Origin of the sequence: Halomonas sp. A020 (assembly GCF_027943625.1) — a bacterium.
GTDB classification, from domain to species: domain Bacteria; phylum Pseudomonadota; class Gammaproteobacteria; order Pseudomonadales; family Halomonadaceae; genus Vreelandella; species Vreelandella piezotolerans.
Genome location: NZ_AP022850.1, coordinates 2,752,710 through 2,983,395, shown reverse-complemented (window position 1 = coordinate 2,983,395; position 230,686 = coordinate 2,752,710). Strand labels below are relative to the sequence as shown.

215 protein-coding genes, 2 tRNA genes and 1 riboswitch (2 of these 218 only partly in view) are annotated in these 230,686 nt (G+C 58.1%); of the genes, 76 read left to right on the top strand and 141 right to left on the bottom strand.

Translation table 11 applies throughout. From position 1 onward, the window contains the following. On the top strand, positions 1 to 58 hold the 3' end of the coding sequence (locus FRH_RS13920; protein ID WP_139528040.1) for a pyruvate, water dikinase regulatory protein. 776 nt of this gene lie to the left of the window's left edge; 58 of the gene's 834 nt are visible here — the last part of the coding sequence; the start codon falls outside the window, past its left edge; it ends in the stop codon at positions 56 to 58. A 12-nt stretch (positions 59 to 70) separates the two neighbouring features. Here FRH_RS13920 and FRH_RS13915 read toward each other — a convergent pair whose 3' ends face one another. From FRH_RS13915 to FRH_RS13900, 4 genes are all read right to left on the bottom strand, one after another. After that, positions 71 to 649, bottom strand: coding sequence for a hypoxanthine-guanine phosphoribosyltransferase (locus FRH_RS13915; protein WP_139528041.1), 579 nt, complete (start codon positions 647 to 649; stop codon positions 71 to 73). Between the two features lie 43 nt (positions 650 to 692). Further along, positions 693 to 1,703 (bottom strand): beta-N-acetylhexosaminidase, encoded by a 1,011-nt coding sequence (gene nagZ / locus FRH_RS13910; protein WP_139528042.1) that lies wholly within the window; start codon positions 1,701 to 1,703, stop codon positions 693 to 695. A gap of 84 nt (positions 1,704 to 1,787) precedes the next feature. Continuing rightward, positions 1,788 to 2,303, bottom strand: coding sequence for a L,D-transpeptidase (locus FRH_RS13905; RefSeq protein ID WP_281997053.1), 516 nt, complete (start codon positions 2,301 to 2,303; stop codon positions 1,788 to 1,790). Next, complete coding sequence (locus tag FRH_RS13900) at positions 2,281 to 2,958, bottom strand: TetR/AcrR family transcriptional regulator (RefSeq protein WP_281997052.1); 678 nt, start codon at positions 2,956 to 2,958, stop codon at positions 2,281 to 2,283. The genes FRH_RS13905 and FRH_RS13900 overlap by 23 nt, the downstream gene beginning before the upstream one ends. Positions 2,959 to 3,208: 250 nt before the next feature. Here FRH_RS13900 and lexA point away from each other — a divergent pair, with 250 nt between their 5' ends. Beyond that, positions 3,209 to 3,883, top strand: a complete 675-nt coding sequence (lexA, locus tag FRH_RS13895) for a transcriptional repressor LexA (protein ID WP_281997051.1) — start codon at positions 3,209 to 3,211, stop codon at positions 3,881 to 3,883. 37 nt (positions 3,884 to 3,920) lie between these two features. On the opposite strand, the gene FRH_RS13890 is transcribed toward lexA, so the two are convergent. Together FRH_RS13890 and purU are read right to left on the bottom strand one after the other, a co-directional pair. After that, on the bottom strand, positions 3,921 to 4,592 hold the full coding sequence (locus tag FRH_RS13890) for an energy-coupling factor ABC transporter permease (protein ID WP_153843881.1): 672 nt from the start codon (positions 4,590 to 4,592) through the stop codon (positions 3,921 to 3,923). A gap of 15 nt (positions 4,593 to 4,607) precedes the next feature. Then, on the bottom strand, positions 4,608 to 5,462 hold the full coding sequence (gene purU, locus FRH_RS13885) for a formyltetrahydrofolate deformylase (protein ID WP_139528047.1): 855 nt from the start codon (positions 5,460 to 5,462) through the stop codon (positions 4,608 to 4,610). A gap of 273 nt (positions 5,463 to 5,735) precedes the next feature. Here purU and FRH_RS13880 point away from each other — a divergent pair, with 273 nt between their 5' ends. After that, complete coding sequence (locus FRH_RS13880; RefSeq protein WP_281998167.1) at positions 5,736 to 7,337, top strand: ribonuclease J; 1,602 nt, start codon at positions 5,736 to 5,738, stop codon at positions 7,335 to 7,337. A gap of 3 nt (positions 7,338 to 7,340) precedes the next feature. Here FRH_RS13880 and moaE read toward each other — a convergent pair whose 3' ends face one another. The 10 genes from moaE to FRH_RS13830 all read right to left on the bottom strand — a co-directional run bounded on the left by moaE (position 7,341) and on the right by FRH_RS13830 (position 15,184). Next, on the bottom strand, positions 7,341 to 7,775 hold the full coding sequence (moaE, locus tag FRH_RS13875) for a molybdopterin synthase catalytic subunit MoaE (protein ID WP_281998166.1): 435 nt from the start codon (positions 7,773 to 7,775) through the stop codon (positions 7,341 to 7,343). A gap of 45 nt (positions 7,776 to 7,820) precedes the next feature. After that, positions 7,821 to 8,615, bottom strand: a complete 795-nt coding sequence (gene moaC / locus FRH_RS13870) for a cyclic pyranopterin monophosphate synthase MoaC (RefSeq protein WP_139528048.1) — start codon at positions 8,613 to 8,615, stop codon at positions 7,821 to 7,823. 17 nt (positions 8,616 to 8,632) lie between these two features. After that, positions 8,633 to 9,181 carry a molybdopterin-guanine dinucleotide biosynthesis protein B gene (mobB, locus tag FRH_RS13865; RefSeq protein WP_139528049.1) on the bottom strand — a complete coding sequence of 183 codons (549 nt, stop codon included), beginning with the start codon at positions 9,179 to 9,181 and terminating at the stop codon, positions 8,633 to 8,635. 22 nt (positions 9,182 to 9,203) lie between these two features. Then, positions 9,204 to 10,397: a uracil-xanthine permease family protein gene (locus FRH_RS13860; RefSeq protein WP_239377741.1), complete on the bottom strand. Its 1,194-nt coding sequence runs from the start codon at positions 10,395 to 10,397 to the stop codon at positions 9,204 to 9,206. Positions 10,398 to 10,570: 173 nt separating this feature from the next. Beyond that, on the bottom strand, positions 10,571 to 11,200 hold the full coding sequence (gene upp, locus FRH_RS13855; protein ID WP_044628300.1) for a uracil phosphoribosyltransferase: 630 nt from the start codon (positions 11,198 to 11,200) through the stop codon (positions 10,571 to 10,573). Between the two features lie 100 nt (positions 11,201 to 11,300). Next, positions 11,301 to 11,984 carry a uracil-DNA glycosylase gene (ung, locus tag FRH_RS13850; RefSeq protein ID WP_139528051.1) on the bottom strand — a complete coding sequence of 228 codons (684 nt, stop codon included), beginning with the start codon at positions 11,982 to 11,984 and terminating at the stop codon, positions 11,301 to 11,303. 1 nt (position 11,985) lies between these two features. Further along, positions 11,986 to 12,465 carry a xanthine phosphoribosyltransferase gene (gene gpt, locus FRH_RS13845; RefSeq protein WP_139528052.1) on the bottom strand — a complete coding sequence of 160 codons (480 nt, stop codon included), beginning with the start codon at positions 12,463 to 12,465 and terminating at the stop codon, positions 11,986 to 11,988. A 6-nt stretch (positions 12,466 to 12,471) separates the two neighbouring features. Beyond that, a complete protein-coding gene (locus tag FRH_RS13840; protein WP_139528053.1) occupies positions 12,472 to 13,017 on the bottom strand; it encodes an adenine phosphoribosyltransferase in 546 nt (181 codons plus the stop codon). Between the two features lie 34 nt (positions 13,018 to 13,051). Then, positions 13,052 to 14,350, bottom strand: coding sequence for an NCS2 family permease (locus FRH_RS13835; RefSeq protein WP_139528054.1), 1,299 nt, complete (start codon positions 14,348 to 14,350; stop codon positions 13,052 to 13,054). Positions 14,351 to 14,554: 204 nt separating this feature from the next. Beyond that, entirely contained in the window at positions 14,555 to 15,184 is a 630-nt protein-coding gene (locus FRH_RS13830; protein ID WP_139528055.1) for a riboflavin synthase subunit alpha, read from the bottom strand. A gap of 460 nt (positions 15,185 to 15,644) precedes the next feature. On the opposite strand from FRH_RS13830, the gene FRH_RS13825 reads away from it, so the two are divergent. The 4 genes from FRH_RS13825 to FRH_RS13810 all read left to right on the top strand — a co-directional run bounded on the left by FRH_RS13825 (position 15,645) and on the right by FRH_RS13810 (position 18,775). After that, positions 15,645 to 16,688, top strand: coding sequence for a methionine ABC transporter ATP-binding protein (locus tag FRH_RS13825; RefSeq protein WP_139528056.1), 1,044 nt, complete (start codon positions 15,645 to 15,647; stop codon positions 16,686 to 16,688). Further along, on the top strand, positions 16,669 to 17,322 hold the full coding sequence (locus tag FRH_RS13820; protein ID WP_281997048.1) for a methionine ABC transporter permease: 654 nt from the start codon (positions 16,669 to 16,671) through the stop codon (positions 17,320 to 17,322). Before FRH_RS13825 ends, FRH_RS13820 begins: the two co-directional genes overlap by 20 nt. Before the next feature lie 113 nt (positions 17,323 to 17,435). Continuing rightward, complete coding sequence (locus FRH_RS13815) at positions 17,436 to 18,230, top strand: MetQ/NlpA family ABC transporter substrate-binding protein (protein ID WP_281997047.1); 795 nt, start codon at positions 17,436 to 17,438, stop codon at positions 18,228 to 18,230. 74 nt (positions 18,231 to 18,304) lie between these two features. Continuing rightward, a complete protein-coding gene (locus FRH_RS13810; protein WP_139528059.1) occupies positions 18,305 to 18,775 on the top strand; it encodes a GAF domain-containing protein in 471 nt (156 codons plus the stop codon). Between the two features lie 75 nt (positions 18,776 to 18,850). On the opposite strand, the gene FRH_RS13805 is transcribed toward FRH_RS13810, so the two are convergent. Together FRH_RS13805 and FRH_RS13800 are read right to left on the bottom strand one after the other, a co-directional pair. Beyond that, positions 18,851 to 18,927 (bottom strand) — tRNA-Val (locus FRH_RS13805). Positions 18,928 to 18,951: 24 nt separating this feature from the next. Further along, a tRNA-Val gene (locus FRH_RS13800) sits at positions 18,952 to 19,028 on the bottom strand. 179 nt (positions 19,029 to 19,207) lie between these two features. Between FRH_RS13800 and FRH_RS13795 the strand changes: the two genes are divergently transcribed. Next, positions 19,208 to 20,278: an endonuclease/exonuclease/phosphatase family protein gene (locus FRH_RS13795; RefSeq protein ID WP_139528060.1), complete on the top strand. Its 1,071-nt coding sequence runs from the start codon at positions 19,208 to 19,210 to the stop codon at positions 20,276 to 20,278. 28 nt (positions 20,279 to 20,306) lie between these two features. On the opposite strand, the gene FRH_RS13790 is transcribed toward FRH_RS13795, so the two are convergent. Then, positions 20,307 to 21,683, bottom strand: a complete 1,377-nt coding sequence (locus FRH_RS13790) for a class II fumarate hydratase (protein WP_139528061.1) — start codon at positions 21,681 to 21,683, stop codon at positions 20,307 to 20,309. Positions 21,684 to 22,007: 324 nt separating this feature from the next. Here FRH_RS13790 and FRH_RS13785 point away from each other — a divergent pair, with 324 nt between their 5' ends. Further along, on the top strand, positions 22,008 to 22,382 hold the full coding sequence (locus FRH_RS13785) for a phasin family protein (protein WP_139528218.1): 375 nt from the start codon (positions 22,008 to 22,010) through the stop codon (positions 22,380 to 22,382). Between the two features lie 65 nt (positions 22,383 to 22,447). Here FRH_RS13785 and hda read toward each other — a convergent pair whose 3' ends face one another. Both hda and FRH_RS13775 read right to left on the bottom strand, forming a co-directional pair. Beyond that, the gene (gene hda, locus FRH_RS13780) at positions 22,448 to 23,152 is read right to left on the bottom strand and encodes a DnaA regulatory inactivator Hda (protein WP_139528062.1); all 705 of its coding nucleotides are present in this window, start codon (positions 23,150 to 23,152) and stop codon (positions 22,448 to 22,450) included. Beyond that, positions 23,149 to 24,261: an AI-2E family transporter gene (locus tag FRH_RS13775; protein WP_139528063.1), complete on the bottom strand. Its 1,113-nt coding sequence runs from the start codon at positions 24,259 to 24,261 to the stop codon at positions 23,149 to 23,151. The genes hda and FRH_RS13775 overlap by 4 nt, the downstream gene beginning before the upstream one ends. Positions 24,262 to 24,460: 199 nt before the next feature. On the opposite strand from FRH_RS13775, the gene purM reads away from it, so the two are divergent. Further along, positions 24,461 to 25,540 carry a phosphoribosylformylglycinamidine cyclo-ligase gene (gene purM / locus FRH_RS13770; RefSeq protein ID WP_139528064.1) on the top strand — a complete coding sequence of 360 codons (1,080 nt, stop codon included), beginning with the start codon at positions 24,461 to 24,463 and terminating at the stop codon, positions 25,538 to 25,540. Beyond that, positions 25,537 to 26,280: a phosphoribosylglycinamide formyltransferase gene (purN, locus tag FRH_RS13765; protein WP_139528065.1), complete on the top strand. Its 744-nt coding sequence runs from the start codon at positions 25,537 to 25,539 to the stop codon at positions 26,278 to 26,280. The genes purM and purN overlap by 4 nt, the downstream gene beginning before the upstream one ends. A 78-nt stretch (positions 26,281 to 26,358) precedes the next feature. Here the strand turns inward: purN and dcd are convergent, their stop codons facing one another. The 4 genes from dcd to cobA all read right to left on the bottom strand — a co-directional run bounded on the left by dcd (position 26,359) and on the right by cobA (position 29,986). Beyond that, positions 26,359 to 26,925 (bottom strand): dCTP deaminase, encoded by a 567-nt coding sequence (dcd, locus tag FRH_RS13760; RefSeq protein ID WP_139528066.1) that lies wholly within the window; start codon positions 26,923 to 26,925, stop codon positions 26,359 to 26,361. An 11-nt stretch (positions 26,926 to 26,936) separates the two neighbouring features. Continuing rightward, positions 26,937 to 27,737 (bottom strand): iron-sulfur cluster carrier protein ApbC, encoded by an 801-nt coding sequence (apbC, locus tag FRH_RS13755; RefSeq protein WP_139528067.1) that lies wholly within the window; start codon positions 27,735 to 27,737, stop codon positions 26,937 to 26,939. A gap of 145 nt (positions 27,738 to 27,882) precedes the next feature. After that, positions 27,883 to 29,019: a kinesin gene (locus tag FRH_RS13750; RefSeq protein WP_176558253.1), complete on the bottom strand. Its 1,137-nt coding sequence runs from the start codon at positions 29,017 to 29,019 to the stop codon at positions 27,883 to 27,885. A 148-nt stretch (positions 29,020 to 29,167) separates the two neighbouring features. After that, a complete protein-coding gene (gene cobA, locus FRH_RS13745) occupies positions 29,168 to 29,986 on the bottom strand; it encodes a uroporphyrinogen-III C-methyltransferase (RefSeq protein ID WP_239286152.1) in 819 nt (272 codons plus the stop codon). Between the two features lie 283 nt (positions 29,987 to 30,269). On the opposite strand from cobA, the gene FRH_RS13740 reads away from it, so the two are divergent. From FRH_RS13740 to FRH_RS13725, 4 genes are all read left to right on the top strand, one after another. Beyond that, positions 30,270 to 31,181 carry a GGDEF domain-containing protein gene (locus tag FRH_RS13740; RefSeq protein ID WP_139528069.1) on the top strand — a complete coding sequence of 304 codons (912 nt, stop codon included), beginning with the start codon at positions 30,270 to 30,272 and terminating at the stop codon, positions 31,179 to 31,181. 28 nt (positions 31,182 to 31,209) lie between these two features. Continuing rightward, positions 31,210 to 31,548 (top strand): 4a-hydroxytetrahydrobiopterin dehydratase, encoded by a 339-nt coding sequence (locus FRH_RS13735; protein ID WP_139528070.1) that lies wholly within the window; start codon positions 31,210 to 31,212, stop codon positions 31,546 to 31,548. After that, positions 31,549 to 32,739 carry an amino acid aminotransferase gene (locus FRH_RS13730; protein WP_139528071.1) on the top strand — a complete coding sequence of 397 codons (1,191 nt, stop codon included), beginning with the start codon at positions 31,549 to 31,551 and terminating at the stop codon, positions 32,737 to 32,739. It abuts the gene before it with no gap. 239 nt (positions 32,740 to 32,978) lie between these two features. After that, positions 32,979 to 34,463, top strand: a complete 1,485-nt coding sequence (locus FRH_RS13725; protein ID WP_281997046.1) for an NCS2 family permease — start codon at positions 32,979 to 32,981, stop codon at positions 34,461 to 34,463. A 1-nt stretch (position 34,464) separates the two neighbouring features. Here FRH_RS13725 and FRH_RS13720 read toward each other — a convergent pair whose 3' ends face one another. From FRH_RS13720 to FRH_RS13710, 3 genes are all read right to left on the bottom strand, one after another. After that, complete coding sequence (locus FRH_RS13720) at positions 34,465 to 35,811, bottom strand: MATE family efflux transporter (protein ID WP_281997045.1); 1,347 nt, start codon at positions 35,809 to 35,811, stop codon at positions 34,465 to 34,467. Between the two features lie 90 nt (positions 35,812 to 35,901). Continuing rightward, positions 35,902 to 36,486, bottom strand: coding sequence for a YceI family protein (locus FRH_RS13715; protein ID WP_139528074.1), 585 nt, complete (start codon positions 36,484 to 36,486; stop codon positions 35,902 to 35,904). A gap of 84 nt (positions 36,487 to 36,570) precedes the next feature. Further along, positions 36,571 to 37,128 carry a cytochrome b gene (locus FRH_RS13710; RefSeq protein WP_139528075.1) on the bottom strand — a complete coding sequence of 186 codons (558 nt, stop codon included), beginning with the start codon at positions 37,126 to 37,128 and terminating at the stop codon, positions 36,571 to 36,573. Between the two features lie 331 nt (positions 37,129 to 37,459). On the opposite strand from FRH_RS13710, the gene FRH_RS13705 reads away from it, so the two are divergent. Beyond that, on the top strand, positions 37,460 to 37,738 hold the full coding sequence (locus tag FRH_RS13705) for a hypothetical protein (protein ID WP_139528076.1): 279 nt from the start codon (positions 37,460 to 37,462) through the stop codon (positions 37,736 to 37,738). 79 nt (positions 37,739 to 37,817) lie between these two features. On the opposite strand, the gene FRH_RS13700 is transcribed toward FRH_RS13705, so the two are convergent. From FRH_RS13700 to leuC, 15 genes are all read right to left on the bottom strand, one after another. Next, positions 37,818 to 39,017, bottom strand: a complete 1,200-nt coding sequence (locus FRH_RS13700) for an O-succinylhomoserine sulfhydrylase (protein WP_139528077.1) — start codon at positions 39,015 to 39,017, stop codon at positions 37,818 to 37,820. A gap of 106 nt (positions 39,018 to 39,123) precedes the next feature. Further along, positions 39,124 to 40,644 (bottom strand): amidophosphoribosyltransferase, encoded by a 1,521-nt coding sequence (purF, locus tag FRH_RS13695; RefSeq protein ID WP_139528078.1) that lies wholly within the window; start codon positions 40,642 to 40,644, stop codon positions 39,124 to 39,126. A 110-nt stretch (positions 40,645 to 40,754) separates the two neighbouring features. Then, complete coding sequence (locus FRH_RS13690) at positions 40,755 to 41,345, bottom strand: CvpA family protein (protein WP_139528079.1); 591 nt, start codon at positions 41,343 to 41,345, stop codon at positions 40,755 to 40,757. Between the two features lie 2 nt (positions 41,346 to 41,347). Next, positions 41,348 to 42,043 carry an SPOR domain-containing protein gene (locus tag FRH_RS13685; protein WP_281997044.1) on the bottom strand — a complete coding sequence of 232 codons (696 nt, stop codon included), beginning with the start codon at positions 42,041 to 42,043 and terminating at the stop codon, positions 41,348 to 41,350. 17 nt (positions 42,044 to 42,060) lie between these two features. Further along, positions 42,061 to 43,353: a bifunctional tetrahydrofolate synthase/dihydrofolate synthase gene (folC, locus tag FRH_RS13680; RefSeq protein ID WP_281997043.1), complete on the bottom strand. Its 1,293-nt coding sequence runs from the start codon at positions 43,351 to 43,353 to the stop codon at positions 42,061 to 42,063. Beyond that, positions 43,346 to 44,356, bottom strand: coding sequence for an acetyl-CoA carboxylase, carboxyltransferase subunit beta (gene accD, locus FRH_RS13675; protein WP_281997042.1), 1,011 nt, complete (start codon positions 44,354 to 44,356; stop codon positions 43,346 to 43,348). Before accD ends, folC begins: the two co-directional genes overlap by 8 nt. A gap of 91 nt (positions 44,357 to 44,447) precedes the next feature. Then, entirely contained in the window at positions 44,448 to 45,251 is an 804-nt protein-coding gene (gene trpA, locus FRH_RS13670) for a tryptophan synthase subunit alpha (RefSeq protein ID WP_281997041.1), read from the bottom strand. Positions 45,252 to 45,259: 8 nt separating this feature from the next. Beyond that, entirely contained in the window at positions 45,260 to 46,498 is a 1,239-nt protein-coding gene (gene trpB, locus FRH_RS13665; protein WP_219863551.1) for a tryptophan synthase subunit beta, read from the bottom strand. Positions 46,499 to 46,597: 99 nt separating this feature from the next. Then, a complete protein-coding gene (locus FRH_RS13660; RefSeq protein WP_281997040.1) occupies positions 46,598 to 47,233 on the bottom strand; it encodes a phosphoribosylanthranilate isomerase in 636 nt (211 codons plus the stop codon). Continuing rightward, positions 47,230 to 48,168 carry a tRNA pseudouridine(38-40) synthase TruA gene (truA, locus tag FRH_RS13655; RefSeq protein WP_281997039.1) on the bottom strand — a complete coding sequence of 313 codons (939 nt, stop codon included), beginning with the start codon at positions 48,166 to 48,168 and terminating at the stop codon, positions 47,230 to 47,232. The genes FRH_RS13660 and truA overlap by 4 nt, the downstream gene beginning before the upstream one ends. Positions 48,169 to 48,198: 30 nt before the next feature. Continuing rightward, positions 48,199 to 50,235: a FimV/HubP family polar landmark protein gene (locus tag FRH_RS13650; protein WP_281997038.1), complete on the bottom strand. Its 2,037-nt coding sequence runs from the start codon at positions 50,233 to 50,235 to the stop codon at positions 48,199 to 48,201. Positions 50,236 to 50,490: 255 nt separating this feature from the next. Beyond that, on the bottom strand, positions 50,491 to 51,603 hold the full coding sequence (gene asd, locus FRH_RS13645) for an aspartate-semialdehyde dehydrogenase (protein WP_219863542.1): 1,113 nt from the start codon (positions 51,601 to 51,603) through the stop codon (positions 50,491 to 50,493). Positions 51,604 to 51,745: 142 nt separating this feature from the next. Next, a complete protein-coding gene (gene leuB / locus FRH_RS13640) occupies positions 51,746 to 52,822 on the bottom strand; it encodes a 3-isopropylmalate dehydrogenase (RefSeq protein WP_239286160.1) in 1,077 nt (358 codons plus the stop codon). A 152-nt stretch (positions 52,823 to 52,974) separates the two neighbouring features. Continuing rightward, positions 52,975 to 53,622: a 3-isopropylmalate dehydratase small subunit gene (leuD, locus tag FRH_RS13635; protein WP_239286162.1), complete on the bottom strand. Its 648-nt coding sequence runs from the start codon at positions 53,620 to 53,622 to the stop codon at positions 52,975 to 52,977. Positions 53,623 to 53,625: 3 nt separating this feature from the next. Then, a complete protein-coding gene (gene leuC, locus FRH_RS13630; protein WP_281997037.1) occupies positions 53,626 to 55,077 on the bottom strand; it encodes a 3-isopropylmalate dehydratase large subunit in 1,452 nt (483 codons plus the stop codon). Positions 55,078 to 55,232: 155 nt separating this feature from the next. On the opposite strand from leuC, the gene FRH_RS13625 reads away from it, so the two are divergent. Then, complete coding sequence (locus tag FRH_RS13625; protein ID WP_281997036.1) at positions 55,233 to 56,135, top strand: LysR family transcriptional regulator; 903 nt, start codon at positions 55,233 to 55,235, stop codon at positions 56,133 to 56,135. On the opposite strand, the gene FRH_RS13620 is transcribed toward FRH_RS13625, so the two are convergent. From FRH_RS13620 to FRH_RS13585, 8 genes are all read right to left on the bottom strand, one after another. Beyond that, entirely contained in the window at positions 56,132 to 56,821 is a 690-nt protein-coding gene (locus tag FRH_RS13620) for an NAD(P)H-binding protein (RefSeq protein ID WP_281997035.1), read from the bottom strand. The genes FRH_RS13625 and FRH_RS13620 overlap by 4 nt on opposite strands. A 148-nt stretch (positions 56,822 to 56,969) precedes the next feature. Continuing rightward, positions 56,970 to 57,242 (bottom strand): hypothetical protein, encoded by a 273-nt coding sequence (locus FRH_RS13615; protein WP_239297085.1) that lies wholly within the window; start codon positions 57,240 to 57,242, stop codon positions 56,970 to 56,972. A 76-nt stretch (positions 57,243 to 57,318) separates the two neighbouring features. Beyond that, complete coding sequence (locus tag FRH_RS13610; protein ID WP_239297084.1) at positions 57,319 to 57,729, bottom strand: thiol-disulfide oxidoreductase DCC family protein; 411 nt, start codon at positions 57,727 to 57,729, stop codon at positions 57,319 to 57,321. A 31-nt stretch (positions 57,730 to 57,760) separates the two neighbouring features. Then, on the bottom strand, positions 57,761 to 58,141 hold the full coding sequence (locus FRH_RS13605) for a GFA family protein (RefSeq protein ID WP_281998165.1): 381 nt from the start codon (positions 58,139 to 58,141) through the stop codon (positions 57,761 to 57,763). Positions 58,142 to 58,300: 159 nt separating this feature from the next. Next, positions 58,301 to 58,915, bottom strand: coding sequence for a hypothetical protein (locus tag FRH_RS13600; RefSeq protein WP_281997034.1), 615 nt, complete (start codon positions 58,913 to 58,915; stop codon positions 58,301 to 58,303). Beyond that, positions 58,908 to 60,041: an AAA family ATPase gene (locus FRH_RS13595; protein ID WP_281997033.1), complete on the bottom strand. Its 1,134-nt coding sequence runs from the start codon at positions 60,039 to 60,041 to the stop codon at positions 58,908 to 58,910. The genes FRH_RS13600 and FRH_RS13595 overlap by 8 nt, the downstream gene beginning before the upstream one ends. Before the next feature lie 110 nt (positions 60,042 to 60,151). After that, complete coding sequence (locus FRH_RS13590; RefSeq protein ID WP_281997032.1) at positions 60,152 to 60,931, bottom strand: aminoglycoside adenylyltransferase family protein; 780 nt, start codon at positions 60,929 to 60,931, stop codon at positions 60,152 to 60,154. Positions 60,932 to 61,064: 133 nt separating this feature from the next. After that, entirely contained in the window at positions 61,065 to 61,709 is a 645-nt protein-coding gene (locus FRH_RS13585; RefSeq protein ID WP_281997031.1) for a hypothetical protein, read from the bottom strand. A 536-nt stretch (positions 61,710 to 62,245) separates the two neighbouring features. Here FRH_RS13585 and FRH_RS13580 point away from each other — a divergent pair. Further along, positions 62,246 to 63,559: a hypothetical protein gene (locus tag FRH_RS13580; protein ID WP_281997030.1), complete on the top strand. Its 1,314-nt coding sequence runs from the start codon at positions 62,246 to 62,248 to the stop codon at positions 63,557 to 63,559. A gap of 3 nt (positions 63,560 to 63,562) precedes the next feature. Here the strand turns inward: FRH_RS13580 and FRH_RS13575 are convergent, their stop codons facing one another. Next, positions 63,563 to 64,081 carry a zinc ribbon-containing protein gene (locus tag FRH_RS13575; protein ID WP_139528102.1) on the bottom strand — a complete coding sequence of 173 codons (519 nt, stop codon included), beginning with the start codon at positions 64,079 to 64,081 and terminating at the stop codon, positions 63,563 to 63,565. Between the two features lie 163 nt (positions 64,082 to 64,244). Here FRH_RS13575 and leuS point away from each other — a divergent pair, with 163 nt between their 5' ends. The 5 genes from leuS (at position 64,245) to FRH_RS13550 (ending at position 69,831) form a co-directional block, all read left to right on the top strand. After that, positions 64,245 to 66,830: a leucine--tRNA ligase gene (gene leuS / locus FRH_RS13570; protein WP_281997029.1), complete on the top strand. Its 2,586-nt coding sequence runs from the start codon at positions 64,245 to 64,247 to the stop codon at positions 66,828 to 66,830. Continuing rightward, positions 66,827 to 67,321 carry an LPS assembly lipoprotein LptE gene (gene lptE / locus FRH_RS13565; RefSeq protein WP_281997028.1) on the top strand — a complete coding sequence of 165 codons (495 nt, stop codon included), beginning with the start codon at positions 66,827 to 66,829 and terminating at the stop codon, positions 67,319 to 67,321. Before leuS ends, lptE begins: the two co-directional genes overlap by 4 nt. Next, a complete protein-coding gene (holA, locus tag FRH_RS13560) occupies positions 67,318 to 68,385 on the top strand; it encodes a DNA polymerase III subunit delta (RefSeq protein ID WP_281997027.1) in 1,068 nt (355 codons plus the stop codon). The genes lptE and holA overlap by 4 nt, the downstream gene beginning before the upstream one ends. 98 nt (positions 68,386 to 68,483) lie before the next feature. Continuing rightward, the gene (locus FRH_RS13555; RefSeq protein ID WP_139528106.1) at positions 68,484 to 68,882 is read left to right on the top strand and encodes a PA2779 family protein; all 399 of its coding nucleotides are present in this window, start codon (positions 68,484 to 68,486) and stop codon (positions 68,880 to 68,882) included. 13 nt (positions 68,883 to 68,895) lie between these two features. Beyond that, positions 68,896 to 69,831 (top strand): PA2778 family cysteine peptidase, encoded by a 936-nt coding sequence (locus FRH_RS13550; RefSeq protein WP_281997026.1) that lies wholly within the window; start codon positions 68,896 to 68,898, stop codon positions 69,829 to 69,831. Positions 69,832 to 69,896: 65 nt separating this feature from the next. Here the strand turns inward: FRH_RS13550 and sthA are convergent, their stop codons facing one another. The 9 genes from sthA to FRH_RS13505 all read right to left on the bottom strand — a co-directional run bounded on the left by sthA (position 69,897) and on the right by FRH_RS13505 (position 79,632). Continuing rightward, positions 69,897 to 71,288, bottom strand: a complete 1,392-nt coding sequence (gene sthA / locus FRH_RS13545; protein ID WP_139528108.1) for a Si-specific NAD(P)(+) transhydrogenase — start codon at positions 71,286 to 71,288, stop codon at positions 69,897 to 69,899. Between the two features lie 117 nt (positions 71,289 to 71,405). Then, positions 71,406 to 71,660, bottom strand: coding sequence for a (Na+)-NQR maturation NqrM (nqrM, locus tag FRH_RS13540; protein WP_139528109.1), 255 nt, complete (start codon positions 71,658 to 71,660; stop codon positions 71,406 to 71,408). Positions 71,661 to 71,872: 212 nt separating this feature from the next. Continuing rightward, positions 71,873 to 73,105, bottom strand: a complete 1,233-nt coding sequence (nqrF, locus tag FRH_RS13535) for an NADH:ubiquinone reductase (Na(+)-transporting) subunit F (protein WP_219863504.1) — start codon at positions 73,103 to 73,105, stop codon at positions 71,873 to 71,875. A 68-nt stretch (positions 73,106 to 73,173) separates the two neighbouring features. Continuing rightward, complete coding sequence (gene nqrE, locus FRH_RS13530; protein WP_044628064.1) at positions 73,174 to 73,791, bottom strand: NADH:ubiquinone reductase (Na(+)-transporting) subunit E; 618 nt, start codon at positions 73,789 to 73,791, stop codon at positions 73,174 to 73,176. Between the two features lies 1 nt (position 73,792). Further along, the gene (locus FRH_RS13525; protein ID WP_139528111.1) at positions 73,793 to 74,461 is read right to left on the bottom strand and encodes an NADH:ubiquinone reductase (Na(+)-transporting) subunit D; all 669 of its coding nucleotides are present in this window, start codon (positions 74,459 to 74,461) and stop codon (positions 73,793 to 73,795) included. 2 nt (positions 74,462 to 74,463) lie between these two features. Further along, entirely contained in the window at positions 74,464 to 75,285 is an 822-nt protein-coding gene (locus tag FRH_RS13520; protein WP_139528112.1) for a Na(+)-translocating NADH-quinone reductase subunit C, read from the bottom strand. Further along, entirely contained in the window at positions 75,285 to 76,511 is a 1,227-nt protein-coding gene (locus FRH_RS13515) for an NADH:ubiquinone reductase (Na(+)-transporting) subunit B (protein ID WP_139528113.1), read from the bottom strand. Before FRH_RS13515 ends, FRH_RS13520 begins: the two co-directional genes overlap by 1 nt. After that, entirely contained in the window at positions 76,511 to 77,860 is a 1,350-nt protein-coding gene (locus tag FRH_RS13510) for a Na(+)-translocating NADH-quinone reductase subunit A (protein ID WP_139528114.1), read from the bottom strand. The genes FRH_RS13515 and FRH_RS13510 overlap by 1 nt, the downstream gene beginning before the upstream one ends. Positions 77,861 to 78,177: 317 nt before the next feature. Further along, the gene (locus tag FRH_RS13505; RefSeq protein WP_139528115.1) at positions 78,178 to 79,632 is read right to left on the bottom strand and encodes a glyceraldehyde-3-phosphate dehydrogenase; all 1,455 of its coding nucleotides are present in this window, start codon (positions 79,630 to 79,632) and stop codon (positions 78,178 to 78,180) included. Positions 79,633 to 79,874: 242 nt separating this feature from the next. On the opposite strand from FRH_RS13505, the gene mfd reads away from it, so the two are divergent. Then, on the top strand, positions 79,875 to 83,324 hold the full coding sequence (gene mfd, locus FRH_RS13500; RefSeq protein WP_281997025.1) for a transcription-repair coupling factor: 3,450 nt from the start codon (positions 79,875 to 79,877) through the stop codon (positions 83,322 to 83,324). 98 nt (positions 83,325 to 83,422) lie between these two features. Further along, the gene (locus tag FRH_RS13495) at positions 83,423 to 84,556 is read left to right on the top strand and encodes a L,D-transpeptidase family protein (RefSeq protein WP_153843806.1); all 1,134 of its coding nucleotides are present in this window, start codon (positions 83,423 to 83,425) and stop codon (positions 84,554 to 84,556) included. A 99-nt stretch (positions 84,557 to 84,655) separates the two neighbouring features. On the opposite strand, the gene FRH_RS13490 is transcribed toward FRH_RS13495, so the two are convergent. From FRH_RS13490 to FRH_RS13465, 6 genes are all read right to left on the bottom strand, one after another. Then, positions 84,656 to 84,919: an Lpp/OprI family alanine-zipper lipoprotein gene (locus FRH_RS13490; protein WP_016914087.1), complete on the bottom strand. Its 264-nt coding sequence runs from the start codon at positions 84,917 to 84,919 to the stop codon at positions 84,656 to 84,658. Between the two features lie 224 nt (positions 84,920 to 85,143). Then, entirely contained in the window at positions 85,144 to 85,776 is a 633-nt protein-coding gene (locus FRH_RS13485) for a L,D-transpeptidase (RefSeq protein ID WP_139528118.1), read from the bottom strand. 185 nt (positions 85,777 to 85,961) lie between these two features. Continuing rightward, positions 85,962 to 86,426, bottom strand: a complete 465-nt coding sequence (locus FRH_RS13480; protein ID WP_153843808.1) for a 2-hydroxyacyl-CoA dehydratase — start codon at positions 86,424 to 86,426, stop codon at positions 85,962 to 85,964. A 119-nt stretch (positions 86,427 to 86,545) separates the two neighbouring features. Further along, positions 86,546 to 87,007 carry a DUF6586 family protein gene (locus tag FRH_RS13475; protein ID WP_153843809.1) on the bottom strand — a complete coding sequence of 154 codons (462 nt, stop codon included), beginning with the start codon at positions 87,005 to 87,007 and terminating at the stop codon, positions 86,546 to 86,548. Next, the gene (topA, locus tag FRH_RS13470; RefSeq protein WP_153843810.1) at positions 87,004 to 89,631 is read right to left on the bottom strand and encodes a type I DNA topoisomerase; all 2,628 of its coding nucleotides are present in this window, start codon (positions 89,629 to 89,631) and stop codon (positions 87,004 to 87,006) included. The genes FRH_RS13475 and topA overlap by 4 nt, the downstream gene beginning before the upstream one ends. Before the next feature lie 321 nt (positions 89,632 to 89,952). Continuing rightward, on the bottom strand, positions 89,953 to 92,337 hold the full coding sequence (locus tag FRH_RS13465; RefSeq protein ID WP_281997024.1) for a DUF3141 domain-containing protein: 2,385 nt from the start codon (positions 92,335 to 92,337) through the stop codon (positions 89,953 to 89,955). Positions 92,338 to 92,617: 280 nt separating this feature from the next. Here FRH_RS13465 and FRH_RS13460 point away from each other — a divergent pair, with 280 nt between their 5' ends. Together FRH_RS13460 and lipA are read left to right on the top strand one after the other, a co-directional pair. Beyond that, positions 92,618 to 93,616 carry a LysR family transcriptional regulator gene (locus FRH_RS13460; RefSeq protein ID WP_239286198.1) on the top strand — a complete coding sequence of 333 codons (999 nt, stop codon included), beginning with the start codon at positions 92,618 to 92,620 and terminating at the stop codon, positions 93,614 to 93,616. Positions 93,617 to 93,796: 180 nt separating this feature from the next. Then, a complete protein-coding gene (gene lipA, locus FRH_RS13455; protein WP_139528124.1) occupies positions 93,797 to 94,849 on the top strand; it encodes a lipoyl synthase in 1,053 nt (350 codons plus the stop codon). Between the two features lie 45 nt (positions 94,850 to 94,894). Here the strand turns inward: lipA and lipB are convergent, their stop codons facing one another. From lipB to FRH_RS13400, 11 genes are all read right to left on the bottom strand, one after another. Continuing rightward, positions 94,895 to 95,563, bottom strand: coding sequence for a lipoyl(octanoyl) transferase LipB (gene lipB / locus FRH_RS13450; RefSeq protein ID WP_239286200.1), 669 nt, complete (start codon positions 95,561 to 95,563; stop codon positions 94,895 to 94,897). 2 nt (positions 95,564 to 95,565) lie between these two features. Continuing rightward, entirely contained in the window at positions 95,566 to 95,877 is a 312-nt protein-coding gene (locus tag FRH_RS13445) for a DUF493 domain-containing protein (RefSeq protein WP_139528126.1), read from the bottom strand. 105 nt (positions 95,878 to 95,982) lie between these two features. After that, positions 95,983 to 97,182 (bottom strand): D-alanyl-D-alanine carboxypeptidase family protein, encoded by a 1,200-nt coding sequence (locus FRH_RS13440; protein ID WP_139528127.1) that lies wholly within the window; start codon positions 97,180 to 97,182, stop codon positions 95,983 to 95,985. 69 nt (positions 97,183 to 97,251) lie between these two features. After that, positions 97,252 to 98,217: a septal ring lytic transglycosylase RlpA family protein gene (locus FRH_RS13435; protein ID WP_139528128.1), complete on the bottom strand. Its 966-nt coding sequence runs from the start codon at positions 98,215 to 98,217 to the stop codon at positions 97,252 to 97,254. Further along, positions 98,210 to 99,235 (bottom strand): lytic murein transglycosylase B, encoded by a 1,026-nt coding sequence (gene mltB / locus FRH_RS13430; RefSeq protein WP_239297124.1) that lies wholly within the window; start codon positions 99,233 to 99,235, stop codon positions 98,210 to 98,212. The genes FRH_RS13435 and mltB overlap by 8 nt, the downstream gene beginning before the upstream one ends. 44 nt (positions 99,236 to 99,279) lie before the next feature. Further along, on the bottom strand, positions 99,280 to 100,440 hold the full coding sequence (gene rodA, locus FRH_RS13425) for a rod shape-determining protein RodA (RefSeq protein WP_139528130.1): 1,161 nt from the start codon (positions 100,438 to 100,440) through the stop codon (positions 99,280 to 99,282). Between the two features lie 2 nt (positions 100,441 to 100,442). Next, positions 100,443 to 102,350, bottom strand: coding sequence for a penicillin-binding protein 2 (gene mrdA / locus FRH_RS13420; protein WP_139528131.1), 1,908 nt, complete (start codon positions 102,348 to 102,350; stop codon positions 100,443 to 100,445). An 86-nt stretch (positions 102,351 to 102,436) separates the two neighbouring features. After that, positions 102,437 to 102,904 (bottom strand): 23S rRNA (pseudouridine(1915)-N(3))-methyltransferase RlmH, encoded by a 468-nt coding sequence (gene rlmH / locus FRH_RS13415; protein ID WP_239286206.1) that lies wholly within the window; start codon positions 102,902 to 102,904, stop codon positions 102,437 to 102,439. Then, complete coding sequence (gene rsfS, locus FRH_RS13410) at positions 102,901 to 103,287, bottom strand: ribosome silencing factor (RefSeq protein WP_153843855.1); 387 nt, start codon at positions 103,285 to 103,287, stop codon at positions 102,901 to 102,903. The genes rlmH and rsfS overlap by 4 nt, the downstream gene beginning before the upstream one ends. A gap of 140 nt (positions 103,288 to 103,427) precedes the next feature. Further along, on the bottom strand, positions 103,428 to 104,102 hold the full coding sequence (gene nadD, locus FRH_RS13405; protein ID WP_239297126.1) for a nicotinate-nucleotide adenylyltransferase: 675 nt from the start codon (positions 104,100 to 104,102) through the stop codon (positions 103,428 to 103,430). Next, positions 104,099 to 105,406: a glutamate-5-semialdehyde dehydrogenase gene (locus FRH_RS13400; RefSeq protein WP_139528134.1), complete on the bottom strand. Its 1,308-nt coding sequence runs from the start codon at positions 105,404 to 105,406 to the stop codon at positions 104,099 to 104,101. The genes nadD and FRH_RS13400 overlap by 4 nt, the downstream gene beginning before the upstream one ends. Positions 105,407 to 105,549: 143 nt before the next feature. Between FRH_RS13400 and FRH_RS13395 the strand changes: the two genes are divergently transcribed. The 3 genes from FRH_RS13395 to FRH_RS13385 are packed head-to-tail and all read left to right on the top strand — an operon-like array spanning position 105,550 to position 108,753. Then, positions 105,550 to 106,404, top strand: coding sequence for a hypothetical protein (locus FRH_RS13395; RefSeq protein WP_281997023.1), 855 nt, complete (start codon positions 105,550 to 105,552; stop codon positions 106,402 to 106,404). Then, positions 106,401 to 107,327 carry a diguanylate cyclase gene (locus FRH_RS13390; protein WP_239286212.1) on the top strand — a complete coding sequence of 309 codons (927 nt, stop codon included), beginning with the start codon at positions 106,401 to 106,403 and terminating at the stop codon, positions 107,325 to 107,327. Before FRH_RS13395 ends, FRH_RS13390 begins: the two co-directional genes overlap by 4 nt. Before the next feature lie 28 nt (positions 107,328 to 107,355). Continuing rightward, positions 107,356 to 108,753: a bifunctional DedA family/phosphatase PAP2 family protein gene (locus FRH_RS13385; RefSeq protein ID WP_159341899.1), complete on the top strand. Its 1,398-nt coding sequence runs from the start codon at positions 107,356 to 107,358 to the stop codon at positions 108,751 to 108,753. A gap of 10 nt (positions 108,754 to 108,763) precedes the next feature. Here the strand turns inward: FRH_RS13385 and FRH_RS13380 are convergent, their stop codons facing one another. Genes FRH_RS13380 through mpl form a run of 3 tightly spaced genes read right to left on the bottom strand, consistent with a single transcriptional unit; the run spans position 108,764 to position 111,434 of the window. Then, positions 108,764 to 109,387: a LysE family translocator gene (locus FRH_RS13380; protein WP_281997022.1), complete on the bottom strand. Its 624-nt coding sequence runs from the start codon at positions 109,385 to 109,387 to the stop codon at positions 108,764 to 108,766. Then, positions 109,384 to 110,052, bottom strand: a complete 669-nt coding sequence (locus tag FRH_RS13375; RefSeq protein WP_281997021.1) for a flavin prenyltransferase UbiX — start codon at positions 110,050 to 110,052, stop codon at positions 109,384 to 109,386. Before FRH_RS13375 ends, FRH_RS13380 begins: the two co-directional genes overlap by 4 nt. After that, positions 110,049 to 111,434: a UDP-N-acetylmuramate:L-alanyl-gamma-D-glutamyl-meso-diaminopimelate ligase gene (gene mpl / locus FRH_RS13370; RefSeq protein ID WP_281997020.1), complete on the bottom strand. Its 1,386-nt coding sequence runs from the start codon at positions 111,432 to 111,434 to the stop codon at positions 110,049 to 110,051. Before mpl ends, FRH_RS13375 begins: the two co-directional genes overlap by 4 nt. A 239-nt stretch (positions 111,435 to 111,673) precedes the next feature. On the opposite strand from mpl, the gene FRH_RS13365 reads away from it, so the two are divergent. After that, entirely contained in the window at positions 111,674 to 112,066 is a 393-nt protein-coding gene (locus FRH_RS13365) for a glutaredoxin (protein ID WP_239297133.1), read from the top strand. 6 nt (positions 112,067 to 112,072) lie between these two features. Here FRH_RS13365 and FRH_RS13360 read toward each other — a convergent pair whose 3' ends face one another. Continuing rightward, positions 112,073 to 112,585, bottom strand: coding sequence for a hypothetical protein (locus tag FRH_RS13360; RefSeq protein WP_239286222.1), 513 nt, complete (start codon positions 112,583 to 112,585; stop codon positions 112,073 to 112,075). A gap of 276 nt (positions 112,586 to 112,861) precedes the next feature. Here FRH_RS13360 and FRH_RS13355 point away from each other — a divergent pair, with 276 nt between their 5' ends. From FRH_RS13355 to pepQ, 7 genes are all read left to right on the top strand, one after another. Then, positions 112,862 to 114,433, top strand: coding sequence for an ABC transporter substrate-binding protein (locus tag FRH_RS13355; RefSeq protein ID WP_159341895.1), 1,572 nt, complete (start codon positions 112,862 to 112,864; stop codon positions 114,431 to 114,433). A gap of 134 nt (positions 114,434 to 114,567) precedes the next feature. After that, complete coding sequence (locus FRH_RS13350) at positions 114,568 to 115,617, top strand: ABC transporter permease (protein WP_239297137.1); 1,050 nt, start codon at positions 114,568 to 114,570, stop codon at positions 115,615 to 115,617. After that, a complete protein-coding gene (locus FRH_RS13345) occupies positions 115,614 to 116,558 on the top strand; it encodes an ABC transporter permease (protein ID WP_139528143.1) in 945 nt (314 codons plus the stop codon). The genes FRH_RS13350 and FRH_RS13345 overlap by 4 nt, the downstream gene beginning before the upstream one ends. A 7-nt stretch (positions 116,559 to 116,565) precedes the next feature. Then, positions 116,566 to 117,582 carry an ABC transporter ATP-binding protein gene (locus FRH_RS13340; protein WP_281997019.1) on the top strand — a complete coding sequence of 339 codons (1,017 nt, stop codon included), beginning with the start codon at positions 116,566 to 116,568 and terminating at the stop codon, positions 117,580 to 117,582. Then, positions 117,579 to 118,640 (top strand): oligopeptide/dipeptide ABC transporter ATP-binding protein, encoded by a 1,062-nt coding sequence (locus tag FRH_RS13335; protein ID WP_139528145.1) that lies wholly within the window; start codon positions 117,579 to 117,581, stop codon positions 118,638 to 118,640. The genes FRH_RS13340 and FRH_RS13335 overlap by 4 nt, the downstream gene beginning before the upstream one ends. Before the next feature lie 49 nt (positions 118,641 to 118,689). Further along, positions 118,690 to 119,601 carry a LysR family transcriptional regulator gene (locus FRH_RS13330; RefSeq protein WP_153843829.1) on the top strand — a complete coding sequence of 304 codons (912 nt, stop codon included), beginning with the start codon at positions 118,690 to 118,692 and terminating at the stop codon, positions 119,599 to 119,601. A gap of 12 nt (positions 119,602 to 119,613) precedes the next feature. Then, positions 119,614 to 120,912 carry a Xaa-Pro dipeptidase gene (gene pepQ, locus FRH_RS13325; protein ID WP_281997018.1) on the top strand — a complete coding sequence of 433 codons (1,299 nt, stop codon included), beginning with the start codon at positions 119,614 to 119,616 and terminating at the stop codon, positions 120,910 to 120,912. Between the two features lie 69 nt (positions 120,913 to 120,981). Here pepQ and FRH_RS13320 read toward each other — a convergent pair whose 3' ends face one another. The 5 genes from FRH_RS13320 to FRH_RS13300 all read right to left on the bottom strand — a co-directional run bounded on the left by FRH_RS13320 (position 120,982) and on the right by FRH_RS13300 (position 129,029). Beyond that, complete coding sequence (locus tag FRH_RS13320) at positions 120,982 to 121,590, bottom strand: OmpW family outer membrane protein (protein WP_174788518.1); 609 nt, start codon at positions 121,588 to 121,590, stop codon at positions 120,982 to 120,984. Positions 121,591 to 122,086: 496 nt separating this feature from the next. Further along, positions 122,087 to 123,751, bottom strand: a complete 1,665-nt coding sequence (locus tag FRH_RS13315) for a diguanylate cyclase (protein ID WP_139528149.1) — start codon at positions 123,749 to 123,751, stop codon at positions 122,087 to 122,089. After that, the gene (locus FRH_RS13310; RefSeq protein WP_139528150.1) at positions 123,738 to 124,130 is read right to left on the bottom strand and encodes a response regulator; all 393 of its coding nucleotides are present in this window, start codon (positions 124,128 to 124,130) and stop codon (positions 123,738 to 123,740) included. Before FRH_RS13310 ends, FRH_RS13315 begins: the two co-directional genes overlap by 14 nt. Further along, a complete protein-coding gene (locus FRH_RS13305; protein ID WP_281997017.1) occupies positions 124,127 to 127,309 on the bottom strand; it encodes a response regulator in 3,183 nt (1,060 codons plus the stop codon). The genes FRH_RS13310 and FRH_RS13305 overlap by 4 nt, the downstream gene beginning before the upstream one ends. After that, positions 127,296 to 129,029: a GAF domain-containing protein gene (locus tag FRH_RS13300; protein ID WP_281997016.1), complete on the bottom strand. Its 1,734-nt coding sequence runs from the start codon at positions 129,027 to 129,029 to the stop codon at positions 127,296 to 127,298. The genes FRH_RS13305 and FRH_RS13300 overlap by 14 nt, the downstream gene beginning before the upstream one ends. Before the next feature lie 177 nt (positions 129,030 to 129,206). On the opposite strand from FRH_RS13300, the gene FRH_RS13295 reads away from it, so the two are divergent. Further along, positions 129,207 to 129,971, top strand: coding sequence for an SDR family oxidoreductase (locus FRH_RS13295; RefSeq protein ID WP_281997015.1), 765 nt, complete (start codon positions 129,207 to 129,209; stop codon positions 129,969 to 129,971). A gap of 74 nt (positions 129,972 to 130,045) precedes the next feature. Here FRH_RS13295 and FRH_RS13290 read toward each other — a convergent pair whose 3' ends face one another. Beyond that, positions 130,046 to 131,122 (bottom strand): 2,3-butanediol dehydrogenase, encoded by a 1,077-nt coding sequence (locus tag FRH_RS13290; protein WP_281997014.1) that lies wholly within the window; start codon positions 131,120 to 131,122, stop codon positions 130,046 to 130,048. Between the two features lie 31 nt (positions 131,123 to 131,153). Next, a complete protein-coding gene (locus tag FRH_RS13285; RefSeq protein WP_281997013.1) occupies positions 131,154 to 132,968 on the bottom strand; it encodes an NAD(P)/FAD-dependent oxidoreductase in 1,815 nt (604 codons plus the stop codon). A 287-nt stretch (positions 132,969 to 133,255) separates the two neighbouring features. Here FRH_RS13285 and FRH_RS13280 point away from each other — a divergent pair, with 287 nt between their 5' ends. The 3 genes from FRH_RS13280 to FRH_RS13270 all read left to right on the top strand — a co-directional run bounded on the left by FRH_RS13280 (position 133,256) and on the right by FRH_RS13270 (position 137,356). Next, positions 133,256 to 135,229 (top strand): sigma-54-dependent Fis family transcriptional regulator, encoded by a 1,974-nt coding sequence (locus FRH_RS13280; protein ID WP_281997012.1) that lies wholly within the window; start codon positions 133,256 to 133,258, stop codon positions 135,227 to 135,229. Positions 135,230 to 135,319: 90 nt separating this feature from the next. Then, the gene (locus FRH_RS13275) at positions 135,320 to 136,174 is read left to right on the top strand and encodes a MoxR family ATPase (RefSeq protein ID WP_139528155.1); all 855 of its coding nucleotides are present in this window, start codon (positions 135,320 to 135,322) and stop codon (positions 136,172 to 136,174) included. Between the two features lie 3 nt (positions 136,175 to 136,177). Continuing rightward, positions 136,178 to 137,356 (top strand): VWA domain-containing protein, encoded by a 1,179-nt coding sequence (locus tag FRH_RS13270; RefSeq protein WP_281997011.1) that lies wholly within the window; start codon positions 136,178 to 136,180, stop codon positions 137,354 to 137,356. A gap of 78 nt (positions 137,357 to 137,434) precedes the next feature. Here FRH_RS13270 and FRH_RS13265 read toward each other — a convergent pair whose 3' ends face one another. Both FRH_RS13265 and FRH_RS13260 read right to left on the bottom strand, forming a co-directional pair. Further along, positions 137,435 to 137,962 (bottom strand): cytochrome b, encoded by a 528-nt coding sequence (locus FRH_RS13265; RefSeq protein WP_281997010.1) that lies wholly within the window; start codon positions 137,960 to 137,962, stop codon positions 137,435 to 137,437. Between the two features lie 113 nt (positions 137,963 to 138,075). Next, positions 138,076 to 138,636 (bottom strand): hypothetical protein, encoded by a 561-nt coding sequence (locus tag FRH_RS13260; protein ID WP_159341883.1) that lies wholly within the window; start codon positions 138,634 to 138,636, stop codon positions 138,076 to 138,078. 182 nt (positions 138,637 to 138,818) lie between these two features. Between FRH_RS13260 and FRH_RS13255 the strand changes: the two genes are divergently transcribed. Then, entirely contained in the window at positions 138,819 to 139,205 is a 387-nt protein-coding gene (locus FRH_RS13255; protein ID WP_153843838.1) for a RidA family protein, read from the top strand. Positions 139,206 to 139,288: 83 nt separating this feature from the next. Here FRH_RS13255 and FRH_RS13250 read toward each other — a convergent pair whose 3' ends face one another. From FRH_RS13250 to FRH_RS13240, 3 genes are all read right to left on the bottom strand, one after another. Then, the gene (locus FRH_RS13250) at positions 139,289 to 141,232 is read right to left on the bottom strand and encodes a tripartite tricarboxylate transporter permease (protein ID WP_281997009.1); all 1,944 of its coding nucleotides are present in this window, start codon (positions 141,230 to 141,232) and stop codon (positions 139,289 to 139,291) included. A 77-nt stretch (positions 141,233 to 141,309) separates the two neighbouring features. Beyond that, positions 141,310 to 142,416: a tricarboxylate transporter gene (locus tag FRH_RS13245; protein WP_281997008.1), complete on the bottom strand. Its 1,107-nt coding sequence runs from the start codon at positions 142,414 to 142,416 to the stop codon at positions 141,310 to 141,312. A 52-nt stretch (positions 142,417 to 142,468) separates the two neighbouring features. Further along, positions 142,469 to 143,593, bottom strand: coding sequence for a 4-oxalomesaconate tautomerase (locus FRH_RS13240; RefSeq protein WP_281997007.1), 1,125 nt, complete (start codon positions 143,591 to 143,593; stop codon positions 142,469 to 142,471). Between the two features lie 148 nt (positions 143,594 to 143,741). On the opposite strand from FRH_RS13240, the gene FRH_RS13235 reads away from it, so the two are divergent. Beyond that, a complete protein-coding gene (locus tag FRH_RS13235; protein WP_139528162.1) occupies positions 143,742 to 144,647 on the top strand; it encodes a LysR family transcriptional regulator in 906 nt (301 codons plus the stop codon). Here FRH_RS13235 and FRH_RS13230 read toward each other — a convergent pair. The 4 genes from FRH_RS13230 to FRH_RS13215 all read right to left on the bottom strand — a co-directional run bounded on the left by FRH_RS13230 (position 144,644) and on the right by FRH_RS13215 (position 150,776). Then, a complete protein-coding gene (locus FRH_RS13230) occupies positions 144,644 to 146,116 on the bottom strand; it encodes a cobyric acid synthase (protein WP_281997006.1) in 1,473 nt (490 codons plus the stop codon). The two genes, FRH_RS13235 and FRH_RS13230, sit on opposite strands and share 4 nt — an antisense overlap. A 10-nt stretch (positions 146,117 to 146,126) precedes the next feature. Further along, entirely contained in the window at positions 146,127 to 148,319 is a 2,193-nt protein-coding gene (locus FRH_RS13225; protein ID WP_281997005.1) for a S8 family serine peptidase, read from the bottom strand. Between the two features lie 133 nt (positions 148,320 to 148,452). After that, positions 148,453 to 149,391 (bottom strand): alpha/beta fold hydrolase, encoded by a 939-nt coding sequence (locus FRH_RS13220; RefSeq protein ID WP_281997004.1) that lies wholly within the window; start codon positions 149,389 to 149,391, stop codon positions 148,453 to 148,455. Positions 149,392 to 149,405: 14 nt separating this feature from the next. Continuing rightward, positions 149,406 to 150,776 (bottom strand): cytochrome P450, encoded by a 1,371-nt coding sequence (locus FRH_RS13215; protein WP_281997003.1) that lies wholly within the window; start codon positions 150,774 to 150,776, stop codon positions 149,406 to 149,408. Between the two features lie 216 nt (positions 150,777 to 150,992). On the opposite strand from FRH_RS13215, the gene FRH_RS13210 reads away from it, so the two are divergent. After that, positions 150,993 to 151,913 (top strand): glutaminase, encoded by a 921-nt coding sequence (locus tag FRH_RS13210; RefSeq protein WP_281997002.1) that lies wholly within the window; start codon positions 150,993 to 150,995, stop codon positions 151,911 to 151,913. A 34-nt stretch (positions 151,914 to 151,947) separates the two neighbouring features. On the opposite strand, the gene FRH_RS13205 is transcribed toward FRH_RS13210, so the two are convergent. Then, positions 151,948 to 152,808: a methylated-DNA--[protein]-cysteine S-methyltransferase gene (locus FRH_RS13205; protein ID WP_281997001.1), complete on the bottom strand. Its 861-nt coding sequence runs from the start codon at positions 152,806 to 152,808 to the stop codon at positions 151,948 to 151,950. 166 nt (positions 152,809 to 152,974) lie between these two features. Between FRH_RS13205 and FRH_RS13200 the strand changes: the two genes are divergently transcribed. Next, positions 152,975 to 153,568: a LysE family translocator gene (locus FRH_RS13200; RefSeq protein WP_281997000.1), complete on the top strand. Its 594-nt coding sequence runs from the start codon at positions 152,975 to 152,977 to the stop codon at positions 153,566 to 153,568. Here the strand turns inward: FRH_RS13200 and FRH_RS13195 are convergent. Continuing rightward, positions 153,554 to 154,384 (bottom strand): AraC family transcriptional regulator, encoded by an 831-nt coding sequence (locus FRH_RS13195; RefSeq protein WP_281996999.1) that lies wholly within the window; start codon positions 154,382 to 154,384, stop codon positions 153,554 to 153,556. The genes FRH_RS13200 and FRH_RS13195 overlap by 15 nt on opposite strands. A gap of 45 nt (positions 154,385 to 154,429) precedes the next feature. Further along, positions 154,430 to 154,888 carry a hypothetical protein gene (locus FRH_RS13190; protein WP_281996998.1) on the bottom strand — a complete coding sequence of 153 codons (459 nt, stop codon included), beginning with the start codon at positions 154,886 to 154,888 and terminating at the stop codon, positions 154,430 to 154,432. Between the two features lie 201 nt (positions 154,889 to 155,089). On the opposite strand from FRH_RS13190, the gene FRH_RS13185 reads away from it, so the two are divergent. Both FRH_RS13185 and FRH_RS13180 read left to right on the top strand, forming a co-directional pair. Further along, entirely contained in the window at positions 155,090 to 155,899 is an 810-nt protein-coding gene (locus FRH_RS13185) for a DUF1206 domain-containing protein (RefSeq protein WP_219863426.1), read from the top strand. A gap of 11 nt (positions 155,900 to 155,910) precedes the next feature. Beyond that, the gene (locus tag FRH_RS13180) at positions 155,911 to 156,513 is read left to right on the top strand and encodes a VTT domain-containing protein (protein ID WP_239285954.1); all 603 of its coding nucleotides are present in this window, start codon (positions 155,911 to 155,913) and stop codon (positions 156,511 to 156,513) included. A 52-nt stretch (positions 156,514 to 156,565) separates the two neighbouring features. Here FRH_RS13180 and FRH_RS13175 read toward each other — a convergent pair whose 3' ends face one another. Continuing rightward, complete coding sequence (locus FRH_RS13175) at positions 156,566 to 156,976, bottom strand: DUF4019 domain-containing protein (RefSeq protein WP_153843850.1); 411 nt, start codon at positions 156,974 to 156,976, stop codon at positions 156,566 to 156,568. A gap of 220 nt (positions 156,977 to 157,196) precedes the next feature. On the opposite strand from FRH_RS13175, the gene FRH_RS13170 reads away from it, so the two are divergent. Continuing rightward, positions 157,197 to 157,952 (top strand): class I SAM-dependent methyltransferase, encoded by a 756-nt coding sequence (locus tag FRH_RS13170; protein WP_281996997.1) that lies wholly within the window; start codon positions 157,197 to 157,199, stop codon positions 157,950 to 157,952. On the opposite strand, the gene FRH_RS13165 is transcribed toward FRH_RS13170, so the two are convergent. Further along, a complete protein-coding gene (locus tag FRH_RS13165; RefSeq protein WP_188640221.1) occupies positions 157,949 to 158,419 on the bottom strand; it encodes a DUF1456 family protein in 471 nt (156 codons plus the stop codon). The two genes, FRH_RS13170 and FRH_RS13165, sit on opposite strands and share 4 nt — an antisense overlap. Before the next feature lie 10 nt (positions 158,420 to 158,429). Continuing rightward, complete coding sequence (locus FRH_RS13160; protein ID WP_083023931.1) at positions 158,430 to 158,852, bottom strand: Replicative DNA helicase; 423 nt, start codon at positions 158,850 to 158,852, stop codon at positions 158,430 to 158,432. A gap of 231 nt (positions 158,853 to 159,083) precedes the next feature. Here FRH_RS13160 and FRH_RS13155 point away from each other — a divergent pair, with 231 nt between their 5' ends. Beyond that, complete coding sequence (locus FRH_RS13155; RefSeq protein ID WP_281996996.1) at positions 159,084 to 160,283, top strand: DEAD/DEAH box helicase; 1,200 nt, start codon at positions 159,084 to 159,086, stop codon at positions 160,281 to 160,283. A 49-nt stretch (positions 160,284 to 160,332) separates the two neighbouring features. Here the strand turns inward: FRH_RS13155 and rho are convergent, their stop codons facing one another. The 22 genes from rho to cobT all read right to left on the bottom strand — a co-directional run bounded on the left by rho (position 160,333) and on the right by cobT (position 179,674). Next, the gene (rho, locus tag FRH_RS13150) at positions 160,333 to 161,289 is read right to left on the bottom strand and encodes a transcription termination factor Rho (protein ID WP_281996995.1); all 957 of its coding nucleotides are present in this window, start codon (positions 161,287 to 161,289) and stop codon (positions 160,333 to 160,335) included. Positions 161,290 to 161,339: 50 nt separating this feature from the next. After that, the gene (locus tag FRH_RS13145) at positions 161,340 to 162,212 is read right to left on the bottom strand and encodes a Fic family protein (protein WP_281996994.1); all 873 of its coding nucleotides are present in this window, start codon (positions 162,210 to 162,212) and stop codon (positions 161,340 to 161,342) included. Further along, positions 162,205 to 162,516, bottom strand: a complete 312-nt coding sequence (locus FRH_RS13140) for a hypothetical protein (protein WP_281996993.1) — start codon at positions 162,514 to 162,516, stop codon at positions 162,205 to 162,207. The genes FRH_RS13145 and FRH_RS13140 overlap by 8 nt, the downstream gene beginning before the upstream one ends. Then, entirely contained in the window at positions 162,513 to 163,130 is a 618-nt protein-coding gene (locus tag FRH_RS13135; RefSeq protein ID WP_281996992.1) for a nucleotidyltransferase domain-containing protein, read from the bottom strand. Before FRH_RS13135 ends, FRH_RS13140 begins: the two co-directional genes overlap by 4 nt. Continuing rightward, on the bottom strand, positions 163,127 to 163,927 hold the full coding sequence (locus FRH_RS13130) for a pentapeptide repeat-containing protein (RefSeq protein WP_281996991.1): 801 nt from the start codon (positions 163,925 to 163,927) through the stop codon (positions 163,127 to 163,129). The genes FRH_RS13135 and FRH_RS13130 overlap by 4 nt, the downstream gene beginning before the upstream one ends. Before the next feature lie 89 nt (positions 163,928 to 164,016). Beyond that, positions 164,017 to 164,931: a hypothetical protein gene (locus FRH_RS13125; RefSeq protein WP_281996990.1), complete on the bottom strand. Its 915-nt coding sequence runs from the start codon at positions 164,929 to 164,931 to the stop codon at positions 164,017 to 164,019. A gap of 72 nt (positions 164,932 to 165,003) precedes the next feature. After that, complete coding sequence (locus tag FRH_RS13120) at positions 165,004 to 165,495, bottom strand: hypothetical protein (RefSeq protein WP_281996989.1); 492 nt, start codon at positions 165,493 to 165,495, stop codon at positions 165,004 to 165,006. Positions 165,496 to 165,593: 98 nt separating this feature from the next. Further along, on the bottom strand, positions 165,594 to 166,133 hold the full coding sequence (locus FRH_RS13115; protein ID WP_281996988.1) for a hypothetical protein: 540 nt from the start codon (positions 166,131 to 166,133) through the stop codon (positions 165,594 to 165,596). 679 nt (positions 166,134 to 166,812) lie between these two features. Further along, entirely contained in the window at positions 166,813 to 167,424 is a 612-nt protein-coding gene (gene cobO, locus FRH_RS13110; protein ID WP_281996987.1) for a cob(I)yrinic acid a,c-diamide adenosyltransferase, read from the bottom strand. A gap of 19 nt (positions 167,425 to 167,443) precedes the next feature. Beyond that, the gene (locus FRH_RS13105) at positions 167,444 to 167,884 is read right to left on the bottom strand and encodes a YtoQ family protein (protein ID WP_159341857.1); all 441 of its coding nucleotides are present in this window, start codon (positions 167,882 to 167,884) and stop codon (positions 167,444 to 167,446) included. A 110-nt stretch (positions 167,885 to 167,994) separates the two neighbouring features. Then, positions 167,995 to 169,305, bottom strand: a complete 1,311-nt coding sequence (locus tag FRH_RS13100) for a cobyrinate a,c-diamide synthase (RefSeq protein WP_281996986.1) — start codon at positions 169,303 to 169,305, stop codon at positions 167,995 to 167,997. Between the two features lie 14 nt (positions 169,306 to 169,319). Then, on the bottom strand, positions 169,320 to 170,108 hold the full coding sequence (locus FRH_RS13095) for an ABC transporter ATP-binding protein (RefSeq protein WP_153844087.1): 789 nt from the start codon (positions 170,106 to 170,108) through the stop codon (positions 169,320 to 169,322). Beyond that, positions 170,108 to 171,079 carry an iron ABC transporter permease gene (locus FRH_RS13090; protein ID WP_153844086.1) on the bottom strand — a complete coding sequence of 324 codons (972 nt, stop codon included), beginning with the start codon at positions 171,077 to 171,079 and terminating at the stop codon, positions 170,108 to 170,110. Before FRH_RS13090 ends, FRH_RS13095 begins: the two co-directional genes overlap by 1 nt. Continuing rightward, complete coding sequence (locus FRH_RS13085; RefSeq protein ID WP_153844093.1) at positions 171,079 to 171,987, bottom strand: cobalamin-binding protein; 909 nt, start codon at positions 171,985 to 171,987, stop codon at positions 171,079 to 171,081. Before FRH_RS13085 ends, FRH_RS13090 begins: the two co-directional genes overlap by 1 nt. Before the next feature lie 4 nt (positions 171,988 to 171,991). Next, positions 171,992 to 173,800, bottom strand: a complete 1,809-nt coding sequence (locus FRH_RS13080; protein ID WP_153844085.1) for a TonB-dependent receptor — start codon at positions 173,798 to 173,800, stop codon at positions 171,992 to 171,994. A gap of 142 nt (positions 173,801 to 173,942) precedes the next feature. After that, positions 173,943 to 174,192: riboswitch (cobalamin riboswitch) on the bottom strand. A gap of 20 nt (positions 174,193 to 174,212) precedes the next feature. Then, the gene (locus FRH_RS13075; protein WP_139528191.1) at positions 174,213 to 174,656 is read right to left on the bottom strand and encodes a bifunctional adenosylcobinamide kinase/adenosylcobinamide-phosphate guanylyltransferase; all 444 of its coding nucleotides are present in this window, start codon (positions 174,654 to 174,656) and stop codon (positions 174,213 to 174,215) included. After that, a complete protein-coding gene (locus FRH_RS13070; RefSeq protein ID WP_153844084.1) occupies positions 174,608 to 175,261 on the bottom strand; it encodes a histidine phosphatase family protein in 654 nt (217 codons plus the stop codon). Before FRH_RS13070 ends, FRH_RS13075 begins: the two co-directional genes overlap by 49 nt. Continuing rightward, positions 175,198 to 175,974, bottom strand: coding sequence for an adenosylcobinamide-GDP ribazoletransferase (gene cobS / locus FRH_RS13065; RefSeq protein ID WP_153844083.1), 777 nt, complete (start codon positions 175,972 to 175,974; stop codon positions 175,198 to 175,200). The genes FRH_RS13070 and cobS overlap by 64 nt, the downstream gene beginning before the upstream one ends. Then, a complete protein-coding gene (locus FRH_RS13060) occupies positions 175,971 to 176,534 on the bottom strand; it encodes a bifunctional adenosylcobinamide kinase/adenosylcobinamide-phosphate guanylyltransferase (protein ID WP_139528194.1) in 564 nt (187 codons plus the stop codon). The genes cobS and FRH_RS13060 overlap by 4 nt, the downstream gene beginning before the upstream one ends. Continuing rightward, entirely contained in the window at positions 176,518 to 177,609 is a 1,092-nt protein-coding gene (gene cobD / locus FRH_RS13055; protein WP_281996985.1) for a threonine-phosphate decarboxylase CobD, read from the bottom strand. Before cobD ends, FRH_RS13060 begins: the two co-directional genes overlap by 17 nt. Further along, positions 177,606 to 178,601 (bottom strand): adenosylcobinamide-phosphate synthase CbiB, encoded by a 996-nt coding sequence (cbiB, locus tag FRH_RS13050; protein WP_153844081.1) that lies wholly within the window; start codon positions 178,599 to 178,601, stop codon positions 177,606 to 177,608. Before cbiB ends, cobD begins: the two co-directional genes overlap by 4 nt. Then, on the bottom strand, positions 178,598 to 179,674 hold the full coding sequence (gene cobT / locus FRH_RS13045) for a nicotinate-nucleotide--dimethylbenzimidazole phosphoribosyltransferase (RefSeq protein ID WP_281996984.1): 1,077 nt from the start codon (positions 179,672 to 179,674) through the stop codon (positions 178,598 to 178,600). The genes cbiB and cobT overlap by 4 nt, the downstream gene beginning before the upstream one ends. A gap of 276 nt (positions 179,675 to 179,950) precedes the next feature. On the opposite strand from cobT, the gene edd reads away from it, so the two are divergent. The 4 genes from edd to FRH_RS13025 are packed head-to-tail and all read left to right on the top strand — an operon-like array spanning position 179,951 to position 184,700. Continuing rightward, complete coding sequence (gene edd / locus FRH_RS13040; RefSeq protein ID WP_281996983.1) at positions 179,951 to 181,840, top strand: phosphogluconate dehydratase; 1,890 nt, start codon at positions 179,951 to 179,953, stop codon at positions 181,838 to 181,840. Continuing rightward, positions 181,840 to 182,805, top strand: a complete 966-nt coding sequence (gene glk / locus FRH_RS13035; RefSeq protein WP_153844078.1) for a glucokinase — start codon at positions 181,840 to 181,842, stop codon at positions 182,803 to 182,805. Before edd ends, glk begins: the two co-directional genes overlap by 1 nt. Before the next feature lie 15 nt (positions 182,806 to 182,820). Beyond that, the gene (locus FRH_RS13030) at positions 182,821 to 183,690 is read left to right on the top strand and encodes an aldo/keto reductase (RefSeq protein ID WP_281996982.1); all 870 of its coding nucleotides are present in this window, start codon (positions 182,821 to 182,823) and stop codon (positions 183,688 to 183,690) included. 44 nt (positions 183,691 to 183,734) lie between these two features. Further along, entirely contained in the window at positions 183,735 to 184,700 is a 966-nt protein-coding gene (locus FRH_RS13025; RefSeq protein WP_281996981.1) for a carbohydrate kinase, read from the top strand. A 21-nt stretch (positions 184,701 to 184,721) separates the two neighbouring features. Here the strand turns inward: FRH_RS13025 and FRH_RS13020 are convergent, their stop codons facing one another. The 4 genes from FRH_RS13020 to zwf all read right to left on the bottom strand — a co-directional run bounded on the left by FRH_RS13020 (position 184,722) and on the right by zwf (position 189,279). Beyond that, entirely contained in the window at positions 184,722 to 186,203 is a 1,482-nt protein-coding gene (locus FRH_RS13020) for a glycoside hydrolase family 32 protein (protein ID WP_281996980.1), read from the bottom strand. 210 nt (positions 186,204 to 186,413) lie between these two features. Next, a complete protein-coding gene (locus tag FRH_RS13015; protein WP_139528203.1) occupies positions 186,414 to 187,076 on the bottom strand; it encodes a bifunctional 4-hydroxy-2-oxoglutarate aldolase/2-dehydro-3-deoxy-phosphogluconate aldolase in 663 nt (220 codons plus the stop codon). Between the two features lie 42 nt (positions 187,077 to 187,118). Beyond that, positions 187,119 to 187,784 carry a 6-phosphogluconolactonase gene (pgl, locus tag FRH_RS13010; RefSeq protein ID WP_139528204.1) on the bottom strand — a complete coding sequence of 222 codons (666 nt, stop codon included), beginning with the start codon at positions 187,782 to 187,784 and terminating at the stop codon, positions 187,119 to 187,121. Position 187,785: 1 nt separating this feature from the next. Continuing rightward, positions 187,786 to 189,279: a glucose-6-phosphate dehydrogenase gene (zwf, locus tag FRH_RS13005; RefSeq protein WP_139528205.1), complete on the bottom strand. Its 1,494-nt coding sequence runs from the start codon at positions 189,277 to 189,279 to the stop codon at positions 187,786 to 187,788. 324 nt (positions 189,280 to 189,603) lie between these two features. Between zwf and malE the strand changes: the two genes are divergently transcribed. From malE to trkA, 7 genes are all read left to right on the top strand, one after another. Next, entirely contained in the window at positions 189,604 to 190,791 is a 1,188-nt protein-coding gene (gene malE / locus FRH_RS13000; RefSeq protein WP_153844074.1) for a maltose/maltodextrin ABC transporter substrate-binding protein MalE, read from the top strand. 63 nt (positions 190,792 to 190,854) lie between these two features. Next, entirely contained in the window at positions 190,855 to 192,414 is a 1,560-nt protein-coding gene (gene malF, locus FRH_RS12995) for a maltose ABC transporter permease MalF (protein ID WP_139528207.1), read from the top strand. Between the two features lie 10 nt (positions 192,415 to 192,424). Continuing rightward, entirely contained in the window at positions 192,425 to 193,315 is an 891-nt protein-coding gene (gene malG, locus FRH_RS12990; RefSeq protein WP_139528208.1) for a maltose ABC transporter permease MalG, read from the top strand. Between the two features lie 182 nt (positions 193,316 to 193,497). Then, a complete protein-coding gene (locus tag FRH_RS12985; RefSeq protein ID WP_281996979.1) occupies positions 193,498 to 194,985 on the top strand; it encodes a TrkH family potassium uptake protein in 1,488 nt (495 codons plus the stop codon). An 11-nt stretch (positions 194,986 to 194,996) separates the two neighbouring features. After that, positions 194,997 to 196,088 carry an ATP-binding protein gene (locus FRH_RS12980; protein WP_153844071.1) on the top strand — a complete coding sequence of 364 codons (1,092 nt, stop codon included), beginning with the start codon at positions 194,997 to 194,999 and terminating at the stop codon, positions 196,086 to 196,088. Beyond that, entirely contained in the window at positions 196,078 to 196,803 is a 726-nt protein-coding gene (locus tag FRH_RS12975; RefSeq protein ID WP_153844070.1) for a response regulator transcription factor, read from the top strand. The genes FRH_RS12980 and FRH_RS12975 overlap by 11 nt, the downstream gene beginning before the upstream one ends. Continuing rightward, entirely contained in the window at positions 196,800 to 198,173 is a 1,374-nt protein-coding gene (gene trkA, locus FRH_RS12970; protein WP_168444443.1) for a Trk system potassium transporter TrkA, read from the top strand. Before FRH_RS12975 ends, trkA begins: the two co-directional genes overlap by 4 nt. A gap of 15 nt (positions 198,174 to 198,188) precedes the next feature. On the opposite strand, the gene FRH_RS12965 is transcribed toward trkA, so the two are convergent. From FRH_RS12965 to FRH_RS12935, 7 genes are all read right to left on the bottom strand, one after another. Continuing rightward, positions 198,189 to 198,926 (bottom strand): anti-sigma factor, encoded by a 738-nt coding sequence (locus FRH_RS12965; protein ID WP_139528489.1) that lies wholly within the window; start codon positions 198,924 to 198,926, stop codon positions 198,189 to 198,191. Then, positions 198,923 to 199,546 (bottom strand): sigma-70 family RNA polymerase sigma factor, encoded by a 624-nt coding sequence (locus tag FRH_RS12960; RefSeq protein ID WP_232068234.1) that lies wholly within the window; start codon positions 199,544 to 199,546, stop codon positions 198,923 to 198,925. The genes FRH_RS12965 and FRH_RS12960 overlap by 4 nt, the downstream gene beginning before the upstream one ends. A gap of 124 nt (positions 199,547 to 199,670) precedes the next feature. Continuing rightward, on the bottom strand, positions 199,671 to 200,195 hold the full coding sequence (locus tag FRH_RS12955; protein WP_139528488.1) for a DUF3455 domain-containing protein: 525 nt from the start codon (positions 200,193 to 200,195) through the stop codon (positions 199,671 to 199,673). A 114-nt stretch (positions 200,196 to 200,309) separates the two neighbouring features. After that, complete coding sequence (gene ugpC / locus FRH_RS12950) at positions 200,310 to 201,425, bottom strand: sn-glycerol-3-phosphate ABC transporter ATP-binding protein UgpC (RefSeq protein ID WP_281996978.1); 1,116 nt, start codon at positions 201,423 to 201,425, stop codon at positions 200,310 to 200,312. Next, positions 201,413 to 203,092: an alpha-amylase family glycosyl hydrolase gene (locus FRH_RS12945; RefSeq protein ID WP_281996977.1), complete on the bottom strand. Its 1,680-nt coding sequence runs from the start codon at positions 203,090 to 203,092 to the stop codon at positions 201,413 to 201,415. The genes ugpC (FRH_RS12950) and FRH_RS12945 overlap by 13 nt, the downstream gene beginning before the upstream one ends. Positions 203,093 to 203,239: 147 nt before the next feature. Beyond that, positions 203,240 to 205,945 (bottom strand): HTH-type transcriptional regulator MalT, encoded by a 2,706-nt coding sequence (gene malT, locus FRH_RS12940; RefSeq protein ID WP_281996976.1) that lies wholly within the window; start codon positions 205,943 to 205,945, stop codon positions 203,240 to 203,242. Positions 205,946 to 206,106: 161 nt separating this feature from the next. Beyond that, the gene (locus FRH_RS12935; protein ID WP_139528484.1) at positions 206,107 to 207,642 is read right to left on the bottom strand and encodes a carbohydrate porin; all 1,536 of its coding nucleotides are present in this window, start codon (positions 207,640 to 207,642) and stop codon (positions 206,107 to 206,109) included. 469 nt (positions 207,643 to 208,111) lie between these two features. On the opposite strand from FRH_RS12935, the gene FRH_RS12930 reads away from it, so the two are divergent. The 6 genes from FRH_RS12930 to FRH_RS12905 all read left to right on the top strand — a co-directional run bounded on the left by FRH_RS12930 (position 208,112) and on the right by FRH_RS12905 (position 215,317). Then, on the top strand, positions 208,112 to 209,383 hold the full coding sequence (locus tag FRH_RS12930) for an ABC transporter substrate-binding protein (protein ID WP_219863351.1): 1,272 nt from the start codon (positions 208,112 to 208,114) through the stop codon (positions 209,381 to 209,383). Positions 209,384 to 209,397: 14 nt separating this feature from the next. Further along, the gene (locus FRH_RS12925; protein ID WP_139528482.1) at positions 209,398 to 210,390 is read left to right on the top strand and encodes a sugar ABC transporter permease; all 993 of its coding nucleotides are present in this window, start codon (positions 209,398 to 209,400) and stop codon (positions 210,388 to 210,390) included. Further along, positions 210,390 to 211,232 carry a carbohydrate ABC transporter permease gene (locus FRH_RS12920; protein ID WP_139528481.1) on the top strand — a complete coding sequence of 281 codons (843 nt, stop codon included), beginning with the start codon at positions 210,390 to 210,392 and terminating at the stop codon, positions 211,230 to 211,232. The genes FRH_RS12925 and FRH_RS12920 overlap by 1 nt, the downstream gene beginning before the upstream one ends. Positions 211,233 to 211,300: 68 nt before the next feature. Then, a complete protein-coding gene (locus FRH_RS12915) occupies positions 211,301 to 212,917 on the top strand; it encodes an alpha-glucosidase family protein (RefSeq protein ID WP_139528480.1) in 1,617 nt (538 codons plus the stop codon). Positions 212,918 to 212,982: 65 nt separating this feature from the next. Beyond that, the gene (ugpC, locus tag FRH_RS12910) at positions 212,983 to 214,089 is read left to right on the top strand and encodes a sn-glycerol-3-phosphate ABC transporter ATP-binding protein UgpC (RefSeq protein WP_139528479.1); all 1,107 of its coding nucleotides are present in this window, start codon (positions 212,983 to 212,985) and stop codon (positions 214,087 to 214,089) included. Between the two features lie 178 nt (positions 214,090 to 214,267). Beyond that, entirely contained in the window at positions 214,268 to 215,317 is a 1,050-nt protein-coding gene (locus FRH_RS12905) for a LacI family DNA-binding transcriptional regulator (RefSeq protein ID WP_231125665.1), read from the top strand. A 23-nt stretch (positions 215,318 to 215,340) separates the two neighbouring features. Here the strand turns inward: FRH_RS12905 and gap are convergent, their stop codons facing one another. Further along, positions 215,341 to 216,345, bottom strand: coding sequence for a type I glyceraldehyde-3-phosphate dehydrogenase (gap, locus tag FRH_RS12900; protein WP_281996975.1), 1,005 nt, complete (start codon positions 216,343 to 216,345; stop codon positions 215,341 to 215,343). 238 nt (positions 216,346 to 216,583) lie between these two features. Between gap and pyk the strand changes: the two genes are divergently transcribed. Both pyk and FRH_RS12890 read left to right on the top strand, forming a co-directional pair. Further along, positions 216,584 to 218,050 (top strand): pyruvate kinase, encoded by a 1,467-nt coding sequence (gene pyk / locus FRH_RS12895; RefSeq protein WP_281996974.1) that lies wholly within the window; start codon positions 216,584 to 216,586, stop codon positions 218,048 to 218,050. Between the two features lie 54 nt (positions 218,051 to 218,104). Continuing rightward, positions 218,105 to 218,581: a methylglyoxal synthase gene (locus FRH_RS12890; protein ID WP_281996973.1), complete on the top strand. Its 477-nt coding sequence runs from the start codon at positions 218,105 to 218,107 to the stop codon at positions 218,579 to 218,581. 17 nt (positions 218,582 to 218,598) lie between these two features. On the opposite strand, the gene cra is transcribed toward FRH_RS12890, so the two are convergent. Beyond that, the gene (gene cra / locus FRH_RS12885) at positions 218,599 to 219,573 is read right to left on the bottom strand and encodes a catabolite repressor/activator (protein WP_281996972.1); all 975 of its coding nucleotides are present in this window, start codon (positions 219,571 to 219,573) and stop codon (positions 218,599 to 218,601) included. 236 nt (positions 219,574 to 219,809) lie between these two features. On the opposite strand from cra, the gene ptsP reads away from it, so the two are divergent. From ptsP to FRH_RS12860, 5 genes are all read left to right on the top strand, one after another. Further along, positions 219,810 to 222,680 carry a phosphoenolpyruvate--protein phosphotransferase gene (gene ptsP / locus FRH_RS12880; protein WP_281996971.1) on the top strand — a complete coding sequence of 957 codons (2,871 nt, stop codon included), beginning with the start codon at positions 219,810 to 219,812 and terminating at the stop codon, positions 222,678 to 222,680. Next, a complete protein-coding gene (gene pfkB, locus FRH_RS12875; protein WP_281996970.1) occupies positions 222,680 to 223,651 on the top strand; it encodes a 1-phosphofructokinase in 972 nt (323 codons plus the stop codon). The genes ptsP and pfkB overlap by 1 nt, the downstream gene beginning before the upstream one ends. Beyond that, positions 223,648 to 225,384: a PTS fructose-like transporter subunit IIB gene (locus tag FRH_RS12870; protein WP_139528472.1), complete on the top strand. Its 1,737-nt coding sequence runs from the start codon at positions 223,648 to 223,650 to the stop codon at positions 225,382 to 225,384. The genes pfkB and FRH_RS12870 overlap by 4 nt, the downstream gene beginning before the upstream one ends. A gap of 236 nt (positions 225,385 to 225,620) precedes the next feature. Then, positions 225,621 to 227,288 carry a glucose-6-phosphate isomerase gene (gene pgi / locus FRH_RS12865; RefSeq protein ID WP_139528471.1) on the top strand — a complete coding sequence of 556 codons (1,668 nt, stop codon included), beginning with the start codon at positions 225,621 to 225,623 and terminating at the stop codon, positions 227,286 to 227,288. A 134-nt stretch (positions 227,289 to 227,422) separates the two neighbouring features. Beyond that, positions 227,423 to 227,803, top strand: a complete 381-nt coding sequence (locus FRH_RS12860) for a gamma-glutamylcyclotransferase (RefSeq protein WP_139528470.1) — start codon at positions 227,423 to 227,425, stop codon at positions 227,801 to 227,803. Here FRH_RS12860 and FRH_RS12855 read toward each other — a convergent pair. Continuing rightward, a complete protein-coding gene (locus tag FRH_RS12855; RefSeq protein WP_244993008.1) occupies positions 227,752 to 227,952 on the bottom strand; it encodes a hypothetical protein in 201 nt (66 codons plus the stop codon). The two genes, FRH_RS12860 and FRH_RS12855, sit on opposite strands and share 52 nt — an antisense overlap. 213 nt (positions 227,953 to 228,165) lie before the next feature. Here FRH_RS12855 and FRH_RS12850 point away from each other — a divergent pair, with 213 nt between their 5' ends. Both FRH_RS12850 and FRH_RS12845 read left to right on the top strand, forming a co-directional pair. Next, on the top strand, positions 228,166 to 229,245 hold the full coding sequence (locus FRH_RS12850) for a PA0069 family radical SAM protein (RefSeq protein ID WP_281996969.1): 1,080 nt from the start codon (positions 228,166 to 228,168) through the stop codon (positions 229,243 to 229,245). A gap of 38 nt (positions 229,246 to 229,283) precedes the next feature. Continuing rightward, positions 229,284 to 229,577 (top strand): winged helix-turn-helix domain-containing protein, encoded by a 294-nt coding sequence (locus FRH_RS12845; RefSeq protein ID WP_139528467.1) that lies wholly within the window; start codon positions 229,284 to 229,286, stop codon positions 229,575 to 229,577. On the opposite strand, the gene FRH_RS12840 is transcribed toward FRH_RS12845, so the two are convergent. Further along, on the bottom strand, positions 229,498 to 230,686 hold the 3' portion of the coding sequence (locus FRH_RS12840; RefSeq protein WP_348773451.1) for a cation-translocating P-type ATPase. It continues 1,118 nt past the right edge of the window; 1,189 of the gene's 2,307 nt are visible here — the last part of the coding sequence; its start codon lies off the right edge, out of view; the stop codon is at positions 229,498 to 229,500. The two genes, FRH_RS12845 and FRH_RS12840, sit on opposite strands and share 80 nt — an antisense overlap.

Here is a 230,686-nt window from a genome sequence, read left to right as displayed (position 1 = left end):
GATTTCAACGCGAATGATTGCGGAGACCGGCCTAGCAAGGCGTTTCTCTCCTCGCTAGGCGCGGATGTGATTACATGCCCTTAGGCGCAAAAATCCCAGGGGCATTACGCCAATAGCCTTTGTAATCCATACCAAAACCGAAAACGTAGCGGTCGGCCACCTCCAAACTGCAGTAGTCGGCTTTCAGTCCCGGCACTGCTTTACGGTCATGCTGTTTATCGACTAATACCGCGGTCGTGACACTGGCGGCCTGTGCCTCTTTGCAGTATTCGAGAATAGCGGCCAGTGTCGCGCCTTCATCGAGAATATCATCGACGATGACGACGTGACGCCCCGCCATCGGCACCTCCGGAGAAACGCGCCAAAAAAGCTCACCGCCGCGCAACTCGTTGCGATAACGAGTGGCGTGTAGATAGTCCACTTCCAATGGAAAGCCTAGACGTGTCAACAAGTGGCCCGTGGTAATGAGACCACCGTTCATGACACAGTAAAACACCGGCAGCTTGTCGCCCAAGTCACGCGTGATCTCTTCGGCCATGCGATCCAACGCTCGCTCTACCTGCTCCTGTGATATCAGGCAATCCGCGTTATCCATCAACTCACGCATGGAATCCAACGATTCAAGCGCTTCTTTATCCAACTTGGACATGCTCCATCTCCATAAAGACGTCTTAACAGATAACGGTATAAAATTAATTCGCCAATGCTTCTAGCTTGGCATGAGTGCGCCGCCAGCGCCCAAGGGCAGCCAGGGCATCGATATCAGGTCTCGCACGGCCATAACGCAGTTTGGCAGGGCGTTTGTTCGATACCCCTTCACAGGCGTGGACGACCTCAAGAGCAGCGGCACGATCGTTACATATCAGCAGCATGTCGCAGCCAGCCGTCAAAGCTGCCTTGGCGCGCTCCGTGGGTCCACCGGCTTCATGCGCCCCGGTCATGCTCAAATCATCCGAGAAAATACACCCTTTGAAACCCAGCGATTCGCGTAGCATGCCCAGCCACGTCGGCGAAAACCCAGCGGGACGTTTATCGAACGCCGAATAAATGACATGGGCTGGCATGACGCCGTTTAAAACGCCCGCAAGTTCACGAAACGGCACAAGATCGCGCGCTTTCAATTCGGCTAGCGGCCGGTCATCGACGGGTAGCGCCACGTGGGAGTCTGCCGCCACGCCCCCATGCCCGGGAAAGTGTTTACCCACAGCGGCCATGCCAGCCTCGTGCAAGCCCTCGATAAACGCATGGCCAAGTTTGGCTACGTGAATAGGGTCACTGCTAAAGCTGCGCTCACCAATCACGCTGGACACGCCACTCTCAACGTCCAATACGGGGGCGAAGCTGATATCCAATCCGCAGGCGGCCATCTCCATGCCCAACAGCCAGCCGGTATCTTTGGCAAGACTCACACCCGCGACCGGGTCGCTGGCGAACAGCTCACCCAGACGCGCCATAGCGGGTAGCCGGGTAACGCCCTGCTTGATTCGCTGGACACGCCCCCCCTCTTGGTCAATCCCCAGTAGCAAATCGCCTCTCACACGACGAATACTGTCGCACAGCTTGCGAACCTGATACGCGTCTTCGACGTTACGAGCAAACAGAATCACACCGCCTACGGCAGGATCTTTTAGCAGGCGCTTATCAGCGTTGGTTAACTGTGGCCCTTCAAGGTCGAGCATGACCGGGCCAATGGGTTGCGTCATGATGGTGAGTCCAACAAAAAGGGCGCCATTCTAGACTAACCGCTTGGCGTGTCAAAATTCTGGCGCGACGTCCTGTGGGTGGGCTTAATGCAGCCAAACCGGCGTACCGGGCTGGGCGTGATCGAATAGGAAATGTAAATCGTGATTGCGCACGCGTATACAACCGTGTGAGGCTGGCGTGCCCATGGGCTGATCCTCCGGGGTGCCATGCAAGTATATGTAGCGCCGCTGGGAATCGACGTTTCTCCCGCGATTCACGCCGCGCTCCAAACCGCATAGCCAAAGTATCCGCGTCAGGATCCAGTCACGCTTGGGGAAGCTGGCCGCGAGAGTTGGCGAATAGACTTCGCCCGTCCACCGGCGACCCCGAAATACCGCGTTATCGGGACAGCCTTGGCCAATCGATGCGCGCACGTAGTGCCAGCCAAGCGGCGTTTGACCGCTGCCCTCTTCCTGCCCAACGCCTGCCAGCCCCGTCGAAATCGTACACTCATGCTGAATATCGTTACCTTGCCACCAGCAGAGTCTCTGACGCTGGGTATCGATCTCTATCCAACCACCGTGTGTAGGCGGCAGCTCAGCTAGCTTGGGCGTTTTCATGATGACCCTCTTCAACCGCGGCGGGCAACGGCGCATTCATGGCGGCGACCACGACGGGCCGCAGGCGTCGTACCAGATCCCGCACCGTGACCTGTTCTTGGTAATCCTTGGCGGCGATATCACGCAGCGCATCCAAGCCTGACAGCGTGAATATCACCGTTCCCAACATAAAGTGTAGCCGCCAGAAACGCTCAGCGTCCGGCAGGTCTGGGGTCGCTTGGCGCACCAGCTCGGTGAAGCGCGTAAACACGTCGCCATATTGCTGCTGAATATAACGCCTTAAATGCCCCTGAGCCTGGCTATACGCCAGACCCAGGAGCCTCATGAACACTTTCAGGCTATTGCGTTCTGCCGGGACGGCCAACACCGTGGTCGCCATGGTCTCAAGCAGCACTTCCAAAGGAATCGGTTGGCCTTGATGGCGCGTCTCGAGTTCATCCAGTGCCGTATGAAAACGTGCCGAAAACGGATCGAGATAGCGAGCGAACACCGCTTGAATCAGCGCTTTTTTGGAACCAAAGTGGTAGTTGACGGCCGCCAAATTGACGCGTGCCTTGCTGGTGATATTGCGCAGCGACGTCTCGGCAAAGCCTCGCTCTGCAAATAGCACCTCTGCCGTGTCTAATATACGCGTTACCGTATCTGATTGGGCCATCTCGCCCTCCAAAAAACAGGTGTTTTAAACAACGCTGCATACTATGACATATGTCTGACAGGCTCAATCACTTATCCAGTTCGCCAACGGTCCATGGGCGGCGCCTTGTTTACCTAGCTTTCAAAGCGCTCGCTATGTACTGGCGTTTGTCATGGACCATGTACTGGACAGAGCAACATACTGTATACTTAAACACATACTGATTAAGCCGACATGTAGCTACTGTCTTTTCACTGTTTTGGAGTTTGGTATGTCTCGTCCACTCACAGCACGTCAGCAGCACGTATTTGATTTCATCGTCAAAACCATGGGTGACCTGGGGTACCCGCCAACGCGCGCTGAAATCGCCAAGGCGCTAGGGTTCCGCTCTCCAAATGCTGCCGAGGAGCATTTGCGTGCGCTCGAGCGTAAAGGCGCCATACGCATCATTCGAAATACGTCGCGGGGAATTCGGCTACCGAACCAGGAGGTGCTGGAACCTAGCGAAGTGCCAGCATCGACAACGGCCGCCTCCGAGCCTGTACCCAATGGGCTACCCGTGATTGGCGAAGTTGCCGCCGGTAGTCCAATCTTGGCTGCCGAACACATAGACCGCTACTGCCCGCTTCCAGCCGAGTATTTTACGCCCAAAGCCGATTACCTATTACGTGTACGCGGCCTCTCCATGAAAGATGTCGGCATTTTGGAAGGCGACCTTCTGGCCGTTCATCGCACTGATCGCGTACGCGATGGCCAGATCGTCGTAGCACGGTTAGAAGACGAAGTGACGGTCAAGCGTTTTAAACGCCAGGGCCATCAAGTCACGTTGATCGCCGAGAATGCCGACTTCCCACCGATCGAGATCGATCTGCGCACCCAACAACTGGATATCGAGGGTGTCGGCGTCGGCGTTATTCGGGGCGGAAACGGACAAGCGCTCGGCTGAGCTGAGGCCGTGGTCAGACCCGGCACACGAAGTGTATTTACTGTGAGTCGATGTAACGGTGGTCATTGAAGGTGGCCACCCAACTTGGGTGGTAGACTAGCAAGATGCTGAGCAGCATCCCGGTGATGAAGGCTTCCGACGGCATCAGCAGCGGTAAAAAGCGGGCATACTCTTGAGCGAGATATACGGCCTCAGGATCCGTGCCCGCCAATATGATGAGCGCCACCGCGACAAGCCCGCCACCTAACGTCGACAGCGCTGCGCCGAAAAATCCGCAGGCGAATAAGAACACCATCAAATTATCCGGCAGGCGGCGATCCACCAGACGCCACACGATGCCTGTCACCATAGCAGGCACGATGCCAGTCACCAGTACGTTCGCCCCAAGCAGGTTCCACTCGTTACGTCCAATCGCTACCATGGCAGCGTTGATCATTACGTTGCTCAGCAGCGCTAACGGCATTTTAAAGACCAGCGTCATTAACACCGTAAATACTAGGTGAAGCGTCAACCAATCCACTGCTTGGGCGCGAAGCTGCCAAAACAGCATGACGACAAGCGTCGCGGCCAACCATCGATGTTGGAGCGCGGTATCTTCGAGCAACGGTTGCCAAGGGCGCAGCCAAATGCACCAGCCCACCATGCCCAATGACAACAACCACGTCATCACCAGCGCCCATGGTGCCAATACGCTCTGTGCAAACGACATAGCGCCCCCGGTAGATTAACTAAAGACGACTGTTTTATTGCCGTGAATGAGCACACGATCTTCCAAGTGCCAGCGTAAACCACGCGCCAACACCGCTTTTTCAACGTCGCGACCGAAGCGAACGAGATCGGTCGGCGTGTGGCAATGGCTGACCCGATGTATGTCCTGCTCGATGATCGGGCCCGCGTCCAGCTCTTCGGTGACGTAATGGCAGGTCGCACCGATCAGCTTCACACCGCGCTCATAAGCTTGATGATACGGCTTGGCACCCGCGAACGACGGCAGGAAACTGTGGTGGATATTGATGACTCGGCCCGCATAGCGTTCGCAAAGGGAAGGCGGCAGTATTTGCATGTAGCGCGCCAGCACCACACAGTCGGCGCGGGCCGCATCGATCTGCTCTTGCACTTGATCGAATGCCCGCTGCTTGTTGGTAGGATCGACCGGTACGTGATGATAGGGAATACCGTACCACTCCGTGAGTGAACGCATATCGTCATGGTTAGAAATGACGCCCACGATATCGCAATCCAGCTCGCCTGCTTGCCAGCGATACAGCAAGTCGACCAAGCAGTGAGACTCTCTAGACACCATGAGCACCACACGGCGACGCTTTTGCGTATCTACCAACGACCACTGCATATCGAATTCGGCGGCGACGGGCTCGAACGCCGTGCGCAACGCTTCCGCCGACATACCCAGTGAGTCCGCCAGAATTTCATAGCGCATGAAAAAGCGACCAGTCTCTAAATCAGAGTGCTGGCTTGCTTCGGTAATGGAACCACCCTGCTGAGCAATAAAGCTTGAGACACGCGCCACAATGCCCACCTGATCGGGGCAGGAAACAACTAAACGGTAATAATGAGACATCACAGACACTCTTAACGTATTTAACGGCACGCTCGCCAAGCACCTGCCTAACGGCAGATAAACGCTTTAGCCGCATTAGTGTAACGTAAGCAAGATAAGGAAGCACCGCGGTCTGGTGCCGCGATGATTGTTACCCGCCCCCCGCATCCCGTATAGTTAAGATATTACTTTCTAGGCTTTTCATAACTGATGCATCCATCACGCGTTCAACTTCGTCCCCGTCGCCGCCCGCCCCTGCGCCTGCTACCGCTTGGTGGCTGTGGCGAAATTGGAATGAACCTCACGCTGTATGGGTATGACGATCAGTGGATCGCCGTTGATTGCGGCATGATGATTCGCCAAGACCTGCCGAATTCTCCGCTTCAAGTGCCCAACACGGAAACCCTGGAAGCGCTCAAGATCACCCCCAAAGCCCTGTTCATTACCCACGGCCATGAAGACCACATCGGCGCCGTGGCGTGGCTTTGGCCCAAATGGGGCTGCCCGATTTTTGCCACCCCACTCGCAGCGGGACTCTTGCGCTACAAGTTTGCCGAACATCAGCTCAGTAGCGCAGCGATCCAGACCATCGAACCGGGGGAGGCAGTAGAGAGTGGCCCCTTCACCCTTCGCTATCTCAGCGTCACCCACTCCATCCCCGAGAGCTGCGCCATCATGATGCAAGCGGGGGATTACCGCATTCTCCACACGGGTGATTGGAAACTGGACCCAACCCCGCTCATTGGCTCACCGGTCAATGCGGCTCAATTCAGAGCACTGGCACCGGTCGATTTGCTCGTAGGGGATTCAACCAACGCGCCCATGCCGGGACAGTCGGCCAGCGAAGGGGACGTAGCCAAGGCGTTGGCGAAAACGCTGAGCGCTTGCACAGGCAGGGTGGTCGTGTCTTGCTTTGCCAGCAACCTGGCGCGGGTATTGGCCATTGGTTTGGCAGCCCAGGCGAGTGGACGCCGGGTTAGCCTGATGGGCCGCTCGATGGAGCGGATGGTGAGTGTGGCCAGAGGCCTGGGCTATTTGGACGACTTCCCGCCCCTGGTGCCCGCCCATGACCTGGGCTACCTCCCCCCTGAAGAGGTCGTGATCATTGCCACCGGTAGCCAGGGCGAGCCTCGCGCCGCCTTGCAACGCTTGGCCCAGCGTCGCCACCCCTTTGTCGATTTAGAACCGGGCGATAGCGTGATTTTTTCTGCCAAAGCCATTCCAGGCAATGAGCGCCCCATCGAGCAGCTTAAAAAGCGTTTGTTGCAACTCGATGTCACGCTGTTCGATGAAACGCACCATCCCGAGCTTCACGCTACCGGACACCCTGCCCAGGAAGAGCTTAGAAAGCTCTATCAGTGGGTCAGACCCAAAATGCTGCTACCGGTGCATGGCGAGGCTCGCCATCAAGCGGCGCATCAAGCGCTTGCCGAAGAGCTGGGCATTCAAGCACCGCTGACGCCTGTGAATGGCGACATGCTAGTACTCGACCAGCAAGGGTTACGCTGCGAGACGCGCTATCCTCAGCCTCCCTGCATCGTCAATCAAAATAGCGTGGTCGCTCATCCTGGCTTGGATACGGGCCACTCCTCGGCACGTCGCGGCAGCCTTTTTTTGGCTTTGCCGGTAGCTGCCACTGAGACGGGCTGGTGCCGCATTGGACGCTTGATGCTGGATGCTAGCGGGGCCAGCCCCATGGATGAAGACAGCTTTAGCGAGTGGCTCGACGAGCAACTCGATGAGATCACCGCAGATACACTAGCCGATTTACGCCATGCGCTACAGCCTCGGTTGGTACACTGGTTGGCGAATCACTTGCAGCATATGCCCGAGGTGCACCTACAGATCATGGCCGCCGAGATGCCAACCATCGAGGAATTGAACGACGAGCCTTGAGCACTACCACCGAGCAGCGTCTTGCTGATCGGTGTCGCGCTCTTTCACCCAGTACGCTCCCTGGCTAGAACGCTCCTTCTTCCAGAAAGGTGCCTGAGTCTTCAAATAGTCCATGATGAAATCGCAGGCCTCAAAGGCATCTCGGCGATGTGCACTGGCGACTAGCACCCTGACAATGGGATCCCCCGGCGACAAATCTCCCACGCGATGAATGACCCTCACCGCTTGCAATGACCACCGCTGACACGCTTGCTCTGCAATACGTCCCAAGGTGCGCTCGGTCATGCCTGGGTAGTGTTCCAGGGTCAAACCGATGACGTCGGGCGTTTCGTTGAAATCTCGCACCAGCCCCGTAAAGGTGACGATCGCGCCAATGTCGGTACGCTGGCGCAACGCGCTTTCATAACCGTAGGCCATGGAGAACGGAGCAGACTGCACGACTACCCCTATGTCGGGTGCTTTTTGTTCGTTAACGGACACGGCTCAGCCTCCGGTCACCGGGGGGAAAAAGGCCACTTCGTCTTCATCGGTAATGCGTGCGCTGTCGTTGGCCATCACCTGGTTAATCGCGCACAGCGTTCGACGGTCTGCCAGCACTGAGAAGCGCGCATCTTGAGCTTTGAGCGCGGCTTTTAGCCCAGCCACATCACGGCTTGGCAATTTGTCCAACCCAATGGCCAAATCACTCTCCCCAACGCGCTCGCGCAGCTCGGCCAAAAACTTGACCCGCACACAGGGTGAGACACAGCGCTCGCCGAGGCTCACCTCGCCCGCAGCACCTTCACCAGTGACGATGGGAGCCGTCATGTCGCGGCGGTAATCGCCGCGCTGTCCGCCCTGCTTGCTATCCAGCTGTACCGCTTCGATACGCATTGCCTTGTCGACCGCTTTACACATATCGTAAAGCGTCAGGCAGGCGACCGATACGGCAGTCAGCGCCTCCATCTCGACCCCGGTACGGCCATTCAAACGGCACATGGCCGACACATTCACACACCCTTGATCATGGTCAATGTCGAACTCTACCGCGACTTTAGAAAGTGCCAGCGAGTGGCACAGAGGAATGAGCTCGTGGGTGCGTTTAGCCGCTTGGATCCCTGCAATACGCGCCGTGGCCAGCACATCGCCTTTGGGCAACGCGCCGTCGCTCAGCAACTTCAAGGTAGCAGGCTGCATGACGATACGCCCCGAGGCGACGGCCTCTCGACGTGTCTCTTGCTTATCGCCGACGTCGACCATATTGGCTTCGCCGTGCGCGTTCAGGTGGGTTAACTGCATGGTGTCACCTTTTATCATCAAGCCAAGTTGCGCCGCTGCTGGTCGGCCCAGTCACTGACCCAGCGGGCGATCGCGTCACAGCGATTCAAATCCAAACGCGTGACCGAAGACGCAAGCTTCACAGGAGGCTCGCCGGTCAACGCTGCGGCCTGCACCCAAGGGTCGGAAAGAATCGCCGGGTCTCCAATTCCCTCTCGATAGAGCGCCAACTTAGGTATCGGCCAAGCTTTGAAGCCTTCCACAATTACCAAATCAGGCGAATGGGGAGCCATTAATGCCAGCAAATGGGCCAAGTCGGGCTCCTCTTGCCCCGGCGTCTCTTGCATCAGCGCATAGCGATGGCGCGACGCAATCAACATGGGCGCTGCCCCCGAGCTGCGTAACCTGTAGCTGTCCTTACCCGGCTGGTCCACGTCGAAATGATGGTGCGCATGTTTGATAACCGCCACCGACACTCCCATGCCGCGCAGAAGCGGCAACAATTGCTCTAACAGCGTGGTTTTACCGGTACCACTCCAGGCAGCCACCCCCAGAACCGGAAACGGGCAGCGTAGCGCCTCACTCATAACGCATCCTGTCTGTCACGACTCACTCACCCTCTTTTTCTGCTGGTAGCAACCAGTTTAACGCAATGCCGACCAGAGCGGCCAAACTTACGCCCTGTAGCGTGAACTGCCCGCCACCAAATTGCATACCGCCGATGCCAAACACCAAGATCAGCGACACCACCACCAAGTTACGCGCCGCCGTCAACGACTGCCCTGCGCGCACGAGAGTATTCATACCGACCACGGCAATCGAGCCAAACAGAAGCGTCATGATGCCCCCCATGACTGGCCCAGGGATGGTTTGCAGTAGCGCACCAAGCTTGCCGACAAAGGCCAAAACGATAGCGATGACCGCCGCCACCACCATGTACATCGGATTGAAGGCCTTGGTCAGCGTCACGGCACCGGTGACTTCTGAGTAAGTCGTGTTGGGCGGCCCACCAAACAGCGCAGCGACGGTGGTGGCCAAACCATCGCCCAGTAGCGTGCGATGCAAGCCAGGCTTTTCCAGATAGTTGGTACGCGTGACCGAACCAATCGCCACCATGTCACCAATATGCTCGACGGCAGGCGCAATCGCGACCGGAATCATGAACAGGATGGCCGCCCAATGGAAACTAGGCGCCGTAAAGTTGGGTAACGACAGCCAAGCCGCATCGCGCACCGGCGTAAAGTCAACCACTCCCATGATGAGCGCCAGCGCGTAGCCCGTTGCAATACCGCCCATGATGGGCACCAAACGCAACAGGCCGCGGCCAAATACTGCGAGCACCAGGGTCACCAACAGACTTGCCATGGAAAGAAATATCGCTTGGCCGTAGCCAATGGAGTCGCTGGTCTCGCCGGTTGCCATGCTGACGGCGACCGGGGCGAGCGCCAAACCAATCACCATGATGACGGGACCGACCACCACGGCGGGCAACAGCCGGTGCAGCCAAGCCGTCCCTTTCAGCCGTACCGCCTGAGAAATCACCACGTACACCAACCCGGCCGCCATCAACCCACCCAGCGTCGCCGACACGCCGAAGCTGGCGACAGAGCCCTGAATGGGCGCGATGAAGGCAAACGAGGAGGCCAGAAATACCGGCACGCTCTGCTTGGTGACGCCATGAAAGACCAGCGTACCGAGTCCGGCTGTAAACAGCGCCACGCTGGGATCTAACCCAGTCAATAGCGGAACCAGTACCAATGCACCAAAGGCCACGAACAGCATCTGCGCGCCGGTCAGTAACATTTTTGGCCAAGACTCTTGTCTCGCACTCGTTATCATCACACCACTCCTGGGGTCTGTTATTAGGTTTTGTACGAAATGGCGGCTAGCGCAGATAGTGTTCGTACATAGCCAAGTCACGGAGGCAAAAAAATGCCCCTAACGCAAAGCGTAAGGGGCGTTTCGAGACGGAGCGCTCAGCGCGTTCCGAAAATTTTGTCGCCGGCGTCTCCCAAGCCGGGGACGATGTAGCCATTCTCATCGAGTCGGTCATCCACCGAGGCAGTGTAAATTTCTACATCGGGATACGCATCTTGCACCCGTTTAATCCCTTCAGGGGCAGCCACCAATACGATGACTTTCATGTGTTCACAGCCACGCTCACGCAGCATGTCCAACGTAGCCACCATCGAACCACCGGTTGCCAGCATCGGGTCGATCACAATCGCCATACGCTCTTCGATGTCGTTGGCGAATTTTGCAAAATACGGCACCGGCTGCAGCGTCTCTTCATCGCGATACAGGCCAACGACACTGACCCGCGCGCTAGGAATAAGGTCTGTCACGCCTTCCAACATACCTAAGCCTGCCCGCAGAATCGGAACGATGGTCACCTTTTTGCCTTTCAAGCGACGTGTCGCTATAGGCTCACCGTTCCAGCCTTGAATCTCATGATCTTCGAGCTCCAGACCCTTGGTCGCTTCGTAGGTCAGGAGTTTAGCCACTTCACCTGCCAGTTCACGAAAGCTTTTAGTGCTCAAATCAGCTTCGCGCATTAGTCCCAGCTTATGTTGAACAAGCGGATGGTTAATGGCGTAGACACTCATGGGACTTCCTCACTGCAGGGGATTCAAGATGGCAGCCTGCTGAGCCACCATCGACATGCTTACAAATTGCGCGACATTCTACCCGCAACTGACCATGAGGTTAAGGGGTTTCCGGTAATTGCCAATCAATGGGCGAGCGCCCCTGCGCCTCCAAGAACTGGTTAGCTTTGGAAAAATGACGATTGCCAAAAAAGCCACGGTGCGCCGACAGCGGGGAAGGATGCGGTGATTCCAGCACCAAATGGCGAGAGGTATCGATCAGCGCCTTTTTCTGCCGCGCGTGACTCCCCCAAAGAAGAAATACGCTGGGCTCGGCATGACGACTGACGGTCTCAATAGCTTGATCGGTGAAGGGCTCCCACCCTTTACCACGATGCGACGCGGCATTGCCCTGCTCGACCGTCAGCGCCGTGTTCAATAGCAATACCCCCTGCTTGGCCCACGCCTCCAAAAAACCGTGCTGCACCGGCGTAAAGCCAACGTCACTCGCCAACTCCTTGTAGATGTTGACAAGCGATGGGGGCACCGGGACACCCGGCTGCACCGAAAAGCAAAGCCCGTGCGCTTGATTAGGCCCGTGGTAAGGGTCTTGACCCAAAATCACCACCTTTACCGACGCGAGAGGCGTTAATTCAAAGGCACGAAACCAATTCGACGAATGCGGATAGATAACTTTCTTGGCCGCCTTTTCGTCGGCCAAAAACGCCTTCAAAGCGGACATATATTCCGCCTGAAACTCCTGCCCTAGCCAATGGCTCCAATCATCGGGTAACGGGTTAGCCATATCACTTCTTCATTTGATCGGCGAGTGGCTCGACGTAGGCAATGCCCATATCCCAAGGGAATTGGATCCAGCACTGTTGAGCCACTTCTGTCAGATATTGATCCACCAAAGGGCGTCCCTCTGGTTTGGCGTAAATCGTGACAAAATGTGCTTTAGGCAACATTTCACGCACGGCACGGGCCGTTTTACCGGTATCGACGAGATCGTCGACCAACAGCCAGCCATCGCCATCATGGTCGACCCCTTTCATGATATCCAACCCGCCCTGCTCCATGTGATCGTAGCTCTTGATGCACACGGTATCGATCAGGCGAATGTTCAGCTCGCGGGCAATCAGCGCCGCCGGAATCAAGCCGCCACGGGTAATCGCTACGATGCCTTTGAAGTCTCGCTCGATGAGCAGATGGCAGAGCTGGCGCACGTCGCGATGAATTTGGTCCCAAGAGACGGTGAAGTGTTGATGATAGCGTTCGCTGCTCATGGGACGTTACTCGTCTTCGTTGAAGGAACAGACCGCGAAGACGCTGTAGCCCGCATCGCGAATCTTCTGAGAACCACCCAATTCGGGTAGATCGATAATCGTTGCCGTCTCCACGACGTGGCCACCGCAGCGCTGAATCAAGTTAGCCGCTGCCAGCATCGTTCCCCCCGTCGCGATCAGATCATCCATGAGCAAAATCCGATCCCCTTCCTGAAACGCATCGGCATGAAGCTCGACTTCCGAATGGCCATACTCCAGCGTGTAGGTTTCACTAATGGTTTTGAACGGCAGTTTGCCCTTCTTACGCACGGGAACGAAGCTGCAGCCCAGCTCGTACGCCAGCGGTGCACCAATAATGAAGCCACGGGCGTCGATGGCCGCGATGGCATCCAGATTCATTTCCTGGTAGCGGTGCACGAAACTGTCGATCAGCTTACGAAAAGCAGCGCTGTTTTGCAGCAAGGGGGTAATATCACGAAAATTCACCCCCTGCTCTGGCCAGTCAGGAACCGTGCGAATAACGGACTTAATGTAATCGCCGTAGATGCTCATCGCGTCTCTCATTGATTAGTCAAAGATTGGGCAGTTAGCCCATGAATAGAAACTTTGCTGCAAATAGCAGCGCTAACACCACCACCGCCGGGTTGAGATCCGCGAAGCGGCCCGACAGCGTTTTGATCGCCACGTAGCTGATGAAACCCAGGGCAATACCTTCCGCAATGGAGAAGGTCAGCGGCATGGCAATCGCCGCGATCAGGACCGGGGCCGCGTCGGTGGGATCTTCCCAATTCGCATGCGCCAAGCTTCCCGCCATCAGCACAGCGACATAAAGAAGCGCACCGGCTGTCGCATAGGCGGGAATAGAGCCAGCCAGCGGCGCGAAAAACAGGCTGATCAAAAACAGTAGGCCGACCACGACCGCCGTCAACCCAGTACGCCCACCGGAGACGATGCCCGCCGTGGATTCGATGTAGCTGGTGGTGGTGGAGGTACCCAGCGCGGCACCGGCCATCGACGCAGTACTATCGGCCATCATGGCACGCCCGATACGTGGCAGCTTACCGTTTTCATCCAGTAGCTTGCCACGGTGAGCAACCCCCACCAGCGTGCCGGACGTATCGAACAAATCGACGAATAGGAACGCAAAAATGACGCTGAGCATGGCGACATCCAGCGCTCCCATCAGGTCCATGGCCATGAACGTCGGCGCAATGGAAGGCGGCATGGACATGATGCCACCATACTGGTTATGCCCCAGCACCATGGCCAGCACGGTCACCCCGATGATCCCGATCATGACCGCGCCCGTGACGCGCAAATAGGCCAAGGCAGTAATCACGAAAAAGCCCAGCAAGGCATACAGCGGCGCTGGCTCTGACAAGTCGCCGAGCGACACGAACGTAGCCGGATTAGCGACCACGATACCCGCATTCTTGAGGGCAATCATCGCAAGGAACAGACCGATACCGGCGGCAATCCCCAGGCGCAACGAGAGCGGAATGGAGTTGATGATCCACTCGCGAATTTTGAAAATACTCAGCAGGAAGAACGTCAAACCCGAGAAGAAGACGGCCCCTAGCGCCGCTTCCCAGGTATACCCCATGCCCAGCACCACACCGTAGGTGAAGAAGGCGTTCAACCCCATGCCCGGCGCTTGAGCAATGGGGTAGTTAGCCCACAGGCCCATCACGAAACAGCCGATGGCCGCCGCTAGACAGGTTGCTACAAAGACAGCGCCGTAATCCATCCCCGCTTCCGACAGAATGCTCGGGTTGACGAAAATGATGTAGGCCATGGTTAAGAACGTCGTGACCCCTGCGATCACTTCCGTCTTGAGGTTGGTCTTCTGCTCTGTGAGCTTGAAGTAGTTGTCCAGAAGTTTCATGTAGTTTTTATCCTTCGCGCTTACGCCGAATGCGTCCCTTGGTGCGAGAAAAGCCGCACATACTACCGAAAGGCACCGCGTGATGCGAGTGCCGTACATGCAGCCGTTGATCGAGGGCACGTTCCCTCACTTACTGTTTAGCAAACTTTAGGCCATCAGCTAACCGATCGGTCAACAAAAGCCCAAAGCAATACCCTCAAATTGCTAAAAGGACCGGCTCGCCAATACCCGCTCCACCGTTTCCACGATGACCTGTGTTTGCGGATCGATCTCGATATTGACCCAATCGCCCATCGAGCGGCTGCCCAATACCGTACGGGATAGTGTCTCGGGGATGAGATTAACACTGAACTCGACCCCCGCCCCATCCGCCGATGGCCGCACGGCACCCACGGTGAGGCTGATGCCGTCAACGCCAATGTAGCCTTTCTCAAAAACGAATTTAGCGGCCTTTTCCGGTAGTGCGAACCAGATACGGCGATTATTGGGCGCCTCTTCGATGGCGACGATCTGCGCCATACAAATGATGTGTCCGGACATGGAGTGACCGCCAATCTCATCACCGAAGCGGGCCGCACGCTCTATGTTGACGCATTGCCCCGGGGTAATTGCACCAAGATTGGTCAGTCGCAGCGTTTCTCGCATCAGGTCGAAACTGACACGCTCGCCCTCGATGGCCGTCACCGTCAGGCACACACCGTTATGCGCGACGGACGCGCCAATTTCCAAACCGCTCCTAAGCTCTTCTGGCAAGGCAACCACATGGGTGCGGAACTCCTCTAGCTCGCGCACTTCGACAATCTCAGCAGTACCTTGAACGATACCCGTGAACATGATCCCTTCCTTTCTTTACAGGTGAGCAGGGTGGCATAGGCCATAAAAACTTGCGCAAGCTTACTACTAATGACCCAACCTTGTGCAGCCAGGCAGCACCCACGCTTGATCGATCATGTTTTTTTTGCTGCTAACACCCCGCCATACCTTTACTCAACAGCAATAAAAACCCAAAAAACAACCAAAAAAAGAAAATAGATCTGTTTAAAAACTTAAAAACATGAAATAGAACGCTTTCCGTTGACAACGCCCCCATCGCTCTTTAGACTTTCGCCGCAAATGTAATGACGCCGATTTGTACCCAGATTGCGGGCGTCCACCTGGCCTTTGGCGGGGTGAAGTGCAGCTAAAAGGGTGTGTCCAGCGTTGATGGCCACCCGCAAGGGTGGCCTTTTTTTGTTCCCCGCCCTACGCTTGCCCCCTCGCACTCCGTCTTCGGCCTACCATTAAGGCAGACGCTATGATTGAACTTAGCAACGTTAGTAAAACTTATGGCAGCGGCGATAGTGCCGTGCATGCCCTTCAAAACGTCGATTTAACGATCCCCAAAGGCACGATTCACGGTGTCATTGGCCTTTCCGGCGCTGGCAAATCCACCCTCATCCGCTGCGTCAATCTGCTCGAGCGCCCCACGAGCGGCAGCGTGGTCGTGGATGGGCAAGAGATGACCGGGCTGAGCCGTAGCGAACTCAATCATGCTCGTCATCGTATCGGCATGATTTTTCAACACTTCAACCTACTCACCACACGCACCGTTTTTGATAATGTCGCCCTCCCCTTGGAACTGATGGGTGAAAAGCGCAGCGCGATCAAAAACCGCGTTCTTCCACTGCTCGAGATGGTCGGCCTTGCCGATAAAGCGAAGCAGTACCCCGCCCAGCTCTCCGGCGGCCAGAAACAGCGTGTTGCCATTGCCCGCGCCCTTGCCAGCAAACCGCATGTGCTGCTGTGCGATGAAGCGACCTCGGCGCTGGACCCACAGACCACTAGCTCGATTCTCGAGCTGCTGCGCGACATCAATCACCAACTGGGCATCACCATCCTGCTCATTACCCACGAAATGGAAGTGGTGAAATCGATCTGCCACCGGGTCAGCCTGATCTCTGATGGCAAGCTGGTAGAGGACGCGGAAGTGGGCGACTTCTTTACCGCGCCCGCAACGCAGCTTGGTCGCGACTTTTTGAACGACTTCTTACAACTCAGCCCCCCGAAAGAGCTACTGGAGCGCCTGGAAGAGCGCCCTAATGAACACACGCACCCGGTGGTGCGGCTAACGTTCTCGGGTGACGCCGTTTCCACACCGCTCATTTCTCGTCTGGCGCGGGAGTGCAGCGTGGACGTCAGCATCCTGCAGGCCAAAGTCGAGTCCATACAAGACCGCACGCTGGGCCTAATGATTGCCGAGCTACTGGGCAGCCATGAGCAAACCCAGCAAGCCATGTCCTATTTAGAAGCGCATCAACTACAGGTGGAGGTACTTGGTCATGTCCAGCGCAATGTTTGATCTCATTTTACAGGCCACGCTGGATACCCTTTACATGGTGGCCGTATCGGGTGTGATTGCCACCCTATTGGGCCTGCCGTTGGGCGTCATGCTTTACGTGACCCGCCCGCGGCAAATCATGGCGATGCCCATTCTCAACCAGGCACTGGGCATCATCACCAACATCGGGCGTTCGATTCCGTTCATCATTTTGATGGTCGCCATCATTCCCTTCACTCGCATGTTGGTGGGCACTTCCATCGGCATCAATGCCGCGTCGGTACCGCTGACGATTGCCGCTATTCCCTTCGTGGCCCGCCTTATCGAGGGCGCGCTGAATGAGATCTCTCCAGGACTGATCGAGTCTGCGCAATCCATGGGGGCGACACCTTGGCAAATCATTACCAAGGTACTGATCCCTGAAGCGCGCGGCGGCATCATCACGGGCCTCACCATCACGCTGGTCACCTTAGTGAGTTACTCGGCCATGGCGGGCGCCGTGGGCGGCGGCGGACTGGGCGACCTAGGCATTCGCTACGGCTACAACCGCTTCAACCCCACGATCATGCTGATCACCGTGGTGATCCTAGTCGTACTGGTACAAGGGTTTCAAAGCCTGGGCGACTACTTGGTGCGCAAAAGCGACCGTAAATAGTCATAGCCAGCCTCTTTCATTGGCATAGCTAAATATAACAAAAACGCATTAGACTTGCGTTTCTTATTCCCGCATCATTGCAACACGATGCACAACGACACTGGAGTAATGCCATGCAAAAAGTCATTATCGGTAGCCTGACCGCACTGGCTCTGGCCATCAACGTGGCCAATGCGGAAACCCGTACCATCAAAATGGGCACCGTCGCCGGCCCCGAAACCGAAGTCATGGAAGTGGCCGCGCGCATTGCCAAAGAAGAGTACGACCTGAACGTCGAAATCATCGAGTTCACCGACTACGTCACACCGAACGCGGCGCTGGCCGATGGCAGCCTGGATGCCAACGCCTACCAGCACGAGCCTTACATGCAGGCGATGGTCAATGACCGTGGCTACGATTTTGCCATTGCTGGTTACACCTTCGTGTACCCCATCGGCGCGTATTCTGAAAAGTACGACAGCATCGATGAGCTGCCGGACGGTGCCCAAATCGCGCTACCCAACGACCCTTCCAACGAAGGACGTGCGCTCATTTTGATGCATAACGAAGGTTTGATCACGCTCAACGATCCGACCTTCCTGGAAGCCACGCCGATCGATATCGCAGAAAATCCGCGCGACTTCCGCTTCCGTGAAATCGAAGCAGCGCAGTTGCCCCGTGTCCTGCCGGATGTCGACATGGCTTTCATCAACAACACCTTCGCCCAGCCGGCTGGCCTGAGCCTGGACGATGCGCTGATCAAGGAAGGCCCTGAGTCTCCCTACGTCAACCTGATTGCGGTTCGCGGTGGCGATGAAGATCGCGAAGAAATTCGCCAGTTGGTCGACGCCTATCAGCGTGAGGAAGTGATCGAGAAAGCCGACGAGCTGTTCAAAGGTGCGGCGGTACCAGGCTGGACTGACGAGTAACTCTCACCCGTTCATGATTCATTATCAGGCCAGCCGAAAGGCTGGCCTGATGCGTTTTTCATCAAGGAAATGGTATGTCGACCACCGATTACACCCTACTCAACCGTCAGCTAGAAGCTTTGTTAGACACTCGCGACTGGCTGACCAACAGCGCCCAAACCTGCGCTTTCATTCAGCAAGCGCTAGAGACGCTAAACTGGGTTGGCTTTTATCTGCAGCGCGAACCGCAACTGCTGTGCCTCGGGCCGTTTCAGGGCAAACCCGCCTGCCACCCCATTCCATTTAGCAAAGGTGTTTGTGGAGCAGCGGCCCGTGAACAGGCAACGCAACGTGTCGATGACGTACACGCGGTGGCCGACCACATCGCCTGCGACGCCGATTCACGTTCCGAGCTGGTCGTTCCTATCGTGAGCGATGGTGTCGTATGGGGTGTACTGGATATCGACAGCCCGCAGCACGCGCGCTTTAGCCAAGAAGATCAGGCGGGCATCGAGGCGCTGGTGGCGACTTTCGTACGGCAAACAGACCTTCCTCGCTTCGTATGATGCAAGACGCCAAACGATAAAACAGGCGCACACAAAAAAGCCCCGCTCGATGAGCAGGGCTTTTTTGTGACTGTCTGGTAGGACCAGGCGGATTTGAACCGCCGACCTCCACGATGTCAACGTGGCGCTCTAACCAACTGAGCTATGGTCCTAGAAAAAAAGTGCACGGATAGATTTGGTAGGACCAGGCGGATTTGAACCGCCGACCTCCACGATGTCAACGTGGCGCTCTAACCAACTGAGCTATGGTCCTGCTGTGCAACGGATGCGTATTCTACGGCTTCATGGCTGAATTGCAAGTCATTTTTGCGCCTTTGCCTACTTTAGTGCCTTACCCTACCCGCTCCCGCAAATTACATCGACACTTATCAAACCTACCGGCTAAGCTGCACATAGATTAATCATGATCGCTTACGGATAAGGAGATAGGTTTTGTTAGGGCCTTTGCTAGGATGCATCGCCGGTTTACTACTATTATCCACCCTCATCGCGCGAATAAGGCTACGTTGGTGGTGGGTGCGAAGTTTCGAGTTTCCACGACTACAAATCGCGGTGCTCGCTGGGCTCTGCGCCGCCGTTGGCGCACTCCTCTTGCCCCCCAGCCGATGGCAGACTGCCACGATAGGGTTGTCGCTACTCACCTGCATGCTCCAACTGCGCTACATCTTTCCCTGGACACGACTTTGGCCCGTACAGGTTCAATCGACCCGCAAGGCGCCGGATGAGCAGAAAATCACGTTACTGATCGCTAACGTGCTCACACCAAACCGTCAAGCGGATAAGCTGATCAGCATGATAGAGCAGCACCAGCCCGATATGGTGTTGACGCTGGAATCCGACCAGTGGTGGCAGCGTCAGTTGGATACTGCTCTCTCAAAAGCCTGGCCAAACAGCGTAAAAATTCCCCTCGACAACCTTTACGGCATGCACTTGTACTCTCGACTGACGCTCAGCGAGACGGAAGTAAAATGGTTGATTCAGGATGACATCCCCTCTATCCATACCTATGTCACCCTAGCGAGCGGCGATCAGATCCGTTTCTATGCGCTGCATCCACGCCCTCCCGCCCCCAGCGAGAGTGAAAAATCGCTTTGGCGAGACGCCGAGCTACTCTTGGTAGGCAAGGAAATTCACCAGAACCCATCGCCTACGCTCGTTGCGGGCGATCTCAACGACGTCGCTTGGTCACGCACGACACGTCGGTTTTGCCGGATCAGTGGCATGCTCGACCCGCGCCGCGGGCGAGGAATGTTTAGCACGTTTCATGCAAACTATCCGTTTCTGCGCTGGCCACTAGATCACGTATTCGTCAGTGAGCACTTCACGCTAGACAGTATGCAGCGCTTGGACGCCTTCGGATCCGACCACTTCCCGATCCTCGCGACGCTCTGTTATCGCCCCTCACGGCAAGATGAGCATGACAATCCAGAAGCGAGTCAAGAGGAGCGCCAAGAAGCCAGCGAGACCATTCAAAAGGGCAAAACGGAACGCCAAAAGACGTAGCCGCCTTGCCCTGCGTCAAGGCGCTTCGCTACTCTGGCACCCCGCCCTTCGTCAGTACCGTAGGATCGAGCAGCCGCTCCAACGTAGCTCGATCCAACTCCGTCTCTTCTTCCGCCACATCGATGATGGGCCTCCCCGCTTGGTAAGCCTTTTTGGCAATCGCAGCGGCCGCGTTGTAGCCAATCACACTGTTGAGCGCGGTGACGAGGATGGGGTTACGCGCCAGCGGGCCTTGGAGATTGTCTTCACGGACTGTGAAGGTGGCGATGGCGCGCTCACCCAGCAAGGTGGCGGTACTGCTCATCAATGTAATCGAGGTCAACAGGTTCGAGGCCACGAGTGGCAACATGACGTTGAGCTGAAAATTGCCGCTTTGTCCGGCCACCGTAATAGCAGCATCCAATCCAATCACTTGAGCGGCCGCTTGCGCCGCCGACTCAGGGATGACGGGATTGACCTTGCCGGGCATGATCGAACTTCCCGGCTGCAATGCTTCCAATTCGATTTCACCCAGCCCCGCTAGCGGCCCAGAGTTCATCCAGCGCAGATCGTTGGCGATCTTCATTACGACGCATGCCAACCCCTTCAACTGACCGGAAAGCTCTACCGCGGCATCTTGCGATGCCAAGCTGGCAAAGAAACTATCGTTAGGTACAAATGAGAGACCTGTTTGCTGGCTTAGGTCTTTGGCCATCAAGTCAGCAAATCCCTCCGGCGCATTGATCCCCGTGCCCACAGCGGTGCCACCCTGGGCAAGGCGGCATAGTCGCGTCATGGCACTATCGAACCGCTCGATGGCTTGACCCACTTGGCTAGACCACGCGCCTAGCTCTTGATCCATGCGAAGCGGCATGGCGTCCATCAAGTGGGTACGGCCGGTTTTGACGATATGACTCAACTCATTGGCACGGCGGTCGATCGTTGCCTTGAGTTCGGTTAACGCAGGGCGCAGTGACTCGTTCACCGCGATAGCCGCTGACAGGTGGATCGCCGTGGGAATGACATCGTTACTGGATTGCCCCATATTGACGTGATCGTTAGGTGTGACGTCAACGCCCTCTCGGCTGGCCAGCGTCGCTAACACCTCGTTCACATTCATATTGGTCGACGTACCCGACCCCGTTTGGAAAACGTCGATAGGAAAATGCTCATCATGCTGGCCATCGATCACCGCTTGTGCGGCTTTTTCGATCGCCTGGGCACGCTCGGCATCCAATAACCCTAACTGATGATTACTGCGCGCCGCTGCCAGCTTAATACGAGCAACCGCATGAACGAAGGCCTCCGGCATCGGCGTGCCCGACACGGGAAAATTATTGATAGCACGCTGCGTTTGTGCCCCATAAAGCGCCGTGGCTGGAACCTTCAACTCGCCCATACTATCCCGCTCGATACGTGTTTCCATGTTGCACTCCTTGTGAGTCATCGGCGACACGGACTATCCACACCGCCATGTGATAACGATTCTCTGTAGCTTTTAGACTAGTGTTCGAGCCCCTCTTGGTAAACCCACTGTTCGTTCAACCGTTTGCCCATATCAGCGCGGCACGCGCGGTCAAAAATTCATTGCGCCTCTGATGTTGCACTGCACAAAAACACTTGCTATGCTGCAATGCAAGATAACCCATCAGTGACGGTGCGCGATCTAACCCGCCGACGCTGATCAATGAATCGTCCTGGGCTCAGCTTAGCAGCCCCAGACGCTCGTAATGGCATAGGAGAGTTAATGATGCGTACGTTCAATACCAACGAAATGACCCAGCAGTTCGACAACCTGTTCATGGCACCGGCACGTGCCTACATGAATCTGAGCATCGACTACTCTGAAAAGCTGATAAACGCTCAGCTAGACGCTAACAAAGCGTATGTCGACACCGGCGTCGCGCAGATGCGTCAGCTGCTGAGTGTCAAAGATGTCGACGGCCTGCGTAGCTACATGGAAGGTCAGCAGAAAGTGGCTAAAGAACTGGCCGAGCGTGTCAAAGGCGATACCGACAAGGTCGTATCATTACAGCAGGATTTCTTGCAGAAGAGTCAGAAATTGACAGAAGAGAATGTGAAGCAGGCACAAGCGGCCGCGACTAAAATGAGCAAGACCGCCTAACGCATTCAGCGTTGATCATTTGATCAGTCTCGTCACGCCCCTGCCAGCCCACTGGCAGGGGCGTTTTACCAATCGAGCGCCGACTTTACGAAAGGGATCGTTAATTTCCGCTTTGCTGATAATGATGCCTGATCCAAGGTGTCCAAAGCTCGACAGAGCTCGCCCAACTCCCTCGGCCCACGGTGCATGATGTAGCGCCCTACGTCATCGGGCAACTGCATGCCACGGACCTGGGCACGTAGCTTTAGCGCCGCCAAACGGTCATTATCGTCCAACGGGTGAAGATGGAAGGTGACTCCCCAAGCCAGTCGAGACGCCAAATCCGGCAGCACTACCTCCAAATGGCGCGGCGGCTTGTTGGCCGCGATCAACAGCGCTTTGCCCGCGTCCCGCAAACGATTGAACGCGTGAAATAACGCCTCTTCCCAGCGTTTGCGCCCAATGACGTATTCCAAATCATCGATGGCTACCAGATCGAGCCGCTCGATATCCTCCAACATGAGCGGTGGAAAATGGCCTAGGTCCGCAAGTGGCAAATAGAGGGCACGCTTGTCTTGGTCGGAAGCCGCATGGCAGGCGGCTTGCAGTAAGTGACTACGGCCGCTGCCTGGGGCACCCCACACATAGAGAAACGGCTCTGAGCCAGGCGTTAGCTGATGAGCAAGGTGGTCGACCAACGACGCATTGGCGCGAGAAGCATAATAGTTATCGAACGTCGCATCGTCGCGCAGCCCCACCCCAAGCGGCAGCTGTGCCGGTAATCGGCTCATGATGACTCCCTATTGTCGTCGCCCTGCAGCGCTTCATGCTGTTTGTGCTGTTCTGGAGCGTCTAGCTGTGCGTCATAGAGTGCACTGTTTTTATAGCGATCTTTCACCTCGCGCAGCAGCACCATGATCACCGCCGCTGCGGGTAGCGCCAATAGCACGCCCGTGAGTCCGAACAAATGCCCGCCCGCGAGCACCGCAAAAATGACCGCCACCGGGTGCAAACCAATCTTATCGCCTAATAGCTTCGGTTGCAGCACGACGCTTTCGGCGACTTGACCCAAACCAAAGACAACGATGACGCCGAGCACCGCCCACCAGGTATCGAACTGAAACAGCGCCACTACCAACGCGATCGCTAGACCGACGATGAAGCCCAAAAAGGGAACGATGCTAACGAGCCCAGAAAGCGCGCCAATCAGCAACCCGAAATTCAGCCCTAACAGCGTCAATCCAGCAGCGTAAATAATGCCCAAGCACAGCATGACGAGCAGCTGGCCGCGCAAAAACGAAGCCAACACCTCATCGCAGCGGCGCGCTAAACGAAACGTATCGTCTGCCCACTGCCTAGGCACCAAATTTCCCAGGTTGTCGAGCATTCGGTCCCAATCCAGCAGCAGGTAAAACGTCACCACCGGAATGAGCGCGACATACGTCACCCAAGAGACGAACGCCATGCCCGAACGACCGATATGGCCCAATGCTTGAGCCACGTAACTACCCGCATCCCGCCAGTTGTCGATGAGAGTCTCGCGCACATTGCTAAGCTCGGTGGCAAGATCGTACCCTGTCCACTCCTGAACTTGAGGCGCCAGCACGCCCTCTACCCAACTGAGTACGCCCGGCAACGCTTCCCCTAACTGCTTGATCTGCTGAACGACGAGTGGAATGAGGACCAGCAGGCTCACCGCCAGTACGAGCATCAGCACCAAAAAAACGCTGCTCACTGCCCAGACTCGCCGCATGCCCAAACGCTGAAAGAAATCCGTCAACGGGTCAGCCAAGTAGGCCAAAATCAACCCTGCGATAAAGGGCATCAGAACGGCATCGAGAAAATACACCGTTCCCACCAGCGCAACGACCAGCGCGATCCCCCACCATGAATGCCTCATTCCCTGCTCCTTCCTGGATATACGGTCAGCGGTAGTGCTCGAATAGTAACAAAAGTTGCTCGCGACGCACCTGATAACGCGCCACATCGATGCGACTTACGTCGCTGGGTGATACAATCGCCCACCGTTATTGCTCCGGCACTGGCTATTTGCCAGCACAATCGCACTGCAGCATTGCATAGGCTTCACAGGACCTGTCATGACCGAGACTTCTTCCTCCCAGGCTACGCCCTCTCTGAGCTACAAAGACGCAGGTGTCGATATCGATGCCGGCAACGCTCTTGTCGATCGCATCAAGCACGTTGCCAAGCGCACGTCACGCCCTGAAGTGATGGGTGGTCTTGGCGGTTTTGGTGCCCTGTGCGAGCTACCTGCTGGCTATCGGCAGCCGGTGCTCGTCTCCGGCACCGACGGTGTCGGCACCAAGCTGCGCCTGGCCATGGATCTTGGCAAGCATGACACCATTGGCATCGACCTGGTAGCCATGTGTGTCAATGACCTGATCGTCGCCGGTGCCGAGCCGCTGCTATTCCTCGATTACTATGCCACAGGCAAATTGGATGTCGACATCGCTGCCGATGTCGTGACCGGTATCGGCGCTGGCTGCGAGCTGGCCGGCTGCGCACTGGTCGGCGGTGAAACGGCTGAAATGCCGGGCATGTACGAAGGCAGCGATTACGATTTGGCCGGTTTCTGCGTGGGCGTCGTGGAGAAGTCCGAGATTCTCGACGGCAGCAACGTGGCTGAAGGTGATGTGCTGCTTGGCTTGGCGTCTTCTGGTCCACACTCCAACGGCTATTCGTTGATCCGCAAAATCCTAGAAGTCAGCAATGCTTCCTTGGAGGAGAGCATCGATGGCCAGCCGCTGGGCGATGCACTGATGGCACCCACGCGTATCTACGTGAAGTCACTGCTATCGATGATGCGGGGCACCGACATCCCGGTTCATGCGCTTTCTCATATCACTGGCGGCGGCCTGCTGGAGAACATTCCCCGTGTATTGCCAGACACCCTGGCCGCACGCATCGATCTCACTAGCTGGCAGCGGCCAGAGGTATTCAACTGGCTTCAGGCCAAGGGCAACGTCAACGAGACTGAAATGCACCGTGTCCTGAACTGCGGAATTGGTATGGTCGTGGTCGTTCCCGCCGAACAAGCTGCCAACGCCAAAGCGCATCTGGAAGCACAGGGCGAGACTGTCTACACGATCGGCCAGATCGTTCAGCGCCAGAAAGAGGCGGTAGTGCTCGAGCGCGGTCAAGCAGGTTCGCAGGAATGAATAGTACGGACGACAGCAGCGACACCCTCAACGGCATGACGCCTGAGCCCATGGGCGCTCGCCGAGTGGTAGTACTGATTTCTGGCAGTGGCAGCAATCTTCAGGCACTCATCGAGGCCCAGCAGCACGACAGGTTGGGCGGTGAAATTGTCGCCGTCATTTCCAATGAACCCGATGCCTACGGGTTGAAACGCGCCCATGAAGCCGGTATCGAAGCAGTCGCGCTACCGCATCGCGAGTACGATAGTCGTGATGCTTACGATGGCGCACTGATCAAAGTGATCGAACGCCATGAGCCGGATGTCATCGTCCTTGCTGGCTTCATGCGCATTCTCACGCCACGTTTCGTACAGCGTTTTCTCGGACGGATGCTCAACATCCATCCCTCCCTACTGCCCGCGTATCAGGGTTTGAATACCCACGCGCGCGCACTGGCTGACGGCGTTTCTCATCATGGCTGTAGCGTCCACTTCGTTACCGAAGAGCTGGATGGGGGGCCGGTCGTTCTACAAGCCGAGCTACAGGTAAGCGCCGACGACACCGTCGAGACCCTTAAGGAGAAGGTGCACGCCCGGGAGCATCTGATCTTCCCCATTGCGGTGCAGTGGTTTCTTGAGGGACGCCTACAGTACGCTGCCGACGGGGCCACGATGGACGGCCACCCGCTTCCGCCGTATGGCATGCGCCTCTCCCATGCCGATGCTGCCGAAGAGCTGGACGAAGAAAGCGGCAACGCCTAAGTTTCCATTGTCAGTGTAAAAAAAGCCTTGCCACAGGGATGCGGCAAGGCTTTTTTGTAGCAGAAGAAAAATGGTGTGTCAGGTACGCGGTAGTGTCACGCCACGCTGCCCCATGTACTTACCCCCCCGATCTTTATAAGAGATGTCGCACACCTCATCAGACTCTAGGAACAGCATCTGAGCGACCCCTTCATGGGCATAGATTTTTGCGGGTAGGTTCGTGGTGTTGGAGAACTCCAGCGTCACGTGCCCCTCCCACTCGGGCTCCAGCGGCGTCACATTGACGATGATGCCGCAACGTGCATAGGTGGATTTACCCAGACAAATGGTCAGCACATTGCGCGGAATGCGAAAGTACTCAACCGTCCGCGCTAGGGCGAACGAGTTCGGCGGGATGATGCAAACGTCGCCCTTCACGTCGACAAAGCTTTTGTCATCGAACGCTTTGGGGTCGACGATGGCCGAATGGATATTGGTAAACACCTTGAACTCATCGGCACAGCGCACGTCGTAACCGTAGCTGGAGGTACCATAGGAGATCACCCGCTGGTCGTTCACATAGCGCACCTGCTCTGCCTCGAACGGCTCGATCATGGCATCGCTTTGCGCCATTCGGCGAATCCATTTGTCTGATTTAATGCTCATCGGTTACTTCATCACTCGCTAAAAGAAATCGTAGGGCCGTCGCTTTGGCTAGCGCTGACGGACTGCGCCACTTGGCTGGCAATCTCGGCAAAGATGCGACTCACAGCGCCATCGGGCTCGGACACCACGCTGGGCCGCCCGGAATCTGCCAATTCGCGAATCGATAGCGTCAGCGGCAAACGGCCCAACACGGTCGTGTCGTATTCGTCAGCGATACGGTCACCGCCTCCAGTGCCGAAAATCGCCGCTTCATGGCCACACTTCTCGCAGTGGTAGAGGCTCATATTCTCCACCACGCCCAGCACCGGCACGTTGACTTTGCGGAACATCTCGATGCCTTTACGGGCATCCAGCAGCGCGATGTCCTGAGGCGTCGTGACGATGACGGCGCCGGATACCGGCACTTTCTGCGCCAATGTCAGTTGGATGTCTCCCGTGCCGGGCGGCATATCGATCAACAGGAAATCCAGGTTATCCCACTGGGTTTGGGTGAGCATTTGCTGAAACGCCCCCACCACCATCGGCCCGCGCCATACCATCGCGTCGCGGGTGTTGACCATGAACGCCATCGACATCGCTTGTATGCCGTGAGCCTCCAAGGGCAGAAACTTATTGTCTGCCGCCGCCTGGGGACGTACCCCCTCTTCCACGCCCAACATTTGCGCTTGGCTAGGGCCATAAATATCGGCATCCAATACGCCAACGCGGTAGCCCTGGGCAGATAGCGCCAGCGCTAAGTTGACCGTTACGGTGGACTTACCAACGCCACCTTTGCCGGATGCCACTGCCACAATATGCTTTACACCATCCATCAATGGCACTCCCAAGGGTTGTTGATTGTGAACATGGCGTGAATGATACTCCTCAGCGCCCTATTTCTAAACCAACAAACAGAAGCGGATGCGGGGAAACCCCGCATCCGCTTGCGTTAGAGGCATGATTTTTGTTTTAAACGACTTAGCTTCCGCTCTGCTGGCTCTCTGCTTCATCCGCCTGAACGTTTTCCCCTTCTGCCCCACTAGCGCCATCTTCCCCATCTTGCTGGGTTTGCTGCTCGCCCGTGAGGTTTGGCACGTCCCCCGAGGCTGGATCATCGACATGGAGACGCTCATCGAGCGTCGACAGCTCGTCTCGCCACTCGCTGAGCTGCGTTTCCAGACGCGCGAGCTGCTCTTGACGGGCTTCGATATCGTTTTCGACCTTCGCGACTTCATCGCGGCCGATGTCCAGGGCCACCATGAGATCATCCATTTCGGTGCGCACCTGTTCGAGGCTTTGTTGCTCTTCTTCACGCAGTTGAGAAAGTGAATCCACATCAGACTGCAGCGAATCCCGCTCGCGCATCACGCTATCGCGCTCTTCTTGGAGGGATTGCAGCTCGCTCTCCTGGGTGGCTATTTCCTCTTCGAGCGTAGCCAAACGGTCGTTGGCATCGCTTACCTGGCTGTCGAGTTCACTGAGTTCGCTCTCCGCGGCACTCAAGTCCTCCACGGCTTGTTGGCGCTGCTCTTCTGCTTGCTGACGGGCAGACTCTGCCTGCTGACGCGCCTCTTCCGCACTTTGTCGCGCTTCTTCTACCTGCTGCAGAGAAGACTGTGCTTCGTCACGCTCACTAACAACTTGATCACGCTCTTCTCGTAAGCTCTGCAGCTCGCTCTCGGCGCTAGCAAGCTGCTCCTCCAGTGCCGAGACTTCCTGTTGTAGCGTCTCGCGCTGGCTCTCTAACTCTTGCAAACGGGTCTCGACACCGCTGACATCTTCTTGAGCCGACTCAAGACTAGCCGCTGCGTCTGCCTGCTGCTGCTCCAACGACGCCATTTCATCGCGCATAGCGGTCAAGTCAGCTTCCGCCTGTTCGACTTCCGATAGGCGCTGGCTTAGCTCCGTATTTTCTTGCTCGACACTCGCCAGTTGACCTTCCAAGGTCTCGACGCGCTCTTGATGGGTGCCTGAATTGGATTGCGCCATGATGGCCCAAATCACGGCAATGGCAGCAATCCCAGCGATACCCTTCACACGGTTATCCTGGAAAAGCGTTTTCATATCCGGCTTGTGAGCAGGCGTGTTCGAATCGGAGTGATTGGCTTCTGACATGCTGCGTCCCTCTTTTCGCTTGGCTGCTGATATCAGCAGCGTTAGTGACAGGTAGCAAGATGGTGATCAGGTCGTGGCTTTATGAATCTATTCGTTACTAGCATACACAGCGCAGGTCATAACGCCACCCGACGAAGCGCTCAATCGTCTATCCCCTCGTCAAACGGCGATGCTTCCCCTGGGAAAACCCAGCCGATACACCATGGTGGCGCTCAAACCACGAAAGCGTCTGATGAAGAGAGACGACGCTACCAATGATCAGCAACGCCGGCGGTTGGATCTCCCCACGCTGAAAGCTATCTGGCAAAGACGTCAATGTTCCCACATGGGTTCGCTGCTGCTGGGTCGTGCCTTGTTCGATCAGCGCCAGGGGCGTGGTTGGGGGCAAGCCGTGAGCCGTCAGAGCGTTGCAAATGGAAGCTAGGTTGCTTAACCCCATGTAAAACACCAGCGTCTGGCCCGGCTGCGCCAGGGTCGCCCAATCCAACGAAAACTCTCCTTCCTGTAAATGCCCCGTCACGAAGCGGACAGACTGCGCATGATCTCGGTGGGTCAGCGGAATACCTGCATACGCAGCGCAGCCGGACGCCGCCGTGATACCTGGAACCACTTCCACAGGGATACCCGCTGCCACCAGTGTTTCAAGCTCCTCGCCCCCACGCCCAAAAATGAACGGATCCCCCCCTTTTAGGCGAATCACCTGATTGCCCTGCCGAGCCCAAGTCACCAACGATTGGTTGATCTCTCCCTGCGGTACGCTGTGGGAGGAGCGAGCCTTACCCACGTAATAACGCTCCGCCTCGGCGGGTAATAGCGCCAAAATTTCATCGCTCACCAAACGGTCATACAGCACTACTTGGGCGCTCAGTAGCCGCTTGTAGGCTTTCAACGTCAATAAATCTGGGTCGCCGGGCCCTGCGCCAATCAGACTGACGCGCCCAACCTGCCGTTGCGCGGACTCAAGCACGTCAGCCTCGGGAAGAACCCCATTTGATCGTTGCGTATTCAAAGCCATCACCCGTGAAATTTTGAATCTAATGATATTTTAGAAAAGAATGAACAAGACCACGCTTACGCAGAACCCTTATTTTCGCGTCACATCCATACAAATGGAATATAAATCTCAGTTTTAATGACCAAAAAGTATTAAAAACCGCTAAATTGTCAGCAATGGCTTACATATTGTTTACGTTTTTACCGCTAACCTTCACGGCTAACTTACAACAGGCATAAAAACCGGAGATTCACGCATGCCCGTGAATGACCTAGCCACATCGTCTATCGACATACCCGCCAGTGCCGATAGTCTCGTATCCCGTATTCCTGGGGTCATTTTTCAGTTCTACCGCTCCCATAGCGGCCATATGAACTTTCCCTATCTTGAGGGGGGTGGGATGGCGTTAGCCTATGTCGACAAACAGCAGCTCGCCGAAGATGCCAGCCTGCTGCTGGAGCAACTCACCGGCCACGACCATCCCAAAGTGATGTCGGCCATCGAGCGCTCCGCGCGCTGGATGCTCCCGCTCAATACGCGTTTTCGGCTTCCCTTCCCTGAAGAGAAGCCACACTGGATTGCGGTAAGTGCCAACCCTGAGCCCATCGCATCAGGAGTGCGATGGAATGGGCTAATGATGGACATCACCGACCAAGTCGTCGAAGAGCAGCGGCTACGTAAGCTCTGCGATACCGACCCACTCACCAACCTGCCCAATCGGCGTAAATTGATGGGACAGCTCACCCACTTAGCTTCGATGAGCGCCCGTCACGGCACGCCGCTATCGATCATGATGATCGATATCGACCATTTCAAACAGCTCAATGACCGCTGGGGGCATCTGCAGGGCGACAACGTCCTGAAACAGTTGGCGATGATGGCCCAGTCACTACTGCGCTGCGAAGACATGCTCGCCCGGCTAGGAGGAGAAGAGTTTATGGTAGTGCTGCCGCTCACCTCGCTGCAGCAATGCCATAAGCTTGCGGACCGCTTACGCCAAACCATCGCCGATCACGATTTTGGTATCGGGCAGGGCAGCGTCACATTGAGTATTGGCGTGGCGGAGTATCACTGCGGGGAGCCTTTGGTCACTTTGATCGATCGGGCCGACCGGGCTCTTTACAGCGCCAAAGAGGTTGGTCGCGACTGCGTATGCCTTCTACCCTGAAGAGACGACTTCAACAGGAGGCATTCCCATGACATCGCTAGCACAAACACAGTGCGAACCTTGCAGCGGCAACGCCATGCCACTCTCTCATGAGGCATGCCAAGCGCATCTCAAGGCACTTCCAGAGTGGCAGATTATCGAACACGATGGCATCATGAAGCTATCGAGACAATTCACGTTTCGTAACTTTGCCGACGCGCTAGCGTTTAGCCAACGTGTTGGCGATGTCGCAGAGCAGGCGGGTCACCACCCTGTTTTGATCACCGAATGGGGCAAAACCACTGTCACTTGGTGGTCCCATGAAATAAACGGCCTGCATCTTAACGACTTCATTCTTGCCGCCAGAACCGACGAGGTAGCCGAATAAATGTTTGAGCAAATTGAGCGAGTCCCTGGAGACGCCATTCTCGGGCTGATCGAAGCTTTCAAAAAAGATACCAACCCGCAGAAAGTCGATCTGGGTGTTGGCGTATATCGTGACGCCGCTGGCAACACGCCAGTCATGCGCGCCGTCAAGGAAGCGGAAGCTCGCCTGCTCAAGAATGAATCCACCAAGACCTACATTGGCTCGCACGGCGCTCCCGCTTATGGTGAAGCCGTGCTGCCGTTGGTGCTGGGCTCGGACTCACCGGTACTCAAAGCCAACCGTGCCAGCGCTACTCAGTCGCCAGGTGGTACCGGTGCGCTGCGTCTCGCGGCCGACTTCGTCGCCAGTCAACTGCCGGGCAAAGGCATCTGGGTAAGCGATCCGACTTGGCCGAATCACCACGGCATTTTTACGTCAGCGGGGATCGAGCTGCACAAATACCCTTATGTCGACGCGGATAACCGGCTGGATTTCAACGGCATGCTAGCCGCGCTTAAGAAAATCCCTGAGGGTGATGTCGTCGTACTGCACGCCTGCTGCCACAACCCCACCGGCTTCGACCTTTCCCAGTCGCAGTGGCAAGAGGTTCTGACCGTACTGAAGGAGCGCCAGCTGCTGCCGTTGATCGACTTCGCTTACCAAGGTTTCGGGGAAGGCTTGGACGAAGACGCTTACGGCGTTCGTCTGTTGGCCGAGCATCTGGATGAGGTGATCATCACCAGTTCCTGCTCCAAAAACTTCGGTATTTACTGCGAGCGTACCGGCTGCTTGATTCTAATCGCTAAAGACGCCGAGCAAATGGAAAACGTGCGTTCCCAGGTGGCTATCGTGGCGCGTGAGAACTACTCCAACCCGCCCGCTCACGGTGGCGCGATCGTCAGCGAGATTTTGCACGATACCGAGCTTTCCGCCCTGTGGCGTGAAGAGCTGACCGAAATGCGCGACCGCATCAACACACTGCGCCGCGACTTCGTCGAGGCTTTGAAGCCTTACGGCTTAGATGAAAAGTACGCCTGTGTGGCCGAGCAGCGCGGCATGTTCTCTTACACTGGCCTGACACCGGAACAGGTCGACCGTTTGCGTGACGAGTTCGGCATTTACATGGTTCGCTCTGGTCGTGCCAACGTCGCGGGATTCTCACACGAGAATCTACCCTACCTCGCCAAAGCGATCGCGGCAGTCAACGACTAATCCACCGCATACCACCACAACGCCCAGGCCATCGCCTGGGCGTTTTCGTTGGTCACTCACAAGAAAAGCCATAAGGTTATCAACCCCTTGGCCAAGATTGTGTACAATTGCGCCTTCGCCGCCAGAGCCTGGGGCGCCCGCGCGGCGTCCGATACAACGCAGCGCTTGACCGATCAGTCAAACTTTCGGCACACTCAGCGTAGCCTTGTATACAACACACCATAACCAAGAGGCATCACATGGCGGCTGCTGGCACTCATTACCCGTGGTACAAAAAGGAAGATACCGACGCATTCTTTGCGCTCTTTCAGAACAATATCGCTAACTTCGTCATCATCGCGATTACGATGTTAGGCATGGGGTTTCCCACGTCGATCGTGTATGGCCAGGTGCTACCCGGCGCCGCCGTCGCAGTCATGGTCGGTAACTTTTACTACGCCTGGAGCGCCGCCAGGCTCGCACGAAAAGAGAACCGTAGCGACGTTACTGCCCTCTCCTACGGCATTTCGACCCCCGTCATGTTCGTCTTCCTGTTTGGCGTTCTATTGCCTGCCAAACAGCTCACCGGCGATGCCGAACTGGCCTGGAAAGTAGCGGTTGCCGCGTGCTTCATCAGCGGCGCGATAGAAGCGGTGATTAGTATCATTGGCCGTTGGGCGCAGTACCACCTACCCCGAGCCGCCATGCTGGGGGCCGTAGCGGGCGTAGCGCTGACCTTCATCGCCGGTGAAATGCTGTTCAAAACCTTGGAGATGCCGGTCATTGGCCTGCTGGTGCTGGGGATCATCATCGTTGGCTTGGTGGCCCGCGTTAGCATGCCCTTCAAACTACCGACATCGCTGTTCGCTATCGTGGTGGGCACCGTCATGGCCTACCTGATTGGCGATGCGGGTAGCGAGCGCTTCAGCGATGCGTTCACGCATCTCGGCTTTTACCCGCTACTCCCCAACCTCGCTTGGTTCGAGGGGCTGGGCCTTCTGTTCACCGGCATGCTGGCCGTGCTGACCGTGGTACTGCCCATCACGCTCTATAACGCCATAGAGACGATGAACAATGTCGAAGCCATGGAGGCCGCTGGCGACAAGTATGACGTGCGCGAGTGCCAGGCAGTGGATGGTGCAGGTACCATGATCGGGGCACTATTTGGTGGCGTGTTCCCAACGACGGTTTATATTGCCACGGTAGGTGCGAAATGGATGGGCGCAGGGCGAGGCTACAGCCTGCTCAACGGGGCGGTTTACGCGCTGGCGACCATGTTCGGCCTCATCGCCGCGCTGGCTGCGATCATTCCCGTCTCTGTCGTTGCGCCGATTTTAGTGTTCGTCGGCATGTCGATGATCGCAACGGCGTTCCAAGCCAACGACACGCGCTACTACCCGGCCATTGCGCTGGCCATGCTGCCCTACTTTGCCAACTACGTCATGACCCGTTTCAACCGAGGGGCGGGCGAGGTGGTAAGCGACATTTCCAGTGCCATCGTCGTCATGGGCCAAGGTGCCATGTTCATGGCCATCTTCCTAGGTGCCATGACCGTCTCGGTGATCGACCATCAGTTTCGCCGAGCAGCAGCCTTTGCCGTCATTGCCGCAGGCTTCTCGTTCGTCGGTTTGATGCATGCGCCGAAGCTCGCCTTCAACGCCGCACCGCAGTTCGTCATGGGCTATTTGGCGATGGCCTTACTGTTCGTCTACTTCTCGTTCCAAGAAGCCTCTGATAAGCGTTGATTCATTGCGAGGCTCCCGCCTGCCGGTGCGGGCGGGAGAGAATACGTTTCAACACCACCCATGCCGTCAATCCAGCCAGCAAATTGCCGATGGCTGCCCCCGCGGCTAGGCCCGTCCAGCCAAATAGCTGTGCCCCCAACCATAAACAGGGCAAGTAGCAGATGAACAGCCGCGCGCTCGACAGCAGCATGGCCCGTAGCGGCCAACCCAGCGCGTTACCCGCCGACACCACCAGCATGCACACTCCCAGTGCCGCGTAGCTGGGCAGAAGAAAACGAATCAGTAGCGCCAGTTCGTTTTGTACCTCGGGCGTTCCCGCTAGGGCCATCGCTACCCATGGCGATGCCAGCGCGAGCAGTGTGCCCAGGCTCAATTGCCACACTACGGCCACTTTCAACGCCAAACGCAGCAGCCGCTGGATTTGCCCCCAGTCGCCTGCACCGTAGCAGCGCCCCAACCAAGGAGGCAGCGACATCGTCATGGCCAGTATGACCATCAGCGACAGCGTTTCCAGACGGCTCGCCAGCCCCCATGCCGCCACTTGGGTATCCCCTAGGCCCGCTACCGCGGCAATGGCCAGCATGGCGGCCAAAGGTGGCATCAACTGGCTGACCATGGCCGGTGCCGCAATGCCAATGAAAGGCCGCCAGGAGTGTGCCGCCTCCGTGCCAATGGCGTCGGTCGTGGCCCACTGGCGTCGATGCAATTTGCGTCCCGTCAGCAGCAGCCCAACCGAAAACGCCACGGCGGTCGCCCACGCTGCTCCTGGTAGTCCCCAGCCTTCCCAACGGCCCACCCCAAAAATGAACAGTGGGTCCAGTGCTAGATTGATGAGACTACTGATGACCATCATTTTCCCAGGCATTCGGGTATCGCCATGGGCGCGAAAGACGCTGTACATGAAGTAAAGCACGGCTCCTAACCAAGCCGCCAAAAGCTGAGGTCCCCAGTAGGCCCGAATGTAGACCAATGCCGTGTCATCTGCCCCCAGCATTCGAAACAGCGGCACTTCCAGCCACCACAGTATCAGAGCAAGTAGCGCAATCACGCCCCCTCCAGCCATCAGCACTAGGCAGGAGAGCCGCTTGGCTCTCGCCTGTTGCTCAGCACCCAATGCTCTAGAGATCAGCGCGGCAATGGCAATGCCCATGCCCACCTGAATACCGATGATCAGAAACGAAAGCGGAAAGGTAAACGATTGCGCCGCCAGCGGCGCAGTGCCCAGGCGTGCGATGAACGCACTGTCCACAAGCTGAAAACCCAATAGCGCCAGCACCCCAATGGCCATTGGCCAGGTCTGCCGCCATAGGGTTATCGCCAACTCGCGTTGTTGCATCACTGCTGCCAAAAACGGACTCCTAAATGTCAGAAAATGGAAAGGCTAAACGCAAAAAACGCCACCACCCGCAAGGGTGGCAGCGTTCTTGAACGGTATCGCTTACTGGCGAATACCTTCGAACGTTACATAAAGTTCGACGTCATGCATGGCTTCCGGGAAATCGCTCATGTCGATGCCGAAATCGCCCAGGGTCAGCATGGTGCTACCCTCGAAGCCTGCGCGGTAGTTACCCCAGGGGTCTTCACCTTCTCCCATCAGCGTGACCGGCATTTCGATCTCTTGCGTCTCGCCGTGCAGTGTCAGCTCACCGGTGACGACACCCTCGTTGTCACCGGTGGGTTCGAAGCCGGTCGATGTGAAGGTCGCCGTGGGGTATTCGCTGGCGTTGAGGAAGTCACCGCTCAGAATATGGCGGTCGCGTTCGGCATGGTTACTGTTCAGGCTGTTTACCTGCACTTCCATCTCGACGGAGGAGGATGCTAGATCGTCGGCGTCGTAGGAGAACTGACCATCGAACTCTTCAAAACTACCCAGAATGTAGGAGAAACCCAGGTGGTTGATTTTAAATTGTACAAAGGCGTGCTGGCCTTCGGTGTCAATTTGATAATCGGCGGCCTGCACTTGGCTCAGTGGAACCAGTGCTGCTGCCGCTACCGCTGCTGCCATTACGCTTTTCTTCATCATAACGTCCATCTCCTCTCTTTCCTTATGGGCGCTATCGGAGCCACGTTCGAGAACTCCAACAGCGTTCAAAAAATGGTCATCCCATCACAAATTCGTCTTGCTGTAGCGCGGGCTCATCATTCGTTTTAGCGTTGCATGGCGATAGCGGTAGTGATGTATCAACGCTATCAGGGCGTGGCCGCCAGCCAACACCATTAATGCCAGCGCGCTGTACCAATGTACGTCTCCCGCCAGACTTGCTTGGTTGGGCAAGTCATACAGCACCGCAGGTACTTCAAACCAACCAAACACACTGATTCCACGGCCGTTAGCGGTGGAAATCAAATAGCCGCTAGTCAACACCAGTAATAACAGCACGTAGAGCGCTATATGGCCAAGGTGCGCAGCCATTCGCTCGAGGCGATTCCCTTCTGCTGCAGGGGTCGGCTGTATACAGCGCCATACCAGCCGTCCAGCGGTAGCCAGAAGTAGCAAAATACCTATCGAACGATGAATCCAGGGAGCTTGGTTATACCAGGGATCGTAGTAACCCAATCCCGTCATCCACCACCCTAAAATGAACAACCCTACGATCGCCAGGGCGCTCAACCAGTGAAAAAGAATACTAATGACACCCCAACCGCTGCGCGTGTTCCGCAACATCCTTGATTCCCCGTGTAAAACTGCTCGCATGTCGCTCTTATCTTATGTGTTAAGAGCATACCGTTTCACCGCTAAAAACTCTGCTGAAAAAAGCAGAATACTTCGTTCGTAAAAACCATTGCTTACGCCGCTAAGGATCTCGCCCTCTAGTCATGCGCAGCCAGCGACATACCCCAACCGAACACGTTAGACGAAAGTTTAAAAATTCGAACAAATCCTGCAATTTTAATCAATTTTACTATTTGTTTAGTGCGCTTATTATTAGTGCACGTCCTGACGCACAACGTCACAGCGACCAAAACGACTTTATTATCCATAGAGAGTATGACAGATGAAAAAATTGACCCTTATTTCCGCCATCGCCGTTGCATTGTCGTCCACCGCCGCGTTCGCCGAGCAAGGCTCCGCAGAGCTTAACGAAATCGTCCACGCCAGCTCTTCGGCTAATTACAGTGTCGAGAGCGTTAACATGACGCCTGCAGACTTGACGCTCGTGAACGGTGACGCTGCCAAGAATCGCGTGGCTGAGCCCAGCTCGGAAGCGCATGCCTCTAACGACCGCGACAGCCAAATCGCGCAATCTGACTTGCCGCACCGCAATGCCTCATAAGCCTGCGCGCAACGATCGTTAGAGCAACAAAAAACCCACCTTACGGTGGGTTTTTTTGTGAGCTTCCGAGGTAATGGACTTAGCGAGCTAATAGCGCATCCAAGCCACGCGCCAAATCGCGCTGTATGTCCTCTTGGCTTTCGAGCCCCACCGCGACACGAATCAGCCCAGGCGCGATGCCAGCGGCCTCTTTTTGTGCCTCGGAGAGACGGCCATGGGTCGTGGTCGCTGGGTGAGTGATAGTGGTTTTCACATCCCCCAGATTACCTGTGATGGAGAGCATACGCGTGGCATCGATGACCTGCCACGCCCCCTCTTGCCCTCCCTTCACTTCAAAGCCGAGCACTGCACCAAAACCTTGCTGCTGCTGTTTCGCCAGCGCATGCTGCGGGTGGGCTTCCAAACCGCTGTAATAAACGCGATTCACCGCCGGGTGCTGGTCGAGCCAACGCGCCAGCGTCAGGGCATTGTCGCAGTGTGCCTTCATGCGCAGCGAGAGTGTTTCCAATCCCTTTGTGAATATCCACGCGTTGAACGGGCTCATGCACGGCCCGCAGGTGCGCACGACGCCAAAGACCTCTTCCAATACGTCATGCTTCCCCACGACCGCACCACCGACTGCGCGGCCTTGTCCGTCCAAGTACTTGGTCGCGGAGTGAATGACCAAATCGGCGCCTAGCGCGATGGGCTTTTGCAACGCGGGCGTCAAAAAGCAGTTATCGATCGCCAACAGCGCACCGCTGCGCTTGGCAAGCGCTGCCAGGGCCGGAATATCGGCCACTTCGGAAAGTGGATTGGAGGGCGTTTCGGCAAACATCAGCTTGGTCGCGGGGCTGATCGCCGCTTCCCAAGCGGCCAAATTGGACAGCTCGACATAGCGGGTGGTGATACCGAACTTGCCCAAATATTTATCGAACAGACTGACCGTTGAGCCAAACAGCGAGCGGGATGCAACGATTTCATCCCCCGCCGATAGCAGCGCCAACGCCGTCGAGAGAATCGCCGACATTCCCGAGCTGGTGGCCACACAGCGCTCGCCGCCCTCGAGCGCCGCTAACCGGCGCTCGAAGGTGTGAACGGTCGGATTGGTGAAGCGCGAATACACATTACCGGGCTCTTTGCCACCAAACTTGCGTGCTGCCTCGGCCGCGCTCTCATACACGAAGCTCGACGTCGGGAATATCGGCTCAGCGTGTTCTTGCTCGAACGTACGGTGATGCCCCGCGCGAATAGCGAGCGTTTCGAGCGACCACTCATCTTGGTGGCTATCGTCGTGCATGGCAGAGCCCCTTATTCCAACCGCTGTATCGTAACGCTGCACACATCGTGTGCACATCAACCAAACCGAATGCCTACGATGACCTCGTCACCGCAGAGCATCACGCTCAATCGTCCAGATCATCGTCTTGATTATGCATATCGACCAGCGCGTGGTCACCCGCGCTCTGATCTTTCGCCGCATCATTCCGGCTCGCCTCCAAAACGGCCAGATAGGCATCGTCGATGTCGCCGGTCACGTAGTTACCATCGAACACCGAGCAGTCGAAGGCTTCCATATCAGGATTCACTTCACGGCAGGCGTCTTTCAAATCTTCCAGATCTTGATAGAAAATGCGGTCCGCACCAATCAACTGGCCGACTTCGTCCTCGGTACGCCCGTGGGCGATGAGCTCGGTGGCCGCCGGCATATCGATCCCATAGACGTTGGGGTAGCGCACGGGCGGCGCTGCCGAGGCAAAGTAGACCTTGCGGGCCCCGGCATCGCGAGCCATCTGAATGATCTGTTTACAGGTGGTGCCCCGAACGATGGAGTCGTCAACCAGCAGTACGTTCTTGCCTTTGAACTCTACATCGATCGCGTTCAATTTTTGGCGCACCGACTTCTTGCGCTGGGTCTGCCCCGGCATGATGAAGGTACGGCCAATATAGCGGTTTTTCATGAAACCTTCGCGGTAGGTCACGCCGAGATGCTGCGCCATTTCGAGTGCCGAGGTCCGCGAGGTATCGGGAATCGGGATGACCACGTCGATATCGTGGTCCGGCCATTCGTTCAGAATGCGGTCGCCCAGCTTGCGCCCCATCTGCATGCGTGTGCCATACACGTAGGCGCCGTCCAGAATCGAGTCGGGGCGCGCGAGGTAGACGTGTTCGAAAATGCACGAGCGAAGCTGAGGGCGATCCGCGCAAACCTGAGTGTGCACCTGGCCTTGCATATCGACGAAAATCGCCTCACCAGGAGCCAGATCGCGCTCGAGCTCGAAGCCGCCAACGTCCAACGCCACGGATTCAGAGGCAATCATCACCTCCTGGCCATCGGCATTTTGACGGGTACCGAAGACGACCGGACGGATGCCGTGGGGGTCGCGAAACGCCACCATGCCAAAGCCATTGATGATCGCGACCGCCGCGTAGCCGCCTTTGCAGCGCCGGTGCACTCTACGAACGGCATCGAAAATGTCTTCTGCTTCAAGATGCAGGCCCTGTTTGCCCAGCTCATGGGCAAACACGTTCAGCAGCACCTCGGAGTCGGAGCTGGTGTTGATGTGGCGAAGATCGGTCGAAAACAGCTCCTGCTTCAACTGCTCGGAGTTGGTCAGGTTACCGTTGTGCGCAAGCGCGATACCGTAGGGGGAGTTAACGTAGAAAGGCTGCGATTCGGCCTCGCTAGAAGAGCCAGCCGTGGGATAACGGACGTGCCCAATGCCCAGATTACCCTTCAGGCGTGCCATGTGGCGGGTATGGAAAACGTCACGAACTAAGCCGTTACTCTTGCGCAGTAAGAAGCGTCCCTCGCTCCAAGTCATCATGCCGGCAGCGTCCTGGCCCCGATGCTGAAGTACGGTCAGGGCATCGTAGATTCCCTGATTTACCGCCTGCTTGGCCAGAAGGCCCACTATACCGCACATTCCTGTTACCTCGCTTTGATACCATGGCTTACGGACGCAAGCCCGACGTTCATCTAACGGATAAACACTGGCACCGCCCAGGGCGCCAGTGAAGAGAATTCAAACACCCTTTATAGCGCGCCCGAGTCTTCGTCCGCCGATCCGGTTGACGGGAGCGTTGGCTGCGGGCGACGCAGCTCGGGTAGCGAAATATCGCGCAGCGACTCGGGAGGCGTGGGCAGTTCGCGCTCCCACTGGTCGAGCTGACTGACCGCCCAATCGCGCAGCTCGACGAACGTGGGCCTCAACGAGGCCTGCTGCCACGCCTGTAACTCTGCCAAGGGCGTCAACGTGATCAACACGGTGGCCACCAGCAGAATCACTGCCCCTCGGGCGACACCGAACGCGGCCCCTGCAAAACGATTCAGTAGGCCCATGCCTACCCACTCGACGGCCGCGTGCACCACGCGGATGACGATGCCACATAATAGGATGACGGCAAAAATCACCAGCACGAACGCCAATACTAAACGGGCATCGAAACTATCGATAAAGCCACTCATTAGCTCGGCCACCGGCTCAGCCAGCACGCGCGCCACCATCAGCGCCACTACCCAGGCCGCCAAGCCCAACGATTCACGTACGAAACCACGCACGAACCCCGCCAGCATGGATAGCGCAAGAACCGCTAGAAACAGAGCATCGATCCAAGTCAAAGCCATGGTCAATCTCTTACTCGCACGAGCAGACCTTGAACATTGATTCGCTGCTTGATGAGCGCCATGGCTTCTTCACCATCTTCGGAGGTGGCGTAAGGACCAACGAGAACCGTGGTCAGGTTATTGTCACGCGCGCGCTGAAAGACACGAAAGCCTTCCCCACTGAGCTGATCACTAATACGTTGCGCGTTCGCGGTATCACCAAAACTACCCACCTGAACGGCCCACTCACCCTGCTGCTGGGCAGCCGGGCCCGAAGAAGCGCTACGGGTGTTACCGTTGCTGCTATTTCGGCTCTCGTTGGCAGCCACCAAAGCGGCGATGGGATCCTCTTGCGGTGGAGAGGCTGGTTCTGGCGCTGATGAAGAGGACGCCGGTTCGGACGTCCCCGGATTCGTCGACGAGGCTTCGGCGCGAACGACTTGATCGGTTTGCGGTGCACGAGGCATCTCGTCAATGGGCTCTTCGAGCGCTTCATCCGTTTCAACGGGTTCGGAGGGAGCGGGCGTCGCGATGGATTCGGGCATTTGTGGTGCGGGTACCTCTTGGCGAGCGACGTCCACGGGCTGCTCGATGACGAAGGTCGGCTGAGGGCGCTCTTCCCGAGGGGCAGGGTCACTCATCAACCAAGGGACGACAATCGCCAGTAGCGCCAGCAGTATCACGATGCCACTAATGCGTTCCGTTTTACCGTATTTCATATCCCTCTCCATCGAGCTTAACGCGCTGACAGCATGGCTTGCGGCAGCGGCATGGCCAATAACTCAGCCACCGTGAAGAAAGAGCCAGTGGCTAGCACGCGGTCTTCTGGGGCGAGCTGCTTGGCAAGCTTGGCAGCTCCCGCCGCGGGGGAGTCGGCGCAATCATACACGTGTCCGCCCAGCGACGTAATACGTTCGGCTAACTCCGCCGCCGTGCGGCCACGCTCCCCGGCAAGAGTCACACACACCCAATCGGTCACTCGGGGTAACAGCGCTTGGATGACCCCGTCGGCATCCTTATCGTTCAGCATGCCAATCAGGGCCCACTGGCGGCCGCGCTTAGGGGGTGACGGTAAGCGGCGAGCAACGTACTGAGCGGCGTGAGGATTATGGCCCACATCCAAACACCACTGCCCTACCCACTGCATCCGCCCAGACAACGTGACCGTCCGGAGCGCTTTGCGTACGGTATCGACGTGCAGCGTGACCCCCGCCAGTGTCAACGCCTGCAGTGCCGTGGCTGCATTGTCGATCGGAAGCCCAGGATCCGGCAGACCGTCCAACGAAAGCGTCCCACCATCGGTGGCCAAACCGTGCCAACACCAGGGCGCCCCAGCAACGTCACCTGCGCTATGGCTAAACGCCGCCCCTAATACGTAGCTTTGAGCAGCGATGGCAATCGCCGAGTCGAGCACGCTTGCGGGCAGAGACTGACTACCCAGCACTGCGGGTTTGAGCGGCCGAAAGATCCCGGCCTTTTCGCGGCCAATTTGCTCGATATCCGTGCCGAGAAAGTTGGCGTGATCCAGCGCAATGGTCGTAACGATTGCCACGTCTGCATCGATGATGTTCACCGCATCCAAACGTCCACCCAAGCCAACTTCCAGCACGGCCAAGTCCAAATCGGCCTGGGCTAAACACCATAGCGCGCAAAGCGTGCCAGCTTCGAAATAGGTCAGGCTGACGGCAGGCGCTTGAAGACGCGCGGCTTCAACCTGCTGAAAACCCTCGACCAAGCGTTTATCGCTGGCTTCACGACCGTCGACGGTCACGCGCTCGTTGTAACGTAATAGATGGGGAGAGGTATAAGTCCCCGTACGCAAGCCGTGGCCACGTGCCAGCGCATCAATCATGGCCAGCGTCGACCCCTTGCCGTTGGTGCCTGCCACGGTGATGGTTCGCTTGGCGATGGGGCGATCCAACAGCCCCATACGTTCGGCGACCAGCGACACCCGCTCAAGCCCCATATCGATCCCGACGGGATGCAGGGATTCCAGGTAATCAAGCCACTCCGCTAACGTATTAGGCATTGCGTGACGCGTCATCGCTCGGTGCAGGACGCGCCTCTGCATTACCCGTGCTTTTTGCAGGTGCTTCAGCGGCATCGGCCAACTGCTCTTCATTCACGACCGGCTCTACCACCTCGGCGTCTGACGATTCATCGTTTACCGGGCGAGCGCTTTGATGCGTGAGCTTACGCAGCACGCCGCCTACCCGTGCGCGCATGTCGTGGCGGTGAACGATCATGTCGACCGTACCGTGCTCCAGCAAGAATTCGCTGCGCTGGAAGCCTTCCGGCAACGTCTCTCGTACGGTCTGTTCGATCACTCGGGGGCCCGCAAAACCGATCAGCGCATTCGGCTCGGCGATGTTCAAGTCGCCCAGCATCGCCAAAGAGGCCGATACGCCGCCAAATACAGGATCGGTCAACACCGAAATATAGGGAACGCCCGCCTGCTTGAGCTTCTCGAGGGCTGCCGACGTTTTTGCCATCTGCATCAGCGAGAACAGCGCTTCTTGCATTCGTGCACCGCCCGATGCGGCAAAGCAGACCAGTGGAATGCCCTCTTCGAGGGCGATGGTCGCCGCGCGAACGAATTTCTCGCCCACCACGGCACCCATGGAGCCGCCCATGAAAGTGAACTCGAATGCCACGGCTACGATCGGCAAACCTTCCAGCTCGCCGCGCATCGCGACCAGCGCATCTTTCTCGCCGGTCTCTTTTTGCGCAGCGGTCAGACGGTCTTTGTACTTCTTGGAATCGCGGAATTTCAGGCGGTCGTTCGGCTCGATCTCTGCCGCGATCTCTTCGCGCCCCTGTTTATCCAGGAACCAGTCCAAGCGTTTGCGTGCCGTCAAGCGTAGGTGGTGCTCACACTTGGGGCAGACGCTGTGATGCTTCTCTAGCTCAGGTAGGTAGAGAACCGCTTCACACTTGGGACATTTACGCCAGAGGCCGTCGGGCACGCTGGCACGACGGTCTTTACGCTGGATACGCCCCATGGAGGGCACGATCTTGTCTAACCAGCTCATATCAAAAAGGCTTCCGTGTACGTCAAGGCTTGGCCACGCCAAGCCTGATGAGTGTCGTCAATCGATTCAGTGTAGACGATGAGGAACGCGCTTAGGCGTCCATGGCGGTGCGCATGTCTGCTAGCACGCTTTTCAATTGCCCGGCAATCGTTTCAGGCGCATCGACGCTATCGGCAATACGGTTCACCAATGCACTGCCTACGATGACGCCGTCGGCGACTTTTGCCACTTCGGCAGCCGTCACACCATCGCGAATACCAAACCCGACGCAAAGCGGTAGATCGGTCATATCGCGCAATGGTGCAAGGTGCTCGGCCACGTCTTCAGCGTTCAACGTAGCCGCACCGGTGACGCCTTTCAGCGAAACATAATAAAGGTAGCCCTCACCGTGGGCGCATATTGTAGCGGCACGGGCATGGGAAGTGGTAGGCGCAACCAAGAAAATCGCCGCCAAGTCACGTGCTTTCAACAGCGGGCCGAACTCGTCGGCCTCTTCGGGCGGCATATCCACCACCAGGACGCCATCCACACCGACGCTTGCCGCTTTGTCAGCAAACACGTCATAACCGATGCGCTCGATGGGATTCAGATACCCCATCAAGACGATGGGGGTCGTGGTATCGGTTTGACGAAACTCGGCCACCATCTCCAGCAGGTCCACCAAGCGAGTGCCCTTTTTGAGTGCCCGCTCGCAGGCTTTCTGAATCACTGGCCCATCGGCCATGGGGTCGGAAAACGGCACGCCCAGCTCGATCACATCGGCCCCTGCTTCCACCAGGGCATGCATGAAGCCCACGGTGTATTGCGGTGCAGGGTCGCCTGCGGTGATGTAGGGAATGAGGGCTTTACGGCCCTGCTGTTTCAGCTCTGCAAAACGCTGGTCAATACGATTCATGCTCGCCCTTAAAACTCGATGCCGTCGATTTTCGCCACGGTCATGATGTCTTTATCACCGCGACCCGAGAGATTCACCACGATATGCTGGTCTGGGCGCATGGTGGGCGCCAGCACCTTGGCATGGGCCAACGCATGGGCCGATTCCAGCGCGGGCATGATGCCCTCCATGTGGGTCAGCTCGCGGAACGCTTCCAGCACTTCTTTGTCGTTCGCAGCCACGTAGTTGACCCGGCCGACGTCTTTCCACAGCGAGTGCTCGGGGCCAACGCCGGGATAATCCAGGCCCGCCGAAATGGAGTGCGTGTCCGACACCTGCCCGCCCTCGTCGGACATCAGATAGGTTCGGTTACCGTGCAGCACGCCGCGTGGCGCATTCGAGGATAGCGGTGCAGCGTGACGGCCCGTCTCGACCCCATCGCCTCCGGCCTCCACGCCATACATCGCTACGGCGTCATCCTCGACAAACGGGTAGAACAGCCCCAGCGCGTTGGAACCACCCCCGACACAGGCGATCAGCGCATCCGGCAAACGGCCAATCTGTTCCAGCGACTGACGGCGAGCTTCGCGACCTACCACGGCATTGAAGTCGCGCACCAGCTGCGGGTATGGGTGCGGGCCCGCCACGGTGCCGATGATGTAGAAGGTGTTATCGACGTTGGTGACCCAGTCGCGCAGGGCTTCGTTCATGGCGTCTTTCAGCGTCCGCGTGCCCGACTCCACCGGAATGACCCGGGCACCCAGCAAGCGCATGCGGTAAACATTGAGCTTTTGACGCTGCACGTCTTCTGCCCCCATGTACACGTCACACTCCAGCCCGAGTCGGGCGGCGACGGTGGCGGTCGCCACGCCGTGCTGGCCAGCGCCGGTTTCGGCAATCACCCGAGGCTTGCCGGTTTTTTTCGCCAACAGCGCCTGACCGATGGTGTTGTTCACCTTGTGAGCACCGGTGTGATTGAGGTCTTCACGTTTCAACCAAATCTGTGCCCCGCCCAGCGAGTCAGACCAGCGCTTGGCATGATACAGCGGCGACGGACGGCCCACGTAGTAAGCTAAGTCACGATCGAATTCGGCTTGAAAATCCGGGTCGTCGCGCAGGCTGAGGTAGATCTGCTCCAGTTCTTCAAGAGCAAAGCTAAGGGTTTCTGACACGAACCGGCCGCCGTAGGGGCCAAAATGACCGCGGGCATCCGGCATTCGGGTCAGGTCGCTGAACTTGGTTTCTGTTGCTGACACAGTCACAGGCATACCTCACGAGATCGCCAGAAAAGGCAAATGAATGAATGGTGTCTGGCTCGCCCACGACCGGTGGGAAGCGCATCGAAAAGTGCGTGCGCGCAAGCACGTTTAGCGGATGTCAGCCTGCGCCACATGGCGAACGAAAGCGGCCATCGAGTCGGCCTTTTTCACGCCGGGAGATGCTTCGATACCGCCCGACACATCGACCGCATACGGCGCCACGTCGTTGACCGCCTTGGCAATGTTATCGGCGGTCAGTCCACCCGCGAGAATAACAGGTTTTGCCAGGGTTGCGGGGATTCTAGACCAATCGAAGGTCTCACCAGTTCCACCTGGCACACCGGGTCGATAGGCATCCAACAGCAGCGCTTGGGCACCGCCATAGATCGTCGCGGCGTCGTGTAAATCAAGCCCATCGCGCATGCGTAACGCTTTGATCCAAGGCCGACCGAACTGCTCGCAGAACGCCGCCGACTCCTCCCCATGGAACTGGATCAGATCCAAATGCGGCAGGCACTGCTCGATGAACTCTGCGGACTGATCGACGAAGAGTCCGACCCGCGTTACGAAAGCAGGCACCTGCGCTGCCAGCGTCGCCAGCGTTTCTGGCGTGACGCTCCGGCGGCTTTGCGGCCACATGACGAAGCCCAGCGCGTCGACGCCAAGCGCCACCGCCCGGTCGATATCCGCCGGGCGCGTCAACCCACAGAACTTGATGCGCGTGCGCGTTACGCTAGGCGTCATGAGGATGTCTCCTGATGCTGCGGATGGGCCTGTTTGGAGAACGTGAGCCGCCGACGTGCGGCAACACGAGGGCTGTCGGGCAGCACCCGCTCGCCGGTCCACTCGCCGGTGAAGGCCAACAGGTTCGGCCCGACCGGCTCTTTGGGCAGCTCGAAACGCTCGTCATAGATGGAGTCGACGAAATGCAGGCCGCAAGCAGGCGCCGTGACATCCCCTTGGCGGCGGTTTTTCAGCGCCAGTAGGCGCGCAATATGGCCTTCGTCTTGGGCGCCGCGGCCCACGCTTGCCAGGGCTCCGGCAATGTTGCGAATCATATGATGCAAAAAGGCATTGCCTTGAATGTCGATCACCACCAGCGGGCCGTAGCGCTTCACTTCCACGAAGTGCATCTGCCGCCAAGGGGTTTTCGATTGGCACCCGGCGGCGCGAAAGCTGCTGAAGTCGTGCTCACCCACCAACGCTTGGGCCGCACGGTGCATGGCATCGGCATCCAGCGGGTCACGGCACCAGGTGACGTTGGCGCGCTCTAGCACGGGGCGACTGATTTGGTTCAAGAAAATATAGCGATAGCGACGCGCCAGCGCGCCCAGACGGGAGTGGAAGTCATCGGATACCGGCTTCACCCAGCGTACTGCCACATCCCTGGGTAGATTGGTGTTGGCGCCAAAAATCCACGCTTTCTCGGTGCGCTGGACCGGGGGATCGAAGTGGATGACTTGCCGGGTGGCATGAACGCCGGAGTCGGTACGCCCACTGGCGTAAATATGCACCGGTGCACCGGCCACTTTGGCCAGCGCATCCTCGATGGCCTGCTGAACGGAGGCCGCGTGCTTGAGCCGCTGAAAGCCGCAAAAGCGAGAGCCATCGTACTCGACGCCCATCGCCAAGCGGCCCGCTAGCGGTTGTGTCTCATCAAAGTGGTAGAACAGCGTCATCGAGCCACGTCATTTGGAGAGTATTGAAGGTTAGCTATTATCCCGACGTCGCGGCTCGAATGCCACCTCTTCGATGTCCCACTCCTCTTCCGGCACACGGGGTGGCTGCGCCACGCGGCTCTCTTGCGACGACCTCGCGCCTGCTTGGTCGTCTGCCCCTTCCTCGCCGCCTGATGCCTCGCGGGTCAGTGATGGCGGATGGTAATCGATGTAGTGCGCACGATCCTCGTCCTGTAACGGTGGCTCACCACTCTCTTGCATGGACGTTTGCATGGTCGCACCAGACGACATCTGATCGATAGGCTCTGGGGTGTCTAGAAAAGCGGCTTCCAGCGCGGCCTCATCCTCCTCGGACACCGCCGAGAGAGGGGCGTCATCATACTGATCAGCCGCATATCGTAATTCGTCGCGCTCATCGACAGTGATAGTCTCGTCATCACTTGTCTCAGGGTAGGACGGTTCGCGGTATAACGGCTCATGGTCGCTCGGCTCACGAGACTGAGGCTCAAAATCCCCATGCTCCAAATGGTCAGGCGCCCGTTCGCCAGGGTGATGGCCGGGGCCATCGTCATCGGTTGCGACGCGCTCGTCAGGCCCGCCCGTTTCCTCCGACACTGCTGATGCAGCGTGGCTCGACGGCACGGCGGTGTCGGTGCGCGGCGGCGTATAGAGGGAAGCCTCGGGCGGCACTGACGACGCCATCGGGGCCACGTTGTCCGAAGAAGCCACTCCTGGCTCGGTACGCTTGGATGGCGTTACATCGGCGTTGACCCCCATGGGAGCGGGCGCATCCTCCCACTGCCGCTCACGGCGCTTACGCGACCACACCAAGGCACCAAGCAGCAGGGCCAAGGCCACGCTGGCGAGTGGCCACTGATATTGCTCCATCCGCTCGATGATGCTGGGGCTGGCAGAAGCGCCCGCGGGCGTATCCGCAGCAACGGGAGACGAGACCGCTTGAATATCGGGCGAGCTAGGCTGCGCTCCACGTGCTTCGGCCGCCGCCAGCGCTCGACGAGTCTCTTGTTGAGAGGCACTCAGCGCCTCCGTCAACGAGGCAACCTCCTGGCGCAGCGCGGCCATCTCAGCACGCATGGCTTCACGCTCATCGAGCAGAGTTTGCAACATGGCCTGGCTTTCTAGCAGTTGCTCGGCTAGATCGTTAAGGGTCAAGCCCGCCAGCTCGCCCTCTTGCACGGTCGCCACAGGTGCGCTGTCGGCCGAGCCAGTGTTGGGAGCGGAGGAGGCCGCCACCTCACTTGCCGTCTCAGCCGACGGCTGGGAGGCCGGGGCATTGTTTGAGGGCGGCACGGTAGAGGGCTCGGAAGACGACTGACGCATCGATTGAATCGCTTGCGCGGCCTGGGCAGGCGAGCGAGCCATCAATTGCTCTCGACCCGGCACGTTGAGTGTCTGGCCTGCACGCATGTCGTCGACGTTGCCGGTGGGGAATGCCGTCGGATTCGCATCCACCAGCGCCACCATCATCTGTTGGACGCTAACGTCTGCAGGCTTGATACGGGCCGCCACGCCCCAAAGCGTGTCACCGCTGGCCACATAGGCGATGTCACGGGCGGCGCTGCTGGGTCGAGAAGCGGCTACGGATGGCGGCGCAGACGCAGGTGCCGATGAGACCGCCGACGATGCTCCCGCTGCGGACGCGGAGCTGGCAGTATAATTAGGCGGATCGAAGAGAAGCGTCAGGGCTTCCGTGCGCCGCCCTTCGGGCGTAATGAGGGTGACCAGCAGATCCAACCACGGCTCATTCACCGCTTGATCGGAACGCAGTACCAGCCGAGCGCCTGAAGGCAGGCGCTGAAGCTCGGTGCGCACGCTGGCCGCGAGCGGGGACCACTCCAAACCTAGCGCGCGGAAAGCAGAAGCATCAGCTATCTCGACGCGTACGTCGTCCAATACCACATCGCTGGCGTTCACGAGCGGCACGCTGGCATCTAACGGCGCCTGCAGCGTTGAGCTTACGGTGGCTTGCCCCAGCCCTACGGCCAAAGCCAACGGACTCACGGCGCTCAGCGGCAGCCATAACAACCATGCCAGCTTTTTGTTCATCTCGGCCCCTACTGCCTTCCATTCCCTGGCTCCTGGCAAGCGTCATGCCTGTTCGCCACGAGCTATGTTAGTTCGTTCTTATCATAACGTATTTACCATGACGCTAGGTTCAACGCACCTTTTTGCATAAGCCGTTTTTATGAGCCCAGGAGTGAGAACGCGGCATACGACAAAAAAAAGGGAAGCTGCGAACAGCTTCCCTCTTGTGGTCTAGCGCTTTGAAGCGATGCAAGTGCAGCGCCCACGCGCGGACACTTACTGCTCGCGCAAAATTTTCAGCATGCGCTTGAGCGGTTCAGCAGCGCCCCACAGCAGCTGGTCACCCACACTGAAGGCAGAGAGGTATTCACCGCCCATTTTCAGCTTGCGTAGGCGACCAACCGGCACTTGCAGCGTACCCGTCGCCGCCGCAGGCGTCAGGCCCGCAATGGTGGCGTCTTTCTCGTTGGGGATGAGCTTGACCCACTCGTTATGCTTGGCGATGCGCTCTTCGATCTCATCCAGCGGAACGTCCTGCTTCAGCTTGATGGTGAACGCCTGGCTGTGGGAGCGCATGGCACCGATACGCACGCAAAGACCATCGATGGGGATCGGGTTATTGTCGAGACCCAGGATCTTGTTGGTCTCGACGCTACCCTTCCACTCTTCGCGGCTTTGGCCGTTATCCAACTTGGTATCGATCCACGGCAGCAGGCTGCCCGCCAGCGGCGCAGCAAAGTTGTCGGTGGGGAAGTCGCCACCGCGCATGGCAGCGGTCACTTTGCGGTCGATGTCCAGAATCGCGCTCGCCGGGTCGGCCAGCTCGCTGGAAACGCTGTCACGCAGTTGGCCCATCTGGTTGAGCAGCTCACGCATGTGCTTGGCACCGGAGCCTGACGCCGCCTGATAGGTCATGGAGGTCATCCACTCGACCATATCGGCTTCGAACAGACCGCCCAAGCCCATGAGCATCAGGCTCACGGTGCAGTTACCACCAACGAAGGTTTTCGCACCTTTGGCAAGCTGGTCGTCGATGACGTTGCGGTTCACCGGGTCGAGAACGATAGTGGCGTCATCGTCCATCCGCAGGGTGCTGGCGGCATCGATCCAGTAGCCTTTCCAGCCGTCGTTACGCAGGTCGCCGTAGACTTTCTTGGTGTAGTCACCGCCTTGGCAGGTCACGATGACGTCCAGAGCTTTCAAGTCGTCCAGCGCAAACGCATCTTTCAGCGGAGGCACGTCCACGCCGATATCGGGACCCGGCTGGCCGACTTGAGAAGTGGTGAAAAAGATCGGCTCGATGCCGTTGAAATCACCCTCTTCCTGCATGCGCTGCATCAGCACCGAGCCAACCATGCCACGCCATCCCACGAAACCGACTTTCAACATGTGAAGTCCTCCAACAAAGAATGAGACCTATATTATACACACATATCAGACACGACGTCGGCCACCCCTAAGGGCGGCCGACGCGGTCTGTTTACAAAGCAACGAGGTGAATCAATTAGTTAGCAAGCTCGCTTTATGCTTGTTAACGCTCGAACGCCGCGAGTACGGCGTCCCCCATCTCGATCGTCGAGACGCGCTTCATGCCCTCGGAGGCGATATCAGCGGTGCGCAAGCCGTCGTCCAACACGCTACCGACAGCGGCTTCGATCCGCTCGGCCATCGCCGTTTCATTGAGCGAGTAACGCAGCATCATCGCCACGGAGAGCATCATGGCCAGCGGGTTGGCGATGTTTTGGCCCGCGATATCCGGCGCGCTGCCATGGCACGGTTCGTACATGCCCTGCCCGCTCTCGTTGAGCGAGGCAGATGGCAACATGCCAATGGAGCCTGTCAGCATGGCGGCGGCATCGGAGAGAATGTCGCCGAACATGTTGCCGGTCACCACCACATCGAACTGCTTCGGCGCGCGCACCAGCTGCATGGCAGCGTTGTCCACGTACATGTGGGACAGCTCGACGTCCGGATACTCCGGCGCCAGCCGCTCCATGACCTCACGCCACAGAATGGTGACTTCTAGTACGTTGGCTTTATCTACCGAGCAGAGCTTCTTGCCGCGCTTCTGGGCCATCTCGAACGCGACGCGGCCAATGCGCTCGATTTCGCTTTCGGAGTAGACATAGGTGTTGAAGCCCACGCGCTCACCGTTGCGCTCTTCGATACCGCGCGGCTGCCCGAAGTATATGCCGCCGGTCAGTTCCCGCACGATCATGATATCCAAGCCCGCCACCAGCTCCGGCTTCAGGCTGGAAGCGCTGGCTAGCTGCGGGTAGAGCATGGCCGGGCGAAGGTTGCCGAACAGGCCGAGATTCTTACGCAGCCCCAGCAGGCCTTTTTCAGGGCGTTTGGAAAGGTCTTCGAGTTTATCCCACTTGGGGCCACCCACCGCACCCAGCAGAATGGCGCTGGCGGCTTTGGCTTTTTCCAGTGTTTCAGCGGGCAGCGGCTCGCCGTGGACATCGTAAGCGGAACCGCCCACCAAGCCCTCTTCTACCTCGATATCCAAGCCCGCCTCTTGGCAGGCTTTCAACAACCGCGCCGCCTGAGCCGCGATTTCCGGGCCGATGCCGTCACCGGGCAGCAGTAACACTTTATGAGTCATGCTCTATCCTTAGCACTTATAATTTAGATATTCATAGCCCATGGCAACTCTCTGCGAGGGCGCTGTGAACCCCTCCCTGGGCGCTACTTTTGCCATCCATGGCAAAAGACCCTCGCATAGACTTGCCCTTGCCATTACTCGGTGAGTGGACGCTAGGCTGGCTGGCGGAACAACCACGGGCGCTGCTGGCGGTGCTGCTCTTCGAAGCTGCGAATGGCGTCTTCGTCTTGCAGAGTGATGCCGATATCGTCCAAGCCGTTGAGCAAACAGTGCTTGCGGAACGCGTCTACCTCAAACTCCAGAATTTCGCCGCTGGGCGTGATCACCCGCTGATGCTCAAGGTCGATATCTAACTGATAGCCTTCGTTGGCCTCCACTTCAGCAAACAGGCGATCCACTTCTTCTTCCGCCAGGGTGATCAGCAAAATGCCGTTCTTGAAGGCGTTGTTGTAGAAAATGTCGGCGAAGCTGGGGGCAATCACTACCTTGAAACCGAAATCTTCCAGCGCCCAAGGGGCGTGTTCGCGGGAACTACCGCAACCGAAGTTACGCCGCGCAAGCAGTACCTCAGCGCCCTGGTAACGCGGCTGGTTCAAAACGAAATCCGGGTTCAGCGGGCGCTTGGAGCAATCCTGGCCCGGCTGGCCTTCATCCAAGTAACGCAGCTCGTCAAACAGGTTGACGCCAAAGCCGGTGCGCTTGATGGACTTCAAAAACTGCTTGGGAATGATCAGGTCGGTATCGACATTAGCGCGATCCAACGGCGCGACCACGCCTTCAAAACGTTCGAACTTTTTCATGGCTTAGGCCTCCTGCGCGTGGGTGGCGTCGTTGGCGGGCAAGGTGCGTACGTCGACGAAGTGACCGGCAATGGCGGCAGCCGCTGCCATGGCAGGGCTGACCAAGTGAGTACGACCGCCGTACCCCTGGCGTCCCTCGAAGTTACGGTTGGAGGTGGACGCACAGTGCTCGCCCGCGCCCAGCTTATCGGCGTTCATGGCCAAGCACATGGAGCAGCCCGGCTCGCGCCACTCGAAGCCTGCATCGATGAAGATCTTATCCAGACCTTCCGCTTCCGCTTGGCGCTTCACCAAGCCAGAGCCCGGCACCACCATGGCCAGCTTGATGGAATCGGCCACCTTGTTGCCCTTCGCCACTTTGGCGGCTTCGCGCAGGTCTTCGATGCGCGAGTTAGTGCAGGAGCCGATGAAGACTTTATCCAGTTTGATATCGGTGATCTTCTGGTTCGCCTTCAGGCCCATGTACTCCAACGCGCGTACGTGACTGCGCTGAACGGTTTCATCCAGAGCGGCTTGCGGATCGGGTACCTGGCCTGAGATTCCGGTGACCATTTCCGGGCTGGTGCCCCAGCTCACCTGCGGTTCGATCTCTTCGGCTTTCAGCGTCACCACTTTATCGAAGTGGGCGTCTGCATCCGACACCAGGTTGCGCCAATCGGCCACGGCGGCTTCCCACTGCTCGGCGGTGGGCGCGAAGGGGCGTTTGGCGAGATAGTCGATGGTGGTGTCGTCCACGGCGATCAGGCCCACGCGAGCACCCGCTTCAATCGCCATGTTGCACACCGTCATGCGGCCTTCCATGGAGAGCGACTCGATGGCGCTGCCCGCAAACTCGATAGCGTAGCCTGTGCCACCAGCAGTGCCGATCTTACCGATGATCGCCAACACCACGTCTTTTGCGGTGACGCCCAGGCCCAGCTCGCCTTCGACGCGCACCTGCATGTTCTTCATTTTTTGCGCCAGCAGGCACTGAGTCGCCAAGACGTGCTCGACTTCCGAGGTGCCGATACCGTGGGCCAGCGCGCCAAAGGCACCGTGGGTGGCGGTGTGGGAGTCACCGCATACCACGGTCATGCCCGGCAGCGTGGCACCCTGCTCGGGGCCCACTACGTGCACGATACCCTGGCGCGGGTCGTTGATCTTGAACTCTTCGATGCCGTACTCGACGCAGTTATCGTCCAGGGTTTGCACCTGAATGAGCGAGACCGGATCTTTGATACCGCTGTTGCCTTCAGCGCGCTCTTTCACCGTGGTGGGCACGTTGTGGTCCGGCGTGGCCAGGTTGGCATCCAATCGCCAGGGCTTACGGTTGGCCAAACGCAGGCCTTCGAACGCTTGCGGCGAAGTGACTTCGTGGAGCAGTTGGCGGTCGATATAGATCAGCGCCGTACCGTCGTCGCGCTGCTTCACCAAATGCTGGTTCCAGAGTTTGTCGTAAAGCGTTTGGCCTGACATGTGGCTCTCCTGGGCGGTGCCCTGCTAGTTCGTATTGGCAGCTTCTGCGTGCTGCTTCTATGGCATGCCAGGAGTGTTACGCGACTCGCGCATAAAAGCAATTCATGTTATTCATACTTTAGATTCCAAACAGGAATAGATGACCAGGAGCCGCCGTGGATACCCAAAGCCTGCAAGCCTTTCTCGCCGTGGCGGAAACCCAGAGCTTCTCCCGCGCTGCCGAGCAGCTCCATCTCACGCAGCCCGCCGTTAGTAAACGCATCGCCACGCTGGAAGAGCTGCTCGGCACTCGGCTTTTCGACCGCATTGGACGGCGCATCGCACTCACCGAAGCGGGCAACGTGCTGCTGCCCAAGGCCCAGCGCATTCTGTTTACCGTGGAAGACAGCCGCCGTGCGCTGGCGAATCTCTCTGGCCAAGTGGGCGGCAAACTGACGCTCGCCACCAGCCACCACATTGGCCTGCACCGCCTGCCGCCGTTGTTGAAGCAGTACACGCAGCATCACCCGGAAGTGGCGCTCGATTTACACTTCGTGGACTCCGAACTGGCCTATCAGGGCGTGCTGGACGGCACGCTGGAAATGGCCATCGTCACCCTCGCCCCCCATCCTGTCGAACAGCTTCACGTCGTGGAGCTATGGCGTGACCGCCTGTGCGTCGTGTGCGCCAGCGACCATCCGCTTGCCCAGCGCAGTCGCGTGAACGGTAAACCACTGAGCCTGGCCGAGCTATGTGAGGTGAACTGCGTTTTGCCGGGGGCTAAAACCTTTACCCGAACGCTGATCGAACGGCGCTTCGAAGAAGCAGGCCTGACCCTACCGGTGAGCATGTCCACCAACTATTTGGAAACACTCAAGATGATGTGCAGCGTCGGGCTTGGCTGGAGCCTGCTGCCGGAAAACATGATCGACAGCGAGCTGGTGGCGCTACCGGTAGACACCGCGCCCATTCACCGCCCGCTCGGCTATTTGGTGCACACCAACCGCACCCTTTCCAACGCCGCGCGTAAAATGATCGAAGAGCTGGAGCACAGCCGCCAACCCGCCCACACGCATTAACGCTGGGCGCTTTCACCCTGGTGCATGGCCGCATTCGAGAGCACGAACGACGCGCGGCCGTCGGTTGAGCCCAACGCCGAGTCCACCATCGCCGCCGCCACCACGCGCACCTCGATCGGCCGTACCGAGCGCGGCAACCAACGCGACGCTGGCGCTAACAGCGCGCTCGCCCACGTCTCCGCCAACCGCCCATCCTCTGGCCGCCCCAATAACAGCGAAGGCCGAGCAAAAAACACGCAGGGCAACCCCAGCGCCTGAATATCCTGCTCCACCTCACCTTTCACACGGTTATAAAACACCGAAGAACGCGCATTGGCCCCGTGCGCCGTCACCACGCCTAACCTACTCACCTCTGCCGTTTTACACGCCCGCGCAAACGCCAGCACCAATCCATGATCCACTCGGCGAAACGCCTCTTTACTCCCTGCCTGCTTTTTCGTGGTGCCTAGCGCTACAAACGCCACGGCCCCGGCGGGCAACAGCTCGGCAACCTCAGCTTCCAACCGTTCGAAATCCAGCAGTGCAGGCTGAAGCTTGGAGGCGGTCGCGTGGGGAAATTCACGGGCAACATCCAGCTCTCGGCGGGTAATGACGATGACGCTCTTTACCTCATTGCGCTGGGAAAGCTGAGTCACGAGCTGCTGGCCGATAGCACCAGTGGCACCAAGAACGATGGCGGTGGACATGGATGACCGTTTCCTTATGGTGTGAGTGCCAAAGACACAGACCCCTACTGACACGAGTAGGCAAAGAATGAAGTTGTAGCGCGTGGTAACGAGCGATTAGTGAGGCACCCGCGAGGCCACGCCACCTCGATAAATAGCATGCAAGCGCTTACCACCCCCACCAACGCCATAAGGCTCGCATCGCCCGCCAGACACTACCCAGCATAGAGGGGAACAGGTGAGGGAAAACCAATGCCAACACCGAAAAAGTGACGATACAACCGAAGAAGTAGCGACTGCTCAAAAAGCCACCCCAATACATCAGTTGGCTGTTGGCCCACACCCACAGAAGGATAGCCGTGGGCACGGAAAAGAATAGCGAAACGAACAGGCTGATGAGCCTGGATTCGATGGAGCCGCCGTGGTCATGTTGTTTTGACATTGATCGCCCATTGTCATGCACATCACAGAGCTTTCATGATGGCGTGCCGGAAAATGTATCCGCGTGACGCGTTGGATTATATGTGGGTACCCAAAAACCGAGATTTCACTTCCTCCGACGGCACCATGCAAACATCTTTCTTACCAAAAAGCGTATAACGATTCCGAGCGAATAACTTATAAACCGCATCTCTGATCGGCCTTGGCACAACCTTAAATGCATAACAGAACCGCCACGGCCCTTTTAGCTCTTTGGCGATCTCAAGGGCAGCATCAGAAAGAACGTAACACTTACCCTCTTTGATCAGCACCAAAGTATCCGTTCCCACATCGGGCACGTTGTAGCGCTGCGTTAGCTCCTGCGCCACCTCGCTTTGCATTGGGGTGAATGCAAAAACACTCTCTGGATCTCTGTTGATGATGAAATGCACTGCGCCGTTACAGAAGTTGCACACACCATCGAATATGACGATATGAGGGTTGTTCATAGGCTCGTTTAGCGTCTCGTTAATCGCTTGGTCATGCACGCTTAGTTGGTTCTGGAAGCCCCTCAAACTCAGGAACGTCGCTCATCGCCTCCTCCCAACCTGCCTTTCTCGATGTGAAGATGTGCGCGGTGGGTGACATAGAGACCTCCGCATCCAAACACCCAGCAGGAATGACGAGGAGACCTGCCTCATGAATGCTTGGCAGTGCTGAACCACAGAGCTTACAGAAGCTTTTCTTGTGGCGAGTGCTTGGAAGCGTGAAGGTAGTCACAGATTTCGAGCCTGCCAACCAAGTCAACTTAGCTGATTTCGAAAATAAATTGGCTGCATGAGCGGACCCGGTGTCTTTTTGACAATAGTGACAATGACACAGGTAAAAGCTGTCGAGGACACCTTGCACTTCAAATTTCATATTGCCACACAGGCAAGAACCAAGATAATAGGGCATCAGGTTTACCTTTATTACTTGCGGCTCGTACGTGCATAACGCAAAGAACAGTTGCAAAATATATGGTACTACATTTTGCAAGGCAAAATTCGTGACATATATTTTGTCAATTGATTCGTCTTGTTATGGGGCGATTGCATCGAATGCTTCTTGTAGCTCTGGATTTTCTATTTCTAGCCTTCCACTACTTCCTTGAGCCATATCGAAATTGTTCTTTTCCAACCGTTCAAGTTTAAAGTAACTGTATGTATAAGCACCTTTGCTACTTTCATCCACAACCATATATTTGAGCATAATTTTACGCCCCACTTGGCTTGAGATAAGAAGAAGATGTGAATCATAATTATCAAGGTTAGGATGGATAAATTTGTAAAGATTTGAGCGAAATAGTTTTCCAGTTTTTTTTGTTTCATGGCCTGATAAAAAATCAGTTTTTGATTTTTTTATATTCATGTTACAGCGTTTACATGAAACGCTTAGGTTGGTCCCTCGAAACATATACTTGGGGTATATAGATTTAGGTAAAATATGTTCTATATCAATTACCATACCAAACTCACCATAAATATTTCTTCCACAGTAACAACATCGACTCCCAGTTTTAATCAGACTGAAGCCTTTAATCTTATCTTTTAGAGTCACTAAGTCTGGATTTTTATCCCATGCTTTATGACCTCTGGCAGAGGCTTCTCGCATAGCAAGCTTTTCTTCATCACTAAAAGTTGGCCTATTAGGCATTCCTTGACCTCTTATCTTCGATGCTATTAATTATATCGCGGATACCGTTCATGAATTCACTTTGTCTATTGTCATATATTCGATCTTCGTATCTTTGAACGATTGACAATGCCTCATCTAGGTCAATTTTCTTCGCATCAAATTCATTAATTACTTCTATCATTTTATCAGATAGAAATCTGTTTTCAGGAGTCACAACACCAAAGACCTCAGAAAGTAACTCCTCATTATTACTTGTATCTCTATCAACTATTAGAAATTTCCCATTAGTAGGCGTATAAATTTCACATGAGTCACTCGAAATAGGTAATATTTGGGGGGAATGTGTTGCAATAAAGATAGAAGGCTGAAAGAGGTAAAATAGATCTAATATCATATCTAAGTATCTACGCTGCCAGCGTGGATGAAGACTATTTTCCGGTTCATCGATTAATATCACACTGTTATCGTCTATGTGTGACGAAATATGCACCAGCATAGCAATAATCATTAGTTCACCAGAACTAGCACCGGTTAATGGTATTTCAGAGTCATCACGGTATAAATATGTACTAAATTTTTTTATTACCTTATGTTTTTTTAAGATGCTTTCATATCTAATAAATGCAGATAACGCTGAACCGGAAACATTGTTATTTCCTTCAGTTACAGACCACAAGCTAATGGCAACTACCATCTCTCTTGAAAATGGTTCTTCATATTTTCTTATAAGGTTTAAAACATCATATCCATATTCGGTATCTTCTAAACCTTCGTAAAGGTTTTCAATACACTCAGGTCTAAACCCCTCAACTTTAATACCTATCCTAGGAGAATACTTTGCATATTCGAGGGCATTGATCAAGTATTTAACTCTGTCCACATTATCATTTTTATTCCCGAGAAGAGATTTTTTTATCGCTTTTTCTACAACGTTTCGGCCTTGCCGTCCTCCGTAAAAATGAAACTTTTTCCGTCTTGACGTAAACTTATCGTGGATAGATGTAGCAATAGCAATGACGGTTTTCCCTTCATTTAAATACTCTTTTGAAAGGTCATTTAATAATGCACTTTTTCCAGTACCATTCTCACCAATAATAATTCTAGTGCTAGATCTAGAATATTTTAGCTCAGAGAAATCATTCATTTTTCATTCCACTTATGGCTTCCTTAGCCCCATAACGCCCACAGCACGGGCAAATTTGTAGCGCAGCGGAAAATTTGTCCCTGTGCCTGTGATTGTTAGGGCTCTTCTCCCTACGAGGCATCCAGGCACTCCTCAATCGATTCTTTCATATAAGAAACAAGTGTCTCGAAATCCTCCTGCTTCTCATCCCATCGATCCTCAATCTTTCCCAAATAGCCATCCCGCGCATACCTCAATAGCATTGCTTGGTCAGGGGATGCTTGCTTTTCCGCCCACTCCGCAGCCGCATCTTTTGGAGCAATATCACCGGTAGCAGCGGTCAGCCACATACGTGACAAGGTCAGAACGACATTGCGTTCATCTCCCACTGCCTCAGCCAGAAGACTGGGCAAAGAATCATGGATTGCCCGTCGGATGTCACTCACTGGCACCGGATCGAACAGCTCTTCAGCATAGACCCCATACAGCGGCAGGCTGTTATCGATTACTTTCTTCAAAACAACTGCAAGGTCAGGATCGCGGGCTGGTTCCGGAACACTTCCGGCCTTAAACTCTTCTCGCAACCACTCACCGTACACAAGCTCAGCCCGAGGCGGGAATTGCCAAGGCACGACATCAGAAACCGTAATCACAGTTAACTCTAGCGGCCTGATGGCTAGTAGATTCCCGATTGCGCCGGATACGCTCATTAACTGAGATACCAAAGCCTTTCTTTGCTCAAAGGTAGGCGAGTCAGAGACCGTGACCAAAATATCTACGTCGCTGTCGCGCTGCAAACCACCAACGACGGCAGAGCCAAATAGATAAATGCCGATGATCGAATCACCAAGCACACCTTCAACGGCTGACTGTGCCTGCTTCGCTTCATCTGGTATCTCTATATTTGCCATGTTCTCCGGAAACTCCTCTCGCCCTAACGCCCGGCTCACCAGCGCCCAAACCGGAGAGGCTTTTGTGTTAAAGTGTAGCGCAGCGAAACCCACAAAAGCAGCGTAGGTTTGGGCGTCTGCGTGGAGCCGATTGTTATGTAATTTCTTGGATGCGCTCCCACCTTTCTACTCGATTACGAATTGCTTCTAAAGCTGAAGTGGCGGATTCAGCTATTTCTTTCTGATTTTTTGCAGCTTGATCCCAATAACTGAGGTTTTTGTGATCTTCATAGGGATCTCGATATCGGTATTGTATTGACTCGAACCTTGCTGCTTTTTCGACCTCTAATATAGCTGTGTATATCTCCTGAGAATAAAATGGTTTAGTTTTTTCTCTGGAAATATAAAGTTCATAATATGATTTATGGAATCTATTTAGTCTTTCTTCCGTTATTTCTTCAGCATCCTTTTTGGGGTCAACATAATCCATCTCAGGCCTCATAGAAAGTGCCGCATCACGCACATCCACTAACTTGGACGTCAACTCGAGTAGAATTTCATATTCCTTTTCGTATCTGAATCCACTTACTTTGATTTGATTGGATAAATTTGATCTAAGTGATTCAGTCTCTTTTGTGTACTCGTATTTAACAGACTCTATTTCCTTCGTAATCTTAGCCACATCTTCTTTTGTTGCTACATTTTTCCCTTTCTCTTTGATGTAGCTAGATAAATATGCGCCCAAAAGTCCTCCAAGAAATGCTAGAGCAGCATAAATCGTTTCTATGCTTACCTCCACTTTTTGATCCTCATAGATTTACATAACAGTGGTTATATAGACCGCTACATAACTCCAATAACTGAGCGATCACAGTCATAGATGTTACACAGCCCCAAGAACAACCTAACCCATTGATTTTAAAATCCAGTTCTCTAGGTCAGGCTACATATCCTCTATTATCGTGCCCGCTCATTTTGCCTGTTTAATCATACTCTATTCATAAAATTTGCTTAGGTCACCTATCTTGCGAAAATTTTTGCGTGCCTTGGGTGGCTGTGTCGGCACCGCGTTGCGGTGCTTCGCGGGTGCCTCACTTCGTTCGTTACGCCGCGCTAAGGGGTTGATGGCGTTATCGTTGGAGTGGTGGCTGGATCATCGCGCGCTGAAGCGCCCTCCCACATCTGTCACCTCTCACACCTGTTACCCCCCAACCTGTTATCTCTCAGATGATGCATCCCCCACATCTGTTATCTCACCTTCCCCCATCACCTCTTGCGACTAGCCTTCTCGCGCAAACCCGATTAGCCTGCTAACTCAACCAGTAAGGGATTGAGATGCAAGAGACGACGAGGCGGCAGCGCTTGGCGGGGGTGTTGGTGCTGCTGGGGCTTTTGGCGCAGATTTTGGGCTTTACCGGGGCGGTGGCGACCGCGCAGGCGGTGAGCTATTTGTTGTGGGCGGCGGTGGCGCTGCTGTGGCGGGATATTCCCAAGCGCTCGCGCCTTCAGGCGGGGGTGTTGATTGCCCTTGGCGTTGTAATGCTGGTGGTGGCGCAAACCGTGTATGGCGCGGCGGTGAACTGGCCTGCCATGCTGCAGGGGAACGTGTTCGTGGCTTCCATGCTGGTGGGCGTGAGTTTTATCTCGCTGATCGGCACCCAGGGCAACAAGCGTGCGCCGGGTAAGCGGGTAACGGGGGCGGACGGCGTGCTGCGCACCTGGCTGGGGGTGCATTTCCTCGGCACGATTTTGAATCTATCGACGGTATTCATGGTGGGCGACCGCTTGGCACGGCGCGCGCCGTTGACCACACCGCAGCTACTGGCGCTGAACCGGGGGCTTTCTAGCGCAGCCCTTTGGTCGCCCTTCTTTGCCTCCATGGCGGTGGTGATTGCCCTGGTGCCATCGGTGCAGTACGCCCAGATTGCCGTGGTGGGTTTTCCGATGGCCATGCTCTCGGGGCTATTGACCACATTAGAGCTGCGGCGGCGGTTCGATTTGGCCGAGGTGGATGGTTTTTCGCTATCGCCGCGTAGCCTGCTGATGCCGGCGGGCATGGCGGCGCTGGTGATGCTGTTTCACTTCTGGATCACGCCGTCGCTCACTATAGTCAGCATCATTACCTTTTTACTGCCGGGGGTGGCGCTTTTAAGCAACCTGCGGGAAGGGCCGCGCTTTACCCTGCGGCGTATTCGCCAGCATACCGTGACCCGCCTGCCCGCCATGCGTGGGGAGATTTCGCTGTTTCTAGCGGCGGGGTTACTTACTTTGGGGCTGTCGACGCTGGTGGCCGCCGCTGCGGGCGATGAGTGGACGCTGTTTGCCCGCTTTGGCACCTGGCAGGCCATGGCCAGCTTTGCCGCCATTACGCTGAGCGCGCTGGCGGGGCTGCACCCGATCATTGGCGTTTCGGTGCTGGCGTCTATTTTGAATTTGAGCGGCGGCGAGCAAACGCTGTTTGCCTTTGTAGCGCTGAGCGCCTGGGCGGTGGGCACCAGCGTGGGGCCGCTCTCCGGTATCAACCTTTCCCTGCAGGGGCGCTATGGGGTGAGCGGTTATCGAATGATGAAAGACAACCTGCCCTACGCGGCAATGATGAGCCTGCTCTCGCTGGGGGCGATCGCAGGCTTGGGCGCTTGGCTGGGTTAACAATCAGGTTTCGATAATTTTATTGGGGAAGCGGTAGAAGTAGCGGTGGCCGCACTGGTGGCAGGGTTCCAGCCGGGCGACTTCGTTGAGCATCACCTGGGCATCGCAGTGGGTGCAGGCCATCAAGCCAGGGGCGGCCATTTCGCCTTCGCAGTAGTCGGCGCGGGCGGCTTCCAGGTCATCCTCGAAGCGTTCGCGCTCGACGATGCTGCGGTCGGCAATCGAGAGCAGCGACTCTGCCACGCGGCGGGAGAGCTGATCGATATCGATTCCTAGCCAGCTTGCCACCTGCTTGCCGGTATCGGCCATGTAGTAGCGCATGTCTTTCAGGTCGCGCTCTACCCAGGCGCGTAGCAGGGCCAGCTCGTCTTTGGTGTACTCTTCCAGCTCGGCTTCGAAGGCAACGGCGTCGTCCAAATCCTTTTGCAGGTTGTCCCAAGTGAGCTCGTTGGCGCCATCTTGCATGCGCTCCAACAGGCGCTCGTAGCCTTCGCGAAGGCGGTGATCGTTCTGTTTTTCCATGGGTCCTCTCCTTTTGTTGCCACAGGTGATGCCTATCATCGGCTAGCCGTTCAAGGATACACCCGCATAGGATACAATCGACGCTACTTATCTGACAGTCGTCATCTATTATTCACTTTGCGCCCTTAGCTGGGCGAATGACCCCAAGGCATTGAAAACACCGATGGACGCACATTACAGCCCCCGTGATATCGAACGTGATGCTCAGCAGTACTGGGACAAACACCAGTGCTTCAAAGCCGTAGAAGACGCCAACCGCGAGAAGTTCTACTGCCTATCCATGTTCCCCTACCCCAGCGGCAAGCTGCACATGGGCCACGTGCGTAATTACACTATCGGCGACGTTGTCTCACGTTTCCAGCGCATGCAGGGTAAAAATGTCATGCAGCCCATGGGCTGGGATGCGTTCGGGATGCCGGCGGAAAATGCCGCGATCCAAAATCAGGTGCCGCCTGCCAAGTGGACCTATCAAAACATCGATTACATGCGCAACCAGTTGAAGGCACTGGGGTTTGCCTACGACTGGAGCCGCGAATTCGCCACCTGCGATACCAGCTACTACCGCTGGGAGCAGTGGTTCTTCACCAAGCTGGTGGAGAAAGGGCTGGTCTACAAGAAGATGTCCACGGTGAACTGGGACCCGGTCGACCAAACCGTGCTAGCCAACGAACAGGTCATCGACGGCTGCGGCTGGCGTTCCGGCGCGCCGGTAGAGCGTAAAGAGATCCCGTTGTGGTTCCTGAAGATCACCGACTACGCCGATGAGCTGCTGGCGGATTTGGATAACGTCGAGTGGCCCGAGCAGGTCAAAACCATGCAGCGCAACTGGATTGGCAAATCCCGTGGCGTCGAGCTGAGCTTCGATATCAAAGCCGCCGATGGTAGCGCCTGCGAGCCGCTGGCGGTGTACACCACCCGCCCCGATACGCTGATGGGCGTGACCTACGTGGCCGTGGCCGCCGGGCACCCGCTGGCCAAACAGGCCGCCGAGCAGAGCAGCGAGATCGCGGCGTTCTGTGAAGAGTGCGCCAAAGGCGGCACCTCTGAAGCGGAAATGGCCACCAAAGAGAAGCTGGGCATGGCCACGGGCCATAAAGCCATTCACCCGTTGAGTGGTGAAGAAGTGCCCGTCTTCGTCGCCAACTTCGTGCTCATGGAGTTTGGCACCGGTGCAGTCATGGCCGTGCCCGCCCACGACCAGCGCGACTGGGAGTTCGCCACCAAGTACGGCGTCGAGCTGAAGCCGGTGGTCGCCGACGAGCACGGCAACACGCCGGATATCTCCGAAGGCGCGTATGTCGAACACGGCACGCTGATCAATTCCGGCGAGTTCGACGGCCTGGAATTCCAAGCGGCGTTCGATGCCATTGCCGCCAAGCTGGCCGAACTGGGCCGTGGCGAAGTGAAAACCAACTACCGCCTGCGCGATTGGGGCATTGCCCGCCAGCGCTACTGGGGCGCGCCGATTCCGGTGAAGTACGGCCCAGAAGGCCAAACCGTACCGCTCTCCGATGACGAGCTGCCCGTCGCCCTGCCCATGGAAGTCACCGTAGATGCCTCCGGCTCGCCGCTGAAGAAGATGCCGGAGTTCTCCGAGCTGGGCGACGGCTGGGTGCGTGAAACCGACACCTTCGATACCTTCATGGAGTCCTCCTGGTACTTCGCCCGCTTCTGCTGTGCGGATAACCACGAAGCCATGCTGGACGAGCGCGCCAACTACTGGCTGCCGGTGGATCTCTACATTGGCGGTATCGAGCATGCCATTCTTCACCTGCTCTACGCCCGCTTCTTCCACAAGCTGCTGCGCGATTTCGGCATGGTCGATTCCGACGAGCCGTTCCAGCAGCTGCTCACCCAAGGCATGGTGATCGCCGAAACCTTCTACCGCATTAAAGAGAACGGCGGTAAAGAGTGGTTTAACCCCGCCGATGTGGAAGTGAAGCGCGACGAGAAAGGCCGCCCGCTGAGCGCCGTACTGATGAGCGACGGCCACCCGGTGGAGATGGGCGGCATCGAGAAGATGTCCAAGTCGAAGAACAACGGCGTCGATCCGCAATCGATGATCGACAAGTTCGGTGCCGACACCGTGCGCCTGTTCATGATGTTCGCGGCACCGCCCGAGCAGTCGCTGGAGTGGTCGGACTCCGGTGTGGAAGGCGCGCATCGCTTCTTGAAGCGCATCTGGCGTCAGGTCAGCGAGCACTTGGAAGCAGGCACGCCGGGCACACTGAACGTCGACGCGCTCGACGACGATCAGAAAGCGCTGCGCCGCAAGACCCACGAAACCATCAAGAAAGCCAGCGACGACATTGGCCGTCGCACCACGTTCAACACCGCCATTGCGGCCGTGATGGAGCTTTCCAACGCGGTGGCCAAGTTCGAGGATACCTCCGAACTGGGGTTGGCGGTCAGCCGTGAAGCGCTAGAGGCCTGCGTCCTGCTGCTGGCCCCTATTACCCCGCACTTGTGCCACACGCTGTGGCAGCAGTTCGGCCACGAACAGCCGGCCATCGAAGCCCAGTGGCCGGACGTCGACGAAGCCGCCCTGACCCGCGACAGCATCGAGCTGGTGGTACAGGTGAACGGTAAGCTTCGCGCCCGCCTGGAAGCCCCGGCCAGCGCTGATAAAGCCGCCATCGAGCAACTGGCGATGGAAAACGATAACGTCCAGCGCCATTTGGAAGGCAAAACGGTACGTAAAGTGATCGTGGTGCCCGGCAAGCTGGTCAACATTGTGGTGAGTGGATGAATCGCCGTCGCTTCTTGACCCTGAGCACTGCCGCCTCGGTGGCGGTGCTGCTCATCGGCTGTGGGTTCCGCCTGCGCGGTTCGGAATCCATGCCACGTCTTCCTGCGCTATCGTTAGAGGGCGATGACAATAGCGCTCTCGCTCAGCAGCTTCGCACACGTCTGCAGCAACTGGGCACCGAGGTGACAAGCGGTGCGCCCTGGCGCGTGACGCTGGGCACCCCCTCGCTACAGCAGCGGCCCATCGGCAACGAGGGTCGCGCAAGCCGAGAGCATGAACTAACGCTGAGCACCACGCTCTCGGTGCAGCAGCGCGACACCGGCGCGTATGCGTTGAACGATGCCACAGCGGCGACCAGCACGCGCATCCGCGTCAGCGATGACGACCTGCTGAACCGGGAAACACTCTTCCAGGAAGCCCGGCAAACGCTGACCCGCCAGCTCGCCCAGCGCATCATCGAACGGTTGGCCAATCTCGAGGCGCTGCGGTGAAGGTATTTGCCGATCAATTGCCTGCCGCTCTGGCCAAGAAGCTGCCGAAAGCGGTGATCGTGGCGGGTGACGAGCCGCTTCAGCATCGTGACGCCTGCGATGCCGTGCGCGCCGCCGCCCGCCAAGCGGGTATCGAAGAGCGCGAAGTGCTGGACGTGGAGCCCAACTTTGCCTGGGGACAGCTACTGGAAACCGCGAGCAACCTCTCGCTGTTTGCCTCTAACAAGCTGTTGGAGCTGCGTTTGGGCAATCAAAAGCTGGGGCAGGAAGGCACCAAAGCGCTGGCGCAGTACGCAGACATGATGGATGGCAGCGACGACCTGCTGCTGGTCAGCATGGGCAAAGTCGATGCCAAGCAGCAGAAAAGCGCCTGGTTCAAAGCCTTGGACAAGCATGGCCTGTTCGTGCCCGTGTGGCCGGTCGATGCTTCGCGCCTTGGTTACTGGCTGCGCGATAGAGCCTCGCATCACGGCCTGCAGATCGACCTGGAAGCGGCGCGGCTTTTGGGGGAGCGCACCGAGGGCAATCTGCTGGCGGCGGATCAGGAACTACAGAAGCTGGCGCTGATCTACCCGGCCAACACTCGGCTCAACGTCGAACACATTGCTCAAGGCGTCGAAGACAGCACCCGCTTCGATGTCTTCAATCTGGCAGACGCCTGCTTGAAGGGCGAACCCAGCCGCGCCTCGCGGATCGTCCACGGCCTGAAGAGTGAAGGCGTGGAAGCACCCATCGTCCTATGGGCGCTGACCCGCGAGCTGCGCACCTTGCTGTCCCTGCATCAGCATCTTGATCAGGGCCAGAGTTTCGAACACGCCTGCAAAACCCAAAAGCCGATGATTTTCGATAAACGCCGCCCGGCCTATCAAAAAGCCATTGGCCGACTCTCCATGAAGCGCTTGCACAAGCTGCTGCTCATGGCGCAGCGCATGGACTTGGCGGTCAAGGGCGCCTCTGTCGTACCGCTGTGGCCGGGGCTGCACGATCTGGCCATGACCATGGCGGGCGCCAAGGGCATTTTAGCGGAAACGCCCTGGACCTATCGCATTAGTGCAAATAATTAGTACTTTGCATTTTTACCTTAAAACCGCATCTGTTTGTTTCTATACTATTTAACGGGCCCTCGATGGCCTACTCCCCGACCAGTCTAAGGATGAAGACGATGAAAACAGTGCGTGCTTACCTCTCGACCCTTTTGATTGCTGCGTTAGTGCTGACCAGCCTGCCCGTCGTGGCGGCCCCTACCGCTCCACAAGGTATGGATCTGGTATCGACGCAGTCTGTTTTGGCAGGCGACCGTGCCGGCGCTGACCGCGAGCGTATCAACGAAATCCTCGCCCGTGCCGATGTGCAAGATCAACTGCTCAAACAGGGCGTCAATCCCGCCGATGTCGAGGCGCGTGTTGCAGCGCTTAGCGATGCCGAAGCTCAGCAAATGGCACAGCAGCTCGAACAACTGCCTGCCGGTGCCGGTGTGATCGGCGCGCTGTTCGCGGTATTCGTCATTCTGCTGGTAACGGACATTCTAGGGTTGACCGATGTTTATCCGTTCACTCGCTAACGTATTGGTGACCATGGACCGTTCCGTTAACGCCCGCTCTGCGGGCGTTTTGGCGTTTAGCCTGCTGATCCTGCTGCTAACCGGCTGTGCCCGCAGCCCCGTGCTGCTGGAAAGCACCAAAGCAAGCCTTACTCCGCAAACCGAGCTTACCGACGTGCCGTTTTATGCCCAAACCGAGTATCAGTGCGGCCCGGCAACCCTGGCGATGGTACTCAATCACGAAGGCGTGGACGTCGGCTTGGAAGAGCTGATTCCTCAGGTCTTTTTACCGGGCCGAGATGGCAGCGTGCAGCCAGAGATGTTGGCCACGGTACGCCGCTACGAACGGCTGGCGATTCCCATTCGCGGCACCATGGATGCCCTGCTCACTCACCTGGAAGCTGGCGACCCGGTCGTCGTGATGCAGAACCTCGCCCTGCCCGCCTTTCCCATGTGGCACTATGCGGTGGCGATTGGTTTTGATTTGCCGAACGAAACGCTGGTTTTGCGTAGCGGTGAGATCGAGCGGCATACCCTATCGTTTAGCCGATTCGATGCGACCTGGGCTCGCTCTGAGCGCTGGGGCTTTGTGGTCAGCGAGCCGGGCAGCCTACCCGAGGGCGTAACCGCACGTAATGCTCTGGAAGCGATTAGCGCCTATGAAGAGCAGCATGGCACCGAGAAGGCACTGAGTAGCTGGCAGGCGTTTGTCGAGCGCTTCCCGCAAGACCCGATGGGGCAGTTTGCGCTAGGGAATGCGCTGTATGCCGTCCAGCAGGCGAGCGCGTCACTGAGCGCGTTCAAGTCTGCCACGGAGCTAGACCCCACGATGGGCGCAGCGTGGCTGAACCTCGCTATTTTGCAATACCAACAAGAGCGCATCGACGACGCACGAGCATCGCTTGAGCGTGCCGCTGCGCTCGAAGGCGAATGGCAGCCCCGTGCACGGCAGCTGCTGGAGTCGCTGTAAAGGCATAACCGTGGAAAAGTGGTGTGGCAACAGGAAGGGGGCATCAGCCCCCTTTTTATGGGCGCTTAAAAAACGCGATTCAAACCGTTTTGCGCGGCGACCCGGTAGGCTTCGGCCATGGTCGGGTAGTTGAAGGTGGTGTTCACGAAGTACTTGAGCGTATTCGCTTCACCCTCTTGCTGCATGATCGCCTGGCCGATATGCAAAATCTCGGAGGCTTGGTCACCAAAGCAATGGATACCCAAAATTTCTAGCGTGTCCTGGTGGAACAAGATCTTGAGCATACCCACGGTATCGCCGGTGATCTGAGCACGGGCGGTGTCCTTGAAGAAGGCCTTGCCCACTTCGTAGGGCACTTTGGCTTCGGTCAACTCACGCTCGTTGGGACCAAAGGAGCTGATCTCGGGAATCGTATAAATACCGGTCGGTACATCGCTAACGAAGCGGTACTCTTTCTCCAAGAGCTCGTTACAGGAGTTCAAGCCCTGATCGTAGGCGGCGCTGGCCAGGCTTGGCCAACCGATCACGTCCCCTGCCGCATAAATATGCGGGATCGACGTTCGATAGTGTTCATCGACGCTGAGCTGGCCACGACCGTTGGCCTCTAAGCCAATGTTCTCGAGCCCCAAACTGTCGGTGTTACCCGTGCGGCCGTTGGCCCAAAGAAACGCATCGGCGCGGATTTTCTTGCCGGATTTCAAGCGGACCACCACGCCCGCCTCGTCACCCTCGACGCTCTCGTACTCTTCCTTATGACGAATTAGCACGCCATGTTTGCGTAGGTGGTACGAGAGCGCATCGCTGATCTCGTCGTCCAAGAACGACAGCAGACTATCGCGGTTGTTGATCAAATCGACTTTAACGCCCAACCCCGAGAAGATGGAGGCGTACTCACAGCCAATGACACCGGCGCCAAAAATCACCAGCGTACGCGGGGTATGGGAAAGGCTTAGGATGGTATCGGAACAGTAGATGCGCGGATGACGGAAGTTGATATCCGCCGGGCGATAAGGGCGTGAGCCGGTGGCGATGACGATTTTCTTGGCCACTAACTCTTCCATCCCCTCTTGGCGGTCGCGAACGACGACAGTATGTTCGTCTTTGAAACGCGCGACGCCGTGAAAGAGGTCGATTCGATTGCGTGCGTAGAATGTCGTACGCATTTCGACCTGTTTGTCGATCGTGCCGCGCGAGCGCTCCATGACTTTGGGAAAAGAGAACCAGCGCGGTTCACCGATATCGCGGAACATTCGGTTGGTATTGAACGCCATGATCTGCTTGACCTGGTGGCGCAGCGCTTTGGAAGGAATGGTGCCCCAGTGGGTGCAATTACCACCGACCTGGGTCTGTTTCTCGATGATCGCCACCCGCATACCGTGTTTGGCAGCATTGATGGCAGCGCTTTCCCCGGCGGGACCGGTCCCGATAACCACGACATCGTAATTGTGAACCGCCATACGGTTTGGATCTCCTCATTCCTTTATATTTTCGCCAACACATACGTAAACGCCCGCGATTAAGCGAGCGTTGAACGTGTGTGCGTGTATATCATGAATCACTAGCCGTGATGCGGCTCAACGGCGTGTCGCATCATAGCCTAGGTCTGCTCCGCGGCTTTCGTCGCTGCGACGGCGCACGCTGCCACGTTTGCGGTTCTCTTCTTCGCAAACCTCGTCTTTGCCACCGCAAATATCGCAACCCTCTTTCATGCCGATTTGGTTCAAGCCGCCGCAGGAGCCTGCAATGGGTTTACGGCCCATCAAAACACCGACGGCCATGGCCCCCATGATCAGCGCCATAAAACCGAATACCAGTAGCCAAATTGCCATGTGGTCCTCCCGACATTGCATTGAGTGCCTTACCTGCCGACAGCCATCGCGCCGATAAGTGCCTTAAAAAATTATCCTCTATTGTACCCCAGCCAATGCAAAATGATCAGGCATTCCGGGCAAATTCCCCACGATGTGCATGTCGATCACTCCATAAACGAACGGGGCTAGCCCTAAGGCTAGCCCCGTGTCTAACGTCTGCGGATGCGACATTAGCCGCCGAAATCATCCAACAGGATGTTTTCCGGCTCGACCCCCATATCAAGCAGCAGCTTGATAACGGAGGCGTTCATCATGGGCGGCCCACACATGTAGTACTCACAATCTTCAGGAGCCGGATGGTCCTTCAGATAGTTTTCGTAAAGCACGTTGTGAATGAAGCCCGTCGGGCCTTCCCAGTTGTCTTCCGGCTGCGGATCGGAGAGCGCCAGATGCCACTCGAAGTTGGGGAACTCTTCTGCCAGCTGATCGTACTCTTCGTTGTAGAAGGTTTCACGCCAGGAGCGCGCACCGTACCAGAACGAAATCTTACGATCGGTCTTCAGACGCTTGAGCTGGTCGAAGATATGGCTACGCATCGGCGCCATGCCCGCACCACCACCGACGAAGATCATCTCGGCATCGGTGTCTTTGGCGAAGAACTCACCAAACGGCCCCATGACAGTCACCTTGTCACCCGGCTTCAGGCTGAAGACGTAGGTCGACATGAGACCCGGGGGATGGCTGGTGCCAGGAGGCGGCGTCGCGATACGAATGTTGAACTTGAGGAGACCTTTCTCTTCCGGGTAGTTCGCCATGGAGTAGGCGCGGATGATTTCCTCGTTGTTCTTGTGGGAAATGTCGAACAGACCAAACTTTTCCCAGTCGCCACGGTACTCTTCTTCGATATCGAAGTCCGAGAACTTGATGTCGTAAGGCGGAGCCACGAGCTGAACGTAACCACCTGCACGGAAAGCGACTTCTTCGCCTTCGGGCAGCTTCAAGTTGAGCTCTTTGATGAAGGTCGCGACGTTCGGGTTGGCCGTTACTTCGGTTTCCCACTTCTTCACGCCGAAGACTTCTTCCGGCACTTCTACTTTCATGTCCTGCTTCACAGGAACCTGACAAGAGAGGCGCCAGCCTTCTTTCTTCTCGCGCATGGTGAAGTGCGACTCTTCCGTCGGCAGGATAGAACCGCCGCCCTCTTCCACGCGGCACTTGCACTGGGCGCAGGAACCGCCGCCGCCACACGCAGAGGAAAGGAAGATACCGTTGGCCGCCAGGGTATTCAGTAGCTTGCCGCCGGCTTGGGTCTTCAGGGTGTGCTCGGGGTCGCCGTTGACTTCGATCGTCACGTCCCCGCTACTCACTAGCTTGCTGCGCGCTGCCAGAATGATCGCCGTTAAGCTAATAACGATGACCGTGAACATGACAACACCGAGCAAGATGACAGATGTATCAACCATGTCGGTTTCCTATTGCTGAAGGTTTTCTGTACCTCGGCAGCTTGGGCTGCCGAGAAAACCGGCTCCGATTAAAGCTGAATGCCAGAGAAGGACATGAAGCCCAGCGACATCAAGCCAACGGTGATAAACGTAATGCCAAGACCCTGCAGACCGCCCGGCACGTCGCTGTACTTCAGCTTTTCACGAATGCCTGCCAGCGCAGCGATCGCTAGCGCCCAACCGGTACCTGCGCCAAAGCCATAAACCACGGCCTCGCCAAAGTTGTAGCTACGCTCCACCATGAACAGTACGCCACCGAGGATGGCGCAGTTAACGGTAATCAGCGGCAGGAAGACACCCAGGGCGTTGTAAAGCGACGGTACGTACTTATCAAGGAACATTTCCATGATCTGTACCAGGGCCGCGATAACACCGATGTACGAGAGCAGACCCAGGAATGACAGGTCGATGTTTTCAGCACCGCTAATGCCGGTCCAGGTCAGCGCGCCTTCTTGCAGCAGGTACGTGAATACCAGGTTATTGACCGGCACAGTGATCGTCAGTACGACGATCACCGCAATACCGAGACCGATGGCAGAAGACACCTTCTTGGATACCGCGAGGAACGTACACATGCCCAGGAAGAAGGCAAGTGCCATGTTCTCGACGAATACCGAAGCGACGAAAAGGCTCAGATAGTGTTCCATGTTACACGGCCTCCTTCGGCTTGGTGTTGTGCTTCATCTTGAACTCGTTCTCTTCGACTTGCTCCGGGTTGACAGAGCGCAGTACCCAGATCAACAGACCAATGATGAAGAAAGCAGACGGCGGCAGCAGCAGCAGACCGTTCGGCACGTACCAGCCACCATTCTGAATGGTCGGCAGCACGGTGAAGCCGAAGACGCTACCAGCACCCAGCAGTTCGCGGAAGAAACCTACCACCATCAGGACGAAACCGTAGCCCAGGCCGTTACCGATACCATCCAGGAACGACATGCCCGGCGTATTGGACATCGCAAAACCTTCCGCGCGGCCCATTACGATGCAGTTGGTGATGATCAGGCCGACGAACACCGACAGCTGCTTGGACATTTCGTAAGCATAGGCTTTGAGGATCTGGTCGACCACGATGACCAACGAGGCAATGATGGTCATCTGAACGATGATACGAATCGAAGACGGAATGTGATTCCGAATCAACGATACGAACAGGTTCGAAAAAGAGGTTACGAAAATAACCGCCAGCGACATGACCAGCGACACGCTCATGCTGGTGGTCACCGCCAGTGCAGAACAGATCCCCAGAATCTGAAGCGCAATGGGGTTGTTCTTGAAAATAGGCGCCGTTAAAACGCCTTTTGCATTTACATCCGCCATGATCAGGCCCCCTCAACGTCGTCGAAGTCAGTCTCGGTGTCTTCGGCGTCTGATGGCTCGGTTCCGCTGCGGAATTTAGCCAAGTAAGGAGCAAAGCCCTCTTCACTCAGCCAAAACTGCAGCATGTTGGTCACGCCGTTACTGGTCAGCGTAGCACCGGAGAGCGCATCGACTTCGTGCTCGTTACTCGCACCGCCTTTGGTCAGGTGGATTTCAGGAGAGAGGTCGCCCTCTTCGCTGTAGATCTCTTTACCTTCCCACTGGGCTTGCCAACGCGGATTGTTGACTTCGGCACCCAGGCCCGGCGTTTCACTGTGGTCGTAGTAAGTGATACTAACGATGGTGTTGCCGTCACCTTCTACCGACAGGAATCCCATCATACGGCCCCACAGGCCCTGCCCACGAATAGGCAGAACGATCTGGTCAGGATTCTCAGGATCGCCTACTAGGTACACAGTCGCGAAATTTTCTACACGAGAGAGTCCCGCGATGTCACGATCGCCAGACAGCGTACGGCCAGTGGCCGGATCGCGTGCAGCTTCGAAACCATCGAAGGTACTGGGGTCGAACTGTTCGGTGTAGTCACCGGTTTCCAGCTCGACGACGCGGGCAGTGATCTGATTGCTGAACGTCTCTTCCACATCCATTCCTGGCTCGTAAAGACGCGCCACGTTGAGGATGTTGGTTTTACGGTCCAGCTCCTGATTGAGCTGCTGCGCTGGGCGCAGTGCCACGGCCGCCGTCGAGACGATGACCGAGCACACGATGCACAGCGAGAAAGCGACAATCAGAACTTTCTTGATGGAGTTGTTACCTTGTGCCATTAGGCAGTCTCCTCGGCCGGTACGCCAGTACGCTTGAGACGGCGCTTAACATTGGCCTGGACGAAGTAGTGATCGATCAGCGGCGCAAACAGGTTGGCGAACAGAATGGCCAGCATGATGCCTTCCGGGAAAGCCGGGTTGACTACGCGGATCAAGACCGTCATCACACCGATCAGGGCACCGAACACCAAGCGACCTTGGTTGGTCATCGCGGCAGACACTGGGTCGGTCGCCATGAACACCATACCAAAGGCAAAACCACCAATGACGAGGTGCCAGTACCACGGCATCGCGAACATGGCGTTGGTCTCGGAGCCGATCAGGTTGAACAGCGTGCTGGTGATCACCATGCCCAGGAAGACGCCCAGCATGATGCGCCAGTTGGCGATCTTGGTCCAAAGCAGTACGGCGGCACCGATCAGGATAGCCAGGGTCGAGACTTCACCCACGGAACCTGGCACGAAGCCCAGGAACGCATCCCACCAGCTATAGGTGTTGGTCAACGCAGACATACCGTCTTGGAACGCCATGGAGAGCGCTGTCGCACCCGTGTAGCCATCGGCGGCGACCCACACTGCATCACCGGAAATTTGCGCCGGATAAGCAAAGTACAGGAACGCGCGACCCGTCAACGCGGGGTTCAGGAAGTTCTTACCCGTGCCGCCAAAGATCTCTTTGCCGATCACGACGCCAAAGGTAATCCCCAAAGCAACCTGCCAAAGCGGGATGGTGGCCGGCAGAATCAGCGCAAACAGCACGGAGGTCACGAAGAAACCTTCGTTGACTTCATGGCCACGCTTGATGGCAAACAGCACTTCCCAGAAACCACCCACGACGAACGTCACGAGATAAATGGGCAGGAAGTAAGTCGCGCCAAGAACGAAGTTAGCCCACAGGCTGCTGGGATCATGACCGCCCGCGAGGGTCATCATGATGGCTTCGCGCCAGCCGTTCATGGAGGCATAACCCGCTTCGATGGCAGTGTTCGCCTGCCAGCCTGCGTTCCACATACCGAAGAACATGGCCGGGAAGGTGCACATCCATACCGTGATCATGATGCGTTTCAGGTCGACGCCATCACGCACGTGAGCGGTGGTTTTTGCAACGCTGGGGGGCGAGTAGAAAATCGTATCTACCGCTTCATAGAGCGGATAGAACTTTTCGTACTTACCACCTTTGTGGAAGTGCGGCTCGAGATTATCGAGTGTTTGTCGAATACCCATCATCAGGCCTCTTTCTCGATCATGGTGAGATTGTCACGCAGGATTGGGCCGTACTCGTATTTGCCGGGGCAAACGTAGGTACATAGCGCCAGATCCTCTTCGTCCAGCTCAAGACACCCAAGCTGCATGGCAACCTCAATGTCGCCCACAATCAGCGAACGCAGCAGTTGCGTTGGCATAACATCCAACGGCATGACGCGTTCGTAGTTACCCACCGGCACCATGGCACGCTCGGAACCATTCGTCGAGGTGGTCGGCGCGTAATTGCTCAGGCCTTTGATTTTTGAAAGATAGATGCCCATCACCGAGTGGCGATTGGCACCGGGAGAGAGCCAACCCATGAACGTGCGCTTGTTGCCCTCTTCCAGCAAGCTGACTTGGTTGTGGAAACGCCCCAAGTAAGTCACCTTGCCTTCTGCGGCAGCGCCAGAGAAGACCGAGCCAGAAATCACACGAGTGTCTTCTGGTTGGATGATTTCACCTGCCAAGAGTTCCTCGGTGCTCGCCCCGATACGGGTGCGCAGCAGACGAGGCTTTTCAGCACGCGGGCCACCCACCGCAACGATGCGGCTCATGTCCAGCTTACCTTCGGTAAACAGCTTACCGAACGCAATCACGTCCTGATAACCGATGTGCCACACTTTTTTGTGCAGCGCGACGGGCGAAAGGTAATGAATATGCGTGCCTACCAAGCCTGCCGGGTGCGGCCCAGCGAAACTTTCTGTCTTGACGCCGCTAATATCGCCGCCGGGTACGGAAGCGTTTGCTCCGGTGCACAGAAAAACGTTGCCCTCGGTCAGGCGGGTTAGCACCTTGAGGCCGTCTTCGAATGCTTGAGCATTTTCGTTGATGATAAAGGCGGGGTCAGCGCTCAGCGGATGGGTATCCACGGCGGTGACGAAGATATCGGCAGGCACACTGTCGATAGCTGGCGTGCGTGAGAAAGGACGCGTACGTAGAGCGGTCCACATGCCAGACTCGACGAGCTGGTCGACAACGGTTTGACGATCGAGCTGTGCTAAAGCGCCACGATCATGAGAAGCAAATGTCATCGCTTCTTCATTTTCATCGACTTTAATGACCACAGACAGTAGACGTCGTTTTTCGCCACGGTTAATAGCGACCACTTCACCACCGGCAGGCGCCGTAAAACGAACGCCGTCGATTTTCTTGTCGGTGAAGAGAAGCTGGCCTAATTTGACCTTATCCCCTTCCTGAACTTCCATGGTTGGCTTCATGCCAACATAGTCAGTGCCCAGGATTGCCACGTGACGCACAGGCTGCGCATTGTCAATACGCTGCTCGGGCGCTCCCGTGATGGGGAGATCCAGGCCTTTTTTGACTTCGATCATAGTCTCGCCCAGTTGATGGATCGGATATACGAAGGTAAGGGGTTCGAATGCTTATTTTCTGTTCAGTGAATTCTTGTTTTGCTGTTCAGATCGTTACCAGTCAGGCTCAAGCACGCTTGAACCACCCCGAAAAATCTATCGCATTATAAAGATAAGCGCGGCCAATGACCACATCCCTGATGGCCTCCAAAAGTGCTATGTGCCGTTCTAGGCCATTTGTTTCTGGAACAAAAAAACGCCACCCGAGGGTGGCGTTGGTCAAACCGATGTCGCTGATACGCTAATTTAGCGCTTACCGCGTCTATAGCCGCATCGGCTTAGTGTGGCAGCTTCAAAAATTGCACGTTGGACATGTGCTGCAGAATGCGAATGACCTGGCAGCTATAGCCAAACTCATTGTCGTACCAAACGTACACGACCGCGTGGTTGCCGTTGGCAATGGTCGCTTTGGCATCAACGATGCCCGCATGGCGGTTGCCGACGAAATCCGACGAGACCACCTCGGCCGAGTCGACGAAATCGATCTGTTTTTGATAAGCGGAATCGATGGACATACGACGCAGATAGTCGTTGAGCGCTTCGGCGTCGGTGCCTTTCTCCAGGGTCAAATTTAGAATCGCCATGGAGACGTTCGGCGTGGGCACGCGGATGGCGTTACCGGTCAGCTTGCCTTCCAGCTCCGGCAGCGCCTTGGCAACGGCTTTGGCAGCACCGGTTTCGGTCAGCACCATGTTCAGTGCTGCGCTGCGGCCGCGACGATCGCCCTTGTGGTAGTTATCGATGAGGTTCTGATCGTTGGTGTAAGCATGGACGGTTTCCACGTGCCCCGTCACCACGCCAAACTCATCGTTGAGCACCTTGAGAACCGGCACGATGGCGTTGGTGGTGCACGATGCCGCCGAGACGATACGGTCGCTATCGCCGATCGACTCGTGGTTGATACCGAACACGATGTTTTTGATATCGCCTTTACCTGGAGCGGTCAGCAGCGCTTTTGCTGCTCCTTTACACTCCAAATGTTGCCCCAGGCCCGCTTCGTCGCGCCAGATACCGGTATTGTCGACGATGACCGCGTTGTGGATGTCATAGGCGGTGTAGTCGATGTCACTCGGAGAATCCGCATAGATCACTTGGACCACGTTGCCATTGATGGTCAGGGTACGCGCATCGGCATCGACAGTGATGGTACCATCGAACGGGCCGTGCACAGAATCACGGCGTAGCAGGCTAGCGCGCTTCTCTAGATCTTTAGCAACGTCCCCGCGACCACGCACCACAATGGCACGTAGACGCAATAGGTTACCGCCACCGGCTTTTTCGACCATGACCCGGGCCAGCAAGCGTCCAATGCGCCCAAAACCGTAAAGCACTACATCTTTTGGCTCACCCGTGCTGGCACCCGGCTGGTAGCCGTCGATGATCTCGTTCAGCTCCTTGTTCAAGAAGGCATTCAGGTCACCGCCACCTTGCCGCTTGAAGCTGACCGCCAGCTTGCCTACATCCACGTGGGCAGGCCCCAGGTTCATCTCGCTCATCGCCTTGACGATGGGAAAGGTATCCGCCACGGACAGCTCGGTCCCTTCGATCTTACGCACGAAACGGTGATCTTTGAGAATGCGAATGACCGACCGCTTGATCAGAGAGCGTCCGAACATCGTGGCTACAACGTTGTTCTGGCGATAGAGCTGCCCCACTAGTGGGATCATTTGCTCCGCCAGGGCTTCGTTGTTTTGCCATTCCTGAAAAACGTTTTCGAGCGCTTGCTGACTCACGTGCGGCCTCATTGAGTTATGAACGGGGATGTCCCGAGTATTATCCGGAGCTTATTAAGGTGCCGCAATGAATGGATAGTCGCACAACATGTAGGGGTATTACAGAAAAAGGGTATTGACTACAAACGCCAATGATGCAGCGACCAAGCGATCTTAACGCCCCATGGCGCCAAAGCCTCTGCGCGAAAGGGCGGATCGTGTATGATCTTGGTTCCGTTTCTGCGCAAAACGATACCTTAATTATGTCTTCTTTCTCTCTGCTCGAACCGCCTCAGCCGCAAGGGATACGCGACACGCTTTACCTGAAAGCGCCGCCGGGCAGTGCGACTGCCTTGGCGCTCGCTCAAACAGCCTCCCATGCGCCACTGCTGGTGATCACCCCCAACACAGCCAGCGCGCAGCGTCTGGAGCAGGATCTGGCGTTTTACAGCAGCGTGCCCGTACTCCCCTTTCCCGATTGGGAAACGCTGCCCTACGACAGCTTTTCGCCGCACCAGGACATCATCTCTGCGCGGCTGAGAACGCTGCGCCAATTGCAAGATGGTGTGCGCGGCATCGTGCTCGTGCCGATCAATACGCTCATGCAGCGCCTGCCGCCGGTCTCCTATATCGCTGGCCGCGTAATGACACTCAAGGCTGGCGCTACGTTAAACCGCGAGACGTTTCGTGAATCGCTCTCCCGGGCAGGCTATCGTGCGGTCGAAACGGTGTACGAGCCAGGTGAGTACGCCATGCGCGGCGCCATCATCGACCTGTTTGCCATGGGCATGGACGAACCGATCCGCATCGATCTCTTCGATGACGAGATCGATACACTGCGCCACTTCGATCCTGGCAGTCAGCGTTCTACGGACAAAGTCGACACCATCGAGCTGCTGCCCGCACATGAGTACTCGTTGAGTCGTAGCGCGATTGCCTGCTTCCGCGAACAGTTCGAAACGCTCTTCGACGTCGACCCACGCCAGTGCCCACTCTACAACGACGCGCTGAAAGCGATCCCCTCTCCCGGGCTAGAGCAGTACTTACCGCTGTTCTTCGACGAAACCGCCTCCCTGTTCGAGCACGTCACCGACGACACCCGCGTCGCCCTTCTGCCAGGCGTATTTGAAGCTGCCGAGCAGCACTGGCAGGCCATCGAATCGCGTTATGTCAATCTTGGCGTCGACCCGACGCGCCCGCTCTTGCCGCCCCATCGCGCTTTTTTCCCGGTCAACGAGGTGTTTTCCGCCATCAAAGCGCGGCCACGCCTGGAGCTCACCGAGGACGACACCCAGCGCCACGCGCTGAGCCCACTGGCACAAGCCCTACCTACCCTCTCGATCAACGCCCGCGCCAAGCAGCCGTTGAGCGAGCTGGCCAATTTTTTGGAACAGCACTCCGACACCCGTGTGCTGTTCGTCGCGGAATCCCGCGGACGACGGGAAGCTCTGGAAGACGTCCTCGCTCCGCTGAAACTGTCGTTGCCTCATAGCGACAGTTTCCAAGCATTCTTGGCCGGCACCCAACGCATGGCGATTACCGAAAGTTTGGTCGGCAGCGGCCTCTGGCTCACCGAGCCGAATGTGGCGGTGATCAGCGAAACCGAGCTGTTTGGCGACGTGGTGCGCCAAAGCCGTCGGCGGGAAAAGGCCACCGACGACAATGAGTTGGCGGTAAGACACCTCTCCGAATTGCGCGAGGGCGCGCCGGTGGTTCATCAGGCCCACGGCGTGGGTCGCTACCTGGGGTTGGAAACCCTAGAGGCAGGCGGTCAGGCCAATGAGTTTCTTGCCCTCTCCTACGCCGACGGCGCCAAGCTATATGTGCCGGTGGACAGCTTACACCTCATCTCCCGCTACAGCGGCGCCGATGACGAGCTCGCCCCACTGCACAAACTGGGCTCCGATCAGTGGGAAAAAGCCCGTCGCAAAGCCGCCGAGAAAATCCGCGATACCGCTGCCGAGCTGCTCGACATCTATGCGCGCCGCGAAGCCCAGCAAGGCGTGATCTACGAAACGCCTGGGGAGGAGTACGTGCGCTTCGCGGCCAGCTTCCCCTTCGAAGAGACACCCGACCAGCAAGCGGCCATCGAGGCCGTCATCGGCGATATGGTGTCGCCCCAGCCAATGGACCGGGTGGTGTGCGGCGATGTGGGCTTCGGTAAAACCGAGGTCGCCATGCGGGCGGCATTCCTCGCCGTGCAGTCCGGCCGACAAGTCGTGGTACTGGTGCCCACCACCCTGCTAGCGCGCCAGCATTTCGAAAACTTCCGCGACCGCTTTGCCGATACCGCCGTCAATATCAGCTTGATCTCGCGTTTTACCGGCGGCAAAGAGATGACCCAAACGCTGGAGAGCATCAAAAGTGGCCAGACCGATATCGTCATCGGCACCCACAAATTGCTCTCAAAAAGCGTCGAACTACCCAAAATGGGGCTGTTGATCATCGACGAGGAGCACCGCTTTGGCGTCGCCCAGAAAGAGAAGCTCAAAACCCTGCGAGCTGAAATCGATATTCTCACGCTAACGGCCACGCCGATTCCTCGCACGCTCAACATGGCCATGAGCGGCATCCGCGATCTGTCCATTATCGCTACGCCTCCCGCTCGGCGTCTGTCGGTCAAAACCTTTGTGCAGCAGCGAGACAACAGCGTCATCAAAGAGGCGCTGCTGCGGGAGATTCTGCGCGGTGGCCAGGTGTACTTCTTACACAATGAAGTCAAAACCATCGAGAACGCGGCTGAACAGATTCGCGAACTGGTACCCGAGGCGCGCGTGGCCGTGGCCCATGGTCAGCTCCCTGAACGCAGTCTCGAGCGTGTCATGTCAGACTTCTATCATCGCCGTTTCAACGTGCTGGTTTGCTCGACCATCATCGAAACGGGGATCGACGTCCCCAGTGCCAATACCATTCTGATCGAGCGGGCCGACAAGTTTGGCTTGGCGCAACTTCACCAGCTGCGTGGCCGCGTGGGACGCAGCCATCATCAGGCTTATGCGTATCTACTGACGCCGCCCCCCAAAGCCATGACTCGCGATGCGGTCAAACGCCTCGAAGCCATCAGCGCGTCCGACGATCTCGGCGCAGGCTTCACACTGGCCAGCCACGATATGGAAATTCGCGGCGCCGGAGAGCTTTTGGGTGATGAGCAGAGCGGCCAAATGGAAACCATCGGTTACACTCTCTACATGGAGATGCTGGACCGAGCGGTGAAGGCCATTCGCGCGGGCAAAACGCCCAATATCGACGCCCCCTTCAATACCGGCGTCGAGATTAGCCTTAATCTGCCCGCCTTGATCCCAGATGACTACGTGCACGATGTACAGCAGCGTCTGGTCATGTACAAACGCATTGCCAACACTGAGTCGGATGCCGAGCTGAAAGAGCTCCAGGTGGAGCTAATCGACCGTTTCGGCCTACTCCCCCAGCCATTGAAAAACCTGATACGCCAAACCAAGCTACGCCACCGAGCCGAGCAGCTCGGCGTGGCCCGCATTGAAGCGGGCGAACAGCGCGGGCGAGTGATCTTCAATAGCAGCACCGAGATCGACCCGCTAACGCTTGTCACCCTGATCCAGACATCCCCCCAGCACTACCGCCTGGACGGCTCAGACACCTTACGATTTGAATTTCCAATGGAATCGGCCGAACAGCGTTTCGAAAAGATCGAAACCCTGCTCACGACCCTCAATCAAAAAGTAGCGGCAGCGTGAACCTTGGGGCAAACTTATGTTTAAGCAGCACACATCGGTTACGCAACGCTGCCTGTTACCATGCGTACCAGCCGTGCATACATTGACTAGGATCGACCATGACCATTCGTAAGACTATCACCCGTTGGGGCCCCACCAGCCTAGCCGTATTGCTAGCAGCCAGCCTAGCAGGCCCCGCTCATGCACAACCGTCGGCCGAACAAGCCGAGACGGCGGTGGCCATCACCGGCGATGCCGCTGCCAGTGCCGAGCAAGTTGCCGACGCCCGTGAATTGCCGCGTGGCCATTTCCGCTTACCCGAACATGGCGACATCATCGGTGAGTACTACACCGTTACCGTCGATAATCCGGAAGAGACGCTGATCGACATCGCACGTCGCCATAATATTGGCTACGAAGAGATTCGCATGGCGAATCCAGACGTTAGTCTATGGGTACCGGGTGAAGGTACCGAGGTAGTGATTCCGGCGCGCTACATTCTGCCGCCTGCGCCACGTGAGGGCGTGGTGGTCAATCTCTCCGAGCTGCGTCTTTACTACTACCCTGCCGACAATCCCGGCATTGTGGAAACCTACCCTGTCAGCGTTGGCCGCGAGGAGTTCGCAACTCCGGTAGGCATCACGCGGACCACGGTCAAAGTCAAAGACCCTGCCTGGGCACCGCCCGCCTCGATGCGTCGTGAAGCGGCTGCAAGGGGCGAGCCTGCACCCGCTATCGTTCCACCAGGGCCTGACAACCCGCTTGGCCGTCATGCCATCTTGCTGGCTATGCCGAGCTACTTGATCCATGGGACCAATCGTCCTGATGGCGTGGGTATGCGTGTCAGCCGTGGCTGTATTCGCATGTACCCGGAGGATATCGAATCGCTCTACGAGCGTCTGCCTAGCGGCACTCAAGTCAACCTGATGGACGCACCGTTCAAAGCGGGTTGGGCAGCTGACGGTACGCTGTTCGTGCAGTCTTATCCGCAGCTGGAAGAGAACGTCGGTGACTTCGAGCCGTTGCTCAATGCCATCGAGCGCGTCAGCGAACTTGCTGAAGATCAAGCGGAGATAGACTACGAACAGGTCAAGCGTGCGGTAGAAGCGCCAAATGGCCGTTTCGTGGCGCTTTACGGCCCACAGGCACCTGCTCCTGAGCCGGAACCCGAACCGCAGCCCACACAACAACTGGAAGGGATTTTGGAGGGTGTCGAGCTCTCCACTACCGTCCGTGTGGAAGGCGATGCCTGATAAGGCAAACGCTAGACAACAAAAAACCCCGCCAAGGCGGGGTTTTTCACATCTACAGCAGCCACCGAACATGCATCATGTCCGGTGGCCCAAGCAGAATTACTTCTGCATGGAACGCTGGAACATGCGGTTCATTTCTTCACGGTTCTGCTCAGACATCTGCAGAGCAGCTTGCGCGTCGCGCTGAGCTTGGTTTGCAGTGTTCAGAGCTTGTGAAGCCATGCTGCGAGCTTCTGCAGCGTCAGCTTGTGCAGATTCAGCAGTCATGCGAACTTCTTCCAGAGCGCTGGTAGAAGCACAGCCAGCCAGGATTGCCAGAGAAGCGGCAGCGGCAGTCATCTTCAGAGCAGTCTTCAGAGTCATAGTGTTCTCCTTGAGTCTTCCTTGGGTACTACGTTAAGGGTATGACAAAAAATAAGGCTAAAACGTTAGCTTAAATTTGTCTACCTGCGGTGCAGGTTCGTTACAGCGACTTGTACCAGGGTTACGTACCAGGGCACGCAAGTCAAACGCTGTTTTATAATAGACCACAGCGGTTGTCTATAGCCACGTGTTCAAAACCTAGAACTTCCTTCAACAACACAAGCCTAGCGGATCACCACGCGAGTGCCAACATCTACTAGCTGGGCGACTCGCTCGATCTCTTCGTTGGTCACCGCCACACACCCTTGGGTCCAGTGGAAGTTACCGTGAATGTCTGGATCACCGCCGCCGATCCCGTGAATGCCAATAGCGCCTCCCAGCGCCGTATTTTGCGGGGGAGAGCCAAAACGCCGGTAGTGATCGAAGTAGGCCTCGTAATCCGCTTGGGAATAGATACCTGCATCGAGCGCCATTCGGGCGTGAGGTGGCGTAGGATAATCGATACCGATGAAGATATGCCACTGACTTTCGTAATTAAATCGATTGATCCGAAACTCGCCCAGCGGCGTGACGTTATCACCGCGAACACGCTGGGTCTTGGCCCCACCACGGCCTAAAGAGATAGGCGCGAAGCGTTCGATCAATGCATTGCCACGGAAAATACTCAGCGTAGCGTCTTTGTCGTCGATCAGCACCCATAGCTCATTGCTATGGCGCGGCACTGGCGCACGAGTAAGCAACGTCGCCACTAGGTCGGGCGGCGCATAGTCGTCGACGGTGCTGGTCGTCGCAGCGGTGGCTACGGCGGGCCAGCTCAGGGCCATCGCTAAAAATCGGCGGCGGTTCACAGGCATCATTATGGCTCTCAAAAAAACGGGCCAGCGGTGCTGACCGACAATGCGTTAATGATGGCTGTTATACCTTAAAGATGCCGCCATTGTCAGCGTATTAGCAAGCAATATGCGTTGATAAGCATCGCTCGCTCTACACGATGCGCCAGCAAAACGGTGCAGTCGATGGCGCTACATCGAGCAGCCCGCACCTAGAGGTCGTCAAACTCTTGCATACTGACGACGAGCTTGCGAGCCTCTGCGTTGTGGCCTTGAGCAAGAGCATTGAAAAACGTTTCCTCTGGCTCGATTTTGGCTCGTGACGCCCGATGCTCATAGAGGCTCTGAAGCTTACGATGAGCCTCTACTGCCGTCTCGGTTAGCTCATCGATGGAGCCCGCCACACTCTGCTCGGCAAGCGCTTCCAGCTCAGGGGGCTGCGGGAAATCGCTGGAATCATCGAACCAGGTCTCCAGTACTTCGCGGTGGTCTGAGCCATCATGAAACAGCGCTTCTAGCCCCGTTTTCATTTTCAACTCGCTGTCCGCTAAATAGCGTAGCGCCATGGCCAAACGTTCGTGCTCGGCTTGACTGGCAGCATCGCTATACTGACGCGCCATACGAGCATGATAGCCTGTCGCCCACTCGATGAGATCCTTGACTTGGTTGTAGCGCATCCGTGTCTCCTCTGTGGTTGTGTTAAGAACCTGAGGGCGAATCAGCCCATTTCAAGGCTAACGCACAGCGCCGATTTCCTCATCGCGCCTCCCTCGACCCTATGTTAGCGCAGTGCGATCTACCACTCCTCGCTGGTCTCTCTCAGCGAAGCGATCTCTCGTTTGGCAGCCGCTAGGTTGTCCAACAGCTGCTCTGCCAGCGAGCGCTGGCTGCCAACGGCGATCATGGCAGGGTTCTGCACGGTGCGCCGTGCGGCCCCTTCGTCACTGTGCAGCTTGTCTAGCTGCCCCACAAGCCAATGAAGCCAGTGGTCGGGTTGATGCATTGCGTCACGCAGACGCTGAAGCTCGGCCACATCGGGCCCGTCATTGGCGAGTAGCGCGCGCCAGTCATGGTTCGTCAAACGTGCGTGCTCGGTCACCTCTTTGAGCAGCGAGCCCAGTGCTAGCTCGAACAGCGCCAGCGCGCTCTCCTCGATGGCCATCCGACGGGCAGGGCTGTGCTCGTCATCGCCTACCGGTAGGCCTACCAGCAGTTCGGCCTGATACAATAACTGGTTAGTACGGGAACGCGGGCTCACTTACGTTTATCCTCCACGTGCCATTTGCCGCCTTCGAAGGTTGCTTTCCACCCGGTCGCTTTACCCTCTTCGTCGGTCATCACGTACTGCTCTTTGTTTTTACGTGAGTAGCGAATTTGCGCAGGACGACCATCCGGGTCTTCACTCGGCGCTTTCAAGATGAAGTGGTACTTCTCCGGCAGCTCATCGGCATGCGCTTTGAGTTCCTTGACCAGCGGCGGGCGTGTTTCCCGGTTTTTAGGGAATTTACTCGCCGCCAAAAACAGTCCGCTTGCCCCATCGCGCAGTACATAGTGGTCATCTACCTTTTGGCAGGCCAGTTCTGGCATGGGGATGGGGTCCATTTTGGGCGGCGCTACTTCGCCGCTGCGCAGCAGCTTACGGGTGTTTTTACACTCACTGTTGGTACAACCAAAATACTTGCCGAATCGGCCGGACTTGAGCTGCATGTCCGAGCCGCACTTATCGCACTCGATGAGCGGGCCGTCATAGCCTTTTATCTTGAACTTGCCGCTTTCGACTTCGTAGCCTTCGCAGTCAGGGCTGTTACCGCAAATGTGCAGCTTGCGGGTTTCATCGATCAGGTAGTTATCCATGGCCGTGCCGCATTTCGGGCAGCGGCGCTTGGCGCGCAGCGCATCGGTTTCCGCCTCTTCACCGGCATCTTCTGCCACCGCTTCCTCGCCAGGAATCAGGTCGATGGTCGTCTTGCAGCGCTCTTTGGGCGGTAAATTGTAGCCACTGCACCCCAGGAATACGCCGGTCGAGGCCGTGCGAATCTGCATTTTCCGGCCGCAGCTCGGGCAGTCGATGTCGGTAGGCACCGGCTGGTTGGGGCGCATGCCCTCCTCGCTTTCGGCCTTCATCAACTCCATGCGGAATTCATCGTAGAACGCGTCGAGCAGCGCCTGCCAATTACGCTCGCCTTCGGCCACCTCATCGAGGCTATCTTCCATGCGCGCCGTGAAGGAGTAGTCCATCAGATCCGGGAAGGATTCTTTCAGCCGCTCGGTGACGATATCCCCTAGTTTTTCGGCATAGAAACGGCGGCTCTCCAGCTTCACATAGCCGCGGTCCTGAATGGTCGAGATGATCGACGCGTAGGTCGAAGGGCGCCCTATGCCCTGCTTCTCTAGCTCTTTGACCAAGCTGGCTTCGGTGTAGCGAGCAGGCGGCTTGGTGAAATGCTGCTGTGGATCGAGCGTCTCGAGACGCATGTTCGTGCCGGTCGGCAGGTCCGGCAAGCTTTGATCTTCATTTTTGCCGGTGGGTTTCATCACCCGTGTGTAACCATCGAATTTCAGCACGCGGCCCTTGGCTCTCAGCTCATAGCCATCCACTTCCACACTCAGCGTACTGGAGAGGTACTCGGCAGGGGTCATTTGGCATGCCACGAATTGTCGCCAAATGAGCTCGTAGAGACGCTCGGCGTCGCGCTCCATGCCAGAGAGATCCGTTGCTTTACGCTCGACACTCGAGGGCCGGATGGCCTCGTGGGCCTCCTGGGCGCTCTCTTTGCTGCTGTAACGATTGGGCGACTCGGGCAAATAGCGCGCCCCATACTCATCACCAATAAACGAACGAACGCTCTCAACCGCATCTTTCGAGAGGTTGGTGGAGTCAGTACGCATATAGGTGATGTAGCCCGCTTCATAGAGGCGCTGAGCCATGGTCATGGTTTTCTTGACCGAAAACCCTAATCGACCACTGGCGGCCTGCTGAAGTGTCGAGGTGATGAACGGTGCAGTGGGCTTGGAACTGGTCGGCTTATCCTCGCGAGAGGTGATCGACAGCTTGGCTTTACGCAGCTGAGCGATGCGCTCCATCGTCTCTTGTTCGGAAGTAGGACGAAACGCCTTCCCATCTTGCCTCGCCAGAGCAAACCGCACCAGCTCGCCTTCTGGGGAGACGAGGTCCGCATGCACATCCCAAAACTCTTCGGGAATGAACGCACGGATCTCCCGCTCACGCTCGACGATCAGGCGCACCGCCACCGACTGCACGCGCCCAGCAGAAAGCCCCCGAGCAATTTTTGCCCACAGCAAAGGCGACAGCATGAAGCCCACGACACGATCGAGAAAACGACGTGCCTGCTGGGCTTCGACGCGCGGCAAGTTCAGCGCGCCAGGCGCTTTAAAGGCATCTTGAATGGCGTTCTTGGTAATTTCGTTGAACACCACGCGCTTATAGCGGCTGTCGTCGCCCCCAATGGTCTCGCGAAGATGCCACGCAATGGCCTCCCCTTCACGATCCAAATCCGTCGCGAGATAGACGGCATCGGCTTTCTCGGCGAGCTTTTTGAGTTCGGCGACGACCTTCTCTTTACCGGGCAGCACCTCATAGTGAGCTTCCCAGCCGTTATCGGGGTCGATACCCATACGCCGAATCAACTGATCGTGGGCCTTGCGCTTTTTATACTCAGCCTTCTCTTCCGCCGACATCTTACGCGTTGCCGCGGCTTGGCGAGCGCGCTCCTTCGGGTCGGAGGCTGCCTTGCCTGAGCCGCTGGTCGGCAGGTCACGTATGTGGCCCACGCTCGACTTGACGATGAAATCGTTGCCGAGATACTTATTGATCGTCTTCGCTTTCGCGGGCGATTCGACGATGACCAGTGACTTGCCCATAGTGCTCCACTTTCCTATTGCCCAGGCGCTGTCGCCCATGCTCTGAATACGTTGCCGCCACCACCTTGGCATGACGACCATGAAAAAATGCGCCTACCCTACCCCAGCCCTTGATGAAGCGCCAGTAGCAACCTAACCGGGAAATGCAGGGTTGACGCTTCGCATCGTCAGTGCGTCACACTCGAAAGATAGGAGATGCCGTTTTATCAAGGGGTAGCTAGACACTAGACTGCCGCTTGCCGCTCGGCAACCCAAACAGTTGCCTTGCATAAAAAACGCCCCCACGAGTGAGTGGGGGCGCAGCGACGTCAGGCAAGCGTATTATTGCTTGCGCTGGGTTCCTTTTCGCTGGCTTGGCGCTCGACGTGAGGGCTTTTTAGCAGCCGTATCGCTGGCCGTATCCTGCGCGGCGTTAGCAGGCGCCACCTCCGTTGTCTTGTCACTCTCAACGGAGGCGTTCTCAGCCTCGCCGGACGCCTTGGCTGCAGGTGCGCTCACGGCTTTGGGGCGCGCCTTGTCAAACAGAGCCTTAACCTGCTCGAAGCGTTCGGCCGCGTGCTCCGAGAGCTCACCGCTCGCCGCAAACACGTGTTCGAGGTGAGTAATATAGCCATCGATGCGCTCGTTGCTTTGACCCTTCAGCAGCGTGGGCAGCGATGCTAATGCTTGCTCCCTATCGAGCTTCAGAATGAAGAATTGCTCGCGAACCAAACGCTTGAACTCACTAAGCGAAGTGCTCGGCTCGAGTTCTGCGCGTGATGCACGCAACCGCTTGAAGTTGCGCTCGTCGGTGGCCGGTGCACCGCCAAGCACGTAAATAACGGAGCGCATCACGGCCTCATGAGGCCCCCCCTGGGCAATTTTGTGGCGCAGCTCGTTTTGACGATGCTCGATAAAACGACGGTGCTCAGGCTCGGCGCCCGGACGGCGACGATGGACGTGGGCATCGCCGTACAAGCCGACGGCTGCTTGCAGAAGCGGCTGACCGTAAATATCCATGAACATCCGCTCAGTGCTGCTATCGCGCAGATCTCGCCAAGCATCCAAGCTCGCCACGATCTGATCGGACGCCATGCTTTCCAATGCTTTGAACATATTGTCCTGTTCGACCGGCTGACGATGACGACGAACGTACTCTGCCATGACGGGTAGCGGCACCGTCAGCGGATTGCGATCTGAGAGGAGCTTGTATCCTAAGCGGATGGGATGCATGCGCCGAATCCAGCGGGCAGCTTCAGGTGTCATGACAGCCTGTAGCCAGGGCTGCAGGTAAAGACGGTAAAGTCCCAAATTGATTTCGGAGATACGCGCGACCGTCGCAAAGCGCCGATCATCCTCGGGCTTGTGCATCACGTCTTGGTCGAGTTCTGCGAAATTACGCGGCGTGAACTCCAGCAGGTAGTCCCGCTCGATCAGTTCGGCATCCGTACGCTCACTGGCATGGGAGATGGTCGTCTCGTAGAGCCCCGGCGGCATGACGTCGATATAATCCATGTTCGCCGTGAATTCGGAGTGCTCTTTACGCGAGACGCTACCAGAGACGAAAATACCCAAATGGCCGGTGGTATCGTGCAGGCAGTAAATGATCGTTTGCTCGTTGGCGATGATATCTTCCTCGCCTTCGTAAAGATCACGAATCCAGCCCAACGCTTGGGGCGGCGGCGTAATGTCATCGCCACGCGAGCAGAACACCACGACCGGCGAACGCACGTTGCGCAAATCGATGCGACGACCGTCGCGAGTGACCAGTTGCGCGGTCGAGAGACGATTGCCCACGAATAGGTTGTCGACAATGTACTGAATTTCGTCGCCGCCCAATACCACGTGGCCTCCCCACCAACGTTCGAACTCCAAGTAGCGCTTGGTTTCGGTGTCCACGTTGGCGTAAAGGTGGTACTGCTTCTTCCAGTAGGTGTTGGCCGGATTGAGGCGCTCGAAGTTCTGTACCAGCCAAGCGCCGTCGAACAGACCATTGCCGATATCGCTGGTCAGCGCCGTGATCCAGCTACCGCCCGTCATGCCACCGGTGTAGCGCATGGGCGCTTTACCGTGCTCGCCTGCCCAATAAGAGAGCGGTGCTCCGGCAATCAGGATCGGGCCGAAGACATCGGGCTCCAAAGCGGCCGCCATCATGATCTGCCAGCCTGCCTGACAGTTGCCGACCACCATGGGTTTTTCGGTGGTTTCTGGGTGCAGCTCGATGACGTGTCGTAAAAACGCCACTTCCGCCTCGACCACGTCTTCGACGGTTTGGCCCGGCTCTGGGAAAGGCAAGAAGCCAATGAAGTAGCAAGGATGTCCCGCCTTCAAGGCAACACCAAGCTCGCTGTCCGGCTTGAAACCGCCGATCCCAGGACCATGGCCTGCGCGGGGATCGACCACCACGAAGGGACGTTTTTGTGGGTCGACCTGGACATTACTAGGCGGAAGAACGCGCAGCAGCTCATAGTTCGTCGGGTTGGGCAGCGTACGCCCATCCATCAAAACTTCTGTCTCGAACCCCAACACATTGGGCTTGGTCTGCTCCATGTGCGCTAGATATTGGTTACCGCGTTCACGCATGACATCCCAGTAAAGAATGTTACGCTCGACGCTGTCTCGCCAGTAGTTCATGGCCGCACGTCCGAACCCAAAGGGGTCCATCATGCTTGCGAGCGCGTCACTGCTCGATGTCGACGCCAGTAGTGGGTTTGCGAGAAAGTTCATAGAGTCTCCCGTTGGGTTGATGCTGGGCACCCGTCCCGAAGCAATGATGCTGCAATGCAATATAGTTTAGGCCACTCCCTGCCTAACGTCGATGATTACCGCCCGCTTTTGTACTTGCCCCTCTTTAAGCCACCCGCACCAGAGTCGTATCCCCACAGCTTTCAAAGCGGTAGCGCTCAATCAGTGGTAGCATTTCACCGATGACGCCGCGCTTATCGCTAGCAGAGGCACGCAAAGCGCCTGCGCATCTCACCTAGAGGAAGCTTACCCCGAGGTAATTATGTCATCCCCCACGCTGCTCAACCGCTTAACGTTCCGTCAGTTACAGGTGTTTCAAGCGGTACATCGTCAACGCTCTTACTCCCGAGCGGCCGAGCAGCTAGGCTTGACCCAACCTGCCGTGAGTGCGCAGATGCGTCAGCTAGAGCAAGCCGTTGGGCAGCCGCTGTTCAAGTACGCGGGAAAAACACTTCACGCTCTCCCTGCTGCCGATACGTTGGCGCTCTCGACCCGGGAAATTTTTGGGCAGCTCTCTCGTCTACAAATGAGCCTTTCAGACATTAACGGCAAAATCAGCGGCAAGTTGAACGTCGCTGCCGTCTCCTCCGCGCAGTATGTCGTGCCCTATGTGCTGGCTAAATTTCGCGCACGCTATCCAGACGTGCAGCTACGGCTAAAGGTCTGCAATCGCAGTCAGGCACTCGAAAGGCTGGCCGAGCAGCAGGATGACGTCGTTATCATGGCCATGGTGCCCGAGGACGATGGCTTAGTGGTCATGCCGATCCTCGAAAACGAATTGGTAGCGGTGGTATGGCCAGAGCATCCACTGCTCAGCATGCCTCGCCCGACGCTGGTCGATTTCGCGCGGCATTTCGTGCTGATGCGCGAACCAGGATCAGGGGTGCGCAGTGCCTTCGAGCAGCTCGCCGTGGATCAGGAAGTGGGGCTGGCCCACCGTATCGAGCTGGGCACCAACGAAGCTATCAAACAGGGAGTCATGGCTCACCTGGGTGTCGCCGTGTTGCCCCGTTTAGCCGTACAGCGCGAGCTCGAACAGGGGTTGCTAGCCACCCTGGCACTGCCCAACTTCCCCATTCGCCGCGCTTGGTGCACGGTGTATCGCCGCGACCACTTCCCGACGCCAGTGGCCGAGCTTTTCTTACGCTTCGTCCGTGAGCATCTAAGCGAGTTCCAGCGCCACTTTCAGGCCCCGGCTAGCCCGCTACCCAGTCATGGCGTTTCCTGCCTGCCCCCTCTCTCATTGGCACACGATGAGTAGCGGTACACGGTGTCTTGTTGATGTTCAGATATGTTACATTATCTACAACCTACGTATCAGTTAGCGTTACTCAGGGCATGGCAGGCAGTCGCCGAGCGACTCCGTTAGACAAACGTGGTTTGCAGCGTACCTCGTGCGATCGTTCCCTTTGCCAGCCGCACAGTAGAGAGGCTCTCTCCTATGAGCAACACCCCTTCCCAGCGCGTGCCCAGCGGCGAAAAATTCCGTAACGAACACGGCATGACGGTGATCAAAGACGGCATGAAGCAGCGCAAAGCGCAGGTGGATGCCCCGTCACTCGAGCGCAAGCCTAAGTGGCTGCGCGCGCAAATTCCCGGCGGCGAGCGATTCGACGCCGTGAAGAAGAACGTGGCCACTCACCGCCTAAGCACCGTTTGCGCCGAGTCCCACTGCCCTAACATGGGCGAGTGCTGGAGCAACGGCACCGCGACCATCATGCTAATGGGTTCCGTATGCACGCGTGCCTGCCGCTTCTGCGCGGTGGACACGGGCAACCCGAAAGGCTGGCTGGACCACGAAGAGCCCGACAACACCGCGAAGTCCGTCGAGCTGATGGGGCTGCGCTATATCGTGCTGACCTCCGTGGACCGTGACGATCTCGACGACGGTGGTGCTACTCACTACGCCAACTGCATCCGTGCCATCAAAGCGCGCACGCCCGATGTCGTCGTGGAAGCTCTCACACCCGATTTCGATGGCGACAAATCTGCCATCGAGCGCGTAGTGGACTCGGGATTGGAGGTGTTTGCCCAAAACGTCGAAACCGTCGAGCGGCTGACCAGCAAAGTGCGCGACCCTCGCGCTGGCTACCGCAAAACGCTCGACGTATTGGCCCACGCCAAGCAGTATCGCCCCGACATCATCACCAAAACCAGCTTGATGCTGGGGCTGGGAGAAACGGACGAAGAGATCCTGCAAACCTTCGACGATTTGCGTGAGATTGGTGTCGATATCGTGACGCTAGGGCAGTACCTGCGCCCGACGAAAAACCACCTAGCGGTGGAGCGCTGGGTCAGCCCCGACGAGTTCGAGCGCTATCGCGTACTGGGACTAGAGAAAGGCTTCATGGAAGTGCCTTCTGGCCCACTGGTGCGCTCCAGCTACCGGGCAGACCGCGTGTTCGAAAAGAACAACTTGGGTCTTGCCGCTCCTGCGGCCATTCCAGGTCAAGAGCCGGACAGCAACCGCATCCCCGCCTTCAACGTGGGCTAACTCGCCGCGGACTGCCTGTATACAGCGCTCTGCAGGCAGTCTTCGTTACGCAGGCACTACCAGGCTACGCTTCAGTCGCGCGGCCAACGCCTGCGCAAGCCGTTCGCCAACGTCTTTAACATTAGCCCCGTCTTGTCCATGAGAGAGATCGACCAAATCGGCAAGACGAGTGACCTGCATACCCGCGTAGCCACAAGGATTGATACGCGCAAATGGCGACAGGTCGCCGTCGACGTTCAGCGCGACGCCATGGTAGCTGGCCCCACGACGAATACGCAGGCCGAGCGAGGCGATTTTGGCCTCCCCCATGGCCGTTTCTACGTAAACCCCCGGCGCATCGGGCTTGGCCCAGCCGCGCACTCCATACGCGTCTAGCACGTCGATCACTGCATTTTCGAGCGCCGTGACCAAGTCACGCACGCCGATCTTGCCCCGACGCACGTCCAGCAGCGGATAGAGGACCACCTGCCCCGGCCCGTGATAGGTGACCTGTCCTCCCCGGTCGGTATTGACCACGGGAATATCGCCCGGCATCAACAGGTGCTCTGGCTTGCCCGCCTGCCCTTGGGTAAATACAGGCTCATGCTCGACCAGCCAAAATTGATCCGCCGTGTTTTCATCGCGCGTGTCGGTAAGCTCACGCATGGCTTCCCATACTGGTAGATAGGGGCGATGACCGAGGCGATGCAGAGCAATCGGGGCGTCGTCGCTCATGGTCATACCACCATGTGCACGCGGCCAGTGGCCTTCAGCTCGTCGAACAGTTGGCTCAACTGCTGTTCCCCTGTGGCCACGATGGTGACTCGAACGGACTGGAAACGACCATTGCGACTATCCACGACTTCCAACGTGGTCTCATCGAAGTCAGGCGCGTGACGCACGATGACTTGGCACACGGTGGCCGGAAAATCGTCAGCCGCATCGCCCACGACCTTTAACGGGTAATCGCACGGGAAGGTAATTTTGGGTGGCTCTTTCGCCACGGGCTGGCGTAAATCACGCAGCCCTTGCTTGGCACCTTTTTTCATAACTCGCCTTTACATTAAGTGAATCGTTGGGCTAATCCCAATAAATAAGGCCCAGCCTCTCACAATACAAGGCGTATGTGAGAGGCTGGGCCCAACACTGGCCGTTTAGCTGGTGAAATTACTGATCAAGTTGCTGAAGAAACGCTGCACTTGATCGAACAGGCGCTTGAACAGCCCACCCTCTTCGATGTTTTCCAGCGCGACGAGCTGGCGCTCCCCCACCATCTCTTCGCCTAGATAGACTTCCAGCGTACCTACGTCGTCACCTACTGCCACGGGCGCTTGAATGTCAGCATCCAAATTTAGACGGGCGCGGAGCTCTTCATTGCGATTGCGGGGCAGCGTCATGAAAACTTCTTCATCCACCCCCACACGTAGCTCGTTGATGTCCCCGCCCCACACGCGCGGCGTTGCCAGCACGGCGCCGCGCTCATAGAGCTTCATGGTTTCATAGAAACGGAAGCCATAGCTCAGAAGCTTTTGCGATTCCTGGGCACGCGCCTCATCGGAACTCGTGCCCATCACCACGGAGATCAGACGCATGCCATCACGCTGCGCCGAAGAGACCAGGCAGTAACCTGCTTCGGTGGTCCAGCCGGTTTTCAGACCGTCTACGGTCGGGTCGCGCCACAATAGGCGGTTACGGTTCGGCTGATCGATCCCCGCAAACGAGAAGTTACGCTGTGAATAGATGGCGTAGTGCTCGGGATAGTCGTTGATGATGTGACGAGACAGACGCGCCATATCATGGGCGGTCGAGTAGTGATTCTCATGGGGCAAGCCAGTGGCATTCATGAAGTGGGTATCGTTCATGCCCAAACGCGTGGCGTGCTGATTCATTAGGTCGGCAAACGGCGCTTCACCACCCGCCAGATGTTCTGCCATGGCCACGCTGGCATCGTTACCCGAGACGATGATGATGCCATGAAGCAGATTATCCACCGAAACACGATCGCCCACTTCGATGAACATCTTCGAGCCGCCGGTACGCCAAGCGTTTTCGCTGATATTGACCATATCGGTCAGGTTGATGGTGCCACGATCCAGCTCGCGTTCGACCAGGTACGCGGTCATCAATTTGGTCAAACTTGCAGGCGGCAAACGCTCATCGGCGTTATGCTCTGCAAGAATCCGCCCACTGTTGGCGTCCATCAAAATCCACGAACTCGCGGCAAGCTGTGGTGGTGCAGGGATGATCGTTTGGGGTTGAGGGATCACCTGAGCCATCGCCGGGGCGACGACGGCCGTCATCGCTGCGAAGAGGCAGAGCTTGGCGGTACGGCGGATTGACATCATTACATTCATCACATACTTCTCACTGACAAAGAAAAATGGCGGCGCATGATACGCCACTTGGGCACATGTTGAGAGCGATTATCTCACGACAAATACTTGAGGAAAGCCTGCGCGACGAAGTTCTTCACGGGCCTGTGTCTCTTGGCTGGGACTGACGGGGCCGACCTGAACGCGGTGAACGTCGGCCTCACTTTGCACTCGAACGCCGTGGGGTAACTCATCCGACAGCCGCTGTTGTAGCTGCTGCGCTCCTTCGGCACTCCCCAGCGCAGCCACCTGCAAATAAACGGCATGACCACTGCTCGGCTCGGCTGATGCCGCCCTAACAGGCCGAGTCTCAGAAACAGGCGTGGAAGCCGCAACGGCGGGGGCCGCCGATGTGGCTTGGGGGGACGAAACGCTGCCCCCTCGACCACGCTCGGCTAACCACTGAGCAGGGTCGATCGCCTCGACGCGCACGGGCCCGGTTCCGTTATCGAGAATCCCCAAGCGTGCTGCCGCCGCATAAGAGAGGTCGATTTCACGATCGCTATGGAACGGGCCGCGGTCATTGACGCGAACGATCACCGAGCGTCCGTTGTTCAAACTGGTGACCCTGGCAAAGGTGGGCAGCGGAAGTGAGCGGTGAGCTGCCGACATTTTGTACATGTCGTAAATCTCACCGTTGGACGTGGCGTAGCCGTGGAATTTTTCACCATACCAAGACGCCGTACCCTGGCGCGCATAGCCGCGCGAGTCGGGGAGCACGTGATAGGTTTCGCCCCACACTTCATAGGTGGAACGGTTGCCCGCCCGGGAAGGCGCTTCGATTCGCGGCTCGGCATCGGGTACGGTGCTGACATCCGGCGGCGCCACCGGGTAGGCATCCCCTGACATGGCGTAGCGCTCACCACTGGCGGCCGCCGGAGCATTGGGCGCTGGGCTGGCACCGCCTACGTCTCCCGCCACTCTTTGCGGTGAAGAAGAGCTGGCGCAGCCGCTGATCAAGGCCGCGAGTAACAGCGAGCCGCTTAACAGGCGCACATCGATCCGCAGTTTAGTCATTCTCGGCCTCGGCTTGCTGCTGGATAGCTTCTGCCAACTCGGCGACCGCCATGGCGTAGAGGTGGCTGTGGTTATAGCGCGTAATCACGTAGAAGTTGAACTCCCCCAGCCGATAGCGCTCTTGGCCGTCAGCGACCTCAAGCAGCAGTGGCACCACTGGCGTATCGGGCGTTAAGGAAGTTTCCGTCACCACACCCTGCTCAGCGGCTTCGGCAGCCGTCGTGCTTGGGCGCACCGTCTGATTGAAGCTCAGCGCTTCAGGGAGTTCTTCGGGGCCTTCGGCTTCATGGTAAATCGCGCCGCCTCGTTGCCAACCATGCTCGGCGAAGTAATTGGCAACGCTACCAATCGCATCGACTGGGTTATTCCACAGATCGCGCTTCGCGTCACCGTCAAAATCGACGGCGTAAGCTTGATAGCTGGTAGGTATGAATTGAGGGTAGCCCATGGCCCCTGCATAGGAGCCGTAGAGCGATTCGGGTGCCACCTCTTGCTGATAGGCGATGGTCAAAAAGGCCGCTAGCTCGCCGCGAAAGAAATCGCCGCGTACCGGGTGGTGAAATGCCAGCGTGGCGAGAGAGTCCAACACTTTATGACGCCCTTTGTGGCGACCGTAGTAGGTCTCTACACCCAAGATGGCGGTAATCACCTCCGGCGGCACGCCGTATTCCGACTCGGCACGCGCCAGCGCATCGGCATGGGCCTTCATGAACGCGGCCCCTTCGTCGATACGCTGCTCGGTTAGAAAAATATCGCGATACTCGAACCAGCGCAGCCGACGCTCGGCCGCGCCTGCCATGGCATCCAACACTTCCTGTCGATAGCTTGCCTGAGCCAGCGCTTGCTCCAGCCAAGCATTTGGCACGCCCTGCTCGGCCAGCTCGTCAGCCAATTGCTGGGTTTGCGGATTATGCTGCGGATCGAAACTGACCGTTTCCTCAGCGACGACCGCCGGGGCCGAACACGCTACTAGCATGGCAATGGCATAGCCACCCGCTTGACTTCGCGCCCTGTTCATTTGCTCACCACTCCTGTGAATTCATACTGCTACGACCTTGACCGTCAGCGTGGCAGTAACCGCCGATGGGCGTGTATGGACATGAGAATACCGAACCCCGCTAACAAGGTCACGCTAGAGGTGCCGCCATAACTGACCAGTGGCAGCGGCACGCCCACCACCGGCAAGATGCCACTCACCATGCCCACATTGACGAATACATAGATAAAAAACGTCAGAATGATACTGCCTGCGAACAGGCGACCAAAGGTATCTTGGGACGATGCCGCCAGCCACAGCCCGCGGCCCACGATCATCACATACAGCGTCAGTAGCACCATCATACCCACCAGGCCAAACTCCTCACCCAACACGGCGATGATGAAATCGGTATGCCGCTCGGGCAAGAACTCGAGTTGGGACTGGGTACCTTCTAACCATCCTTTGCCCCATAGACCACCGCTGCCGATGGCCGTAGTGGATTGTATGATGTTCCACCCGGAACCCAGCGGGTCGCTATCGGGGTCTAGAAACGTCAGCACCCGCTGTCGCTGATAGTTGTGCATGTTCATCCATAGCACCGGTAGGCCCGCCGCGCCCAGCGCTGCGACCAAACCGATCAACTTCCAGGAAAGCCCTGCCAGCAGCACGACGATCACCGCCGCGCTGGCCACCAACAGCGAGGTACCAAGATCTGGCTGAATGGCCGTTAGTACGACCGGTACACCAATGATCACCGCGCAGACCACGATATCGCGAAGACGTGGCGGCAACTGGCAGCGGTTCAAATATGCGGCCACCATCAGCGGCACCGCCAATTTCATCATCTCCGAAGGCTGAAAACGGATGACGCCAGGAATCTCAAGCCAGCGCTTGGCCCCCATGCCGATATCGCCAGCAATTTCTACCGCAATCAGCATGGCAAGACCCACCCCGTAGGCCAGCGGTGCCCAGCGTAAAAACGTCGAGGGGGAGAACTGGGCGATGATCACCATACCCGCCAGCGCCACGCCAAACCGAATGGCCTGGGCGATGACGGTATCGAGCCGCTGCCCCGAAGCGCTGTAAAGCACCAATAGACCCGCGCTCATCAGCACCAGTAGCATGCCGAGCAGCCAGGGATCGAGGTGGATACGTTCCCACACACTTTTGCGCCGGGCGATACCGCTGTCCGGCGGACGCGTTGGATAACGCCGCAACGAACGGGTAATCAGTTGCCAAGGCATCGCTAGTTGCCCTCCACGTTGGCGGTATCTTCCTCTAACACCTCTTTGACTTCCTCGACCTCGGGGGCATCATCTTCGAGCAGCCAAGCATCCGTCATCGCCCGTGCCAAATGCGCGGCATGAGTGCTGCCGCCCCCCGCGTTTTCGACGATGACCGATACCGCAATTTGTGGGTCGTCGATGGGCGCAAACGCCATGAAAAGCGCGTGATCACGTAGGCGCTCTTCGAGCTCTTCCGCGTTATAGCGCTGATCTTGACCAAGCGAGAACACCTGGGCCGTGCCTGACTTGCCCCCCATGCGATACTCGAGCCCCACCCCAGTTCGACGTGCCGTGCCCTCGCTGCCGCTGAGCACTTTTTCCATACCGCTATATACCCGATCCCACCAGTTATCGTTGGCCAGTTCGATATCGGGCAGCGTATCGGGGAGCTCTTCAGGCACCGGCTGCTCGCCAATACGCAGGGCCAAGCGCGGCTTCACCCAATGGCCACGATTGGCCAAGGCAGCGGTAGCGCTGGCAAGCTGCAGCGGTGTGACCTGCCAATACCCTTGACCAATGCCTACCGAGAGCGTTTCGCCGGGATACCACGGCTGATTGAACCGCGCCCGCTTCCAGTCACGCGAGGGCATCAGCCCCGTGCTTTCTCCCTGAACGTCGTGCGCCACGCGTTGGCCAAAGCCGAAGTTGGTCATCTGTTCGTGGAGCTTGTCGATACCGAGGTCGTGGGCAAGAGAGTAGTAGTAGGTGTTATTCGATACGGCAATGGAGCGCTCCATATCGACACGCCCATGCCCCCAGCGCAGCCAATTACGATAGCGGCGAGAATCGTTGGGTAATTGATAGAAACCGGGATCGTTGATGGTGCTATCCGGGGTGATCACGCCCTCGACCAACCCTGCCAGCGCCAAGAAGGGCTTGATGGTCGACCCCGGCGGGTAGTGACCGCGAATGGCACGGTTGAACAGCGGCAGGTCGATATCTTCCTGCAGCGCTCGATAAGAAGCGACATCAATGCCGGTCACGAACTGGTTACTATCGAATCCAGGGGTCGACACCATCGCCAAAATTTCGCCAGTGCTGGGCACGATAGCCACGATGGAACCGCGTCGCCCATCAAGCAGCTCGTAAGCCAGCATTTGCAAGGAGCGGTCGAGCGTCAAGGTGAGGTTGGCACCGGGCACGGGGTCGGTACGGCCCAATTCGCGTAGAACGCGGCCCCGTGCGTTGGTTTCGACCTTACGTAGTCCGGCCTCGCCGTGGAGTTCAGTCTCGTAAAAACGCTCGACGCCGGTTTTGCCAATGAAATGGGTACCCGCATAGCGTCCTGGGTCGAGCTCCTGTAGCTCTTCTGCGTTGATACGCCCGACGTACCCCAGAGCGTGGGCCATGACGTCCGCATCGGGATAGTAGCGAAGCAGTTGAGCCTCGACTTCGACGCCGGGCAACCGGTGGCGATTGACGGCCAGCCGAGCGATCTGCTCTTCGCTCAGGTCGCTCATCAACAGCGCAGGCTGAAACGGTCGCTGGCGCTGGCGGGAACGCACTTGAAACGCCTCGATCTCCTCCTCAGGCAACTCCAGAAGATCGACCAGCAAAGAGAGCGTCTCATCGAGATCATCGACTCGCTCACGCACCAGGGTCAAATTGTAGGTAGGCCGGTTCTCCGCCAACAGCACACCGTTGCGGTCGTAGATCAACCCACGATTAGGCGGCAGAGGCTCGACCCGTACGCGGTTTTTTTCAGAGCGAGTGCTGTAGAGATCGTGCTGCACGATCTGCAGGTAGCCTAGTCGACTAACCAACAGGCTAGTCAGCACCACGACCACTAACACGGCGAGCAGTGCCCTGACACGGAAAATACGCAGTTCTTGCTCGGGAATTTTTAGCGTGTCACGGCGCTGAGGCATGGCAACAGAGGACTCTCACAAAACAATAAAAGCGGCGGCCCCAGTGGGGAGTAAACACAATTTAGCCGTCGATCGGCCTTTAACGCCTAGCGGTGATAGGGATGACCCACCAACAGTGTCCAGGCGCGGTAGAGCTGTTCTGCCAGCATGATTCTGACGAGTGGGTGGGGCAGCGTCAGCGGCGAGAGAGACCACGCTTTGTCCGCCGTGGCGGACAGAGAAGGCTCCAAACCGTCCGGACCGCCGACGAGCAGAACGACGTCCCGCCCCTCCATACGCCAAGCATCTGCTTCTCGGGCGAGCTGCTCGGTGGTCCAAGGCTTCCCTTTGACTTCGAGCGCGACCACGATCTCATCGCCGCGCAGTTTTTCGCGAATGCGCTGTGCTTCTTGCGAACGCGCTTTGGCGATATCGGCATTCTTACCGCGCTGACCAAGAGGAATTTCTTCGATTTCGAGCGTGAAATCCCGAGGGAGCCGCTTGCGGTAGGTCTCGACGCCCTGCTCTACCCACGCGGGCATTTTGGTTCCCACCGCTAACAGCCGAATCCTCATGACATCGTGGCTCGCTCTTCGAACTGCTTGAGCGATTCACTCACCGCGCCAGCATCGCTGGGCAAGTCTGCCCATAGCCGCTCGAGATCGTAGAGCGCACGCGCTTCGGGCAGCATGATGTGGACGACGATGTCACCCAGATCGACCAGTACCCAGTCTGCATTGTCGCCGCCTTCTACGCCCCGGGGATGAAGACCGGATGCTTTGGCTTTCTCGACGAGATTTTGGGCCAGGGCCGCCACGTGACGAGTCGAGGTACCGCTGGCAATCAGCATCAGGTCGGTCACTTCGGTGAGTTTGGCAACGTCGAGTTGCGTGATATCACGTGCTTTGAGCTCTTCTAGCGCGTCGATCGCTAGGTTTTTCAGTGTATCGATGTGCATGACTCCTGAAGGCAACCCCTTGTGGTAGTGACGTATGGTGATGACGTGTCGATTGATAAAATGCGATGACGGCACCACCTGATCGGTGGCACCGAACTGCAAGCGGGCCATTGTAACGGCTTCTTTCGCGACTGCCAGCGCTATTCACCGGTTTGATAAAGCCGCTCACTGAAAATTGCTTGCTCCACCGCTTCAGGCACCAGATACCGCACGCTTTTCCCCTCTTTCAACCGTTGGCGTATGTACGTTGCCGATATCGCCATCCGTGATGGCAGCTGCAACTGTAAAACACCACCCCGCGTGCGCGTCATCAGTTCGCTGACACTACTGACTTCGCGATGGCCAACCAGTTCCTTCAGTGCGGACGGCCAAGGCGATGGATAGCCTGGACGCGCAATGACCACCACATGCGCCAGCCCAAACACCTGCTCGGCGCGGTCCCAGTTGGCCAAGCGCAAAAACGCATCCTGGCCGATGACCATGACCAGCGACACCTCGTCGCCGTAGTGCTGGCGAAGCTCCGCCAGCGTATCGACACTGTAGGAAGGGCCCTCCCGTCGAAGCTCACGATCATCGGCTACGAGACCACAGGCATCGCCAATGCCCGCTTGCAGGAGCGCAAAGCGCTGGGCGGCCGATACTTGGGGTGTATCGCGCAGGGGCGGCTGTGGCGCAGGCACCATGTGCAGCGTCGCAAGCCCCAGGGCTTCACGCACTTCCAATGCACTGCGCAGGTGACCATGATGAACCGGGTCGAAAGTGCCCCCCATCATGCCCACCCGCAATGGCGGCGGGCGTCTTGATGTCTCGCTCATTGGCGAACCTGACCGTCACCTAGCACGATGTATTTCTGGGTCGTCAATCCTTCAAGTCCCACCGGCCCACGGGCATGCAGCTTATCGGTAGAAATACCGATTTCAGCGCCTAAGCCGTACTCGAAGCCATCGGCAAAGCGAGTCGAGGCATTGACGACGACCGAACTCGAATCCACCTCTGCCATGAAGCGTCTCGCCAATGAGTAATCTTGTGTCACGATGGCATCGGTATGGTGGGAGCCATAGCGCTCGATGTGTTCGATGGCCTCGTCCACGCCGTCCACCACTTTGATGGCCAGGATGGGAGCCAGGTACTCTGCTTGCCAATCCTCCTCGCTGGCCTCGAGCGCCTGGGGCAATAGTGCTCGTGTACGCTCGCAGCCACGCAGCTCGACGTCGTGCTCGGCATATGCCCGGGCCAGCTCTGGCAGTAAGATATCTGCAACCGCAGCGTCCACTAACAAGGTTTCCATGGTGTTGCAGGTGCCATAGCGGTGAGTTTTAGCATTGACCGCTATGGACAGCGCTTTGGCAGGATCGGCCGTCGCATCGATATAGACATGACACACGCCGTCCAAATGCTTGATGACGGGCACTTTGGCATCGCGGGAGATGCGCTCGATCAGCGATTTACCACCCCGAGGAATGATCACGTCGATATACGCTGGCATGGCGATCATCTCCCCTACGGCGGCACGGTCGGTCGTCGCCACGACTTGCACGGTGCCTGCTGGAAGCCCCACATCGGACAGCCCTGCCTGTAAACAGCGGCTCAGCGCCGCGTTGGAAGCGCTTGCCTCAGAGCCACCGCGCAATACGCAGGCGTTGCCCGACTTCAGGCACAGGCTAGCGGCTTCGATGGTCACGTTGGGACGCGACTCGTAAATGATGCCGATCACGCCCAGCGGCACACGCATTTTGCCCACTTGAATACCGCTCGGGCGATAGCGCATACCGTCGATCTCGCCGACGGGGTCCGGCAAAGTAGCCACTTGACGAAGTCCCTCGATCATTGCGTCAATGCGCTGATCATTGAGCGACAAACGATCCAACAGCGCGCTATCCAGGCCGTTTTCTCGCCCTCGCTGCATGTCTTGCGCGTTGGCCTGTAAAATCTCGCTGCGCGCGGCATCGACACGCGATGCCATGGCGATCAGCGCTTGGTTCTTGACATGCGTATCGGCGCGACGCAGAACGCTGGCAGCGGCTCGGGCACTTTTCCCTACCTGCTGCATGTACGCGGGCACATCCCCGGCAGCCAGATGGTGTTGGGCGTCTTGTTGGAATGTCTCAGAACCGCGCATGCGATCTCCCTGTGTCGTAAGCGTTACCGATGAAGTGCGGCGTATCGTATCGCCGAATGGCCTAATACTGATTGATTCGAAGGACGAGGCCAAGCAATGCGTTATGCTAGGGACATTCGCCATCAGGTAAATAGTAAGCCACCATGCAAAGCAAATACAAAATCAGCCTATTGAAGGCTAATCTACTTGCCGCGGCCGTCGCTTTATCGCTCTGGATACCCAGCGCGGAACCTGCAGCGGCCGTCATGATGTGGCTCTCCATCGGCTGGCTCTTGATCACCGCCTTGATCCTGGATTTTAGCCATCGCCGCTCCCGAGGTTTGCCCTGGCAAATGCTCGCAGGCACGCTTCTGCTGGGACTCATCGCCTCCGCACCAGACCGACATGCGCTACTCATTTGGACTTGGGGGGCCGTGTTCATGCTACCCCAGGATCGTTGGGCGGCCGTTTTCAACGGTGGCGCTGCGCTGGTCAGTTGCCTCGTGCTGCTACCTCATATCCCGCTCCCCGAATGGCTGTTGATGACACTCTCCTTGAGCATCCTACTGCTGCTGGCCATGTCGCGCACCCACCAACTGCTGACGATCAATGGCGTCATTCGTCAGCGGTTACGCCTCATACCCGGTTTGAATCTGTGGGCTGGCGAGCAGTTGTTGCGAGACTTGATACGCGAACAGACCCGCTCCGAGCGTGAAGCCATTCATGCCGACGTACTCATCGTTCGGGTAAGAAGACGCCAGCTTTGGCCGGTGGCACAAAAACTATGCGAACTTACCTACGATTTCGAGAACGTCTACCGTCTCAACAGCACGACGCTGGCTACCTTGATGCTCTCCAAAACCCCAGGAGAAGCTGCCAGCCGCCGGACGCTATTAGTAGCCGCCCTGCCTGATAACGTGCTCACGCAACACACCCCCCTGATGGACATCGAGCTTGCCGCGTTGACGCTCGACGAGTTGAGCCACTTTCCAGCATCCCACCTACGTGAGGTGGCATGAATACCCTCTTTTCCCCAAAACGTCTCATGACCTTGGCTTACGGTACTAGCATTATCGCGATGGTCGCCTATACGCTATGGCTCTATGCCATGGGTAGCTACCGCGAGTTGCTGGTGCCTCTGTTCGTGTCACTCTTGCTATTAGCGTGCCTGTTAATGCACGTGGGCCAGGGCACTCAGCCGGCGCTGCCTCGCTTGGTACTGCTGATCAGCACCTACGTCGTCGTGCTAAGCGCGGTGAATGCCAACGTGGAAACGTCCTCCCTGTGGTGGGGATTACCGATTGCTGCGACGTTTTTGCTGCTTCCTTTATGGAGTGCGCTGGCGGTCAACACGGCGAGCTTGATCGCCTGGTGGTGGCTGGCGCCGGTCGGCGTCATACCACTTTCGCTAGGTGTTGTCGTCTTGGCCCTGCTGCTTGCGCTGCCTCCTTGGGAACACGCCCGACGTCGCGCATTGCTTCGCGCCACGGACCCCAATGACAGTGACTGCAACGCCTACCATGTCGACACGTTAAAAGAGCGCTTGAACAACGAATTCCAGCGTGCTGCCATGTTGAACAAACGCTTGGCCGTCTTGGTGCTCCACCTCCCGCAATTGGACATGGCCGGAGAGCAGTTTGGCCAGCGGGCCCAAACGGCACTGTTAGCCGCGCTGTGTCAGGAGGTCAACAGTCGCTGCCGAGACCACGACATTCTGGGCCGCGCAGGCAGCGCTACGTTTTGGCTGGTGCTGCCAGATACCAGTGAGAGCGGCGCGCTGCTCGTGCGTGAACGGCTGCAGCGGTCGCTGTCACACTGCGTACTGGTCGAGACCGGACAGCTGGAAGTCCGCATCGCCACCTGCCTGCCGCTACGCAAAGAGAGCTTCGAGCGCTACATACAGCGACTAGAAGCACGCGCCGACGCGATGGCCAACGTCTAGTTTTCTTGTTTTGTGGATGGATTCACTCTTGCCGACTGCTGACACGCTCCTTTCTCTTTCGCTTTCGCCGACAGCGCTATTACTTCTGGTACTGGGCATTGCGCTGATTGAATCTCTCGCGCTGGTGGGATTACTCGTGCCAGGCGTCGTACTGATCACGGCGGCCGCGTCGATGGCAGGGCATCAGATGATTGCCCTCCCTTGGCTAATCGGCGCGGCTTTCATCGGGGCCGTACTTGGCGACGGCTTGAGCTACTTACTGGGCGCGCGTTACAGCGAGCGTGTGCTGACACGCTGGCCGCTATCGCAACATCCAGAGTGGCTGGGCCGAGGAGCGCGCTTCTTCGAGCATTACGGCGTTTACTCGGTGTTCATTGGCCGTTTCGTCGGCCCGGTGCGCCCTATCATTCCGCTTGTCGCTGGCATGATGCACATGCCAACGCGAACTTTTCTACTGGCCAACATCACGTCGGCTGCACTCTGGGCTCCGGCCTATCTGCTACCAGGCTACTTGCTGGGCCACACCTGGCAGCAACGGCTCGACCTTCCTGCTAACGTGGAGATGGCCCTTTTTGTCATGGCCGCCAGCATCGTGGGGCTCGCTATCGTGTTCTCATGGGGGCGGGCTCAGGTGGGACGTGATGGCCGTGTGTATTTCTTCATCGCTCGGCTGGCTCGGCGCGTACCCGCCATACGGCGCCCCTGGCTAGCCATGAGCCGTAGTGGCGAGGTGCCCTTGGCGTCGCTGTTCTTATCGCTCCTCGCGCTCACCTTGGCATGCGCGTGGACACTGCTGGTGCTGAAGCACCCCGAGCCACTGATGATCGACCTTCAGGCACAGCGGCTCTTCGCTTGGCTCGACACCGACTGGCTGACGGCGACCAGCCTGGTGCTCGCCAAAATAGGTGACAAGGCTGGAATCGTCGCGCTGACGCTCCCTTGGTTCGGCTGGCTCGTCTGGATCAAACGGTGGGATTTACTGACCCATGGAGCGCTGGCATTGGGAGGCATCGGCGCGCTCAATACCTTGGGTAAGGCCGTTTTTGCAAGACCCAGGCCCGACACACCGGAGTATCTGACCGGGTCGTTCTCCTACCCCAGCGCGCATACATCGACCTGGGTCGTCGTCGTTGGCCTATTCGCCGCTTTCGCTGCATCGCGACTGCCTCGACAAAGGCGCATGTGGGTTTATTGGCTAGCCATGGTAACGGCGCTGCCGATGGCGCTGTCACGCTTGGTGCTGGGCGTTCACTGGCTGAGTGATCTCATCGGCGGTGCATTGCTGGGATTGGTCGTGTGCGCCGTGGTTCAAATCAACTGGCAGCGCCGCTATCGGCCACCGCTGCCAGCGCTGCCCTGGGCAGCGCTGTTGCTGGGGCCACTCGTGCTATTGAGCGTACGCGTAGCGTTCTTTCCGCCCGTCTGAGGCGTTACGCTCAACCAAGCGCTAGCCAAAGACCTACACCGATCATCAACGTACCCGCAATACGGTTTAATAGCCTGACATTACCACTTTTGCCTAGCACCTTACGTAGCGTTTTCCCACCAGTGGCATACACCAGCATGCTGGCAAATTCGATGGTCAGAATCACCGCGATCAACAGGCTCAACTGCGGAGCCAAAGGCCTGCTGCCGTCCAAAAAGGGGGGCAACAGCACCATGAAAAATGCCCATCCCTTGGGATTGGCCACCGCGGTGACCAGCCCCTGAGTCGCTAACTGAATACGCCCCGCCGCGGGCCCCGTATCCAGCTCGCTAGGAATGGCCATTCGCCCACGTGAGCGCCACATCATGATGCCCAAATAAGCCAAATAGGCACCGCCCACCCACTTGAAGGCGATGAATAGTTCGGGCTGGCGCAGCATCAACGCAGCGACGCCCGCCCCCGCCGCCGCCGCTACGAAACCGACGCCGATAAGCTCCCCGATCATCATCCACAGAGTGCGCTTGACGCCTTGCGTCATGCCCAACACCATGGCCAGTGTCATGCACATGCCTGGTGTTAACGAGACGAAGAGAAACGTCGGTACGAAGACCGAGAGCGTCGCCCATGACATCATGACGAACCTTCCTTGTTTTGCGCATCGCGAGAGGTGGCCGCGGCGTGTTGCTCTTCGCCCCAGCGCGGCATCAGCGTATGCGCGATCCCCAACTGATTGAGAATGCGCGCCACGATGAAGTCGATCAAATCTTCCAGGCGCTGGGGACGATGATAGAACCCCGGCGCGGCGGGCAGAATTACTACCCCCAGGCGACTCAGCGCCAGCATGTGCTCTAAGTGAATCGGCGAAAAAGGGCTTTCGCGCGGCACCATGACCAGCGTGCGACGCTCTTTGATGGCGACGTCCGCCGCCCGCTCGATCAAGTTGTTACTCGCGCCGGTGGCGACTGCCGACAATGTGCCCGTTGAGCAAGGGCAAACGACCATGGCCGACGGTGCGCCCGACCCAGACGCCACCGGTGCCATCCAATCCTCGCGACCGAAACAACGGATCTGTCCAGGCTGCGCACCGCTGCGTTCAGTCAGCGCCTCGACCAAACGCTGCGGCTGAGCCGGAAGGGACACATCGGTTTCCGTGGCGATCACCATATGGGCTGCTTTAGAAATCATGACCCATACTTCGTGCCCAGCCTTCACCAACACATCGATCAATCTCAGACCGTACTGAGCACCTGATGCCCCGGTAAGGGCAACGGTGACCGGTGGCTTGAACGTCGTCGTCACTTTTGTAGCTCCCGCTTGGTCAATGCGTTCAATAAACGCTCATGTACCCCTTCAAAGCCACCGTTGGACATCACCACGATACGATCTAGCGGTGACGCTTGTGTGACCACGGTCTCCACCAGCGCCTCGATGTCGTCAAACAGTGCGGCGCGCTCCCCCTGGGCCTCGACGAGCGACTCCATTGACCAAGCCACGTTGCTGGGCTGAAACCAAAACACCGCATCTGCCTCGGCAACGCTATCAATCAATCGCTCACGCAGCGCGCCTAAGCGCATGGTGTTGGAACGCGGCTCGATCACCGCCAGCAGGCGGCCCTTGGTCGTGGCGGCGCGCAAGCCCTCCAGCGTGGCAGCAATCGCCGTGGGATGGTGAGCAAAATCATCGATGACCTGAATACCGTTGACCTCTCCTCGGAGCTCCTGGCGGCGACGGGGCGTTTGAAAACGTGCCAACGCGGCACAGGCGCGCGCTAACTGCACCCCGCACAGACGCGCAGCGGCCAGCGCCGCCAAGGCGTTACGCGCATTATGTTCACCAGTGAGCGTCCACTCGACGACACCATCCTCCTCGCCCTGGTCGCTGACATGGAGCACCTGAAAACGGCTGGCATCGGGACGCTCCAAGCGAAGCTGCCATTGGCTGCTGGCGTCGGTGCCAAAACGGGACACCAGCGACCACGTGCCCATCGAGAGCACCCGTTCCAACGCAGGCTGTTGATCGGCGACCAGCAACTGCCCCTTGCGAGGTACGATGCGGACTAAATGATGAAACTGTCGCTCGATGGCGGCTAAGTCTGGAAAAATGTCGGCGTGATCGAACTCGAGATTGTTCATCACCGCGATATGCGGGCGGTAGTGCACGAATTTGGAGCGCTTGTCGAAAAATGCCGTATCGTATTCGTCGGCCTCCACCACGAAGGGAGCATCAAGCGCGCCCAAACGGGCGGAAACACCAAAGTTGCGCGGCACGCCACCAATCAGAAAGCCGGGCGATAGGCCTCCGCTTTCCAGTAGCCACGCCAATAAGCTTGCGGTGGTCGTCTTACCGTGAGTGCCCGCCACGGCAATCACTTGTCGCCCCGGGAGCACATGCTCGGCCAACCACTGCGCACCGGAGGTGTAGCGCAGGCCACTATCGAGCAGCGCCTCGACCTCGGGGTTCCCTCGCGAAAGCGCATTACCCACCACCACCAAGTCGATGGCACCCGACAGATTCTCCTCACGATAGCCTTCCATCAGGGTGATGCCCGCCTCCGCGAGCTGCGTGCTCATCGGTGGATACACATTGGCATCGGAGCCGCTCACCTCATGGCCCAATTCCCGCGCGAGTAGTGCAAGGCTCCCCATAAAGGTGCCACAGATACCGATAATGTGCAGACGCATGGGCCAAGCGCTCCCTTCCTAACCATTTCAAACGATTGAACTTACCGAACCTACCAATCAGCGAGCGCTGAGATTAGCACGCCACGCGATGATGCTCACCTTGTTCGCAAGAAGAGAGGGGACAGACGGCCGAGAAAGTGACAATGGAGACGATTTATTGCAGGATGCGCCCACCTATTGTTCGCCATTTACATTGACAGCCCTGCACCGTGACCCATAGGGCAGAACAGGAGTCCATCATGCGTGTATTGATTCGCTACTTTTTTAGAGGTGTTCGCATCTTGCTGGCGCCGGTCATGCTGATCTCAGAGAAGCTATCGACCCCTTCCGCCGTGGAGCGCTCTCCAGAAGAGCAAGCACGCGTCGATGCCGAATGCCAGAAACTCGCGCTCTATCAGTTTCGAACGTGCCCATTTTGTATCAAAGTGCGTAAAGAGATGGCGCGCCTGGGGCTCAACATCGAGCTGCGGGATGCCCAGCTGGACCCCGACCACAAACAGGCGCTGCTGGATGGCGGCGGCAAAGTCAAAGTCCCCTGCCTGAAAATTGAGCATGATGACGGCCAGGCAACGTGGCTCTATGAATCGGATGAGATCAACCGCTGGCTGCATCAGCGCTTTGCGAGTCACTAACGACTTTTAGAACTCTACCCTTTGTGCGGCCAGCTCGAAGTTAACGCGAATATCGATGCCCTCCGATATGCTGGGGGGTGTCTCAGCGTCGTGTTGAAGCGCTAAAACGCCGTGAATCTCGCCTTGCAGGTGTAACTCGCGCCCTTGCTGCTCCACGTGGTTCAATGACACATCAATATTGCCTCCTTCCGAGGTGTAAAGGGGTGGTATGGCCGTGGGTCCAATGAGCTGCATGACCTTGGCCGAGACGAGTTCATCCCCCTCCAGTACGAAACTCAGAACCAGCGCCTCTTGGGCATCCCACTCCAGCGGGTCGACGAAACCGGTGACCTCGACTTGTCGCTGGTCGCCGACATCCATGAACGTCGCATTGGAATCGTCACTTTGTCGTAATACGAACCAAGCACGCTCGTCACCGTCCAATGTCCCGACTATATTCGCCGACTCGTCAGCGCCTGCTAACAGCGCACCGCCCGTTAATGCACTGGCGAGTAGCCAGCCAACCCCTTGTTTGAACATCGCCTACGACACCTTCTGTGGTCTGTTCGAGGCTAGCCAGCCAAAGCACTGGCACGCATCGACTTTTGTCTAACACCCTGGTCTACAACGTGCGTCGTTAGCCTCATCATTTATCAGATGAATGAGGCCAGTCATTATTTCGATTGTATGACGCTATGACCTCTCTCTATGTTGTCAGCATAGCTTACGAGCTGACCGTGTCTGTTTTGCTGGTCATTGATGCGTCTGCGACATGTCCAGCAAAGCGAACAATAAACAACATACATGGGAACAAAGATGACGCTCAAGAAGACACTACTGGCCTCTGTGATTGGTGCAACCGTAGCAGCAACCGCCATGTTGCCGATGACGGCAAGCGCAGAAACCCTGCGTATTGGTTACTCTGCCGACCCTGAAACCTTGGACCTGCACGAGCAGCTCTCCGGAGGCGTATTGCGTTTTTCGCACCTCGCTTTCGACCCGCTGGTACGCTGGACCAAAGACTTCCAATTCGAGCCGCGCCTGGCCACCGAATGGGAGCAGGTAGACGACACCACCATGCGCATGACCCTGCGCGAAGGCGTTACTTTCCATTCCGGTAACCCTTTCACAGCGAAAGACGTCGTATGGACCATTGAGCGTCTGAAAGAGAGCCCGGATTACCGCGCCATTTTTGATCCGGTGGCTAGCGCAGAAGCCATCGACGACTACACCGTCGAAATCACCACGTCTGAGCCCTATCCGCTGCTGTTGAACCTTGCTACCTACATTTTCCCGATGGATAGCGAGTTCTACACGGGCGAAACCGAAGAGGGTAACGACAAAGCCGAGATCGTCAAAGCGGGGAACTCCTTCGCTTCACGTAACGTATCAGGCACCGGCCCGTTCATCGTCACCGACCGCCGCCAGGGTGTCCGCGTCGACTTCAAACGTTTTGAGGATTACTGGGATACCGAAAGCGAAGGCAACGTTTCTGAAATCATTTTGACGCCGATCGCTGAAAACGCCTCCCGCGTAGCGGCCCTCCTCTCCGGTGGCGTGGACTTCATCGATGCCGTTCCGCCCAACGACTTGGATCGTGTGCGTGAAGCCGACGGTGTCGAATTGGTCGAAGTGCCCGGCACCCGTATCATTGGCTTCCAGCTCAACGAAGAGCGAGTCGAGGCCTTTCAGGATGCTCGCGTTCGCCAAGCCGTCGACCTCGCCATCAATCAGGAAGGTATCGCCGACCGCCTGATGCGCGGCTTCGCCACACCGGCTGGCCAGTTCTCTCCTGAAGGTTACTCGGGCCACAATCCGGATCTCGTTCCGCGCTACGATCTAGAACGCGCCCAAGCGTTGATGGCCGAAGCGGGCTACGAAGAGGGTTTCAGCGTCGATATGATCGCGCCCAACAACCGCTACGTGAACGATGCGCAAATCGCTCAGGCGGTGGCCAACATGTTGGCACGTATCAACATTACGGTGAACCTGCGTACCATGCCGCTGGCCCAGTACTGGCCCGAGTACGACACCCGCCAGTCCGACATCGCCATGATCGGTTGGCACGCCGATACCGAAGATACTGCTAACTTCTTCCAGTATCTCTCGTTCTGTATCGATGAAGAGAGCGGTGCTGGCCAGTACAACTATGGCAGCTACTGCAATGAAGAGATCGACGCGCTGGTGACGGAAGCCGACGGCGAAACCGATCTCGAGAAACGCAACGATATGCTGCGTGAAGCCGAAGCCATGCTGTATGAAGACGTTGGTTTCGTCATGCTACACTGGCAAAACTTGGCCTACGCGGCAGCGGAAGGCGTCGACGTTGAGCCGGTCGTTAGCGCACTGGACTTCCCCTACCTGGGTGACTTAGTGATCGAACGCTAAGCCCCACGCTGAACCGAACACCCGCGCAAGGATGCTTCGCTCTCCAGTCATGCTGGAGGGCGAAGCGTTTTCTATGGGTCGCCCCGGCCCTGATGCGGCGCGTCTCTGATTAACCTACATAGGTGGCGTACGCCATGATTGCTTTTTTAATCAAGCGGCTGATGCACGCAATATTGGTGATGTTTGTCATCAGTGTACTGGCCTTCGCCATCCAGGATAACCTGGGTGACCCTGTACAGCAGATGGTCGGACAGTCGGTCCCCGAAAGTGAGCGCGAAGCCATTCGTGAACGGTTGGGGCTCAACGACCCCTTCCTGGTTCAGTACGTGCGCTTTGCCAAAAATGCCGTTCAAGGTGACTTTGGCGACTCCTATTTTTACCGCGAACCGGCGCTGGAAGTGATCGCTCGGCACTTGCCCGCCACCCTAGAGCTGGTCTTTGCCGCCACGCTGATCATCGTGCTGCTGTCCGTGCCCATTGGCGTCTATAGCGCGATCAAACCGCGCTCGCCCATTTCTCGATTCTTTATGGGCGCGTCGATTATCGGTATTTCGATTCCGGTCTTTTTGACCGCCATCGTGTTGATTCAAATTTTCTCGATTGGTATTACCGTCTCGCTCTTCCCGGAGAGCACGGCTTGGGGGGCTTGGCTAAATGGCTTGCTTTCTACCGAAGGCAATATGCCGTCGTTTGGCCGTGGCTATGACTTGGTGCACGTGGTGGGTCACTGGGATACCAACCTGGCAACCTGGAACGGCTTACAGCACCTGGTACTACCCGCTGTCTCGCTGGCCTCGATCATGCTGCCGCTGTTCATTCGTTTGATCCGCGCGGAAATGATGGAAGTGCTGCAGTCCGAGTACGTCAAGTACGCCCGCGCCAAAGGCATTTCCATGCGCCGGGTCTATTTCGTCCATGCGCTGAAAAACACCATGCTGCCGGTGATTACCGTGGGCGGCGTGCAAATCGGCACCATGGTGGCCTACACCATTTTGACCGAAACCGTTTTCCAATGGCCGGGCATGGGGCTGATGTTCCTCGACGCCATCAACCGTGCCGACATTCCGCTCATCGTGACCTACCTGATGATTGTCGGCGTCATTTTCGTGGTTACGAACACCATCGTGGACCTGATCTACGGCTTCGTGAACCCCACCGTAAAACTGACTGGTAAGCCCGCATGACAACGTCCACTTCTACCCCCGCACCAAGCCGCTGGGAGCGCCTGCGCGACTCCTTTTTGTGGTACAGCTTCAAGCGCGACCGCACGGCACAGCTCTGCCTTGCCGTGTTCATTTGCTTGGTCGTGACGGCGTTTTCGGCACCGTTACTGGCACCTACCGACCCTTATGACTTGGCACAGATAGACATTCTTGCCTCCGAGCTACCTCCCTTCTGGATCGATGGCGCCGACCCGATGTATACCCTGGGCACCGATGCTCAGGGCCGGGACCTGCTTTCGATCATCCTTTACGGCACGCGGGTATCGCTGCTGATCGGCTTTGGCGCCGTGGCGCTGCAAGCGCTGTTGGGGGTGACCTTCGGGCTGATGGCAGGCTATTTGGGCGGCCGCGTCGACGCCTTCCTGATGCGTCTGGCGGATATCCAGCTCTCGTTCTCGACACTGATGGTAGCCATCGTCGTGGGGGCCGTGGTGAAAGCCACCTTGGGCAGTGCTTTCTACAGCCAGTACGCCGTGCTGATGCTGATTTTGATCATCGGCTTGGCCGAGTGGCCCCAGTACGCGCGCACGGTGCGCGCCTCGGTACTCGCCGAGAAAAACAAAGAGTACGTCGACGCCGCCCGCGTCATGGGCCTGCGCAGCAAGCGCATCATGTTCCGTCACGTGCTGCCCAATACGCTGTCACCGATCTTCGTCATTTCGACGGTGCAAATTGCTAACGCCATCATTTCTGAAGCAGCGCTGTCGTTTTTAGGGCTGGGTATGCCGGAAACTCACCCTTCACTTGGGTCGCTGATCAAAGCAGGCTTTGACTACATTCAGTCAGGCTCTTGGTGGATCACGCTGATCCCCGGTGCGGTGCTGGTCGTGCTGGTGCTGTCGATCAATCTTCTGGGCGACTGGCTGCGCGATGTCATGAACCCACGACTCTACAAAGGCTGAGGACACCATGGCACTTCTTGAAGTCTCTCAACTCGACGTCCGCTTTGCCCTGCGCCAGGGCGAAGTACGCGCCCTGCGCGACGTCAACTTCACTCTCGAGCGCGGCGAGCGCCTGGGTATCGTCGGCGAATCGGGCGCGGGTAAATCCGTCGCCGCCTTCTCGTTGCTGAATTTGATCGCCAAACCAGGTTTCATTGCGGGCGGAAGCATCACGTTCGAAGGCAAAGAGCTCAACAGCATGTCGGAGCGAGGCCTGCGCAAAGTGCGCGGCAACCGCATTTCGATGATCTTCCAAGACCCGATGATGACACTGAATCCAGTGCTCTCCATCGGCGAACAGATGGTGGAGTGCTTGAAGGCCCACCGCCGCATCTCCACCAAAGAAGCCCGGGCCATCGCCCTGGACAAACTACGCCAGGTGCAGATCCCCTCTCCCGAAAAGCGCTTGGATCAGTATCCCCACGAGCTTTCCGGCGGGATGCGCCAGCGCATCATCATCGCCATTGCCCTGCTACTCGACCCGGACATCATCATTGCCGACGAACCCACCACGGCACTGGACGTGACGATTCAAGCCGAAATCATGGCGCTGCTGCTGGAGCTATGCGAACAGCACAACGTGGGCTTGATTTTGATCACTCACGATCTGGGCGTGGTAAGCCAAGTGACCCAGCGTATGCTGGTGATGTACGCTGGCCGCGTCATCGAGCAGGGCCCTACGCGGGAAATCATCAACGACCCGCAACATCCTTACACCCAAGGCTTGATCAATGCACTGCCGCAAATGGCGACGCCGGGTGAAAAACTCAACCAGATTCGTGGCAGTATGCCGTCACTCTCTAATTTGCCCAGCGGCTGTGCGTTCCATCCCCGCTGTGATTTTATCAACCGCGCCGACGGGCTCCCCCGGCCGGGCTGCACCCAGCAAGTCCCCGATTTCGTCGAGTCTGGCAACTGTCGCGTGGCCTGCCACATGGTGGCGGAAATGTTGGAAGATCGCCGCTTGAAGGAGGAGAGCCTATGAATGCCCAGGCGGAAACGATCGCGACCATGCCGACTCAAAACGAAGCGAGCAACGACTCGCTACTGCAAATTCGCGGTCTTAAAAAGCGTTTCTCACTCTCCGGTGATTTTCTGGAGCAGCTACGCTTCAAAGGCGGCAAGCTGATTCGCCATCAGGAGTATGTCCACGCCATTAACGGCGTCAATCTGGACATCAAGCGCGGCGAAGCGCTCTGCGTGGTGGGTGAATCTGGCTGCGGTAAGTCCACCGTGGCGCGCACGGTCATGGGGCTGATTTCTCCGTCAGAGGGTGAAATTCGCTACGACGGCCAGCGCATCGACGATCTCAGCTCGAAGCAGCTCCTGCCCTACCGCAAGCGCATGCAGATGATCTTCCAGAACCCTTACGCGTCGCTGAACCCACGCATGACCATTCAGCAGACGCTGGAAGAGCCACTGCGGCTGCACCATCCCGACTGGAACCGCCAGCAGATCCTCGATAAAGTCGAGGAGGTGATGCGTTCGGTGGGTATCGACCCCGATTGGGGCAAGCGCTTTGGCCACGAGTTTTCTGGCGGTCAGCGTCAGCGAATTGCCATTGCCCGTGCGCTGGCCGTCGATCCCGAATTCATCGTCGCCGATGAGCCCATTTCAGCGCTAGACGTCTCTATCCAAGCACAGGTGCTCAACCTGCTGATGGATGCCCAGCGGGATCGCAACCTGACCTATCTGTTCATTACCCACGATCTGGCGGTGGTCGAGCACTTTGGGACACGGGTGGCCGTGATGTATCTGGGCACCGTATGTGAAGTCGCCACGACCGCCACGCTGTTTGCCAAGCCTCGCCACCCCTATACCCAGGCATTGTTGTCGGCCATTCCCCGCTTGGAGGACGACCGCCCCCAGCATATTCGCCTGTCGGGTGAAGTGCCGACACCGGTCAACTTACCCAGCGGCTGCGTTTTCCATGGTCGTTGTCCCCATGCTAACGCCCGCTGTAAGCAAGAAATACCTGCTTTGATAACCCAGGATGACGGCACCCGCGTAGCGTGTCACGCTGTTGAGGAAGGCCGCCTATGAGCGCGGCCCCTTCAAGCGCCATACGCTTGGTCGTTTTGCGAGGTAAGGCATGGAAATTCGCTGGCTAGAAGACTTCATTGCCCTGGCCAGAACGCGACACTTCTCCCGCGCCGCCGACGAACAACACGTCACGCAGCCTACCTTTTCAAGGCGGATCAAACTGCTCGAAGAGGAAATGGGCGTCACGTTGATCAACCGACAAACGTTACCGCTGTCGTTGACGCCTGCGGGTGAAGAGTTCTTGACGCTCTGCGAACAGGTCACCGACCGGGTGCGTTTGACGCGCGACCGCGTTCGTGAAATTAGCGCCGGCCAGCAGCGGCGAATCATGGTAGCCGCACCGCAAAGTCTGCTGGCGCATTTTCTACCGGAATGGTTAGCCAGCAGCGGCTGGCAGGAGCGCATTCAGCCCTACCTTCGCGCGACGGGCTGGGTGGCCAGCGACTACTTTCAGGCGCTGGCTCGGGCAGAGTGCGATCTAGCGATTTGCTATTGGCCCGTTGGACGCTGCGATCTGGATATCGACACTAGCGCCTGCACCTATCGAGTCATTGGGCATGAACGGCTAATTCCCGTGACCGGGCGTAAAAACGACGGGTCGCCGTGTGCACTACTGCCTGGCGCTCGCCAGCAGCCAGTGCCCTGGCTGGCCTACCCCAAACGTGGGCTACTCGGCTCGGCTGTCAAAGCACATTTGGCACGGTTGCCGCAAAGCACGTACTTAACGGCACAGAGCGAAAACCTCTATGCAGCAGGTATCAAAGAACTGGTGCTGCTGGGGTATGGCATGAGCTGGCTACCCGAGCGAAATGTGGCCGCAGAGCTAGCTGACGGCACCTTGGTCAGGGCGGGCGACAGCCGCTGGGACGTACCCATGGAGCTGCGGTTGTATCGTCACCAAAGCCAGCACCATGCCGAACTCGATAGTTTGTGGGGCCAGCTCTCACCGCCCCGACTTTGAAAGGACGTTTATATGTCAGCAACCCTCTATCAACTGCAGCGCGACCACATCCAAGCACTGAATCATGCTTATCAAGCGCGCATGGCGGCGCATAACCTGGATAGTTTGGCGATATACAGCGGCCATGCGAACAACCACTTCGCTGATGACCATGCCACCAGCTTTCAGTCCTACGGCCATTTCATTCATTGGGTGGGGATGGCCGATGTTCAGCACAGCTGGCTGGTGATTCAGCCCCATCAGCGCCCCCAGCTTTATCTGTACGCGCCTGCCGATTTTTGGCACTTACCGACTCAGCTGCCTGAAGAACCCTGGGTGGCGGAGTTCGACGTACATTTATGTAGCGATAAAATCACCCCGCCGCTCACTGGACGCGCTGCCGTGATCGGCGATCTGAAGGAGCTCGCGAGCACGACACCCCTCGCCAATGTCGCCACACTTCATCCCGAAGGCTTGGTACGCGAACTCGACGAGTTGCGCATGGTCAAGTCCGCCTACGAAGTGGCTTGCCTGCGCGAAGCCAATCGACTAGCAATCGCGGGCCACCAAGCGGCTAATGCTGCTTTTATCGGTGCGTCGGCCGAACTGGATGTGCAGCTCGCCTATTTAGGGGCCAGCCGACAGCGAGAGTCGGACGTGCCTTATCAAAACATTATCGGTCTAAATGAGCATGCCGGGGTCTTACACTATCAGCGCTATGACCTGTCAGCCCCCAAACGGCGTTATAGCCTGCTAGTCGATGCGGGCCGTCGTTTTCGCGGCTACTGTGCGGACATTACCCGTACCTATGCAGGCCCGGATGCACCCAGCGAATTTGGCGGGTTAATCAGCGCCATGCACGGTCTGAAAGATGAACTCATCACCCACATCGTTCCTGGCATCGAGTTTCTAACGCTACATGAGCAGATGCACCGAGGCCTAGCCGACATATTGATCTCGCACGGACTGTATCAGGGCAGCGCAGAGAGCGCCGTGGAAACCGGTGTTACCCGCGCCTTTTGCCCGCATGGACTGGGCCACTCATTAGGGATTCAGGTACACGATGTGGCCGGATTGAGGCAGCCAGACGGGAGCCCATCGCCAGCACCTGACACCCATCCAGCCCTGCGTCTTACCCGTACACTGCAAGCCGGTATGGTCATCACCATCGAGCCAGGCCTCTATTTCATTCCCATGTTGCTGGCACCACTGCGTAAAATGCCCCACCCCATCGACTGGACGCTGGTCGACCGGCTCGCCGTGTGCGGAGGCATACGCATCGAGGATAATATCCTAGTGACAGAAGGCGGATCTGAGAACTTGACGTTATAGCCACTCCCTCGCCCAACAAAAAACGCCCGGCTTACGCGTGTAAGCCGGGCGTATATGTATCGGATTGGTTTAGAAACGGTAAGTAATACCGCCGCCGATCGTCACTGGCTCGATATCGACTTCGCCAACGGTGGCGCCAGCCGCATTGATGTCGGCGCTTACGTCCGCGTAGCTAACATAGCCGTTCAGCATGACGTTATCCGTCACTGCCAAATCCACACCCGCTTGGCCGATGGCGCCGTAGCTCTCGTCGATGCTCAAGCCAGATGGCTCGCTGGAAAAACTCGTGTAGTTCAAACCAAGACCTACGTAAGGCTGAACTTTCGAGTCCAAACCACCCATCGGGTAGTAGTTGACCAGCAGGTTCACCGGCAGACGGTCGACGCTACCTGCGCTGCCGCCCGGCGTCGTGTTCAGGTCATGTTCGAATTTTTCAGAGCTGTTGAGTTCGACGCCAAATTTGTCGCTGAACAGGTAGCCCGCACCATAAGTGAACCCACGTGCGCTTTGTACGTTGAGGTCCGCACCGCCAACATTGCCGTTACCTGAGCCCGTATCCGTTTGGGCAACACCGCCGCGAACAAACACATCGCCTGCTTCGTAGGCCATAACGGCTTGGCTCGCCATGACGGCACTGGCAGACACGATAGCGGCGGTGATCAATTTCATTTTGCTCATCAGGGTCATCCTCTTGCATCTTGCTTGGGATTGATGCTGGTCAACGCCAGCTAACCTATACAATATATAGTATAAGAACACCGTTTCCAAATTTCATGTGAAATTTTATTATAGGTTTTCTGGCTCTGATAGCTTTTGTTAACTATCGCGCTTGACAAACGAGCATAAAAAAAGTCCCCCGAAGGGGACCCAGGTGGAGCACGCCAGCTCACTCGGTGTATTGCCGGGCAGCGCCGCGGCAACGTTGCAAAGAAGGGAGAGCATTGAGTGCCGGTTGCATCGCGACCTTAATGACTCTATTCATTTGCGGGTTACCTTTTATATTGCGAGCTGTGTGCCAAAAAAATAATTTCTATTAAAAAACATAATCTTACTAAATAAATGAGTAAAGAAAGCGTTCGCTATCTCTTTACCCCATGAAAAAGCGCACCAGCGGCGCGCATTTTTCGCTGCATTGCTTCATAACGAATCACTCAACCGCCACCAGCAACTAGCCTTACTGGCTTACTTGATTGCGGCCGCCGCGCTTGGCTCGATAAAGTGCCTCATCTGCTAAGACCAAGAGTCGGTCTCTGTTGTCCTCTGATACGTCGGTGCTACAGACCATACCCGCCGAGAGCGTGCACGCAAACTCCTGCTCCCCTTGGTTAAAGCGCAGGCGAGAAAAGTATTGGCGAATGTCTTCCAAGCGCTTCCGACCGTCCTCTGCGCTGCAGTGTGGCAGCACCACTAAAAACTCCTCGCCCCCATACCGGCCAATCATATCGGTTTGGCGTAGGCGCTGACGCAGCAGCGTCGCCACCGACGCAATCACGACGTCCCCTGTGGCATGGCCATAGGTATCATTCACCGATTTGAAATGGTCGATGTCCACCATGGCGACCACCACCGAATAGTGTTGTCGGAAGCCACGACATATCTCGTTGATCGCGGCACTTTTAATGCTGGCATGCTTGAGCAGCCCGGTCAGACTGTCTTTATTGAGCAGCGCCGACAGTGTGCGTGAGCGGGCCACGCGCACACGAATCGAGGCTACCAGCTGCGCAGCGAGAATGGGCTTGGTGAGGAAGTCATCGGCTCCGTGGCTGAGCGCATCTACCTGCTTACCTAAGTCCATCTCTGCAGATAAGAAGACGATGGGCAGACTACTCCACTCGTCATACTGCCGAACCACTGACGCTAAATCAGGGCCATCGTAATCCGGCATGTGCACATCCATCAGTAAGAGTTCGGGTCTAAACGAGGCGAGTTGATCGATGATATGGCGGGGATTGTCGAGGATGCGCACTTCCATCCCCGCGGCTTCTAGCACGAGCTGGTAATAAGCCGCCAGCTGTTGGTCGTCGTCCACGACGAGAATACGAGCGGGTGGCGATTGACGCTCTTGAAGAAGCTGCTCCAGGCGGTTCACCAATTGCGGTATGTTCAGTGGCTTCAAAAAATAGCCATGCGCATTTAACTGTGCCGCTCGCATACGTGCATCGAAGGAGTCACAGTCGCTGATGAAAAGCAGGGGGCAAGAGAGCGCTTGCAACGGTGCAAGGTGTCCCACGCCTGCCATGGCGTCTACGATCAAAATATCGGGAGACTGATTGGCGATCGCTTGGCACGCCTCTGGCACAGAGTCGAAAAGGCGGACGTCATAACTGAAGTTCATCAACTGTTCACGGATATGCTTACCGAGCTCGTCATCTTCTTCGATCAGCCAAATCTTAGCGGATGTGCCGTTGATTTCTTGAGGCCCATCAACGCTAGGCGCCTGCTGCAAACTAGGCACGAGCTCGATTTGCATCGACTGTAATTGGCTACTCACCACGTTGACGAGCTGAAGATCGATGGCTTGATCGCTCTCCTCCAGCCAGCGCTTAAGGCCATTTTCCAACAGCCGTGCTTGGCTGCCGATCGTATCGAAACCAAACGTCCCTGCCGACCCTGCCAGTTTGTGTAGTCGATGGTAAACATCGGTCAACGTATCCCGAGGGGCTTGTGGGTCGCCACTGGACGGGGCTTCGGTGGTGACCATTAGCTGAGCACGTAACGTTTGCTGCAAACGCGTGAGAACACTGCACAACGATGCCAATTCGGCTTGCAGATTATGCTGATAGGTTTGTTTGAGCAGTGCCAGTTTGTGCTCTAGCGACTGTTGATCATGATTTGCCACACGCCTGCTCCCAAAGAGTGCGAACTTGATTAGCCAGGGTCATGGGATCAAACGGTTTGGCAATCACGCTTTCGGCACCGAGTGCGATGAGTTGATCCACCTCGTGGGGTTGTACTTTGGCGGTCATGAACGCGATGGGCACTTTCTCGAGACTCGAGCGTTGACGCAACGCCGCTAGAGTCGATGGCCCATCCATACCAGGCATCATGACATCGAGTAGAATCATGTCTGGAGCGAACGCTTCGGCTTCTTCCAATGCCTGCTCCCCTGAAGCACAGACTTTGACGTTAAAACCACCGACGACTTCGAGAGCAAGTGTCGCTACCGTTTGGATATCAGGATCATCTTCTACATACAAAATACGCTCTAAGCTGCTCATTCGTTATCCACCATCTGGACCAGTTGGGTTCGTTGTTGAATTGCCTCGAGCAACTCTGTCGGACTAATGCGCGATTTCAAGAACACCGTCTCGACACGATGTTGATCTGCTTCACTGATGGACTGCCCAGATAGGATAATGATTCGCGCGTGGGGCTGCTCTTCACGAATCTGCTCTAGTAAATCCCAACCTTCGCCGTCAGGCAGACCAATATCCAAAATAATGGCATCGTAGCGTCGATAGGCTAAGTGGCGACGTGCCATGGCCACGCTCACCGCGTGATCACACTCTGCATGCTCATCCAGCATGGCGCGTATGACCGCATGGAGGTCGGGGTCATCCTCGATATGCAGTAGCCTCAGGCGCTCTTGATGAGTCTGCATCTGCTCGCTGAGTAGTGCTAGCAGGTGTTCAGTCTGAATGGGTTTTGCCAACCAAGCGATGTCCTCTAAGTGACCTTCCAGAGCGACACCGCCTCGCTCCATGCTCCCCGTCACCACCATGACGGGGGTATGCTTCGACGCCCGCTGCTGTCGCAGCGCATGAATCACATCGAAACCGCTCATGTCGGGTAGTCCAATATCGACGGTGATGGCGTCATAGTGTTGGTTGGCCAGTTTCTCTAGCGCCATGGCACCGTCCAAGGCAGAGTCCACTTCGAAACCGGCTTGAGCCAATGTTTCAAAAAGAACACGCACGACGGAAGGATCATCCTCGATCACCAGCACTCGGCCCGCGTCAGCGCCCCGCGAATCACTAAGAGTATCCGAGGGATGAAGAGGCAGGGAGAACCAGAAACAGCTGCCCTTGCCCTCTTCTGAATCGAAGCCCATCTCACCTTCCATGTGCTCGATTAGCTCGCGCGTAATCGCCAAACCCAACCCCGTTCCCCCTTTCGCCCGCGAGTCGGAGGCATCGACTTGTGCGAACTTACTAAAAATATGGCCTTTGAAGTGGTCGGGAATTCCCGGCCCATCGTCTTTGACGGTCACCATCATCCTATGGTCTTGCTTATCGACACTGATTTGGACTTCTCCTCCCTCCGGCGAAAACTTCACGGCATTGGAGAGCAGGTTCGCCATGACCTGACGAAGCCGCTGACCGTCGACACGCACCTGTGTATCGGGATGAGGATTATCCAGCGTCAACGTCACCTGCCGCTCATGGCGATAGTGGCGATTCTCCTCGATGGCACTTTCCAGTAAACGCTGCAGCGGCTGCCACTGCATATCGAACGCCAGTTTACCGGCGGCTATTTTTTCGATATCCAGCAGGTCGTTGATCAAGTGGGTGAGCCGCTGACTATTTTTATGCGCGATGTTGACCATACGCATGACGGTATCCGGCACGCTGCCAAGCGCCCCAGCAGCGACCATACCCAGCGCTCCCGAAATGGACGTAAGCGGCGTACGCAGCTCATGACTCACGGTCGAGACAAACTCGTTTTTCATTTGCTCGACGCGCTTCGATTCAGAAATATCTTCGGCAATGCCCAAGTAACCGGTAATCGTGCCTTGCTGATCTTTAATAGCGGTCACCACCAGCTTGATGGGCACACGATCGCCCGCGCGGGTCAGATAGGTCCACTCGTTGACATCGCGCTTTTCCAGGGCAGCCCGGTGGGTAAACACCTCCAAGGGCGTCAAGGTATGGCCTGCACTCTGGCTCAGTTCGAGGAGCCGCTGTTCGACTTCATCGGCATCGTGAAACAGCATGGGAGTTTGCACTCCGATGACCTCGCTCGCCTGATATCCCAAAAGGTCTTCAGCACCTTTGTTGAACAGCTTGATCACTCCCTGGGTATCCATGGCGATAATGGCAAAATCCACGGCAGCATCGAGCACCGAGCTCAGCAAATCATTGCTACTGGCGAGTGCTCTGGTGCGTTGATCGACCTCGCGCTCTAAATTGCTCTGCGTATGGCGAAGGCGTTTGAACGCATCGCTGAGCTCCGCGCTCATCGCACCCAATAAATTAGAAAGCTGCTGGAACTCGACGATGCGACTGTCGGGAAGTTTGGGCGTTTTGCCTTTGGCAATCGAATCGCTCAGCGTCCGCCCTTTTTTGCCGAGACGGGTTAGCGGCTGAGTAATCATACGGCTCAAGAGTTCAGCCGCCACGATGCCAAAGATCAATACTGCCGCTAACATGGCAAACAAAACGGTCCGATAAGCTTCCATGGCACGCACGGTAGGCAGTGCCGGCGTCTCTAACAATACGTGATCGACACCTCCTACGCCGCGGGCAGGTAACTGTAGTGTATAAAACCCCTGAGAAAAGCGAACGGCCGGGTTATCCAAATTGCCTGGAAGCCACATACGCATGCGCTCGTCTAGATCGATGAGTTCATCTCCAGATGCCAGCGTTAGTGAGTTGAGATGACCTACCTGTGCCAGCAGCTCACCCTCTGCATCGAGTAGTCCAATATTGACGTTGCTATCTGCCCTTACTCGACCAATATGGTAAACGAAACGCTGATCGGCTCCGGGTTCCGACAAACGCCCCACCAGCTCGTTGCCCATGGCATTGAGCGTTTGGTTGACAAAGTTTTCTTGCCCCTGACGCATGGCATGGCCTTCGTACAGAATCAGCGGAATACCCGTCATCAATGTGACCGACAATAGGGCACAAAACAGCAGATGTTTGAGCCTTAATAAAGCCCCTGCCGTCGGCAGCCAAGACCGTTGAGATAGCCCACAAATAATAATGATCGCGCTAGCGATGACCGCGTTGAAAACACCGTTGATGGCTTGTTTTAAATACACCAGCAGCGTTAGCTCTTGGCTCCATCCTAACCACAAAGGCAATAATAGAAAGTCGATCGGGGCGGCGATCGCCGTCCAAAAGATCAGTGCAGCAATGATCAAGTTTTTGACTTTATGGTGGTAAAGCCAAGAGACCACGAGCGCCTCTAGGATGAACACCATGACGGTGACGGGATTTTCCCAAAAGGCGTAAGTATAAACGCCTGAGGCGACCCCAATCAGTACCGCTGGCCATGTCCCCAGCCAAGCAATGGCCAGCATGACAGCCACCGAGCCAAATACGAAATAAACGTTAAACAGTACCGAAAGCTGTAGCATATTACCCGCCACGCCAGCGACGAGCAGACACGCAAACAGAATACCTAGATACCAAGGAGCCCCATTGAAGCGTCCGATTCGTTCAGTGCCGAACACGCGTAGGCACCTCCGCATACGGGAAAGTTATGTAAAACGTACTGCCTTCTCCCTCTGTGGATTGAAAACCGATAGTGCCCCCCATTTGTTCGGTCATCGCCTTACTGATTGAAAGTCCCAAACCCGTTCCTCCTTTAACGCGTCGATCACTCGCATCTGCTTGCGAAAATTTTTGGAAAATCCGTTCCCTAAACGCCTCAGGTATTCCGCATCCGCTATCCTTTACGTTGATGCGTATCTCTTTATCAAACTCGTCACAATATATAACGACGTCACTGTTAAGCCGAGAGAACTTTGCAGCATTAGAGAGTAAGTTGGCCATGACCTGCTGAAAGCGCAATACATCGACGTTAATAAAACGGTCTCTCGATAGCGTTTCCAACCGTAAAGCAACGCCATGCTGGTCGGCATAAGGCTGGTTTTCAAGTAGCGCAGCCTTGAGCAGTTCTCCTAGTTCTCTTGGCTGGCAAATAACATTGAGCTGCCCCGCCAAGAGTTTTTCGATATCCAAAAGATCATTGATCAACAGAGACAGCCGCTCGCCGTTTTTCAATGCCATGGAGAGCATCTTGTGGGTGCTCTCGGGTAGCTCTCCAGTAGCACCGCCCAGCACTAGCTTCAACCCGCCGGCCATGGCCGTGAGTGGGGTACGAAGTTCATGGCTCACCGTGGAAACGAACTCGCTCTTCAGTGCATCGACTCGCTGCCGATCTAACGCCGAGCCAATCCAACGGCTCAATAGCTTGATGAAGAGTGTGTCGGTTTCAGCAAAACGGTGCTGGCGAGGATCGGCGGAAGAGAAGCTCACCGTTCCAAAGAGCTGATCACCCAGTTGAATCGACGATCCCATATACGCTTTGAGGCCGAAGGTGTCGTAACACGGATGATGCCTAAGATCGCTCTCGGTCGTATCGTGAACGGCCAATAGACCGCTGGTTTTTAGCGTCATGTCACAGTAGGTATTGGCCAAGGGCAAGCACTGGCCGGCCGCCAGCGTGACATCCTTCGGCGCCGTGACGGCGACGACTTCGAATACCCCTCTATGGATACGGCTAATGATGCCAATTTGAAGATTGAGATAGCGACAGCCCAACGCCAACGCTTCCTGAAATTGCCTATCGATACCTAAATGATTAGAGGTGCTGATATCGTTAAGTGCGGCCAATGCGTCCACCAGTGAACGCTGGCGAGATTCATCGTCAGCCAACTGTCGTTTAACGTCGTTGACCCTGGTAAGCTCATTTTCCAGCCCAATTCGATTGATTTCATCTTCTACGCACGCCGCCAAGTCGGTCAACACCTGACGCTGGGAAGGGCTCAAACGGCGCGGCTCGGGGTGGATGATACACAAGGTGCCTACTCGAAAGCCGTTGGCAGTGGTCAGCGGCACGCCTGCATAGAAGCGAATGCCGCGACGGGCGGTGACCAGCACATTGTCAGCAAAGCGGGAATCTTGGCTGGCATCTTCTATCTCGAAGATGCTCTCTCCTTGAATGGCGTGCGCGCAAAAAGACTCCTTTCTGCAGGTCTGCGTCAGCGAAATGCCCTGACGTGACTTGAACCACTGGCGCTCCTCATCGACCAATGACACTAACGCAATGTCCACGTCAAAAATGGAAGTAGCCAATCGGGTGATCCGATCGAAGCGCTCCTCTGGCGGAGTATCCAAAATGGCTAAACTATGTAACGCCAGCAGCCGCGCTCGTTCACTCTCCACCATGACAGAAACCTCAAAGGTGTCTAACCGCCAATATTATCCATCGGGCATAGCGCCGCTAAGATCGTTTAGTTACTGTCAATGTATGCCTTAATGTGGGTGCTGTCGCTGGCTGTATCGATATTTTACATTTGCACTACTCGCAGCCGGTTACGACTCAACCACTTTGGAAACGCACTCATGACCTCACCCTGCACCTACTACGTTACCGGTGGCGCCCAAGGCATCGGTCTGGGCATTGCCCATACCCTTTTGGCCAAGGGACACCGTGTCGTCATTACCGATATTGATGGCGAAGCCCTCGACGCCGCTGCGCAAAGGCTGCCTCATCCGTCGCAACTGCTGACTCTCACAGCGGATGTCAGCGATGAAGCCCAGGTGATGGCTAGCCTCGAAAAAAGCGTCACCCACTTTGGCCGCCTGGACGGTATCGTGCATAACGCTGGCATTGCCGACCCTTTTCATGGCCCGGTGGAGCAGCTTTCGCTAGAGACATGGCAGGCATACTTGAACACCAATCTCACCGGTGCCTTTTTGTGTGCCAAACATGGCGCTGCCTACTTACGTCCTCACGGCGGCAGCATGGTGTTGATGGCTTCGTCACGCGCCATCCAATCCGAGCCGGACACTGAAGCCTACGCCGCCAGCAAAGGCGGCATCGTCGCCTTGACGCATGCGCTGGCGGTCAGCCTGGGGCCTGATGTTCGCGTCAACGCTATCAGCCCCGGCTGGATCGAAGTGGGCGACTGGCAAAAACCCAGCCGACAGCAGTCGGTGGAGCACCGGGATATCGATCGCGAACAACACCCGGCTGGCCGCTTGGGTACCCCCGAAGACATCGCTTCACTCACTCACTTTCTGCTCTCTAAAGAGTCTGGTTTTATTACCGGCCAGAATTTCGTCGTCGACGGCGGCATGACACGCAAAATGATCTATGCCGAATAGCGGCCTGCGCGCAAAGGTGCCGCATCAAAAAAGGCCATCGAAGGATGGCCTTTACATGGCAACTCCACGTTGGATTAAGGCGTAACGATGATTTTGACTTGCGCCTTATCGTTCAACAGCGCCTCGAAGCCCTCCTCCACGATATCCGCCAGCGGAATGCGTTGAGTGACCATATCCTCGGCGCGGAAGTAGCCCCGCTGCATCAATGCCATCACCGCTGGGTACACATGGCGATAGGCAATAATGCCTTTCATGGTGCGCTCTTTGATCACCAAGTCATTAGGCTGAAAACTGGCCTCTGACTCCCAAATACTCACCACCACCACTTCGCCGCCCTCGTGGGTGCTGTGCAGCGCTTGATTTAGCACGGCGGGAATGCCGGTCACTTCGAAGGCCACGTCCACCCCGCCGCCGCTCAAAGCGTGCAGTTTTTCCACCGCGTTTTCTTGCTGTGGGTCGACGACGATGGCGCCCAGCACTTCGGCTTTGGCTTTACGAGAAGGCGCGACTTCGACCGCATAAATCTGTGCAGCCCCGGCGGCTTTGAGCGCTTCGATGGTCATCAAGCCAATCGGCCCAGCACCAAACACCACGGCACTATCCCCGGCTTTGAGGCTGCTCTGGCGTACTGCATGCAGCGCGACCGCCGCAGGCTCGACCAGCGCCCCCTGCTCGAAGCTAAGGTCATCCGGCAGTTTGTGCACCATGTGCTCACCCATCACGGTGAACTCAGAGAATCCGCCGCCACCGCCGGAAAGGCCGTGAAAGCCGAGTAGCGGCGTCAGGTTGTAGCGCTCCATCTGATAAGCGCCATCTTTATTAGGCGAGAGGATCGGCTCAATGGCCACGCGGTCGCCTACCTTCACCCGAGTCACTTTCTCACCAACCTCGACCACTTCGCCTGCGAACTCATGGCCCATAATGATCGGTGCCTGGCCGCCGCTAATGGGGTGCGGTTTGCCTACCGGAATAAAAATCGGCCCGGCGGCATACTCGTGTAAATCGCTGCCGCAAATACCGCAGGCGGCGACTTTCACTTTCACCGCATGGGGGTCATCGATGGTCGGCACCGGCACCTGTTCGACGCGCAAATCTTTCGCCGCATACCACACCGCGGCCTGCATCTGTGATTGATCCGTTGACTGGCTCATAGGTTGCCCTTTCTGTTAAGACACATGGCTTTTAAGACACATGGTGAACCGGCTGCAGCCCATAGACGGGGGTATCTAGTCCTTCCATACGCGCCTTCAACTGCAGCGCCAAATAGTGAGAGTAGTGCCGGGACTGGTGCAGGTTGCCACCGTGGAACCACAGCGCCTCTTGTTGGGTGGGCTTCCACATATTGCGCAGCTCCCCTTCCCACGGGCCGGGGTCTTTGGTGGTGTCAGAGCCTAATCCCCAACATTTGCCCACCTTGTCCGCTACCTCTTGAGAAATCAGTCGAGCCGCCCACCCATTCATCGAGCCATAGCCGGTGGCGTAGACGATCAGATCAGCGTCCAATTCGCTGCCGTCGGTGAGCGTGATCGAGCGCGGATTGATCCGCTCGATACCCACACCGCTGCGCAGCTTGATATCGCCATTGGCGACCAGATCGCAGGCCCCCACATCGATGTAATAGCCCGAGCCACGGCGCAGGTACTTCAAAAACAGGCCAGACTCATCGTCACCGAAGTCGAGCATGAAGCCCGCGTCTTCGAGCTTTTGGTAAAATTCAGCATCACGCCGTTTAATGGCATCGAACGCCGGACGTTGAAAATCGGGCAACACCTTGTAAGGAATCGAGGCAAACAGTAGGTCTGCTTTTTCGTGGGTCAACCCGCCCGCGACGGCCTCCTCCGAGTAAAGCGGCCCCAGCACTTCTTCCATCAATGAGTCCGACTTGACGATATGGGTCGAGGAGCGCTGAAGCATGGTGACATCGGCATCATGCTCCCAGAGCGCGGCAGCAATATCGTGAGCCGAGTTATTCGAGCCCACGATCACGCAATTTTTACCGGCGTAGGCATCCGGCCCTGGGTGCTGGCTGGAGTGCTGCTGCTCGCCCTCGAAGCTCTCCGCGCCTGCAAACTTGGGCACGTTGGGCATCCCCGACATCCCGGTAGCCATCACCAGCTGTTTCGGACGTAGCGTGATCTCTTCGCCATTGCGCTTCACGTTCACGATCCACTCACCTGTGGCGTCATCGAAGCGTGCATTCTGACACTCAGTGGAACTCCAATAATTGAGCTCCATCACTTTCGTGTACATTTCCAGCCAATCGCCCACTTTGTCTTTCGGGGCAAACACCGGCCAGTTTTCTGGGAAGGGGATGTAAGGCAGGTGGTCGTACCATACCGGGTCGTGCAAGCAGAGAGATTTATAGCGCTTGCGCCAAGAGTCCCCCGCGCGCTCGTTGCGCTCGATGATGATAGTGGACACGCCCATCTGTTTCAGCCGCGCCCCCAAGCCAATACCGCCCTGGCCACCACCAATGATCACGCAGTAGGGCTGGCGCGTGTAACCAAGCTCGGCTTCCTCACGTTCACGGGCTTCCAGCCAGGTTTCACGCTGTTTGTTGGCACCATGTTCGGCCCCTTTGGGGCGATGGTGATTGCGCGGTTCGGGGAAGTCGTTCAACGCCTGCATGGTAGTGAGCAGTGTCCAACACTTGCCGTTCTTCAAACGCAGGTAGCCTTTGCCGCTGGCAATGGCCGTTTTGAACGTGAACCACGCCTCGATGGTATCGCCGTTTTCGCTGGCCTCCCCATCGAGCTGCCACTGAGAAGGCCGCGTGCGGGCCAGCGTGGCATCGAGCATGGCCTGGATTTCCTCCTTGCCTTCGCACGTTTTTAGGTTCCAGGTAAACGCCAGAAAATCGCGCCAGTAGCACTCGTCGTTGAATAGCGTCAGCACGCGCTGACTATCGCGTGCCTGCAGCACCTCATCAAACTCCTGTAGCCATGCGTTGACGGTGCTGGTGGCGTGGGATGGGGTTCTTACCTCTGTGTGAGTCATCGCGGGTACTCCAAGGTCGTTGTTATTGTTGAACTGTCGATAAGACACTCAACCCTAAGCACCCGCCGTGCCAAATGTGCAAAATAATCAATAAGCAATTGAAAAATTTAAACAAAAAAGATTTTCGGCTTGCTATCCACCAACGCACCACCTGTACACATGTCACACCTCGTGTACGGCTAACGTTACAGGTGTAACGCACGACTAACGGCGTAACACAGCCTCGTTGACACCCACGACAAAGCGCATAGTCTGGAGGTACAACAATAATTCTGTATGGATTCGCCATGCCGACGCCATCACTACCACCGACACGCTTGGCCTCCGTGCAGCGCCAGCATATCGAGCACATCTTCCAGCTCGGTGAAGGCGTGGACGCACCGCAGCTACCGGCGCAGGCCACCATCCGCCGCTCTTGGCTGCGCTGTCTGAACGAATACCGGCTCGACCCTACGCAACCACGCCCTGCCCGGGTGGTGCCCCAGCAAACCTTGATCGAGCACCGGGAATCCGTCGATGAGCTGCTGCACGTCGCCCGCGCCGGGGTCGAGCAGCTGTATGGACAAATCGCCCAGCTCGGCTACGTGCTGCTCCTCACCGATCATCGCGGCATTACCGTGGAGTTTCGCGGCAATCCCAATCAAGACCAGCAGCTACGCAAAGCGGGCCTCTATTTAGGAGCCGACTGGGACGAGCGCTTCGCGGGTACCTGCGCCGTAGGCACCTGCCTGCACGACCGGCAAGCGATCATTTGCCACCGCCAGGAGCACTTCGACGCCACGCATATTTCGCTGACCTGCACGGCTGCCCCTATCGCCGACCCCCACGGCAACGTCATGGCCGTGCTGGATATCTCCGCGCTGCAGTCGCCTGCCCAGCATGAGAGCCAGAACTTCAGCCTCTCGCTGGTCACGCTCTACGCCCGCATGATCGAAGACGCCTACTTCCTGCAGCGCTACCGCGACTGCTTGATGGTGCGCCTGGATACCTCGCGAGAGTTCGTGCACGTGAATGGGCGGGGGCTGATCGCGATAGAAGAGAACGGCCAAGTGATTGCCGCCAACGCCGTAGGCCGTGAACTGATGGAGGAACACCAACGCCGTTGGCCGCCGTGGTCTGCACAACACGCCCCCATGCTTAGCGAGCTCTTCGAGTGCGAGATTGCCGATGTGCTCAGCATCAACAGCGCGACCAACGACCAGTTGCGGGCATTTCGCGCCCGCGCCAGCAATGCCATCTACTTTATTAGCCTGCTAGAGCCGCGTAGGCCGCGGATCGTATCCCGCGACCAGCCCGCATCGTCCCTGCCGACGCCGCTAGAACGACTGGGCGCCGACGACCCCGCGATACGTAAGCTACAAAAATTGGCTGAACGGCTGCGCAACGAGGCCAGTGTCAACGTGTTGATCAGCGGCGAAACCGGCACCGGCAAAGAGGTGGTTGCCCGCGCACTGCACGATAGCGGCAACCGCGCCAAAGGCCCGTTCATCGCGGTGAACTGTGCGGCGATTCCCGAAGCGCTGATCGAGAGCGAGCTATTCGGCTACGAGCCCGGCGCGTTTACCGGCGGGCGTGCAAAAGGTATGCGCGGGCTGATCCCTCAGGCCCATGGCGGCACGCTGTTTCTAGACGAGATCGGCGATATGCCACTGGCGCTACAAACCCGCCTGCTGCGCGTACTTGCCGAGCGTGAGGTCATGCCACTAGGCGCCAATAAACCGGAAAAAATCGACATCCGAGTGATTACCGCCACCCACCGCCATATCGATACCATGATCGCGCGGGGGGAGTTTCGGGAAGATCTCTACTACCGCTTGAACGGCGCCCAGCTACGCCTACCACCGCTGCGTGAACGCGCCGACAAGCTCTATGTGATTCGCCAAGTTTTCAGCGATGTGGTCAAAGAGCGCGGCGCAAGCTCAGCGCCACGGCTGCGGGCCGATGCTATCAGCGCCCTGCTCGCCTACGCCTGGCCAGGCAATATACGCCAGTTGAAAAACGCCCTAGCGTTTGCCCTGGCCACCGCCGAGAGCAACGAAATCACCGTACACGACCTGCCCGAACAGTGCCTCAGCCAGCGCATTACCCAATCGCCAGCCATCACCGCGCCTGAAAACGAGGCCGCCGATAGCCAACTCCTCATTCAGCTGCAGCAACACCAATGGAACATTAGCGCCGTGGCCCGCGAGCTGGGGGTTTCACGGCCAACGGTATATCGGCAAATGCAGCGCCAGGGCATCGTGCCGCCGAACAAGGCCTGACAGCGGACGGCGCTTGGCCTGGGCAGCCAGCCTCACGTACACTTGTTTGAATCTGATGTTCACCACGCTTTCGACAAGCCGAGGCCCACTATGGCGTTTGACTCCACCTCTTCGTATATCGCAACCCATGCGCTCAAGCAGGCGGTGAATGCTGCCGTGATGCTCGAGCGCCCGCTGCTCATAAAAGGCGAACCCGGCACCGGCAAGACGCTTCTGGCCGAAGAGCTGGCAGACGCCCTCGGCACTCGGCTGATCACTTGGCACATCAAATCCAGCACCAAAGCCGCTCAGGGGCTTTACGAGTACGATGCAGTGAGCCGCCTGCGCGATTCCCAATTGGGCGTAGAGGGCGTCGAGAACGTCGCTAACTACATCAAGCCCGGCAAACTGTGGGAAGCTTTTAGCGCCGATGAGCGGGTAGTCCTGCTGATCGATGAGATCGACAAAGCAGACATCGAATTTCCCAACGACCTGCTCCAAGAGCTGGATCGCATGGAGTTTCACGTTTACGAAACCGGCGAAACCATCCGCGCCGAAAAGCGCCCTATTATCGTCATCACCTCTAACAATGAAAAAGAGCTGCCGGATGCCTTTTTGCGCCGCTGCTTTTTTCACTACATCGAGTTCCCCGATCGCGAAACCATGCAGGCCATCGTCGATGTTCACTTTCCCGACATTGCCCCAAAACTGGTCAGCGAGGCGCTGGAAGTCTTCTTTGACCTGCGCAGCGCACCTGGCCTCAAGAAGAAGCCCTCCACCTCGGAGCTGGTCGATTGGCTCAAACTGCTGATGGCCGACGAGCTAGCCCAGGAAGCGCTCTACCATCGTGACCCCGCCAAGGCACTGCCGCCCATGGCTGGTGCGCTGGTCAAAAACGAGCAGGATACCCACCTGTTGGAACGCTTGGCGTTCATGATGCGTCGCCAAAAGAGCAGCGGGCGCTAAGCCATGTTCATAGGCTTGTTCGAAACCCTCAAACGCGCGGGTGTCCCCGTTTCGCTGCGGGAGCTGTTGGACCTTCACGCCGTGGTCGAGCGCGGCGTGGTATTTGCCGATATGGAGGCGTTTTACCAGGTAGCGCGCACGGTCATGGTCAAAGACGAGCGCCACTTCGACCGTTTCGATCGTGCCTTTGCCGTCTGGTTTAAAGGCATCGAAGACATGGACGCCGCCATCGAAGCGCTGATCCCCGAGGAGTGGCTGCGCCGCGAATTCGAGAAACAGCTCACCGACGAAGAGAAGACCAAGATCGAATCGCTAGGCGGGCTCGAAGAGCTCATCGAGACGTTCAAAAAACGTCTGGAAGAGCAGAAAGAGCGCCACGCAGGCGGCAATAAATGGATTGGTACCGGCGGCACCAGCCCATTTGGCGCATACGGCTACAACCCGGAAGGCATTCGCATCGGGCAAGACGGCTCCCGCCACCGCCGCGCCACCAAGGTGTGGGACGAACGGCGCTTTCGGGATTACGACGACTCGCTGGAGCTGGGCACCCGTAACATCAAAATGGCGCTTCGGCGACTGAGAAAGTTCGCCCGCCAAGGCGCGCGGGACGAGTTCGACGTCAGCGGCACCATTCGCGAAACCGCCCGTGATGCCGGGCTACTCAACATTCAGATGCGCCCAGAACGCCACAATGCGGTCAAGGTGCTGCTGTTTCTGGACGTCGGCGGCTCCATGGATGACCACATTCGCGTCTGCGAAGAGCTATTCTCGGCGGCACGCTCGGAGTTCAAGCACCTGGAGCACTACTATTTCCATAACTGCCTGTATGAAGGCGTATGGCGCAACAATCTGCGTCGGGGCAACGAGCGCATTCCGACCATGGACGTGCTGCATACCTACGGCGCGGACTATCAAGTCGTCATCGTCGGTGATGCGGCCATGTCGCCTTATGAGGTCACCCATCCTGGCGGTAGCGTCGAACATTTCAATGACGAAGCCGGCGGCGTGTGGCTCAAACGCTTGACCGAGAAATTCCCCCGTTTAGCCTGGCTTAACCCAATGCCTCCCCGCGCTTGGGAATACACCTATTCGACCACGCTCATTCGCGAGCTCATCGACGACCGTATGTATCCGATGACGCTGGAAGGGCTGGAAACTGCCATGCGCGAGCTCGCCAAATAGCCTCGCACTGCCTAGAGCAGCAACGAAAACGGCGCACCCAATGGGTGCGCCGTTGCGCATATTGCAATGCCTGAATGGCTAAGCCATACGCGTCATGATGCTGTGGTTGGTCAGTTTGCGGTGCAAAACCGCCATCACTACATGGCCTACCACCAGGGCGAATAGCGCCCACCCCAGCTCGCCGTGTAACAAACCGCCTAAATTAGTCATCCATTCGATGCGCTCACCGCCGCCCGACATGAGAGACAGCCCGAATACATCCAGCGCACGACCCGAGCCGTACTGGCGAATAAGCGCAATCGCTGGCACCACGATCATCAATCCATAAAGCGCCACGTGTCCAAGCTTCGCCATTACGCTCACCGCGGGCGGACGCCGTGACGCATTCATCACTGCCCAAACAGCGCGAATCACAACGAGCGCCATCAACACGACACCCACTTGGCTATGGCCCCCCCACAGAAAGCCCTCAATTGCCGTATCTTCCAGCCATACCCTGGCAACGGCACTGCTAAACTGCCACACGAACAGCAGCGCCATTCCCCAGTGCAATGCCCGACTCACCAACCCGTAACGCGAAGAGCTGTCCATCACTGCTAGCGCCATCTATTGTTCCTCTTAACAAACGTTGAACCATGGCACTATCTTACCCAGCACAGCTCACCAGATCATGACAACAGCATGGAAATTGGTTGCAAAAAAAGGAACACGACGTTGCCTTAGAGCGACACGGGAACGCGATTCAACCCAGCTAAAAAGGCCTCTTTGGCTTGGGCGAACGCCACGGGATCGTGTTTGAAGCGGCGCAAAATCAGCGCCTCATCCAGCGCTAACGTAGGCGATAGCGTCTCAATGCTGTTAGCAGGGTGGCGAGTCGACAGCCCGATATGCTGGCCATTTTCCGCTTCTAACCAGCGCTTGAAGCCGCACTGTTGAAAGAACGTTTTAGCTTTTTCATCCTGCGTATCGATGCGCAGCGGAGCCTTCAGACTGAGCTCGCTCAGCAAACGAGCTTTTGCACCTTTTGCAAACTCGCAGGCGTGAGTCACGGTCATGCCCTCGCCCGCTTCATCCAGCACCAATAGCGCCAGCGCTAAAGGGTGTCCTTCGCCATCAACCCCTGCCAACAACCGCGCGCCTTCTTGGGCAAACAGTACATTTTTGGTGCCGGTAAAGATCACCAACGGCGTCAAGCCTGCCTGCTGGCCATACACCTCGGCGCATAGCTTGGCCAAACACGCATCGCGCGGCTCACTCTGACTTACATGGACTACCTTCATGACGCTCTCTCGTTACGTTCGTTCACCCCGCCATGTTTCGTAGCGACAAGCGCTGACGGGTTATGAAAGCCCGCCAGCGTAGAGCAAAGCACGAGGAGACACCAGCCTGTTGTCGATGGAACCCTCTTGATCTAGGGGAGTCGCATTGAAGGCAAGGCGTTTTTTATTGCCAAGGAGAGCATATGACCCAGTTCATCAACGACCCGACCCTGCCAAAGCCGGATTTTCCTGGCAGCCACATGGTAGTTGACGACCACTACATGTTTATTTCTGGCCTCACGGTGGCCGATCTTTCTAACGGAGAGGCGGCGCGGGGCAATATCAAAGAGGAGGCTCGCCTAGTTCTGCGTGAACTCGCTCGCATGCTCGAACAAGAGGGTGGCAGCCTTGCTGACGTAGTGCGCGCTGACGTGCACTTAGCGGATCTTAAGCAAATTAGCGCGTTTGACAGCATCTATGCGGATTTTTTCGAACCTGGTCGCTATCCAGCGCGGACCTGCACCGAATCCCCGCATATCTGCGGTGGCAGTTTGGTAGAAATCACGTTGATGGCCAAACGCCCCAACTAATATTCAGCACCACATTTTCATGTTTCCAACGCACAAAAAGCCAATTGAATGGCTTTTTGTGCGTCTACTTCTCAAGGGTGGTGTTACAGGCCCGCCAGCATGCCCGTTGGATAGTTAAGCGTCAGCATATGCGCCATTCCCATCAAGAAGAGCGTTACGCCTGCCGCTAACCCAAGAGCAGCCACTGGCTTCATACGCGCGACGACCAATAAGAACCCAAGACAAAAGATCGCTGCAGCAAATAGAAAACCGAGCACCATCACGCCCCCAATCAACGCAAAGAAACCCGCGACCCAAAGCAGCTGTTGGCTCAGCGTTTGAGTTTGCCACTTCATTGGCTTAATGACCGTTCTCACGACCTCCAACACACAGGCCGCCACGATGATGGCGATCGCTAGTCGGGGCATAATGCCTCCCAGCATGGAAAGATCAGCGAACGTCCACCACATGTAGGCGGCACCGGCTAGTAGACTAGCCAGCAGCACCACGTCGATGGCGCCCAGCGAAAGCGGCTCTGCTGATTCTAGAGGCGTATGCGGTGTGGTCGCCTTTCGTTGACGCTGGGCATGCAGGTAGCTGCGTAATGGGGGAATCACCAACGAGGCGGCAATCAGCGCGCCGATGATCAACACACCGGGCCGCATGAAGGCGTCAGCCCCCTGGAACTGGGCAGCCTGATAAAAGTACGCCTCGGCACCGGGCGCAAGCACGAAGCCAATCAGGAAGGCCGGGCGTGACCAGTTGGCCTGCTTGAACAGCACGCCAAACGCACCGATGACACCAAGTGCGAACAGGTCCCCCAGCGAGCGCGTGGCTTGATACGCCGCAAAGAGAATCAAGATAGTGATCAAGGGCGCTAAAATCACGAACGGCACCCGTGTCATGCTGGCCACCGGACGCGCCAGTCCCAAGCAGAGCGCAGCGCCGAGGATGTTCGCCAGGGCCAACGACCAGATGATGGTGTACGTTAGGTCCAAATTGGTTTCCAGCATGCTCACACCGGGCTGCAGACCGAGTAGCAGCAAGCCGCCCAGGAACACCGCCGCCGTCCCCGAACCGGGAATACCAAACAGCAGAGTGGGCACCATCGCTCCACAGGCACAGGCGTTATTCGCCGATTCCGGCGCAATCACACCGCGAATATCGCCTTTACCGAACTGTGTTTTATCCTTGGCGCTCTGCACCGCGTGGCCGTAGGTGAGCCAATCGACCACCGAGCCCGCCAAGCCGGGAATCGTGCCCATCAAACTGCCAATACCCGCACAGCGAGCGACGAGTCCAGGGCGTTTGGCGACGTCCCTGACGCCCTCTTTCCACCCCTTGCCCAGCTGGCACGGCTGCTCGGCAATCGCGCCGCGCTTCACCAACAGATCGATGATTTCGGGCAGTGCGAAAATACCCAACCCCACGACGACGAGCGGCAGACCGTCGTAGAGGTAGTCGATCTCGAACGGCAAGCGGAACTCCCCCGTGGCGGGGGCCATGCCGATGGTGCCCACCAGCAACCCCACTCCGCAGGCCGCAATGCCCTTGAAGACATCCTTGCCAGACAGCACCGCGACCATCGAGAGCCCCAGCAGCGTCAGCATGAACAGCTCAGAGGAGGAGAACGACAGCACGACCGGCCGAGCAATCAGGATAAAGGCCGTCAACACCACCGCGCCCAGCAGGCCACCAATCATCGACGAAAGAAACGCGCTGGAGAGCGCCCGCGCCGCCTGCCCTTTTTTAGCCAGGGCAAAGCCGTCCACCACGGTGGCCTGCGACGCGCTAGAGCCTGGTATGCCAAGCAGTACAGAGGCAAAGGTGTCGCCCGTGGGAATGACCGCCACCAGGCCCATGAGCATACCAAGAGCCACAGACGGCTCCATGCCATAGAGAAACGGCAATAGCAGCGACATTCCGGCAATGCCACCAAGCCCAGGAATGATGCCCACGATTAACCCAATCAGGACACCCACCACCATGTACAGCATATGGGGAACAGTAAACAACTGTCCCAAACTGGAGAATAAGACATCGAACATTGTCGTGGCTCTTGTGTTATTGAGTATGAAGGAGCCGAAAGGCACTGCCTCGACAGTGCCTTTGATGAACCAGCGTGTTAAATGCGGGCACCGTGCTGTTCGAGCAGCCACTCGACGAGCCACTGGCGCGTGTCGTCATCCAGCGACATGGCATCTTGCAAGTGCTGCTCGACGACCTCGCCGACCACCGGCGTATAGGGGCCTAGCTGAGCCATAGCGGCTTCTTTGAACGTTTCGGTGTCCACGAAGCGGCGCGCTGCATCGCGATACTCTTGGATGAGCGCCTCAGGGGCGTCCTTGGGCAGTAGAATCAGCTTTTGCAGCGTGAATCCTGAAGCGAAGAACTTGCGATACGCCTCGGCGGCAGGGCCGCTTGGGGCTTCCCCATGCAGGTTTTCATACACCTCGTTGAAGGTCGGCAAATCAGGGAAGGCAGGATCACGAACGACCTGGCCACTGTCGTCGAGCACCCCAAGGGAAAACAGCGGAACCGCTCTTCCGCTCTCGACCAGCGGCGCTACGCTACTGAAATACGCCGAGGTGGTTTGAAAATCGATATCGGCTTCACCGCGCTCGAACGCTAGCCGCCCTTCGCCACGGCTGCGCATGCCCGACACGGCCTGCACGTCGACCCCTAACAAGTCCAGCGCAATCAAGACGGGCAGCTCCAATCCGGTATGGCTCTGCACGGCAAATTTGACGCGCTGCTCGGTTACGGCCCGGAGCACATCCTCGGCGGTATCACCGAGGTTAGGCTGGGCATACACTACGCCACCGGTGGGTGTGGCCAGAATCGGCGTCCAGTCGTCGTAGTCATAGCGCACACGGCGATCTTGCAGCATGGCCGGATACTGGGTGGACGCCGAGGTGCCTATCCATTGGCTGCCATCCGAATCGGCCCGTATCGCGAACAAGTTGCTACCATTGATAGAGCCGCCGCCGGGCACGTTATCAATCACCAGTGTCGGGTTGCCTTGAATATGGTCGCTCATCCAGGTGGTGAAAAAACGCGCCCATACGTCGGTTCCTCCGCCTACACCAAAGGGAATGGTCCAGTGGATGGTGTCAGGCACGTTCACTTTGTCCGCTTGAGCACTCACACTGATAGCGCCAAGCGTGGAACAAGCAACGACCAGTAGCGCTTTCTTGAATGTCTTTAGCGGAGTGTTTTTCAGGGTGGTCATGGCGATACTCCTGTTATTGATTATTGTCGGTTCATTATAAAGGTCAGGTTATTCAATCAATGGTTTCGGTGGCGTAATGCCCTACTTCCTGGGGAGGGGTTGCGTAAAAAATTTGCCCGCTCATAATTTTGCGAGCCGTTCGAATGAGTGACACCCGCGCTAGGTCAAACGCATTCTGCTGGCGATACTCTGCCGTTAACTCAATAGCACCAGAAGGATGCTCCAATATTATGTGTGAGAGCAGTTGCCCAGCGGAAAGCTTCTCAGTTCCAAAAGCCATATGATGGGCCACCGAGCCTGGCACGTTAATCGCGGCCACCACCGCCATCGCCCCTGTCACGGCAATCGCCTTATGACAACGGTGCGGTACGAAGTAGCGCACGTTCAGCGTATGCGAGGCTGCTTGTGCCGCTGAAATCAGCACCACCTTGGGCAGTACGCTCTGGCTTACATCCCCCATGCCCATCCGACGCCCTGCTTCACGGCGCAAGTGCTCTAAGCGACTTAATAAAGCAGCATTATTGTCCAGCTCCCCAGGTGACTCGTAGCCGGTCAATCCCACCGACTCAGCGCGCAGCAACATAATGGGGGTCGCCGCATCAATACAGCTCACCTCCACCCCATCGATCTCATCGCATGCGTTACCGGTGGGCAAAAGCTGGCCCGTTTTACTGCCCATGATGTCTAAAAAGCTGAGCTGGATACCCGCCGCACTGCCAGGAACGCCGCTGATAGTTACGCTGCCTTCGTACTGCACCTGCTTGCCCGGAGTGGGCACATGGCACTCGATCAGCCGCTGAGTGTTCAGGTTATGCACCCTCACCACGGTGGTACCGTCCTGGGGTTCCACCAACCCGGTTTCGATAGCATAAGGCCCCACGGCAGAGAGCATGTTGCCGCAGTTCGGGTTGAAGTCGACACGCTTGTTGACTACGTCCACTTGAGCAAATAGATAGTCGACGTCGGCATCCGGGTGCGACGAGCGCTCCACAATGGCGACTTTGCTGGTGAGCGGGTCACCGCCCCCAATCCCATCGATCTGTAGCGCATGGCCGGAGCCCATCAAGCTAAGCAGAATATCGGCCTGCTGGGCCTGATCACTGGGCAGGTCTTTCATGCGAATAAAGGGACCTCGTGAGGTGCCGCCCCGCATAATGACACAAGGAATGCTGTTCATATCGCTCCGCCATAGTTCGCGATGACTGTATGAACGGAGCATGTCAGCCAATATTTAATGTCTCAAATGCAAATATAGATTGCTATAAATCCATTTTTTGCATTAATGTGTATTGGTTATCAAACCACCGCTTTAGCGCAAGAATCCCATGCTTCACAGACTCGAATTTCTTGACCTCCAGGCCTTCATTTTGGTCGCGGAATTGGGCACCTTTCATGAGGCGGCTCAGCGCCTGCATTTGTCGCAGCCTGCGCTGACGCGGCGTATCCAAAAACTCGAAGAACTCCTTGAAGTTGAACTACTTGAGCGAACCACACGGCGGACTCGGCTAACGCCCATTGGGGCAGATTTTCTCCCGCGCGCTAGGCGAATGTTAGAAGAGTATGAGTCGTCGATTTTAGGCATTCGAGAGCTCGTCACGCACCAAAAAGGCACGGTGACGATTGCCTGCCTGCCCACGGCGGCCTTCTACTTTTTGCCTAGTGTCATTCGCGTGTTTAGCGAGGCGTGGCCGGGCATACGCATCCGGATTTTGGATGTCAGCGCCAACGAGGGGTTGGAAAAAGTCATTAATGGCGAGGCGGATTTCGGTATCAATATGATCAGCGCGCAAAGCTCGGAGGTGCGCTTTACGCCGCTGCTACGAGATCCGTTTGTACTGGCACTGCGCTCGGACCATCCGCTGGCCAGCAAAAAGCAGATTGAGTGGAGCGATTTAGAGGATGTGCGGCTCATCACCGTGAGCCGCGATAGTGGCAACCGCACGCTGCTGGATAACGCGCTGTCAGCAGAGGGTATCCACCTCAACAGCTTTTACGAGGTGCAGCACCTCTCTACTTCCTTGGGGCTAGTGGAATCAGGCCTTGGCGTGGCGATTTTGCCGCGCATGACCATGCCCGGCCCCGATCACGACACGCTCTGTTCTCGCGATTTACCCGAGCCACGCATTCAGCGCTCGATTGGCTTGGTGCGCAGCAACTCACACAGCTTATCCAGCACCGCGCAGCTCTTCATTGATCTTCTGTTAGAGCACTGGGGCAAAGAGGCTATTTAGCAGTGCTTGTTAGTAGTACTTGGCGATGCAATGAGTGCCAGGATCGCGTCGATATCCAAGTGCGCTTCCAACGTATCGGCCAAGCGCTCCAGGGCCTGTTCGCGATGGGCGCTATAATCGACGCGGCCTGCCTGGGCTAGACCAAGCATGGTCAGCAGCGCTTGGCAGGCTTCAGGATGATCGAATAAGCCGTGTAGGTAAGTGCCCATTACTTGGCCGTCTTCGCTGATGGCCCCATCCAAGTGGGTGCCTAGATGGAAGAGCGGGCTACTCAAAGCCGGACCTTCGCTCACACCATTATGAATCTCATACCCCTCGACCGTTGCTTCTTCGCCCATTAGCACGCCGCTCACGTTACGAAGCTGCTTACCCGCCACCATGCGTGTCGTCAGCGGTAACAGACCCAACCCGGCGACTTTCCCGGGCGTGCCTTCTAGCCCGTCGGGGTCATCGACGCACTCCCCCAACATTTGAAAACCGCCGCAAATGCCCAGTACTTTGCCGCCATAGCGCAGGTGACGAGTCATTGCGGCGTCCCAACCTTGGCGCTTTAACCAGGCTAAGTCGCTAGCGGTGCTTTTACTGCCGGGAAGAATGATCACATCAGCGGGGGGGATGGGCTGATCGGGGCCGATAAAGCTAAGCGATACCTGCGGATGCAGGCGCAGCGGATCGAGATCGGTGTGGTTACTGATACGCGGCAGCGCGGGTACGATCACCTTAAGCGTTTGGCTCGCTTTTTCAGCCTGCACGGTGCCAATGCTGTCTTCGGCATCCAGCAGCAGCCCTTGCAGATACGGCAACGTACCCATCACTGGCTTTTGGGTACGTGCTTCCAACCACTCAAGCCCCGGCTCCAGCAGCGCAATATCACCGCGAAAACGGTTGATAATGAAGCCTTTGGTGCGAGCCTGCTCACTCTCACTCAACAGCGCCAGCGTGCCGACTAGCTGGGCAAACACGCCGCCACGGTCGATATCGCCCACTAGCAGCACCGGGCAGTCGGCGGCCTCGGCAAATCCCATGTTGGCTATATCGCCTTGGCGCAGGTTGATTTCCGCCGGGCTGCCGGCCCCTTCAGCAATGATCACATCAAAGCGGCTTTCCAGCGCCTGCCAGGCCGCCATCACGCTCTCTTGGGCGGTGTGCTTGAAGGCGTGGTAATCCAGCGCGTCCATGTGGCCGTACACCTTGCCGCGCAGAATCACTTGGGCACCCCGGTCGGTTTCCGGCTTGAGCAGTACCGGGTTCATATCGCTGTGGGGAATGACGCCCGCCGCCTGAGCCTGTAGCGCGGTGGAACGGCCTATCTCGCCGCCATCGCTGGTCACCGCGCTATTCAGCGCCATGTTTTGAGGCTTGAATGGGGCGACGGAGAAGCCGCACCGTTTAAGAACGCGGCAAAGCCCTGCCACCACGGTACTTTTGCCTGCATCCGAGGTGGTACCTTGAATCATTAAGGTGGTCATTGAGCGCCTATTACCAAGCGTAGGAGTAGTTCACCATGGCCGCTGAATCGCTGGGCGCGTTCGCATCGTGGCCCGGCTCGCGGGTGTGCAGCAGGTTGAACTGCCACTGGCTGCGCTCGCTGGCGGCAAACCCATAGCCCAGTTCGATATCGAGCTGACGGCCTGACGGTTCCAGTGAGGAGCTGCGCGTTTCACGCACCACGCGGCCATCCAAGCGGCGCCCTACGGGCACATCGAAACTGGCCGTGGCGCTGTCGATGCGTAGCGGCTGGCGCAGCGTCAACGCCCAACGGTCGGCGCGCTCGCCTTCTCCCTGCCACTGTAGCCCCAGCGCCATTTGCTGAGCGCGCATGCCATCCACACGAGTTAGCAGGCCAGTACCTGAGGCACTGCCCTGCCCCTGTTCGAATTCGGCAAAACCGCGAAAGCCATCCATTTGGGCCTGCAGGCTAATGCCCGCAAAGCGCATGCGGTTATCATCGCCCAAACCCAATGCACCGTTGCCGTTAGCGCCCAGCAGGCCCTGCTGCTCGCTCAGTTGGCCGACATAGCTGTCGATACGCAGCCCTGGGGTGATTTGCCATGCCAAACCGACGTCGGAACGCTGCGCTTGATAGTCGCTGGCCGCATCGTTAGCCATATCGCCCACCCAATGGGAGGCCGTCATACTCAACCGTTCACCCATCTCATAGCGGGTTTCTACACCGTCCACACGCTCTAAGGCTTGGGTCAACGCCGACCCCGTTTGAAACGAGATCATTGGCATCACGTCAAGTTCGGCGTAGTTGCCCATGGGGCTAGGCTGGTTTCCAGAGAAACGAAAGGCGCTGAGCTGGGCGTTACCAAAGGTGCCATCGAAACGGCTGGACAGCAGCTCACCGTAGGCCGTACTACGGGTTGAGAAACGATAGTTGCCCTCGATCGCCGTCTGAGTGGTGGCGTGCGATGAGGAAGCACTTGCCATCTGTTGCATCTGATTGCGAAGCTGCGAAGCCCGCACGGTGCGGGACTGGGTATTGCGCCCTAAATCGATGGCATAATCTCGGCCCAGCGCGTCGAAGGCCACCACATTCTCTAGCACACCAGACGCTGCGACCGCATCGCCATAAGCGTCTGAAAGCTGTAGATACGAGACATCGGCTAACGCACCGCCATCGGCTACTCGCTGGCTCTGGCTAACGATCAGATCGCCTTCCGGGGCCAGCGCTGCCTCAATATCAGCAACACCTTGGCCCAAATAGAAAGCGCCACAGTTCAATGTGCCGCTCGTGCCACAGGTGTTCTGCTGGAACAGCGCGCTCTCCTGGCTGGCTGTGTCGAGTAGCCGCTGGCTGGCCTGCTGTGCCGTGAGATGCGGCCACTGGCCTATGATTCCTGCGGCATATTCCGAAATCCGTGCGGCGGAAATCGAGGTGCCTTGGGCTCCTACATCGCGGTTTGCGAAGTCGGTACCAATAGCGCGCGACTGCAACTGCGCATCGTCGCCGGGATAGCTGCTCGATGGATGAATAGTGCCACTGGGCGTCGTGCCCACGGCAATCAGCATCATCTCGTACAGCCCAGGTTGACTGGTGTAGATCGGCTTGCCTTGCGTATCGATAGCGCTGCCCGTATTGCCAGCACTCACCACGTAGATCGCGCCTTTGCCGTCGTTGGCATCCACCACGCGCTGATATGACGTCGCCGAGGTCACTCCATTGAAGGTAAGACGAGGGTCGCTGGCTTCCAAACGGCGGGAAAAACTGGCGTTGATGACCCTCGCTCCCCGGTTAGCGGCTTCCCCAATGGCATAATCCAAAGCGTTGTTCAGCGTCGCGCCCTGGCTATCTTCTATTTTCAGAAGGTCCAGACGCGCATTGCCTAAAGTGCCGCCCGTGATGGTGGATGTCACGGCGTTACCGTGCCACTCATCCACACCGCTGACGTCAGCCGTGCCGGTGTAGACGTCCAAACGGTCGATCACCCGCTCGCTGTTGGTGATGGTCGCGACATCGAACGCGCTATCCGTCACCGCCACCCTCACCAATCCCGGCTCGAGCGGTTCGGGGGTCTGGCTGGCCCCCACACCAGGGGAGGAGCCGCTAGGGGTGTACACGCCCTGGCTGCTATCTCCCCCGCCGCCGCCACTGGACCCGCATCCTGATAATGACAGAGTGCCCAGCGCTATCCCTACCGCTAGGAAGAGCGGGCGCCGTTCAAACATCGCGGCTGCCCTGCGTATCGGTATGGCGTTGCATAGAGTGACTCGCTTGCACTAAAGGCGTTAGAAAACATAAGAAAGGCAACGGCATTAAATACTGAGAAAAGCCCTTATCGCAAGTCGTATAACGCTCATTTCATAGGCCGTGAGTTTCTGCCCAGAGGGCGATACGCTGAGCAGCGGTGGTATTGACGACGATATCTAAATGCGACACTCCCGCAATGAACTCAAACTCTGACTGCGCCGCGTGGGGGTGAATGGTAGGCTCGAATTGCTTAGCGTAAAACGCCTCGTCTCTATCGCCCACTAGCACGAGAATAGGCGCGCGAATATTGGCAAGGTCGGCCTTGTAGTCCGCCGTTCCAAAGCTCTCCATCATGCGGTAGGTGTAGCGCAGGGTTTCCGACCCGGTGCGGTAGGCCAGTGGCAGGTTGAAGTGCAGTACCGGCCAATGATTGAAACGAGTCACGTTCATTTGATTCAGCAACGCCAGCGGTAGAATGCGCCATAGATTCGGCTTTGCCCATCCCGCTTTTTTGCGCACGGTGGCCGCGTTGTAAGCTAAAAACGGGGCCAATAGCACGACCCCGGCTAAATGGCTTGCTTGCTTGCCCGCTGCAAAGCGCAGTGCTAACCCTCCGCCCGAAGAGTGCCCACCAATCACCACACGCTCATAGGGCGCATGCTCACGCTTAGCATGCTCGATCAGGTCGGCTACGTCGTCCTCTAATTGACCGATATAGTCCACATCGCCACGTTTGGCTGGGTTTGGTCCATGGCCACGTAAATCCGGCGTGATGACATCGAACCCGGCCGATGTCGCTAGGTACTCTGCCATGGGCGCCAAGTAATGGCTGCTGGCCGATGAGCCATGTAACAGCACCAACAGCGTCGACGGCGCAGCCTGCTGAGTAGCGCGGTGGCTGGCATAGTGGTGGCAAGCATAGTAACGGTAACTCAATGTGCCGCCATCTCGCGTGGTATAGCTTTGTAATGACGGAATATCGGCCTCAGCCGGCAAGATATTCACCAGCACATCGAAACGTAAGCCGGTAGTAGGCTGGGCATGTGGCATGGCAGGGTCTCCTGTTAGGCCGTGGTGGCGTCATCGGACGAAAAGCGCTCCAAGCGAAAGCGCAAGTGGAACGGGCTAAGCAACCCCGGCATAGGGGTTTCGCTGCTCAGCTTTCCTGGAGGATGCAGCTCCCAGCGCGCCCGCCGCAGAAGCGCAGCGAGCAAGCGGCTAGTCACCAGCAGTACGATATGTCGACCGGGGCAGATGCCAGGCCCGCCACTGAATGGCACCAGCGGCCATCGCCTCTCGCCGTCCGGGCGAAGCCACATCTCAGGCGTAAACCGATGAGCCGCATGCAAATAGCGTTCATCGCGATGAAAATAAGGCGTATGAATCAGTACAGAGGTGTGAGCAGGCATCTCCCCAGGCGTCCACTGCGTGGGTTGCGTCGACTGTCTCAAAATAAGTGGGGTGGTGGGCCACAAGCGCAGCGCCTCCAACACACTTGCCTTGAGGCAATCCATGTCAGGTGGAGGCGTGTCGTTTACGTCATCCAACGCTCTGGCCGCAAATTCTGGGTGCGCGCACAGCAACGCCAACGCTCGAAACGCCGCCATGCCAGCGGGGTCAAAGGCAAACAACCACTGCGGCACTTGCTGAAGCGGTGCTTGGTCGCTGTCGGTCTCTTCGGTCGAATGGTGAAACAGCATCGCCATCAGGCTGTGGGGCTCGGCTTGCTGATAGTAAAACGCCAAATGCTGCTCGAACCGCTGCTGCAAGCGTTTGCGTTTGGGGTGCATGAAGCCCCAATTGGCGGCCTTACGAAGCCGCACTAATTCGCCAGTGACGGTGCGGTCATCTCGGGCGCTATCGCCGAGCACCACACGCCGTACGATACGCTCCCACGCCCGTTGAAAGGTCGGCCAGTCCAGCTCATCGAAGCGTGTGTTGGTGCGCGCCACCAATGCGTCGGCCTCTTCCTCCACCACCTGGGTAAATGCATCGGCAAAAAGGTGATGCGGGCAGCCACTCTGTAACACCCGCTCGTTCAGTTGGCGGCGCGTTTGGCGTGCTTCCCCGTGGGACACCAGCGCCATGTCAGGCTCGAAGTGACCGAGTGCGCTGCGCTTCAGCGCTTCGTCCGTCGCGAAAGGCTCCGGAGTGTGCTCCAGCACATGGTTGGCATCAGCGGGATCGAGCACCACTGCCATCTTTTTGCCCGGCACTTTCAGCATGAGTGGGCCACGGCCATACTTCTTGCTGAGCGCTTGCAACTGCCGAATGCCTTTCGCATCCAGGCCGAAACGCTCCACCATCCCAACGACGTTTGGACGACGACGAATGACCCCCTTTGCCACGTTGGGGGCCATGACTTGACTGATAATGGCGATGGTTTCCCTGAGCGTTGCAGTCGGCAACCCATCAGGGGTGGATCTCCTATCCATTCCTGCTCCTTGAGTGATGCGGCTACCGTGACAGTCTAGAGCCACCTCTACCACACGCAAGGCTTTCACCTATCCCTTCGCGCAACGAGCACTTAAATCAAGCCAAGCATTAACTAAGTTAGCGTTATGGCCCATGCCATCAAGGCAATGCCCGCAGACAGCCTGGCCATTTTCCGCTAGGGTAGCGGCTCCCACCACCCAACGATTACGCCCGACATGCAAGAGATACTCGACGAGATTGCCGCCGAGCTGGCCCTGGAAACCGAACGCGGCACCGTAGCCGACTATATCCCCCAGCTGGCTCATGTGGACCCCAGCCAGTTTGCGATCAGCTTGGCCACGGTCGAAGGCCAGCGTTTTTCGGCGGGCTGCGCGACGACGCCCTTCTCGATTCAGAGCATTTCGAAGGTGTTCACCTTGACCATTGCGCTAGGCAAATGGGGCGATGGGCTGTGGTCGAAAGTCGGCCGTGAGCCCTCCGGCGATCCGTTCAACTCCATCGTTCAGCTTGAGCACGAGAGCGGTAAACCGCGTAATCCGTTCATCAACGCCGGGGCCATTGCGGTAGTGGATGCCATCATGATGGGCCACGCGCCCAAAGAGACGCTGGCGGAGATATTGAGCTTCGTGCGCTATATCGCCGACGACAACAGCATCTGTTTCGATCATCAGGTCGCCGCGTCGGAAATGGAGCACAAAGATCGCAATGCGTCGCTGGCCCACTTCATGAAGGCCTTTGGGCGGCTGCGACACGATGTCGATAAAGTGCTCGGCACCTACTTTCACCAGTGCGCCATCGCCATGAGCTGCGACCAGCTAGCCCACGCTGGACTCTTCCTGGCCTCCGACGGGATCAACCGGCCCAGCAATTTGCGGGTGGTGTCGCCCCAGCGTGCGAGGCGGATCAATTCGCTGATGATGATGTGCGGCCACTACGACGCCTCGGGGGAGTTTGCTTTCCGCGTAGGCTTACCGGGCAAGAGCGGCGTGGGCGGCGGCATTCTGGCCATTGCCCCAGGGCGTGGATCGCTGGCGGTGTGGTCGCCGGGGCTGGATCGCTTCGGTAACAGCCTGCTAGGCGCACGGGCGCTGGAGATGTTCGTACAACGCACCGGCTGGTCCGTGTTTGGCCACTAGGTTTTAGCCACTAGGTTTTAGCCACCAGGCGGGGTTAGCTCTGAACGCTCTCTTGCGCTTGCGGCTCTAGGTGCCGAGCCGCTTCCCAGGCCTGCACGTTGCGTTTCACCTCCAGCCCCCAGCGGTAGCCACCCAGCGCGCCGCTTTGCTGAATCACCCGGTGGCAGGGAATCCACAGCGCCACCGGATTCGCGCCCACCGCATTCCCCACCGCCCGAGATGCTGTTGGCGCGCCTAGCGCCTGGGCAATGTGCGAATAGCTGGCGAGCCGTCCGTCGGGAATCATCAGCAGTGCGCGCCATACGTTGAGTTGGAAATTGGTGCCGCGTACGTGTAGCGACAGCGCCCCCGGCGCAGCCGTTTTCCCTGGCTCGAACAGCGCATCGACGGCATAGCGGGTCGCCTCTGGCTGGTGGCGCATCGTACTGCGCGGCCACTCAGCGGCGAGCTGAGCCAGCATCTCTGCCTCGGACGTGGCGGCCAGAAACCCCATTCGGCAAATACCCCTTGGCGTTGCTGCCACCAACACCTCGCCAAACGGCGTGGGATGAATGCCATAAACGATCTCCACACCCTCCCCTTGGCGCTTGAACTCGCCGGGTGTCACCGCTTCCAGCGTCACAAAATGGTCGTACAGCCGCGAGCCGCCACTCAGGCCCAGCGCATGAGCGGTGTCGCTAAGACTCTGGGCCGAAGCAATCAGCTGCTTTCCCCGCGTCAGCGTCAGCGCCTGCAAAAAGCGCTTGGGACTAACGCCTGCATAGCGGCAAAACAGCCGCTGAAAATGGAACGCGCTCAAATGCACCTGCGCCGCCACCGTCTCCAAACTCGGCTGCTGGGTGGCGTTGGCCACCATAAAGGCCATGGCTTTTTCTATTCGGGCATAGTCGTTCATCGCGTCGGTCTCTCAGGCATCGTTGCGAACCACCTATCGTGACCCAAGCATAACCAGCGAGCACGCCCAACCCCACCCGAATCTTGCGCACGTCACATATCAATTTTGTGCAATACCCAGATCGCGCCCCGCTTGCACACTATCACCTCCCTTCTGGAGGATCATCATGAGCACATCGCTACTGCTACCCATGTCGGCCTTTGCCCTGGCGGCGTCCATTTCACCGGGGCCGGTCAATATCGTTTGCTTGAGCAGCGGTACCCACTACCCCCTTCATAAAGGGCTCATCTTCGTGACCGGAGCGACGCTTGGGTTCCTTGCGCTGTTTCTGGGCATTGGCGTGGGGCTCTATTCGCTGCTGCATGTCACGCCCTGGCTAGAGGAGGCGCTACGGTGGGCCGGTATCATGTTCTTACTCTACCTCAGCGTACGTTTATGTCAGCACGATGGACGAGTGAGCGAGCACGACCCCCACAAAGCCCCCGGCTTTATCACCGGCGCGGCCATGCAGTGGCTCAACCCCAAAGCGTGGCTGGCCTCGGCGGCAGGCATTGGCGCGTATACCAACGGCAACGATCCTTACTTGATTGGCCTATTCGCCGCGCTTTATCTACCGATCTGCTGGCTGTCGCTGGCCAGCTGGGTGTACGCGGGGGCGTTTCTCAAACGTTACCTGCACCGGCCTATCGTGCTCCTGACGATCAACCGCTGCTTGGCGGTCGGCTTGGCAGCAAGCGCGCTATTTCTACTTCTTGAATGACGGCGCACGGTATTGGTGGGGCGTCGCTGCGACCAGCCGCTTGAAGGTTCGCTGAAAATGGGGCTGATCGTTGAACCCTGCCGTGAGCGCCGCCTCGACGATGGGCTGACCCTGCCTCAGCACCGCCTGCCCTAACTGAATACGCTGATCGATCAAATAGGCATGGGGCGTCAGGCCGTAGTGCTGCTTGAACGCGCGAATCAAATGCCCCGTGCTGTACCCCGTTTGCTGGGATAACTCTTCCAGCGAAATATCGCGGGCGCAGTGCGTGCGCAAATAGTCTGCCACTTGGGCCAGCAGTTCAGGCGTCGGCGCGGGTGCCAGAGGTGGCTCCTCCGCCAGTTCGCTCATCAGCGTAGTGAGATAGGCGGTGACTGCCTGCCGCTTGCGCTCGATCGCGACGTGCTCATCCAACAAACCGTCGGCCATCTCGCAAAACGAGTGGAAGAGACTCGGCCGGCGGATGACCGCAGTCGCAATGTCTTGCCACTCTGGCGCAGGTAGTAGGCCAAGCCCATAGCGCAACTCGCTCATCCAGCGAGCATCCACATACAGCATGAGGTACGCCCAAGGCTGGTTGGCGATGGGGTTACAGGCATGCACCCAGTGAGGGTTCATCATGACCATGTCACCGGCACGAATCTGATGTGAGGCATCGCGATATCGAAACGTACTGACCCCGGCGGTCACGGCCCCCAGCGACCAATGCGCATGGCTGTGAGGGGCATAACATACCTGCCACACATCCTGAATCTTGCGCAGTTCGACGTGGGGCATACGCTCGTCACGCCAGAAAATAGGCTGTGCTTTATTCATGTTCACCTATCCGTTCACCCTCGTATTGACCAATGCGCCGACACGCTACACATGGCGATAAATCACCAGAAGACGATGACGCAACCGTTGCTCTAATAGCTCCGCTTGCTGGGGGCTCACCGCGCCCGTTCTGGGGTTAATCGCCGTGAGAGAAAAGCGTGAAAACCCTTGCATAAAGGAGTAGTCGAGTTGGTTCACGCTGGCCACACTTCCACAGCATGGAAGCGTTTGCGGCATTAGCCCAAACCCGCGCACTAAATCGTAATCTTGATCCATCAGAAGATGCCACTGGGGAAGGGTCAGCTCCTGCCCACACAGGTGACAACGAACGTACTCAAAATTACTGCCGCAGTCATGAAACTGCACGTATTCAGACACGGCGGCTTCAAGCGATTCGGCTTCCGGCATCCATTGCCATAACGTCTCCTTAGCACGGGATACCTGCTCCTCCGCGGGCAGGTAATGCGGGTCTGCTGGAATAAAAACGATGTGGTGATCGCTCATAGGGTTCGATCCATGACACATGAAGACGCTTACTGACTACTTCCCAGAACCACTATGGCACTTTTGAGCGGTGCTCTCTATAAAAGTACCGCCATGCCCTAACGCTGCCCGCCGCATGGTCTACGCTGGACAATACCCTTTTCCATGCACAGTATGGGCCGCCGAAAGGATCGGCAACGCCATTCACGTCAGGAGGACACCATGGCCAGTCAACCCCCGACACATCGGGATGCGGTTAAACTGTTCGCCCGCTTGGGCTACGCCTCGCGGGGGATCGTGTATTTACTGGTAGGCGGCTTAGCCGCGCTCGCCGCGTTAGGCCAGGGCGGCCAAACCGAAGGCAGTCGTGGCGCACTAGAGAGCGTATTGGCCGCCCCATTCGGCAAAGTAATGCTGGGTATCATTGCCCTTGGGCTAGTGGGCTACGCCACTTGGCGCACACTGCAAGCGCTTCAAGACACCGACGGCCATGGCAGTCAACCCAAAGGGTTGGCGATCCGCGCGGGATTGCTGGTCAGTGCCGTGACGCACACGCTGCTGGCTTTTTTTGCGGCTCAGTTGATCGTCAGCTTGGGTGCATCCGGTGGCTCTGGCAGCGGCTCACAGGATGCCGCTGGCTGGCTGATGCAGCAGCCATTAGGTCGCTGGCTGGTCGCGGCGGTAGGCGCAGTCTTGATTGGCGCAGGCATTGCCCATGCCATTAAAGGGTGGAAAGCCAAATTCGACCGCCACTTCTCCATGCCCACTCACGTGCAGCGTTGGGCATACCCCGTCTGTCGCTTTGGCTTGGCGGTGCGGGGTCTCGTCTTTGTGATCGTGGGCAGCCTATTTATCATCGCGGCGTACCAATACAATCCTAGCCAAGCAGGCGGCACGGCGGAAGCCTTGAGCACGCTGAGACACCAAGCCTTCGGCCAGTGGCTGCTTGCGTTCGTTGCCATCGGGCTGTTCGCATTCGGCGTGTATAGCCTCCTCACGGCGATTTATCGCCGCATCAACCCTTCCGTATAGCGACTCGACCCATGGCCTTCACTTCCACGCGAACCAAGCAGTGGTTCGAGCGTATCAACGGCTCGAAAAACATGCTGTGGCTGCTCGCCACGCTCTCTTTCCTAGAGACCATCATTTTGCCGATTCCCATCGAACTCGTGCTGATTCCGCTCATGGCGGTGAATCGTCAACGCATTTGGGCAATGGCCACCGCCACCACGCTGGGCTGTTTAGCGGCGTCCATCGTCGGTTACGGCGTGGGCATGGTGTTGTACCAGTCCGTCGGCACTTGGTTCATCGACTTCATGGGAATGCAGCAAAGCTATCAGGCGTTTCAGAGCTTTTTCGACCAATACGGCTTTGCCGCCATTTTAGCGATTGGCATTTTGCCGATTCCGTTCCAGGTGGCGATGATTACCGCTGGGCTCTCGGGCTACCCGATCGTGCTGTTCGCCCTGGCAGCACTGATGGCTCGCGGGCTGCGCTACTATGGCCTGGCGTGGCTGGTACATCGTTTTGGGCACCGAGTGGAAAGCATGTGGAAACGCCACGCGCTGAAGACCAGCCTAGCGCTGGGCAGTGTGGTGCTTCTGTTGGTGCTGGGGATGCAGGCGCTGGCGGGGCTGATCGTGTAGAAAACACAATAGCCGCCAACGTTGGCGGCTATTGATGGGCGCTCGAATCACGTTACTGCACGTAGTAGCCGCTCACTCGCCACGTGCCCTCTTCCAGATGTGGCGTGACGACTTCGACCACGCGCTGGTTGTTCGTGAACTGGGTTTGAAAAGCGAACTCTTTGTAGTCGTTGCGCGGCGCCCCAGGCATCGAGGTGTACTGCGACATGCGGATGCGCCGCCGCGACTCGACGCTGCCCAAATCGTTGCGGGCCAGCGTCACCACGCGCTGCAGCATGGTGGGGGAAAGCGGCGTCTTCAACAGCGGTGACGACTTTTCCCAAGCCTGCTCATATTCACCTTGATCGATCGCTTCCAGCCAAGCGAGCGCGGCCGCTTCCGCCGCCTCGGTGGTAGACGCCTGCACATAAGAAGTCATCGCCAGGAGCAACGCAGAGAGAATGAGAGCAAAGGGTTTTGGCATGGCAGCCTCGTATGGCAATCGAATGTGTCGTGCGACTTTAGTAGTTATCGGACCATCACACGATTTCTTTAATCACATTAACCCTAAAGCGCTAGCCAAACTGTGAAAGAGTGCAAATTTGATCGCCGCTTGGCCAAGCCACTCCTACGCCTTCTCAAACCCCAACCGCTCGTTTACTATGCGCCACCCAATGTATTTCAGCCCTCACCATTAGGCCATCATGTCCGTTAACGCACTCTACACCGACCTTTCTGGCTACTACGATTTGATGTGCGTCGACATCGACTACCAGGCCCAAAGCAACGCTATTCGTCGCCTGCACCAAATTTTTGGTAACACAGGCAAACGCCATCTGGACTTAGCCTGCGGCACCGGCCCTCACGTGCGTTATTTTCTGGATGCTGGCTACACCAGCAGCGGGTTGGATATTAACCAGCCGATGCTGGATATCGCCGCCCAACGCTGCCCAGAGGCGCACTTTTCATTGCAGGATATGAGCAGCTTTGAGGTCGACGAACCGCTGGATCTCATCACCTGCTTTCTTTACTCCATCCACTACAGCGATGGTCTAGAGAAGCTAAGCGACTGCATTGCCAGCGCCCAGCGCGCCTTAAGCGAGGGCGGCGTGTTCTGCTTTAACGGGGTAGATAAGCAGCGCATTAATAACGATCTGTTCGTTAAGCACACGGCGAAACAGGCAGACGCCGCGTTCACCTTTCGCTCGGGCTGGCACTACAGCGGGCAAGGGGCACGGCAGTCGTTACGGCTGAGCATTGAGAAAACAGAGGCAGGCGCAACGCAGGTGTGGAACGACGAGCACCCCATGGTGGCGGTCAGCTTTAGCGAACTTATCGCCCTGCTGGAGCCTACCTTCGAGGTGCACGTGTTTGAGCATGATTACCAGACCATCACGCCCTGGGATAACGTCTCAGGCAATGCGATCTTCGTGTGTGTGAAGCGCGAGGGCCTTGTTTAGCCTTTATCGTTCGGGCGCAGCTGAAGCTGAATACCCATCAGGAAATTGCGCAGCATTTGGTCTTTACACTCACGGTAGTTCTTATGGCTCGGCTTGCGGAAAAACGCGCTGAGCTCATGATGGCTTAGCGGCAGCCCCACCTGCTCAAACACTTCTAATACATCGTCGGCCTTCATGTTCAGCGCAATACGCAGTTTTTGAAACACCATATTGTTGTTCAGCTGCGATTCTGGCGCAGGCTGTGGGCCTTCACGCTTGCCGCGCTTAAAGCTGATGAAACCGTTCAAGAACGCGGCCAGCTCGCGGTTCTTCATCGTGACGAAAGCGTCGTCTTCGTCTTTTTTCAGCCACGCGGTGACCTGCGGCTGGGTAACGGGCACTTCTGCCAGCGCGAAAATATCCACGATGGTGTTGTCTTTTAAATCAAAGGTGTAGCGGATACGGCGAAAAATATCGTTATTGGTCAAAATCAGGTTCCTAACCGGTAGTTAATGTTGCCAGCAGCTCATCAATTTCTGCTTTGAGTTCGTTATCTTCAATAGTGTGGGCACTGGCCTGGGCCTGCTGCAAGCGCTCAATCGCCGCCTGGGTGTCGCCCAGCTCCACTTGCAGTGCCGCCATCGAAAAACCAATCGAGGCAATGTGGTCGTTCGACTGCTTCGCCACCGCCTTATCCAGCGCTTTTTGGTAGATCGGCAGCGCGTCTTCTAGCTCTTCGGTGAAGTCGGCCAGGGTTTCCCACTGCTCCGGGTGGTCTTTCTCGGTGTTCTCGTGCTCGGTGCAGATCGCCTGCAGCTCAGCATACAGCGCTTCAAAGGTGGCGCGGTCATCTTTGGCAGCGGCCTTCATCAGCTTTTCGGCGAGTTCGTACACTGCCTTGTAAATTTTGGTGTTAATCATGGACCACTACCCCTATTGCTCAGTAACAGATGACGCAAAACAGACTCATAACAAACCCGGCAAGCGTGAGCTTCTGGGTGAATGGGGGGATTATACCTTGTGGGGATGGGGGTACGGGGGAAAGGTTGGATGGAAATAAACGCGTATTCGAGCAACGAACGGTTGATTTTACGCTATGCTGCACCACTTTTTATTTTCGACACCCCTTACGACACTCTGTCAGAGCTTCTCATGCCCTTTTCAAAACTAGGCTTATCCAGCCCTCTCGTTCAGGCGATTACCGAACTCGGTTACAAAACGCCAACGCCCATCCAAGAACAAGCGATTCCTGCCATTCTGTCGGGCAAAGATTTAATCGCCACCGCACAAACCGGCACGGGTAAAACCGCTGCCTTTGTGCTGCCACTGCTGGAACAGTTCAGCAAAGCAGCAGAGCCGCTGCGCGGTAAACGCATCCGTGCGCTGATCCTTGTTCCCACCCGCGAGCTGGCGGTTCAGGTGGAAGCCAGCGTGGCGCAATACGGCAAGCATACCCCGCTAACCTCAATGGCCGCGTATGGCGGTGTGGATACCGCGCCGCAAAAAGAGCGCTTGATCGAAGGGGTGGATATTCTGGTCGCCACACCGGGCAGGCTGCTGGATTTGGCGCATCAGCGCGCGCTCCACTTTGATGAACTACAAGTCATGGTGCTGGACGAAGCGGACAGAATGGTCGATATGGGCTTTGTCGATGATATCCACAAAATCATCGTGCGCCTGCCGGAGAACCGTCAGAACCTGCTGTTCACGGCCACCATGACTAACGACGTGCGCGCCATCGCCCACGCGTTCTCAGACAGCAAAATGACCGATATGGCGGCGGACATCTCCATTACGCCCAACGTCCGCGCCGCCGCTACCATCAAACAGTGGCTGATCACGGTCGACAAAGACACCAAGTCCGCCCTGTTAAGCCACCTAATCACCGAGCAAGCGTGGGATCAGGCGCTGATTTTTGTCGAGAAAAAACACAGCGCGGCCAAGCTGGTGGCTCAGTTGGAAAAACGCGGTATTCAAGCGGATTCCATCCATGGCGGCAGAAGCCAAGCCATGCGCGAAAAGGTGTTGGATCAGTTCAAATCGGGCGAACTGAAGTACCTAGTAGCTACGGGCGTCGCCGCTCGGGGGTTAGATATTGGCGAACTCAGCCGTGTGGTGAATTACGATTTACCCTTCCAGCCAGAAGAGTACATCCACCGCATTGGCCGCACCGGCCGCGCGGGTGCCTCCGGTGAAGCCATCTCGCTGGTCGATATCAGCGACTTTAAAAACCTGTGTGCGATTGAAAGGCGCTTGAAAAGCACAATTGAGCGCAAAGAAGTGGAAGGCTTCCCAGTCAAAAAAGCCGTGCCCGCGTCTAACTTGAACCACGTTAAAAAAAGCAGCCGTTAAGCGTTAACCAAGAAGCTCACCTTTAAAAATACAAGGGTGAGCTTCACCTCTACTCAGCGGGCGAAAAAGCATCCAGCAGCTCCGCATTCGTGGGGTATTTCTCCAACAGTGCAAGAAGCTTCTGCGCGCCTTCTATGGGCTTAAGCGGTGTTAACGCTCTGCGCAGGGTGCGTACTTTTTCAAACTCCTTAGCATCAATCAACAGCTCTTCTCGGCGGGTACTGCTTTTGGCAATATCAATCGCCGGGAAAATTCGTTGATTGGCCACGTCCCGTGATAGCACCAGCTCCATATTCCCAGTGCCCTTAAACTCCTCAAAAATCACCTGATCCATACGGCTTCCCGTATCCACCAGCACCGTGGCCAGAATGGTGAGCGAACCGCCGTTTTCGATTTTTCGCGCCGCGCCAAACAGCTTGCGGGGGATTTCCATCGCCCGGGCATCCAACCCACCCGACATCGTGCGCCCATTGCCCCGCTGCTCGGCATTATGAACCCGCGAAAGCCTGGTGAGTGAGTCGATCACAATCATCACATCGTGCCCCTCGCCTGCCTGCTTACGCGCCATATCCAGCAACTGATCAGCCATCCGCACATGGTTCGCGTAGCTTTCATCTGACGACGAGGCATGCACTTCAGCCGACACGCTGCGCTTAAAATCGGTCACTTCTTCCGGACGCTCATCAATCAGCAAGGCATACAGCTTTATCTCCGGGTAAGCCTCTGCCACGGCTTGGCAAATATGCTTTAACAGCGTCGTTTTGCCAGAGCCGGGCGGTGCCACAATCAAGCCCCGCTGTCCCATTCCGATGGGCGTAATCAAATCCATCGCCCGCACGGTGCGCGGCTGATCACTCGGCGCTAGATACAGGCGTGGGGAAGGATGGATAGCGGTGCCGTTGAGGAAGCGTGTTATGGGGTCGTTGGAGGTTTGTTCTTCGACTTCGCTGGTGGGTTTGGGCTCTGGTGGTCTTTTGGTTTTGAGGCTTAGGGTTTTGCGGGTCATGGTAGGGTGGATTGCCTTTTAAATTTGGGTGTTCATGATTAACCCCCGTGCTAACCCATGTTGAGGCCTAGCGTGAAGTTACGAGTTATTTTTTCATCTAAACAGCTTCGTAGGAATGTATTCATCGCTCGCATATCATTCGATGAGTAAAAATCGAGCATCAAGGTGTTAAATTCCTGCTGCCGTTTGGCTTGCACGTTGATCACCGGGAAGCCGTTAGCCAACAAGATACCGTTCATCATGAAACGTCCTGTGCGCTTGTTGACGTCCCAAAAAAACTGAGCGCGAGCCATTTGTAAAAATGCTGTGATGCCCTGATCGTAAACATCCGTCTCACCGTAGACTTGTTGCTCCACTTCTCGCCATGTTGCATCCAACTCATCGGGAGCAGGCGGCTCGTACTCAGAGCCAGCTATAGTGACATAACCTGAACGGAACTTACCCCACTCTAACGCTTCTTCTTTTCCGGCGATCTCGTGAATACTCAGCGCCGTTTTTTTGTCGAATGTAAACTCACCCTGCTCGACCAAATCAAAAATGAACGCCCACGCTTTGGCTTGGTTGATCGCCATGTTCTGATCGCTAATGCGATGCCCACCTACGGTAATGCCATCAAGAATGGTCTGCACCTCGGGCAGCGTCATGGCAACGCCTTCCAGATTCACCGCATCGTAAACCAGAGCAGGCACATCTCTTTTAGCCAGCTGTACGGCCAGGGGTAAATTGGGTTTCATGTCCCACATATTAGCTCCTGATGGGTGCATAGGGTGATAGGTTACGCTAACGGCCTGTGGTTCTTTGGTCACCATAGACGAAAATTTCACTACTGCGCGTTTTGATAACGCCTCCACGCCTAGCTGACGTGCAGGTTTGTAGCCGAGTAGCGGCGGAAAGCGGTCACCGTGATGCCGCTTGTTAGCCATCACAAGCACACCGTTGCAGCTCTTCCTTCAGCTCCCCCAGTCGCTCTTCTATTTTTATAGCTTGAGCTTCCTCAATAGGCATAAATGTTTCATTACTTCTGTCTGATAGCCTCTGGCATTGTTCAGCAAGATCAAAAAGCAAAGGAATGACTCGGCTCTCTGAATGAAATCCCAAGGCGGCTTGCCAACGCAATATGGCTGCTCTAGACAGCCCAGTAAGCTCCTTATCACCGGAAAAACACCTGTTTACCGTTGTCAATACACGACGCTCTGCCGAAACTCTATTCAAAAATGTATTCGTCATATCGCTTCTCGCAGAGAATCTACCCATTTTGTTAATGTTGCTTCGGTAATGGCACGAACGGCATAAGTCGGATCGAAATCGATTTTTATACCTCGTGTCGAACTATGTCTTGCCAGCATAATGAGCCTATAAATTGAGTACTCCAGTGGACACTCAACCGGTAGGCGATAGGGCGCATCAGCCGAAAAACACGGCTGCTCCAACATTGCCCAAGATGCACACATGGCGATATCTCGAATCGCTGTATGAGCTATACCCAACTCGTATACCACATTGCTAGTCCCATTTTTCAGCTCGTTTAGAGACTCCTTTAGCAAGACCTCTAAATCATCGATATCATCTGTGATAGTTGAATAAGGAGCTGGCGGCCCTAAACTGGATAGGAAAGGTTGGTCGCCATAACAGTGCACACACTTAGCCTCAAGATAAAGGTGCCAAGCAAATAGCCTCCCTTTATTAAAATATTCTTTGATCACTTCCGGGGTGTACACACTCCACTCATGTGGATATTGAGAACGATTTCTTGAAAAAGGAACCACAAGAACATCGACATCTGAAGTAGGGGTTACTTCTCCTCGGCAAGTAGAGCCGAATACATAAATGTCGTGGCTCATCGTCTTGCCAACCGCTTGATTAGAATGGCCATGAACAACCCAAAAAAGGTGAACCGTATGACAGACAAGGCAGTAAACTCATGCCTAGGTAAAGGCGGTGAAGTATCGACACCCCAGAATGCATATGTTACCGACATCAAAGACTGATGAAAATTAAAATTAGGATCAGCCCATACAAGGACGCTAGCCCATAAAAATATTACCGTTGCACCACTAATCAAAACCCGAATTATGCTCTCCCCATTTCCCCAGATCAGATCAAGTGCCTTCCACCGTGCATGCCTAATCGCATGAGTGAATCTATCCCACCCTTTGTATTTAGAGCGGTAGTATGACTGCTTCGAATAGGCCGCGTGGTATAGATGCAACCCTGTTAGCGCTACCTCAATTGAAGCAGCTTTATTTACTGCTGCATAATTACCAATGTGGCCAAAATTAACTCGAAGAGAGCGAACGAGATCACGAGCCAAATTTTCTTCACTTGGTAGACAGTTATCTAAGAACTCTTCATCAAGATGAGTATGCTCCCAGGTGGAGTATTGAAACCTGCATTCCTCGTATTGCGACCCTCGAAAATTGGAACCACTGATATTTGCGCCAGTGAAGTCACAACGAATGAACCGACAGTTTCGAAAATAGCAATCAGAAATATCTGATTGTTTAAACTTCACTCCAACAAAGGTCTTTCCAACAGCGAAAACACGCCTTAGCACATGCCGCGAAAGATCTTCATCGCGCACATCTGCCGCAACTTCTTTTTCTTCGATATGTGGTTTTGAATGATCTTTAAGTTCCATTTCTACGCCTAAATTAAAATGAAGGCTAACGCTTTGCTCACCGGAAAATTAGGAGTGCAGCGAGTAATTTTTCCGCGTGCAGCATTTTGTTAGGTATTACTCTCTTCTTGGCTTTGGGCTATGACCATTAAAGTCGGCACGCCCACTTTTTCATTATCCTCTGCTACAACAGCATATGTATCAAAATTACGAAAGTTATTAAAATGTGACGTAGCAACTTTTACAGCATCCGCATTACCCCTTGGATGTTTTCTAGCAGGAACTGTGAGTGCAGTATGCAGTAAATCACCTACCATTATTTCCCATGCGCCATTAGGATTATTAACCGGATCAACCTTGAGCCCATCTGAGCCAGATAAGAGGCCGTCCAAAAACGTCGACGCTCTTAACTGGTAATCATTCGACCATGGTGCGTACCTTGCCTGAACATTTTTACGTGAAAAAAAAGGCTCCAGTATCATATACCTTAATGCTTTAGCCCTACCTTCACTATAGGTCGGCATTCTCCTGTATTTTGATTTTGGGGTGACCCTGTCTTCAAGAAAACGAGGTACTAGAAAATCGAGATCGTCGTCATAAAGAGCGCGCTGGCTTTCAGAATCCAGCCTTGCTTTTACTTTTGCTTGGAATAAAGATCCGGCGCAGTAGTGCATATTGTCGTTATTATCTAACAAGACGAAAATAATGAACAAATCCCCAAGCTCGCAACCTGGCGTAGATCCAGCATTTTTACTAATGGAGGCTTTAGTTCGGGCTACTCTAGGCTTTTGGTGGCAAAAGACACTACAAAACTTTACATCAAAATCTTTGCCACTAATCTTACTTGCCACATTCTTGTTAAGAAAGTCCACCCCAACGTCAGGCTTTAACAAATAGTCTTTAATTGCTGCCACTTCCTTGGATCTATCTATTCCTGACCAAGACTCTTCATAAAGTCTCCTGAATTTCGGGTTGAGCGAAAAGGAAGTGTAGTGCTTTACAAACTTATCGAACAAAGTACTCATATGCTTTCCCTGAATACCTAACGCCAGAATAAGCCGCCGCTTGGAGCGCCAGCGTAAAACGGTCGGCTTGATTCACTCGTTAGAAGAAAGCTTTTCAATTTTCTGCCCAACGCCATCAATTTTGATATTCATTTTTTCTATAGCTGCCGCATAATTATCTAAGTTTCGAAATTTCTTTATATTTTGAATAGCAATAGCTAGCGAAACAGCCCATATAGGCACTGACATAGGAAGTAGAAGTGTCACGATAGGCTCGAAAAACGGATTCATATTTGCTGCAACAGGGCCGACTACAGGCAGCCCTAAACCTAAGCCAAGAAAAAGAAGCAGGAAGAAAATATCGAAATAAACAGCCCTGCTTAATGCCACGCTAGACTTTTTTACTTTTTCAATATGCTCTTTTTCCCATTTGAGCATGTTTAGCTTTTGCTCATATTTTTTGAGCTTCCTGCGATTTCTGTAATCCACTATTTTGTTTTTGACAGGAGTCAATAGTGCGATGAGCGCACCACCCACCAGCGTAGCAGCAACACCCTGCCAGAATGATTGATCAAGAAACTCCATTTGATTCCTCTATTTTTAACGATTAAGCTAAGGGGGCGGGCTTTAGCCCGTCCCAGTGAGCGAAGCGAACGATTTGAGCCACTTGTTAGGCGTCTGGGCTAGGAGAACTCATACCCGCTAGTGTACCTAGTTCCAAAAAAAGCCTTCTTGAACTCAACCCCGTTTGCATCAATACCGGCAATGATTACTGTCAAGGCGTCACTGTCGCCGGAAAGGCTAATTTTTATGCTCTTGGATTGGCCGCGAGAGATTTGGAAGAAGGAGTATTCTTTAGTTGATCTATCAGATTTCACCTTGGCACTAAATAGAGTTCCTCCACCGTTATAGATTTGTAAAGTGTATTCAGGTTCTCTACCATAGACTCCGGCGAAGCCAATTTGTTTTATAGAGAAATCTGGTTTTGCAAGTGCCGGAGGTACTTTGTTGTGTTGGATTGTTACAGAGCCAATGGCTAAGTCACCACCGCCTTGAATATTTACAATATTGTCATTGGCGATTTGGCTAGTTGATTGTGTGTTTCCTTGCGGTTGCTTTCTACGAATGAAAAACCTAAAAATATAGGCTGAGAATGTTAATAGCGTGACCCCGATGCCGCTAAAAAACCAATCTCTATTTTGATTTATCCAGTCGAAAATCATGACATTCCTTAGTGCCTAACAGTGATTATATGGCCTGCCGCATAACACTCTCGAACCTGGCGGCGCGTTTATTGACGTTACATAGCCGTTTCAAAATCCTTAAACCACTGTTTTAAAAGGCTTATCCTTCTAGCGTGGCAACATATCCAAAATTCGCGTGCCCGCTGCTTTTTACTGTTTAATCATACTCTATTCATAAATTTGGCTTAGGTCACGCAGATTTTGGGGAAATTGTGATCAGTCAAAGGGTGGTGATTGGTGAGTGCTGAACTTGAGGTGGGTAGTTGCTTATGGCGTGGTGGATGGGCGGCTAGTCGCCGCCTTCGCGCCGGGCCGCCGCTGCGGGTGCCTTCTTCGCTCGTTGCTCTCGCTCAGCGTTACGCCGCGCTACGGGATTGGGCTATGTGGCTTTATCATCGCGAGCTGAAGCCCCTCCCACAGGTGGTCACATTTAGTTTTGAGGGAATGTTGAACTTTGTGGCTTGATCGTCGCGAGCTGAAGCTCCCTCCCACAATTTCAGGCTGCCACCAGCCATAGGCATAGGCATAGGCATAGGCATAGGCATAGGCATAGGCATAGGCATAGGCATAGCGCAGGGTAATGAGGGTTCGATTTTCGTCCCCTCACCACTCACCACTCACCACTCACCACTCACCACTTACGCTGCTCCCCTTCCCCTTAAAGCTCAATCCCTTTCTGGGCTTTGATGCCTTGGTCTTTGAAGGCGTGCTTGACCACTTTCATCTCGGTGACGGTGTCGGCGAGGTCGATGAGTTGTTGGGGGGCGTAGCGGCCGGTGACGATGGCGTGCTGCATCTCGGGGCGGGCTTGTAGGTCGTCGAGGACTTGGTCTAGGTCGAGGTATTCGTAGCGCAGGGCGATGTTGAGTTCGTCGAGCAGTACCATGTGGTAACTGTCGTCTTGGAGCATGCGTTTGGCTTGTTCCCAGGCGGCGTTGGCGGCGGCGACGTCGCGTTCGCGGTCTTGGGTGTCCCAGGTGTAGCCTTCGCCCATTACGTGGTAGTCCACGTTGGGCAGGTTACGGAAGAAGGCTTCTTCGCCGGTGCTGAACGCGCCCTTGATGAACTGCACCACGCCTACCTTCATGCCGTGGCCCAGGGCGCGGGCGAGCATGCCAAAACCGGAGCTGCTTTTGCCTTTGCCGGGGCCGGTGAGCACCAGCAAAATGCCCTGCTCTTTATCGGCGCGGGCAATGCGCTCGTTCATGATTTTTTGCTTGGCCGCCATGCGCTGGGCATGGCGTTCTGGGGTTTTGGCATTTTCGCGCATGGGGTCTCCTTGGGGTGTTTTACGCTTTCAGCACGTAGCGCAGGGTTTCCACGACCTGATCGGTGGTGGTGCACCAGGCTTGCGCTTGGGCGTCGACTTCTTTCAGCGGGTGAACAATCTCTTCGCTGTGCAGCGTGATGTAGGGCTTGGCCAGTGCCGCGCAGTAGCCTGCGTCAAAGGCGGCGTTCCACTGTTTGTACTTGTCGCCAAAGCGCACCACCACTAAATCCGCCTGTTCAATCATCGTGCGGGTGCGGATGGCGTTCACTTTGGAAGACTGGTGGTCGCGCCAGAAGCCGTTATCCGGCTTGCCCAGGTGGTCGCCTGCGGCATCAGAGGCATCGTGGTCGGTCACCGGTGCGGTGAATACGACGTCCAGGCCTGCCGCTTCTGCGCCGCGCTGGATCTCTTCACGCCAGTCAGTGTGAATCTCGCCGGAAAGGTAGACGTAAAAGCTCATGGTAGCTCCTTGAGGGTTGGGGAGTGTCTCGCCGCTCTATGATAGCCCACTGCTGCTTTATGGAAAAACCTTCCATATTTTTGGCTAATAGCTGCGCGCTCCCCTGCCCGTTACTCCGCTAGGTGAATCATTTGGCCGGTGAATATATCAGCCACCAGCCTGGGCGCTGAGGGGAAGTAGCCGTGGAAGTAGCTGGCCACCAGCGCGCCATCACGATAAATCGGTTCGGCTTCGCTGCCTGCCAATTTGCGAGTGCGGGCCAGCGGCTGCATGGAGGTTTCCAGCAGCGAGTGGTGGTAGGTGTGGCCGCGCAGTTCGCCGCTTTGGGTGTGCAGGCTTTGCAGCCCAAGTGCTGTCAGCTTACCGGCCATTTTGGCGGTGCCGGGCAGTAGCCCTAGCATGGCGTGGGCGCTGCCTTCGCCATCGACTAATTGCTCAACACAGCTCATTAGCCCGCCGCACTCGGCGAGGATGGGTTTGCCTGCGCGGTGGTGAGCGCTGATCGCCTCGCGCATGGGCTGGTTGGCGCTTAAGCGGGCGGCGTGCAGTTCTGGGTAGCCGCCGGGCAGCCAGAGCGCGTCGCATTCTGGTAGCTTGGAGTCGTTGAGCGGTGAGAAGAAGTGCAGCGTCGCGCCCATCTCCTCTAATACATCGAGATTCGCGCGGTAGATAAACGCAAAGGCGTCGTCTTTGGCGATGGCGATACGCACGCCGCGCAAATAGTCCGGTGCAGGCGTGGGGGCGTCAGCGCTTAGCGTTACCTCTTTAGGCAAGCGACCTAGCCCGGCGTCTTCTAACACCTTGGCGGCGGCGTCTAGCTGGGCATCCAGGCCGCTCAGCTCGCTGGCTTGCACTAGGCCTAAGTGGCGGTCGGGGATTTTCATCGCGTCGTTACGGGGAATCGCCCCCAGCAGCGTAATGCCTTCCGGCATGCTCTCATTCAGCAGTTTGCCGTGGCCGGGGCTACCGATGCGGTTGGCGATCACTTCATGAATGGCGAGGTCAGGGTGGTAGTTGGCCAGGCCCTGGGCCACCGCGCCAAAGGTTTGCGCCATGCCCCAGGCATCGATCACCGGCAGCGCGGGGATACCCGCCAGAATGGCTAAGTCCGCGCTAGAGGGCGAGCCATCGAATAGCCCCATAGAGCCTTCCACCAAAATCACGTCGGCTTCTTGGGCGGCTTTGGCTAAGCGCCAGCGGCACTCATGCTCTCCGGTCATCCAGGGGTGAAGCTGATACACTGGCTGGCCGGAAGCGACTTCTTGCACCATGGGGTCTAGGTAATCGGGGCCGTGTTTGAAGACCCGCACGGTGCGCCCGGCGTTGCGGTGCAGCCGTGCCAGCGCCGCCGTGACCATGGATTTGCCCTGGCCCGAACCGGGGGCGCTGATCAGCGCTGCGTGTGCTTTACCTTGCAACATGTCTTTTCCTTAAATCACTCATGGTCGGTAAGGGGTGCCTGGATGGGCACAAACACCGGCGCACCACCCACATCTACCGTGGCCAGCCGCTGTTGGTAGAGCCGTTCTAGGGCGCTGGGCACCAGCATGGTGTCTCGTGGGCCCCAGCAGGCTTCACCGCTGGGGTAAAGCAGCAGAATGTGGTCGCACCAGCGGGCGGCTAAATTCAAATCGTGCAGGCACATCATCACCGCGCTGCCTTGGGCGGCCTGCTCGGCCATCAGCGCCATCACCGCGCTTTGGTGGTGTAAATCCAGGTGGTTGGTGGGTTCGTCCGCCAGCCAGATGTTGGGCGCTTGCGTGAGTACCGTCGCCATGGCTACTCGCTGGCGTTCACCGCCGGAAAGCGTGCTGACCAAGCGGTGGCGAAGATGCGCCACATCCAGCGCTTCCAGGGCGGCCTCGGCGCGGGCGTAGTCGCCGGCCCCTTCCATCTGCCATAGGGAAAGGTAGGGGTGGCGGCCTATCAGCGCGGTCTCCAGCACCGTGGCGGGAAAGCCGTCTAGCCGCTCTTGAAACACCAGCCCTAACTGCTGCGCCACTTGCCGCCTGCGCAGTTGGCCAAGCGGTTTGTCGCCGATCAGCACCTGACCGGACCGGGGGGCGTTCAGCCCCGCCAGCGTATGCAACAGCGTGGTTTTACCCGCCCCGTTGGGGCCAAGCACACCCCACACCTGCCCTGGCTCGATGGTGAGATTCAGCGCTGTGCCTGCGCTGCGCCCCGGCACGTCGATGATCAAGTCTTGGGTCGCCAAGCGGATCATCAGCGGCTCCGGTAGAGCAAAAAGAGGAAGGTGGGCACGCCCAGCAGCGCGGTGATCACCCCGACGGGGAGCTGCTCGGGGGCAATCATCGTCCGCGCTAGGGTATCGGCGAGTACCAGCAGCGTGCCGCCTGCCAACGCGCAGGCGGGTAGAATCAAGCGCTGGTCGTTACCGAGCAGCAGGCGCAACATATGGGGCACTACCAGCCCTACAAACCCAATGCTGCCTGCGGTGGTCACGGCGGCGGCGGTCAAGAGGCTGGCGGCAATGTAAATGCCCCACTCCAACGGGCGAACATCCACACCCAGAGCGGCGGCCTGCAGGGGGCCACGGGCCAGCACGTTAAGGCTGCGCCCTAGCGGTATCAGCAATACACAGGTGGCGATTAATAGCAGCAGCGGCGGCCACGGCGTGCGGGCGTAAGATAAATCTCCCATCAGCCAATAGAGCATGCCCGGCAGCCGCTCGGCGGGGCTTAGCGCGAGCATCAGGGTAATCACCGCGCCCCACCCCGCAGCCACGACCACGCCAGTGAGCAACAGCCGTGAAGGCGTCCAGCCGCCGCTACCGTGGGCTAGGCCAAATACTAAAAACGTGGAGAACAGCGCGCCTAAAAACGCCGAACCCGAAATAAGCACACCGCCCATTCCGGCCAGCATGGCCGCCAGCGCACCGATGGATGCCCCGCCGGATAGCCCCAGCACGTAGGGGTCGGCCAGCGGGTTACGTAGCAGCACCTGCATTAGCGCACCGGCCACCGCCAACAGCCCGCCCACCGCAAAGGCGGAAAGCGCCCGTGGCAAGCGAAGCTCGATCACCATGGTGCGCGCCAGCGCATCGCCCTGGCCCTGCACCACCGCCCAGAGCTGCGCTACCGAAAGCTGCGCGCTGCCCACCGCCAGAGAAAACAGCATGGCGGCCACGGCGATCAGCGCCAGCAGACCAAGGGGTTGCCACAGGCGCATTACCATCAAGACCCCCTGCGCTTTTGGCGGGTGTGTTCGAGCTTTTCACACAGAATCTGTGCGCCTTCCAGCAGGCGCGGCGTGGGCCGCTGAATTAAGGAAGGCGGCACGAAATAGAGGTTACCGGCGTCCACGGCGGCAAGGTTGGGGTACTGCTCCCAGTGGGTGAGCCAGTCGCGGTTCTCCTCCCCCATGCCTCCGGCAATGATGGCGTCGGGGTTGGCCGCAAGCACGGCTTCATCGTCTAAACGCGGTACTAATCGGTGCTGATCGCCAAAGACGTTTTCGCCGCCGCACAATTGCACCACTTGCCCAATCAGGTGGTCGTCATTGACGCTCATCAACGGCTCGTCCCACACCTGATAAAACGTCGCCACAGGGTCACGCTCGCTATAGCGGGCGGTAAGCGCGGCCATGCCCTCTCTGAACTCATTGGCCGCCTGTTTGCCTACCGGTTCGGTACCGGCCAGGCGGGCAAGCCGCTCGATGGTGTCAGCCACCGCCTCGACGCTGCGCGGCTCGATATAAAATACCGGCATGCCCAGCGCTTCGAGGATATCCATTTGCTCGGCGGGGTTCCCCGTTACCCAGCCGATTACTAAATCCGGGGCAAGCCCTACCAGGGCTTCCAAATCGATTCGGGTGTGGCTACCCACCGAGGCCACGTCCTTTGCTTCCGGCGGGTAGTCGCTATAACTCACCACGGCCACCACCTGATCCCCAGCGCCAGCGGCGTAGGTCAGTTCCGTGGCACCGGGTGAAAGCGTGGCGATGCGGTTGGCCGAGGCATGTAAGCACACTTCCCGACCACGGTCATCGACCGCGCAGCGGCTGGGGTTGTCGGCATGAAGCGGGGTGGCAATGCCGCTACCCAGCCATAGGAAAGCGGCGCCCAAGGCGCCGCCGAACTGCATGAATTTATTGGCCAAAGTGAACACTCAAGAATCCTGCTCGGCCCGCGTTGATGTAGTCGGCACCGTCAAACGAGCGCGTGGTGACATAGTCTTGATCCAGCACGTTCTCTAACGTTACCCGAGCGCTCCACAGCGGCGCAAACTGCCAGCCTGCACGCAGGTTCACCAAACCGTACCCGCTCAGGCGATCTTCGTTGGCCGCATCACGGTAGCGATGGTTTTGCGCGACCCAAGAGCCGCCCAGGGACCAATCACCCAGCTCGCGGTCGACGTCCAGGCGCAGGCTTTGCGAGGCACGGTTTTGCAGGCGTTTGCCGGTCAAGCGGTTTTCGGGGTCGGTGTAGGTCAGCGCGGCGGCCAGCGTCCACTCGTTCACGTCGACACCCGCGCTAAGCTCTGCTCCACGAATGCGCGTTTCCGGCACGTTGAACTGTAACCCTTGGCCCGCAATCAAGTTGTCGATATCGGTTTGGTAAAGCGCCGCATCCCAGAACCAGCGGGCATACTGGCCACGCACGCCGACTTCGATCGACTCGGAGGTTTCCGACGCCAAGTCCGGGTTACCAAAACCAGGGAAATAAAGCTGGTTGTAGGTCGGTGCGTTGAACGCCGTGCCGTAGTTGGCGCGCAGCGTGTGGTGGCCATCCACGTCATACCCGATCCCGACGCTGCCCGTCACCTCGTCGCCGTAGGACTCGTTGTCATCAAAGCGAAGGCTGCCTTGAAGCGTGAAGGGAGAGAAATCCAGCAGCGCCTGGGTGAAGATGGCCGCGTTGCTGCGACTGGTTTCGTCGTAGGCGGTGGTGCTGTCTACCCGGTCTTCGCTGTACTCGGCCCCGGCGACCACCTCGTGGGCTCCCATGGTCACGGTGTTTTCCCAGCGCGCCGTGCGTATTTTGGTATTGAACGAGGTATCGCCAAAATCAGCGACGTTATCGCTTTCGTCCCGCGATTCGCTGAGCGTCAAGCGGCTGCGCCAGCTGTCGGTCATCGGCAGCTCGCCATACACGCCCGCGACCTGCTGAACGAAGTCATTTTCCCCGCCGTCATACTCGTTATGCCCACGGGCACGCAGCGCCAATACGCCTGCTTCGGCACCGTTCGCGAAGGTGTGCGACACGCGCGCCAGCGCAGAGGTGTTGTCGTAGCCTTTGTCGTCGCCATTACGACGCACTGGCTGGCCGTCGGTATTGAAGTGGCTGCCAGAAAAGCTGTAACGCGTGCCGCCCTCTTTACCGCTGACGCCTGCGCTCAGCCGCTGGGTGTTGAACGAGCCGCCGCCTGCGGAAATACGCGGCTGCGGACCTTCGTCTTCACCCTGTGGGGTAAACAACTGTATGACGCCGCCCATGGCATCGGCACCGTAAAGGCTGCCGCGAGGACCGCGCACGATTTCGGCACGCTCGAACATGCGTGGCTCCAAATATTGCCAAGCGGCCCCGCCGCTGGTAGCCGAGCGCAAACGGATACCATCGATCATCAGGACATTCTGCGCGCTGCCCGTGCCGCGAATGAAGACGCTGCTATTCTTGCCGAAGCTACCGTTACTGGAAACGTCCACGCCCGGCTGGCCACGCAGCAGGTCGGTGATACTGACGGGGTCTTGGCGGCGCAGCGCGGCCTCGTCGATTACCGTGACCGACGAGAGGCTTTCATTAGCGGTGCGCGGAGCGAGTGCGGCCGTGACCACGACGGGATTCAGCGTGTTGGAGGCCGTCGCGGTGGCCGATGCGCTTTGCGCCTGAACGGCCAGCGGTAGCGCGGCCATGGTAAACGCCGCAAGCGTTGCGGGGGTATGAAAACGATTGAACATGGTGGGTCCCTTGCTCGCTGTGCTCACCCGCACAGCGTATTTTTTAGTGACCGGGCAGGGGCACACAAGGGAAATCCGTGGCAGAGCGCCACGTAACGTCACCCTGTACATGCCCTCCGCATGCCGGTAATCCGTGGCTTTCTTCAAGCCATCACTCTTAGGCCGGTCTCCGGGCTGACGAGCGAAAGAGGGGCGCTTTACCTAAGCGCCGACCCTTTTCCGAACGACCACCTTCCCATGCCAAGGCACAGTGGCGTCTCTAGCCGTTCTTGTCTCGATCACCGTTGCGGGGGCAGCGTTGGATTGACACAGCCATGACATGACCATGTTCACCAACTTCCCGTTTAACTGATGGCGGTTACGCCACCAGCACCTGAGAGTGTGCGTAAACTAGCAACTTGTTAGGGGGTGGTCAATTTGCTGACGCGCCTTTCAGCGCTTGTACCAAGCCGTGGCGCACGTACCACACCTGCTCGGCGTGAGCGGCGGCGTCCTGGGTGAACCAGCCGCTCAAATCCCGCAGGCGGCGCTGGTGGCGGGCCACTGGGACGAGGCCACGCCCCAACTCATTGGCAATGATCACCAGCGCGACGTTCTCTGCAGCGGCGGCTTGCTCGAGGCGCTGTAAATCTTCCCGCCACTGGGCGCGCCACTCGTCGCTGCTGATGTCGGAGTCCAGCACCGCGGTCAGCCATTCAAATAAGCCATGTAACACCAGTGGCGTGTTGGGCAACATGACGTGAGAGACCTCGTGAAGACGCTGGCCAGGCGCTAGGCGCCACCACACCGCGCCGGGAAAGCGTTGTTTTACTGCGTCGCGCTTACCTGCGCTGGCACCGCCAATGAACAGTTGCATTGCCATTCTCCTTTTCCGTCCTCACCTGCTTGATACGCGAGCTGCCAGCGCCGTCCCTGGGCTTGATGCACGATTCCCTGCCAAAAATCGAGGGTTTCGAAACGGCGGCGCAATTCACGAATCACGCCGCCGTGGGTCACTACCAACACTTTTCGATAGCCGTGTTGCCGAGTATGTTCCGCAACATCGTCGAGCCAGGCATCCAGCCGTTCGCGCAGTTGGCCAGAGGATTCGCCACCGGGAATTTGTAGCTCTCCGGCGCTATCGATCCAGGCATGATAGTGCGGTAGTTCTTTTAATTCATCGTAAACCTTGCCTTCGTACTCGCCAAAATCGAGTTCCCGTAAGCGCCGTTCGGCGTAGACGGGAACCCCCGGCTTGGCCGCCTGGGACCAGGCCAGGGTTTCTTGGCAGCGGCCTAGGTCGCTGGCGTAAATGGCGTCGAAACGCTCATCGGCCAGGGCCGCGCGCAACGTTAACAGCCCCTCCTCCGCCTCAGGAAACAGCAGCGGAATATCCCGCTGGCCCTGGTAACGGCGCTCTAGATTCCAGGCGGTGATACCGTGACGAACTGCCACCAGCTCCACATTAAGATCAGTAGCCAAAGCTCTCCTCCTTCGATGGTGGCGCCGACCATATCGCCGTTGATGCCGTTAAACGAGCGCAGCAGTGCTCTGCGTACCAGCGCTACCCAACATGCCAGCGCTGCCAGCCACAGCGCGGCTAACGGCCAGAGCATGGCGAGCGGGATCAGCGGCAGGAGCGCCACGCCTACATCGCGGCGTCCCAACGACTGCTGCCATCTCCAAGCCAGGCCGCGCGAGTGGGCGCATGGGGTCAGCACGAGCAGCGCGACGCCCGCCCAGCGCCCCAGTGCGGGTACTACCGCGAGCCACCACAGCGGCGCGTGATACTGCAGCAGCGCCCAGAGCAGCACGCCCTTCCAGGCCAGCAAAAACAGCAGCGCCAGCATACCGAAGCTGCCGATTTGCGGGTCTTTCATGATTTCCCAGCGCCGCTGCAACGGCTGGTTGCTGCCCAGCGCATCGGCCAGGTCCATTACGCCATCCAGGTGTAGTCCACCCGTGAGCCCCACCCACACGCTGAGCAGTACCAGCGCACTGATCGGCGTGGGCGTTTGTACGTGCTCTAACAGTAACGCGGCCAGCGCGAGCAAACCGCCGATCAGCAGGCCGACGAGCGGATAGGCACGAATGGCCCAACGGCGGGTGGCGGGCGTCCAGGGGCACGCCACCGGTATGGGTAACCGAGTCAAAAATTGCAGGGCCAGCAGCCCACCATAAAGGACGTTGTTCACGTATTGGCGCCCGCTTTCCACTCGATGCCCTGGCCTGCGACCACCTCGATCACGCTATCGGACTCGACGGCTAACCAGCGGTGCAGCATTTGCAAAAACTCGACATAACGCTGCGTATGGGTGTCGTTAGGCAATGGCGCTTCGTTGAGATCATTGGAGACGACGACGAGGGTAATGTGTCGCGCCCGGGCATCTTGCAAACAGCGCACCAACAGCGAAAACCCTTCGGTGGTAGAGAGCGGTGCGTGCGCGTCGTCGGCGTCGAACATCACTTGGCTGGCCCAGAGTGTAAGACAATCGAGCAAGGCGGCATGCCCGTTGGGCACTCGAGCGATGGCTTGATCGATGGCCAGCGGTGCCTCCAGCGTTACCCACGAATCAGGCACACCCTGGGCATCCCGATCGGCTCGATGGAGGGCGACCCGCTCAGCCATCTCGTCGTCGTATACGTTAGCGGTCGCCACGTAAAAACACGGTTGACCGTTGGCAGCTTGCAGCACGTACTGTTCAGCAACGTGACTCTTACCGGAGCGCGCGCCCCCACTAACGAACACAATCATGTAACACCTTTAACAATCGATCATTTGCCGAACCATCGCGCACTGCCAGCCGCAACCAATCACCGTCGAGCGCTGCAAAGCTGTAGGTATGTCGCGCCAGCATACCGTGATGCAGCAAGCGTTCAAGCAGCAGCGCGCTGGAAAGCCCGCGCTGGCACAACGCTGGTCCCGGCCGCACCAGATAAAAGCAGCTATGGCTGGGCACGACATCTAGCCCCGCGTGTGTCAGCGCTTGGCCCAAACGCGGCTGTTCCCGCGCCAACCACTGCCGCGTGCGCAGGGCAAAGGCCGTATCCGCCAACAGCGGTGCCACAAGCTCGGCGGCAAGATGATTGACGCTCCAGGGCGGCTGATGGCGTGCCAGAGCGGCAACGTGCTCGGCACTCGCCAGCACGTACCCCAGGCGCAGCCCGGGCAGGGTGTAAAACTTGGTCATGGAACGCAGCAGTATTAGCTGCGGGTAGCGCGCCAACAGCGGCGTGAGCGGCTCGGCATCGAGGGCGAGATCGATGAACGCTTCATCCACCGCGAGCGTTGCCGTGGTGGGCATGCACGAGAGCAAACGCTCGATCTCCACGGCGTTGACCAGCGTGCCGGTGGGATTGTTGGGGCGGCAGAGAAAGATCACATCCGCCTGTGTGACAGGCTCGTCCAACGCTGCCGTTTGTAGGCCGAAACGGGGGGCCTCTAGGGCATGCTCCGTTACCACTAACCGATGCGCGGCACAGGCTCTGGCATATTCGCCAAAGGTTGGCGTCACGATCAGCCCGCGCTGGCCTGCATGAAGGGCAGCGGCCAAAAAAATGGCGTCTGCTCCGCCGTTGGTGAGCAGTACTTGCTCCGGCGCCACGCCTTCGTGTTCGGCAATGGCACGCCGCGCGGCGCGGTAGCTGGGTTCCGGGTAGCGGCTTAACCCACTAATACATTCAACCAACCAATCCGCCACCCAGGGCGGCGGCCCCAGCGGGTTGAGGTTCGCGCTCACGTCCTCGAACGAGTGATCCGCAGGTAACCTAAAGCGTTTGAGCAGCGCCGCTGCGTCGCCGCCGTGGTCGGGCCAGGGAGCCGTGGTCATTGCAGCCCCCAGAGAAACGCTAAGAGCACGAGGAATGCGAAAAACAGCAGCCACCCGCCGTGCATCAGCCGTAACGTCATGGAAATATGCGCCACGGTGAGCGGTATTTGCCCGCTTCCCAGCGTTGCCCGGAGGGAGGCCACACCCTGATACATATTCGTGCCGCCCAGCTGCACGCCCAGCAGATTCGCCACCATCGCTTCCGGCCACCCGGCGTTGGGACTGGGGTGGCGCGGCGCTTCCCGGCAGGTGGCGGCCAGCGCACCCCGCCAATTTGACACGGTGACGCCTCGCCCTATCAATCCCCTGCCCGCTAGCCATAAACAGAGAGTCGTCAGCCGGGCAGGCAGCCAGTTGGCGAAATCGTCGAGTTTGGCGGACGCATAGCCGAAATCCGCGTAGCGCTCGTTGCGATAGCCCACCATGGAATCGAGGGTGTTGATCGCTTTGTACGCCAACGCCAGGGGCGCGCCGCCGATGACGGCAAACAGCAGCGGCGAGGTAATGCCATCCACGGTGTTCTCGGCAACGGTCTCGACCGCCCCCCGGGTAATCTCGGCTTCATCGAGCGAATCGGTATCGCGGCCGACCACCATCGAAAGCGCATGACGAGCGGTAGGCAGATCCCCTCGGGCGAGCGGTTGGGCAATGGCGTTTCCGGCCTCGGCGAGCCCTTTGATGGCCAGCGTGGTGGCGAGCAGCCAAAGCTCGGCGGCGAGGCCTAGCCAGGGGTGAAGCTGAGTCAGCAGTACCAACACCAGCCAAGTGGCAGTGAACGTTCCCAGGACGATCACCGCCGTCAGTAAAAAGCCCATGGCCCGGCGACGCTGGGCACTGCCTCGGTTCCAGCGCCGTTCTAGCGCGCTGATGCCCCGACCGATGATCACCACCGGATGCGGCAGCACGCGCGGGTCGCCCACGATGAGATCGACGACGATGGCCAGCGCGACCAGCGCCACCGAGGCGGACAGCCAACTGCTAAGCGGGCTCATACTTCGCTGCTGCTCACGCCCGCCTTGTCAAAGGTGGCCATGTCGCTGAGCATCGAGGCAGCGGCCTGTATGAGCGGGAACGCCAGCGCAGCGCCGCTGCCTTCCCCCAAGCGCATACCCAGTGCCAGAAGCGGCTCGGCGTCGAGAGCCGCCAGCGCCGTGGCATGGCCCGGCTCTTCGGAGCGATGACCAAAAATGAGATAGCCGTGCGCCTCGGGGCAAAGGCGACACGCCGTTAACGCAGCGACGGTGGCGATGAAACCATCGACGATAGCGGGTAGCCGGTGGGCGGCTGCGGCCAAATAGGCGCCCGTCATAGCGGCCATCTCCAGCCCGCCGAGTTTGCTGAGTACGTCTAACGGATCGTCGGCGTGGGCTTGGCGGGCGCATAGCGCCTGCTCGATCACCGCCACTTTATGCGTCTGCTGGGCGCTGCTTATCCCGGTCCCCGCGCCGACCACCGTCGCCACCGGAGCCTGGGTGAGCGCCGCCAGCATGGCGCTGCTCGCGGTGGTATTGGCAATGCCCATTTCACCGACGATGATGCTTTTCGCCCCCTGCTCCGCCAAGCGCTCTACCGTGTCTGCACCTACGCCGATGGCGCGCAGGGCTTCTCCCTGGCTCATCGCGTCTTCCCGCACCATGTTCGCCGTACCGGCGCGCACCTTGGCATCAACCACGCTGGGCAGGGCAAGCGGTGACGCCACCCCCACATCGACCACGTCGACCTGAGCGCCTATCTGGCGCGCGAAGACATTGATGGCCGCGCCTCCCTGGGCGAAATTCGCCACCATCTGCGCGGTCACTTCCTGGGGAAACGCCGAGACGCCCTCGTCGGCCACGCCGTGGTCGGCGGCAAACACGGCAACACCAGGCGGAGAGACGAGCGGAGTGCGCTGTCCGGTAATGGCACTCAACTGAATGGCGAGCGTTTCGAGCCTGCCTAAACTGCCGGGAGGTTTGGTCAGCGTGTCGAGATACGCGCGAGTACGCTCACCCTCGGCGTTATCTACGGCGCGAATGCGCGCCAGAAGTGACTGAAGTCGCTGTTCAGCGGTCGGCTCGTTGTCCATCACAATTCTCCACAGGCAGGTGGCGCAAAATGGTAGCAAAACCAGGGCTGCTATACTTGCGCTTTAACCATGAAACAGGCGCTTGCAAGCCACTTTTATCCATCATTCATCAAAGCATCATCTTCAACGGTGATGGTCGTCACTCATCAGAGTAATAAAACTACAAATTAAGCTATAAATAGCGATTTTATTGCCGTAAAGTCTCTTATATCGACGCCATAAGATGTAAAATAACTACAAGTTCGACTCACCGTCTCGACACATGCAGAGGTCTCTATGCCTGGTTCAACATCCGCTACACTCCATCCTACGGTTGCCGAGGTGACCCAACGCATTCGTGAGCGCTCTGCCGAGCGACGCGCCCTGTACGAGCGCCGCATGGCCGACCAGCACAAACGCGGCGTGCACCGCGCCGAACTCTCTTGCGGCAACCTCGCCCACGGTTTCGCCGCCTGCAGCGTGCAGGAAAAAGACTCCCTGAAGCTGATGAACAGCGCCAACCTAGGGATCATTTCTGCCTACAACGATATGCTCTCCGCCCACCAGCCGTTCGAAACCTTCCCGGAAACCATCAAAGCGGCTGCCCGTGCGATGGGCTCTACTGCGCAGTTTGCCGGCGGCGTCCCCGCCATGTGCGATGGTGTGACCCAAGGCCAGCCGGGCATGGAGCTGTCGCTGTTCTCCCGCGATGTGATTGCCATGGCCACCGCCGTGGGCCTGTCCCACAACATGTTCGATGCCGCACTTTACCTCGGCGTGTGCGATAAAATCGTACCGGGCCTGTTTATCGGCGCGGCCCGTTTCGGTCACCTGCCCGCCATGTTCGTCCCCGCAGGCCCGATGCCGAGCGGCTTGCCGAACAAAGAGAAAGCGCGCATTCGCCAGCTCTACGCCGAAGGCAAAGTAGGCCGCGAAGAGCTGCTGCAAGCGGAGTCCGACTCCTACCACAGCCCCGGCACCTGCACCTTCTACGGCACCGCCAACTCCAATCAGCTGATGATGGAAGTGATGGGCCTGCACCTGCCGGGTACCTCGTTCGTCAACCCGGGCACCGAGATGCGCGAAGCGCTGACCCGTTACGCCACCGAGCAGGCCATTCGCAACACCGAACCCGGCGGCGAGTACCGCCCGTTCTACAAGCAGATCGACGAGCGCGCCATCGTCAACGCCGTGGTCGGCCTGCTGGCCTCCGGTGGTTCGACCAACCATACCATGCACCTGATTGCCATGGCGGCCGCGGCAGGCATTACGCTGAACTGGGATGACTTCACCGACCTGTCAGCGGTCACCCCCAGCCTGATGAAGGTGTACCCGAACGGCCAAGCAGACATCAACCACTTCCAGGCAGCGGGCGGCATGAGCTACCTGTTCCGCGAACTGCTAGGCGCGGGCCTGCTCCACGGTGACATTCCCACCGTGTTTGGCACCGACCTGACCGCTTACACCCAAGAGCCCTTCCTGGAAGATGGCAAAGTGGTCTGGCGCGAAGGCCCGGAGAAGAGCTTGGACGACGAAGTGCTGCGCCCTGTAGCCACGCCCTTCGCTCCCACTGGCGGCCTGACCGTGATGAAAGGCAACCTGGGCCGTGGCGTCATCAAAGTCTCGGCCGTTGCCGAGGAGCACCGCATCGTCGAAGCGCCGGTGAAGATCTTCGAAGACCAGAACGAGATGAAAGCGGCGTTCGAGTCGGGCGAGCTGGACCGCGACGTGATCGTCGTCGTGCGTTTCCAAGGCCCCAAAGCCAACGGCATGCCCGAGCTGCACAAACTGACACCGTTCCTGGGCGTACTCCAGGATCGCGGCTTCAAGGTGGCCCTCGTCACCGATGGCCGCATGTCCGGCGCCTCGGGCAAAGTGCCCGCCTCTATCCACATGAGCCCGGAAGCGCTCGACGGCGGCCCGCTGGCCAAGCTGCGCGATGGCGACGTGGTGCGCCTGGATGCCAACGCCGGTACGCTGGAAGCCAAGGTAGACGCCGCCACCTGGGCCGAGCGTGAGCTCGTCGTCGCCAACCTGGACCACTACCATGTGGGCCTGGGCCGCGAGCTGTTCTCGGGCTTCCGCCACCTCGCCATGCGCGGTGAAGAGGGTGCAGGCTCCCTGGGCGGCTTCGAAGCCGACGATCTCGCTCGTCAAGAAGGTCAGATTTTTCAAGAGGACGCCTGATGCGACCGGCACTCATCGGGGACATTGGCGGCACGAATGCTCGCCTGGCGCTGGTCACGCCGGGCGAGGTCACGCCCCACGACATTCTTAACCTGCCCTGCGCCGATTACCCCGGCGTGATCGAGGCGATTCAAGACTACCTCGCTCGGGTAGGCGCCACGGGCGAAAACGCGCCCAAAGAAGCCTGCCTGGCATTCGCCTGCCCGGTACATGCCGAGCGAGTGAAAATGACCAACAACCATTGGGATTTCATGAAAAGCGACGTTCGGCAGGCGCTGAATTTGTCGCTGTTCAAGGTCATCAATGACTTCACCGCCCAGGCGCTGGGCGTGCCCCATGTGGGTAAAGACGATCTCGTCGAAGTTCAGTCGGGGACGGCGCAGTCGCACTCGACCCGCTTGGTCATCGGCCCCGGGACGGGGCTGGGCGTGGCCGGCGTGTTCCCCGGCCAGCACGCCTGGATTCCGCTACCCACCGAGGGCGGCCACGTCACCTTTGCCCCCACTGACGCCACCGAGCGCGCACTGCTGGATGTATTTTTAAAGCGCCACCAGCGGGTGAGCGTCGAACGCATTTTATGTGGTCAGGGGCTTCTAGAGCTGTACCAAGCGCACTGCACCCTGGAAGGCCAAGCGCCTCGCTGCGAGACGCCTGCCGAGGTGACCCAGGCGGCTAACCAGGGCGATGCCATCGCCACCGCCACCCTGCTGCGCTTTTTGAAAATTCTCGGCGACGTATGCGGCGATGCCACCCTCACCATGGGTGCCCGAGGCGGCGTTTACCTCTGCGGCGGCATTCTGCCCCGCCTGTTGGACTGGCTGCCTAAGTGCGAGCTGCGCGCAAGCTTCGTCAACAAAGGGCGGATGGGCGGGTATAACGCCGATATTCCGGTGTGGATCGTGACACATCCATGGACCGGCCTGTTAGGGGCCGCCGAAGCGCTGCATAACGAAGAAGTCTTTTAACGAATGGAAAACGCCATGGCTGCCGTTACGTTTAACGTGCCTTTTGTACTCGGCATGATGCGCCTGCATGAAGCGCAAGAGATGCACCAAGCGAGCCAGTTGGCCGACTGGATCGAAGCTCGTCTAGAGCAAGGGTTACACTGGTTCGACCATGCCGACATCTACGGCAATGGCGCCTGCGAAATGCTGTTTGGCCAAGCCCTGCGCGCCCGCCCGGCGCTGGCCAAGCGGCTGAATGTGGTGACCAAGGCCAGCATCGCCAACGACAATCCGGCTCCAGGCTCCGGTAAGGTCAAGCACTACAATGCCAGCCCGGACTATCTCAGCCGCGCCATTGACGATGCGCTGGGCCGCTTGGGCGTCGAGCGTCTGGATCACTTTCTGATTCACCGCCCAGACCTGTTGATGGACGCCGCCGCAACAGGCCGTGCGCTGGATGACGCCATAGAGGCAGGCAAAATCGGCGCGGCGGGGATTTCCAACCACCTGCCCAGCCAGTGGCGCCGACTGCAACGCCATATGCACCACCCGCTGCGCGCCAACCAAATCGAGCTTTCCATTGCCCATAGCGCGCCGCTGTTCGACGGCAGCTTCGACGACCTGAACGCCGATGGCCAGGCGTCCATGGCGTGGTCGCCGCTGGCGGGCGGCCAACTGATGCAGGGTGAAGTAAGCCGCGTGCTGAACCGTTTGGCAGGCGAGCTGAACGGTACGCCCGGCGCGCTGGCGCTGGCCTGGCTGCGCACTCTGCCCGGCCGACCGGCACCGGTGGTGGGCAGCGTGAAACCGGAGCGTATTGCCGATATGCTGAACGGCCCGGAAACGCTGCCCAGAGACGCCTGGTATGAACTTCTGGAAGCAGCCCGCGGCCACTGCGTCGCTTAGTACGCCCACTCAACATCAATGCCAATAATGACAAGGAACGACCTATGACGCCGGTGATTGCTTTCGGTGAAGCCTTGATCGACATGCTCTCGAGCCGACTGGGCGATGACACGGGGCCGGAAACCTTTACCCCCTACGCCGGCGGCGCACCCGCCAACGTGGCGGTGGCCTGCGCGCGGCTCAACGTGCCCAGCCAGTTTTTGGGGATGGTGGGTGACGATACCTTTGGGCACTTTCTCATCCGCGAGCTGAAAAGCCACGGTGTAGATACCCAGGGGGTCGTGCTGACCCAAGAGGCGCGCACGGCGCTGGCCTTCGTCTCTCGCGATAGCAGCGGCGAACGCACCTTCGACTTCTACCGCCCACCGGCAGCGGACCTGCTCTACCGCCTGGAGCATCTGCCCCACGGCGTGTTCGAACAGCCCGCCATCGTGCACCTATGCAGCAACAGCCTGACCGACCCCGAGATTGCCGAGACCACTCTCGCGATTGCCGCCATGGCCAAGCGTGCAAGCTGTCTGGTAAGCGTGGACGCCAACCTGCGCCACAACCTGTGGGCAGAGGGCGCGGCAGACCCCTGGCTGGTCACCGAGCTGGTCGATAGCGCCGAGCTGGTCAAAGTCTCTCTCGAAGAGCTGGACTACCTGCGTGGCGACCATCCACCAGAGGCGTGGTTAGCCGAGCGCATGGCCGCTGGCGTCAAAGTGGTCGTCGTCACCGATGGCCCTAACGATGTCGTGCTCAAAGGCATCGGTATCGACCAGACCGTGACGCCGCCCAGCGTGACGGCCGTCGACACCACCGCCGGTGGCGATGCCTTCATTGGCGGCTTACTGGCCGAGCTTTCCCGCTACGGCATCAGTGAGAACTGGCATCAGGACAGCGCGTTTCTCACCCGCGCGGTGGACATTGCCTGCCGCTGCGGTGCCCACGCGGTCACCCGCCCCGGCGCGTATGCCGCCCTGCCCACCCACACCGATATCGAAGCCCTGCGCGGCTCGGCAGGCTAGCACTCAGCGTCGTCGAGGCCGCTACTCGACGACGCTTTGAGTGGCCCCTTCCGCCACTTCCACCCGCCCGCTGACGACGTCCAACGTCACAGGCTGACGGCGATGATCGATAAAGCTCACCTGGGTGATGCTGCGCTGCTCGGTGGCCCCGTCGACCAACATTTCCAGCGTGCCGTGATCGCACCACCACGTTACCGTCACCGTTAACCCATCGACGCTGCCCTCCGCGTGGTCACAGGCAAAGTGCTCATCGAACGCGGCCTGACCGTTACTCCCTTGACGCTCATAGTGTAGCGACGTTGTTGATTCATCTGCGGTCAGCCACAGTCGCTGCTGACTCCCCTGCTGCAGCGACAGCGCCAGCCTCGTGCCCGCTTCGAGCACCAGCGTCAGCTGACCGTGAATGACCTCCCCGTCGGGCACGACAATGCAGTGCTCCCCGGCCGTTTGAAGCGAGCGCGGCGATAGATGACAAGGGGCGCTCAGCACTTGCCCTGCTTCGCGAGCAAAGCGCTGTCGTAACCGCACCCCACGGGAAGTCGCGCGCAGTGTCAGCTCTCGCGGCAGGCTCATGGTGCCCCGCCAGCCCGTTTCGGGGGCATGGTTGGCGTACTGCCAGTTGTTCAACCACGCCAGCGCAAGCTGCCGCCCGGGGGTATTCGACCAGCTCTGCACCGCATAGAAATCCCGACCTTCATCCATCATCAGCACAGCGCCTGAGGCGTTGTCATTGGTGAAACGCTGGCCGTCGAACGCGCCGATAAAGTACTGGGTCAACGAGCCAAATGGGTTATCCGGCGTGGCGCCAATCCCTACCACCAACACCCAGCGGGTGGCGGGCTCATTCGGTCCAGCACCTTCCACCGGCAGCTCGAACAGGTCTGGGCACTCCCAGGGGTGCTGGGTGTGAGCGCCCTCGCCTTCGCCAAAGGCGCTGGCGAACTGCCACGCCAATAGGTCGTGAGAGGTATAGAAGTGAATCGCCTGCCCACAGGCCAGCGCCATTACCCAGCGCTGGCTAGGTCCATGCCAAACGACTTTAGGGTCGCGGAAGTCTTTAAACCCAGGCGGCGGCAGAACCGGATTACCCGCGTAGCGCTGCCAGGTACGGCCCTTGTCACGGCTATACGCCAGGCACTGGGACTGCTGGTAATCCTCCGGGTCACCGGAGAGCACCTTATGGCAGGTGTAAAACGCCACGAGCCCCGGCTGGCCCTCGAACAGCCCAGTGACATCGTGCTCATCCACCACGGCGCTCCCCGAAAAGCAGGTGCCGTCTTCGTTGGGCGCCAGCGCGATGGGCAAATGCTGCCAGTGGCACAGGTCGCGACTGACCGCATGCCCCCAGTGCATCGGCCCCCAGACGGTGCTGAACGGGTGGTACTGATAAAACAGATGGTACTCGCCCTCGAAAAACACCAGCCCGTTGGGGTCATTCATCCATCCCATCGGCGGGGCAAAATGCATCGCCGGTCGCTGGGGCTCGAAATCCGCTAACGTCATGCTTGAACCTTGAGTTAATCAGTTAACTTAATCGTTTAAGTTAGCGTATCACGCCTATTAACTAACGGAAGTATCCCCTTTAGGTGTAGACGTAAAAAAGCCCGAGCATGACGACATGCTCGGGCAAACGTCTTGCTCACACGACCCGACATCAGTGAGGCAAGTGACGAGAGTGCTCGGTACTGTGTTTTACATAAGTGGTGGAAACGTTTAGTGGTGGAAACGCTCCGCAGCTTGGCGGGCCAGTTCGCGGATGCCGTCCCAATCTTCGGCATCGACCATTGCTTTCGGCGTCAGCCAAGAGCCGCCGACACACATCACGTTCGGCAGCGAGAGGTAGGAGTCGGCGTTGTCGACCGTGATACCGCCCGTGGGGCAGAAACGCGCCTCGGGGATCGGTGCGCCGAAGGCCTTGATCGCTTTGGCACCGCCGCTGGATTCAGCGGGGAAGAACTTGAAGCGGCGGTAGCCGTATTGCCAGCCAGTCATCAGCTCAGAAATGGTAGAAACGCCCGGCAGCATCGGCACGGGGCTCTCTACGCCGTAGCGGTAAAGCGCTTCGGTGGCTCCTGGCGTAACGACGAAATCAGCGCCGACCTGTTCTGCTTGGCGATACTGGGCAGGTGTGAGTACGGTGCCCACTCCAATGCTGGCCCCCGGCAGCGCCTCTTTCATGCGTTTGATGGCGTCTAAGGCGCAGTCGGTACGCAGGGTAATTTCCAGAACGGTCAGGCCACCTTCGACCAGCGCACGGCCCAGCGGCACGGCATCTTCCAGGCGCTCGATGGTGATCACCGGGATCACTTCGGCTTTCAAACAGATGCTGTCCAGCTCGGCGGTGCGCGTTGAGGGTAACTGTTTATCGATGGTCATCAGTGAGTCTCCAAGCAATTTGTTATTGGCGAAGGCGGTTTATTAGGGCGCCCAGTAAATCGCCAGCGGGCAAGATAGAAACGCGCGAATCGGCAGCGTGCGAACGTCGTCGCCGCCCATGGCGTTGGCCAGTACGGCGCGCTTGTCGTCACCCGTGATATGCAGAATGTGGCGTTTCGCCTGGTGCAGGCGGTCCGCAGAGAAAGTAATGCGCGGCTGCGGCTGGCTGGGCGTACGCACCGCGACTAGCGGCTCATCCGTAGAGAGCGCCAGCCCCAGCTCTTGGCTATCGGGGAACAGCGAGGCCGTATGACCATCGCCGCCCATGCCCAAAATCACCACGCTGGCAGGCCAGCTCAAAGCCGCGGTTTGCTGTACCACGGCGGCCACCCCTTCTTCCGGCGTACCATCGTTGCTAGTAAGTGGCACGAAGTTAGCGGCCGCCGCCGGGCCTTGCAGCAGGTTGTCGCGCACCAGTTTGGCGTTGCTATCGCTGCTCTGCTCGTCGACCCAGCGCTCGTCGGCCAGGGTGATATCCACCCGCGCCCACGCCAGTGGCTTTTGCGCCAGCGCTTTGAAGAACGGCACCGGCGTCGAGCCGCCCGATACCACCAGCAGCGCACGCTCCTGGTGCTCCAGGTCTGTCGCCAGGGCTTGATAAACGGCTTCGGCTAGCTGCTCGGCCAGCGCTTGTCGTGTATTGCTCATCTCAATAATCCTCGTACCAGCTGCGACCATCCTGGGTGATCATGGCAATGGAGGCGACCGGCCCCCAAGAGCCTGCCGGGTAGCGGCGCGGTGGGGTATCGCGTGATTTCCAACCATCGATGAGCTGATCACACCAGCGCCACGCATGCTCCACCTCGTCCCGACGGACGAACAGATACTGCTGGCCTTTCATGACTTCCAACAGCAGGCGCTCGTACGCATCCGGGATACGCGATTTCGGGAACGCGCTGTTGAAATCCAGATGTAGTGGGCCAGGGCGCAGGCGCATGCCCTTGTCTAGACCGCTATCCTTGGTGAGCACCTGAAGGGCAATGCCCTCTTCTGGCTGCAGGCGAATGATCAGTTTGTTGGAGGCGATGCCGCGCTGGTCTGGATCGAAGATATAGTGCGGCTGCTGACGGAAATGAATGACGATTTGCGAGAGTTTTTCCGGCATCCGCTTACCGGTACGCAGGTAGAACGGCACGCCCGCCCAGCGCCAGTTGGACACTTCGGTTTTCATGGCCACGAAGGTTTCGGTTTGGCTCTGGGTGTTGGCCCCCTCCTCTTCCAGGTAGCCCGGCACGGCTTGGCCGTCGCTGGTACCGGCAATGTACTGGCCGCGCACGACGTCACGCCCCAGCGATTCACCGGTAAACGGTTTCAGCGCCTTGAGCACCTTCACCTTCTCATCGCGAATGGCATCGGCATCCAGGTTCGAGGGCGGGTCCATGGCGATCAGGCATAGCAGCTGTAGAAGATGGTTCTGGACCATATCGCGCAGTTGGCCCGCATCATCGAAATAGCCCCAGCGCCCTTCGATACCGACTTTTTCGGCGACGGTAATCTCGACGTGGGAAATATGATTCTGATTCCACTGGGTGCCAAACAGCGGGTTGGCAAAGCGTAGAGCAATGAGATTCTGAACCGTCTCTTTACCCAAGTAGTGGTCGATGCGGTAGATGCGCGATTCGGGGAACACGGCGCCGATGGCATCGTTGATCTCTTCGGAAGAGGCCAGGTCGTAGCCAATCGGTTTTTCCACCACGACGCGGGTATCGTCATCCAGACTGTTACTGGCCTGGAGGTTGCGGCAAATGTCGCCGTAGATGCGCGCCGCCACCGAGAGATACACCACCATCGGGCGCTTTGAGCCTTCGCGCCACTGGCGAATGGCGTCATAACCGTCAGCGGTAGCGAAGTCGAGCTTGAGATACTCCAAGCGATTTAAAAAGCGCTCCAGACTCGCCTTGTCCTGCTCCTCTTTCTTCAGACGCTTCTGCAGCGCGCCACTGACTAGCTGGCGGAACGCAGCAGTGTCATGCTCCTGACGCGCCAGCCCCATGATCCGCGTGCTTTCGGGCATCAAGCCTTCGCGGTCAAGATGATACAGCGCGGGAAACAGCTTGCGCATGGCAAGGTCGCCAAGCGCCCCGAATAGCGCCAGATCGATCGCGTGATTGGGATCGCCCAGCGGGGCATGTGACTGGCTCATCTCAGCTCCTGTTTATAATTAGGTCATCTGATGTAGTTAGATTACCTAAAATCTATCTGATGTGAGGCATTATACGCAATAATTCGTGTAATTTTACTACAAAATATTCTCGCCTGCTGCCCTTTCCGGTTGGTGTTACAGCGGTGATGCCGAGCCCTGGTCACCTATTCTTCTACCTTTACTCTACGCCCCTTGGATACGCCACCCCTCTTCCCCCCTAGGATGAGGTGACCTCGTGCGTAATTAGCGACGCTGACCGTGAACAAAGCACGTCGTATGAGAACGTGCACGACAACAACAACGTCATAACGAGGTACGCACATCATGGCAATGGTTCGTCCATTTTTCACGCCGCTGCTCGCCGCTACGCTAGCGGCCACTGCCACACTCCCCGCCCTGGCCTTCGAAGATGACCGTTTGACCATCTGGATGGGCGACAATAAAGGCCAGGAAGGCATCCGCGCAGTGGCCGATCAATTCCTGGAAGATACCGGCATCGAGGTGGACGTCGTGTTTCCCGACAACCTGACCGACCGTTTTCAGCAAGCGGCAGGCAGCGGGCAAGGGCCGGATATCGTCATTTGGGCCCACGACCGCATGGGTGAATGGGCACAGAGCGGCCTACTCAAACCGATTGCACCCAGCGACAGCTTCCGCGAAGCGTTCTACGACTTCACCTGGGAGGCCGCACTATGGAATGGCGAGACCTACGGCTACCCCATTTCGGTGGAATCGCTGGGGCTGATTTACAACAAAGCGTTGGTAGAAACGCCGCCTGAAAGCTTTGCCGAGTTAATGGAGCTAGACGCCACGCTCTCCCAAGAAGGAAAAAAAGCCATTTTGTTCGATTACAGCGAACCCTACTACGGCTGGACGCTGCTGGCAGCCAACGGCGGCTACCCGTTCAAACAGACCGACAGCGGTTATGACGTCAGCGATATCGGCGTCAATAACGAGGGTGCCTTGCAAGGGGCTGAGCTGCTGGTCGAGTTGATCGAGAGCGGCGTACTGCCCCGCGGCACCGACTACAACCTGATGGATACTCGCTTCAACCAAGGCGAGGTAGCGACCATGATCAGCGGCCCTTGGGCGTGGCCTAACCTGGAGCGTAGCGGCATCGAATACGGCGTCGCCCTGCTACCCAACGTGGGTGACGAGCGAGCCAAGCCGATGTTCGGCGTGATGACCGCGATGATCAACTCCGCCACGCCCAACGACTTCCTGGCGGTAGAGTTCTTGGAAAACTATTTGCTGAGCGAAGAGGGTATGCGCACGTTCAATAGCGACGGTTCGCTCGGCGCGGTAGCGCATATCGATTACCAGGCAGAGCTGGCGGACAACCCCAACATTGCCGCGACGCTAGAGAACGCCGAAGTGGGCATGCCGATGCCCAACATTCCTGAAATGGGCGCCTTCTGGGCCGCTATGGAACCCGCGCTACAGAACATTGGCAGCGGTCGCCAATCCCCCCAAGAAGCGCTGGATGCCGCTGCGCGCCGTATGCGCCAGTAGCCTCCTTTTTAGCCTCCATTGCCCGGCAGCGCCCGCTGCCGGGCAGCCTTTCAGGACGTCATCATGTACACCACTAACGCGTCTCGTGGCCTGCCCCGCCACCGCTCTCGCCATCTTACCGAACGCTATACCCGCTGGGCCATGCGCGGCGTCATTGCCGTGCTGGTGATCGCGCTACTGTGGCTGGTGCTGGCGTTTCATCTCAACGGCCAGTGGATGTTTGCTCTGCTGTTTCTGGTACTGGGCGGCTCGCTGGGCGTGGTCTTTACCAAGCGCACGCTGATGAGTCATCGCTACATCTTTCCTGCGATAGCCGGGCTTGGTGTGTTCGTCATTTTTCCGCTGCTGTACACCATCGGGATCAGCTTCAGTAACTACAGCTCTACCAATCTGCTTTCGGAAGAGCGGGTGCGCGACCAGCTCATGAGCCAAACCTATCAAGCGGAAGGCAATGCCTTTGACCTGGCCCTCTACCCCGACAGTGATTTGGTTCGGCTCTATTTGGAGAGCCAAGAGGGCCAGCGATTCGTTTCCTCCCCGCTCAATGTTGCCAATCAGGAGAATCGACAAATTGGCGTGCAGCCCGCCGATGCACCACCCGCGCAGGAAGCACTGGGCATGCGCGACATCATTCAAGCGCGCGAGGCCCTGCAAGGGCTGCGGCTAATCACCCCGGACGGCAACGAGCTGCGCATGGCGGGACTGCGCCAGTTCGCCCCCATGGTCAACCGCTACGAAGCCCGCGAGGATGGTGCGCTGTACGACCGTCGCGATGACAGGCTGCTCACCCCCGACCCAAGCATTGGTTTCTTCGTGGCTGACGACGGTGAACGGATCGCGCCCGGCTGGCCGGTCAACGTCGGCATGGCCAATTACACCCAGATTTTCACCGACCCGGACATTCGCGGTCCGTTCATGCAGATTTTCGTATGGACCTTCGTATTTGCCGCCCTCACCGTTGTGTTTACTCTGGCCGTCGGTTTCGTGCTGGCCTCTTTGCTGCAGTGGGATCAACTCAGGGGCAAGGCCGTATACCGCACGCTGCTGATTCTGCCCTATGCGGTGCCAGCGTTCATCTCGATCCTGATTTTCAAAGGGATGTTCAATCAGCACTTCGGTGAGATCAACCTGATCCTGGATACCCTGTTTGGGGTACGCCCGGAGTGGTTTACCGATCCTTGGATGGCGCGCAGCATGCTGCTGATCGTCAATACCTGGTTGGGCTACCCCTACATGCTGCTGCTCTGCATGGGCTTGATTCAGGCCATTCCGCAGGACTTGTACGAAGCCTCGGCCGTGGATGGCGGCGGCCCAATCACCAATCTGTTCAACATCACCCTGCCGCTGATCCTGAAGCCGCTCACGCCGCTGCTGATTGCTGCGTTTGCGTTCAACTTCAATAACTTTGTGCTGATTGCCCTGCTCACCGGCGGCAGCCCCGATATTTTGGGCGCCAGCACCCCGGCGGGCACCACCGACCTACTGGTGAGCTACACCTATCGCATCGCCTTTCAAGACGCAGGGCAGAACTTTGGCCTTGCGGCGGCCATCGCTACGCTGATCTTCCTGCTAGTCGCGGGTTTGTCGCTGCTCAATTTGCGCCTTTCCAAAGTAAAGGTATAGGAGGTTACCGATGCCCATGGTTCAACCCCGCTCCGTTGGCGCGCGTCGCTTGGGCGCGCACTTGGCGCTGATCTGCTTCGTATCGCTGATCGTCTTTCCGCTGCTCCTGGTGATCTCGATCTCGTTTCGAGAGGGTAACTTTGCCACCGGCAGCCTGATTCCGCATAACTTCTCGCTGGAGCACTGGTCCCTGGCGCTAGGGATCCCCTGGGAGCGGCCCGACGGCACCGTGGTCCAACCGCCCTTCCCGGTGCTGCTGTGGCTGTGGAACTCCATCAAGGTGGCGGTGATCTCCTCGGTGCTGATTCTCATGCTCGCTACCACCAGCGCCTACGCGTTTGCCCGCATGCGCTTCAAGGGCAAAGCGCCGCTGCTCAAAGGCATGCTGATTTTTCAGATGTTCCCAGCGGTGCTCTCGCTGGTGGCACTGTATGCCCTCTTTGACCGGCTGGGCCAGTTCGTCGGTTGGCTGGGCATCAATACGCACGGCGCGCTGATCGTCGCCTCGCTGGGGGCGGTAGCGCTGCATATCTGGACGATCAAAGGCTATTTCGAATCCATCGACGGTTCACTGGAAGAGGCCGCCATGGTCGATGGCGCCAGCACCTGGCAGGCGTTTCGCTATATTCTGCTGCCGCTTTCTGTCCCCATTCTGATGGTGGTCTTCATCCTGGCCTTCGTGATGAGCATCATGGAGTACCCGATGGCCTCGGTACTGTTGGTGGACGAGCACAAACTGACGCTTGCCGTTGGCGCGCAGCAATACCTCGCCGACCATAACCAGCGTTGGGGTAACTTTGCCGCTGCCGCCGTGCTCTCTGGCCTGCCCATCACCGTGGCGTTTCTTATTTGCCAACGCTGGATTATTGGCGGTTTGACCGCCGGAGGCGTCAAGGGCTAGGCCGCCCACCGCTCGAGGGTTTCCTCGCTTGAGCATGTTGCTCATGACCGGCGCTCATCAGCGCCGGTTTTTTATGGGTAAGGTAATTTTTAGGGAAATTTTACGGACAATGTTTGATCGGCGTGGTGAGATAGCTCACCACCCTTAGGGTAATTTAGAGCGGACCCACTTAGAGCGGACTTATGGCCACGTTCCCTAGCGCACGTTACTACCAAGAGACTTACCGAAACTGGGCACAAATTTTCAAGATCATGTCGGTGCTGTGGCTGGTACTGGCTATGTTCATGACGCTGCCGCTGATGGTACTGCTCATCGAACGCGATCCCGATGCCCCTGCTTTTGCCGTCTCGCTGATCATCATTTTAAGCGCGACGTTGAGTACTTGGGCACTCACCCGCGGCGTGCCGTTAGAGCTCAAACCCTGGCAGATGTTCATCTTGACCGCCGGCAGTTGGACCAGTATCAGTGGCTTTGCCAGTCTGCCGCTCGTTCTAGGCGCTCCCCAGCTTAGCTTTACCAACGCCGTGTTCGAATCGGTGTCGGCGATTACCACCACTGGGTCGACCGTCTTGGTAGGTATCGATAACCTCTCGGACGGTTTGAAACTATGGCGCGGCTTGATGCAGTGGATGGGAGGCATCGGCATCATCGTCATGGGCATCGCCATTTTGCCGTTTCTGAAAGTGGGTGGGATGCGGCTGTTTCACACCGAGTCGTCCGATTGGTCCGATAAGGTCATGCCACGCACGGGCGGCATTGCCAAAGCCACCCTCGCCGTTTACGTGATATTGACGCTCGCGGCCATGCTGAGCTATTGGCTGGGAGGCATGCTCCCGCTGGATGCCATCGTTCACGGCATGACGTCCCTGGCGACAGGCGGCTTTGCCAACTCCGACGCGTCGTTTGGGGCCTATGCCGAGCAGCCCTGGCTGCTCTGGATGGCGAGCTTTTTCATGCTCAGCGGCGCGCTCCCCTTCGTGCTGTACATCCGCTTCATTCGCTCGTCCAAGAGCGCGCTTTGGAAAGACCAGCAGGTGCGCGGGCTGCTCAAACTGCTGCTGGCTGCCATCGTAATACTCAGCGCGTGGCGAGTCGTACAAGGCGACGACTGGTTCGTCTCGTTGACCCATGTGACCTTCAACGTCATTTCCGTGGTCACCACCACCGGGTACGCCTCCGACGATTACACCCTATGGGGCTCGCTGCCCATTGCCGCCTTTTTCTACCTGACGTTTGTTGGCGGTTGTAGCGGCTCCACCAGTGGCGGCATGAAGATCTTTCGCTTTCAGATTGCCATGCTGATGCTGCGTAACCAGCTGCGCTATCTGATTCACTCGAACGGTGTCTTTACCACTCGCTATAACCAGCAGCCGGTGACCAGCGATATCTCCCGCAGCGTGGTGGCGTTTTCGTTCTTCTTTTTCATTACCATTGCCGTCTTAGCATTAGGGCTCGCCGCGCTGGGTCTGGATCTCGTCACGGCGCTTACCGGGGCCGCCACGGCAGTGGCCAACGTGGGCCCGGGCCTGGGCGACATCATCGGCCCCGCCGGTAACTTCGCCAGCCTGCCCGATGCCGCCAAGTGGCTACTGTGCATCGGCATGTTGATGGGCCGCTTGGAGATTTTGACCGTGGTGGTGTTGATGACGCCGATGTTCTGGCGGCGATGAGGAGTTCTATCATGACGGCACTACGACGCCTGCCTACCCTGCGGGAGTGGGCGCTGGTGGTAGGCACCAGCCTCGCGGCACTGCTAGTGGCTTGGTGGCTATTCGCTTGGCTCGCGCTAGCCAATCTATCGCTGATTTTCTTGACAGCAGTGCTGGCCTGCGCCGTCTTGGTCGGTAGCTATGCCGCCTTTATTAGCGCGCTGTTGAACTTCATCGTTTTCAACGTGGCATTTACCGAGCCCTACTTCTCCCTAGCGGTGGCCGAGCGCGAACAGCTAGTCACGCTGCTGTTCTTTTTGATCGTGGCGCTGGTCGTCGGCAACATTACTGGCGTAAGCCGGGAACGCATGCTGGCCCTCAACGCAGCGCGGCTGGCAGAGGAGCAAGAGCGGCTGCGCTCTGCGCTGCTCGCGTCCGTTTCCCATGATCTGCGCACGCCGCTGGCGTCGATCATAGGCGCCGCCAGCTCACTGCGCGCACTCGACCCGCAGCTAACAGCAAAAGATCGCTTCGCGTTGCTAGACGGTATTTTGAACGAGAGCGAGCGTTTGAATCGCTACATTCAAAACCTGTTGGACATGACGCGGCTAGGGCACGGCAAGCTTGCCATCGAGCGAGACTGGATCAGCGTCGACGACCTTGTCGCCGCTGCTCGTAAACGCTTGTCAGGAGCGTTAGCCCCCCTGACCGTGCAGCAGGTGTGGAACAGCGATCTACCTCTGTTACACGTTCACCCAGCCTTGGTGGAGCAGGCGCTCGTCAATGTATTGGAAAATGCCGCCCGCTTCTCACCGACTGGCGGCCAGATCACCATTGCGGCAGCCACCGATGAAAATGCCTGCAAGATGACGCTCACCGTCAGCGATGAGGGGCCTGGCATTCCACGCCATTTACGTGAGCAGGTGTTCGAGATGTTCTTCACCGGCAACGATGGCGACCGCAGTTTGCACGGCACCGGCCTGGGGCTCGCCATTTGCCGCGGAATGCTGGGCGCTCACGGCGGAACCGTAACGGCCACCGACGGCCTTCATGGCCACGGCACGAGTATCATCATGTCGCTACCATTGCCGACGCCGTCGCAGGAGCCTCGCCATGAGGACTAAGCCTACTCGCATTCTCATCGTCGACGATGAGCCCGCCATTCGGCAGTTCTTGCGTATTAGCTTGATATCGCAAGGTTTTTTGATTAGCGAAGCCAGCACCGGGCAACAGGCCATTCGGACGGTGGACGAAGCAGCAGGCGCCGATGCGATCGATGTCGTCCTACTGGACCTAGGGTTGCCTGACATGGATGGTCAACAAGTGCTTCGGGCGCTGCGCCAACACAGCGCGCTACCGATCATTATCGTGTCGGTGCGTGGCCAGGAGTCCGAGAAGGTCACTGCGCTGGATAGCGGTGCCAATGATTATGTCACCAAGCCCTTTGGGATTCAGGAGCTGTTGGCCCGTATTCGGGCCGTGCTGCGCCACTATCCCACCCCAAGTGAGCCATCCCGCTATCAGTATGGCGCTCTGACGCTGGACATCGACGCCCACCTGGTGACCTTGAGCGGCGAGACGATTCATTTGACGCCCAAAGAGTTTGCCGTGCTGGCGCTATTGATCGGACGGGCGGGCCGTATCGTGACGCAAACCCACCTGTTGAAAGCCATTTGGGGTCCTACGCATCAGGAAGACACCCACTATTTACGTATCGTGGTAAGCAAGTTACGCCAAAAGCTGGGGGATGATCCACAAGCCCCCAGCTTGTTGCAGACGGAGCCTGGCATCGGTTACCGCTTCTGTGTCGAGTTCGACCGTGAGGAGTCCAATCAATGAAAATCATCATTCTTGGGGCAGGCCAAGTGGGCGCAACCCTAGCCGAGCACCTTGCCCGCGAGGAGAACGACATCACCGTCGTCGATACCGACGGCGCAAAACTGCGCGAGCTGCACACCAAGCTGGATATCCGCACGGTGACCGGCGCAGGCTCCTACCCGATCGTGCTGCGCCAAGCGGGCTGCGAAGACGCCGACATGCTGATCGCGGTGACCAACACCGACGAAATCAACATGATCGCCTGTCAGGTGGCCCACACGCTGTTTCGCACGCCCACCAAAATTGCCCGGGTGCGCTCCACCGCCTACCTCACTCGTAAAGGGCTGTTCGCCCACGAAGCGATTCCCATCGACGTGCTGATCAGCCCCGAGCAGGTAGTCACCGACCACGTACGCCGCTTGATCGAGCACCCCGGCGCGCTACAGGTGCTGGAGTTTGCCGGTGGCTTAGTGCAGCTGGTGGCGGTGAAGGCCTTCTATGGCGGCCCGCTGGTGGGTCAGGATCTGGCGTTTTTGGGCAAGCACATGCCCAACGTGGAAACCCGTGTCGCGGCGATCTACCGCCGCAACCGACCGATCATCCCCCGGGGCGACACCATCATCGAAGCCGACGACGAGGTGTTTTTTCTCGCCGCCCGGCGAGATATCCGCGCGGTGATGAGCGAGCTGCGCAAGGTAGAGCGGGACTTCCGCCGGGTCGTCATCGCCGGAGGCGGCAATATCGGCGAACGCTTGGCGGAGCACTTGGAGCACAGCCATCAGGTCAAGATCATCGAGCACAGCCTGGAGCGCTGCACCACGCTCTCCGAGCGGCTGGATCGCACCGTGGTGCTTCACGGCAGCGCCACCAGCAAGCGGCTGTTGGAAGAGGAAAACATCGAAGACTGCGATATCTTCTGCGCGCTGACCAACGACGACGAAGTGAACATCATGTCGTCGCTGCTGGCCAAACGGCTGGGGGCGAAGAAGGTCCTCACGCTGATCAACAACGCGGCCTACGTGGATTTGGTGCAGGGTGGCGATATCGACATCGCCATCTCCCCCCAACAGGCCACCATCGGCAGCCTGCTGACCCACGTACGCCGGGGCGATATCGTCAACGTACACTCGCTGCGCCGGGGCGCGGCAGAGGCGATCGAGGCGATTGCCCACGGCGATAAGCAGTCGTCGAAAGTCGTGGGCCGCACCATCGCCGATATCGACCTGCCCGAGGGCACCACCATCGGTGCCATCGTACGCGGCAAAGAGGTGCTGATTGCCCACGGCGATGTAAAGGTGGAGAGCGGCGACCACGTGATTCTGTTCGTGATCGACAAGCGGCGTATTCGCGACGTGGAGCGCTTATTCCAGGTCGGGTTGAGCTTTTTTTAACAGCGGCTGGCGACGTTAGATTTCGACCGCGCGGCCAATGAACTCAATCGGACCAGTGGGCAGCCCGGTGGGCGAGCCAGTGTCATCTTCCAGCGTCAGCTCGAATAGCTGATTATCTTGCAGCGGCGGCAGCTGATCCAACCGCAGGCGCAGCGGTTGCCCCGGCTCGACGAGCCCCAGCGAGACGGGCGCTTGCCAATCATCGGCTTTGGTCCAGAACTCCAGCGCTTTGCCCTCCGGTACCTCGAAGGTGCCCAAAGGAATTAGCTGGATCTCCTGGCGATTCGCGGCCTGCACCACCCACCCCGCCGACTGAGTTTGCGGTGCGAGCAGCACCACCATGTACTCTGGCGTTGCAGGTGCGGTCGTCACGTTGGTCAACAGCACGCCCATGGCCAGCGCAGCCGCTAATCCTGCCCCTGCCACCCCTCGCCAAAACGGCAGGCTCTGCATCAAGCGGCGGCGTGGTCCATTCGGCCTGGGAGCGCGTGTGGGCACGGATGACGGGGCACGGGTAGCGGAGGCTTTGAGACTGCGCTCGATGCGCGGCCAGAGATAATCGGAGGGCGTGACCGGCTCCACCATCGCGGTGTAGGGGAAAAAGCGCTCTTCCCATGCCGCCACCGCTTTTTGCAGCTCAGGGTCGTTGGCTAAACGCGCCTCAAAGGCTTCGCGCTCGGCCATGGGCAGCGTGCCTAGCACGTACTCACCGGCCAGGACATGAAGATCATCGGGTTCGTTCGAAGGGCTCATGCCATACACTCCCGTAAGCGAAGCAGGCTGCGCTTGATCCAGGCTTTGACCGTACCTAGCGGCGCGCCCGTGTGCGCCGCAATCTCTGCATGGGACAAACCATCCACATAGGCATGCAGCACGCAGTTACGGCGTTCGGTTTCCAACTGCTGCAGGCACTCGTCCATCCGTTGGCCGGTTTGCCAATCGAAGGCATCCGTCACTTGCGACGCCTGCTGGAAGGTATCGTCGTCATCGAGTTCGTGGGGGTCGTTCAGGTCGACGCTCACTTCGCGGTCACGGCCGCGGATGGCATTCAGCGCCAAGTGACGGGCAATGCTGAAGATCCAGGTTCGGGCTGTCCCTTTTTGCGGGTCGAAGCTGTCCGCGCGCTGCCAAATGTTCAGGCAGGCATCGTGAACGATATCTTCCGCCATGCCTCGATCCTTCACGATGCGCAGCACGACACCCAGCAGCTTGGCACCTTCCTGTTGATAGAGCCGTTGCAGCGCTGCGTGCTCCCCCCGGGCACAGCGGGCGAGCGCATCAGCGTAATCGAATTCTTGAGCGGGCCTTACGTGGCCGTTATCGGTGCTAATGGTGTTAGCCTTACCTGTTTCAGGCATGTCACGTTCAGACACATCTTCGCTCCCTGGTAACGCGCCGCATCGGTCGTCGCACTGCCAGGAGCATAACGGCTAGGGAGCCTGGTGACGAGTCCCTAGCCTTACGAAGCTTAATAAAAGTGAGTCAGTGTTGGAACGCTTAGTTCGCGGTCCAGAAGATGTAGTCGGCTTGATAGGTGACGACCGCAGTGGCGCCGTCGTGGCCCTCGTCGCAGGCAACGTCAGGGGCAACGCCACCTTGGGTGTTCAAGCGCTGGATGTAGCTCACGCCGCTCATTGCGCCTTCGCCTTCCGCCGGGTTGGCTTCGACGAGCTGCAGCGGAATGTTGCCATCGCCATTCGGCGCCACGGCTAGCTGAGTGCCGGTAATTTTAGAACCGTCCAGGGCTTCCCAAGTGGCGGGCGGGCCGTAGTAGCTGCCGACCTGGGTGCCTTCGCTGTCGTTCAGTGCAGCGTGTGGGCCTTTAAATACCCAGCCCATGGTGCCGTCGTCCTTGGCTTCACACATGTAGGTAATCGCACCCACGCCGACGGTTTCGAGAGCGACGGTGTTGCCGTCCGGTACTTGGACGTCGGCGGGGGGCATGTCCGCCAACGCGGCGTGACTGAAGGATGCAATCAAGGTAGCGGCGAGCGTCGCACGCGTCATGTGTTGGATGGTCATTTCAGTCTCCTTGGGGTTTTGTTCAACCGCTTTGAGTAGCGGCTGTATAGGGGATACACACAAGGAGACCGATTGGATGCACTCTTTTTGAAAAAAAGTTTGAGTGTTTAAAAATTAACGGCTCACCCCATCCACCGTGACCTGGCGCGGACAGGCATTACCGTCGGCATCGAACAGGTGGCAGCGCTGGCCAGCGATTCCCAAGCGCGAAACCTGGCCCTCTTCCAGCCGTGTCAGGCCATCCAGCCGCTGGGTCACGGGGGTATCGATGCCCGCCAACTGCCAGTGGGCGAGGGTTTCATAGCCCAGCTTTTCGGCCACCATCAGCGTGGCGCTCAAGGCGGCGTCGGCTTGCTCGGGCGCCACGAAGTCTTCGGCACGCAGTCCCAGGGTGGCCCTATCGCCTGCTTGAAGCTGCTGACCGTTGACCGCCACCGCCAGCGTTTCACCGCTATGCAGGCGCACCAGGGTCTGACGCTCGCCGGGGTCGACCACCGTTACCGGCAGCGTATTGATCCGCGGCGAGCCGATGAACTCGGCGACTTCCAGGGTGGTAGGAAAGTGATACAGCGACAGCGGCGCGCCTACCTGGGCAATACGTCCTTTCGAGAGCAGCACGATACGGTCGGCCAGGGTCATCGCCTCCACCTGATCGTGGGTCACGTAGATCATGGTGGCGTTCAGGCGCTTGTGCAGCGCGGCGATCTGTACCCGCATATCCACGCGCAGCGCGGCATCCAGATTGGAGAGCGGCTCGTCGAACAGAAACACGGCAGGCTCTTTGACCAGGGTGCGGCCAATGGCCACCCGCTGGCGCTGGCCGCCGGAGAGGTCTTTGGGCTTGCGCTCCAGAAGGTCGGTGAGATGCAGCATCTCGGCGGCGTGCTCCACGCGGCGACGGATCTCCGCCTTGTCGGTACGCGCCAGCTTCAAGCCAAAGGCCATGTTCTCCGCCACGCTCATGTGCGGGTAGAGCGCGTAGGATTGGAACACCATGCCGATGTCCCGCTCCTGGGGCGGTATCTCGTTGATCCGCTGGCCATCGAGCTGCATATCCCCGGTGGTGATGTCTTCCAAGCCTGCAATCATGCGGAGTAGCGTGGATTTACCGCAGCCGGAGGGGCCCACGAAAACGACGAACTCGCCGTCTTCGATGGTGAGGTCGATATCCCGTGAGATTGCAATACCATCGAAAGACTTACCGATGCCGCTAAGCGTCAAACGTCCCATGGTGCTTCCTCCTGAGTGTGCGGGCAGCGGGCAATCGCCACCCCAAACGGCGGCAGTGTCAGCGTACCTGCCTGCCACTCGCCGTTTAGCCACTTAGGTGCACCCTCCAGTGCTTCAGCGCCCTCGGGAGCCGAGCGGGTCACGGTTTGATCGCTAAAGTTCAGCGCCACCAGCAGGCGAGTTTGCTGATGGGTGCGCTCCAAACAGAGCACCTCGTCGCGTACCGGATGGTAGTCCACGTCGCCTTTCACCAGCGCAGGCTGCGTGCGGCGGAAGGCTAAAAACGCGCGGTAGGCATTGAGCAGCGAATCGGCATCCTGCTCTTGCTGGTCCACCGCCAAACTTGCGTGGGAATCGGGCACCGGCAGCCAGGGGGTAGCGCTGCTAAAGCCCGCATGGCGAGCGTCCTCCTGCCAGGGGTGCGGGGTGCGGCAGCCATCGCGACCTTTATAGGCGGGCCAGAAGGTGATGCCCGCCGGATCGACGAGCTGCTCGAACGTCAGCTCCGCCTCGGGTAGCCCCAGCTCTTCGCCCTGGTAGAGGCATACGCTGCCCCGCTGGCTGAACAGGAACACCAAATAGAGGCGCAGCTTATCGAGCTGCCCTTCCGCCTGCCAGCGGGTGGCCAGTCGCGTTACGTCGTGGTTGCCCAGCGCCCAGCAGGGCCAGCCATCGCCAATGCGCGCTTCCATCTCGGTGAGCGTTTCGTGCAAGTAGCCGGGGTCGGCTTTATCGGTCAGCAGGTTGAACGAGTAGCACATGTGCAGGCGCTTGCCGCCCTGGGAGTACTCCGCCATCACGCCGAGCGCATCGTCGTCGCCCACTTCACCTACGCTTGTGGTGCCGGGGTACTCATCCAACAGTGCCCGCAGCCGCTCCAGGAAAACGAGATTTTCCGGCTGAGTCTTGTCGTAATGGTGGAGCTGATAGCCGTAGGGGTTGTCAGGGCGAACGCCTAGGAAGCTCTCGGTGATTTCCTGGCGCGGCGGATTGTCTTTTAACTCGCCGTGGGTGCAGAAATTCACCGCATCCAGCCGGAAGCCATCCACGCCGCGCTCCAACCAGAAGCGCACCTCTTCCAGCATGGCGTCGACCACGGCAGGGGTGCGGAAGTTGAGATCCGGCTGGCTGGCCAGGAAGTTGTGCAGGTAGTACTGGCAGCGGCGGGTATCCCACTGCCAGGCGCTGCCGCCGAATACCGACTGCCAGTTGGTGGGCGGCGCGCCGTCGGGTTTGGGGTCGGCCCATACGTACCAGTCGGCTTTTGGGTTGTCGCGGCTTTGGCGGCTCTCTTCGAACCACGCGTGCTGGTCGGAGGTGTGGGACATCACCTGATCGATCGTCACTTTCAGCCCCCGCGCGTGGGCCGCTTCGACCAGGCGGTCGAAGTCGTCCAGCGTGCCGAACATGGGGTCGACATCGCGGTAGTTGCTGATGTCGTAGCCGAAATCTTTCATCGGCGAGGTAAAAAACGGCGACAGCCAAATCGCATCGACGTTTAATGACGCGATGTAGTCGAGCTTGTCGATCACGCCTTGCAAATCGCCAATGCCGTCGCCGTGACTGTCCATGAAACTGCGCGGGTAGATTTGGTAAATCACCGCGCCGCGCCACCAGTCGGCCCCTTGGCTGCCAACGTAGTGAGAAGTAGAAGGTGTCTGCATCATGATCCTTATCCTTGTTATTGCCGTCGGTATCTCGATGAATAGAGAGATGGCCCATGCTCGGCATGATGCAGGCTACGCCGCTTGATAGAATCCTCCCCCACTGGGCATACCAGGCGTAGGCCCGGGGAGGAGTGATCACACGGCGCCTCACTCCCCCTGAATATGCGCCATGAGTTGCCCTGCCAGCGCAATGGCTTCGTCCCGGCGGCGAATGCTCTGCTTTTGGTAAAGGCTGCGGATATGGGTCTTGATGGTCGTCGGCGCCACCGAGAGCTGTTCGGCAATCTGCTCATTGGAGAGCCCGGCGTAAATCAACCCCAGGATTTGCCATTCGCGTCGGGTGAGCGGCGAGGTGCGAATCAGCTCCGGCACGTCAGGTCTTGCGACAATATCGGCGATCACCGTTTCATCCAGCATCAAGCGTCGGGCGCTTCCAAAATCTTTCTGCTGACCCGCCAGCGCCAGCAGCCGCTCTGCCCTCGCCTGCTCCAGCGCTGAAAGCGGACCGTCCGTCAATACGCCCGACAGCAGATCTCCCAACGGTTTGCCCATGCGCAAAAAGCTGCCTATCAACGCCGTGCGAGACGCCAAACTGAGCGCTTGATGCATGTGGCGGCGGGCTTGCGCCTCCTGGCCAGCCGACCACGCAGCGGCCGCGAGGCAGAGCTGGTTGCGATTGGCATCGGTGACCAGCCCAAGTCTTTGAGTATGGACTTCGAGCGCTTCCAACAGCGCGCGGGCCTCATCAAAGCGGCCCAGCAGCGTGAGCGCCCGGGCGTGATTGCGTACGTTACACTGTGCAAAGTGGTTGGTGGCCCCGTCGGTGATGGGGGCGGGCGCTTCCTGACGCCAGCGCTCTACCGCGTCGAGGTCTTGCGTGGAGTGCCACCAGGCCAGCAGCGTGGCGTGGGCATTGGCCACCCAGTCGATATGGTAATCGCCTTCGGCCAGGATTTTACGCAGCCGCCGAATATGATCAGCGCACTGAGCCTGATCGCCACGGCTCTGGGCAATTTTGGCCAGTTGAATGTGGCACTGCAGCGTCCAGCGCTCGCCCTGGTTGTCGAGCACGGCAATGCCTTTGAGCGCGGCCTGCTCGGCTTCATCCAGGCGGTGCCACTCCCAAAGCACCTGGCTGCGAATCCGGTAGAGAAACTCCGCCACGGGCAGGTGCTCGAGCTCTGCCCGCTCCAGATGGGCAAAAGCGCGCTCTTGAATATCGTAAGCGGCCTGCAAGCGCCCCTGGGCCACCAGCGTTTCCGACTGATGGCAGAATGACCACAGCAGTAGCTGGTGATCTTCTCGCTGGCGTGCCAGACGCTCCACCTCGCGCACCCGTTGCAGCGACTCGTCCAGATAGCCCAGCACGAAACGCGCCTCGCTCAAGATGGCGGTCGCGGTCAGCGGGGTGGAGGCTAAATAGCGGGCGGGCACGGCCAGCGCCTGTTCAGCGAGCGGCGCAGCGCGCTCGGCGTTGCCCTGATTGATCGCTAATTGGGCGCGCAGGGTGGCAAACTCGGCCGTCAGCCGCTGCCACTCTGGGGCCTCCAGCTGCGCTTCGATCCATTGGATGACTCGTGCGGTGATATCGAACTGGAACTGCGCATGGGAGACCCAGCCGTAGAGCAGCGCCAGCTCTGGGCGTGTCGAGATTTGCGGCTCCCCCAGCAGCCCAAGCCCTTGAGCCAGCAGCGCGTAGGCCCCGCTGGCCAACAGCGCTGGCCCTTGCGCGACCAGTAGACTGGCCACCTCCTCGGGCGATTCCGCCAAAATGGCTTGGCGCAACGCCATGATCGGGTCGTTGAGTGCCAGCCAGGCTTGGCTGGCCCGCTGGTGCAGGGTGCGCTGGGTGGCCAAGCTAAGCTCGTGGCGGCGGTGGCGCAGGTACTCCCCGAACAGCCGTTGAAAGCGGTACCACTGGGCGTGGGGGTCGGGCCGCTCGATGAATAGCCCCGCTTGCTCGAAGGCATCGAGCCGCTGGGTAAGCCGCTCGCCCTCCAGCAGGCGCGCCATCAATTCAGGTGAGAAGCGCTCCAGCACACCGAGCTGCAGTAGTAGCTCTCGCTCCTCAGGGGGCAGCGCCTCGGCCAGCCGTTCATCGAACCAGGCCACAAAATCGGGATGACCGCCGTTTAGCCGCTCGACCAGCGCATCGAATCCGGCGCGAGTCGTCGTACGCTCCACCAGCCAGTTCAGGGCCATCACCCAGCCGCCGCTGCGGCGCAGCGCCCGCTCCAGGCTCACCCGAGTAGGCGGAAAACTGAGCTGCTCGGCGCAGAGGGTTTGCGCCTCTTCGCTATCGAAGGCCAGGGCGCTTAGATCGATCTCTTCGAGTTCGCCGCGCAGCCGCAGGCTGGCAAGGCCCAGCGCAGGCCGGGAGCGACTGGCCAGGGTCAGGGTCAGCCAGGGCGGCTGATGACGCAGCCAGTGGGCAAGCCCCGCCAGAATATCGGGGTGCGTCAGGTGCTCGAACTCATCCACGACCAGCCGACAAGCCGTCCGCTGCTTCGGCAGCTCGCCCAGCCAGCGCTCTAGCTGCTCCACGCACTCCGCCTCCTCGGACAAAGGCGACAGCGGCGCATCCTCACGTAACAGCGTATCGATGGCGGCTTGCCAGTAGCTTAAAAAGCGCTCGGGCCGATTGTCGCGCTGGTCCAGGCGCAGCCAAGCGGCGTCTTGCTCCAGGGCGGGTAGGCGTTCTGCCAGTAGCGTGGTCTTGCCATAACCCGACGGGGCTTGAACGAGAAGCAGGCGCACGCGCTCGTTCAATGCAAAGGCATCATTGAGGCGCGGCCTTGCCACGACGCCCAGTGGCAACGTCGGTGCGGTAAGCTTTTCTTGTAGCAGCGGCATGGCCCTCTCCTATGTGTGTCTACCAACGTCCTCGTCTCATGACTTAGGCTACTCATTTGGACAATAAAAAGCCCGCGACGAGTCGCGGGCAATCAGCATGGGCAGATGGCGCTCATGCCGCCATGAGATCGAAAGCAGTCTTGCTAGCGAGCGGTACTCCCCTAGAACCATACTTCGGTTTGGACACCGAAGGTGAACTCACCACCTGTGAAGCCGTCGCTGCCCAGAGAGCTAGCACCGTAGCTGTTCAGGCTCTCATCCCAGTCGCTGTAGGTGGTGAACAGACGGATTTCAGGACGCTTCCAGAACCCGCCCACTTCCGGCTTGAAGGTCGGAGCGATGGTGAACTTCATGTAGTCGCCGTCCACCGCATTGCGACCGCTGTAACCCTGCGGCTCGAAGTCCATCCACTGGTAGCTGGCTTCGTACTGCATTTCGAAGTTTTGGTTGATTTCGTTCGCCAGGCGAACGTTCAGCGTGGCCCAATCATAGCTATCGCCACTAGCAAAACGGTCGTCGCTGGTTTCCGCCAGGATGGCCGGCGCAATGCGCCACTGCGGGGCAATGTAGGTCGTGCCGTAGAGGGCAAGGCGCGTGGCGCTGGCATCATCGGTCAAGTCGCCGTTGCTACCCAAGCCTTTCACCTCGGCACCCAGGCCTTGGCCGTGCAGTACGGCGGCCTTGAAGTTACCGTCGCCCAACCCAAAGAAGCTATCACCGTGGTAGGCCACCATGGTGTGCCAACCGGTATCGGCAGCGGTTTGGCCCACGCCGATGTCGCGCTCGTCGTTATCGGCAGCGGACATGCCGTTGACCATCACCTGCCAGTTACCGAAGTAGTTGTTGGAGGTCAGGACAAGGTTGTCGGTATCGCTGTTTTCGCCGTCCAAACCGGGGTTTTCACGGTTGACGACCGGGAAGTCGCTGAAGCTGCGACCATAGAGCGAGAAGTTGGTTTTCCAGTTCTCCGCCAGCTGCACGTCGTACACACCACCACCGGTACCGGCGAGAAAGACCACGTCGCTGTCAAGCCAGTGAATGTCGAAGTTATTGCGATCGAAGCGCTTACCCGCCCAGATCGAGGCGTTCTCGAAGGCCCCTGTAAAGCTCGGCAAATCGCTGAACTCTGCGTACACCTGACGCACGTTCAGGTTGGTGTCATCGCCCACCCAGTCGTTGCTGGAGTTGGTGCCATGGGCCAGCATGGTGGTGTAGCGGGCTTTGGCGCCGTTATCGAACTGCATGCGGTAGTTCAGGATCGCTTCAGAGTAGGTGTCCGGCTCGTTGCCCAAACGCCCTACCGCCCCACCGTTACCACCGGCGGGCGTTAGGTACGGGCCACCCGGTGCACTTTTGCCATCTTCACCAATCAGCAGGCCAGATCGGGCGTAAACGTTAAACGAAAAGCCCTCTTCGCCGCTGGCCTGGCGTTCGACGCGGGCCAGGCGCTCTTCGATATCGGCATTGGTAGTCGCCGCAGCCGGGGCGCTGGATGCAGGCGCGGTTCCGCGACCTTGCTCGGCTAGCTCGGCGCGGCGCTCGGCCGCTTCAGCTCGCTGCTCAGCGGCTGCAATGCGTGCTTCCAGCTCGGCAAAGCGCTCTTCCAAGGTCATGTCAGCATTGGCGGCACCGCAAAGACCGAAGCTGGCAGCGGCGACGGCAATGGCTAAAGGTGTTTTGAACGTCATTTTATGCATTGTTTTTCAACCCTAGTGTTAAATCCTATTGTTTTTTATCCCGAACGCCCGAACCGTTTGGCTCCCTACTTTTTGATCACCGGCCCCAAAACCGGTGTAAAAAAAGCCAGCGTTTCAGTGCTGCCACCCGTGTCGTTACTTCGACTCGCCGAAGCCTGTGCCCAACAACGCGACAAGGTGATTGACTCAACGTGTTGCAAAGCAACTTTCGTGTTGTGTGAAGATAGAGTGACAGTTGAAACTTAATCGATTAAGAGCACGTAAACCAACAAGCTTTTACTAATTATCGACCAATGTCTAAAAGGTTATTTATCTTAGAGAAATTGAATTGACATAGATTAGACAAAAGTCGCTATTGAACTTCACGACGACAGACGGCTAACTGGCAGCGTACTTAATCGTTTAAGTAGGCGCTATGAGCGCATTGATACCCCATCACCCACAACAATAAACGCCGAGGAACGCCGTAATGAAAAAGACACTACTCACTTCAGCTATTGCTTTGGCCAGTCTTGCCAGTGCCACCGGGTCTGCCCAGGCGGCCGAACTGACGATCTCCTGTGGTGCAGTTGGCGCAGAGTTGACCCTTTGCCAAGAAGGCGTACGCGCTTGGGAAGAGAAAACCGGCCACAGCGTCGATGTGGTTTCAACGCCCAACTCGTCTACTGAGCGCCTGTCTCTCTATCAACAAATTCTCTCCGCTAACTCCAGCGATATCGATGTGATGCAGATCGACGTGGTATGGCCCGGTCTGCTAGCCAACCACCTGCTCGACCTGCGCGAAGTACTGGGTGAAGACGCCGCAGCCGGTCACTTCGACACCATCGTGACCAATAACACCATCGATGACCGCCTGGTCGCCATGCCCTGGTTTACCGATGCGGGGGTGCTGTACTACCGCGAAGACCTGCTGGAAAAGCATGGCCACGAGGTGCCCACCACGTGGCAAGAGATGACGGAGATCGCGCGCGATATTCAAAACGCCGAGCGTGAAGCGGGCAACGACCGTATGCAGGGCTTCGTGTTCCAAGGCCGCGCCTACGAAGGCCTGACCGTCAACGCCCTCGAGTGGGTTGCCAGCTTTGGCGGCGGCACCGTGGTCGATAACGAAGGCGAAGTGACCATCAACAACGAGCGCGCTGCCCAAGCGCTGGATCTGGCCGCCTCTTGGATTGGCGACATCTCCCCGGAAGGCGTGCTGAACTACACCGAAGAGGAAGCACGGGGTGTTTTCCAGGGCGGCAATGCCGTCTTCATGCGCAACTGGCCCTACGCGTGGTCACTGGCCCAGAGTGACGATAGCGACGTGCGCGGCAAAGTAGGCGTCGTGCAGCTGCCTGCCGGCGGTGAAGAGGGCCAGAGCGCCGCGGGCCTGGGCGGCTGGAACCTGGCCGTGTCGCGCTACAGCGAGCATCCTGAGATCGCCGCTGACCTGGTGGCGTATCTGACCGGTGAAGAAGAGCAAAAGCGCCGCGCCATTCAGGCTTCTTACAACCCGACGATCGATTCGCTCTACCAAGACCAGGAAGTGCTGGATGCCGTGCCCTTCTTCGGCACGCTTTACGATACGTTCACCAACGCGGTGGCCCGCCCCTCTGCCCCCACGGGCGATGCCTATGGCCGTGTCAGCAACGCGTTCTTCAGCACCTCTCATGACGTGCTGTCCGGCACCAAAGATGGCGCTCAAGCCGTCGCCGACCTTGAAGGCGAATTGCTGCGCCTGAAGCGTCGCAACTGGTAAACGCGGAGACACCTATGTCGAGCTCTTCTCACCACTCTCACCAAAACGCGCCCCTCGGGGCGCGTTCCGCCACGCCAGCGCGGCGGCAACGGGGTACCAAGGTCCGCCGCCAACGCGTCAAGGCGGCGTGGCTGTTCTTAGCCCCCATGCTGATTGCCCTCACGCTGGTGGCGGGCTGGCCGTTACTACGTACGTTTTTCCTGAGTTTTACCGATGCGTCGCTCTCCGATTTGGGCTCGGCGAATCTGATCGGTTTTGAAAACTACCTGGTCTACGACAACGGCCGCTGGTTTGGCGTGCTGGCGGACCCAGTGTGGTGGCAGTCCGTGTGGAACACGGTTTACTTCTCGGTGGTGTCGGTATCGCTGGAAGTCGTTTTCGGCGTCATCGTCGCACTGATTTTGAACGCAGAATTCAAAGGCCGCGTGATCGTTCGGGCGGCCGTGCTGATTCCCTGGGCCATTCCTACCATCGTGTCGGCTCAGATGTGGGCGTGGATGCTCAACGACCAGTTCGGCATCATCAACCACCTGCTGATGATGGTCGGTATTATTGATAACCCCATCGCTTGGACCGCGAGCGCCACCTACTCCATGTGGGCGGTGATCATGGTCGACGTGTGGAAAACGATTCCCTTCGTGGCTCTGTTGGTCCTGGCCGCGCTGCAGATGCTGCCCAAAGATTGCTACGAAGCCGCCGAGGTGGATGGCATTCATCCGGTGCGCGTGTTCTTCAAGGTCACGCTACCGCTGATTACCCCGGCGCTGATGGTGGCGGTCATCTTCCGCCTGCTGGATGCCCTGCGGGTCTTCGACGTGATCTACGTGTTGACCTCCAACTCCACCAGCACGATGTCGATGTCGGTCTACGCGCGCCAGCAGCTCGTCGAGTTTCAGGACGTCGGCTACGGCAGCGCCGCATCCACGCTGCTGTTCTTGATCATCGCGCTGGCCACCGTGGCTTATCTCTACCTTGGCCGCAAACAGATTCAATTGGGAGGTGACTGATGAACAGCCGTCAGTTAGCCAAAGTAGCGAAACGCGTCGGGTTCTGGGCACTGATTGCCGTCATCATGGTGTACGCGGTCTTCCCGTTCTACTACGCCGTCATTACCTCGGTAAAACCCTCCAGCGACCTGTTCCGCGTGGAGCTATGGCCCTCGACCTGGAATCTGGACAACTACGCACAGATCTTTAGCCAATCGAGCTTCGTGAGGGCGATCTTCAACTCGATCATCGTCGCGTTCAGCGTGGTATTCATCGCGCTGCTGCTAGGCATCACCGCTTCTTACGCGCTGGGTCGGGTACGCTTTCGCGGCCGCTCCACCGTGCTGCTGGTCATTCTCGGCGTGTCGATGTTCCCTCAAGTGGCCGTTCTCTCTGGGCTGTTCGAAGTGATTCGCGCGCTGAACCTCTACAACAACCCGGCAGGCCTCATTCTCAGCTACACCATCTTTACCCTGCCCTTTACGGTGTGGGTGCTCACCACCTTCATGAAGCAGCTCCCCATGGAGCTGGAAGAGGCGGCGATCATGGATGGGGCAACGCCCTGGGTGACCATCACCAAGGTATTTCTGCCGCTGATGTGGCCCGCCATGGCGACCACGGGCCTGCTCGCATTCATCGCCGCCTGGAACGAGTTTCTGTTCGCACTGACCTTCACACTGACCGATGCGCAGCGCACGGTGCCGGTTGCGATTGCCCTTCTGTCAGGCGGTAGTGCCTACGAACTGCCCTGGGGGCCGATCATGGCAGCCTCCGTCGTGGTCACCGTACCGCTGGTGATTCTGGTCATCATTTTCCAGCGCCGCATCGTGTCCGGCCTGACCGCGGGTGCCGTGAAGGGCTAACCGCCTTCACACCATGGTCCCATGAATTCGCTGATCAAACTCAGCAACCGTTTTTAAGGAACACAGTAATGCAAGACAACATGATGTGGTGGCGCGGCGGCGTTATTTATCAAATCTATCCGCGTAGCTTCTTGGACAGCCGCGGCGACGGCGTAGGCGATCTGAACGGCATCACCGAAAAGCTGGATTACGTGGCCTCCCTCAACGTGGACGGCATCTGGCTATCGCCCTTCTTTACTTCTCCGATGCTCGACTTCGGCTATGACGTGAGTGACTACCGCGACGTAGACCCCATGTTCGGCACGCTGGAAGACTTCAAGGCGCTGCTGGAAAAAGCTCACTCGCTGGGCTTGAAAGTGATGATCGACCAAGTGATCAGCCATACCTCCGATCAGCACCCCTGGTTCCAGGAGAGCCGCCAGAATCGCACCAATCCTAAAGCCGACTGGTTCGTATGGGCCGATCCGAAACCCGACGGCACGCCGCCCAACAACTGGCTGTCGATTTTTGGCGGCTCGGCGTGGACCTTCGACTCCCGGCGCCAGCAGTACTATCTGCACAACTTCCTGACCAGCCAGCCGGACGTGAACTTCCACCACCCGGAAGCCCGTCAGGCGCAGCTCGACAACATGCGTTTCTGGCTGGATTTGGGCGTAGACGGCTTCCGCTTGGATACGGTCAACTTCTACTTCCACGACGCCGAACTGCGGGACAACCCGCCGGTACCGACAGGCGAAGCCAAAACCCTGGGGGCACCGGAAGCGAACCCCTACACCTGGCAGCGCCATGTCTACGACCTCAGCCGGCCGGAAAATCTGGACTTCCTCAAAGACCTGCGTGCGCTGATGGATGAGTACCCCGGCACCACCACCGTGGGTGAGATTGGCGACGATAATCCGCTAGAACGCATGGCCGAATACACTGCCGGTGGCGATAAGCTGCACATGGCGTACACCTTCGACCTGCTCAACATGCCCCACTCCGCCAGCTACCTGCGCGAAGTGATCGAACGCTTCCAACGCTTGGCGGGCGACGCCTGGCCTTGCTGGGCCACGTCCAACCACGACGTGGTGCGCAGTGCGACCCGCTGGGGCGCTGAGGAAGACCCCCACGCCTACCCAAAAGTGATGCTGGCCATGCTGTTCTCACTGCGCGGCAGCGTGTGCCTGTACCAAGGCGAAGAGCTGGGCCTACCGGAAGCGGACGTGCCCTTCGAGCGCATTCAAGACCCCTACGGCAAAGTGCTGTGGCCCGAGTTCAAAGGCCGCGACGGCTGCCGCACGCCCATGCCCTGGACCGACGGCGATCAGGGTGGCTTCTCGCCAGTAGAGCCGTGGCTGCCCATGGAAGCTCGTCACTTGGATTTGGCGGTGAGCCGCCAGCAAGACGACCCCAACGCCACACTCAATACCGTACGCGCCCTGCTGGCGTTCCGCCGCCGCCACCCCGCCCTCTTCGATGGCGATTTATCGTTGGTCGACGTCGGTGACGACCTGCTCGGCTTTACCCGTCAAAAAGGCGACGAGATCTTGCTATGTGTTTTCAACCTGACCGGGCAAGAGCAGCAAACCACCCTGCCCGTGGAGGTCGCCAGCGACTTGCCGGTCGCCCATTTTACCGCCACGCGAGACGGCAGCACACTCACGCTGCCCGCGTACCAAGCCGCCTTTATGCAGGTTGCCTAAACGCCGCCCATAACAGTTAATAACGATAGCCGACCCGCTCAGGTCGAGGTCGGCAAGGAGTTACCATGGCAAGTGTTACGCTTGAAAAGGTCAACAAGGTATTTGGCCGCGACCACATCATCAAAGACGTCGATCTTTCCATTGGCGACGGCGAGTTCGTCGTGTTCGTGGGTCCCTCCGGCTGCGGTAAATCCACCCTACTGCGCCTGATTGCAGGGCTCGAATCGATCACCGATGGCGACCTGAACATTGGCGGCACCGTGGTGAACGACCTACCCCCCCGCGAGCGCGGCGTCGGCATGGTGTTTCAGTCCTACGCGCTCTACCCGCACATGACCGTCTACGACAACATGGCCTTTGGCCTAAAGCTGGCCAACACTGCTAAAGAGACCGTTCACGAGCGGGTAATGAGCACGGCCAAAATCCTGCAGCTGGAAGAGCTGCTGCACCGCAAACCCAAAGCCCTCTCTGGCGGCCAGCGCCAGCGCGTGGCGATGGGACGTGCCATGGCGCGGGAGCCGCGCATTCTGCTGTTCGACGAGCCGCTCTCCAACCTGGATGCCTCGCTGCGGGTGCAGATGCGTAACGAAATCGCCCGCCTGCACAACCGTCTTGGCTCTACCATGATCTACGTGACCCACGATCAGGTCGAAGCCATGACCCTGGCGGATAAGATCGTAGTGCTCAACCGGGGCCATGTGGAGCAAGTGGGCAGTCCCCACGAGCTGTACCAGCGTCCGGCCACCCAATTCGTCGCGGGCTTCATTGGCTCGCCTACCATGAATTTTATGCCCGCCGAGCTGATCAGCGGCGCCGCCGAAGGCTGCCGCGTCAAAGCAGCGGGCATCGGCGAGGTCTCACTGCCCCAAGCGGGCGACGCTTACTCACAGGGCACCTCGCTCACGCTTGGCGTGCGGCCCGAGCACCTTCGCTTGGAAGCGCCTCAAGGCGATAACTGCTTCGATATCGTCAACGTCGAGTACCTGGGCAACGAGGTCTACGTCTATCTGGAGCCGAAAGCGGGCTCGACGCTGCTCATCCATCGCAGCGAAGCGCCCAGCCAGTGGCAAGAGGGCCAGCAGGTGTCGCTGGTACCGGATACCGAACACGTCCACCTGTTCGATGAGAGCGGCGCCGCGTTGACACTAGCCAAGGCGCGCTCGGCCGCTTAAACACGGATAGAAAGACCCATAACGGCCTTGGCTGGATGAGGCACCTTGCAAAGAGGGTAGTCGTCAGACCGTCAAGGCCGTTATTCTTGTGCGCGACAATTCAATAATTAGCCTGCGCTGTAAAGGCGTCCGGCACGCACTCTCTCCGCCCATACTCTTCACCAGTTTAGGAAGCTCCGTGACCACCCCTCGCCGAATGACCTTAAAGGACCTTGCGCTCGAACTCGGCGTTTCTACTGCGACGATTTCCAACGCCTTCAATCGCCCCGACCAGCTCTCTCCGCTGCTGCGCGATCGCATTCTCAAAGAAGCCAAACGCCTGGGGTATAACGGCCCCGATGCCAAAGCGCGCAGCCTGCGCACCGGCCGCTCCAGCATCGTGGCGGTGATTCTGGCCGAAAGCCTGACTTACAGCTTGAACGATGCCGTCGCCAGTGAGTTTCTTTCCGGTGTAGCGGAAGTCCTGGATGCCCATGGCCATACCCTGCTGCTGCTTCCAGGCCGGGGGCACGCATCACAACCGCCCGGCTCGGCCAACATTGCCGATGGCTTCATCGTCTACGGCCTGATGCCCAACAATAAACTGTTGAACGAACTGCCGTCGCAGCGTCCGCTGGTCTCGGTCGACTTCGATATCGACGGCTGCCCCACGGTGCATATCGATGACCGTGACGCTAGCTACGCCATGGCCATGCATGCCCTTAAACAGCGTCCTACCCGGCCTGCCATCATCAACCTGCGGCTGACCAGAGAGCCCTGTAATGGCCGAGTAACGAAGGCGCATACGTTGCTTCCCGACAGCAGCACGATCAGCCGAGCACGCCTCGCCGGGTTTCACGCCGCGCTCAGTGAACACGGGTTCGATACCGATACCATTCCGCTATGGAACATCGAGGAGAACGTGTTCGATGTGTGCTCGCCGGTGATCACCGAGATCCTCGATCAGCCAGCAGAGCAGCGTCCCGATCTGCTGCTGTGCATGTCGGATCGGATTGCTCTGACCGCGCTGACGCTGGCGGAACAGCGAGGCATCCAGGTGCCGAAGGCGTTACGCATCACGGGGTTCGATGGCATTGCCGAAGGGCAATATCGTGCCCCTCGATTGACGACCGTGCGCCAGGACAGCGCGGGCAAAGGACGTGTCGCGGCCAAAATGATTCTGGGGCGAATACCCAAGACCCAACAGCTGCTCCAGACCGAGCTGCTGTTGGGCGATACCTGTCCTTAGCGGACAGCCCCTAAACGGCGGGATTACTGCGCAGTTTTCTGCATGGCGATGGCGGTATCCAACATGCGGTTGGAGAAGCCCCACTCGTTGTCGTACCACGCCATGATTTTCACCAACCGGCCATTAACGCGGGTGTGATTCGCGTCAAAGGTAGACGAGTGCGCATCGTGGTTGAAATCGATGGAGACCAGCGGCTGGGCGTTAACCGCCAGGACAGGGGAGTTCGCGGCGGCTTTCTCGACGATCTCGTTGATCTCCTCTTTGGTCGTATCACGTCCTGCAGTGAAAGTCAGATCCACCAGAGAGACGTTGATCACCGGTACGCGCACCGCCAAACCGTCGAACTTGCCCGCCAGCTCCGGTAATACCAGACCTACTGCAGCGGCAGCGCCGGTCTTGGTCGGAATCATGGAGTGGGTAGCGCTACGGGCACGGTAGGGGTCGGAGTGGTACACATCCGACAGGTTTTGGTCGTTGGTGTAGGCATGAACCGTGGTCATCAGGCCGTTTTCGATACCAACAGCGTCGTTCAGCGCTTTGGCAACCGGTGCTAGGCAGTTCGTCGTGCACGACGCGTTGGACACCACGGTGTGCTCAGCGGTGAGGATGTCGTCATTGACACCGTAAACGATGGTGGCATCCGCGTCCGGGCTGGGAGCTGAGATCAGCACACGCTTGGCGCCCGCAGCAATATGCTTGGCAGCCGCCTCGCGCTTGGTGAACAGACCAGTACACTCCATGACGAGATCGATATTCATGGACGCCCAGGGTAGGTTGGCCGGATCACGCTCGGAGGAGATCGTAATACGATCACCATCTACGCTGACGCTTTCGGCGTCATGCTCGACACTGAAGGGGAAGTGGCCGTGAACCGTATCATGACGCAGTAGATGGGAATTAAGCGAAGGGTCACCCAGATCATTGATCGCAACGACCTGAACGCGATCACGGTAGCCGTTCTCATACAGTGCACGCAGTACGTTGCGGCCAATCCGTCCAAATCCGTTAATGGCAACTCTTATTGTCATGGTAGCACCTCAATCAAGCAGTGGTCGTAGATGGCGTATCCAGTAAAAAAATTACTAAAAATACGTATTTAATCACCTGTAGGCCGATTAAAACCTGCCATAACCGCCCCTAAAGGCTAATAACTATCCAATATGTAGTAAAATTACTATATAAAGGCTATCGTAGTCCAATACTTAATCAACGATTCACCCGCCCTTTATCGGGCCACGTTCAGCAACGCTGCCCCCAGGAGCCCCTATGACACGCGCAACGTCCTCGACTCCCCTACGCCGTACCAAAATCGTCGCCACGCTTGGCCCAGCCAGCGACCGTCCTGGGGTATTGGAAGCCATGCTAAAAGCAGGCGTTGACGTGGTGCGCCTCAACTTCTCCCATGGGTCTGCCGATGATCATCGCAAACGCCTCAACGCTGTCCGCGAGATCGCCCAGCGCCTGGGCCGCAGTGTCGCCGCCCTCGGCGACTTGCAGGGCCCTAAAATTCGCATTTCGCGCTTTGCCGAAGGCGCCGTTCATCTAGAGGTCGGTCAACCGTTCGTGCTGGACATGGCACTAGATGCCAATGGCGGCAGCAGCGAGCGCGTCGGCTGCGACTACAAAGCGCTCATCGATGACGTCACCCCCGGCGACCGTCTGCTGCTGGACGATGGTCGCGTCGTGCTGGACGTCACGTCTATCGTTGGGCAAGAAGTTCACACCCGAGTTCACGCGGGCGGCAAGCTGTCCAACAATAAAGGCATCAATAAGCAAGGCGGCGGCCTTTCCGCCCCAGCGCTGACCGATAAGGATAAAGAAGACCTGAAAACCGCCATCGAGATTGGCGTGGATTACCTCGCCGTTTCGTTCCCACGCAGCGCCGCCGACATGCAGGAAGCGCGTGTTCTACTGGGTGACGAGGGCAAAGAGATCGGGCTGGTGGCGAAATTGGAGCGTGCCGAGGCCGTCGCCAACGACGACACCTTGGACGCGATCATCGAAGCATCGGAAGCGGTGATGGTCGCTCGCGGCGACCTGGGCGTAGAGATAGGCGATGAGGCGCTGATCGGCACGCAAAAGCGCATTATCAAGCATGCCCGTTCGCTGAATCGCGCGGTGATCACCGCCACCCAAATGATGGAGTCGATGATCGAATCGCCGCTCCCCACCCGTGCGGAAGTCTTCGACGTAGCCAACGCCGTGCTCGACGCCACCGATGCCGTCATGCTCTCGGCGGAAACCGCAGCGGGCGACTATCCGGTGGAAACCATCGAAGCCATGGACCGCGTCTGCCTGGGTGCCGAGCGCGAGCGCATTGCTCAAGCCTCCGGCCACCGCATCCATGAAGGCTTCGAGCGGATCGATGAAACCATTGCGCTCTCCGCCATGTACGCCGCCAACCATCTGACCGGCGTACGCGCCATTGCCTGCATGACCTCCACCGGCTACACGCCGCTGATTGCCTCGCGCATTCGGTCGGGCCTGCCGATCGTAGGCTTGGCCCATAGCCCCATCGCCCAGCGTCGCATGGCGCTTTACCGCGGCGTGGTCTCGCTTCCATTCGATACCACGCACATGGAGGCGACCGAAGTGAACCAGGAAGCCATCAAGCTGCTGAAAGCCCATGGATTGGCACGCCCGGGCGAGCATGTCATTCTTACTCGCGGCGACCACATGAACGCCCATGGCGGCACCAACACCATGAAAGTACTGGCCGTCGACGCCGAATGAATAACCGTCTCGACGGACGATGAATAACAAGCGAATGACCAGGAGAGCCATGCCATGAACGATGCCCGCCCACCCCGCCAAGCGGTGCGCACGCTGCAACCGCGCAAGCGTATTGCGTTGATAGCCCACGATGGCAAAAAAACCGAGATGTTGGAGTGGGCGACGCGCTGGCAGGAGACGCTGAGCCAGCACACGCTGATTGGCACGGGCACTACCGCCGGGCGGCTGAAGACCGCCCTGGGGCTAGAGGTAGAAGGCTTGATGAGCGGGCCGCTGGGCGGCGACCAGCAGATCGGTGCACGTATCGCCGAGCAGCAGCTCGACGTGCTGATTTTCTTCTGGGACCCCTTTGCACCGCAGCCCCACGACCCGGATGTGAAAGCGCTGCTGCGTTTGGCGGCGCTGTGGAACGTGCCGGTGGCCTGTAATGCGGCGAGTGCTGACTTTCTGCTTTCCTCGCCCTACTTGGCCGAACGCTACGATATGTCGATCCCCGACGCGAATGCCTGGGCAAAGGCCCGCACGGTATAACCGCGCGCACCTTTTGCTTAACGAGTACGCAGGTGGCGTGCCACCACCTGCTGACCGCATTGGTAGCTTCCGTTCATCGCCCCGAGCGCGCACTGAAGCGTCAGCTCGGCGATGCGGTCGTAATCTTGCAGTGCCGAATTGACCGGCTGGGGGAGAAAATCCAACAGGCGATGATCGCCGAAGGTGGCTAACCGAAGTGTCCTCGGCATCCCACCTCGAGCCAGCAGCTCATCGAAGACGCCCTCCATGAGTGCGTAAGAGGCGGTGACCAGCGCATCCACCTCGCCCGCCGCAAACGCTTGCTGCGCCAGCGCCACGCCCACATCCCGCTCGTAACGCTCGCCGCTGAAGGTGGTCGCCTCAACCCCCTGGCCTTCCAAGGCGGCAAAGAAACCCGCACGGCGCTCACGGCTCACCGAGAGTTCGGGCATGGCATCCAACCAGGCAATGCGACGCGTTGACCCATCCATCACCGAGCGCGTCAGCGCGTAAGCCGCCTCTTGGTCATTGCTCACCACGCTGGCAAAACGCTCGGGTGTCAGGCCACGGTCCATTCCAACGACGCTCCAGCCTTCGTCGGCCAAATCCGTATAAAAAGTGTCGCTCTCTGGCAGACAGCTGGCGGTAATCAGCACCTCACAGCGCTGGGCGCGCAGCGCCAAGGCCAGCGCGCGCTCACTATCCGCGCAGTCATCGGAACTCACCACCAGTAGCTGGTAGCCGCGTTCGCGGGCACCGCGCTCCAGGCGCTTGGCAAGGCGCGCATAGCTGATGTTCTCTAAATCCGGCACGATCAAACCAATCAAACGGCTCGCGCCACGGCGCAGCGCGGCAGCTTGAGGATCGATGTGATAGCGGTGCTGACGCACCACGGCCATCACTTTATCGATGGTGGCCGGGCTAATACGCCGCTGTTCGGCCTGGCCGTTGATTACATAGCTTGCCGTGGTGCGCGAAACCCCGGCAAGCCGGGCAATATCGGCAAGTGTCATGCTGGTTTCTCCCTAGATGAAGACGGCAGTTTAGCAGCCGTTTTACCCTCTTCAGACCAAAGTCTTAAAAGACAACCCTTGTGTCGAAAAGTGAATCGATTCAGCATAGCCACTATACACAGGTGACACGATTCATCCAGTTAACCACAACGATCTACGACTAACGTTTTATGCGCGCACTTTCGCCGCCAATCGCAGACGTTGCCGTTGCCTGACCGCGTTTACAGGAGACCCCTATGTTGACACTCGGCCCCGATGACATCTTGCTCGACCGCCATGCGGACAACTGGCAAGCTGCGCTCGACAGCGCCGCCAACGCTCTGGCAGAGGCTGGCCTGGTGGCGGCCGAGTACCGCGATGGCCTACACGCCCGCGAAGCGCAGTCCTCGACTTACTTAGGCAATGCCATTGCGATTCCCCACGGCACCCCGGAAAGCCGCCAACACGTCAAGCGTACCGGCGTGCGGGTGCTGCAGTTCCCTGAGGGGGTTCAGTGGCACGACGGCAACACCGTTCACGTACTGGTCACGATAGCGGCACAAAACGACGAACACCTGGATATTTTGCGCCAGCTAACCCACGTCCTCGACCGCGACGGCGTGGCAAGCGAGTTGGCTCGCGCCAGCTCCGCCGCCGATGTTGCACGCCTGCTCTCTAAGCCGTCACTAGCCCCCCGCCTGGATGCCGATACGCTATGTATCAACTTCCCCGCCCGTGACCCGCAGGAGCTGGCCCTGGCGGCGGCTGCGCGGCTGCGTCAAAGCGGCTGCGTGGATAATGGCTTTATCGGTACCGTGGCGAGCGCCCAGCCCCAGTGGCTGGGCAAAGGCCTGTGGCTCTCGAGCAGCGCCCAAGGCGTAAACCAACCCGCGCTAGGCGTTGCCACCCCCGCCGATGGCACGCTCGAGCACCGCGGTCATCCGGTGCATGCGCTGTTCTGCCTCGCTGCCAGCGGTGACGCTCACCTGCCGCTGCTCGAACAGCTGATGGCGGTGCTGGAAAACGGCGAAAGCGACAGCTTCTTAGGCAAAAGCAGCGCCCAGCTACTGGCGGCACTGGCCGGTGAAACCGCCAGCACCCAAACCCGCCGGGTGCGCGTTCTGAACCCCCACGGCCTGCACGCTCGCCCGGCCAAACAGCTGGTACAGATCGCTCGTGCCCAGCCCATGCCCATCAACGTGCGCCTGGAAGAGGGCAGCGCCACTACCGTCTCCGCCGCAAGCTTGACCAAAGTGATTGGTTTGGGTGCGCGCCGCGGCCAGTGGCTGATTTTCTCCGCCGAGGGCGAACAGGCAAATGCCGCGTTAGACGCCATTGCCGCCGCCGTCGAGAGTGGCTTGGGTGAGAAAGTCACGCCCTTCGATGGCGGTCGCGACGCGGCCCCAGCCGCTAGCACCAGTAAGCCCGCCGTCGAACCACTCGCTGCCGATACGCCCCATTCCGGCGTTGCCGCCTCGCCCGGTTTGGCGATTGCACCGGTGTTCGTCATTCGCCCGATGCAGTTCGACTATCCTGAGCACGCCAATCAGCCCGACGACGAGATCGCCCGCTTGGAAGCGGCCCTGAAAGAAGGCGCCACCCAGCTTCAGGCGCTGGTACATAAAGCGCCCGGCGGCGAAGTCGCGGACATTCTCTCCATGCATGAAGAGATGCTCGACGACCCCGAACTTCACCAGGCGGCCATCGACGCCATTCGTGAAGGCCGCTCGGCGGAAGCGGGCTGGTGGGAAGCCATCGACACCGCCGCCCACGCTCAAGAGATGCTGGCCGACCGACTGCTGGCCGAACGCGCCGCCGACCTTCGCGATGTCGGCCGCCGCGTGCTCGGCGTGCTTTGCGACGTCAGCCTGCCCGAGCCACCCGACCACCCCTATATCTTGGTCATGGACGATATCGGCCCCTCTGACGTGGCCCGCCTGGATACCTCCCGTGTGCGCGGCCTGCTGACCGTGCGCGGCGGTGCAACCGCCCACAGCGCTATTTTGGCCCGTGCGCTGGGCATTCCTGCTGTGGTCGGTGCCGGTGAAGCGGTGATGGCGCTGCATAACGGCGGCATGATGATTCTGGATGGCGAGCGCGGCCGCGTGACGTCGCAACCTTCCGAGGAGCGCCTGCGCCGCGCCGAACAGCAGCTGCTCGACCAGCAGCAGCGTGAAGCGGACGCCTGGGAGCTGCGATTCGAGCAAGCGCAAACCCGCGACGGCCACAAGGTGGAAGTGGCTGCCAACCTCGGCAACACCGCCCACGCCGCCGATGCGGTCGAGCGTGGTGCGGAAGGCGTCGGCCTTTTGCGCACCGAGTTTCTGTTCATGGCCTACTCCAGCGCGCCGGATCTCGCCACGCAAATCGCCGAATACCGCGAAGCGACCGATGCCCTCGACGGCCGCCCGCTCGTCGCCCGCACCCTGGACGTGGGCGGCGACAAGCCGCTGCCTTATTGGCCAGTGCCCCAGGAAGACAACCCCTTCCTCGGCCTGCGGGGTATTCGCCTAGCGCTGACCCAGCCGGACGTGCTGGAAACCCAGATTCGCGCACTGCTGATGGCCGCCGTCGGCAAACCGCTGCGCATCATGCTGCCGATGGTCAAAGACGTGGCCGAATTCCGCGCGGCGAAAGCGATCTATGACCGCCTGCTCACCGAGATCGCCCCCCAGCAGCGCGCCACCGACGTGCAGCTTGGCGTGATGATCGAGGTCCCATCGAGTGCCTTGTTAGCCCCGACGCTGGCCGCCGAAGTGGACTTCTTCTCGGTCGGCACCAACGATTTGACCCAGTACACACTGGCCATTGACCGCGGCCATCCAGAGCTCTCCGCTCAAGCTGATGGCCTGCATCCGGCGGTACTGCGCTTGATACAAATGACCGTAGAGGCCGCCCATGCACACGGTAAATGGGTCGGCGTGTGTGGTGAGCTAGCCTCCGACGCCATGGCCGTGCCAGTGCTGGTGGGCCTGGGTGTCGATGAACTCTCGGTCAGCGCGCGTCAAATCCCGTTGGTCAAAGCTCGCCTGCGTGAATTCGACTTGGCAGATGCCCAGGCCACGGCGCAGCTCGCGCTCGGCAAGGCGACCAGCGACGAGGTACGCGACGCCCTGGAGGCCCGCTAATGGCACGAGTCGTCTGTATTACGCTCAACCCCGCGCTGGATCTCGCTTTCAATCTGGAGGCGCTGACGCTGGGACACGTCAACCGCCCCACCAGCGCGCAGCTAGAAGCGGCCGGTAAAGGCGTGAACGTCGCGCGGGTGTTGGCAAGTTTAGGTCACGAGGTGATCGTGAGCGGTTTTTTGGGCGAAGAGAACGATGCTCCGTTCAGCCTCGCCTTTCCCCGTTACGGCGTCATCGACGCCTTCGTGCGGGTGCCGGGCAGCACGCGCATTAACGCCAAACTTGCCGAGCAGAGCGGCCGCGTGACCGATATCAACGGCCCCGGCATGCCCATCGAAGCTGCCCACCTGGAGGCTTTACGCGCTGCGCTCGGCGGCTTGTTCGATGGTAGTGCGCCGCCCGAGGCCGTGGTGGTGGCGGGCAGCCTGCCTCCCGGTATCGATCAACCCGCGTTCGGCGAGCTGCTTGCCTTCTTGAAAGGTTTCGCAGTGCCGCTGTGGGTAGATACCAGCGGTCCGGCGCTGCTCACGGCGATTGCCGCGCAGCCTGCCGCAGTAAAGCCCAACGAAACCGAGCTGGCCGACTGGGCCGGTAGCACGCTCGATACCGACCAGCAGCGCCAAGCTGCCGCCGAACGGCTGCACGCCAGCGGTATCGAACACGCGCTGATTTCAGCAGGTGCCGAAGGCGTTCTATGGGTGAGCCAGCACGGCACTTGGCAATCCACGCCGCCCACTGTCACCGCCACAAACACCGTTTGCGCGGGTGACACCTTTGTGGCGGGCATGCTGCATGGGCTGCTGAGCCAGCACACACCCGTCGATACGCTTCGTTTTGCGACGGCGCTTTCTGCCGAAGCGGTACGCCACGTCGGGGTGGGCACCCCCCACGCCGATGATTTCGACTCACTCCAACAACAGACCCGGGTACGGCGTCTTGACGACACCCACACCGAGGGAGCCACGCGATGAACCTCATTCTGATTACCGCCTGCCCCAGCGGCATGGCGACCACTTTCCTGGCCGCCAAGCGCCTAGAGCAAGCCGCCACGCGGCTAGGCTGGAACGTTCATGTGGAGATGCACGGCGAAATTGCGCCGCTGCAAGCCGCCAGCGCTGAACAGATCGCCAACGCCGATTTGATCGTCGTAGCTGCCGACCACGTGCCCGCCCCGGAGCGGTTCGAAGGCAAGCGGCTATTCCAGGCTCCTATTGCCAGCGCCCTGCCCGACCCCAGCGCCTTTTTAAGCCAAGCTAAGCGGGAAGCGCCGATCTACAGTGCCCCGGCAGCCACAGCGGCTGCCCCGACTAGCAGTGCGGGGGGTAAAAACATCGTTGCCGTCACCGCCTGCCCCACCGGTGTTGCCCATACCTTTATGGCCGCCGAAGCGCTGGCCGAAGCGGGTAAGGCCATGGGCCACCAGATTCGTGTGGAAACCCAAGGCTCGGTGGGCGCGCAAAACAAACTCACGGAAGCGGAAATCGCCGCCGCCGATGTCGTCGTGCTGGCCTGCGATATCGAAGTCGACCCCTCGCGCTTTGCGGGTAAGCGAATTTACCGAACGTCGACCGGCAACGCGCTCAAAAAGCCGCGCCCGACCCTGGAGGCCGCCCTCACTGACGCCGCCGTGGAAGACGGCACCAGCACTGCAGGCAGCGCCACGGCCAAAAAAAGCATCAAAGAAAAAGGCATTTATAAGCACCTGCTGACTGGCGTGTCGTTCATGCTGCCCATGGTGGTCGCAGGCGGCCTGCTCATCGCCCTCTCGTTCGTGTTCGGTATCGAGGCCTTCCAGGAGGAAGGCACCCTGGCCGCCGCGCTAATGCAGATTGGTGGCGGCACGGCCTTCGCGCTGATGATTCCCGTTCTAGCGGGCTACATCGCCTACTCGATTGCCGACCGCCCCGGCATTGCCCCCGGCATGATTGGCGGCATGTTGGCCGCCGAGATTGGCTCCGGATTTATCGGCGGTATTCTGGCCGGTTTCCTGGCGGGCTATGTGGCACTCGCCGTCACGCGCTACGTGAAGCTGCCCTCCAGCGTCGAGTCGCTCAAACCGATTCTGATCATCCCGCTGATTGCCAGCTTGGTCACCGGCCTGACGATGATCTACGTGATTGGCGAGCCGGTGGCTGCCGTGCTGAGCGCGCTCACCAGCTTCCTGGAGTCCATGGGCTCGACCAATGCCGTGCTGCTGGGCATTCTGCTCGGCGCCATGATGTGCTTCGACCTGGGTGGCCCGGTCAACAAAGCGGCCTACACCTTTGGCGTCGGCCTGTTGGCCTCTGAAACCTACGGCCCGATGGCCGCGATCATGGCGGCAGGTATGGTGCCCGCCATTGGTATGGGCATTGCCAGCTTCGTGGCGCGCAACAAGTTCTCCGCCCCCGAGCGGGAAGCGGGTAAAGCCTCGTTCGTGCTGGGCCTATGCTTTATCAGTGAAGGCGCGATTCCCTTCGCTGCGAAAGACCCGCTGCGCGTGATTCCCGCCTGTATCGCCGGGGGCGCGGTCACGGGTGCGCTCTCCATGCTGGTGGGTGCCAAGCTGATGGCCCCCCATGGCGGTATCTTCGTGCTGCTGATTCCTAACGCCATTACTCCCGCTCTGCTTTACCTGGGCGCCATTGTGGTGGGCTCATTGATCACCGGCCTGGGCTACGCGTTTATCAAACGTGGCGCTGCCCAAGTAGCCGTTGCCAGCTAAAAGCGGCACACTAAGGGCGAGGCAATCTCGCCCTTTTGTTTTTTCAGTCAGCCGTTCAAGACGACCGCCACCCCGCTGTTTTATTAACCATTTTTCTTACCATGTATCGCTAACTGTTGTTCTCACGCGCGCAATATGTAGTATTTTTACATAAAAAAAAGCGACGCCAGGGGTCGGACACGCCCCGTTAGCGATAACGATGTAAAACAGATGTAAAAACAACAGGACCGCCCGTTATGTTTCAACTCACTCGCAGCGTTACTTGGCAGGCCCTAGAGCGCCTGCGCGATAAAACCGCCAATGACCGTATTCGTGACTACTTTACGCATGACCCGCAGCGCTTTGAAAAAATGAGCCTGCGCGTCGGCGGCCTCTTTTTGGATTACTCCAAGCATCAGGTATCGGACGAGGTGCTGGCCAAACTGATCGAGCTGGCCGACCACTCCGCCCTGGTGCAGCGCCGCGCCCAGATGTTCTCTGGCGACATTATCAACGTGACTGAGAACCGTCCGGTACTCCACACCGCCCTACGCCATTTGGGCGATGAGCCGGTGTACGTGGACGGCGAAGACGTGATGCCAGAAATCACCAGAACCCGTGAGCAGATCAAACTGTTCTCCGAAGCGGTGCGCAGCGGCGAGTGGAAAGGCTATAACGGCCAGCGCATCAAAGACGTGGTCAATATCGGCATTGGCGGTTCGGATCTCGGCCCCAACATGGCAGTGCGTGCGCTGTTGAAGTATCGCCACCCGGAGCTGCACTTCCACTTCGTTTCCAACGTGGACGGCACCCATATTCAAAAAGTGCTCTCCCGACTCGACCCCGCCACCACACTGTTCATCGTCTCGACCAAAACCTTCTCCACCCAGGAAACCCTGCTCAACGCCAAGACCGCACGCCGCTGGTTTCTGGAAAATGCCGGAGATGATGCCGACGTGGGCGCGCATTTCATTGCTGCCTCCACCAACCGCAAAGCGGCCATGGAGTTCGGCATTCGCGAAGAGAACGTATTCGAGTTTTGGGCCTGGGTGGGTGGCCGCTACTCCATGTGGTCGTCCATTGGCCTACCCATTGCGCTCTCGATTGGCTTCGAAGGCTTTATCGAGCTGCTGGAAGGCGCCCATGAAATGGACCGCCACTTCATCGAAGCGCCTTTCGCTCAGAACATGCCGGTACTGATGGCGCTGATCGGCATTTGGTACATCAACTTCATTGGCGCGGAAACCCAGGCCATCGTGCCCTACGACCAAGCGCTGAACCAGTTGCCTTCTTTCCTGCAGCAGCTGGACATGGAGTCCAACGGTAAGTCGGTGGATATTTTCGGCCACCCGGTGAACTACAAAACCGGCCCGATTGTATGGGGCCAAACCGGCTCCAACGGCCAGCACGCCTTCTTCCAGCTGCTGCACCAGGGCACACGCTATGTGCCCATCGACTTTATTGCCTCGCTCAAGCCGGAGCCGGGCGTGGAAGATCACCACTTCGCCCTGCTGACCAATATGCTGGCCCAAGCCAACGCCTTTATGGAAGGCAGCCAAGGCGACAGCAAAGAGCTGAGCCAGCTCGACCCCTACAGCTGCCCAGGCAACCGCCCTTCCAGCACTTTGTTACTCGATGAGCTAACGCCGAAAAACCTGGGCGCGCTGATTGCGCTCTACGAGCACAAGGTGTTCGTTCAGGGGGTAATTTGGAACATCAACTCGTTCGACCAGTGGGGCGTGCAGCTCGGCAAGCGCATCGCCGGTGAAATCAGCGAGCGCATCGACGCCAACGCCGCGGATTTCGACGCGTCTACCCAGGGGCTTTTGGAACTCGTACGCGCCCACTTCCCTAGCAGCGCGCGCAAAGCCGATAGCGCCGAGCCAGCGAGCAGTGATAAAAAACCGGTGCGGAAGAAGCGTTAGGTTAAAAGGTAAGTAAGCACAGCGCCTTGGCAAACGACCAGGGCGCTTTTAGGTCAACGCCTATGGAATGGCGCTCACCCGTCGAAAATCGGCGTGTCGTCTTAGCTTATTGAATAGTGTGAAAAGGTGACCCCATGCAGCATCTTCACCAAGCCATCCAGCGCTGCCCTCGAGTCGCGGTGTACGGCACGTTAAAGCGCGGCCACCGCAATCATCATTGGTTAAACGGCGCTGACATGCTGGGTCAAGACTGCCTAAACGAGATTACGCTCTACGATCTTGGGCCCTACCCAGGCGCCAAGCTCACGCCGTCTGCCGGTGTGAGCGTGGAAGTGTACGCCATCGACGCCGAGCGATTAGCGCGGCTCGATGAATTGGAAGATTACCTGCCCCTGGCCCCCGCAGAAGGCGTGTACGACAGGACGGTGCTGGCAACACAGTATGGCGATGCGTGGTGCTATATCTACAACCCAACGGTTGAGGCAACGCAGCTGATTGAGAGCGGAGAGTGGTAGAACGATCTACAAAAAGGCGAGCTAGGTAAGCGGGAAAGATGACGCACATGCACGACGGGCTCATCGCGGTGCCGCCAAACGGTCAGCAATCGCTGAATATTGGTTTCTGCTTGCGGGTTATTGCGCTCTCCCGCCTCCTCCGTCGCCATGCCTTGCTGCATGTCGATAAGGATCAGCGCTACACGCTGACTCGTCGTCGCGGACATGCTCTCTCCCTGACGTCATCCCAGTAAGTCGTCCTCTTTTGCCAAAAATACCATGAGCGCTGTCGTGGCTGTACTGCCCGCTTGGTTGCGGTGCTGAGAAAACCTCATATACTGTATGCATGAACATATATTTCAATGCTACGTACGAGGTGGCAGATGACATCATTGGACCTCTCTCGCACTACCGTGCACAAAGGGCGCGGTGCTACCTACGACCCGCATAACCGTTTTGCCCCTACCCACAGCGTGGCGGAGGATGACGGCTGGTGGCAGGAAGAGGCCGCCACCTCGCTGGCAACGGAAGTGCGTGAAGAGCCCAGCAAAAGCGCGCTCTCTTGGAACCAGTCGCCCGACCTGCCCTTCGACCGCTCGCTCAACCCTTACCGTGGCTGTGAGCATGGCTGCGTGTACTGCTACGCCCGCCCTTCCCACGCTTATTGGGATTTATCGCCGGGGCTGGATTTCGAGACCAAGCTGATCGCCCGCAGCGGGTTGGTGGAGCATTTAAAAGAGGAGCTTTGCCACCCTCACTACGTTTGCCGTCCCATTAACCTTTCTGGCAATACCGACTGCTACCAGCCGCTGGAAGCCACTTACCAAACCACGCGCCGCCTGCTGGAGTTTCTGCTGGCGTGCCGACACCCGGTCACGCTAGTGACGAAAAGCACGCTGATTTTGCGGGATATCGATCTACTGGCAGAAATGGCGGAGCATCGCTTGGTGCGGGTGTTCGTGAGTTTGACCAGCCTGGACGCTAACCTCAAGCGTACGCTGGAACCCCGTGCGGCATCGCCCCAGGCGCGTTTGAAAGTGATTCGTGAGCTAAATACGGCGGGAATTCCGGTGGGCACGCTGGTATCCCCCATCATTCCTGGCCTGACCGACCATGAGATCGAACGCATTCTGGAAGCCGCGAGCCGTGCCGGAGCACGCACTGCCACTTGGATGCTGCTGCGGCTACCCCACGAGGTCGCGCCGCTATTCGAGGCGTGGCTAGAGGCCCACTACCCCGAGCGCGCCGCCAAGGTAATGAGTTTGATGCGCCAGTGTCGGGGCGGTAAAACCTACGAGGCGGCCTTTGGGAAGCGCTTTCGCGGCGAAGGGGTCTTCGCCGATTTGATTGCCCAGAGGTTTCAGCGTGCTAGCCGCCAGTGGAACATGCAGGCCCGCACCGATCAGGGGTTGAATACCCGTGATTTTCGTCCGCCCCGGGCGCAGTGGGATTTATTTGATTAGACTGCTGGAATACCCATCACTAAGAAGACGTTATCTCCATGTCGCTTAGCAAAACGAAATCCAGTTTTTACCGCCGCCTTTACGTGGCTCATTTGATCGAGCAAGGCGTGGCCAGCGTGCCCGCCCTGATGGAAGCCACCGGCATGCCCAGACGCACCGCACAGGACACCATTACATCGCTAGGGGAACTGGATATCGAGTGCGTGTTCGAAAAAAGCGACGGCGAACGCCACAACATTGGCCACTACACCATTAAACAGTGGGGAGCGATTGACCCGCAGTGGGTGACGTCGAATGCGGAGCGTTTGGGTCAGGCGCTGGGATATCGCTAGTCTTGCTAGGCTCTGACCATGCAAGTCGCGCTGCATTTAACGTCACGCTGAACGAGCTTGCCGCCATCGCCAGCACGGCGGCTAAGGGCGGAACCGCCATGATGATCACCAGCCCCAGCGCCAGCGTGTTATAGAGTGCCGAAAATACTAGGTTCTGCATCATGACTCGGCGTGTGCGCTTAGCCAACGAGAGTAAACACACTACACCACTCACCCCTGGCCGAAGCAGCTGCGCGGCGGCACCTTCACGGGCGGCGTCGCTGGCTTGCATGGGGACGACGCCTACCCCGGCTTCGGCAAGGCTCAAGGTATCGTTCACCCCGTCGCCCACATAGAGCGTGGGCGATGGCAGCGCTTTGAGCAGTGCCGCTTTGGCTTCCGGCGAACGCTGGGCGTAGCACGCATTGTTTGCTAACCCTACCTGCTGGCCAAGCCAGCCCACCGGGCCCTGGCGGTCGCCGCTGATCAGCGCCACGATGTACCCTGAGCGCTTTAATTCGGCAAGGCTCGCTGTCGCATCGCTCACCGGCTGGTCGGCACAGTAGAGCGTGGCGAGCCAACCATGGCTATCCGCCACGACTACCTGCGATGCAAAGGCGTTGTCAGGTTGATGAGCGCTATCTGGCAAGGGCGCGCCAAGCTGCTGCTCTATCCATACGGCGCTACCTAACCACCACTGCTCTGCGTTTTGAAACGTGACTTGCTGGCCTTTGCCGGGATGCTCCTCAATATGCAGAACGTTATGAAACACGTTGGACGGCGCCGCTGTTTCAACCGTGCTGGCCCAATCCCGCAATCCGCTGGCTAACGGGTGCTCGCTTTGACTGACGGCGCTGCTTAGCATCGCCCGAAACTGCGTGAGGTCTTCGCTTTGGCGCAGCGCGGCATTCACTACCTGATGCTGCCCACGGGTGAGCGTGCCGGTTTTATCGAAGGCAATGCCGCGTACGTTGGCCAGCGTTTCAAAAGCAGAAGGGTCGCGCAGAGCAATGCCCTGTTGTAACGCCTGGCTGCTACCGGCGAGGCTTGCCAGCGGGACCGCCAATCCCACCGCGCAGGGACACGCCACTACTAAAACAGACAGCGCACGCACGGCTGCGTCTTCCAAA

Coding starts and splice junctions, on each gene's coding strand:
- FRH_RS13915 (WP_139528041.1), bottom strand. CDS start 649: ATGTCCAAGTTGGATAAAGAAGCGCTTGAATCGTTGGATTCCATGCGT.
- nagZ (WP_139528042.1), bottom strand. CDS start 1,703: ATGACGCAACCCATTGGCCCGGTCATGCTCGACCTTGAAGGGCCACAG.
- FRH_RS13905 (WP_281997053.1), bottom strand. CDS start 2,303: ATGAAAACGCCCAAGCTAGCTGAGCTGCCGCCTACACACGGTGGTTGG.
- FRH_RS13900 (WP_281997052.1), bottom strand. CDS start 2,958: ATGGCCCAATCAGATACGGTAACGCGTATATTAGACACGGCAGAGGTG.
- lexA (WP_281997051.1), top strand. CDS start 3,209: ATGTCTCGTCCACTCACAGCACGTCAGCAGCACGTATTTGATTTCATC.
- FRH_RS13890 (WP_153843881.1), bottom strand. CDS start 4,592: ATGTCGTTTGCACAGAGCGTATTGGCACCATGGGCGCTGGTGATGACG.
- purU (WP_139528047.1), bottom strand. CDS start 5,462: ATGTCTCATTATTACCGTTTAGTTGTTTCCTGCCCCGATCAGGTGGGC.
- FRH_RS13880 (WP_281998167.1), top strand. CDS start 5,736: ATGAACCTCACGCTGTATGGGTATGACGATCAGTGGATCGCCGTTGAT.
- moaC (WP_139528048.1), bottom strand. CDS start 8,615: ATGCAGTTAACCCACCTGAACGCGCACGGCGAAGCCAATATGGTCGAC.
- mobB (WP_139528049.1), bottom strand. CDS start 9,181: ATGAGTGAGGCGCTACGCTGCCCGTTTCCGGTTCTGGGGGTGGCTGCC.
- FRH_RS13860 (WP_239377741.1), bottom strand. CDS start 10,397: ATGTTACTGACCGGCGCGCAGATGCTGTTCGTGGCCTTTGGTGCATTG.
- upp (WP_044628300.1), bottom strand. CDS start 11,200: ATGAGTGTCTACGCCATTAACCATCCGCTTGTTCAACATAAGCTGGGA.
- ung (WP_139528051.1), bottom strand. CDS start 11,984: ATGGCTAACCCGTTACCCGATGATTGGAGCCATTGGCTAGGGCAGGAG.
- gpt (WP_139528052.1), bottom strand. CDS start 12,465: ATGAGCAGCGAACGCTATCATCAACACTTCACCGTCTCTTGGGACCAA.
- FRH_RS13840 (WP_139528053.1), bottom strand. CDS start 13,017: ATGAGCATCTACGGCGATTACATTAAGTCCGTTATTCGCACGGTTCCT.
- FRH_RS13835 (WP_139528054.1), bottom strand. CDS start 14,350: ATGAAACTTCTGGACAACTACTTCAAGCTCACAGAGCAGAAGACCAAC.
- FRH_RS13830 (WP_139528055.1), bottom strand. CDS start 15,184: ATGTTCACGGGTATCGTTCAAGGTACTGCTGAGATTGTCGAAGTGCGC.
- FRH_RS13825 (WP_139528056.1), top strand. CDS start 15,645: ATGATTGAACTTAGCAACGTTAGTAAAACTTATGGCAGCGGCGATAGT.
- FRH_RS13820 (WP_281997048.1), top strand. CDS start 16,669: ATGTCCAGCGCAATGTTTGATCTCATTTTACAGGCCACGCTGGATACC.
- FRH_RS13815 (WP_281997047.1), top strand. CDS start 17,436: ATGCAAAAAGTCATTATCGGTAGCCTGACCGCACTGGCTCTGGCCATC.
- FRH_RS13810 (WP_139528059.1), top strand. CDS start 18,305: ATGTCGACCACCGATTACACCCTACTCAACCGTCAGCTAGAAGCTTTG.
- FRH_RS13790 (WP_139528061.1), bottom strand. CDS start 21,683: ATGGAAACACGTATCGAGCGGGATAGTATGGGCGAGTTGAAGGTTCCA.
- FRH_RS13785 (WP_139528218.1), top strand. CDS start 22,008: ATGCGTACGTTCAATACCAACGAAATGACCCAGCAGTTCGACAACCTG.
- hda (WP_139528062.1), bottom strand. CDS start 23,152: ATGAGCCGATTACCGGCACAGCTGCCGCTTGGGGTGGGGCTGCGCGAC.
- FRH_RS13775 (WP_139528063.1), bottom strand. CDS start 24,261: ATGAGGCATTCATGGTGGGGGATCGCGCTGGTCGTTGCGCTGGTGGGA.
- purM (WP_139528064.1), top strand. CDS start 24,461: ATGACCGAGACTTCTTCCTCCCAGGCTACGCCCTCTCTGAGCTACAAA.
- purN (WP_139528065.1), top strand. CDS start 25,537: ATGAATAGTACGGACGACAGCAGCGACACCCTCAACGGCATGACGCCT.
- dcd (WP_139528066.1), bottom strand. CDS start 26,925: ATGAGCATTAAATCAGACAAATGGATTCGCCGAATGGCGCAAAGCGAT.
- apbC (WP_139528067.1), bottom strand. CDS start 27,737: ATGGATGGTGTAAAGCATATTGTGGCAGTGGCATCCGGCAAAGGTGGC.
- FRH_RS13750 (WP_176558253.1), bottom strand. CDS start 29,019: ATGTCAGAAGCCAATCACTCCGATTCGAACACGCCTGCTCACAAGCCG.
- FRH_RS13740 (WP_139528069.1), top strand. CDS start 30,270: ATGCCCGTGAATGACCTAGCCACATCGTCTATCGACATACCCGCCAGT.
- FRH_RS13735 (WP_139528070.1), top strand. CDS start 31,210: ATGACATCGCTAGCACAAACACAGTGCGAACCTTGCAGCGGCAACGCC.
- FRH_RS13730 (WP_139528071.1), top strand. CDS start 31,549: ATGTTTGAGCAAATTGAGCGAGTCCCTGGAGACGCCATTCTCGGGCTG.
- FRH_RS13725 (WP_281997046.1), top strand. CDS start 32,979: ATGGCGGCTGCTGGCACTCATTACCCGTGGTACAAAAAGGAAGATACC.
- FRH_RS13715 (WP_139528074.1), bottom strand. CDS start 36,486: ATGATGAAGAAAAGCGTAATGGCAGCAGCGGTAGCGGCAGCAGCACTG.
- FRH_RS13710 (WP_139528075.1), bottom strand. CDS start 37,128: ATGTTGCGGAACACGCGCAGCGGTTGGGGTGTCATTAGTATTCTTTTT.
- FRH_RS13705 (WP_139528076.1), top strand. CDS start 37,460: ATGAAAAAATTGACCCTTATTTCCGCCATCGCCGTTGCATTGTCGTCC.
- FRH_RS13700 (WP_139528077.1), bottom strand. CDS start 39,017: ATGCACGACGATAGCCACCAAGATGAGTGGTCGCTCGAAACGCTCGCT.
- purF (WP_139528078.1), bottom strand. CDS start 40,644: ATGTGCGGTATAGTGGGCCTTCTGGCCAAGCAGGCGGTAAATCAGGGA.
- FRH_RS13690 (WP_139528079.1), bottom strand. CDS start 41,345: ATGGCTTTGACTTGGATCGATGCTCTGTTTCTAGCGGTTCTTGCGCTA.
- FRH_RS13685 (WP_281997044.1), bottom strand. CDS start 42,043: ATGAAATACGGTAAAACGGAACGCATTAGTGGCATCGTGATACTGCTG.
- folC (WP_281997043.1), bottom strand. CDS start 43,353: ATGCCTAATACGTTAGCGGAGTGGCTTGATTACCTGGAATCCCTGCAT.
- accD (WP_281997042.1), bottom strand. CDS start 44,356: ATGAGCTGGTTAGACAAGATCGTGCCCTCCATGGGGCGTATCCAGCGT.
- trpA (WP_281997041.1), bottom strand. CDS start 45,251: ATGAATCGTATTGACCAGCGTTTTGCAGAGCTGAAACAGCAGGGCCGT.
- trpB (WP_219863551.1), bottom strand. CDS start 46,498: ATGCCTGTGACTGTGTCAGCAACAGAAACCAAGTTCAGCGACCTGACC.
- FRH_RS13660 (WP_281997040.1), bottom strand. CDS start 47,233: ATGACGCCTAGCGTAACGCGCACGCGCATCAAGTTCTGTGGGTTGACG.
- truA (WP_281997039.1), bottom strand. CDS start 48,168: ATGACGCTGTTCTACCACTTTGATGAGACACAACCGCTAGCGGGCCGC.
- FRH_RS13650 (WP_281997038.1), bottom strand. CDS start 50,235: ATGAACAAAAAGCTGGCATGGTTGTTATGGCTGCCGCTGAGCGCCGTG.
- asd (WP_219863542.1), bottom strand. CDS start 51,603: ATGTTGAAAGTCGGTTTCGTGGGATGGCGTGGCATGGTTGGCTCGGTG.
- leuB (WP_239286160.1), bottom strand. CDS start 52,822: ATGACTCATAAAGTGTTACTGCTGCCCGGTGACGGCATCGGCCCGGAA.
- leuD (WP_239286162.1), bottom strand. CDS start 53,622: ATGAAAAAGTTCGAACGTTTTGAAGGCGTGGTCGCGCCGTTGGATCGC.
- leuC (WP_281997037.1), bottom strand. CDS start 55,077: ATGTCAGGCCAAACGCTTTACGACAAACTCTGGAACCAGCATTTGGTG.
- FRH_RS13620 (WP_281997035.1), bottom strand. CDS start 56,821: ATGTCCACCGCCATCGTTCTTGGTGCCACTGGTGCTATCGGCCAGCAG.
- FRH_RS13615 (WP_239297085.1), bottom strand. CDS start 57,242: ATGTCAAAACAACATGACCACGGCGGCTCCATCGAATCCAGGCTCATC.
- FRH_RS13610 (WP_239297084.1), bottom strand. CDS start 57,729: ATGAACAACCCTCATATCGTCATATTCGATGGTGTGTGCAACTTCTGT.
- FRH_RS13605 (WP_281998165.1), bottom strand. CDS start 58,141: ATGAAATTTGAAGTGCAAGGTGTCCTCGACAGCTTTTACCTGTGTCAT.
- FRH_RS13600 (WP_281997034.1), bottom strand. CDS start 58,915: ATGCCTAATAGGCCAACTTTTAGTGATGAAGAAAAGCTTGCTATGCGA.
- FRH_RS13595 (WP_281997033.1), bottom strand. CDS start 60,041: ATGAATGATTTCTCTGAGCTAAAATATTCTAGATCTAGCACTAGAATT.
- FRH_RS13590 (WP_281997032.1), bottom strand. CDS start 60,931: ATGGCAAATATAGAGATACCAGATGAAGCGAAGCAGGCACAGTCAGCC.
- FRH_RS13580 (WP_281997030.1), top strand. CDS start 62,246: ATGCAAGAGACGACGAGGCGGCAGCGCTTGGCGGGGGTGTTGGTGCTG.
- FRH_RS13575 (WP_139528102.1), bottom strand. CDS start 64,081: ATGGAAAAACAGAACGATCACCGCCTTCGCGAAGGCTACGAGCGCCTG.
- leuS (WP_281997029.1), top strand. CDS start 64,245: ATGGACGCACATTACAGCCCCCGTGATATCGAACGTGATGCTCAGCAG.
- lptE (WP_281997028.1), top strand. CDS start 66,827: ATGAATCGCCGTCGCTTCTTGACCCTGAGCACTGCCGCCTCGGTGGCG.
- FRH_RS13555 (WP_139528106.1), top strand. CDS start 68,484: ATGAAAACAGTGCGTGCTTACCTCTCGACCCTTTTGATTGCTGCGTTA.
- FRH_RS13550 (WP_281997026.1), top strand. CDS start 68,896: ATGGACCGTTCCGTTAACGCCCGCTCTGCGGGCGTTTTGGCGTTTAGC.
- sthA (WP_139528108.1), bottom strand. CDS start 71,288: ATGGCGGTTCACAATTACGATGTCGTGGTTATCGGGACCGGTCCCGCC.
- nqrM (WP_139528109.1), bottom strand. CDS start 71,660: ATGGCAATTTGGCTACTGGTATTCGGTTTTATGGCGCTGATCATGGGG.
- nqrF (WP_219863504.1), bottom strand. CDS start 73,105: ATGGTTGATACATCTGTCATCTTGCTCGGTGTTGTCATGTTCACGGTC.
- nqrE (WP_044628064.1), bottom strand. CDS start 73,791: ATGGAACACTATCTGAGCCTTTTCGTCGCTTCGGTATTCGTCGAGAAC.
- FRH_RS13525 (WP_139528111.1), bottom strand. CDS start 74,461: ATGGCGGATGTAAATGCAAAAGGCGTTTTAACGGCGCCTATTTTCAAG.
- FRH_RS13520 (WP_139528112.1), bottom strand. CDS start 75,285: ATGGCACAAGGTAACAACTCCATCAAGAAAGTTCTGATTGTCGCTTTC.
- FRH_RS13515 (WP_139528113.1), bottom strand. CDS start 76,511: ATGATGGGTATTCGACAAACACTCGATAATCTCGAGCCGCACTTCCAC.
- FRH_RS13510 (WP_139528114.1), bottom strand. CDS start 77,860: ATGATCGAAGTCAAAAAAGGCCTGGATCTCCCCATCACGGGAGCGCCC.
- mfd (WP_281997025.1), top strand. CDS start 79,875: ATGTCTTCTTTCTCTCTGCTCGAACCGCCTCAGCCGCAAGGGATACGC.
- FRH_RS13495 (WP_153843806.1), top strand. CDS start 83,423: ATGACCATTCGTAAGACTATCACCCGTTGGGGCCCCACCAGCCTAGCC.
- FRH_RS13490 (WP_016914087.1), bottom strand. CDS start 84,919: ATGACTCTGAAGACTGCTCTGAAGATGACTGCCGCTGCCGCTTCTCTG.
- FRH_RS13485 (WP_139528118.1), bottom strand. CDS start 85,776: ATGATGCCTGTGAACCGCCGCCGATTTTTAGCGATGGCCCTGAGCTGG.
- FRH_RS13480 (WP_153843808.1), bottom strand. CDS start 86,426: ATGCGCTACAACCAAGTCAAGGATCTCATCGAGTGGGCGACAGGCTAT.
- topA (WP_153843810.1), bottom strand. CDS start 89,631: ATGGGCAAGTCACTGGTCATCGTCGAATCGCCCGCGAAAGCGAAGACG.
- FRH_RS13465 (WP_281997024.1), bottom strand. CDS start 92,337: ATGAACTTTCTCGCAAACCCACTACTGGCGTCGACATCGAGCAGTGAC.
- FRH_RS13460 (WP_239286198.1), top strand. CDS start 92,618: ATGTCATCCCCCACGCTGCTCAACCGCTTAACGTTCCGTCAGTTACAG.
- lipA (WP_139528124.1), top strand. CDS start 93,797: ATGAGCAACACCCCTTCCCAGCGCGTGCCCAGCGGCGAAAAATTCCGT.
- lipB (WP_239286200.1), bottom strand. CDS start 95,563: ATGAGCGACGACGCCCCGATTGCTCTGCATCGCCTCGGTCATCGCCCC.
- FRH_RS13445 (WP_139528126.1), bottom strand. CDS start 95,877: ATGAAAAAAGGTGCCAAGCAAGGGCTGCGTGATTTACGCCAGCCCGTG.
- FRH_RS13440 (WP_139528127.1), bottom strand. CDS start 97,182: ATGAATGTAATGATGTCAATCCGCCGTACCGCCAAGCTCTGCCTCTTC.
- FRH_RS13435 (WP_139528128.1), bottom strand. CDS start 98,217: ATGACTAAACTGCGGATCGATGTGCGCCTGTTAAGCGGCTCGCTGTTA.
- mltB (WP_239297124.1), bottom strand. CDS start 99,235: ATGAACAGGGCGCGAAGTCAAGCGGGTGGCTATGCCATTGCCATGCTA.
- rodA (WP_139528130.1), bottom strand. CDS start 100,440: ATGCCTTGGCAACTGATTACCCGTTCGTTGCGGCGTTATCCAACGCGT.
- mrdA (WP_139528131.1), bottom strand. CDS start 102,350: ATGCCTCAGCGCCGTGACACGCTAAAAATTCCCGAGCAAGAACTGCGT.
- rlmH (WP_239286206.1), bottom strand. CDS start 102,904: ATGAGGATTCGGCTGTTAGCGGTGGGAACCAAAATGCCCGCGTGGGTA.
- rsfS (WP_153843855.1), bottom strand. CDS start 103,287: ATGCACATCGATACACTGAAAAACCTAGCGATCGACGCGCTAGAAGAG.
- nadD (WP_239297126.1), bottom strand. CDS start 104,102: ATGAGCGAGACATCAAGACGCCCGCCGCCATTGCGGGTGGGCATGATG.
- FRH_RS13400 (WP_139528134.1), bottom strand. CDS start 105,406: ATGCGCGGTTCTGAGACATTCCAACAAGACGCCCAACACCATCTGGCT.
- FRH_RS13395 (WP_281997023.1), top strand. CDS start 105,550: ATGCAAAGCAAATACAAAATCAGCCTATTGAAGGCTAATCTACTTGCC.
- FRH_RS13390 (WP_239286212.1), top strand. CDS start 106,401: ATGAATACCCTCTTTTCCCCAAAACGTCTCATGACCTTGGCTTACGGT.
- FRH_RS13380 (WP_281997022.1), bottom strand. CDS start 109,387: ATGATGTCATGGGCGACGCTCTCGGTCTTCGTACCGACGTTTCTCTTC.
- mpl (WP_281997020.1), bottom strand. CDS start 111,434: ATGCGTCTGCACATTATCGGTATCTGTGGCACCTTTATGGGGAGCCTT.
- FRH_RS13365 (WP_239297133.1), top strand. CDS start 111,674: ATGCGTGTATTGATTCGCTACTTTTTTAGAGGTGTTCGCATCTTGCTG.
- FRH_RS13360 (WP_239286222.1), bottom strand. CDS start 112,585: ATGTTCAAACAAGGGGTTGGCTGGCTACTCGCCAGTGCATTAACGGGC.
- FRH_RS13355 (WP_159341895.1), top strand. CDS start 112,862: ATGACGCTCAAGAAGACACTACTGGCCTCTGTGATTGGTGCAACCGTA.
- FRH_RS13350 (WP_239297137.1), top strand. CDS start 114,568: ATGATTGCTTTTTTAATCAAGCGGCTGATGCACGCAATATTGGTGATG.
- FRH_RS13345 (WP_139528143.1), top strand. CDS start 115,614: ATGACAACGTCCACTTCTACCCCCGCACCAAGCCGCTGGGAGCGCCTG.
- FRH_RS13340 (WP_281997019.1), top strand. CDS start 116,566: ATGGCACTTCTTGAAGTCTCTCAACTCGACGTCCGCTTTGCCCTGCGC.
- FRH_RS13335 (WP_139528145.1), top strand. CDS start 117,579: ATGAATGCCCAGGCGGAAACGATCGCGACCATGCCGACTCAAAACGAA.
- FRH_RS13330 (WP_153843829.1), top strand. CDS start 118,690: ATGGAAATTCGCTGGCTAGAAGACTTCATTGCCCTGGCCAGAACGCGA.
- pepQ (WP_281997018.1), top strand. CDS start 119,614: ATGTCAGCAACCCTCTATCAACTGCAGCGCGACCACATCCAAGCACTG.
- FRH_RS13320 (WP_174788518.1), bottom strand. CDS start 121,590: ATGAGCAAAATGAAATTGATCACCGCCGCTATCGTGTCTGCCAGTGCC.
- FRH_RS13310 (WP_139528150.1), bottom strand. CDS start 124,130: ATGAGCAGCTTAGAGCGTATTTTGTATGTAGAAGATGATCCTGATATC.
- FRH_RS13300 (WP_281997016.1), bottom strand. CDS start 129,029: ATGGTGGAGAGTGAACGAGCGCGGCTGCTGGCGTTACATAGTTTAGCC.
- FRH_RS13295 (WP_281997015.1), top strand. CDS start 129,207: ATGACCTCACCCTGCACCTACTACGTTACCGGTGGCGCCCAAGGCATC.
- FRH_RS13290 (WP_281997014.1), bottom strand. CDS start 131,122: ATGAGCCAGTCAACGGATCAATCACAGATGCAGGCCGCGGTGTGGTAT.
- FRH_RS13285 (WP_281997013.1), bottom strand. CDS start 132,968: ATGACTCACACAGAGGTAAGAACCCCATCCCACGCCACCAGCACCGTC.
- FRH_RS13280 (WP_281997012.1), top strand. CDS start 133,256: ATGCCGACGCCATCACTACCACCGACACGCTTGGCCTCCGTGCAGCGC.
- FRH_RS13275 (WP_139528155.1), top strand. CDS start 135,320: ATGGCGTTTGACTCCACCTCTTCGTATATCGCAACCCATGCGCTCAAG.
- FRH_RS13270 (WP_281997011.1), top strand. CDS start 136,178: ATGTTCATAGGCTTGTTCGAAACCCTCAAACGCGCGGGTGTCCCCGTT.
- FRH_RS13265 (WP_281997010.1), bottom strand. CDS start 137,962: ATGGCGCTAGCAGTGATGGACAGCTCTTCGCGTTACGGGTTGGTGAGT.
- FRH_RS13260 (WP_159341883.1), bottom strand. CDS start 138,636: ATGAAGGTAGTCCATGTAAGTCAGAGTGAGCCGCGCGATGCGTGTTTG.
- FRH_RS13255 (WP_153843838.1), top strand. CDS start 138,819: ATGACCCAGTTCATCAACGACCCGACCCTGCCAAAGCCGGATTTTCCT.
- FRH_RS13250 (WP_281997009.1), bottom strand. CDS start 141,232: ATGTTCGATGTCTTATTCTCCAGTTTGGGACAGTTGTTTACTGTTCCC.
- FRH_RS13245 (WP_281997008.1), bottom strand. CDS start 142,416: ATGACCACCCTGAAAAACACTCCGCTAAAGACATTCAAGAAAGCGCTA.
- FRH_RS13240 (WP_281997007.1), bottom strand. CDS start 143,593: ATGAACAGCATTCCTTGTGTCATTATGCGGGGCGGCACCTCACGAGGT.
- FRH_RS13235 (WP_139528162.1), top strand. CDS start 143,742: ATGCTTCACAGACTCGAATTTCTTGACCTCCAGGCCTTCATTTTGGTC.
- FRH_RS13230 (WP_281997006.1), bottom strand. CDS start 146,116: ATGACCACCTTAATGATTCAAGGTACCACCTCGGATGCAGGCAAAAGT.
- FRH_RS13225 (WP_281997005.1), bottom strand. CDS start 148,319: ATGTTTGAACGGCGCCCGCTCTTCCTAGCGGTAGGGATAGCGCTGGGC.
- FRH_RS13220 (WP_281997004.1), bottom strand. CDS start 149,391: ATGCCACATGCCCAGCCTACTACCGGCTTACGTTTCGATGTGCTGGTG.
- FRH_RS13215 (WP_281997003.1), bottom strand. CDS start 150,776: ATGGATAGGAGATCCACCCCTGATGGGTTGCCGACTGCAACGCTCAGG.
- FRH_RS13210 (WP_281997002.1), top strand. CDS start 150,993: ATGCAAGAGATACTCGACGAGATTGCCGCCGAGCTGGCCCTGGAAACC.
- FRH_RS13205 (WP_281997001.1), bottom strand. CDS start 152,808: ATGAACGACTATGCCCGAATAGAAAAAGCCATGGCCTTTATGGTGGCC.
- FRH_RS13200 (WP_281997000.1), top strand. CDS start 152,975: ATGAGCACATCGCTACTGCTACCCATGTCGGCCTTTGCCCTGGCGGCG.
- FRH_RS13195 (WP_281996999.1), bottom strand. CDS start 154,384: ATGAATAAAGCACAGCCTATTTTCTGGCGTGACGAGCGTATGCCCCAC.
- FRH_RS13190 (WP_281996998.1), bottom strand. CDS start 154,888: ATGAGCGATCACCACATCGTTTTTATTCCAGCAGACCCGCATTACCTG.
- FRH_RS13185 (WP_219863426.1), top strand. CDS start 155,090: ATGGCCAGTCAACCCCCGACACATCGGGATGCGGTTAAACTGTTCGCC.
- FRH_RS13180 (WP_239285954.1), top strand. CDS start 155,911: ATGGCCTTCACTTCCACGCGAACCAAGCAGTGGTTCGAGCGTATCAAC.
- FRH_RS13175 (WP_153843850.1), bottom strand. CDS start 156,976: ATGCCAAAACCCTTTGCTCTCATTCTCTCTGCGTTGCTCCTGGCGATG.
- FRH_RS13170 (WP_281996997.1), top strand. CDS start 157,197: ATGTCCGTTAACGCACTCTACACCGACCTTTCTGGCTACTACGATTTG.
- FRH_RS13160 (WP_083023931.1), bottom strand. CDS start 158,852: ATGATTAACACCAAAATTTACAAGGCAGTGTACGAACTCGCCGAAAAG.
- FRH_RS13155 (WP_281996996.1), top strand. CDS start 159,084: ATGCCCTTTTCAAAACTAGGCTTATCCAGCCCTCTCGTTCAGGCGATT.
- rho (WP_281996995.1), bottom strand. CDS start 161,289: ATGACCCGCAAAACCCTAAGCCTCAAAACCAAAAGACCACCAGAGCCC.
- FRH_RS13145 (WP_281996994.1), bottom strand. CDS start 162,212: ATGGCTAACAAGCGGCATCACGGTGACCGCTTTCCGCCGCTACTCGGC.
- FRH_RS13140 (WP_281996993.1), bottom strand. CDS start 162,516: ATGACGAATACATTTTTGAATAGAGTTTCGGCAGAGCGTCGTGTATTG.
- FRH_RS13135 (WP_281996992.1), bottom strand. CDS start 163,130: ATGAGCCACGACATTTATGTATTCGGCTCTACTTGCCGAGGAGAAGTA.
- FRH_RS13130 (WP_281996991.1), bottom strand. CDS start 163,927: ATGGAACTTAAAGATCATTCAAAACCACATATCGAAGAAAAAGAAGTT.
- FRH_RS13125 (WP_281996990.1), bottom strand. CDS start 164,931: ATGAGTACTTTGTTCGATAAGTTTGTAAAGCACTACACTTCCTTTTCG.
- FRH_RS13120 (WP_281996989.1), bottom strand. CDS start 165,495: ATGGAGTTTCTTGATCAATCATTCTGGCAGGGTGTTGCTGCTACGCTG.
- FRH_RS13115 (WP_281996988.1), bottom strand. CDS start 166,133: ATGATTTTCGACTGGATAAATCAAAATAGAGATTGGTTTTTTAGCGGC.
- cobO (WP_281996987.1), bottom strand. CDS start 167,424: ATGCGCGAAAATGCCAAAACCCCAGAACGCCATGCCCAGCGCATGGCG.
- FRH_RS13105 (WP_159341857.1), bottom strand. CDS start 167,884: ATGAGCTTTTACGTCTACCTTTCCGGCGAGATTCACACTGACTGGCGT.
- FRH_RS13100 (WP_281996986.1), bottom strand. CDS start 169,305: ATGTTGCAAGGTAAAGCACACGCAGCGCTGATCAGCGCCCCCGGTTCG.
- FRH_RS13095 (WP_153844087.1), bottom strand. CDS start 170,108: ATGATCCGCTTGGCGACCCAAGACTTGATCATCGACGTGCCGGGGCGC.
- FRH_RS13090 (WP_153844086.1), bottom strand. CDS start 171,079: ATGGTAATGCGCCTGTGGCAACCCCTTGGTCTGCTGGCGCTGATCGCC.
- FRH_RS13085 (WP_153844093.1), bottom strand. CDS start 171,987: ATGCAGTTCGGCGGCGCCTTGGGCGCCGCTTTCCTATGGCTGGGTAGC.
- FRH_RS13080 (WP_153844085.1), bottom strand. CDS start 173,800: ATGTTCAATCGTTTTCATACCCCCGCAACGCTTGCGGCGTTTACCATG.
- FRH_RS13075 (WP_139528191.1), bottom strand. CDS start 174,656: ATGCAACTGTTCATTGGCGGTGCCAGCGCAGGTAAGCGCGACGCAGTA.
- FRH_RS13060 (WP_139528194.1), bottom strand. CDS start 176,534: ATGATTGTGTTCGTTAGTGGGGGCGCGCGCTCCGGTAAGAGTCACGTT.
- cobD (WP_281996985.1), bottom strand. CDS start 177,609: ATGACCACGGCTCCCTGGCCCGACCACGGCGGCGACGCAGCGGCGCTG.
- cbiB (WP_153844081.1), bottom strand. CDS start 178,601: ATGAGCCCGCTTAGCAGTTGGCTGTCCGCCTCGGTGGCGCTGGTCGCG.
- cobT (WP_281996984.1), bottom strand. CDS start 179,674: ATGGACAACGAGCCGACCGCTGAACAGCGACTTCAGTCACTTCTGGCG.
- edd (WP_281996983.1), top strand. CDS start 179,951: ATGCCTGGTTCAACATCCGCTACACTCCATCCTACGGTTGCCGAGGTG.
- glk (WP_153844078.1), top strand. CDS start 181,840: ATGCGACCGGCACTCATCGGGGACATTGGCGGCACGAATGCTCGCCTG.
- FRH_RS13030 (WP_281996982.1), top strand. CDS start 182,821: ATGGCTGCCGTTACGTTTAACGTGCCTTTTGTACTCGGCATGATGCGC.
- FRH_RS13025 (WP_281996981.1), top strand. CDS start 183,735: ATGACGCCGGTGATTGCTTTCGGTGAAGCCTTGATCGACATGCTCTCG.
- FRH_RS13020 (WP_281996980.1), bottom strand. CDS start 186,203: ATGACGTTAGCGGATTTCGAGCCCCAGCGACCGGCGATGCATTTTGCC.
- FRH_RS13015 (WP_139528203.1), bottom strand. CDS start 187,076: ATGACCATCGATAAACAGTTACCCTCAACGCGCACCGCCGAGCTGGAC.
- pgl (WP_139528204.1), bottom strand. CDS start 187,784: ATGAGCAATACACGACAAGCGCTGGCCGAGCAGCTAGCCGAAGCCGTT.
- zwf (WP_139528205.1), bottom strand. CDS start 189,279: ATGAGCCAGTCACATGCCCCGCTGGGCGATCCCAATCACGCGATCGAT.
- malE (WP_153844074.1), top strand. CDS start 189,604: ATGGCAATGGTTCGTCCATTTTTCACGCCGCTGCTCGCCGCTACGCTA.
- malF (WP_139528207.1), top strand. CDS start 190,855: ATGTACACCACTAACGCGTCTCGTGGCCTGCCCCGCCACCGCTCTCGC.
- malG (WP_139528208.1), top strand. CDS start 192,425: ATGCCCATGGTTCAACCCCGCTCCGTTGGCGCGCGTCGCTTGGGCGCG.
- FRH_RS12985 (WP_281996979.1), top strand. CDS start 193,498: ATGGCCACGTTCCCTAGCGCACGTTACTACCAAGAGACTTACCGAAAC.
- FRH_RS12980 (WP_153844071.1), top strand. CDS start 194,997: ATGACGGCACTACGACGCCTGCCTACCCTGCGGGAGTGGGCGCTGGTG.
- FRH_RS12975 (WP_153844070.1), top strand. CDS start 196,078: ATGAGGACTAAGCCTACTCGCATTCTCATCGTCGACGATGAGCCCGCC.
- trkA (WP_168444443.1), top strand. CDS start 196,800: ATGAAAATCATCATTCTTGGGGCAGGCCAAGTGGGCGCAACCCTAGCC.
- FRH_RS12965 (WP_139528489.1), bottom strand. CDS start 198,926: ATGAGCCCTTCGAACGAACCCGATGATCTTCATGTCCTGGCCGGTGAG.
- FRH_RS12955 (WP_139528488.1), bottom strand. CDS start 200,195: ATGACCATCCAACACATGACGCGTGCGACGCTCGCCGCTACCTTGATT.
- ugpC (WP_281996978.1), bottom strand. CDS start 201,425: ATGGGACGTTTGACGCTTAGCGGCATCGGTAAGTCTTTCGATGGTATT.
- FRH_RS12945 (WP_281996977.1), bottom strand. CDS start 203,092: ATGATGCAGACACCTTCTACTTCTCACTACGTTGGCAGCCAAGGGGCC.
- malT (WP_281996976.1), bottom strand. CDS start 205,945: ATGCCGCTGCTACAAGAAAAGCTTACCGCACCGACGTTGCCACTGGGC.
- FRH_RS12935 (WP_139528484.1), bottom strand. CDS start 207,642: ATGCATAAAATGACGTTCAAAACACCTTTAGCCATTGCCGTCGCCGCT.
- FRH_RS12930 (WP_219863351.1), top strand. CDS start 208,112: ATGAAAAAGACACTACTCACTTCAGCTATTGCTTTGGCCAGTCTTGCC.
- FRH_RS12925 (WP_139528482.1), top strand. CDS start 209,398: ATGTCGAGCTCTTCTCACCACTCTCACCAAAACGCGCCCCTCGGGGCG.
- FRH_RS12920 (WP_139528481.1), top strand. CDS start 210,390: ATGAACAGCCGTCAGTTAGCCAAAGTAGCGAAACGCGTCGGGTTCTGG.
- FRH_RS12915 (WP_139528480.1), top strand. CDS start 211,301: ATGCAAGACAACATGATGTGGTGGCGCGGCGGCGTTATTTATCAAATC.
- ugpC (WP_139528479.1), top strand. CDS start 212,983: ATGGCAAGTGTTACGCTTGAAAAGGTCAACAAGGTATTTGGCCGCGAC.
- gap (WP_281996975.1), bottom strand. CDS start 216,345: ATGACAATAAGAGTTGCCATTAACGGATTTGGACGGATTGGCCGCAAC.
- pyk (WP_281996974.1), top strand. CDS start 216,584: ATGACACGCGCAACGTCCTCGACTCCCCTACGCCGTACCAAAATCGTC.
- FRH_RS12890 (WP_281996973.1), top strand. CDS start 218,105: ATGAACGATGCCCGCCCACCCCGCCAAGCGGTGCGCACGCTGCAACCG.
- cra (WP_281996972.1), bottom strand. CDS start 219,573: ATGACACTTGCCGATATTGCCCGGCTTGCCGGGGTTTCGCGCACCACG.
- ptsP (WP_281996971.1), top strand. CDS start 219,810: ATGTTGACACTCGGCCCCGATGACATCTTGCTCGACCGCCATGCGGAC.
- pfkB (WP_281996970.1), top strand. CDS start 222,680: ATGGCACGAGTCGTCTGTATTACGCTCAACCCCGCGCTGGATCTCGCT.
- FRH_RS12870 (WP_139528472.1), top strand. CDS start 223,648: ATGAACCTCATTCTGATTACCGCCTGCCCCAGCGGCATGGCGACCACT.
- pgi (WP_139528471.1), top strand. CDS start 225,621: ATGTTTCAACTCACTCGCAGCGTTACTTGGCAGGCCCTAGAGCGCCTG.
- FRH_RS12860 (WP_139528470.1), top strand. CDS start 227,423: ATGCAGCATCTTCACCAAGCCATCCAGCGCTGCCCTCGAGTCGCGGTG.
- FRH_RS12855 (WP_244993008.1), bottom strand. CDS start 227,952: ATGGCGACGGAGGAGGCGGGAGAGCGCAATAACCCGCAAGCAGAAACC.
- FRH_RS12850 (WP_281996969.1), top strand. CDS start 228,166: ATGACATCATTGGACCTCTCTCGCACTACCGTGCACAAAGGGCGCGGT.
- FRH_RS12845 (WP_139528467.1), top strand. CDS start 229,284: ATGTCGCTTAGCAAAACGAAATCCAGTTTTTACCGCCGCCTTTACGTG.